General features: G+C 49.3%; 178 protein-coding genes, 1 tRNA gene and 1 pseudogene (2 of these 180 running past the window's edge). 65 read left to right on the top strand and 115 right to left on the bottom strand.

Annotated elements, in window-relative coordinates; translation table 11 throughout:
• From H6629_13545 to H6629_13510, 8 genes are all read left to right on the top strand, one after another.
• Positions 1-222, top strand: partial view of an O-antigen ligase family protein gene (locus H6629_13545; GenBank protein MCB9068820.1) — the end only. 1,101 nt of this gene lie to the left of the window's left edge; only the last 222 of its 1,323 coding nucleotides appear in the window; its start codon lies off the left edge, out of view; the stop codon is at positions 220-222.
• Positions 223-512: 290 nt separating this feature from the next.
• The gene (locus H6629_13540; protein MCB9068819.1) at positions 513-1,631 is read left to right on the top strand and encodes a pyridoxal-phosphate dependent enzyme; all 1,119 of its coding nucleotides are present in this window, start codon (positions 513-515) and stop codon (positions 1,629-1,631) included.
• On the top strand, positions 1,591-3,237 hold the full coding sequence (locus tag H6629_13535) for a hypothetical protein (protein ID MCB9068818.1): 1,647 nt from the start codon (positions 1,591-1,593) through the stop codon (positions 3,235-3,237). The genes H6629_13540 and H6629_13535 overlap by 41 nt, the downstream gene beginning before the upstream one ends.
• Positions 3,238-3,293: 56 nt before the next feature.
• On the top strand, positions 3,294-4,094 hold the full coding sequence (locus tag H6629_13530; protein MCB9068817.1) for a creatininase family protein: 801 nt from the start codon (positions 3,294-3,296) through the stop codon (positions 4,092-4,094).
• Between the two features lie 122 nt (positions 4,095-4,216).
• The gene (locus tag H6629_13525; GenBank protein MCB9068816.1) at positions 4,217-5,350 is read left to right on the top strand and encodes a cysteine desulfurase; all 1,134 of its coding nucleotides are present in this window, start codon (positions 4,217-4,219) and stop codon (positions 5,348-5,350) included.
• Between the two features lie 136 nt (positions 5,351-5,486).
• The gene (locus H6629_13520) at positions 5,487-5,876 is read left to right on the top strand and encodes a hypothetical protein (protein MCB9068815.1); all 390 of its coding nucleotides are present in this window, start codon (positions 5,487-5,489) and stop codon (positions 5,874-5,876) included.
• Between the two features lie 165 nt (positions 5,877-6,041).
• A complete protein-coding gene (locus tag H6629_13515; protein MCB9068814.1) occupies positions 6,042-6,566 on the top strand; it encodes a helix-turn-helix transcriptional regulator in 525 nt (174 codons plus the stop codon).
• 27 nt (positions 6,567-6,593) lie between these two features.
• The gene (locus H6629_13510; protein ID MCB9068813.1) at positions 6,594-6,983 is read left to right on the top strand and encodes an S-adenosylmethionine decarboxylase proenzyme; all 390 of its coding nucleotides are present in this window, start codon (positions 6,594-6,596) and stop codon (positions 6,981-6,983) included.
• A 33-nt stretch (positions 6,984-7,016) separates the two neighbouring features.
• On the opposite strand, the gene H6629_13505 is transcribed toward H6629_13510, so the two are convergent.
• A complete protein-coding gene (locus tag H6629_13505; GenBank protein ID MCB9068812.1) occupies positions 7,017-7,790 on the bottom strand; it encodes an NAD-dependent protein deacylase in 774 nt (257 codons plus the stop codon).
• A 200-nt stretch (positions 7,791-7,990) separates the two neighbouring features.
• Between H6629_13505 and H6629_13500 the strand changes: the two genes are divergently transcribed.
• The 4 genes from H6629_13500 to H6629_13485 all read left to right on the top strand — a co-directional run bounded on the left by H6629_13500 (position 7,991) and on the right by H6629_13485 (position 16,069).
• Positions 7,991-11,617 carry an AAA family ATPase gene (locus H6629_13500; GenBank protein MCB9068811.1) on the top strand — a complete coding sequence of 1,209 codons (3,627 nt, stop codon included), beginning with the start codon at positions 7,991-7,993 and terminating at the stop codon, positions 11,615-11,617.
• 153 nt (positions 11,618-11,770) lie between these two features.
• Positions 11,771-13,159 (top strand): hypothetical protein, encoded by a 1,389-nt coding sequence (locus H6629_13495; protein MCB9068810.1) that lies wholly within the window; start codon positions 11,771-11,773, stop codon positions 13,157-13,159.
• 36 nt (positions 13,160-13,195) lie between these two features.
• A complete protein-coding gene (locus H6629_13490) occupies positions 13,196-14,764 on the top strand; it encodes a hypothetical protein (protein ID MCB9068809.1) in 1,569 nt (522 codons plus the stop codon).
• A gap of 36 nt (positions 14,765-14,800) precedes the next feature.
• Positions 14,801-16,069, top strand: coding sequence for a hypothetical protein (locus H6629_13485; GenBank protein MCB9068808.1), 1,269 nt, complete (start codon positions 14,801-14,803; stop codon positions 16,067-16,069).
• Between the two features lie 86 nt (positions 16,070-16,155).
• Here H6629_13485 and H6629_13480 read toward each other — a convergent pair whose 3' ends face one another.
• Positions 16,156-17,088: a hypothetical protein gene (locus H6629_13480; GenBank protein MCB9068807.1), complete on the bottom strand. Its 933-nt coding sequence runs from the start codon at positions 17,086-17,088 to the stop codon at positions 16,156-16,158.
• A gap of 181 nt (positions 17,089-17,269) precedes the next feature.
• The gene (locus H6629_13475) at positions 17,270-17,707 is read right to left on the bottom strand and encodes a hypothetical protein (GenBank protein ID MCB9068806.1); all 438 of its coding nucleotides are present in this window, start codon (positions 17,705-17,707) and stop codon (positions 17,270-17,272) included.
• Positions 17,708-17,887: 180 nt separating this feature from the next.
• On the opposite strand from H6629_13475, the gene H6629_13470 reads away from it, so the two are divergent.
• The 7 genes from H6629_13470 (at position 17,888) to H6629_13440 (ending at position 29,296) form a co-directional block, all read left to right on the top strand.
• Positions 17,888-19,024, top strand: coding sequence for a hypothetical protein (locus H6629_13470; GenBank protein ID MCB9068805.1), 1,137 nt, complete (start codon positions 17,888-17,890; stop codon positions 19,022-19,024).
• Positions 19,021-21,045 (top strand): Hsp70 family protein, encoded by a 2,025-nt coding sequence (locus H6629_13465; protein MCB9068804.1) that lies wholly within the window; start codon positions 19,021-19,023, stop codon positions 21,043-21,045. Before H6629_13470 ends, H6629_13465 begins: the two co-directional genes overlap by 4 nt.
• Positions 21,046-21,057: 12 nt before the next feature.
• Positions 21,058-21,957: an NAD-dependent epimerase/dehydratase family protein gene (locus H6629_13460; protein ID MCB9068803.1), complete on the top strand. Its 900-nt coding sequence runs from the start codon at positions 21,058-21,060 to the stop codon at positions 21,955-21,957.
• Positions 21,958-22,000: 43 nt separating this feature from the next.
• Positions 22,001-23,113, top strand: coding sequence for a DUF4861 family protein (locus tag H6629_13455; protein ID MCB9068802.1), 1,113 nt, complete (start codon positions 22,001-22,003; stop codon positions 23,111-23,113).
• A 227-nt stretch (positions 23,114-23,340) separates the two neighbouring features.
• Entirely contained in the window at positions 23,341-27,567 is a 4,227-nt protein-coding gene (locus H6629_13450) for a PAS domain S-box protein (GenBank protein MCB9068801.1), read from the top strand.
• Between the two features lie 114 nt (positions 27,568-27,681).
• On the top strand, positions 27,682-28,623 hold the full coding sequence (locus H6629_13445) for a ring-cleaving dioxygenase (GenBank protein MCB9068800.1): 942 nt from the start codon (positions 27,682-27,684) through the stop codon (positions 28,621-28,623).
• A 16-nt stretch (positions 28,624-28,639) separates the two neighbouring features.
• Complete coding sequence (locus H6629_13440) at positions 28,640-29,296, top strand: dienelactone hydrolase family protein (protein ID MCB9068799.1); 657 nt, start codon at positions 28,640-28,642, stop codon at positions 29,294-29,296.
• A 25-nt stretch (positions 29,297-29,321) separates the two neighbouring features.
• On the opposite strand, the gene H6629_13435 is transcribed toward H6629_13440, so the two are convergent.
• Positions 29,322-29,477 carry a hypothetical protein gene (locus H6629_13435; GenBank protein ID MCB9068798.1) on the bottom strand — a complete coding sequence of 52 codons (156 nt, stop codon included), beginning with the start codon at positions 29,475-29,477 and terminating at the stop codon, positions 29,322-29,324.
• 141 nt (positions 29,478-29,618) lie between these two features.
• Between H6629_13435 and H6629_13430 the strand changes: the two genes are divergently transcribed.
• The 5 genes from H6629_13430 to H6629_13410 are packed head-to-tail and all read left to right on the top strand — an operon-like array spanning position 29,619 to position 33,782.
• Positions 29,619-30,152: a DUF4416 family protein gene (locus H6629_13430; GenBank protein ID MCB9068797.1), complete on the top strand. Its 534-nt coding sequence runs from the start codon at positions 29,619-29,621 to the stop codon at positions 30,150-30,152.
• A gap of 47 nt (positions 30,153-30,199) precedes the next feature.
• Positions 30,200-31,207 (top strand): phosphoribosylformylglycinamidine cyclo-ligase, encoded by a 1,008-nt coding sequence (locus tag H6629_13425; GenBank protein ID MCB9068796.1) that lies wholly within the window; start codon positions 30,200-30,202, stop codon positions 31,205-31,207.
• A 23-nt stretch (positions 31,208-31,230) separates the two neighbouring features.
• On the top strand, positions 31,231-31,866 hold the full coding sequence (plsY, locus tag H6629_13420) for a glycerol-3-phosphate 1-O-acyltransferase PlsY (protein ID MCB9068795.1): 636 nt from the start codon (positions 31,231-31,233) through the stop codon (positions 31,864-31,866).
• A 17-nt stretch (positions 31,867-31,883) separates the two neighbouring features.
• The gene (locus tag H6629_13415; GenBank protein MCB9068794.1) at positions 31,884-32,774 is read left to right on the top strand and encodes a phosphoribosylaminoimidazolesuccinocarboxamide synthase; all 891 of its coding nucleotides are present in this window, start codon (positions 31,884-31,886) and stop codon (positions 32,772-32,774) included.
• A 6-nt stretch (positions 32,775-32,780) separates the two neighbouring features.
• Complete coding sequence (locus tag H6629_13410; protein ID MCB9068793.1) at positions 32,781-33,782, top strand: NAD(P)H-dependent glycerol-3-phosphate dehydrogenase; 1,002 nt, start codon at positions 32,781-32,783, stop codon at positions 33,780-33,782.
• A 136-nt stretch (positions 33,783-33,918) separates the two neighbouring features.
• Here H6629_13410 and H6629_13405 read toward each other — a convergent pair whose 3' ends face one another.
• The 5 genes from H6629_13405 to mutM form a co-directional block, all read right to left on the bottom strand.
• Positions 33,919-36,069: a hypothetical protein gene (locus H6629_13405; protein MCB9068792.1), complete on the bottom strand. Its 2,151-nt coding sequence runs from the start codon at positions 36,067-36,069 to the stop codon at positions 33,919-33,921.
• Entirely contained in the window at positions 36,066-37,082 is a 1,017-nt protein-coding gene (tsaD, locus tag H6629_13400; protein MCB9068791.1) for a tRNA (adenosine(37)-N6)-threonylcarbamoyltransferase complex transferase subunit TsaD, read from the bottom strand. Before tsaD ends, H6629_13405 begins: the two co-directional genes overlap by 4 nt.
• A 103-nt stretch (positions 37,083-37,185) precedes the next feature.
• Entirely contained in the window at positions 37,186-38,124 is a 939-nt protein-coding gene (locus tag H6629_13395; GenBank protein ID MCB9068790.1) for a hypothetical protein, read from the bottom strand.
• Positions 38,121-38,912 carry an SAM-dependent chlorinase/fluorinase gene (locus H6629_13390; protein ID MCB9068789.1) on the bottom strand — a complete coding sequence of 264 codons (792 nt, stop codon included), beginning with the start codon at positions 38,910-38,912 and terminating at the stop codon, positions 38,121-38,123. The genes H6629_13395 and H6629_13390 overlap by 4 nt, the downstream gene beginning before the upstream one ends.
• A gap of 16 nt (positions 38,913-38,928) precedes the next feature.
• Positions 38,929-39,741, bottom strand: a complete 813-nt coding sequence (gene mutM, locus H6629_13385) for a bifunctional DNA-formamidopyrimidine glycosylase/DNA-(apurinic or apyrimidinic site) lyase (GenBank protein ID MCB9068788.1) — start codon at positions 39,739-39,741, stop codon at positions 38,929-38,931.
• Between the two features lie 153 nt (positions 39,742-39,894).
• On the opposite strand from mutM, the gene H6629_13380 reads away from it, so the two are divergent.
• The 5 genes from H6629_13380 (at position 39,895) to H6629_13360 (ending at position 42,935) form a co-directional block, all read left to right on the top strand.
• A complete protein-coding gene (locus H6629_13380) occupies positions 39,895-40,368 on the top strand; it encodes a TIGR00725 family protein (protein MCB9068787.1) in 474 nt (157 codons plus the stop codon).
• Between the two features lie 2 nt (positions 40,369-40,370).
• Positions 40,371-40,652: an acylphosphatase gene (locus H6629_13375; GenBank protein MCB9068786.1), complete on the top strand. Its 282-nt coding sequence runs from the start codon at positions 40,371-40,373 to the stop codon at positions 40,650-40,652.
• A gap of 185 nt (positions 40,653-40,837) precedes the next feature.
• Entirely contained in the window at positions 40,838-41,407 is a 570-nt protein-coding gene (locus tag H6629_13370) for a putative metal-dependent hydrolase (GenBank protein ID MCB9068785.1), read from the top strand.
• Between the two features lie 2 nt (positions 41,408-41,409).
• On the top strand, positions 41,410-41,925 hold the full coding sequence (locus tag H6629_13365; protein ID MCB9068784.1) for an adenine phosphoribosyltransferase: 516 nt from the start codon (positions 41,410-41,412) through the stop codon (positions 41,923-41,925).
• Positions 41,926-42,311: 386 nt separating this feature from the next.
• The gene (locus tag H6629_13360) at positions 42,312-42,935 is read left to right on the top strand and encodes a hypothetical protein (protein MCB9068783.1); all 624 of its coding nucleotides are present in this window, start codon (positions 42,312-42,314) and stop codon (positions 42,933-42,935) included.
• A gap of 98 nt (positions 42,936-43,033) precedes the next feature.
• Here H6629_13360 and H6629_13355 read toward each other — a convergent pair whose 3' ends face one another.
• From H6629_13355 to H6629_13285, 15 genes are all read right to left on the bottom strand, one after another.
• Positions 43,034-45,028, bottom strand: coding sequence for a tetratricopeptide repeat protein (locus tag H6629_13355; GenBank protein ID MCB9068782.1), 1,995 nt, complete (start codon positions 45,026-45,028; stop codon positions 43,034-43,036).
• A 291-nt stretch (positions 45,029-45,319) separates the two neighbouring features.
• Positions 45,320-45,679, bottom strand: coding sequence for a DUF1801 domain-containing protein (locus H6629_13350; GenBank protein MCB9068781.1), 360 nt, complete (start codon positions 45,677-45,679; stop codon positions 45,320-45,322).
• Between the two features lie 28 nt (positions 45,680-45,707).
• Positions 45,708-46,379: a haloacid dehalogenase type II gene (locus H6629_13345; protein ID MCB9068780.1), complete on the bottom strand. Its 672-nt coding sequence runs from the start codon at positions 46,377-46,379 to the stop codon at positions 45,708-45,710.
• 26 nt (positions 46,380-46,405) lie between these two features.
• Complete coding sequence (locus H6629_13340) at positions 46,406-47,167, bottom strand: hypothetical protein (protein MCB9068779.1); 762 nt, start codon at positions 47,165-47,167, stop codon at positions 46,406-46,408.
• A gap of 86 nt (positions 47,168-47,253) precedes the next feature.
• Positions 47,254-48,312 (bottom strand): hypothetical protein, encoded by a 1,059-nt coding sequence (locus tag H6629_13335; protein MCB9068778.1) that lies wholly within the window; start codon positions 48,310-48,312, stop codon positions 47,254-47,256.
• Positions 48,252-48,959: a serine/threonine protein kinase gene (locus tag H6629_13330; protein ID MCB9068777.1), complete on the bottom strand. Its 708-nt coding sequence runs from the start codon at positions 48,957-48,959 to the stop codon at positions 48,252-48,254. Before H6629_13330 ends, H6629_13335 begins: the two co-directional genes overlap by 61 nt.
• A 17-nt stretch (positions 48,960-48,976) precedes the next feature.
• A complete protein-coding gene (locus tag H6629_13325; GenBank protein ID MCB9068776.1) occupies positions 48,977-50,470 on the bottom strand; it encodes a sigma-54-dependent Fis family transcriptional regulator in 1,494 nt (497 codons plus the stop codon).
• Between the two features lie 16 nt (positions 50,471-50,486).
• Positions 50,487-51,596, bottom strand: coding sequence for a carboxypeptidase regulatory-like domain-containing protein (locus H6629_13320; GenBank protein ID MCB9068775.1), 1,110 nt, complete (start codon positions 51,594-51,596; stop codon positions 50,487-50,489).
• Positions 51,583-52,467, bottom strand: a complete 885-nt coding sequence (locus H6629_13315; protein MCB9068774.1) for a PhzF family phenazine biosynthesis protein — start codon at positions 52,465-52,467, stop codon at positions 51,583-51,585. The genes H6629_13320 and H6629_13315 overlap by 14 nt, the downstream gene beginning before the upstream one ends.
• A gap of 131 nt (positions 52,468-52,598) precedes the next feature.
• Positions 52,599-54,410, bottom strand: a complete 1,812-nt coding sequence (locus H6629_13310; protein ID MCB9068773.1) for an ABC transporter ATP-binding protein — start codon at positions 54,408-54,410, stop codon at positions 52,599-52,601.
• Positions 54,411-54,548: 138 nt separating this feature from the next.
• Positions 54,549-56,150, bottom strand: coding sequence for a DUF4062 domain-containing protein (locus H6629_13305; protein MCB9068772.1), 1,602 nt, complete (start codon positions 56,148-56,150; stop codon positions 54,549-54,551).
• 192 nt (positions 56,151-56,342) lie between these two features.
• A complete protein-coding gene (locus H6629_13300; protein ID MCB9068771.1) occupies positions 56,343-57,491 on the bottom strand; it encodes a class I SAM-dependent RNA methyltransferase in 1,149 nt (382 codons plus the stop codon).
• A 125-nt stretch (positions 57,492-57,616) separates the two neighbouring features.
• The gene (locus H6629_13295; GenBank protein ID MCB9068770.1) at positions 57,617-57,931 is read right to left on the bottom strand and encodes a hypothetical protein; all 315 of its coding nucleotides are present in this window, start codon (positions 57,929-57,931) and stop codon (positions 57,617-57,619) included.
• A gap of 219 nt (positions 57,932-58,150) precedes the next feature.
• Positions 58,151-58,618, bottom strand: coding sequence for a hypothetical protein (locus H6629_13290; protein MCB9068769.1), 468 nt, complete (start codon positions 58,616-58,618; stop codon positions 58,151-58,153).
• Positions 58,619-58,678: 60 nt separating this feature from the next.
• Positions 58,679-59,296: a VWA domain-containing protein gene (locus H6629_13285; protein ID MCB9068768.1), complete on the bottom strand. Its 618-nt coding sequence runs from the start codon at positions 59,294-59,296 to the stop codon at positions 58,679-58,681.
• Between the two features lie 71 nt (positions 59,297-59,367).
• Here H6629_13285 and H6629_13280 point away from each other — a divergent pair, with 71 nt between their 5' ends.
• The gene (locus H6629_13280; GenBank protein MCB9068767.1) at positions 59,368-59,508 is read left to right on the top strand and encodes a hypothetical protein; all 141 of its coding nucleotides are present in this window, start codon (positions 59,368-59,370) and stop codon (positions 59,506-59,508) included.
• A 347-nt stretch (positions 59,509-59,855) separates the two neighbouring features.
• On the opposite strand, the gene H6629_13275 is transcribed toward H6629_13280, so the two are convergent.
• The 4 genes from H6629_13275 to H6629_13260 form a co-directional block, all read right to left on the bottom strand.
• Positions 59,856-60,071 carry a hypothetical protein gene (locus tag H6629_13275; protein MCB9068766.1) on the bottom strand — a complete coding sequence of 72 codons (216 nt, stop codon included), beginning with the start codon at positions 60,069-60,071 and terminating at the stop codon, positions 59,856-59,858.
• A gap of 125 nt (positions 60,072-60,196) precedes the next feature.
• Positions 60,197-60,715 (bottom strand): OmpA family protein, encoded by a 519-nt coding sequence (locus H6629_13270; protein ID MCB9068765.1) that lies wholly within the window; start codon positions 60,713-60,715, stop codon positions 60,197-60,199.
• A 32-nt stretch (positions 60,716-60,747) separates the two neighbouring features.
• Complete coding sequence (locus H6629_13265) at positions 60,748-60,912, bottom strand: hypothetical protein (protein ID MCB9068764.1); 165 nt, start codon at positions 60,910-60,912, stop codon at positions 60,748-60,750.
• On the bottom strand, positions 60,903-61,187 hold the full coding sequence (locus H6629_13260) for a hypothetical protein (protein MCB9068763.1): 285 nt from the start codon (positions 61,185-61,187) through the stop codon (positions 60,903-60,905). Before H6629_13260 ends, H6629_13265 begins: the two co-directional genes overlap by 10 nt.
• Before the next feature lie 101 nt (positions 61,188-61,288).
• On the opposite strand from H6629_13260, the gene H6629_13255 reads away from it, so the two are divergent.
• On the top strand, positions 61,289-61,441 hold the full coding sequence (locus H6629_13255; protein MCB9068762.1) for a hypothetical protein: 153 nt from the start codon (positions 61,289-61,291) through the stop codon (positions 61,439-61,441).
• A gap of 116 nt (positions 61,442-61,557) precedes the next feature.
• On the opposite strand, the gene H6629_13250 is transcribed toward H6629_13255, so the two are convergent.
• Positions 61,558-62,445, bottom strand: coding sequence for a T9SS type A sorting domain-containing protein (locus tag H6629_13250; GenBank protein MCB9068761.1), 888 nt, complete (start codon positions 62,443-62,445; stop codon positions 61,558-61,560).
• A 169-nt stretch (positions 62,446-62,614) separates the two neighbouring features.
• On the opposite strand from H6629_13250, the gene H6629_13245 reads away from it, so the two are divergent.
• Both H6629_13245 and H6629_13240 read left to right on the top strand, forming a co-directional pair.
• Positions 62,615-62,821, top strand: a complete 207-nt coding sequence (locus tag H6629_13245) for an AbrB/MazE/SpoVT family DNA-binding domain-containing protein (protein MCB9068760.1) — start codon at positions 62,615-62,617, stop codon at positions 62,819-62,821.
• Positions 62,818-63,189: a type II toxin-antitoxin system VapC family toxin gene (locus H6629_13240; protein ID MCB9068759.1), complete on the top strand. Its 372-nt coding sequence runs from the start codon at positions 62,818-62,820 to the stop codon at positions 63,187-63,189. The genes H6629_13245 and H6629_13240 overlap by 4 nt, the downstream gene beginning before the upstream one ends.
• A gap of 26 nt (positions 63,190-63,215) precedes the next feature.
• Here the strand turns inward: H6629_13240 and H6629_13235 are convergent, their stop codons facing one another.
• The 7 genes from H6629_13235 to H6629_13205 form a co-directional block, all read right to left on the bottom strand.
• A complete protein-coding gene (locus H6629_13235; protein ID MCB9068758.1) occupies positions 63,216-63,845 on the bottom strand; it encodes a response regulator transcription factor in 630 nt (209 codons plus the stop codon).
• A gap of 67 nt (positions 63,846-63,912) precedes the next feature.
• Entirely contained in the window at positions 63,913-67,122 is a 3,210-nt protein-coding gene (locus H6629_13230) for a hypothetical protein (protein MCB9068757.1), read from the bottom strand.
• A gap of 69 nt (positions 67,123-67,191) precedes the next feature.
• Positions 67,192-67,602 carry a molybdenum cofactor biosynthesis protein MoaE gene (locus H6629_13225; protein MCB9068756.1) on the bottom strand — a complete coding sequence of 137 codons (411 nt, stop codon included), beginning with the start codon at positions 67,600-67,602 and terminating at the stop codon, positions 67,192-67,194.
• Complete coding sequence (moaD, locus tag H6629_13220) at positions 67,603-67,848, bottom strand: molybdopterin converting factor subunit 1 (protein MCB9068755.1); 246 nt, start codon at positions 67,846-67,848, stop codon at positions 67,603-67,605.
• A 271-nt stretch (positions 67,849-68,119) separates the two neighbouring features.
• On the bottom strand, positions 68,120-70,738 hold the full coding sequence (locus tag H6629_13215) for a zinc-dependent metalloprotease (GenBank protein MCB9068754.1): 2,619 nt from the start codon (positions 70,736-70,738) through the stop codon (positions 68,120-68,122).
• 77 nt (positions 70,739-70,815) lie between these two features.
• On the bottom strand, positions 70,816-73,473 hold the full coding sequence (locus H6629_13210) for an ABC transporter permease (protein ID MCB9068753.1): 2,658 nt from the start codon (positions 73,471-73,473) through the stop codon (positions 70,816-70,818).
• Between the two features lie 89 nt (positions 73,474-73,562).
• Entirely contained in the window at positions 73,563-73,889 is a 327-nt protein-coding gene (locus tag H6629_13205; protein ID MCB9068752.1) for a helix-turn-helix transcriptional regulator, read from the bottom strand.
• A 350-nt stretch (positions 73,890-74,239) separates the two neighbouring features.
• On the opposite strand from H6629_13205, the gene H6629_13200 reads away from it, so the two are divergent.
• Entirely contained in the window at positions 74,240-75,220 is a 981-nt protein-coding gene (locus H6629_13200) for a Gfo/Idh/MocA family oxidoreductase (GenBank protein ID MCB9068751.1), read from the top strand.
• Positions 75,221-75,297: 77 nt separating this feature from the next.
• Here H6629_13200 and H6629_13195 read toward each other — a convergent pair whose 3' ends face one another.
• On the bottom strand, positions 75,298-76,338 hold the full coding sequence (locus H6629_13195; GenBank protein ID MCB9068750.1) for a lasso peptide biosynthesis B2 protein: 1,041 nt from the start codon (positions 76,336-76,338) through the stop codon (positions 75,298-75,300).
• Positions 76,339-76,580: 242 nt separating this feature from the next.
• On the opposite strand from H6629_13195, the gene H6629_13190 reads away from it, so the two are divergent.
• Positions 76,581-77,885, top strand: a complete 1,305-nt coding sequence (locus H6629_13190) for a DUF512 domain-containing protein (protein MCB9068749.1) — start codon at positions 76,581-76,583, stop codon at positions 77,883-77,885.
• A 38-nt stretch (positions 77,886-77,923) separates the two neighbouring features.
• Here H6629_13190 and H6629_13185 read toward each other — a convergent pair whose 3' ends face one another.
• The 6 genes and pseudogenes from H6629_13185 to H6629_13160 all read right to left on the bottom strand — a co-directional run bounded on the left by H6629_13185 (position 77,924) and on the right by H6629_13160 (position 85,609).
• A complete protein-coding gene (locus H6629_13185; GenBank protein ID MCB9068748.1) occupies positions 77,924-78,796 on the bottom strand; it encodes an alpha/beta fold hydrolase in 873 nt (290 codons plus the stop codon).
• 23 nt (positions 78,797-78,819) lie between these two features.
• A pseudogene (locus tag H6629_13180) lies at positions 78,820-79,915 on the bottom strand (HlyC/CorC family transporter).
• A gap of 150 nt (positions 79,916-80,065) precedes the next feature.
• Positions 80,066-81,295 carry an aspartate aminotransferase family protein gene (locus H6629_13175; GenBank protein MCB9068747.1) on the bottom strand — a complete coding sequence of 410 codons (1,230 nt, stop codon included), beginning with the start codon at positions 81,293-81,295 and terminating at the stop codon, positions 80,066-80,068.
• 26 nt (positions 81,296-81,321) lie between these two features.
• On the bottom strand, positions 81,322-81,543 hold the full coding sequence (locus H6629_13170; protein ID MCB9068746.1) for a hypothetical protein: 222 nt from the start codon (positions 81,541-81,543) through the stop codon (positions 81,322-81,324).
• Positions 81,544-81,604: 61 nt separating this feature from the next.
• Entirely contained in the window at positions 81,605-82,174 is a 570-nt protein-coding gene (locus tag H6629_13165; GenBank protein ID MCB9068745.1) for a DUF4256 domain-containing protein, read from the bottom strand.
• 69 nt (positions 82,175-82,243) lie between these two features.
• Positions 82,244-85,609 (bottom strand): methylmalonyl-CoA mutase family protein, encoded by a 3,366-nt coding sequence (locus tag H6629_13160; GenBank protein ID MCB9068744.1) that lies wholly within the window; start codon positions 85,607-85,609, stop codon positions 82,244-82,246.
• A 313-nt stretch (positions 85,610-85,922) separates the two neighbouring features.
• Here H6629_13160 and H6629_13155 point away from each other — a divergent pair, with 313 nt between their 5' ends.
• The 3 genes from H6629_13155 (at position 85,923) to menE (ending at position 90,157) form a co-directional block, all read left to right on the top strand.
• Entirely contained in the window at positions 85,923-87,428 is a 1,506-nt protein-coding gene (locus H6629_13155; GenBank protein ID MCB9068743.1) for an RtcB family protein, read from the top strand.
• Between the two features lie 111 nt (positions 87,429-87,539).
• Positions 87,540-88,697 carry a hypothetical protein gene (locus H6629_13150; GenBank protein ID MCB9068742.1) on the top strand — a complete coding sequence of 386 codons (1,158 nt, stop codon included), beginning with the start codon at positions 87,540-87,542 and terminating at the stop codon, positions 88,695-88,697.
• Positions 88,682-90,157: an o-succinylbenzoate--CoA ligase gene (gene menE, locus H6629_13145; protein ID MCB9068741.1), complete on the top strand. Its 1,476-nt coding sequence runs from the start codon at positions 88,682-88,684 to the stop codon at positions 90,155-90,157. Before H6629_13150 ends, menE begins: the two co-directional genes overlap by 16 nt.
• Positions 90,158-90,347: 190 nt before the next feature.
• Here menE and H6629_13140 read toward each other — a convergent pair whose 3' ends face one another.
• From H6629_13140 to H6629_13090, 11 genes are all read right to left on the bottom strand, one after another.
• Positions 90,348-91,004, bottom strand: coding sequence for a phospholipase (locus H6629_13140; GenBank protein MCB9068740.1), 657 nt, complete (start codon positions 91,002-91,004; stop codon positions 90,348-90,350).
• Between the two features lie 17 nt (positions 91,005-91,021).
• Positions 91,022-91,366, bottom strand: coding sequence for a PilZ domain-containing protein (locus tag H6629_13135; GenBank protein ID MCB9068739.1), 345 nt, complete (start codon positions 91,364-91,366; stop codon positions 91,022-91,024).
• A gap of 90 nt (positions 91,367-91,456) precedes the next feature.
• The gene (locus H6629_13130) at positions 91,457-92,161 is read right to left on the bottom strand and encodes an SDR family oxidoreductase (protein ID MCB9068738.1); all 705 of its coding nucleotides are present in this window, start codon (positions 92,159-92,161) and stop codon (positions 91,457-91,459) included.
• A gap of 22 nt (positions 92,162-92,183) precedes the next feature.
• Positions 92,184-93,200, bottom strand: a complete 1,017-nt coding sequence (locus H6629_13125; protein MCB9068737.1) for a M28 family peptidase — start codon at positions 93,198-93,200, stop codon at positions 92,184-92,186.
• A 12-nt stretch (positions 93,201-93,212) separates the two neighbouring features.
• Entirely contained in the window at positions 93,213-93,878 is a 666-nt protein-coding gene (locus H6629_13120) for an HAD family phosphatase (protein MCB9068736.1), read from the bottom strand.
• A complete protein-coding gene (locus H6629_13115; GenBank protein ID MCB9068735.1) occupies positions 93,862-94,059 on the bottom strand; it encodes a hypothetical protein in 198 nt (65 codons plus the stop codon). The genes H6629_13120 and H6629_13115 overlap by 17 nt, the downstream gene beginning before the upstream one ends.
• Before the next feature lie 189 nt (positions 94,060-94,248).
• On the bottom strand, positions 94,249-95,841 hold the full coding sequence (locus H6629_13110; GenBank protein ID MCB9068734.1) for a response regulator: 1,593 nt from the start codon (positions 95,839-95,841) through the stop codon (positions 94,249-94,251).
• 231 nt (positions 95,842-96,072) lie between these two features.
• Positions 96,073-97,083 (bottom strand): zinc-binding dehydrogenase, encoded by a 1,011-nt coding sequence (locus H6629_13105; protein ID MCB9068733.1) that lies wholly within the window; start codon positions 97,081-97,083, stop codon positions 96,073-96,075.
• A 7-nt stretch (positions 97,084-97,090) separates the two neighbouring features.
• Positions 97,091-97,315, bottom strand: a complete 225-nt coding sequence (locus H6629_13100; GenBank protein MCB9068732.1) for a hypothetical protein — start codon at positions 97,313-97,315, stop codon at positions 97,091-97,093.
• Positions 97,316-97,571: 256 nt separating this feature from the next.
• A complete protein-coding gene (locus H6629_13095) occupies positions 97,572-98,066 on the bottom strand; it encodes a hypothetical protein (protein ID MCB9068731.1) in 495 nt (164 codons plus the stop codon).
• Between the two features lie 115 nt (positions 98,067-98,181).
• Positions 98,182-98,706: a hypothetical protein gene (locus H6629_13090; protein MCB9068730.1), complete on the bottom strand. Its 525-nt coding sequence runs from the start codon at positions 98,704-98,706 to the stop codon at positions 98,182-98,184.
• 273 nt (positions 98,707-98,979) lie between these two features.
• Here H6629_13090 and H6629_13085 point away from each other — a divergent pair, with 273 nt between their 5' ends.
• Positions 98,980-100,194 carry a CoA transferase gene (locus H6629_13085; GenBank protein ID MCB9068729.1) on the top strand — a complete coding sequence of 405 codons (1,215 nt, stop codon included), beginning with the start codon at positions 98,980-98,982 and terminating at the stop codon, positions 100,192-100,194.
• A 126-nt stretch (positions 100,195-100,320) separates the two neighbouring features.
• Positions 100,321-101,262, top strand: coding sequence for a chemotaxis protein CheV (locus H6629_13080; GenBank protein ID MCB9068728.1), 942 nt, complete (start codon positions 100,321-100,323; stop codon positions 101,260-101,262).
• A 72-nt stretch (positions 101,263-101,334) separates the two neighbouring features.
• Here H6629_13080 and H6629_13075 read toward each other — a convergent pair whose 3' ends face one another.
• Both H6629_13075 and H6629_13070 read right to left on the bottom strand, forming a co-directional pair.
• Entirely contained in the window at positions 101,335-102,264 is a 930-nt protein-coding gene (locus H6629_13075; GenBank protein ID MCB9068727.1) for a hypothetical protein, read from the bottom strand.
• A gap of 69 nt (positions 102,265-102,333) precedes the next feature.
• Positions 102,334-103,626, bottom strand: a complete 1,293-nt coding sequence (locus H6629_13070; GenBank protein ID MCB9068726.1) for a citrate (Si)-synthase — start codon at positions 103,624-103,626, stop codon at positions 102,334-102,336.
• A 658-nt stretch (positions 103,627-104,284) separates the two neighbouring features.
• On the opposite strand from H6629_13070, the gene H6629_13065 reads away from it, so the two are divergent.
• The 4 genes from H6629_13065 to H6629_13050 all read left to right on the top strand — a co-directional run bounded on the left by H6629_13065 (position 104,285) and on the right by H6629_13050 (position 109,567).
• Positions 104,285-106,345, top strand: a complete 2,061-nt coding sequence (locus H6629_13065) for a serine protein kinase (GenBank protein ID MCB9068725.1) — start codon at positions 104,285-104,287, stop codon at positions 106,343-106,345.
• Between the two features lie 74 nt (positions 106,346-106,419).
• Complete coding sequence (locus tag H6629_13060; protein MCB9068724.1) at positions 106,420-107,532, top strand: DUF444 family protein; 1,113 nt, start codon at positions 106,420-106,422, stop codon at positions 107,530-107,532.
• Positions 107,529-109,028: a SpoVR family protein gene (locus H6629_13055; protein MCB9068723.1), complete on the top strand. Its 1,500-nt coding sequence runs from the start codon at positions 107,529-107,531 to the stop codon at positions 109,026-109,028. Before H6629_13060 ends, H6629_13055 begins: the two co-directional genes overlap by 4 nt.
• A gap of 41 nt (positions 109,029-109,069) precedes the next feature.
• Positions 109,070-109,567 carry a hypothetical protein gene (locus tag H6629_13050; GenBank protein MCB9068722.1) on the top strand — a complete coding sequence of 166 codons (498 nt, stop codon included), beginning with the start codon at positions 109,070-109,072 and terminating at the stop codon, positions 109,565-109,567.
• 93 nt (positions 109,568-109,660) lie between these two features.
• On the opposite strand, the gene H6629_13045 is transcribed toward H6629_13050, so the two are convergent.
• From H6629_13045 to H6629_13030, 4 genes are all read right to left on the bottom strand, one after another.
• On the bottom strand, positions 109,661-110,641 hold the full coding sequence (locus H6629_13045; protein MCB9068721.1) for a T9SS type A sorting domain-containing protein: 981 nt from the start codon (positions 110,639-110,641) through the stop codon (positions 109,661-109,663).
• A 280-nt stretch (positions 110,642-110,921) separates the two neighbouring features.
• A complete protein-coding gene (nhaC, locus tag H6629_13040) occupies positions 110,922-112,364 on the bottom strand; it encodes a Na+/H+ antiporter NhaC (GenBank protein ID MCB9068720.1) in 1,443 nt (480 codons plus the stop codon).
• Positions 112,365-112,466: 102 nt separating this feature from the next.
• Positions 112,467-113,660, bottom strand: a complete 1,194-nt coding sequence (locus H6629_13035) for an aminotransferase class I/II-fold pyridoxal phosphate-dependent enzyme (GenBank protein MCB9068719.1) — start codon at positions 113,658-113,660, stop codon at positions 112,467-112,469.
• Positions 113,661-113,779: 119 nt separating this feature from the next.
• On the bottom strand, positions 113,780-114,793 hold the full coding sequence (locus H6629_13030; GenBank protein MCB9068718.1) for a hypothetical protein: 1,014 nt from the start codon (positions 114,791-114,793) through the stop codon (positions 113,780-113,782).
• A 172-nt stretch (positions 114,794-114,965) separates the two neighbouring features.
• On the opposite strand from H6629_13030, the gene H6629_13025 reads away from it, so the two are divergent.
• From H6629_13025 to H6629_13015, 3 genes are all read left to right on the top strand, one after another.
• The gene (locus H6629_13025; protein ID MCB9068717.1) at positions 114,966-118,868 is read left to right on the top strand and encodes an alpha-amylase; all 3,903 of its coding nucleotides are present in this window, start codon (positions 114,966-114,968) and stop codon (positions 118,866-118,868) included.
• A 626-nt stretch (positions 118,869-119,494) separates the two neighbouring features.
• The gene (locus tag H6629_13020) at positions 119,495-120,556 is read left to right on the top strand and encodes a hypothetical protein (GenBank protein MCB9068716.1); all 1,062 of its coding nucleotides are present in this window, start codon (positions 119,495-119,497) and stop codon (positions 120,554-120,556) included.
• Positions 120,546-121,211, top strand: coding sequence for a response regulator transcription factor (locus H6629_13015; protein MCB9068715.1), 666 nt, complete (start codon positions 120,546-120,548; stop codon positions 121,209-121,211). Before H6629_13020 ends, H6629_13015 begins: the two co-directional genes overlap by 11 nt.
• 5 nt (positions 121,212-121,216) lie before the next feature.
• Here H6629_13015 and H6629_13010 read toward each other — a convergent pair whose 3' ends face one another.
• Entirely contained in the window at positions 121,217-121,882 is a 666-nt protein-coding gene (locus H6629_13010; GenBank protein MCB9068714.1) for a hypothetical protein, read from the bottom strand.
• Between the two features lie 72 nt (positions 121,883-121,954).
• A complete protein-coding gene (locus tag H6629_13005) occupies positions 121,955-122,602 on the bottom strand; it encodes a hypothetical protein (protein MCB9068713.1) in 648 nt (215 codons plus the stop codon).
• Positions 122,603-122,815: 213 nt separating this feature from the next.
• Between H6629_13005 and H6629_13000 the strand changes: the two genes are divergently transcribed.
• Positions 122,816-123,553, top strand: a complete 738-nt coding sequence (locus H6629_13000; GenBank protein MCB9068712.1) for a sigma-70 family RNA polymerase sigma factor — start codon at positions 122,816-122,818, stop codon at positions 123,551-123,553.
• A gap of 60 nt (positions 123,554-123,613) precedes the next feature.
• Here H6629_13000 and H6629_12995 read toward each other — a convergent pair whose 3' ends face one another.
• From H6629_12995 to H6629_12875, 25 genes are all read right to left on the bottom strand, one after another.
• Positions 123,614-127,957: a helix-hairpin-helix domain-containing protein gene (locus H6629_12995; protein MCB9068711.1), complete on the bottom strand. Its 4,344-nt coding sequence runs from the start codon at positions 127,955-127,957 to the stop codon at positions 123,614-123,616.
• Positions 127,958-128,070: 113 nt separating this feature from the next.
• Positions 128,071-129,006 (bottom strand): AEC family transporter, encoded by a 936-nt coding sequence (locus tag H6629_12990; GenBank protein ID MCB9068710.1) that lies wholly within the window; start codon positions 129,004-129,006, stop codon positions 128,071-128,073.
• A gap of 195 nt (positions 129,007-129,201) precedes the next feature.
• Positions 129,202-129,666, bottom strand: coding sequence for a hypothetical protein (locus H6629_12985; protein MCB9068709.1), 465 nt, complete (start codon positions 129,664-129,666; stop codon positions 129,202-129,204).
• 107 nt (positions 129,667-129,773) lie between these two features.
• Complete coding sequence (locus H6629_12980) at positions 129,774-130,349, bottom strand: hypothetical protein (GenBank protein ID MCB9068708.1); 576 nt, start codon at positions 130,347-130,349, stop codon at positions 129,774-129,776.
• A 255-nt stretch (positions 130,350-130,604) separates the two neighbouring features.
• The gene (locus H6629_12975; GenBank protein ID MCB9068707.1) at positions 130,605-131,450 is read right to left on the bottom strand and encodes an esterase family protein; all 846 of its coding nucleotides are present in this window, start codon (positions 131,448-131,450) and stop codon (positions 130,605-130,607) included.
• A gap of 1 nt (position 131,451) precedes the next feature.
• A complete protein-coding gene (locus H6629_12970) occupies positions 131,452-132,240 on the bottom strand; it encodes a citryl-CoA lyase (protein ID MCB9068706.1) in 789 nt (262 codons plus the stop codon).
• Positions 132,241-132,515: 275 nt separating this feature from the next.
• Positions 132,516-133,439 (bottom strand): succinate--CoA ligase subunit alpha, encoded by a 924-nt coding sequence (locus H6629_12965; protein MCB9068705.1) that lies wholly within the window; start codon positions 133,437-133,439, stop codon positions 132,516-132,518.
• The gene (locus H6629_12960) at positions 133,423-134,976 is read right to left on the bottom strand and encodes an acetate--CoA ligase family protein (GenBank protein ID MCB9068704.1); all 1,554 of its coding nucleotides are present in this window, start codon (positions 134,974-134,976) and stop codon (positions 133,423-133,425) included. The genes H6629_12965 and H6629_12960 overlap by 17 nt, the downstream gene beginning before the upstream one ends.
• 125 nt (positions 134,977-135,101) lie before the next feature.
• Positions 135,102-136,070, bottom strand: a complete 969-nt coding sequence (locus H6629_12955; GenBank protein MCB9068703.1) for a calcium/sodium antiporter — start codon at positions 136,068-136,070, stop codon at positions 135,102-135,104.
• A gap of 121 nt (positions 136,071-136,191) precedes the next feature.
• Positions 136,192-137,175: an ADP-ribosylglycohydrolase family protein gene (locus H6629_12950; protein MCB9068702.1), complete on the bottom strand. Its 984-nt coding sequence runs from the start codon at positions 137,173-137,175 to the stop codon at positions 136,192-136,194.
• Between the two features lie 120 nt (positions 137,176-137,295).
• Positions 137,296-138,627, bottom strand: coding sequence for an ADP-ribosylglycohydrolase family protein (locus tag H6629_12945; protein ID MCB9068701.1), 1,332 nt, complete (start codon positions 138,625-138,627; stop codon positions 137,296-137,298).
• Positions 138,628-138,748: 121 nt separating this feature from the next.
• Positions 138,749-139,795 carry an ADP-ribosylglycohydrolase family protein gene (locus tag H6629_12940; GenBank protein MCB9068700.1) on the bottom strand — a complete coding sequence of 349 codons (1,047 nt, stop codon included), beginning with the start codon at positions 139,793-139,795 and terminating at the stop codon, positions 138,749-138,751.
• Positions 139,792-140,781: an ADP-ribosylglycohydrolase family protein gene (locus H6629_12935; GenBank protein ID MCB9068699.1), complete on the bottom strand. Its 990-nt coding sequence runs from the start codon at positions 140,779-140,781 to the stop codon at positions 139,792-139,794. The genes H6629_12940 and H6629_12935 overlap by 4 nt, the downstream gene beginning before the upstream one ends.
• Positions 140,775-142,142 carry an extracellular solute-binding protein gene (locus H6629_12930; protein MCB9068698.1) on the bottom strand — a complete coding sequence of 456 codons (1,368 nt, stop codon included), beginning with the start codon at positions 142,140-142,142 and terminating at the stop codon, positions 140,775-140,777. Before H6629_12930 ends, H6629_12935 begins: the two co-directional genes overlap by 7 nt.
• Before the next feature lie 44 nt (positions 142,143-142,186).
• On the bottom strand, positions 142,187-143,023 hold the full coding sequence (locus H6629_12925; GenBank protein MCB9068697.1) for a carbohydrate ABC transporter permease: 837 nt from the start codon (positions 143,021-143,023) through the stop codon (positions 142,187-142,189).
• Positions 143,020-143,931, bottom strand: a complete 912-nt coding sequence (locus H6629_12920) for a sugar ABC transporter permease (protein MCB9068696.1) — start codon at positions 143,929-143,931, stop codon at positions 143,020-143,022. The genes H6629_12925 and H6629_12920 overlap by 4 nt, the downstream gene beginning before the upstream one ends.
• Positions 143,928-146,750: a T9SS type A sorting domain-containing protein gene (locus tag H6629_12915; GenBank protein ID MCB9068695.1), complete on the bottom strand. Its 2,823-nt coding sequence runs from the start codon at positions 146,748-146,750 to the stop codon at positions 143,928-143,930. Before H6629_12915 ends, H6629_12920 begins: the two co-directional genes overlap by 4 nt.
• Before the next feature lie 110 nt (positions 146,751-146,860).
• A complete protein-coding gene (locus H6629_12910) occupies positions 146,861-147,025 on the bottom strand; it encodes a hypothetical protein (protein ID MCB9068694.1) in 165 nt (54 codons plus the stop codon).
• A 68-nt stretch (positions 147,026-147,093) separates the two neighbouring features.
• A complete protein-coding gene (locus H6629_12905) occupies positions 147,094-149,271 on the bottom strand; it encodes a T9SS type A sorting domain-containing protein (GenBank protein ID MCB9068693.1) in 2,178 nt (725 codons plus the stop codon).
• A gap of 72 nt (positions 149,272-149,343) precedes the next feature.
• Positions 149,344-150,276, bottom strand: coding sequence for a ribokinase (gene rbsK / locus H6629_12900; GenBank protein MCB9068692.1), 933 nt, complete (start codon positions 150,274-150,276; stop codon positions 149,344-149,346).
• A gap of 34 nt (positions 150,277-150,310) precedes the next feature.
• On the bottom strand, positions 150,311-151,333 hold the full coding sequence (locus tag H6629_12895; GenBank protein ID MCB9068691.1) for a PorV/PorQ family protein: 1,023 nt from the start codon (positions 151,331-151,333) through the stop codon (positions 150,311-150,313).
• A gap of 258 nt (positions 151,334-151,591) precedes the next feature.
• Complete coding sequence (locus H6629_12890; protein MCB9068690.1) at positions 151,592-153,553, bottom strand: hypothetical protein; 1,962 nt, start codon at positions 153,551-153,553, stop codon at positions 151,592-151,594.
• A 164-nt stretch (positions 153,554-153,717) separates the two neighbouring features.
• On the bottom strand, positions 153,718-156,657 hold the full coding sequence (locus H6629_12885; GenBank protein ID MCB9068689.1) for a carboxypeptidase-like regulatory domain-containing protein: 2,940 nt from the start codon (positions 156,655-156,657) through the stop codon (positions 153,718-153,720).
• A gap of 155 nt (positions 156,658-156,812) precedes the next feature.
• Complete coding sequence (locus H6629_12880; GenBank protein ID MCB9068688.1) at positions 156,813-159,713, bottom strand: TonB-dependent receptor; 2,901 nt, start codon at positions 159,711-159,713, stop codon at positions 156,813-156,815.
• Between the two features lie 193 nt (positions 159,714-159,906).
• A complete protein-coding gene (locus H6629_12875; GenBank protein MCB9068687.1) occupies positions 159,907-160,968 on the bottom strand; it encodes a LacI family DNA-binding transcriptional regulator in 1,062 nt (353 codons plus the stop codon).
• 226 nt (positions 160,969-161,194) lie between these two features.
• Here H6629_12875 and H6629_12870 point away from each other — a divergent pair, with 226 nt between their 5' ends.
• The 8 genes from H6629_12870 (at position 161,195) to H6629_12835 (ending at position 169,494) form a co-directional block, all read left to right on the top strand.
• Positions 161,195-162,919: a sigma 54-interacting transcriptional regulator gene (locus tag H6629_12870; GenBank protein ID MCB9068686.1), complete on the top strand. Its 1,725-nt coding sequence runs from the start codon at positions 161,195-161,197 to the stop codon at positions 162,917-162,919.
• Between the two features lie 243 nt (positions 162,920-163,162).
• On the top strand, positions 163,163-163,543 hold the full coding sequence (locus H6629_12865; protein MCB9068685.1) for a NifB/NifX family molybdenum-iron cluster-binding protein: 381 nt from the start codon (positions 163,163-163,165) through the stop codon (positions 163,541-163,543).
• Positions 163,544-163,583: 40 nt separating this feature from the next.
• Positions 163,584-165,860, top strand: a complete 2,277-nt coding sequence (locus H6629_12860) for an NADP-dependent malic enzyme (protein MCB9068684.1) — start codon at positions 163,584-163,586, stop codon at positions 165,858-165,860.
• 122 nt (positions 165,861-165,982) lie between these two features.
• Positions 165,983-166,381, top strand: coding sequence for a hypothetical protein (locus H6629_12855; protein ID MCB9068683.1), 399 nt, complete (start codon positions 165,983-165,985; stop codon positions 166,379-166,381).
• A gap of 144 nt (positions 166,382-166,525) precedes the next feature.
• Entirely contained in the window at positions 166,526-166,993 is a 468-nt protein-coding gene (locus H6629_12850; GenBank protein MCB9068682.1) for a hypothetical protein, read from the top strand.
• A gap of 64 nt (positions 166,994-167,057) precedes the next feature.
• Complete coding sequence (locus H6629_12845) at positions 167,058-167,435, top strand: response regulator (protein ID MCB9068681.1); 378 nt, start codon at positions 167,058-167,060, stop codon at positions 167,433-167,435.
• A 376-nt stretch (positions 167,436-167,811) separates the two neighbouring features.
• Positions 167,812-168,255, top strand: coding sequence for a hypothetical protein (locus H6629_12840; GenBank protein MCB9068680.1), 444 nt, complete (start codon positions 167,812-167,814; stop codon positions 168,253-168,255).
• A gap of 294 nt (positions 168,256-168,549) precedes the next feature.
• Positions 168,550-169,494, top strand: a complete 945-nt coding sequence (locus tag H6629_12835) for a hypothetical protein (protein ID MCB9068679.1) — start codon at positions 168,550-168,552, stop codon at positions 169,492-169,494.
• Between the two features lie 124 nt (positions 169,495-169,618).
• Here the strand turns inward: H6629_12835 and H6629_12830 are convergent.
• Both H6629_12830 and H6629_12825 read right to left on the bottom strand, forming a co-directional pair.
• A tRNA-Leu gene (locus H6629_12830) sits at positions 169,619-169,700 on the bottom strand.
• A gap of 109 nt (positions 169,701-169,809) precedes the next feature.
• Entirely contained in the window at positions 169,810-171,012 is a 1,203-nt protein-coding gene (locus tag H6629_12825; GenBank protein ID MCB9068678.1) for a DUF4105 domain-containing protein, read from the bottom strand.
• Between the two features lie 246 nt (positions 171,013-171,258).
• On the opposite strand from H6629_12825, the gene H6629_12820 reads away from it, so the two are divergent.
• The 7 genes from H6629_12820 to lon all read left to right on the top strand — a co-directional run bounded on the left by H6629_12820 (position 171,259) and on the right by lon (position 180,265).
• Positions 171,259-172,257, top strand: a complete 999-nt coding sequence (locus tag H6629_12820) for an endonuclease/exonuclease/phosphatase family protein (protein ID MCB9068677.1) — start codon at positions 171,259-171,261, stop codon at positions 172,255-172,257.
• 145 nt (positions 172,258-172,402) lie between these two features.
• Positions 172,403-172,870: a DUF1905 domain-containing protein gene (locus H6629_12815; protein MCB9068676.1), complete on the top strand. Its 468-nt coding sequence runs from the start codon at positions 172,403-172,405 to the stop codon at positions 172,868-172,870.
• Between the two features lie 15 nt (positions 172,871-172,885).
• Positions 172,886-174,190: a thymidine phosphorylase gene (locus H6629_12810; GenBank protein MCB9068675.1), complete on the top strand. Its 1,305-nt coding sequence runs from the start codon at positions 172,886-172,888 to the stop codon at positions 174,188-174,190.
• A 238-nt stretch (positions 174,191-174,428) separates the two neighbouring features.
• The gene (gene tig, locus H6629_12805) at positions 174,429-175,727 is read left to right on the top strand and encodes a trigger factor (protein MCB9068674.1); all 1,299 of its coding nucleotides are present in this window, start codon (positions 174,429-174,431) and stop codon (positions 175,725-175,727) included.
• Positions 175,728-175,806: 79 nt separating this feature from the next.
• Positions 175,807-176,412 (top strand): ATP-dependent Clp endopeptidase proteolytic subunit ClpP, encoded by a 606-nt coding sequence (gene clpP, locus H6629_12800; GenBank protein ID MCB9068673.1) that lies wholly within the window; start codon positions 175,807-175,809, stop codon positions 176,410-176,412.
• A 26-nt stretch (positions 176,413-176,438) separates the two neighbouring features.
• Positions 176,439-177,686, top strand: a complete 1,248-nt coding sequence (gene clpX, locus H6629_12795) for an ATP-dependent Clp protease ATP-binding subunit ClpX (GenBank protein MCB9068672.1) — start codon at positions 176,439-176,441, stop codon at positions 177,684-177,686.
• A gap of 227 nt (positions 177,687-177,913) precedes the next feature.
• A complete protein-coding gene (gene lon, locus H6629_12790) occupies positions 177,914-180,265 on the top strand; it encodes an endopeptidase La (protein ID MCB9068671.1) in 2,352 nt (783 codons plus the stop codon).
• On the opposite strand, the gene lptB is transcribed toward lon, so the two are convergent.
• The 24 genes from lptB to ndk all read right to left on the bottom strand — a co-directional run bounded on the left by lptB (position 180,262) and on the right by ndk (position 223,211).
• Positions 180,262-181,035: an LPS export ABC transporter ATP-binding protein gene (lptB, locus tag H6629_12785; GenBank protein ID MCB9068670.1), complete on the bottom strand. Its 774-nt coding sequence runs from the start codon at positions 181,033-181,035 to the stop codon at positions 180,262-180,264. The genes lon and lptB overlap by 4 nt on opposite strands.
• A gap of 3 nt (positions 181,036-181,038) precedes the next feature.
• The gene (locus H6629_12780; protein ID MCB9068669.1) at positions 181,039-182,139 is read right to left on the bottom strand and encodes a hypothetical protein; all 1,101 of its coding nucleotides are present in this window, start codon (positions 182,137-182,139) and stop codon (positions 181,039-181,041) included.
• Positions 182,136-182,708 (bottom strand): LPS export ABC transporter periplasmic protein LptC, encoded by a 573-nt coding sequence (lptC, locus tag H6629_12775; GenBank protein MCB9068668.1) that lies wholly within the window; start codon positions 182,706-182,708, stop codon positions 182,136-182,138. The genes H6629_12780 and lptC overlap by 4 nt, the downstream gene beginning before the upstream one ends.
• A gap of 27 nt (positions 182,709-182,735) precedes the next feature.
• Positions 182,736-183,740, bottom strand: a complete 1,005-nt coding sequence (locus H6629_12770) for a KpsF/GutQ family sugar-phosphate isomerase (protein MCB9068667.1) — start codon at positions 183,738-183,740, stop codon at positions 182,736-182,738.
• A 3-nt stretch (positions 183,741-183,743) separates the two neighbouring features.
• Positions 183,744-184,301: an HAD hydrolase family protein gene (locus H6629_12765; protein MCB9068666.1), complete on the bottom strand. Its 558-nt coding sequence runs from the start codon at positions 184,299-184,301 to the stop codon at positions 183,744-183,746.
• Between the two features lie 21 nt (positions 184,302-184,322).
• Positions 184,323-185,150, bottom strand: a complete 828-nt coding sequence (kdsA, locus tag H6629_12760; GenBank protein MCB9068665.1) for a 3-deoxy-8-phosphooctulonate synthase — start codon at positions 185,148-185,150, stop codon at positions 184,323-184,325.
• The gene (locus H6629_12755) at positions 185,147-186,769 is read right to left on the bottom strand and encodes a CTP synthase (GenBank protein MCB9068664.1); all 1,623 of its coding nucleotides are present in this window, start codon (positions 186,767-186,769) and stop codon (positions 185,147-185,149) included. The genes kdsA and H6629_12755 overlap by 4 nt, the downstream gene beginning before the upstream one ends.
• Before the next feature lie 8 nt (positions 186,770-186,777).
• Entirely contained in the window at positions 186,778-187,530 is a 753-nt protein-coding gene (gene kdsB, locus H6629_12750) for a 3-deoxy-manno-octulosonate cytidylyltransferase (protein MCB9068663.1), read from the bottom strand.
• Positions 187,527-187,814 carry an Asp-tRNA(Asn)/Glu-tRNA(Gln) amidotransferase subunit GatC gene (gene gatC, locus H6629_12745; GenBank protein MCB9068662.1) on the bottom strand — a complete coding sequence of 96 codons (288 nt, stop codon included), beginning with the start codon at positions 187,812-187,814 and terminating at the stop codon, positions 187,527-187,529. Before gatC ends, kdsB begins: the two co-directional genes overlap by 4 nt.
• Before the next feature lie 145 nt (positions 187,815-187,959).
• Positions 187,960-188,871 carry a M23 family metallopeptidase gene (locus H6629_12740; GenBank protein MCB9068661.1) on the bottom strand — a complete coding sequence of 304 codons (912 nt, stop codon included), beginning with the start codon at positions 188,869-188,871 and terminating at the stop codon, positions 187,960-187,962.
• Between the two features lie 279 nt (positions 188,872-189,150).
• Complete coding sequence (locus tag H6629_12735) at positions 189,151-189,546, bottom strand: hypothetical protein (GenBank protein MCB9068660.1); 396 nt, start codon at positions 189,544-189,546, stop codon at positions 189,151-189,153.
• Positions 189,547-189,685: 139 nt separating this feature from the next.
• Positions 189,686-192,328 (bottom strand): patatin-like phospholipase family protein, encoded by a 2,643-nt coding sequence (locus H6629_12730; protein ID MCB9068659.1) that lies wholly within the window; start codon positions 192,326-192,328, stop codon positions 189,686-189,688.
• A 243-nt stretch (positions 192,329-192,571) separates the two neighbouring features.
• Positions 192,572-195,994: a hypothetical protein gene (locus tag H6629_12725; protein ID MCB9068658.1), complete on the bottom strand. Its 3,423-nt coding sequence runs from the start codon at positions 195,992-195,994 to the stop codon at positions 192,572-192,574.
• Positions 195,995-196,039: 45 nt separating this feature from the next.
• Positions 196,040-196,711, bottom strand: a complete 672-nt coding sequence (locus H6629_12720) for a DUF4159 domain-containing protein (protein MCB9068657.1) — start codon at positions 196,709-196,711, stop codon at positions 196,040-196,042.
• Between the two features lie 236 nt (positions 196,712-196,947).
• Complete coding sequence (locus H6629_12715) at positions 196,948-197,739, bottom strand: STAS domain-containing protein (GenBank protein ID MCB9068656.1); 792 nt, start codon at positions 197,737-197,739, stop codon at positions 196,948-196,950.
• A gap of 134 nt (positions 197,740-197,873) precedes the next feature.
• Positions 197,874-200,486: a SpoIIE family protein phosphatase gene (locus H6629_12710; protein MCB9068655.1), complete on the bottom strand. Its 2,613-nt coding sequence runs from the start codon at positions 200,484-200,486 to the stop codon at positions 197,874-197,876.
• Between the two features lie 139 nt (positions 200,487-200,625).
• Positions 200,626-202,560: a PorV/PorQ family protein gene (locus H6629_12705; protein ID MCB9068654.1), complete on the bottom strand. Its 1,935-nt coding sequence runs from the start codon at positions 202,558-202,560 to the stop codon at positions 200,626-200,628.
• Between the two features lie 63 nt (positions 202,561-202,623).
• On the bottom strand, positions 202,624-218,622 hold the full coding sequence (locus H6629_12700) for a hypothetical protein (protein ID MCB9068653.1): 15,999 nt from the start codon (positions 218,620-218,622) through the stop codon (positions 202,624-202,626).
• Positions 218,623-218,633: 11 nt separating this feature from the next.
• Entirely contained in the window at positions 218,634-219,143 is a 510-nt protein-coding gene (locus H6629_12695; protein ID MCB9068652.1) for a hypothetical protein, read from the bottom strand.
• A 366-nt stretch (positions 219,144-219,509) separates the two neighbouring features.
• Positions 219,510-220,658 (bottom strand): hypothetical protein, encoded by a 1,149-nt coding sequence (locus H6629_12690; GenBank protein MCB9068651.1) that lies wholly within the window; start codon positions 220,656-220,658, stop codon positions 219,510-219,512.
• A 21-nt stretch (positions 220,659-220,679) separates the two neighbouring features.
• The gene (locus H6629_12685; protein MCB9068650.1) at positions 220,680-221,120 is read right to left on the bottom strand and encodes a DUF948 domain-containing protein; all 441 of its coding nucleotides are present in this window, start codon (positions 221,118-221,120) and stop codon (positions 220,680-220,682) included.
• A gap of 16 nt (positions 221,121-221,136) precedes the next feature.
• On the bottom strand, positions 221,137-221,541 hold the full coding sequence (locus H6629_12680) for a YtxH domain-containing protein (protein MCB9068649.1): 405 nt from the start codon (positions 221,539-221,541) through the stop codon (positions 221,137-221,139).
• A gap of 177 nt (positions 221,542-221,718) precedes the next feature.
• Positions 221,719-222,648: a hypothetical protein gene (locus H6629_12675; GenBank protein ID MCB9068648.1), complete on the bottom strand. Its 930-nt coding sequence runs from the start codon at positions 222,646-222,648 to the stop codon at positions 221,719-221,721.
• Positions 222,649-222,794: 146 nt separating this feature from the next.
• The gene (gene ndk / locus H6629_12670) at positions 222,795-223,211 is read right to left on the bottom strand and encodes a nucleoside-diphosphate kinase (protein ID MCB9068647.1); all 417 of its coding nucleotides are present in this window, start codon (positions 223,209-223,211) and stop codon (positions 222,795-222,797) included.
• A gap of 180 nt (positions 223,212-223,391) precedes the next feature.
• Here ndk and H6629_12665 point away from each other — a divergent pair, with 180 nt between their 5' ends.
• Complete coding sequence (locus H6629_12665; GenBank protein ID MCB9068646.1) at positions 223,392-227,432, top strand: helix-turn-helix domain-containing protein; 4,041 nt, start codon at positions 223,392-223,394, stop codon at positions 227,430-227,432.
• Positions 227,433-227,549: 117 nt separating this feature from the next.
• Entirely contained in the window at positions 227,550-229,211 is a 1,662-nt protein-coding gene (locus H6629_12660) for an SBBP repeat-containing protein (protein ID MCB9068645.1), read from the top strand.
• A 155-nt stretch (positions 229,212-229,366) separates the two neighbouring features.
• Here the strand turns inward: H6629_12660 and sucD are convergent, their stop codons facing one another.
• Complete coding sequence (gene sucD, locus H6629_12655) at positions 229,367-230,242, bottom strand: succinate--CoA ligase subunit alpha (protein MCB9068644.1); 876 nt, start codon at positions 230,240-230,242, stop codon at positions 229,367-229,369.
• Positions 230,243-230,298: 56 nt separating this feature from the next.
• Positions 230,299-230,686, bottom strand: partial view of an ADP-forming succinate--CoA ligase subunit beta gene (gene sucC / locus H6629_12650; protein MCB9068643.1) — the end only. It continues 773 nt past the right edge of the window; the window shows 388 of its 1,161 coding nt (coding positions 774-1,161); the start codon falls outside the window, past its right edge; it ends in the stop codon at positions 230,299-230,301.

Raw genomic sequence — 230,686 nt, 5'->3', positions numbered from 1 at the left:
ACAACCGCTGTTCAACTGGCGCTGATCGGTTTGGCGATTGCAGGCATGTTCCACAGCTTGCAATATTCCGAGGTTACGTTTTGGCTGTACGCTTTCGCAGTTATCCAGAAGAACCTCATTCGCGAGGAAATTATCGAGATTGAAAACGGAGAGTATTCCGAAACCGAATCCGTTTACGCGACCGAAACGGCGCTCTTTCCGGTCAGCCAGCCGGTTTGGTAACGAGATAAATTTTACCCGTTTGTTCACAGATTCCCATTGCTGAAAACCCGGGGATTTCCGCCGCCACGGAAATCCCCGATGTATTGCGCCAATTGCGATAGTTTGCCACTCAAATCCTCTTTTTTGCACACCTGCCCATTAAATTCCTGCCAAAACTTTTCCCCAATTCCGCTAATTTTTCACGAAAAATTATGTTCACCGATTTCATTTTGCGTACATTGGCGTATGCGAATTCAACGAATTCCATAATTTTCGACACAGTTGAACCAATCACACCAATGGAGCAACAGATGCCGTCACCGCCAAATGATTCAATTGAAACACAACAAGATTCCGTTGAAATAATTGATATGTTGGACAACGCCGTCGGTTCGATCGAAGAGATCACCCGCGAAACCGAAGACCAACAGAAAATTGCCACAGACACCAGTCAACCGCTGGACGAACGGCTGGAAGCATACGAAGATATCATCGATTCCGAGGTTGGCGACACCCATTTTTCCCGCGCCCGGAATCTCGAACGCATTTACGGTTTCCGGCAGATTTTCCTCAAATTTGAGGGCGGGAATCCTTCCGGCACTCAAAAAGACCGCATCGCTTTTGCACAGGCGATGGACGCCATCCGGCGCGGTTATGATGCGATTACCGTGGCGACCTGCGGCAATTACGGCGTGGCAATGTCCGTCGCCGCATCGCTGGCCGGTCTGCGCTGCCTCATTTATATTCCGGATAATTTTCACACCAGCCGTGTATCAGAAATGATAAAACTGGGCGGCGAAATTGTCCGCGTGCCCGGCGATTATGAAAATGCCGTCATCAAATCGCGCGAACGCGCCAAAAAAGATGAAATTTATGACGCAAATCCCGGCGGCGCAAACACGGGGCTGCAACTTCGCGCATACGGCGAAATCGCTTACGAAATTTACGACGAGCTGCGCGACGCACCCGCTGTTGTGGCTGTCCCGATGTCCAACGGTACCACGCTGGCGGGCATTTACAAAGGATTTCTGAGTTTGTACCGGCGCGGGAAAACTTCGCGGATTCCCAAAATTGTCGGTGGATCATCGTATAATAAAAACCCGATTGTGCAGGCGTTTCTCAAAAACAAACCGAACTGCGAAGACCTTTCGCCGGAACGCATTCGCGAAACGCGCGTCAACGAACCGTTGATCAACTGGCACTCCATCGACGGCGATTACGCACTGTGGGCGATCCGCGAAACCAGCGGCTGGGCAGCCAATGCATCGGACAAACAATTGCTGGCGCTCTCCAAACTCATCCGCGAACAGGAGGGATTAAACGTGCTTCCGGCTTCCACCGCCGGCATGGCCGCGCTGCTGGATACCCACAAAAAAACGCCGTTGCACAATGACCGTTTCGTCGTCATTTTCACCGGACGCCGGTCGTGATAATGGGTTTTGCCACAGTTTTTCACAAAAAATCAGCAATGTTTACCGGCGAAACCGTTGTTCGCCACAATCCCAAAAATCGAAAGTGAAAATAGACAGAATGAATTTTTCCACTCTGAAAAAACCGCTTTTCCCACAAATCTTAGTCATCGACCGACTGGAAATCGGTCCGGTGAAACTGGAAAAACGGCGGCTGATTGCCCCGTACACCGTCGTGAAAGGCACATTCAGCGAACAAACCGAGCTTATTTTTTCATATGAAGAAGATGTGTTCACGCCCGGCGAAGCGGCTTCGCAGCAACTCGCGAACATGATCGCCGCACAAATTGCGCTGAATTACGGCTTGTTCTGCAAACAGATTGTTTTTCACGGCGCATTCACTGAGGTTGATCGCCAATTTTTGCTGGCAATGGCAGACAACACCGCCACCGAAATTTATGTGAACAAATTGTTGCAGCCGAATCCCTTCCTCATCGGCGACGCCGCGAAACTGCCGGTGCTGCGGAAAAAAAGTTATCTGCAATCGACGCTGGTTTTCCCGGATCCGCTGCCGGAAAAACTACCGCAGTGGCAGGGCGATACCAAAAAAATCGCCATTTTATCCAGCGGCGGGAAAGACAGCCTGCTCAGCTACGGCGTGCTCAACGAGATCGGCTACGAAGTGCACCCGATTTTCGGGAACGAATCCGGGCGGCACTGGTTTACGGCGCTCAATTCGTATCGCCATTTTCGCGATCACGTGCCGCACACTGCCCGCGTGTGGATGAATAGTGATCGCCTGTTTAGCTGGATGCTCCGGCGGCTGCCGTTCATCCGGCAGGATTTCGCCACCATCCGGGCAGATATTTATCCCATCCGGCTGTGGACGGTTGCGGTATTCCTGTTCAGCATTTTGCCGCTGGTGCGCAAACGGGGGATCGCCCGCGTGGTCATCGGCGATGAATACGATTCCACCTGGGTGGATGCGTACGAGGGCATCGAACATTACAGCGGATTGTATGACCAAAGCCGCTTTTTTGATGAAGCGCTGAGCCAGTATTTTCAGCAAAACGGCTGGGGATTGCAGCAATTTTCGGTGCTGCGCCCGCTTTCGGAAATGCTGATTCTCAAAATTCTGGTGAACCGCTACCCGGATTTGCAGATGCATCAGGTATCCTGCCACGCATCGCACAAAGAGGGCGAGCGGGTGCATCCCTGCGGCAAATGCGAAAAATGCCGCCGGATTGTGGGCATGCTCGTCGCGTTTGGCGCCGATCCGCAGCGTTGCGGCTATTCACCCGCGCAAATCAGCCATTGCCTCAACGATCTCAAAACCAAAGGCGTGCATCAGGAATCGGCCGGTGCGCAACACCTGCTCTGGCTGCTCACCCAGCGCGGGCATTTAACGCTGCCGCCGCGCGAACAGGAATTGCTGAAATCGCATCCGAATATCATGAAATTGCGCTTTCACCCGGATCGCTCACCGGTGGATCTGTTGCCAAAAGACTTGCGCAAACCGTTGTTTAAATTGTATTTGGAACACGCTAACGGCACCGTTCGCCATAACGGAGAAAAATGGATGTCGTATGATCCGTTAAATGATAAAGCATTTGATAAAACGCAGTAGCGGCAATTAATGTATTGCTTCTACTATCTTGGTAAATCTTGAATAATGAGGAAAATATGCCACACAGAAATCTCGATAAACGGCATTTGCTGGGCGAAATGACCTGGCCGGAAGCCGAAAAAAAATTCCGGGAAGTGGATGTCGCCATTTTGCCGGTCGGCGCGATCGAACAGCACGGCCCGCATTTGCCGCTGGATACGGATTCATTCGATGCGGATTATCTCGCCAAAAAAGTAGCAGAAAATTGCAGCGATCCCAAACCGGTTGTGCTGCCGCTCATTCCTTACGGCGTGTCCTATCATCACGATGAATACAAAGGCACCATCAGCGTGAGCAACGAAACGTTGTCCAAATTTGTGTATGAAATCGGGATTAGCGCGGCACGCAACGGCATCAAAAAATTGTTAATTATCAACGGTCACGGCGGCAACGGACCAACGCTCAATTTCGCGGCACAAATGATCAACCGCGATGCCCGTATTTTCGTTGGCGTGGACAGCGGCGAAACCAGCGATGTGGACATCGATGCGATGATCGACACCCACAACGATGTGCACGCCGGCGAAATCGAAACCAGCACCACGCTGGCCATTCGTCCGGAATTGGTGCATATGGACAAAGTTACCGAATCCATCCCCAAATTTTCCAGCCGTTATCTCGATTTTTCCTACAAACGCGGGATATCCTGGTACGCCTACACCCACCGCATTTCCAAAAATGGCGTGATGGGCGATCCCACCAAAGCCACTGCGGAAAAAGGCGTCAAAATGTGGGAAGTTATGATTTCGCATTTGGTAAATCTGGTGGAAGATTTGAAAAGTATGACGCTGGAAGAAATTTACCAGCGGCGATATTAACGCAACTTTTTTTACGGTGTCATTCCGGCTGAAGTGTAACGGAATGCCGGAATCCCCGGGATATATTTTAGATTCCTGCCTTCGCAGGAATGACAATACAAACCATGAAACCAATGAATTTGATGAACCCAATCTACCTCGATTACAACGCAACAACACCAATCGCGCCGGAAGTGGCGGAAACCTTGCACTCGTTTTTGACCGATTTCTGGGGAAATCCGTCCAGCGGACATGCGTACGGGCGCGCGGCGAAACACACTATCGACACAGCGCGGCAGCAGGTTGCCGATTTGCTCAACTGCGATCCGTCGGAAATTATCTTCACGAGCGGCGGCACGGAATCGAACAATATGGCGCTGAAAGGCGCGGCATTTGCGTTGCGCGATCGCGGCAATCACCTGATCACTTCGCAAATTGAACATCCGGCGATCAGCGAAGTTTGCCAGTTTCTGGAAAAAAACGGGTTTTCGATTACCTATTTGCCGGTGGACAAATACGGCGCAGTCAGCCCGGTCGACGTGCAAAACGCCATTCGTCCGGAAACAATTTTGATTTCGATCATGCATGCGAACAACGAAGTTGGCACCATCCAGCCGATTTCGGAAATCGGCAACATCGCCCGCGATAACGGCATTTTGCTGCACACGGATGCGGCGCAATCCACCGGAAAAATCCGCACGGATGTGCAGGCGCTAAACGTGGATATGCTCAGCATCGCCGGACACAAATTGTATGCGCCAAAGGGCATCGGTGTGCTGTATTTGCGCAACGGCGTGCAGATCGATAAATGGATGCACGGTGCCAATCACGAAGGCAATCGCCGCGCGGGCACGGAAAACGCAATGTTCATCGCGGCGCTCGGTAAAGCTTGCGAAATTGCAATGACGCATCTCGATGAAAATCAATACTTTGCGAAATCGCTGCGCGATGAATTGCATCTGCAATTATCTGCAGAAATCCCCGGATTGCAACTCAACGGACACCCGGAAAAACGGCTGCCGAACACGCTGAATCTCAGCTTCCCGAATTGCGCTGCAGACCAATTGCTGGCAAATTTGCCGGAAGTTGCCGCATCCGCCGGCGCTGCCTGTCATTCAGGCGAAACGCATATTTCCGCAACGCTGCGGGCGATGCAAATTCCTGTCGAAATCGCTGCCGGTGCCGTTCGTTTTTCCACCGGCAAATTTCTCATCGAAAAAGATATCCGGCAAGCTGCGACAGCGATCATCCGGGCATACCGCAGATGCAGTTCGTAAATATTTTTTTGCCGCAAACACGCGAAGGCGGATAATAATCACCTTACAGATTTTCGTTTTTTGCCGTGCAACGGCGCATTGCAACTATTAGATTGTTAATTATCAAAATTAATCAAACCAAGCTTTGGGAAATTTTATGGAAAAAATTCTGGAACTGTTTGTCGTTTTGGAGAACAAACCCGGTGCGGCCGGCGAAATGTTCCGCATTCTCAAAAAACACAATATTACGGTTTACGCTACCGCAATGTTCATCGATTTTGCCCGCGTGCATGTAAACGATGCGCAAAAAGCACTGGAGTTGTTGCAGAAACACGGCTATCAGGTTGAGCTGCGACAGGCGCTGCGGGTTATTTTGCCCAACAAACGCGGCAATCTGATGGAGCTCGCCCAAAAAATCGGCAACGCCGGCGTAAACATCGATTATTTGTATTGCGCGTTGCAGGAAACCCAAAAACGCGGCACAGTTATTCTGGAAGTTGATCAACCGGATTTAGTCATCAAGCTGTTTCAAAACCACGAATTTTAATCCTTTTTGCAATTTCAACAGCCACTAATTTAATGTTTATCACAGGCTGCTATTTGTTTAATATTTTAAACAAAATGTTTCAATAAAAAATATTTTTGTATTGAATCGCTTTCGCGAAACATATAAATTATGCGGCGATTAACAAAGGATGCGCGGGTTTAATATATGGAAATCGGAGCAAAAATACGTCGGTTGCGAAAGTTGCGCGGGCTAACAATTGAGGAACTGGCAACGGGTGCGGAATTGACAAAAGGATTTATTTCGCAAGTTGAGCGCGACAAAACCGTGCCCAACGTGTTAAACCTGAAGCAGATTGTCGAATTTCTGGGTGTGGATCTGGCTAAATTTTTCCGTGATTTTGAGGAAAACGAGCACAGTATTTACACCAGAAAAGATCGTGTTGAGGAAACCAAAGGCAAGGATTTTCAAGTATTTAGCCTGATTCCCAAATTGAAATATCTGGAAATGGAACCGATGGTGGTAACCATTGCCCCATTCGCCGTTTACGACAAGAGTTTTGAAGATGACGAAGGTTTTGGATATATTTTGAAAGGCACGCTGGAGCTGGTTGTTGACGAGGAAAAACGTAGCGTTACCCGCGGGGCCTGTTTTTACATTTTTTTTGATAATCGATTAATTTTAAAGAACTTAACAAACAAACCTGCAGAAGTCCTGCTGGTTAATTATTAAACACGAAAAAGGAGTTGAACGTTGTCGATGAACGCTTTGGGACGTCATATTCTGGCTGAGTTTTACGGATGTGATGCCAACATTCTGAACGATTCACAGATGATCGAAGCATACATGAAACAGGCTGCCCTGGAATGCGGCGCAACAATTGTCAGCTCGACATTCCACACATTTAACCCGCACGGTGTCAGCGGGGTTGTGGTCATCGCAGAATCTCATCTTGCAATCCATACCTGGCCGGAATACGGATATGCCGCGGTCGACGTTTTCACCTGCGGTGAAACGGTTGATCCGACAGTAGCAAATGATTCCCTGAAAGAATCGCTTCAGGCTGAAAAAGTAAAAGTGATGGAATTAAAACGCGGTGAATTGAGCAGCAACAAAGTGCTGCCACACAAACCGGTTATTGCAGAATAATCAGCACCTTATGGGATCTGGAAGAATGGGGAATTATTTAATTTTTCCCCAAATATCGCGCATTGCCTGCACGGCGCCAGTTCCTATTTTGGTGGCTACAATTGAAGAAATATCGGTTTCAGCGGGGTTGATTTCCACCGTTGGAATGCCCCGCTCAGCCGCATGAATGACCGGAGCGGAAATGTAGGGAAACAGGCTGCTGGTTCCCACGCTGAACACCACATCGAATCCCCGGGCCAGTTCGGCAGAGAGCTGCGAAATTTTCTTTTCTTCCAGAAATTCCCCAAATAAAATTACATCCGGACGCATAATAGTGCCGCAATTCGGACAGTCCGGCGGCAAATCGATGCCCGAATAATCCACATTTTCGATGCGCTCGGCACATTTCGGGCAAATCAGCGTGCGTAAATTCCCGTGAATTTCAATCACATTTTGCGAACCTGCATCAACGTGAAATCCGTCCACATTTTGGGTCAGCACACAAACCCGGCGGCCAGTATCCTCGATTTCCGCAATCACCTGATGCGCCGCATTGTGCAACGCGCCGCGCGATTTCCTCTCAATTTCTGAGAGGTATTGCCAAGTCAGTTGGGGATTGTTTCGCATCATAAAACCGGAAAGCGCTTCTTCGATGGGAATATCATGCTCGGTAACTTTGCCATCGTACAACCCGCCGATGCCCCGGTAAGTCGGCAAGCCGGACTCCGCCGAAATGCCCGCACCGGTAATAAACAGGACTCGTTTGGCAGTCGCCAACTGATCAGCAACCTGTTCAATTTTTTGCCAATACGTTCCATTTTCAGCCATTGGATTGCCCCTCAATCAATGTTTGAACTGGAAGATTTATATATCAATTTTAACCATATTTTAGCATGAAGTAAATGACCTTTTAGAATAGCTGCAGCAGCGAAAAGCGGTTCCGCAAGTTTTGCTGGCAATTAATGTAAAAATTGTTAAATTAAACAGTTACGTGATGAATTTTTAACGGATCGATCATCCGGAAATTTATGAGCAAAGCGACAGAAAACCTCTACATCGATTTTCAGCGAAACCGGGAACGACTGCAAGAGCAACTGGCACAAATTGTCCGGCGCTATGGCAAACCGGTTTTCCCGGAAGACAACAGCAATGCCTTGCTCGGCTCGTATGTCCGGGCGTTTTTTTTGCCCGGTGAACCCCGCAAATTTTTTATCTCCAACACATCGCTGAAGCCGGAATATCTCGATTTGACCGTTCGTCCGGCGCAAAATCCGTCACAGGTGCAACTGCCGAACGGCGTTACGCTGGGCATTCGCGGGCATCTTTTTCCGACGGATCACGTTGCGCCGCAACTGGTGGTGGATCGCATTGTGGAAGTGGTTGCCATGCCGCCGCGCCCGTTCGAGGCAACCATTGATGTCAACTGCAACCTCTCCGGCGATCACACCGAGAAAAATATCCTCGCTCCGGAATTGATTGCAAAGTTGCCGGAAATTGCGCTGCAAACCCGGGAAAATTTGCATCACTGGCGCGATTATCTGGATTGGAAACGGGAAATCATTGAGCGCGAACTGGGCGGCATTCGCTATCTGGACGCATCGCTGGAAAATGAACAGCTCAAATTTCATGTGATCGCCAAAAACGAGCAGGAATTCCGGGAGATGGAATCGCTGTTCCGGGAAGATTCGCTGAGCGTTTTTCCGCTGCGCTATTCGCAAAATGAATGGGAATTTCGCTATGCGCGGGACAACCGTTTTTTCTCCGGCGTGATGCTCGGCGATTTTCGGGATGCGCAACCCGCGAACGCTGCCGCATTCAAAAAATTGCTGCGCGGATGTCCGTGGGAATCGCCGTTTGTGGCGCTGGTGCGATTCGATTTGCCCGCCGATGACCGCGATCAACTGCCGGCGATGAAGCCCGCCGAACGAACGATGTATCTCGAACAGCGCATGGCGCAACTGCCGGAAAACGGTTTTTTGGCAAATTCGCTAATTGGTGATTTTACAGTACTTTACCGCCAGCAACAAGCGCTGGACATGCTCGAACGGCAATCCGGATTTGCACCGTTTATTTCCGCGTGGCTGTTCGATATCGACAAAGCCACGCCGCCGCAACTCAGCACACCCATCGACGATTGGCTGATGCCGAACATCAACGCCGGGCAAAAACGCGCGGTGCAAAAAATGCTCGATGCGCCGGACGTTGCGCTGGTGCAGGGTCCGCCGGGAACCGGAAAAACCACGGTCATCGGCGAGGCAATTTACCAGCTCGCGCGGCAGGGGAAAACCGTGCTGTTGGCATCGCAGGCGAATCTGGCGGTGGACAACGCGCTGGAAAAATTGGCCAGCGTGCCGGATATCCGGGCGATCCGGCTGGGTCGTCGCCACAAATTATCCGCCGAAGGCGAGCGATTCGCCGAAGACCGCGTGCTGGAAAAATTTTACCAATCGCTGGCGGACGCTGCCGAAACGCAATTTTTGAAACCGTGGCAAATTCAGGATGCGCAATTGAACGCCCTCCGCGATGCGCTGGACTGGTTCGAAATCCGCGAAAACCAGCTTGCCGAAGCCGCCAAATCGAGTGACATTCCGGCGGAAAAATCGCCAAAACTGATGGCGCTGGAACAGTTGCAATCACAGGTTTCGGGACTGCTGCAATTGCTTTCCGGCGATGAACTTGCGGAAATTTCGCTGCCGGAAAAACTGGCTGCAGTGGTGGAAAATGCGTTTGTAAATCCGCTGCAACATTTGAGCGATGCGCTGGTGGATTTGCTGGTTCCGCCGTTTCAACCGGAACGAATCCCCCACCGGACACCAATCGCGACACAGTTTCCCGCTTTGTGGCGGGCGTGGCTGCGGCTGCAATCGCAACTGCCGGACATTCGCGATGCTGTCGCCAAAATCCGCGAACCGCAGCAGCCGGATAGCGAAAAAATTTCGCAGCTTCAGCAATCGCTGGCGACAGTCGAAGCTGCGCTGGAATCCGGCGATGACAGCCAACTTGCCGAATGGCGAACGCTGCGCCGCGAACTCGCCGAATCCAGCCGATCAGCCAAACCAAACCTGAAATTGCTGGCGGAAATTTTCAATCTCTCACCGGATCTGGAGCGGCGGCTTTCCGGCGACGACAGCACCCGACAACAGGCGCTGACAGTGGTCGAAAACGGGCTGAAAACCATCGAATCGACCGGAAAACGCATCGAAAAAGCCCGCGCAAAGCTGACCGAAAATTTGCGGGAAATGCTCAAAAATCTCGAAGAAAAGCAGCAACTGCTCGCCAAAACCGCCGCCAAAACCGATACCAAACAACGCGAACAGCACATCAAAACGCAGATTGCTGCGGAGCTGCGCGAACAGGCTAAAATCTGGCAATCGCGCGGCTGGCTGCCCGAGCAAACGGCGCTGGACGATCCCGCCGCCGTTCGCGACGAACTGGAGCACCGGCTGGTGGAATCCGCCGCCAGTTTTGCGCTGGAAGGTGACTTCCGGGAACGTTGGGCACCGTTCATTTCGCAATGGCACTCGCAGTTGCGCAATCCGGTGCAGGCGACGCTGGATCACCCGCATCTCATCGATACATATCTCGATTTGTGCAATGTTGTGGGCGTCACCTGCAACGAAAACCCGCGTTTGCTGGAAGGCAAAAACAAACATTTTTTCGATGTCGCGATCATCGACGAAGTGAGCAAAGCCACCCCGCCGGAGCTGCTGATGCCCATGTTGCTGGCGCGAAAAACCATCCTCGTCGGTGATCACCGGCAGTTGCCGCCGCTGTTCAAAGAGCGCGAAGGCTCGTGGGAAGAAGCGCTCGAAGATGCGCCATCTCGCCTGAAAACGTTGCTTACGAAAGAAAATTTTTATCGCTTCCGCGATATGGTTACCTCGTCGCTGTTCAAAAATTATTTTGAGCAGGCTGCCGGCGCGATAAAAGAAACGCTGCTGGTGCAGTATCGCATGCATCCGCAAATTATGGCGGTGATCAACCATTTTTACGAACACCGGCTCACCTGCGGACTGCCGGAACCGGATCGCCAGCGCAGCCACGGCATGACCATCCCGGCACGCGACGGACGGCGGTTTATCGTGCCGGAAACGCATGCGCTGTGGGTGGATACATCGCGGGATGCGCAGGGCAAACCGCAATATGAGCGGCAAAGTGGCACCTCAAAAATCAATCCGTTGGAAGCAACACTGATGATCGAGTTGCTCCGCAAAATTGATGCGCAATCCCGCAAAAACGGCTTCGGGCCGGACAAACGCAAAGCGGTCGGCGTGATTTCATTTTACGGGCGACAGATCGGCGACATCCGCAGCCGCATTCGCCGCGAACGGTTTGAGGTGCTGGACATCGACGTGAACACGGTGGACCAGTTTCAGGGTAAGGAAAAATCGATTATTCTGGTGAGCCTCGTGCGGCATTTGCCCGGCGGCGCGAACGCGAACATGCAGTTTGTGGCGCAGTTCGAGCGCATTAACGTGGCGTTTTCCCGGGCGCAGGAATTGCTGGTGATCTTCGGTGCGAAAGATACCTTCGCCGGTTGCGAAGTGGAGCTGCCAAATATGGATCAACCCGGTAGCGTGAAAAAGCATATTTACGGCGACATCATCGAATCGCTGAAAAGCGGCGGACGGCTATTTTCCTCGGCAACAATTTAATAATAAACAACAGTTTACACCCCTTCGAATAACCGTCGTACAATTTCTTTTTCATCTTGTGAATTTTCTCCTAATTCAATACTTTATTCCATAAAATTATTACCGAACCAATAACACCCACATTTACAGGAATTTTTTAGGAGGAATTTCTCAATGAAGTGGAAACAGGGGCTATTCTGTTTGCTGTTATTTTGTATGCCGTTGCTGGCTGAACATTCGCTCAATTTTTTGCGAAACAGCGAGGGCAAAATTGTTTATCTGCATTTGAACGGGAAGGATGAAATTGAATCCTTTATCGCTCAAAAGGATTCATTGGCACCGCAACTCGCTTTAATATCCATCCGGATTACTGGAAACAATTACAAAAACTTGCTCAATCCAATGCTTTCGGCGCTCAAACCACACATCTCAGGGGTTGAAGAATTGATTATTTCCAGCGATCCGACTGGTAAAGGGGAACTGGATAATTCGGATTTGTTGAGTGTTTGCCGGATTTTTTCAACGGCCAACTTGAAAACGTTTCGGTGGGAATTCCAGAAAGATATTAAAGAAAAAACATTGTTAATCCAATTACCGAGAATGGATAAACTTTGGGCAACAGTGGAAACGCTGTCGTTTCGCGGCACAAAAATGGATGACGACGTTTTTTTTATAACACTTCTGCCGTTTCAACAGTTGCGATCTCTCGATTTATCCGGCTGCAACATTAACAACACCATTTTTGAACAACTGATTTCATCTGCGGAAAAATTCCCGAAACTGGAATCATTATTTCTCGACAAATCTGATATTAACGTAAAAAAACTGGCAGAAAATCCCGTAGCGCAAAGTGGGGCTTTTTCGGCTTTACATACGGTTTCAATGTACGATCAAGATTTTCACTTTGACGATTACATTCAACTACTGAATGGGCATTTGTGGCTTTTCTCGCCACTTAAACAACTGTTTATTAACAATTTCAGTAAAAAAGAAAAACTTGGCAAAACTATTTTGTCACCACCGGGGATTGCGCATTCCGGAGATTTCGAATACACAAACGCAGGTGTTTTCGCAAAAACAAACGAGCAAATTTTAAGCACAATTCCTGCTTTTCAGGCCAATAGCGTTTTTTCCGGTGGTTTTAAAAGAATCGCGTATTTGACCGATCCGAATATTTCGGCAGCAGATCGCGCGTCGGCTGGAAAACTCGGCTGGTTTTTCTCCTCTCGATATGAAATCGAACTGATCCCCGATTCTCTGGCGACCAAACTAACGAGCATAACATTGGCATCGCCGGATATCGAAACGGCGGATGTTGAATACCTGTTAGCTATGCCCAAATTTGCCGCTGTTCAAAATATTTATCTCGCAAATACCAACATTAATAATGTTGAATTATTCGAATTGCGTGAAAAATTTGCGGACAACCAGCACTCATTTCACACTATTAATGTGAATGCGCTTGGCTTAAGTTCTAATGCTTTTCAATTTGACATGCATTGGATGAATCATCACATGCTTTTTCAACAAACCATGCCCAAACCACCCGTATTTGGTCGATAAGATGCTGTTATAAAAGAACTTGACAAGGAAATTAGAATGAAATATACAACCACATTTTCGCTACTGCTTTTGTTCGCATTCACAGCATTGGTTGCGCAAACAGGAATGAGAACAATAGCTATCACACATTATTTTGATTTACAATTTATCGAATCGCAAACATTTGATGAAGGCGAACAACTGAGAATTGCCATTGATAATCCGGACGTTTTGTTACAGAACAGATTTTCTGAAGCTCTGGAATTACCTTTTCTCAAAAACGCAGCAACGCTCAGCATCAGAAAGATGGAAATTGAGGCGGATGATTTAAATCAGCTTCTGGCATTATCAAAAAACGTGTTGAGCAAACTCGAATTACGTGATGTTAAAATCAAAAAAGACAAGAGCTTGGCTATGGCAAATTTTAGCGAAAACATTCGATATCTTTCGCTGGTCAAAACCAATATGCCAGATCATTTTTGGGAACAGTTTTCCGCACAACTGCCAAAGCTCGAATTTCTGGAGCTTGAGGATAGCAATATCAAAGTAAAAAACACTGCATTTATGGGTGGATTAGCGCCCGAATTGATAACGTTGCGGATAAATGATACCAAATTATCAGACAAATTTTTTGGATTTTTGACTGCCGAAGCTTTCCCAAAATTGGAAAAACTGGAATTACGGAATGTTGATTTAGACAAAAAAAAGCTGCCATATTTTGTCACATCTTCACTTATCCCGCAACTGAAATATCTGGATTTAAGCAACAACACATTCGAAAATACGATTTTCAGATGGCTGCCGATGGACACACCGGGCAACCTGAAAGTGTTGAAATTAAACAATTGCGGCATCTTTGTCTGGTTAAAGAAAACCGATTTTGGTAGATCGTTTAATGCCAGTTTCCCGGCGTTGAGTAAGGCGTTGGACGAAGATGGGGTCAATTGGCAGAGCCCGTTATTTCAAAATCTTGACCATCTCGAAATAAACGGCATCACCAGTTCACCCATTCCGGCAATTATTTTCATGATGGATTCAACATTGCAACACATTCGCACGCGAATTTTGCCCACCTTGAGCTTGGCAAAAAAAGAAGTTGATATGCCAATAATGCGGTTAAATTGGACAGAGAAATACCAAAGTTATGTTGACAAAAATAGTTTTAGCGAACCCGGTGACCCGGAGAAAAAGAGTGAACCTGATAACAGTATCGATTCCCGGAACAGTTTTTATGCGCATCTCAGTTCGATTAAATTTCAACCCAAAATTCACAATATTGCATTCGAAAACCTGGCGGAATTGAATCTTTTTACGCAAAGCGCATTTGCTAAATCCGCAGAAAACCTTATCTTATCTGGTGAAAATTGGAATAATGGTGTGTTGAAATTATTGCTATCGAACAACCCGTTTGAAAACGCAAAATACATCAGCCTGGTTAATCCGGCGATGACAGAAGCGGAAATTTATGACCTGATTCATCAATTTCCGCAATATCAATTTGATGTTTCGCGAAGTGTGTATTACAATATCGGGTTGGAAATGAACTATATATATATAAATTATGATGACGAATATCTGCAAACCGGCGCACCGTTTTGGCCGCGGGTGTTCGATCTCAGAAATTGACGGCGGAAATCACCCCGCTTTGCGTGGATTGAAATTATGAAAATCGCGACGATTCACATTTCCTTTCCGGTGTTGCAGATTCGCAGCAAAGTGAGTTACGCTGCGCTGCGCAAACCGACGGTTTTCGAGCAATCGATTCTGGAATTGATTTCGCGATTTTCCAACGATCACAATTACGGGGGCTATACGCTGGATCGCGTTTTCGGCGAAATGCTGAACGTGCCGGAAACCGACCGGATGGTGCTGCCATCGTTGCAACAACTGGTGGAACTGGGATTGGTCCGCAGCAACCAGAAAATTGATTCGCTGGCAAATGTGCCGCTCAACGCGCTGAAACTCACCGACAACGGCGCGGAAATTCTCGCCAAAAAAGCATTTCCCGGCATGCAAATGAGCCGGGAAATGTCCCATTGTTACGATCCCGTTAAAGATATGCTGCTGAGCGAAACCGAACAGGAATTGCTCAGCGATTCGCCGGAAGAAATATTCATCGCGTGGGAAGACGAGGAAGCAGTTGCCGAAACGCTGGTGGAGCAAAGCATTCGCCGCAAATCCGGCAGCAGCGGTGCGCCAAATGAAATCCGGCAGGTGCGCACGGAATCGGTGGATACGCGCTGGCTCACCCGCGACGGTGATTTGCAAATCTCGCTGGACGGCGAATTGAGCATCGAATTCGGCGACAGTTTTTACGATGATTACATTCGCCACTTTAACAGCAAATGGCTGGTGAACAATTTGCTCAGCAATTTTTTGCCGGACGTTCAGCCGCCCGACAAAAAAGGCGCTACCAAATTGCGTTCGTTTTCTGCAATTGCAAAACATGCGGAAAGCATTTTCGCCGCCGGCGAACTGGATTTAAAACTGCGGCTTTCCGCCGAAAAAACCCATTTTTTGAACTACCAGCCGTATCTGAAACATCATCTCAAAATAAAACCAAAAACGCTGCTGGTGATTTTCAATTATCCCGACGGAAAAGATGCGGTGAAAATTGAGCAAAATGACAAATCCGGCGGCGCAATCGTTTTTCTCGATGAAAAATTCCCGATCGCCGGCTGCCAATACCTCAACAGCGACGGGGAAAATTTGTTTGTCGATATGTTCGATGTCACCATCAACGGCGATGCATATCCGTTTCCGCTGGGCTTTTCGCTAAAACGCGATCACAAATCGCTCAACACTGCGCCGTTTTTCAATATTCTCGATGAAATCATCGATCAATCGGACGATGTGCAGCATCAGCTGATAAAATTATTTTGGGAATCGCCGGACAAGGTTTGGGATAGAATCAAGAAAATGACGAGTTAATTTTTCGGACAACGATCGTTTAACAAAAAAAAATCCCGGACAACCCTTCAGTTGTCCGGGATTTTTTATTGCAAATCTGATGATATTTATTTTGATGCAATGCTGAATTTCGCGACCAAACCTTCCACAAAAGTCACTTCCACAATCTGGTCATCTTTTTCGAAAACGCATTTCGATACTTTTGTGCCGGCAATTTCTTCTTCAGTCATCGATTTGGGCATGCCGTAAATGGCAGCAACATCTTCCCATTTCATCCCTTTTTCCAGCGATGTCGGTTTTTCCGGTTCCGCCGGCGCCATGTGTTTGGCAACAGAGGGATTCTCGCCAAATGTTTCCGGCGGAAACAGCAGATAATCCGACAGCGCCATCATAATAAACGCGGGTGTTTTTTCCTCATTTCGCAAATCGCGATCCAGCCGGATATTGAAACGAGAACCGGATTGGGCCGCTTTATCCCGAATTTCCGCGCGTTTGCGTGCAGTTGCTTCACGGGCATCCGCTTCGCGGCGTTCGTTTTCACGGTCGCGTTTGTGGCGCAAATCGTCCAGTTCTTCTTCCATTTCCTTCTTTTTTTTGGGATCTTTCTCTTTTTTTACGGCTTTTTCGAGATTTTTTTCCCGTTCGGTTTTGTCGGCATATGTCGCAGAAACATCGCCTGTGTCATCCCAAAATGTGCCGTAACCGCCGCCGCCAAGCTGAAACTCGAGGTGCTTGCCTTTCAGCTTCACTTTGGTGATCATAATTTGATCGCCGACATACAGCGCAACACCGTGCTTTTTGATGCGGCTCGAATATTCATCAAAATCAACCGGTTTTTCGGAGCGCGGGTGCACATCGATGCCCTCTTGCGTTGCGGGCATATCGATGCGAACTTCCACCATTTTGCCTTCAAAATATTTTTCCAGCGTTGCTTCGTTTTGGGCGAACACTGCCGATCCGCCGGCCAATATCATGCAGATTGCTGCCATATTGAGTGCATTTCTGCGCAGTGCTATTCCCAACAGAAATTTGTTTTTCATAAAAAATCCATTTGTTAAATTAGCTGTAAAATAAACAATAACAATTACATACACTTTACACCTTAACCGGTGTTTTATAAAATTTCCGGGCAAATTTAAACGATCCGGATATTTTCCGCAATTGCGAAAAACACAGAATATACGGTTCGAAAATTAACGGGTTGCGCATTTTTGGAGAATGTTAATTGAGGATGGTCACGTTGTAATCATTCATTGAAACGCTGATAAAACATTTTACCAAATTGGTGCCGTCCGTGCCGGCCTCCGTACCGCAACCAACAATGTAAATGGTGTCTACGTCACTGGAAATTGGCGTTGAGCTACCGGCGACATACGCGGCGCCGGAAGGCACCGTCGTACTTAAGCTGTAGCTGCCGTTGGCGTTGGCGGTATCCAACGAGCTGAGATAAAACCCGTTAAAACTGTTGCCGCCGCCACCCAAAGTTGTGGGTGTGCGATGAAATTTTTGAGCCCTGGCCGCCGTGTTGATCAAATCGCCAATCATTGCTTCGCGATTGGATTGCGATGCCTGGCTGCGAAACATATATGATATTGGCGCAATTGCCGCGCCAACAACTATAAGTGATAATGTAATTAACAGTAGCTGTTGTTGTCCCATCCGATTCCCACAAGAATAATCCCCAACACACTCAACAACGTCATTTTTTGCGCAAACTTAAGCAATTTGTGATGATCACATTGCAATTGAGCGGGTATCTCGCTATTTTTGAATGAGCCATAATTTGGTGTTTTTATTGACAATATTCCCGAAAACCGTTTTTTTGAACAGGATAGCCACATGCCGAGTGCCAAAAAAAATGTGCCAGCAGTAAAGGATGTCTGGCAAACCTTGCAGGACAGAACTGTCGCGCGATTTATCAGCCATTTGCCGCCAAAAACATTGCCGGATGATGCGCAGGTTCGCACCGCGGTAAACGAAACGGAATCGCTGCTAATGGATGAATTGTGCAGCGCCAAACAGCTATCGGAATTATGGGAACGTGCGGACATCGAGGAACGACAAATCGCGTATGCGCGGCTGGAATTTTCAACCTGGAAAAATGAACATCCGTTGCTGCTGCCCGCACCCACTTTTACGGAACGGATGAACGGCGCAAAATTGGCGATCGCCGTAATGCTGGGCACGCTGGCCGGTGCGATGCTGCTTTCCGGCGCATTCAATTTTTTGTCGGACGATCCGCAAACCGGGCATATGCTCGGCGGGATCATCGGTAGCGGTGCGATGGTGATGGTGCTGTGGTACGCATCGGAAAACAAAAATGTCCGGCGATATTTGGCTGCCGCGTTGGGCGTGGCAACCGCCGCAGAAGTGGCGATCATGTTCGGCAAACTGAGCGGATTGGGCATGTTGTGGAGCGCATTGCGTCCGCGGTTTATCGGCACCGGAATTTTGGTGGGGTTGCGCCGATTTTTCGCGTATGCGGGTATCGTTTTTTTGCTGCGGATGAGCGTTCGAAAGCCCGTGTTCAACCGGCTGGAATATGAAAAAAACTTGCGCATCTGCATTGCGCTGTGGCTGGATAACGCCCGGCAATTTATTGCATCGCTGAAAGAAGCGAGCCAGAAATCCGGCGAAAAACAGGCGTTGCCGGAACCGGTGATCGCCAAAAAACTGGGCGGTTATTTGCACAAATTGCACCAAAGCCAACCGGCAGAGCTGGCAACGGCGGCATCGGAAATGCTGCTGGCGGCGCGGAACATCGGGTTTTCCGGGCTGGATGGCGATCCGGCGTTTATCTCCGGCAAACAGGCGACGCCGCAAGAATTTGTCTGGGAAGAAGAGATGGCGGAACAGTTCAACACGCTGGGCGCCATTGACGCGGGCGATGCTGTTTTTGTGGAATCGCTGCCGGTTATTCAAAACGGTAAAGTGATCGAAAAAGGCAACGTTCGCAAACTGAGGAGAGCACGATGAACCGGAAAAACCGCCCGGTTCTGGGCATCGATTTTGGAACGACAAACTCCTATTTTTGCAAATACTTAACGCAACCGGACGGGCAGAAAATCCGGCTCATCGATTTCGGCAACGGACAGCTCGGCGGGCTTGCATCGACCATTTTATTCCGCAAAGATAAATCGCCAATTGTGGGCAAAACCGCGGAAATCGAGTGGGGCGAAGCCACCGCTGCCGAACGCAAAAACTACACCCTGCGCACCCATTTTAAACCGGATATCACCCGCAGCGATGACGCGAAAAACGACGCGACCGCGTTTCTGCAAACCATCCGCGAACAAACGGCTGCCCGGCGGATCGATTTTGTCTCGCCGGAACATGTGGTCATTTTCGGGCTGCCCGGCGAATCGGGTGATGATTTCCGGCAATCGTTGCAAGCCATTGCCGATGCCGCCGGTTACGGAAAAGTGCGGCTGGTTGCCGAGCCGATCGGCGCGCTGCTGTATCATTTGTGGAACAAAGATATCACGCCATCCGAAACGCAAAAAGGCGTGCTGGTGGTGGATTTTGGCGGCGGCACCTGCGATTTCGCATTCATGCAGCGGCTGGAAATTGCCGATGCCTGGGGCGATATGCTACTCGGCGGCCGCCTCTTCGATGACCTCTTTTTCCAATGGTTTCTCGATCAAAATCCCGGTGCGCTGGCGCAGCTCATCGCCAACGGTGATGAATATTTTGTGCATTGGCTGGAATGCCGGCAAATCAAGGAATTGTTCTCCGAAACGATGACGCTGAACCGCGACGAGATGGTTCGCGGACGATTGGGAAAATTGCGTAACTACGGCACATTCAACAACTTATCGTGGAGCGAATTTATCGATCGCGCCAAAAATTATCGCCCGCACGACACATTTGTGGAGTATCTGAAAGAGCGCAATTTGAGCACCGGCGAGCTGCTTTCCGGCAAATCGCTGGATCTGCTGGCCTGGTTTCAGCGCTCGCTGATTGAAGGATTGGACAAATACCGCATCCGCAGCAGCGATGTCGAACGGGTGATTCTCACCGGCGGCAGCAGCCAGTGGCCGTTTGTCCAGGATATCGTTTGCGAGGCGCTGCACATCGACCCGAAACAACTGCTCACCAGCGAAAATCCCAAAGCAGCCATCAGCGAAGGATTGGTGGTTTTGCCGGCGTTGCAACACACCTACGAGCGCGTTTCGCAACGGCTGCAGCAGGAAACGCCGCAGTTTTTTGCCAAACGCATCGAACCGGAAATCACCCGGCGGCTGGATGCCATTCTCAACGATATTTTGAACGATGTGACCGTGCGGTTGTATGATGGCGAGATTGCGCCAATCATTCACGAATATCGCGAAAGCGGCGGTCCGCTCATTCAGTTAAAAGAAAAAATTCGCGCAACAACCCTCAATTTTGCCCCGCAAATTGAAGATCGCATCCAACAAAAATTGACCGATTTGAACGCCGGATTGCCGGAGGCATTGCACAAATTAATTCGCCAATGGTTTTCGGAAAACGGGGTGAGCTATTACGGCCAGCAGGTGAACGCCAGCGAAGTTCAACGGCTTTCCGCTGGAAATGCTGATATCGCAACTACTAATAAAATAGGTGATTTACAGCGAGAAATTATGGACGTAACCAGCGTGATGGTCATCGCCGTTACGGCGACTGTTATGGGCACAATTACCGGTGGCACCCAAACGGCACTCATCGCCAGCGGTCCGGCGGGATGGCTCGTCGGCGCAGTTGCAACCGCCGCAACCATGTGGATGACCTACGAATTCGGACGTGATAAAATCAACGAAACGGTCGAGAAACTGGATTTGCCGTCCGGCATGGTAAAGCTCATTTTGCGCGAAGGCAAAATCAAAACCATATTAAATGAAGGGCGCGAAAAACTGACAGAATTGCTCCGAAAAGAAATCGCGCATGCGCTGGAAAAACCGCTGGACGAAATGAAATCCCAGATTATGCGCAATATCGATCAGGAAGTACGTAGTCTGACCCTCATCAATCATTTATAATGGAGGTTCGTTATGAAAGTATTTATCACCGGTGCAACCGGCTATATCGGATTTAACGTGGCGCTGGCTTTTCGGCGTGCAGGCTATGAAATATGGGGACTTACTCGCTCACGCGAAAAAGCGCGACTGCTGCTGCAATCGGAAATCCATCCGGTTATCGGCAGTCTGGACGAACCAAAAACCTACCGAAAAACCGCGGATAACTGCGCGGTGCTCATCCATTGCGCATCAGATTCCGGCAATCCCGACGGCATCGAAAAACAAACGCTGCGCGAATTAACCGAATCTGCCTGCTGCGGCCATCAGCACAAAACGGTCATTTTCACATCCGGTGTTTGGGTGTATGGCAACACCGGCAACAAACCGCAGGACGAAACCGACCGGTTGAATCCGTTAAATTTGTCATCGTGGCGTCCGGGTTTGGAGCGTGTGCTGGTCGAAAACAACGATCTGCGCGGCATCGTTATTCGTCCGGGTGTGGTGTATGGCAAACAGGGCGGGATGACCGGCATCTGGTTTCAGCAAGCCGAAACCGGAAAATTGCAGATCATCGGCGATGGCAAAAATCACTGGTCGATGGTGCATGTGGACGATGTGGCGAGTGCCTACGTCCGCGCTGCGGAAAGCGGCGTTCGCGGTGAAATTTTCAACATCTCGGATCCATCGCGGGAAACCGTTTCGGATATGGTGAAAGCCGTTGCCACAGCCTGTAATTATGCCAAGCCGATCGCCCAAATATCCTACGAAGATGCGCTGGAACAAATGGGCGCCATTGCCGAAGGGATCGCGGTTGATCAACATGTGGATGCCCGGAAAGCCACTCGCCTGCTCAATTGGCAACCGCGCCACTCCGGTTTTATTGATGATGTGGATATCTATTATCAAACCTGGAAAGCTTATCAAAAACAATAGTTTATCGAAAATGAAAAACATGCTGAAACATCTTGCAGGGCTAATGTTAGCCCTGCTTCTTTCCTGCACCGGCGGTAAAACCATCGAAATTACGGTAACCAATCCGTCCGGTGTTGCACGTCCGGCGGAAGTTGTCGTCGTCGATTACAAAGCGCTGCAAAAAGCATTTTCCGGATTACGGCTGGAGCCGGATATCCAGATTTCCGATGAAAACGGCAGCCTGCTCCCCACCCAGTTTGACGATATCAACGGCGATCAAAAATGGGATGAGCTGGTATTTATCGCAGATTTTGCGGCAAACCAAACCCGGACATTCCGCTTCAAACAGCGGTTTTTGGAACCGGATTCCATCATCGATGTCACCCGGCTTTGGGTTTCGCTGGATGCGGATTTAGCCCGCCCGATGATGGTAGACGAAGCACACGGCAAACAGTTGGAAACCGAGCTTCGCTATGCCGGTGTAACCTGGGGAACCGCATCGCAACCGTTCCGGCTGAAATTTGACACATTAAACGCCATCGATTTGCTGCCGCAAAGCAGTGGGAATTTGATACTGGAACAGCAGATCGACTCGCTGGCATACAAAAACGGCATCGTGTGGCCACCCGCGAAAAGTATGGAAACTGGCAACTTCGGCGGATTTGTGTTCGCCCAAAATGGCAATTTATTCCCACCGGTTGATTTGTTCGGGTTTCAGGCGCGAATTCTCACTCGCGGTCCACTCCGTACAGTTGTCCGGATGGATTACGAAGATTGGCCGGTAGATACGCTGCAATCCAAAGTCGCCTGGTTGATCATGCAATATCATCACACCCCCGTTACAGAGCACCGACTGTATTTCAAACCATCTGCTTCGGGCGAAATGCCGACTGTTGCTGTCGGCACGCCGGGAAAACCGTTGGCGAACAACCCATCCGGGGTGTTTTTTAGCCAATTGGATAGCAATGCACTCGCGTATTTCGGGCTGGTTTTTCCGCCGGAGCAGCACGACCAATCTGTACAAATTTTGAGAAAAATTACACTAAAACCTGACTTGTCAAAGCTGCCGGCACTCCGTTATTTTGCCATTTATTTACAGGAACCACCGGAATCGTTGCAATTGCTGGTCAATCAATTGCTGGAAACTCAGCGTCTGCCAATGCAAATTTCTTTCTGAAATATCACCAAACCCCGGCGGTTATTATCATTTTCGCCGCCGGAGTTTGATACAATTTCCCCAATATCTGCATCGCTTTTTTCACTGCTAATCCTTCTCCAAATCCTTAATATTTCACATACCCGGGCAACATTTATTGAAAATCGCGGCACATTTCTTAAGCTAAAATGGGTTGCTGTCGAATATCCTTTCCACAAGGGTTAACAGGGAGTGTAAAGTCTATTAAAATGCAGCCCAAACGCGCAAATTCAAACATTTTGAATTCGGAAATTTACCGGACTATTTTTGAGACATGCTCCGACGGAATGGTCATCCTCGAAAATAGCACCATTGTGGATGCGAATGCCGCTGCGCTCAATTTATTCCAGATGACATCTGTTGCGGAAATTACCAACCGCACATTATTTGATGTTTCATCGCCTGTTCAACAAAATGATTGCACTGCCGAAGCACATTTTCTGTCATTGCTGGAATCACACGAAGAAACAGAATCGCCATCTGCGAACTGGCAATTTTTGGCAACAACCGGCACAGTTTTTACTCGCCATCTTTCCATTAATGCCATTTCTCAGAAAGACAATTTGTGGCTGGTCAAATTAAGCAAACCTTTGAAATCACCACAGGAATCGATAGATAAAGCGATGTTTTTTGAAAATATCGCTCGCATAAGCCCTTGGTTAATTTATGTTTATGATCAAACAACCGATCGCAACGTATTTTCCAATCGCTCGTTTGGCGAAATGCTGGGCTACAGCAATGACGAATTGCAGCACATCGACAATTTTTTGATGGAGCACACCCACCCGGATGATCTAGCCAAAATTGTCACCGCCGGAGAAAAGCTCAACAGCAGCGAACCCGGACATTTTATCGAACTCGAATACCGGATGCGCCACAAATCCGGTAACTGGCGTTGGTTTTGCAGTCGCCAAACCATTTTTATGCGCGATGGCAGTGGCAAACTGCGCATGACGCTCGGCATTGTGGAAGACATCACCCAACAACATCAGCAGCTAACGCAGATACGCGAAAGCGAACGGCGGTTCCGGCTGCTGGCCGATGCCACTCCCGCATTGGTGTGGATGGCAGACACAGAAGGGCAACGCTATCACTATAATAATCAATGGCTTAACTATACCGGAAGAACATTATCGGAAGAACTTGCAGACGGCTGGAAATCCGAAATTGCGCCGGACGACTTACAGATGTATCTGAAACGGTATCAACTGGCAATCGTTGAACAGGTGCCTTTTGCATTGGAATACCGGTTGCGTCGGGCAGACGGCTCATATCGCTGGATGATGGAACGCGGCGAACCGATTTTTACTGATGGGCAGCAATTTATCGGTTTTATCGGCGTTTGCATGGACGTGACCAAACGGATTTCCGCAGAACAAGAATTGCAACACCAAAAAGATTTTATCCAGCAAGTCATCGACCTGAATCCCAACCTGATTTATGTGAAAGACATTTCCGGGAATTTTGTGATGGTTAACCAAACGGTTGCCCAATTGTTTGACACCACCGCTACAGAACTGACCAAAATTAATAATATAGATGTCCATTCAAATAAAAATGAGGCTGAATACGCAAACGCCATCGACCGGGAAGTGCTGGCAACAAACCGCTCAAAAACCATCGAAGCAAACTACACAAAACCGGATGGATCGGCTCGCATTTTCCGAACCACAAAAGCACCGATTATCGGCGTGGATGGCACTACCCACGTACTGGGTGTTGGCGTGGATATTACGGAACAAAAAACTATCGAAAACCAACTGCGGGAACGCGAAGCATTTTTCAACAATATTTTTACCAGCGTGGACATGGGCATTTTTGTACTGGATTTGGATGGCAACAATTTTCGTTACACAACTATCAATCCGGCGGTGGAGCGCATGCTCGGTATCTCGGCCGATTGGATCAGCGGCCGGAAACCGGACGAGCTTGTTCCGACCTTTTCACAGGAACATGTTGACACCATCAAATATTATCACCGGAAATGTTCCGAATCTCGCCAAACAGTATATTATGAAGGCGTGTTAAACATTGACGACACGGAAATATGGATGGTCAATCGTCTCAATCCCATTATGGACGAGAACGGGAATGTTCACCGGATTGTCGGTTCGATGATCGATATTACCAGCCGGAAATCTGCCGAAATACAGTTGCAACGGTCGCAGCAAATGATGTTGGCAGCACAGCGGATTTCCCAAATCGGCAGTTGGGAATACAGTCCGGAAACCCAGACCGTCTTTTGTTCGGAGGAAATGTGGAATATTTGCGAAATGCCGGCCAGAGATAAAATTGCGATCCGGGAGTTGACCCATTTGCCAACCCTAATTGCCGATCAAAAGTTACTTCGCGAACACATGGAAAATTGCGTAACCTCCGGCAAACCGTTTGATATGAGCTACAGCATCACATCCGGCACCGGAAAAAACAAATGGGTGCGGTTAATCGGTGAACCGTTATTAAGCGATGACGGTTCTGTTTCCGGCATTTTAGGAATCATGCAGGATTTAACATCGCAACATACGTCGGAGCTGTTGATACGCCAATACAAACGCCTGTTCGATCTGTCCATCGATCTGGTTTGCATGATCGATTACGATGGCAATATTATCGAAGCGAATCCGGCGTTTAAATATGTGCTGGGTTATTCGGAGAACAATTTACAATCGATGAAGATTGCGGATATCATTCATCCGGAAGATGCTCAAAGTAAATATTTTAACATATTTAACCAAATAAAATCAGGTGATGTTTCTTCAATCAGTTTCGAAAGCCGCATCAAATCGGTTGATGATCATTATCGGTTTTTTGCATGGAATATTGTTCGCGACGAAGAAAAAAGCTTGCTGTATTGCATCTTAAAAGACATTACCGCACAGAACGAATATCGCTCCAAATTGGAAAAATCGGAGCGGAACCTGCGCGATGCACAGCACACCGCGCAAATCGGTAGTTGGGAAATTGACCCAAAGAATAACGTTTTCTGCTCCGAAGAAACCTATCATTTGTTCGACTGGATGGAAAATTTTGACCATTCGCTCGAATCGTTTATCAAACTATTTCAGGAGCAATATCGCGGAAAAATTGCTGCACTCATCGAAATGTGTCAATTGAAAAATCATGCGTTTGACGACACATTCTGCATCCCGACAATGGACGGTCAGGAAAAATGGGTGCGGGTTATCGGCAAGCCGAATATCGACAAAACTGGGAACACTCGCGGCATTTACGGGGCGATACAGGATATCACCCGGCAAAAAGAATATGAAATTGAATTGCTGGATGCCAAAGAAAGAGCAGAACTTGCATCGCAATCGAAAAGCGATTTTTTATCGATGATGTCCCACGAAATCCGCACACCAATGAACGCGGTCATCGGGATGACCTATTTGCTGTTGCAGGAAAACCCCCGTAACGACCAGCTTCAGCATTTGGAAACACTTAAATTTTCCGCCAATAATTTAATGGCGTTAATTAATGATATTCTTGACTTTAGCAAAATAGATGCCGGAAAAATCGAGTTTGAGGAAACCGATTTTAACCTGCATAATTTGTTGAACAGCATCAAAAATTCGATGATGGTGAAAGCAGATGAGCAGGGTATTGAACTTCGGTTGAGCATCTCGTCAAACGTGCCGCCTTTTGTAAATGGCGACTCAACCCGATTGAGCCAAGTGTTGATAAACCTGGTTGGAAATGCCATCAAATTTACCCGAAAAGGGTTTGTAGAAATTGGTGTTAGCCGAATATCCCAATCGAAAGAGCATATCACCCTCGGATTTGTGGTAAAGGATACGGGCATCGGTATCCCGGAAGAAAAGCTGGATCAGATTTTCGAAAAATTTTCGCAGGCCAGCGCTTCCACAACCCGTCAATTTGGCGGTAGCGGACTGGGTTTAGCCATTACCAAACGCCTTCTGGAGCTGCAAAACAGCCAAATTTCCGTGAAAAGCGTACTCGGTAAAGGATCGCAGTTTTACTTTTCGCTAAAATTTGCCAACAGTGAAAACAAAAAAGAATTCAAATCTGATGAGTACAGCATCCCTAATTTCCAAAGCTTAAAAGGTGGCAAAGTATTGTTGGCAGAGGATAACCGGGTGAATGTGATGGTCGCCAAAAAATTTCTGAAAAAATGGGATCTGGAAGTGGACGTTGCCGTAAACGGCAAAGAAGCGGTACAAAAGGTGCAGGAAAACGACTACCATTTGGTGCTGATGGATTTGCAAATGCCAGAAATGGATGGCTTTGAAGCAACGCTACACATCCGCAAACTGGACGATCCCTGCAAATCGCAAGTCCCCATTGTTGCGTTAACCGCTTCTGCGCTGCTGCAGGTTCGCGATCAGGTTTATGCCGCAAAAATGAATGACTATGTCTCCAAACCGTTTAACCCCTCCGAGCTGTATCGCAAAATTGTGCGATATATTGAAAAATAACAACTAGTTAGCTCAACACAATTTCCGCTATTCATTCGCCGCCGGAGATGTTGTAACCTTGTTTTACCGGTTTCATCAAATTTGGACTACAATTTTTGAACAATCGGAGGACACATGGTTACAGCTTCATCGGGAATCCACCACATTACCGCAATGGCCGGCGATCCCCAAAAAAATATCGATTTTTATGTGAAAGTATTAGGCTTACGGCTCGTGAAAAAGACCGTAAATTTTGATGACCCATATACTTACCACTTCTATTTTGGCGACGAATCCGGTAATCCCGGAACGATAATGACATTTTTCCCGTGGACATCGCGCGGGTTGCGCGGCAGAAAAGGATTGGGACAAGTGACGACAACCAGCTTTTCAGTGCCGGAACATTCGCTCAAATTTTGGCAGAAACGGCTGGAATCGCTGAACATTGGCGTTGCCGGTCCGTTTGGGCGATTTGATGAACAAGTGCTCACTTTCGAAGATCCGGACGGATTGGATATCGAATTAATTGCGGCAACCAACGATACGCGATCCGGTTGGGAAAACGGAGATGTTCCGGCAGAGCACGCCATTCGCGGATTCCACAGTGCCACTGCGGCAATCGGTAACATCACCCCGACAAAACAAATGCTCACGGAAATCATGGGCTTTCGCGAAATGGGAACGGCAGACGGTCGAATCCGGCTGGCAACCGGAAACGGGCAACCCGGCGCACTAATGGACCTGATTTCACCGGCAAATGCGCTACCGGGCAGTATGGGCGTTGGGGTTGTGCACCACATCGCCTGGCGGGCGGCAGATGCCAGCCAGCAAAAAGAAATGCGCGGTCAATTGTTACATGACGGGCAAAATGTGACGCCGGTGCTGGATCGGAACTATTTTCAATCGATTTATTTCCGGGAGCCGGGCGGCGTTCTTTTCGAAATTGCGACCGATCCGCCGGGATTCGCCATCGACGAAACGCCCGAAAATTTGGGTGAATCGCTAAAATTACCTGACTGGCTGGAAACCCGTCGTGAAGAAATTGAGTCGCATTTACCCAAAATCAAAACCAAATAATTTGGGAAAAAATTCAATGGAAAATAGAGAATCGCCACATGCGGGGATGCCGGTGAGAACTGCCGGTGCCTCGCCCGAAACAGCCGCTGGCGCCATGATTTTGATGCATGGTCGCGGCGCTAATGCTTTGGATATTTTAATGTTAGCAGAAGAATTTGACCGGCCGGAACTGCATTACATCGCCCCGGATGCACACAACAACACATGGTATCCGTTCAGCTTTTTGGCGCCGATCCAAAATAATCAACCGGGAATTGATTCCGGGCTGGCTGTAATTGACACAATTATAACGCAATTGCAGTTGAGCGGCATTCCTCCGGAGAAAACGGTAATTGGCGGTTTTTCGCAAGGGGCTTGCCTCGCGTTAACTTATGCGGCGTCGCATCCGCAAAAATTTGGTGGCATTGTTGCACTCAGTGGCGGACTCATCGGACCTCCGGGAAATGTATTCGATTTTCCCGGCTCGCTCTCCAAAACACCTGTTTTTTTGGGTTGCAGCGATGTCGATTTTCACATCCCGGCCGAACGCGTTCGCGAATCCGCCGCAATTTTCGAGAAAATGGGCGCAGAAGTCACCCTCCGTTTATATCCCGGAATGGGACACACGGTAAATTTTGACGAAATACGCCAAACCCAATCATTAATCGATGCAATGATTGGGCAAAACAAATAAATTTTCGGATAGATTATTACTGAACTTATTGATTCAGTTTGCGATGAGGTTCTTCAATTTCTTCGGGTGAACTCACATCTTCATCCATCAACACCTTTGCAGCATATCCCAAAAACACAATGAAATGAATAATTAATACCCCCACAACCGTCCAAAAAAAAGCTGGATGGTCAAACCACATACATTCCTCACATATCACTTTGATGTTGAACCAACATAATCCTTCCAAGCCACATAATCAACGATATTTTAATCTCCCTGTGTTGACATCCGTCAAAATAAGTGATATTTTTTGAATTAATTATGCGGAGCGAAAGCAACATTGGGCAAAACGAAAACATATCATCCTGTAAAATTGATTATGGGTGTCAGCACAGCCGATATCGGCTTGTGGGAAAAACTGCGTCCCCAGCTCGAAGCCGCATATTCACCCATCGATTTACAGCTGGATTGGTATAAATTTGATCACACCAAATATTACACCAAAGAAATGGGTAGCAATCTGCTAAAATGTTTCGTTTCGTTTGAGGAATTTATTAATGTTGAGGCGTTACCGGGCATCAAACATGCTACAAATGCGATTGAAAAAGCATATGCGGTTGACGGCAAACGGCGCATCAATTTGGATCCGGGTTATATTAACGCCCCGAAACTCGTGCTCGCAACCACCAAAGATTTCAGTCACCGGATATATTTGCAAGATGGTATTTTTGGCGATATCCACCTAAAATTTCGCGGAAAAAATTTTAAGCCGCAGGAATGGACGTATCCCGATTATCGCGAACCGTTTGTGCTGAAATTTTTTGAAAAAGTGCGTGATGTTTACATGGAACAAATCGGATTGGAAAGTGTGTGATCTTTTATCATTGCCGGAAATGGCGCTAAATCAGGAAGGAAAAAGTATTGAAAAAATCGATCACCTATAAAGATGCCGGCGTGGACATCGACAAAGCCGAAGGCGCGCTGAACAAGCTTAAAGACCGCATTGCTGCGACTTACACGCCGGAGGTACTGTCCGGCGTCGGGCTGTTCGGCAGCTTTTACGATATTTCCGGAAACGGGCTGCAACACCCGGTGCTGGTTTCTTCCACCGATGGTGTGGGCACCAAATTGAAAGTTGCCATAATGGCGGATCGCCACGGCACGGTCGGTCAGGATTTGGTGAACCACTGCATCGACGACATTGCTGTTTGCGGCGCTAAGCCGTTGTTTTTTCTGGATTACTTCGCCAGCGGAAAACTGGAACCGCATGTGTACGATTCGGTGGTGTCCGGCGTTGCGGAAGGCTGCAAAAAGGCCGGAATTCCGCTCATCGGCGGCGAAACCGCCGAAATGCCCGATTTCTACTCACCGGGCGAATACGATATGTGCGGCACGATCATCGGTATTGTCGATAAATCCAAAATTATCGACGGCAAAAAAATTCAGCCGGGCGACGCGCTGATCGGCATTTCCGGCAACGGGCTGCACACCAACGGCTACACGCTCGCGCGAAAAGCGCTGTTCGCCGAATACAGCATCGATGAACCAATCGCCGAACTCGGCGGCGCAACCCTCGCCGATGAACTCCTGAAAATCCACCCGAATTACTTTCCGCTAATTTCCGAAATCACGGATAAAGTTGCGGTGCACGGCATTTCGCACATCACCGGCGGCGGCATCGTGGGCAATACCAAACGGCTGCTCCGCGAAGGTTTATCGCTGGAAATCGATTGGGAAGCCTGGGAAATTCCGGCGATTTTTCGTATCATTCAGGACGCCGGAAACGTGCCGGATGCGGACATGCGGCGGGCGTTCAACCTCGGTTTCGGGTTGGTTGTAATCGCCCCTTCCGAGCACACCGCTGTCATTTCCGAATCGGCGAAGGCGTTCGGTTTTTCGGCAACAACTATCGGAAAAGTAACCGGCTAAATCGCCAATAAACAGGAGCTTATATGCTGAACATGCTACTGATGATCGCCATCAGCTATTTGATGGGCTCGATTCCCACGAGCATCATCGCCGGAAAATTGCTCAAAGGCATCGATATTCGCAAAGAAGGCAGCGGCAACGCGGGCGCAACCAACGTGTTTCGCGTGCTCGGCTGGAAAGCCGGGTTGGTTGTGCTGTTGATCGACATGCTAAAGGGCTGGATTCCAACGGTTTACGTATCGCAATTGGGAATGGACAGCGGGCTCGGTTGGCACGCCATCAATTATCAGATTATCGCGGGAATCAGCGCCATGTTCGGGCACATCTGGACGATTTTCGCCAGTTTCAAAGGTGGCAAAGGCGTGGGCACCGGCGCGGGAATGATTATCGGATTGGCACCGGTTCCGGTGCTGGTTTGCATCATCGTTTTCATCGTTACCGTTTGGCTGACGCGATTTGTGTCGCTCGGTTCGATTCTCGCATCGATCACGTTTATGGCGGTGGTTTTTGTGCAAAAATTTGCGTTGAATCAGCCGGTTCCGATCGAATTGCTCGTCTTCAGTGTGTTCATTCCCGTGCTGATCATTTTTACGCACCGCGCCAACGTGCAGCGATTGTTAAAAGGCGAAGAAAATAAAATTCAGTTCAAAAAGTCCTGATTCGAAAGGGTTCCAAATTGGCAAATGTTGTGTTAAAAACGGATATCCCCGGCGCAAAATTGCTAAATCGCGGCAAAGTTCGCGATATTTACGACGCAGGCGACGCGCTGCTGTTTGTCACCACAGATCGCATTTCCGCGTTCGATGTGATCATGACGCAAGGCATTCCCATGAAAGGAATTGTGCTCACCCAGCTATCCAAATTCTGGTTTTCGCAAACGGGTGACATCGTTGCCAATCATTTTATAACCGACAATATTGCAGAATATCCGGCGCCATTCAATCAGCATGGCGAGTTGCTTCGCGGGCGTTCGATGCTCGTGAAAAAAACGCAGCCGTTGCCGGTGGAATGTGTGGTTCGCGGTTATTTAGCCGGTTCCGGCTGGAAAGAATATCGCGAATTTCAGACGCTGCACGAAACTCCGCTGCCAGCGGGATTGCTGAACGGATCGCAATTGCCGCAACCGCTGTTCACACCGGCGACCAAAGCGGAATCCGGTCACGACGAAAATATTTCGTTCGAGCGAATGCTGACCATTGTCGACCAACAAACGGCGGAAGCCGTGCGCGATTACAGCCTGCAACTTTACGCACACGGCGCGAAAACTGCTGCGAAAAAAGGCATCATTCTGGCGGACACAAAATTTGAATTCGGCATACTGGATGGCGAGATCATTCTCATTGACGAAGTGATGACGCCGGACTCGTCGCGGTTTTGGCCGAAGGAATTTTACGCGCCGGGCAAATCGCAACAGAGTTTCGACAAACAATATCTCCGCGATTATCTGGAAACGCTGGACTGGGACAAAACCCCGCCGCCGCCGCCGCTGCCGGACGAAATCATCGAAAATACATCGAAAAAATATCTGGAAATCGCCCGAATTTTCGGGATCGATTTGAAAGGCTGACATCAAATGAGCCATAAAATTGCAGTTATCGGCGCGGGCAGTTGGGGCAACACACTCGCCAATTTGCTCGCCAAAAAAGATTATTCCGTCAACTTGTGGGTGTTCGAAGCCGACCAACTGGCGGAGATGCAAGAAACCCGGATGAACAAACGCTACCTGCCCGGCGTGCCGTTGCCGGAACAGTTGGAATTGACCGACGATTTGCCAAACGCAGTGAAACAAGCTGAGATTCTGGTATTGGCGGTACCATCGCATGCGATGCGCGGGGTTTGCGGAAATATCAAGCCGTATATCAATGAAAAACAGATATTTGTGAACGTTGCCAAAGGCATCGAAAACGACAGTTTGAAGCGCATGTCCGAGGTGATTGGCGAAGTTTTGGCAGTGCCCGAATCGCGAATTGCGACGCTGTACGGACCGAGCCACGCAGAGGAAGTTGCCACAGAAATCGCCACAGCAGTGGTTTCGGCATCACCGGATCTGAAAACGGCGCGGCGGGTTCGCAACCTGTTTTCGACCAATTATTTCCGGGTGTATTCCAGCGACGACATTGTTGGCGTGGAAGTCGGTGGTTCGGTGAAAAACGTGATCGCCATAGCTGCCGGTGTTTGCGACGGCGCAGGTTTCGGCGACAACACCAAAGCCGCGTTGCTCACGCGCGGAATGGTGGAAATCCAGCGGTTGGGTGTGGCGCTCGGCGCCAAACCGGAGACGTTCGCAGGGCTTTCCGGCATCGGCGATCTGATCGTGACCTGCATGAGCAAACACAGCCGGAACCGCCATGTTGGCGAACAAATCGGGCGTGGACGTACGCTAAAAGAAGTGCTCGAAGAAATGGTGATGGTTGCAGAAGGTGTGAAAACGACGCGATCGGTGCATCAGGTTGCGCAAAAACTTGGGTTGGAAATGCCGATTTCCGAACAGGTTTACGCAGTGTTATTTCACGATAAAAATCCCCACGAAGCGGTCGAAGAATTAATGACCCGCGAAGCGAAAGATGAAGATTGAGGGCTGCGAATTGCAGCAAGGATAAAAAGTTAAAAGTTAAAAATTAAAAGGCGTAAGACACTGTAATTTCAAACTTTACAAAGACTTTTTCCTTTTGCCTTTTTACTTTTACCTTCTCTTTATCCTTTTTCCTTTCTTAAAGCATTCCCCACCGTTTGCGCAAAAACCACTCGATTCCCAAAAATAAAACCAGCGCAGCTAACCATTGCCAGTAGCGCCACAAAAAATGTTCGGTGTGATTGATTTGCACCCGGCTGCGGAATTGTTGCTGCGGAAATTCGCGAACAAACTCGGCAGGCGAAAAGGCTTTGCCGCCGGTAACGGTGGCGAGTTGTTGCATGAGCGTCTGGTTGGCGGGAATTTGCTGGAATTCGAGAAAAAACGGGTTGACCGCAAAACTGCCGTTGCGCACACCGATCCGCTGATCGTTGCGGCGCGCCTCCACCCGATAGCTGAACTGCCCTTCCGGCAATCCCGAAAAACTTTGGCGATAGTAGCCGTTGCCTTCCGGCACCATTTCATCGGAAAACTCGACGGAATCGCCGGTAATCGTCACAACTACCCGCGCATCGCTGACCGGCTGATAAAACGCATCATACACTTGTCCGGCGAAAACCGCGGCTTCGCCAACGTTGAACGAGCGCTGCAACGGCTGGATCTGGATTTGCTGGATGTCATCGCGGCTGGCCAACCAGCGCACAGCACGCTCCATCAACCGGATAAAAAAGCGGTCGCGATTCGGGTCCTCCTGCAACTGATAATGCCAATTGCTGAAGTTAGCAGTATTCAACACCAGATGTTTGGTTTCGTTTTGGCGATATGCAAATCCAACGGTAATTTCATCAACGCTGTTGTCTTCCGATGCGACGAGCAGCGGTTGTGCACCCTCTTTCGGGCGAACTTGCGGGAAAATGGAAACCGGCGGTAACTCCCGCCATAACAAAGCGTTAGCGCCTTCATTTTCTTCCAATTTAAGCGCCGGATGCAACCGTCCGTTGCCGGTGAGCCGCACAAACTGGTTCGGTTGCGGCGCAAGGTTTCCGCGCACGTCGAAAGGCAACATTTGCGAAAAATTGCCCAAACTTTGGTAATTCGCGTTGCGATTGGGCAGCCACATCACCGGAACCTGACGATCGCGAACCGCCTGCATCAGCGTGCTCAACTGCGCCGGATTGGTCCGGGAGGTGGGAAATCCGTGAAAAATCAACAGGTCCAGCGAATCGGTTTTTATCGATTCAAATTGCTTTTCGAAATAGCGCCCGTTGTTCAACTCGGTGAGATATTCGAAATCAAAATCTGTCAACTGGCGGCCGACAAACGACAGCGCCTGCCGGTCGAAATTTGGGGCGCCGCTCATCACCAGCACTTTCAACTTACTTTTGAGCACCTGAACCCGCACAAATTGCTGGTTGTTCCTGTCGGTCACTTCCTCGCCGAGCGGCTGGATGCGGGCGGTCAAATTCAGTTCGCCGGGACGATCGGCGGTGATTTCCAGCGTTTCCTTTTGCTCGAAACCGGATCTGCCGAGCCGCACGGTTTTCTGCGCCAGCCGGCGATTGCCGTCGGAAAGCGAGAGAACGGCGTTCTGTCCGTCGTAACCGTTGTGCCAAAAAGTGACGGTCACCGGCAGCGTTTTCCCGACGTAAGTGATCTGGTTGGTTTGCACCCGCCGCAGTGCCACGTCCTTTGGTTCGGTAGAATCGCCGATGAGCACCGTGAATACCGGAACCGGTAGATTTTGGGCAGGCAGCACCGGATTCGCGCCGCGATTGTAAACGCCATCGCTGACGAGTACCAGCGCCTGCAAATTGTTGCCGGAAAGCGTGTCCATCGCCGCGTTGAGCGCCTGCGTGAGATCGCTGCCGTCCACATCAAATTTCAGCGAATCGGCGGCGATTTGCCGGGTTTGCAGATCGAATGCAAAGGTGCGGATGTCCACTGAATCGCGTCCGGCAAAAGCGGCAATCTGCTCACGGACAAAGCGCAGCGAATCGCCGCGCAAACCGTTGTTTTCCTCAATTTTCATGCTGGCGGAATTGTCCAGCAGCACCCCGATAACCGGTTTTTCGCGATTTTGGTACAGCAATCGCAACATCGGTTCGAGGATCAGAAACAGCAGGATTATAAGCGCCAAACCACGCAATATTGTAACAATTGTTCGCCGCAGCGATGACAACGGCGGCAGCGTCCGAAAATAATACGCGAACGCCAATCCGCCCAGCGCAATTACCAGCAGCGCGAAAATCCAGTTGGGTAAAGTGAGTTGTAAAAGGTATTCTTTAATCATCCGAGGTGTTTTTTATCTCCCAATTTTAGCGCCGCAAACGCGTTCAGCATCAGCCCGGAACGCTCTTCCCGGCGCAGCCGCTCCAATCCGGCACGGGCAATCATCGCGGCGTTGTCCGTGCAATATTTCATCGCCGGAAAGTATACTTGCATACCATACTTTTGGGCAGATAGTTTCATCATTTCCCGCAGCCCGGAATTTGCAGCAACGCCGCCGGCAACGGCAATCTGGCTGATCGAATACGCCCGCGCCGCTGCAATCGTGCGATCAGTGAGTTGTTTGACCGCTGCATGTTGAAACGATGCGCAAATATCTGCCAGCGTTTCATCTTTTTTCGCTTCGGAAATGCTCTGTACGTGATTGAGCACTGCGGTTTTCAACCCGCTGTAGCTGAAATCGAAGGTTTTTTCTTTCGATAATCCGATCGGAAAACGGATGGCTTCGGGATTGCCGGACTTCGCCAGTTTGTCGATTTGCGGACCGCCGGGATACGGCAAACCGAGCAATTTTGCGACTTTGTCGAACGCTTCGCCAACGGCGTCGTCGCGGGTGCTGCCAATGAGGTGGTATTCCAGATGATTTTTCATGACAACAATCTGGCTGTGACCGCCGGAAACCGTGAGGCAGAGCAGCGGCAGTTGCAGTTCGTCATTTTCCAGAAAATTGGAATAAATATGCCCCTCAATGTGGTTCACGCCGATGAACGGTTTGTTGAACACCGTCGCCAATCCTTTTACGTAATTGACGCCGACCATCAGCGCGCCGATCAGCCCGGGACCGTGCGTTACCGCAATTGCGTCGATATCCGCGAAGGTGCAATTCGCCTGTTCCAGCGCAGATTCCACAACCGGAATGATCTTCCGCAAATGCGCCCGCGATGCCAGCTCCGGCACCACGCCGCCAAATTGCAAATGCACCATTTGCGACGAAATTACGTTGGATAGCACCTGATTTTCTTCGATCACGGATGCCGACGTTTCGTCGCAGGATGTTTCGATACCTAATATTTTCATTGTTTATTGCCTGCAAAAATCGCGAAAAAGTTTATTTTTTTGCTCCCCTTTCAAAGGGCAACTGTCACGAAGTGACTGAGGGGTTCGACTTGTTTTGAGATGCTCACCGGTTGCGTTTTTGGACGATCAGCTCAAAACTCTGCGGGCGAATTTCCAGATACGATACGTTCAAATCCGTGGTCGCTCGGGCGTTGACCCGACGGGCGCCCGGCTGCCAGTCTTTCTGAAAATCGATGATCACGTTGAAATGCGTTTTGTCGGCTTCCGCCAGTACTTTTTCGCCGCCTTTTACATACACCAGCACCCGCGATGGCAGCGGTATCACCTGATAATTGTCCGGCACATTTTCCACTTTTACGGGCACTTCGCCGATCTCTTTTTCAGCGAGTCGCTGCACATCGAAAAACACCTTCAATCGCTGTGGTTGGTATTCGCCAAAAAATTCTTCGCTTTTCCTGATCGAAAACCGGTCGTCAAATGCGAGATTGATATTTTGATAACTCTTTGTTTCTGTTTGAATTACGGAGAGTGTATCCATAAAACTTGCCGGACCGATTACCATTATCGATTCCGGATCTGCAATTTTATTCACACAAATAAAACCGTTTTGCGTTTTCACATCCGCGTTCACGCTCACCGGAATTTTACGTTCACGGCGCTGATCGATATCAAATGCCAGTTCGATCGGGCTGACGATCGATTTTACTTCAACATCTATGCTTTGCGGTTTGCGCACATATTCCCGGTGTTCGGTTAAATTGAAGCTGAATTTTTGCGTTTCTGCCGATAGATCGATCTCGTATGCCGTGTTGTAAAACCCCAATCGCAACAAATCGATTCCGCGACCGCTGAACTCCACCCGAACATCTTCCGGTGCCGGATATTTCAGCCAGGTTTCCGAATTATTGTTGATCACATGCAGCGGAATCGCAACCGTGTAATCGTATGGTTTGTTCATTTTCACCATAAACCAGAAAATAAATGCCAGCACGAAAATGGCAATATGCACTTTGTAATTTTTGGGTTTTTCGCTCTTTTTCATAAGAATAATTGCGCCGTTTCACCGACGTTTATCTGCAGCGTTTTTGCTGCATCTCCCTGATTTTTAGAGATTTGCAAATAGCCGGAACTATCCCACAGCAGCAGCAATTCACCGGACGGCACATCGCCGAACGTTTCGCGGATCGTCGTAAATTCCAGATGTTTGATCACCAACCGGTAGGTTTCGGGCGATTCCAGCACCTGCCAATCCTGACGGTGCAAATTCAACACCAGATTACCGAAATGATCGATGTGCAGCACTTCCAGATTCATCCGGTTGCCCGCAGTTTTATGGGGAATTTTGATGAACGACTGCACCGATTTTTGGGGTGACAGCACATTCTCCGGCAACTTTCCGGCTGCCAGCCATGCGCCGATTCGCGCAAACACATCGCGTCCGTGGAAGGTGTTGGCGATATCATCCGGCAGCGCGTTCAAATCGATCCGGAACGCCTGATAGCCTTCCCGGTGAAAAACGTAGCTGAACACGCCGTTGTCCGGCCCGACAAAATAATATTGGCTGGTTTTGATGACGATTCCCTGCCGCGACGTGCCCACACCGGGATCGACCACCACCACAAAAACGGTTTTTTCCGGAAAATACGGGTAGCTGTTGTTCAGGCAAAACGCCGCCTGCCGGATATCGTACGGGCGAATGGCGTGGCTGATATCCACCAGCGTTGTACCGGGAAACTCCGTCAATATTCGCCCTTTCATCGCGCCGACGTAACCGTCTTCGCTGCCGAAATCGGTCAGCAGTGCAATGGTTGCCTGTTTTGCAATATTCATTTTATTTGATAATCCATTATTTTTGACACGCCGGACAGAAAAAAGTGGAGCGGTTGCCCAGCGATATTTTTTGAATTTCTGCGCCGCAGCGATAACACGGCTGCCCGTTGCGCTGATAGACCTGTAAAAAATGCTGATTTTCGCCCGACGCGCCGTTGACGGTGCGATATGCGCTATAGGTTGTGCCGAATTTTTCGATGGCCGCGCCGAGAATTTTCCCGACTGCGCCGAACAATTTGTCCCTTTCATTATCGGACAAATCGCTGGTTTTGCGATGCGGAGAAATTTGCGCATCGTGCAGCATTTCGCTGGCGTAAATATTACCGATGCCCGCGATAAATTGCTGATCCATCAAAAACAGCTTCACATTCATATCGCGGCGGCGAATCAATTCCGCGAATGCGGCGGCGCTCAGTTCGCCGGAAACCGGATCGATGCCCAGATTCGGCAACTGCGGATATTCCCGATACAACCAGATTTTTCCGAATCGCCGCATATCCTGAAAAAACAGTAATTTACCGGACGCAAATTTAAGCTCGACATGAATGTGCTTCGGATATTTCGATTCACTTTTCTGCAACAAAAAAATGCCGGACATTCCCAAATGGAACACCGGAAACACATCGTCGCATTCAAAAATGAGGTATTTGCCTTTGCGGCTGAGCGTGCGGACGCGCTGTCCGGCGAGCGCATCGCGGAACAATTGCGGATCGCAATTTTGCATCAACGCACCGGCAAATTCGCTGAATTGGATGTCGCGGATGGTCTCGTTTTCGCAGATCGGCAGCAGTTGCCGGCGGATTGTTTCGACTTCGGGAAGTTCTGGCACGCACACTCACTTTAGTTTTTCAGAATTGTAATTTAATAACGGTATGGGATGATATAAAATCGTTTTTTTATCCGGGAATGAACTTTGGACAAATCGGCACCAAAATCGTCAAAAATAGTTTCGCGCACCCGACCGGTGCATTAAATTCGCTGCATGCAGAAACAACCGACCATAGCCGTGATCGGCGGGAACCAGTGCACGGATGCGGAAGCGCAAATTGCCGAACGCGTCGGCAAACTGATTGCTGAACGAAACGCTATTTTGATCTGCGGCGGGCGCGGCGGCATTATGCAGGCAGCCTGCAAAGGCGCATTCGAATCCGGTGGCATCACTGTGGGCATTTTGCCGGGTGAAGATGCGGCTTCGGCAAACCCGTTTGTGAAAATTCCCGTGGCAACCGGATTGGGCATCGCACGGAATATTGTGATCATCCGCAGCGCGGATGCGGTCATCGCTATCGCCGGAAAATACGGCACGCTTTCGGAAATCGCATTTGCGATGCAGCTTGGCAAACCGGTGTTCAGCCTCGGCTCGTGGCCGGAAATTCCGGGCGTGCAACCGGTCGATTCGCCGGATAGCGCAGTTCAACAAGCATTTGATTATTTGGCAGCCAACAATTACATTTGAATATGGAACACAAAGCATTTAAAGCGATCGTGCACGGTGTGGTGCAGGGCGTGGGATTCCGGTATTACACGCTTCGCAAAGCACACGCGATGAGCGATGTCGGCGGTTACGTCAAAAATTTGCCAAACGGCACGGTAGAAGTATTCGCTGAAGGCCCGGAAAACAGCCTGATGCAATTGATGAAGCACATCCAGCGCGGACCGCTGGGCGGCGAAGTCGATCACGTCGACGCAGACTGGCGCGAACCGACCGGTAAATTTTCGGATTTTACCATCACTTACTAACCAAATATTGCGATGGGAACGGTCACGACCGTTGCGACCATTTTCTGCAAAAGTTCTATCAGACGTATTTGCTCCCCTTACCAAAGGGAGCTGTCACGAAGTGACTGAGGGGTTCATTTTTTTCAACCACAACAATCGCTGAATAAACAATAATTGGCAACTTTGCGGCAAAAAAAGGAAAACAAATGACACCGACAGATCTGGAAAAATTAAAATATCCCATCGGAAAATTCTCATATTCCGGGGAAGTGAGCATGCAGCAGGCGCAACAATGGATCGGCGAGATTGAATCGCTGCCGCTGCGATTGCAAAATGTGGTTTCGCAACTATCGGAAAAACAACTGGATACGCCCTATCGTCCCGGCGGATGGACCGTTCGGCAGGTGGTGCATCACATCGGCGACAGCCACATGAACAGCCTCATCCGATTCAAATGGGCGCTCACCGAAGATGCCCCGACCATCAAACCGTATGACGAAGTCGGTTGGGCGAATACCGCTGAATACAACGCTGTTTCCGTTTCCGATGCGCTCGATTTTTTGACACTGCTGCACAAAAAGCTGGTTGCGCTGCTCCGTTCACTGAACGAAGCTGATCTGCAGCGCAGCTTCAACCACCCGGTTTCCGGAACCGTTAAGCTCGGAAAAAACATTGGTTTATACGCCTGGCATGGCAATCATCATTTAGCCCACATCACCGAATTATGCCAACGCGAGGGCTGGAACATTTCACACGGTCAAGAGGAGGCAAACTGAACATGACGACATTTGAAAAGCACATCCGCAACGTGCCCGATTTCCCCATCAAAGGCATCCAGTTTAAGGATATCACCACACTGCTGAAAGAACCGGACGTATTTGCCCAATCGGTTGATGAACTGTACGCGCCGTTTCGCAACGAGGAAATCAACAAAATTGTGGGCATCGAATCGCGCGGATTTATTTTTGGTGCAGCGCTGGCGTATAAATTGAACATCGGATTTGTGCCGGTTCGCAAACCGGGTAAGCTGCCTGCCGAAACATTGGTAGAAGAATATGAATTGGAATACGGGCAGGACAGTCTGGAAATTCATGCAGATGCCCTCGATAAAGGCAATAATGTGCTGGTTGTCGATGATTTGCTGGCGACCGGCGGCACAGCCGCGGCAACTTGCCGGCTGGTTGAACGGCTCGGCGGCAATATCGTTGGCGTTGCTTTTCTGATCGAATTAGTCGAATTAAACGGCATCAATAAATTGAACAGTTACACCGTTCATTCGCTGATGAAAATGTAATTCCCGGTCATTGGGGCTACTTTCGAGTTTTTTCCCCTCTCCGGCATTTGTTGTGGCGACAGCATTTTTTTACAATTAACCATTACTGATTTTATTTGATAAACCGTATCACTGCTGCTGATACGGTTTTCTATTTGGCTTTCCAATTTGTATTCATCACCCACTAACCGGTCCATGTAATTCATTTAAAATCAACAGCTTCCACGTTTTCGAAACAACTCACGCAATATTTTATCTTAACAAATTTTGAAAAAAATATTCAACGCCACATTTTTTTGTAAACTAAATGAAACAACGATCGATAACTTTAGCATTACCAAATTGATAAACAGGTTAATTGATGTTTATCCTTCACTAAAACAGTATTTATACAAGGAGGTATAATTATGGTTCATGGCATTCATTCCAAACATCATCACCACAAATCACACCATAACGGGCGATCCGTAAGCCTGACCGATGAACAAAAGGGTCAAATGCAGGACATTTTGTCCAAATATAACCCGGAGGACATGAACAAGGCTGACCGCAAAGCGATGTACAAAGAATTGAAAGATGCCGATATCCCATTGGGTAGGGAAAGCCGCAGCATTATGCGAGATGCCGGTTTCAAAGTGCAAAAACATCATCATCACAGAGCAGATCACGGCGACAAACCGATACCCATGACCGGTGAGCAGAAGGCTGCAATGCAGGAAATTTTGTCCAAATATGATCCGGAAAATATGAGCAGGGCGGACAGAAAAGCGCTGTTTGACGAATTGAAAGCGGCAGATATCCCGCGCGGCAGGGAAAGCAGGGAAATTCTGAAAGAAGCCGGATTCGAATTCAAAGGCCACCGGCATCATAAAATGGGAAAAGATTTTTCGGAAAAACCGGCATTTCTGACTGATTTCGAATCAAAATTTGAAGCCGGTGAAGTTACGAATGAAGATATTTCCAACCTGCTTGAAAACTTGAAATCGCTCGGCAAGTTCCGCACCGGACTTCTCGCCGATGCAAAAGGTTGATTTTTACTTTGTCAAGAGTGCCGGGAGTTGCAAAAAACTGTCTGCACTCTTCGTATTTTTAATGACTTTTTCGTTCCGTGAGCAGTTGTTCAGCCAATTTATTGAGCTGATTTACGATTGCGAATTTCCTGAAGCAATTGCTGCGCACCGGGTTCCGACGGCAGTAATCGAGCCAGTTGTTGCGCAAATTTTTCGGCGCTATCCAATTGATTTTGCTGAACATAAAGAATTGCTATCGCATAAATAATCCGCGAGTCTTTTTGATTCAGTTGATGCGCTTTTAGCAGCACAACTTCCGCGAGATCCAACTGTCCGAGATGCTGCAACGCCAGCGCATAATTGTAATAAACCCGGGATGATTCCGGCAACAATTCCGTCGCCCGGCGCAACGCAGCAGTAGCTTCTTCCAACCGCTTTTCTTCCGCCAGCAACAATCCCAGCGAATAGTGCAACTCGCCGTTTCCTGGAATTTTCTGGATTCCCAGTCGCAAAATTATTTCGGCGCGGTCATTTTGGCGATTGCGATTGAGCAAATTCGCCAGATTTTGATACGCGGGCGAAAAATACGGGTCGATGCGCAGCGTTCGCTCATAAAAAATGATCGCGGAATCCGGTTGGGCGAGATTTTCAAATAGTAGCGCCAGATTAAAATTGGCGGTCGGTTGCGCCGACGACGCCAGTTGCAACCGGATATAATCCGCCAACGCAGCTTGCCGCAGTTGCAACTGCGATGCCGTAAAATAATGTTCCGCCAATCCCGCCAAGTTTCGCGCAGCTTCCATTCGCACCGCAGCGGATTTGTCCGAAAGCATTTCCACACCCGCGGCAATCCGGTGTTCGGGCGGCAATCCTGCCAGCGCAGTTGCGGCAGTCGTGCGAATCAGCGGCTCCAGTGCAATCGCACTGGTTTTTATCGCTCGCGAAAGATGTTCTCCGCTAAATTGTTGCAGCAATTCCAGCGCAGTTGCGCGAACAATCGCCGGTTTTACGGAATCCGCAGCAATTGCCAAAAGTTGCGGCGCGATTGTGGCATCCCCGGAACGGGCTGCGGCAAAAATTTCCCCGAAATGCGGGGTTGGATTTGCAGATTTTCCGTACCAGTTTTCCGTCGCGGTCATCGCCCATTGCGCGGATTTGTCCGAATGGCAATCGGTGCAGGCATTCGGCGTGCCGATTTTCACGGTCAAATCCGGTCGCGGCACCCGGAAACTGTGGTCGCGGCGTGGATCGATCACCATAAAATTGCGCTGCGGCATGTGGCAATTCACGCAAAGCGCCCCTTCCCCACCCGTTTTGTGAAAATGATGTTCCGGCGAATCGTAATTTTTGGCGGGCATTTTCGGGAAGCGCGGATTACCGCCGGGATTGTGGCAACTCACGCAAAGCGCGTTGCCCGTTGCCAGCAATCGTGCAGAATGCGGGTTGTGACAATCGCTGCATTTCACACCGTTTTGATACATTTTACTTTGCGTAAATGAACCAAAAACATACACTTCGTCCAGAATTTGTCCGTCCGCATGATAGAGTGGTTCGCGGAGCAGTTCGGGCATAAAATTATCGAAATAATTTGCCGATGTGTCGTCCGGGCTGACCGGATGGCGGCGGGAATGGCAGGGTGCGCAGCGCAAAATCTGGGCGTCGGCATCCGTCGCGAGATTTGCCAATTGGCTTTGCGATTTGTCGATTTCAGTACCGGCGGATTTGGCACGATTCGCCCATTCGACATGCGCACTGCCCGCACCGTGGCACGCCTGACAACCGACATCGATCTGATCCCAGGCTGTCCGAAAACTATCCGCCGGAAAATCGTAGTTGATTCTCAAATTGGTGGAGTGGCATTCGGCGCACATCGTGTTCCAGTTTTGGTATGCGCCGGTCCAGTGCAGCGCGTCGTCCGGCGCAAATGTTTCGTCCGGATACAGATGGAACCAGCGCTGCTGCGGCACATCCCACGCGATGCTCAACGCCTGCAACCGTCCGCCCGGAAACGCGACCAGATATTGCTGCATCGGGTAAACGCCGAAGGTATATTCGATGCGGAATTCGCGAAATTTTCCGCCGCTATCTTCAGTAAAACAAAAATTGATCGCCATTTTTGTAAAACCGCGACGTGTCGCCGAAGTGTGCGCAAAACCGCGTTATCGAAATCGCCGAGAACCGTGGCATCGCTGGCAATCTGCATCGCCAGATCGTGCTGCGAACCGCGCCATTCCGCCGCTTCTTTTTCGTGGCAACTTGCGCACACCTGTTCATCGACGAACGTTGCCGCAGCTTTTTCGCGGGACGAAAACGGCTCGCAAGCGATCAAAATCATCGCAAAACACAGCAAAAATATCAGGCGAAATGGGTGCATCTTTGGCGGCGCTTTCGGTGTTTTTTTCAAATTAACGGTTGGCGGCGGTGCTTTCGGCGGCTTCGACGATGATCCGCGAAACTGTTTCCATCGGCAAATCTGTCAATTTTTTGAAGCGGATGCAGCTTTTCCCGCAATTTAGATGAGCGAGTTGTTCGGCATATTTTTCCAGCAAATCTGTTTCGCAAACATACAGCGACATGTAATTTTTCTGCGACGCAAACGACAGAATAATGCCGTTTCGCTCAAACGACGGCATGTTGTATGCCCACATTTCCAGCACATCCGGCAGATTGGTGTGAATCAATTCGCGGAGCGTTTGCAGCGCAACCCGCCGGTCATCCGGCAGCTCTGCCAAATATTTATCGATTTCTGTTATTGTATTTCCCATTGGTTACTCCCTTTTCGATTTGAAAATTTTACGGTTTTTCCGCTGCGATTAGTTGATCCGCAATTTCCAGCAAATCGCGACCGGAAAACTCGGTTTCGGCAGAAAGCGGTCCGGCAACCATCCCCGGACGCGCCACAAACGCGGCAGACCAACCGGCATTTATCGCGCCGGAAGTGTCCCATTCGTGAGCCGCAACCATGATGAGTTGCTGCGGGGGCAGATGCAATTCGGTTGCCGCCATTTCGTAAACTTCCCGAACAGGTTTGAATTGGCGCACGCCATCGACCGACAGCACTTTTTCAAAATAATCGATAATCCCTGCAGATGAAAGTTGCGATTGCACCATATCCGCGCTGGAATTGGTGAGCGCGACCAGCCGGAATCCGGCGGATTTGAGGCGTTCCAGCGCTGCCGGAACTTCCCGGTGGGCGGGCAACTTGCGCATGTTTTGCGATATTTGCTGAACATCTTTTTCAGAAAGCGCGATATTTCGGCGGGCGGCGACCATCGTCAGCGCGTGGCGACCGACGCTGCCAAAATCGGTATATTTTTGGAGCGCGGTGAGCGTCATCGCAGAGAGAATAACCTGCATAAACCACTCGCGCCGAATCGCGGCATCGCCAAATATTCGCTCAAAATGCGGATCGAGCGCAGAAATATCCAGCAGCGTTTCGTTCACATCAAAAACGATGGTTCGCATGGCTGCTCCGTTTTTAAGTTTTGATTTCAAAAATTGAGGCGAAAACCGGCCAACGCCGCATCCGGTCGCGCGAGAATATTCACGCTCACGGTTGTGCGGGTTTTCGGTTCGGAGAAAAAAACGGCATCAAGATGGCTGGCGATCCAGATCCCGGCGAGCGAGTACGCCCAATAAAATTGCGATTGATAGGCAGAATTGTAGTCATCATATTTTTCAAGGGCGCGAACGGGATCGGTTTCCGCCAGATATTCATCCTTTTTGTTGCGGCTGTCCAAAACTGCCCGAACCGTTCCGCCGAGCACAACCGCACCGGCAACACCCCAAACGGCACCGCGCGTTTTTTTCCCGCGATGCCACTGCTCCCATCCCGGAAAAACCAGCGAACGCCACGGTTTTTGCGGCTCAAAAACAGCCTGCTCCAACGCGCTCAATCGCCGGTTGAGGTTTTCGAGATAACCCACTTTGGTTTTCTGGAACAGCGCCATAATTTTCGGCGGGGTGGATAATTGATCGAGATTGTGCGACGGATCGCCTTCCAACAGGCGATAAAAATATTGTTCAGCCTGCAACACATCATCATTTTGAAAACTGCGAATGGCGGCAATTTCGAAAATCCGGGTTTGGTCGCGCCGGGAAAATTGACCGATCGATTCCAGCGCGATGCCCAGCAAACGGTCCGTTTCTTCGTAATTAAAATTGTTGTATGATTCTGCAAGTTGGTTCACCAGCGGTTGTGTGGCGGTGGTTTGCGCCCACAAATCACCCATAAATCCACACAAAAAAATCATCAAAAATATCGTTTGCCTCATGATTCGCAAATATAGAACCGGCACGTTTTTTTGGCAACGGATTTTTGGTAATTGGAGCATTTTGGCTACGGACTGAGCACCTGGCGCACCCGGGCTGTATCACCGGGAGCGATGCGAATGGTTTGCCGGTAGGTTTGTAACTGCGGATGGCGCAGCTCCAGCAGATACTCCCCGACGGGTAGTGTGATCGGTTTTTTGAGTGGGGAGCTGTCCATAAATTCATTATTAACATATATTTCCGCCCACGGGCGAACCTCAACCCACAAATATCCGGTGAGATCAAAAAACGACCAAATGACATCGCGATTTTCGCCCGGCGCAAGCTGCACGGTTTTACTTTGCGGCGGAAACGACGGGTGCCGGAAAACGATACGATGTTCCCCCGCTGCCAGCGGCACATCCAGCGCAGTGGCTTTGGAGTCGATTGCCGCACCGTCAATTTCGATAAATGCCCACGGCTCCACCCGGATGCGCAGGGTTGCGGGCAAATTTTCCGGCGACGATGGCAGCACCGCTTGGGATTGGATTGAATCATCCGGCACTACTTTTGCCGCGGAATCTTCTGCGGCATCGCGCTGAACAAATGGCTCGTTTTGCGGCGGCGAATTGTCCATTTTTGTATTCGCCGACGATTCCGGCAAACGATTTTCCGCGACGGTTTCTGGCATATTTTCCGGCGGCGATGCAACTGTTGCGATAGAATCCGTTTTCGCTGCGCTGTCGCCGATGGCATTTGCCATATTCGGGCTAAGCAAATTCGCCGTTTCCGGCGGCGCTTTTTCGGCATCGCCAAAACTGCCCCAGACAACCGCAGCAATGAGCAACAGTGCCGCAATCACGCCGATTGCAGCTTTTCCAAATTTTCCCGAACTTGTTGTTTTTGCAATACTTTCGGGCAGTGTTTCCGGCAGATTTTCAAAATGGGTTTGCACAAAATCAGCGAAATTAAAATCGCTTTCCACCGGCAGATGTTCCAGCGCAGCCAGTGCAGATTCGCCATCGGCGAAACGATTTTCGGCGCGTTTTTCCAGCAGTTTTTCGATGAACGCCATCCACCCGGTAGTCACACGTCGCGCAGTTGTTCCGGCGCAACTGGCGTTTCGTTGATAATTTTGTGCAGGCACACCGAAAAATTTTCCCCGCCAAACGCCTGTTTTCCGGTGAGCAGTTCGTACGCCACGCAGCCGACCGAAAACAGGTCGCTGCGCCCGTCCAGCGATTCGCCGGTGATTTGCTCCGGCGACATATACGCAGGCGATCCGAGCAGCGTGTTTTGCCGGGTGAACTCGGTATCGACCAAAATTCGCGCCAAGCCAAAATCGGTGAGTTGCACCGTACCGCCGCGATCGATCAAAATGTTGGCCGGTTTCACATCGCGATGGACAATCCCTTTGCCGTGCGCATACGCCAGCGCAGCCAATAATTGCCGGAGAATTTCGCGAATTGCCGCCAGCGGCAAGCTTGGTTGCGATTGCTGAAATTCTTTCAGATTTTGCCCGTTCACCCAATCCAGCGCGAGAAAATGGTAATCGCCGGCAACGCCAAACTGCTCCAGTTTTACGATGTTCGGGTGCTGCAATTGCGCGCAGGTTTTCGCTTCTTTCTGGAATCGCTGCACCAATTGCGCCTGTTGCCCGAACTGCGGTTTGAGCAATTTTACGAACAGCGGGCGATTTTTCTTTTTCGCCAAACCCAGAAAAACCAATGTGTTGGGTCCTTCGTATCGCTGTTCGATCAGGCGAATATTTTCGATGGTGTCAAAGGGAAGCATAGCGGGAGAACCGGCGTTCAATCGGAATCATCCAATTGCCATTCTTTAATTTTGTAATGAATCCAGCGCAGCGAAACGCCCATCATTTCTGCGGCGCGGGTTTTGTTGCCTTCGCAGGCTGCCAGGGTTTTTTCGAGCAGCGTTTTCGAAAGTTCGTCGAGCGACATGCCCGCCTGAATGCCCTGTTTGCCGTGCAATTCTTTGAGCAAAATATCGTCGTCGGTGATGGCTGGCGGCTGCGCCAGAATCATCGCGCGTTCGATGACGTTTTCCAGCTCGCGAACGTTTCCCGGCCAATGGTAGCCGCTCAATTTTTTCAGCGCCTCCGGCGTAAATTCGTTGATATCGAGGTGCATTTTCTGGGCAAATTTTTTGCGGAAATGGCTCGCCAGCAGCAGAATGTCTTTGCGGCGTTCGCGGAGCGGCGGCAGGTTCATGGGGATCACGTTCAGGCGATAATACAAATCTTCCCGGAAGCGATTTTGGCGCACTTCTTCGGCGAGATCGCGGTTGGTTGCGGCGATGATTCGCACATCCACCGGAACCGCTTTGCCCGCGCCGACCGGCATGATTTCGCGCTCCTGCAAAAAACGCAGCAATTTGGCTTGCAGATGTTGCGGCAATTCGCCTACTTCATCCAAAAACAGCGTGCCGCCGTTGGCGAGCTGGACGAGCCCCTGTTTGTCCGCATTCGCGCCGGTAAACGCCCCTTTTTTGAAGCCGAACAGCTCGCTTTCGAGCAAATTTTCGGGAATCGCGGCGCTGTTGACCGGCACAAACGGCTTGTCTTTGCGCGTGCCGTTGAAGTGAATTGCCCGCGCAACCACCTCTTTTCCGGTGCCGGTTTCGCCGGTGATGAGCACTGTAGTGTCTTTGTTGAGCACGCGGGTCATCAAATGGAACAATTCTTCCATTGCCTGGCTTTCGCCGACAAGCTCTTTAAATGTATATTTTTGTTGAACTTCCTGCTGCAAGCGATCATTCTCGCGACGCAGGGCGTCCACAAATTGGGCATTTTCGATGGCAATGGCTGCCTGATTGGCGAACGCGTTCAAAAAGTCGAGGCTTTGGCGGGTGAAGCTGGCGATTTGCCCGCGACTGTCGATGTAAATCGCGCCGATGAGCTTGCCTTTTTGGAGCAACGGCACACAGGCGATGGAACGGATTTTGTGCGCCACCACGCTCTGCGAATCATCAAACTGGGCGTCGCTGAGCGTGTCGAACGTGAGAATCGGCTGTTGTTTTTCGATGACACTGTTCAGCGCGGTTTGCGAAATCATTTCGTCCGGCTGCTGCGATTCGCCGGGCGGAATGTGCGCCGCGCGCGATTGCAGTTCGCCGGTTTCCGCATCTTTCAGCAGCACAAATCCGCGCTCGGCGGAAAGCTGCTGGATGGCGATTTCCAGTATCTTTTCCAGCAAGGGCTGCTGCGATTGAATCGAGTTGATTTCGCGGCTGATGTCCACCAACGCCTGCAAATATTGTTCGGAAATGTTCACGAGCGGTTCCATTTTTGGTTGTGAAATTTCACTGTCGGATCAAAAAATATTGCTCCTCGGAGCGACTGAAATTACCGAGCAAATCGCGGACGCCGAGCGTCCAGTAATATTGTCCGTCCGCCAGCGAATCGACGGATTGCCACTGCGACGTAAACGGATCTGCCAGTGTTTGCTGCCCGACCAGCACCGGAATTCCGGCGATAAGATTATAAATATCAACCTGATAGGAAAACTGGTACGGCACCAGAAATCGCTGCCATTGGAATTGCGGACGCGCATCGGTTGTGTCGAATCGCGCCGGGGAAAGCGGCAACGGTTTTTGCTCAATAATCCGCGAAAGCCGGAACGGCCCGTCGCTGACTTGCGCACCGGGATCGTCAAAAAGGATGATGTTGCATTCGTATTCCGTGAGCAAAAACAGGTTGTTTTCCGGCAATTCGATGTCCTCGATGGTCAGGGTGAACGAATCGACCCGCGCGGTTGGCGCCAGTTGCCGGGCGAAACTGAGTCCGGGAATTTCCAAATGCAATTCGCGGATATCGCCGGGACCGTCGGGATCTTCCGCAATCACGGACAGCCGTGCAATGTATTGTTCGCCCGGAAAAATCCGGTCAATGTGTTCGCTGAAAAAGCGGTATCGCGATACTCGCGGCAGCGCATTCAGAAAAAAAGTGCGTTCCTGCTGCAAATTTTGGGCGGAAACGCTCACCGATGTTGTATCGGCAGACCAGTTTTCCCCACTGGCGATGAGCTGGTAATCACCCGCCGGAACGTTGGCAAAGCTGAAATTTCCGGCTGCATCTGTTACGGCGGCGATGTTCAATGGTTGCAGACGCAGCAAAACGCCAGCCAGCGGTTGGCGCGGTTCGTAATAGGTAAACACGCGGCCGGAAATGGCGGTAGCTTCGCTGCCCGAACCGGGATCGAACGGATTGAGTCGCGGCGCATCCGGCACGCACGCCGGTAAAATCATCGCGCACAACGCCAACGCAACGCCAATTGAGCAACGGATTTTCAGCAAATTCAGCATCTGAAAAAATAGCAAAATATTGGGGGATTGTAAATCGATTTCCGTTTTCGGGCAAGCTTTTTGCCACGAATTTTCACGAATGGGCAACAGGCGGTTAAACCAGCACACCTTCCGCAATCGGCACCACTTTTCCGCCGACGTGTACATTTATTCCGGCAGGCGCCATATCCGCTTTCAAATAGAGCAGCGACGGGCGATGAATTTCGCAGCCCTGCTCCACCCGGACATCGATAATTTCGCTGTCGAAAAAGCGGTATTTTACCAGCCAGCCGGCGAGACAGCCGTTGGCGCTGCCGGTTGCCGGATCTTCCGGCACGCCGTAAAAATCCGCGAACATCCGCGCGTTCAACTGGTTCGATTCGTGATAGGTTTCCGGCGCAAAAAACAGGATGGATTTGGCTTTACTCTTTTTGATGTAATCGAAATAAAAACTGCGGTTTAGCTGTGCCATTTTTACCGCATCCAGCGATTTTACCGGCGCGATAATAAACGGCGTTCCGGTGGAAACCGTCTGGCAGGGAAAGCGGGAATCGATGGCGTCGTTCGGCAACGTGAGCATTTTGGCGATGTCCAGCGCATCGTGAAATTCGCCGAATACCGGCGGCAATTGGGTCATCCAAACCACGCCGCTGCCGTCTTCGGGAAAATCTACCGGAATTTGCCCGGCTTTCAGGTTTAACAAAATTTTATCGGCCGGCTGTCGCAAAATTTTCTCTCTGATGATAAATGCCGTGCCCAACGTGGGATGTCCGGCAAACGGGATTTCCTCCTCCGGCGTAAAAATCCGCACCGGAAAACCGCCGTTCACCGCCGGCTGTTCATCAATAATAAAGGTGGTTTCCGAAAAATGCATTTCGCGGGCGATTTTCTGAAGTGTTTCGTCAGGCAGATTGCTGCCCCCACGAACCACGGCAAGCTGGTTGCCTTCGTATTTGCCCTCGGCAAACACATCAACGATGTAAAATTTGAGATTTGCCATTATCTCCGCTCCCTTTAAATTAAAAACGATTTGCCACGGAGCCACAGAGTATCACAGAGGTAAACCCTCAAAAACAACATAATTTTCTTTCAAATCCTTTGCGATCTTTGCGGCATTTTTTTTTCTTGAACCTACGCCACCCGGATACTTTTCCCGCGCTCCTGATACTGCAATTGATACAATTTGTAATACAAACCACGCGCTTTCAGCAATTCCTGATGGGTGCCGGTTTCGCGGATGCGCCCTTTGTGCATCACCACAATCTGGTCCATGTGCTGGATGGTGGAAAGACGGTGCGCGATAACGATGGCGGTGCGATTGCTCATCACCACTTCCAGCGCCTGCTGAATGAGCGCTTCGGATTCGCTGTCGATGTTGGCGGTGGCTTCGTCCAGCAACAAAATATCGGGGTCGATCACCAGCGCCCGCGCCAGGCTGATCAACTGCTTTTGCCCGACGGACAGGTTGCTGCCGCGCTCTTTCACCCGCGAATGATAGCCTTCCGGCAATTTGCTGATAAACTCGTGCGCGTTTACGCGCTTTGCGGCTTCGATTACTTTATCTTCAGGAATATCATTACTTCCCATGCGAATATTATCCAAAATGGTGCCGGAAAACAGAAACACATCCTGCAGCACAATAGCCATCCGGCGGCGCAGCGATTGCACATCCCATTCGCGAACGTCCACGCCATCCATTAAAATGTTGCCTTTTTGGACATCGTAAAAGCGCCCGATCAACCGGATCATCGTGGTTTTGCCGGAGCCGGTGTGTCCCACCAGCGCGTATCGTTTGCCCATCGGAATGCTCAAATTGATATCGTGCAGCACCGGCTCTTTGTCATATGCGAACTCCACATTTTCAAATGTGATCGTGCCGCGCAACTGCGATTCGCGGTGCCCGTTCCGGGGCGATTCGATTTTTGGTACGGTATCCAGCAATTTGAAAATCCGCTCCGACGACGCCAGCGCGCCTTGCAAAATATTGTATTTGTCAGATAAATCGCTGATCGGACGAAAAAACATTCGGGCATATTGAATGAACGCGATCAACACACCGAGAGTGACAAAATTTTCCTCAATCAACCAGCCGCCGCGAAAAATGATCAGCGCCAGCGCTGTCGCGCTGATCAATTCTACCGCCGGATAAAACAGCGCATAATAAAAAATGGTTTTGATAAACGCGTCAGTGTGATCCCAGTTGATCTTTTCGAAGCGGCGATAATCCTCTTTTTCGCGATTGAACAACTGCACAATTTCCATCCCGGAAATACGCTCCTGCAAATACGAATTGATCCGCGCGATAAAAAAACGGATTTGCCCGTAGGTGCTGCGCACTTTTTTCCGGAACAAAAATGAGGCGAAAAAGAGCAGCGGAATGATCGAAAATGTCCACAACGCCAGTTCAACATTGATGGAAACCATCATTATCACGATGCCGATGATCAGAAAAATATCGCCAAAAATCATCACCAAACCCTGTGTAAACATTTGGTTTAGCGCTTCCACATCGGAGGTGACGCGGGTCATCAGCCGCCCGACCGGATTGCGGTCAAAATACTGCTGGTGCAGATTCTGCAAATGGGTGAAAATCTCGTTTCGCAGATCGTAAATAATTTTTTGCCCGACGTATTGGGTGAGCAAAATCTGGAAATAGCGGATAATAAAAATGCTGATCAGCACGCCAATATACAGCAGCACGATGCTCAACAATCCATCGTTGTGCCCGGGAATAATGTATTCATCCACCGCTTTTTGGGTGAGGAAGGGACCGAGCGTTTCCATTCCGGCGGCAACAATGATCATCGCAACAGCCAGCACAATCATCGCCCAATACGGTTTGCCGTATTTCAGCAGCCGTTTTAGTAATCGTCGATCATAAATTTTTCCGGATACGGAATCTTCTTCAATTGCCTTTCGGCGAGATTTATTCGGTTCTGCCATTATCGTCATTCTCCAAATGTATAAGCCATCCTGCAGTAGTTGCAAGATGGATAATATACAAAAAGCCTTTGCTATATCGCAAAGCGATAAAAAAGCGATGGGTAATCACGGATTTGATGATTTCGGCAGGAAAAAGAATCAATTTCCGGCGGATGCGATCCAGAAATTGCGCTCTCCGATTTGCTCATTGTTGCCGTTGAACAGCACCAGTTTTCCGGCGCCGCTGCGGTTTTCTTCGATATATCGCGAAAAATAGATGCGATAGCCGGGACTCGCCACTGGAATATTCGCGGATTTGCTCCCGAGCCGCTCGCCATCCAGAAACCACTCCGCGCGGATGCTGTCCGCACGATCGGTCGTGAGGCGTGCCCACATCCAGATGGTGCCGGCACTCAGCGTATCGGCAACGCCTTCCGGCATACGCGTATCGCGATTGACATCGGCGCAAACCACCAGATTTTCCGGCTGGATAATCCGCGCACCGGGACGGTTGTCGACAACTGGCTGACTTTCCGGTTGCGATGCAGGTTGTTGCGGTGTCGATTGCGCAACCGGTTGTGATTGGCGGGAATTTTCCGTCGCCGGAGCGATGGGCTGCGGCTGTTCTTCCGTAGTTTTTTGGGCAGATTCGCTGCGTTGCGACGCGGTTTCGGGAGTTGATTTTTCCGGTTCAGCTTTCGCCGGTTGGGTTTCCGCGATTGCCGGCGTCGTGACCGGCGTCGATTTCACCGATTCCGTTTCCGATGGTGTTTTCTGTTTTTCCGGCTGTTTTTGGGCCGTTTCGGCGGGTTTTGGTGCGGCTTTTTCCGTTTCCGGCGGTGTTTCCGTTTTCTGTTCGGCGGCAGTAGTTGGAGTTTCGACAGAATCATTTACTGCCAGTGTCATCACCGGTTTTGCTTTTTCCGGTGCTGATGCAGTGTTCGGTCCGGAGAAGAAAAATGCGCCCAACAGCAACCCGACAATCAGCGCGGGCACCGCAAATATCGCCACTTTCGGGATGCCGTTGCTGCTGATCACCTGTTCAATCGAATAACCGGACGGCGCGTTTTCTGCAAAGGCCACCGCGCTCAATTCGTTTTTGAGCAGCTTTTCTACATCGTCAATCAGCGGATAAGCGGGATCGTTTTTGTTGATCAAAAAATCGCGCGAGATCAGCAAACTGGCCAATTGAAAGGCATGTCCGTTCAGCGTTTGCGACTGGAACTGTTTGGCAAGTTCGGCAATTTTGGCCAGCTTTTGGGTTTCCGGCAACTTGATCGACCAGTTGTGCAGATGCTTCAGCCGATCGTAAATATCGCTGAATTGATCGAGAAACGGGCGGGAATGCCGCAAAATATCCTGCGGCTCGCGGAAATTGGCAACCGGGTGATCTTTCCGCAAATTCTCCAAAAACGCTTCCAATCGGGTGCGTTTGATGAAGTCGTCCTCTTTCCATTTTTCCGGCCACTCGGCATCCGGATCAACGATGTAACAAAGAATATCTTTCCCTTTTTGAACAGCGTAACGGTATTCCTGCTCGATCAGCGATTGCTCATCGCCCTTTGGCAAAATGCCGTAGCGATGGGCGTAAATACCAATAAATACTTCGGTTTCGTCGATCAGTTTTTTGTAATCGGGAATGTCGTCATCAACCGGTGAGGGCAGCATCAGCGGCTCGTGTTCGAGGGATTTTAGAAAATCGCGCACGGCGATGCGGTATTCGGCTAAATCTTCGTAGGTCGAACTGATAAACACTTTCATTCAATGCTCCATAACGTGGTTCTCGGTTGCGAACGATGCATCGCGCACATTCGCCCGGACTGATTGCCCAATCAGTTAACCCCAAATGTCGCATTTTAAAAAATAAGTTAGCACAGCCTGTGCGGAATTTCAAGAATTTTCCGGCGATAAATGCAATTCTCATCTGATGAATAAACGTTTAGCGATCACGCATCATTTGGTCACAAAAAATTCTACGGAAATACCGCCGTTGCTGAATGCCAGTTTTGGTTCCATTTTTAGCCGGGTTTGGCGAACCAGTTCTTCTTCTGTACATAAAAATCCGCAACTCCAGCCGGAGAAATTTTCCCGGCAGAGATTCCCGAATGCGGCAAACAGGTTGCGCAAATCGCGGTTGTGGCGGATGCGCGTGCCATACGGCGGATTGGTGACGATCCAGCCGTTCGAATCGCCAAATCGTTTGTTGTCGGTGACAGCGCGGCAGGAAAATGTGACCGCATCCGCTAATCCGGCACGTTCGGCGTTTTCGATCGAATATTGAACGGCGCCGGCATCGCGATCTGCACCGGCTATCGGCGCAACAATTTCCCGGCGCAATGTTTCCGCGGCACTGCGGATTTGCTGCCAATCGTCGTCCACAAATGTTTCCCAGTTTTCAAACGAGAATTTGCGAAAAATACCCGGTGCGATGTTTCCGGCAATCAGTCCTGCTTCGATGGGAATGGCACCGGAGCCGCAAAACGGATCGAGAAATGGCGATTGCCCGTCCCAACCGGATGCCAACAGCATCGCCGCCGCAAAGGTTTCCCGAAGCGGCGCTTTGGCGACCGCCAGCCGGTAGCCGCGCCGATACAGATTATCGCCGGAACTGTCCAGACTGACTGTGCAACGATCTTTGAAAAAGCGAATGATAATGCGTTGGGGTGTTTCCGCGTCTTCGTCGCTGCCGTGAAAACGCAATACCGGCACGCCGGTGCGTTTTTCGATGGATTCCTGCGCCCGTTCGGCAATCGCCTCGGTGTGATAGAGCTGCGATTTGTAGGAACTGATGCGAAATTGCAGCGGAATTTCCGGCAGCACATAGCGTTCCCACGGCACCAACCCGAATTTCTGACGAAACTGGTCGAAGCCGCCGGCCACAAAGCTGGCAACGCGAATCAACACGCGGCTGGCAGTGCGCAGCCAGAGATTCGCCAGTTGCACATCCGCAAAATTGCCCCGGAAGCTGATGCCGCCTTCTTCTTTTTTAATGCTCGCCAAAACCGGCGATTCGGCAAATAATTGCCGCAGTTCGCGTTCCAAAACCGGCTCAATGCCCGGTGCGCAAACTGCAAATATCGAGAGTGTTTCGGTTAATTTCATGCGCACAATGTACGCTTCGGCAGGTTATTTCCCAATAAAAAAGGAAGTTGCGGATTGCGTCCGTTCATTAGAGAAATATCCAACATTCAGGTGTTTTTCAATTCGGACGCACAAAATCTCGAAATTTACTGACTGTCCGCCGGCACTGTTTTTTGAGGTTTTACATCAGCGGGGCGGGTTGTTTCTGTTGGCGGTTTGATTGTTTCTGTAGCCTTTTCAACCCGCGTTAGTTGACGATAGGCGATAAAAACAGCTACCATCGCCAAAACCCCTAAAAACACCCGGTTGATTTTTTTGATGATATTATTTTCAAATGTGTACGCTGCACCAATCGCTAAAATAAATGTGCAGCACGCGGTGATAAAACCATATCCAATAACGATCGCGCCACCGGCAAGACCCTGCCCTTTGGCAGCGCCGGTCAATCCGGCAACCAACATGCCCGCAAAAAAAGATGAAAATTGTCAAAAATAGAGCAACAAACTGGATGGACGGAATAATTTTTTCATGATATCAAAATGTTATTATTTTGGTGATGGTTTCATTTTCATTTACAGTAATGTTAAAGCTTTCTTCTTACCTTTGTGAACGCCCAATGTGGTTAATGTGATTTCATAATTACCCGGATTGAGAATAAATTTTTTCGGATTGTTATTCTTTCAGTACGTCCGTCCGTTCGCGATCGCTTTGTTACCACTCACATCCACAATTCGAACGACAGCATCAACCAATCCGGTTGCGCTTGTTGCTCCGATCATAGCAACTCCCGATTTAAAACTGTGGGTAATTTCACGGGTTTCTGCTGCTTTAACCTCAACATTTTCAATAACATGCGAAGTTGCCAAACCATCAATATTCAAAACCTTCATTTCCACAGAATACAATCCTGGATTCAATTCCAATTCTATTGGTTTTCCGTAGGTTCGCCCATTGGCAACCCTTTTTCCGCCGGACATGGCATTTACACTAACAACCGCATCCCAACCTTCCCCGTTGTTTTGGGTGATCACCTTTATTTTCCCAGCGTCAAAACTGACGGTTCTGTGTGCAACCGAATCATCAAAACTTTGCACATTTGAGAGCGTGATTGCATGAACATCGCTGCCACCCAAAGGGAAAATTTCCAAATCGTATGTTGCCGGCAGGCAAATATAAAGCTGCGGTATCTGCGTAAGTTCGTTTTACATCTACTCCTTTTTCGTGCCAGCGCGATAAGCTTTTACATATGCATCAATGGGTTTTCCATTTTTGATTGCAAAAACCGTGAAATTGCCATCAGGTTTATCGACCGTTGTTGCTGTTGCTTCATTCATTACGTCACTGAGAGAGCCGGCATCTGCTGCGTCATAATATTTTCCACCACCCGCATCTGCGGCACATTCCAGCTGCTCTGTTTCACCCGCTTTCAACCCGAAACCGATGATGTGAAGTTTGAAATCAATTCCTTCCGCTTTGGCGGCATTAATAACATCGCAAATATTGCCATTGCAGGATTCTATGCCATCGGTAAGTAAAATGATGGTGGCCTTCTTTTGGGTCGTTCGCAGGCGATCGATCACCTGTAATGCAGAAAATGCTAACGGTGTTTTGCCCAGCGGTTTTATTTTTTTTAATGCCTCAATTACGTTTGATTTTGATGAATTATCGATATCTATCAAAAATTCAACGTCCTGACAATCGCCCTCTTTTCTGTGCCCGTATGCCACAAACCCGATTTCCTGATTCTCCGGAAGATTGTTAATTGAATTCGACAACACGCTAACAGCCACTTCCATCTTCGTTTTCCCCTGCAATTGCCCCCACATAGAGCCGCTTGCATCATAAATGAATACAATTGGCGAATGGCTGTCCGGCTCATTTTGCGCATTGATTTGAAATGAAAAACAAAGCAATAAAAGCAGAAGTGAATATCGTATCATTTTTTAATCCTGTTTTTGAAAATGAAAATGAATCAAAATATCGATTGGCAGAAAATGTTGTCGAATCAATCAGCCTGATTGACCGTCATATTTTTTAGAATCTTCAGGAGTAGGTAAGTCGTAATAAAATAACAAGATAGGTTTTTCAAATTATCACCGGTGCAGAAAGTATGTTGCTTTCTGCACCGGTGAATGAATAGCTTGCGAAATTATTGTTTCGTATAAACCTGACGCAAGGTTGCCGGTTCATCTGTGCCATCCTCGTCAAAATCCCAGCTTTCGTTCGGGTCAACGATGGTCAGCGTTGTGCTGGTTACCGTCACCTGAATATCCGGATCGTCGTCGATTTCAATATCGCCATTGCTATCCGCATTCAGGTTTCCGCTAAACGATTGGGCAGGAAATCCCGGAACGCCGATGGTTACTGTATAATCGCCATCCGATTCTACCTTAAAAACAACACTAACACCGGTTGATAAAAAATCGTATTGATCGGAAGGATTGGCGTTGCTGGTGTAGGTGAATTCTGTGGCATTCCAGTACCAACCAGATTTCCGAGATTACCGGAATTATCTGGATTGGTGGAATCATCGTCACTACATCCGGCAATCAGTGCAATAACAATCAGCGAAAACAACATTCGAAAAATAGACTTTTTCATACAATAACTCCTTTTAAAATTACATATTTTTAATGATTCAAAAACAACACCTTAGTGCGCGTAAAACTATGTTCAATCGACCTGTGCCGTTGTGACAAAAATCAATCGGTTTCCACAATTCCCGATTATTGCGGCAGTTGTTCGACCAGTTCAACCCGGCGATTCAACTGGCGACCGTCGGCGGTGCGGTTGGTTGAAGCCGGGGCGTGCGGTCCCGCGCCGAATGCTGCGAGCCGGTTGTCCGCAATGCCGTATGTTTCCACCATCGTTTTGACAACCGATTGCGCACGGTTTTTGGACAAATCCAGGTTCATCTGCAATCCGCCGGTATCGTCAGTGTGCCCGACGATGTAAAGCTTCATTTTGGGGTTATTTTTCAGCAAAGTGGCAACGGCTGCCAACGTTTCGTTGGATTCCGGGCGGATATCCCATTTTCCGGTATCGAAATAAATGCCGTAAAGCGCAACTTTTCCGTTCATCTCAATTTCGCGCAGCATCGCATCGGGATCGATGATAATGAGATCGTCTTCCGCCGCCTTCACTTCGATAACGTCGATCATAAACAACACCATATCATCGCGAAACTGTGTTCCGCTGACGACAACGTAAGTGGTTGCACCGTTGCGCGTCAGTTTTCCCGCCACAAAACAGGAACCACCCGCAGTGGATGATCCGTTCAGCAGCTGAACATTCTGTCCGGGCGGTAACGGATTTCCCGAAAATGCACCAGCAGCCAGCCGCGTCCGCCAATGTTTTTGGCAATGTTCGCTTTGCTGTGCAAGCCCTCCGCCACAATTTCCATTCCCGCTTTTTTGATGGCGTTGAGATAATTCAGATACACTTCTGTAACGCTGTGCGTGCCGGACAGCTCGTAATAAATACGGGTGACTTTACCCTCAACCGGCAGCCAATCTTCAATATGGCGATAGCCGGTAACCAGCTAACGGCTATTTTGTAACGGTCAAATTCCTGCACATCGCACCAGCCAATCCGCGATCCGGGATAGCGGCTGATCAGCGGATGATCCGCCGAACCGTCCACATCTTGCTGAGCAACAAGCGGCGATGCAACAGGCAGCAGCAATAGGAACATCAAAATTAGGCTGAATTTTTTCATACGATATCCTGTTGATTATTATGAATTTGTGATTAACACCATTGTATGCGACCGAATGCCGACAAACAAATATCCGAAAATCACCGGCGGAGCACAAAATAATGAAGCTGACCAACCAGCCAATGAGCGAAATTTCCCGGGGATTGAAGAATTGGGCAACGCAAAAAATCCCCACGCCGAGAAAAATGAGCCATCCGCCCGGACGCATCCGCACAAATGAAACAGCAACTCCAATGGTGAGCATTAGTCCGTAAAAGGCATCAGGAAACGTTCCCGGTGCCGAACGCCAGTTCAGTAAAGCAGCACCAAAAACCCAACAACGCAAAATAAACGCTGCCGATGATCCTCGTGATTTTCATTGTTTCAGATTTCATTGCTTTGATCCGGTATTGAGTGGATTTACCGCGCCAGAATCAGTTTTGCTTGCGAAAATTGCCGCTTCGCCGGTAAATGTAATGCCACTCGGCAAATTATCCGCTGTCCATTCGTAACGATAGCTTCCAGCCGCCATAGGCTGGTCAGCCAGCGTTGCCACCACTTCACCAAGCATATTGTAAATGGTTAATTTTGCAGAAGTTGCCTCTGGCAAACTGAACTCGATGGTTGTGGAAGGATTGAACGGATTCGGGTAATTTTGTCGCAATGCCATTTGCCCCGGAATTTGCCCATCCGCAATCGGCCGGATGCCGACAGCACCGTCAAATTTCAGATCGTCCAGCAAAAATACGGTGCCGATTGCCGGCAATTGTCCGGCTTCCGGAAGGATAACCCCGACAATCGATGCCTTATCCGCAACGCCGGATTGAACATACTCGATGGGCGCTTCAAAAGCTGTGTAACTGGTTTTGGTTTCGAAAATACGGGCGTAACCGCTGCCCAGCAGATTGTTGCTGACATCGAAAATATTGACGGTAATAAACAGCGTATCGCCGCCGGCCGGCGAATATTTATAATAACCGGTTAAATTATCGTAATTGGATGATACCGGCACCAACTGACTTGTGATGCTGCCGGCCCAAAATCCCGGTGGGTAGGGATTGCCAAAAAAATCGAGTGTTTCCCCTCTCATCGCAAAAGAACCGCTGCGCGCATCGGTGGATTGGCTGATCGGCTCATTTCCGCCGGGATTGTTCACATACCAGCCATCCGGTAAAAAGCCCGTCCAATTTTCAAATCCGGGATTCGGCACGTCATTTTGCTGTGCCATCGCCGCTGCCGAAAACGCCAAAAAGAATAAAGCCTGTAGCCAACGTTTCATGTCAATTCCTCCTGAATGGGTTTATGAAAGTTCATGAGACAAGCTACAACTTTAAAACCCCGCAGCACAATTGCCCATATGCGGTATTTTTTGGAATTAATTGAAACAAACATTTCACTTGACTTACATTTTTCTGATCGATAAGTTTTTTGTAAAAACAGAGGTAAGTATGGTTACCGTAACAGTATCATCGAAATACCAAATTGTGATTCCGCAGGCGATTCGCAATGTGCTTGATATTCAGGTTGGCCAAAAAATTCAATTAATACCGTACCAAAACAGGATCGAGATTGTTCCTTTGGTTGATGTAAAAAAGATGCGGGGATTTTTGAAAGGAATTGATACAACTGTCAACCGTGAAAGTGATCGCATATGAATCTTGTTGATTCTTCCGGGTGGTTAGAATATTTTGCTGATGGGAATAACGCATCTTTTTTTGCACCGATCATCGAGGATACAGATAATCTTATCGTATCAACGATTAATATTTTTGAAGTTTTTAAAGTTGTACTATCCCAACGTGGTGAGGACAAAGCCATTGAGGCAATTGCCATTTTACGGCAAGGAAAAGTGGTTGATGTAACTCCTAAAATTTCGCTGGATGCTGCGAAACTTAGCTACGATATGAAACTGCCAATGGCAGATAGTATTATTTTGATAACTGCAAGAATGCATAACGCGAAACTCTGGACACAGGACAAAGATTTTCAACAATTTAGCGACGTAAATTATATCAACAAATAAATTGAATTACGCTGCCTTCAGTTTCCTCAGACCAACCGGTTTTTAATCGCTTTTTTCACCGCTTCCGCGCGGGAATTAACCTGTAATTTACGATAAATATTTTTGATGTGCGCCCGAACCGTATCGCCGCTGATAAACAATTTATCGGCAATAGTTTTGTAATTTTCGCCATCACACAGCAAGTTGAGTATCTCCGTTTCGCGGGTGGTGAGGGGCGATTCCGCCGGTTTTTTGAACGAGCCGATCACCCGGCGGGCGATGCTGGCGCTCATCGGCGCACCACCGTTATACACATCGCGGATGGCTTCCAGCAACGCAACCGGTGGCGTATCTTTCACCAAATAACCGGTTGCACCGGCGCAAATGGATTCAAACACCGATTCATCATCTTCTTTGATCGTCAACATAATGCAATCGATATCCGATTGTTTTTCCTTGATTTGGCGAACGCCTTCGATGCCGGAGATTCCCGGCAAATCGATATCCATCAACAGCACATCCGGCGGATTTTTTTCAATCGCAGGAATCGCACTTTCGCAATCGTTGAACGACTGTTTGCAGGCGTAACCGGGCGAGCCGTCGATAATCAGCGTCAACAATTGACGGATTTCCCGGTCATCTTCCACTATTGCAACGTAAATCGTTTCTTCTGCCATAAGTGAATGTAAGTGCTTTCCGGGCGATTTTCAATCCCCCATATGCGTTAAATTGGATTTTGGGATTTTAAGGGATTTTTGTCAGTATTTTTTCAAAAACAATGCGCGTTCCGCGATCCGCTTCGCTGCTGATTTGCAAGGTTGCACCCATTTTCGCGGCGCGGCTTTGCATATTTTTCAGCCCGTAACCACCGGTTTTCGGGTGTTGCGAAATCCCTTTCCCATTGTCCGAAAATGCGATATGCAAACGTTCTCCTTCGAGATGCGCATCCAGCGATGCGTTGGTTGCAGCGGCGTGCTTCAGACAATTGTGCATCGCTTCTTTGAAAATAAACATGATCGCCCGGCGATCGTCGATGTCCAGTTCCACCCGCCCGAAATCCGAAACCAGCGGACTGGCAACAAAGCGCACATCGCTGTGCTGAAATAATTTATTGCCAAAATCGCGCAGCCGGATCAGCGTTTCTTGCAGCGAATCTTTCTCCGGATCGAGCCCCCAGATAAAATCGCGCATGCCGCCGGCAAGGGATTTGGTGTGCTCTTCCATTTTATCCAGATATTCGTTGAGCAGCTTGTTTTCGCTCGCCTGCCGTCGCGCCAATTCCAGAAACAGGGTGATTTTGGTGATGAGATGCCCCGCTTCGTCGTGAAAATCCGCTGCGCTTTTTTTGCGAACCCGTTCGCGCTCCTCTGTTTTCGCACGCTCGATGCGCGATTGTTCGCCAATTTTGCGCTGCGCTTCGCGGATGCGAAAACGGATAATCCCGTAAATCCCGCCCAAAACAATGATCGCGTAAATGATGCCCGCCCACCAGGTTCGCCACGGTGGCGGCGTAATGGAAATGCGGATGGCTTTGCCGGTTTCGTTCCAAACGCCATCGTTATTGCTGGCTTTTACCCGAAAAATATACTCGCCCGGATCGAGATTTGTGTAGGTGACAAACCGGCGATTGCCGGAATAAATCCAATTTTCATCGAAGCCTTCCATCATGTAGGCAAATTCGTTTTCCTGCGGATTGGTAAAGTTCAGCGCGGCAAATTCGAACGAGAATACATTCTGTCGCCAGGACAATTCCAGCGCATCTAACATATTGATTGTTTTGGGGATAGTGAATGTTTCCGGATGCGTTTGCTGCCCGTTTCCGGCGATGGGCACCGATTCGTTCAACACCCGGAAATCAGTGATCGCCACCGGTGGCACAAACTGATTTTCCGTGACATTCTCCGGAAAAAACGCATTAAATCCGTTGGAGCCGCCAAAATACATTTTGCCATTTTTGCCGCGCAAAAACGCGTTCATGTTGAACTCATCACCCTGCAATCCGTCGCTTTTGGTGAACAGTGTGAACGCCAGGCTGTCGCCAAAAACTTCCGCTTTCACCAGCCCGTTTTGGGCGCTGAGCCAGAGATTGCCGGCGTCATCCTCCAAAATGCCGTAAATCAGGTCGTCCGGCAACCCGTCTTTTTGGCGATAGCTGCGGAAATGGATTTCCGGCTCGCGAACCAAGCGGTTCAGCCCGCCGTTGGTGCCGATCCAGATATCGCCGGTTTTGGGGCTTTCGTGAATGCAGAGCACAAAATTATTGCTCAGGCTGCCCGGCTCATCTGGATCGTTGAGATATGCCCGCAACTCGCCGGATACCGGATCAAAATGGTTTATTCCACCGGCGGTTCCGAACCAGAATTGGTCGAATCGATCCTGCAAAATGGAATAAACAAATTTGTGAGTCAAATTGCGGGCAAACAGCGAATCCGCCACGCGATCGAAACGATCTTCATTTCGCAAATAACGGCTGACACCGCCGGAACTGCCCACCCAGACATCGCCTGATTTATCTGCGTAAATCGTGTAAATACTCGCAGATAGCGTCCCGTTTTTTGCGCCGGGCGAAAATGGAAACTGCTGAAAATTGCCGGTTTGCCAGTCGAACCAGTGCAAGCCGCCGCGAATCGTTCCCACCCAAATGCCGCCCGGTTTTTTGGCATCGGCCAGCAGCGAAAATACGTAGTTGTATCGCAACGCTTCATCCGGGTGGTTGTCGCCGGCTTTATAATGGCGGTATCGCTGCGTTCGCGGATCATACATATTCAATCCGTTGTGTGTGGCAATCCACAGCCGGTTTTGCGCATCTTCTTCGATGTCCAGCACCAGCGGATCGCTGAGCGTGTTGGCTTCGCCGGGAATGTAAGCGAAATGTTCAAATTTGCGCGTGGTGCGGTCATGGCGACTCAACCCGAGTTCGGTGCCCACCCACAACTCGCCGCCACGGCTTTCGCCGATGGAATAAATCCGGTCATTTCTCAAACTCGATTGGACAAACGGCGAATGTGATATTTTTCTAAACTCAGCATTTTCAGGTGTTTGGCGATAATTTTCATCGGTCAGATCCAGCGTATACAACCCGCCTTCCGAACCGACATAGAGCGTTTGTTGGCTATCGATGAACAGCGACAAAATTTTTTCGTTGGTCAGATTGGCATTTTTTGCATTATAAAAATGCCTGCCGGAAACAGCATCGCCGTCAAACGAGACGCGCAGCAATCCGTCGCCGGTGCCGAGCCACAGCGTGCCGTCTTTGTCCAGCGCAATCGGCGATCGAATGATGCTTTGTTTGCCGGGAGAATCTGCGTAAATCGGGTATTGGGTGTATTCGCAGGTGCGCATATCGAAGCGGTAAAAATATTGCGGCGTGGTGAAAAACAGTTCGTTTTGGTCATTTTTAACATGGTGAAAACAGTTGTTGTCCGTTTCCGTGAAGCGGAAGTGACGGATTTCCCCGGTTGCGGGATCGAACCGGTTCAGCCCGGTGTTGCCGCTGACCCACAAAATGCCCGAATCATCCTCATCGATGAACCAGATGGTGTCGTCCAGCAGTGTATTCGCGGAATCCTGCGGATCGTGCCGGAACGCCCGGAAAGTCTCCGTTTCGTGATCGAAACGGTTCAGCCCGCCGCCAAAAGTGCCGATCCACATCGTTCCCCGGCTGTCTTCGAAAATATCCCAAATCCAGTTATTACTGATACTTAGCGAATCGGATGGATTGTGTTTGAACACCTTGAATTCATATCCGTCGAAGCGATTTAAACCGGCTTGCGTACCGAACCACATAAATCCACGGCTATCCTGAAATATGCTATTGGCGGAGTTTTGCGACAGCCCGTCGGCGATGCTGTAATGAATAAATTTTGGCTGGTTTTGCGGGAAGGCTGGCGTTACAAGGATAAAGGATAATTGATAAAGGATAAAAAGAAGGTAAAAAGTAACCCTGGCTCTCATTTGTAAACATTCCCGCTTCAACGCGATTTTCTTCACTTTTTCCGTTATCAAGTATCCGTTATCCTTCTTTCAGGGATGTTCCGAAACCCAGGTTTCGCCGTCGGCAGCAACCTCTTTTTTCCAGATGGGCACGATGGCTTTCAGTCGGTCGATGACGTATTGGCAGGCGGCAAATCCCTCTTTGCGATGCGGCGTGCTGACGGCAATCACCACCGCGGTTTCGCCAATATCGAGCACGCCAACGCGGTGGGACACCGCAATTTTGCGAACCGGCCACTGCTTTTTCGCTTCGTCGATGATGCGTTGGATCATTTTGCCAGCCATTTCCGGATACGCTTCGTATTCCAGCCGCACAACCGCTTTGCCGTGCGAATGATTGCGAACTGTTCCGATAAATGTGTTCACCGCGCCACAATCTTCCGAATTTGCAGCGTCGATAACTTTTTGAATATCAATAGGTTCGGCGGTTATTTCAATCATTTATCCCCCGCTCACCGGTGGAATAATTGCCAACTCGTCGCCATCGTGCAGCATGTCGGTTCTTTCCGCATATTCCTGATTGATCGCGACCATAAACGAATTCAGCTCGGCGAATTTCGGATAGGCTTCCCGCAGATTTGCCAACGCCGTTTCGACCGTGGCAGCTTCCGGCAGTTCCAGTTGCAACCCGGTTTTGCCGGTCATTTCCCGGGCGATTGCGAATAATTTGATTGAAATTTTCATCATATTTTTTTATGAGCTGCAGAGGCGCAGAGCGTTGTTTTATTATAAAACAGGATATTATTGCTGAAAATTTGGAGATTCCTGCAAGGGTAGGAATCTCGTTCTATTATCAAAAGTCAGCGATTGATAACCAAACACATTTTAACAATTGTGATTTTTTCAACGAAAAAATGTAAGCCAAAAACAGCGGAGAGTCAAATATTGATCGGTGAGCGACAATAAAAAAGGGCGCAAAATGCGCCCTTTCGGTGATAAAACCTGTGATAAAATCGAATTACATTTCTTTCAATTGTGCGTCGATCATGCCTGCCAAATATGCACGGTGCGCTTTGGTGCCGCTGTCCGGCGAGTTGGCGGTTGTCATCATCTGGTGGATATTTTTCAGGTGATAATATGCCAATCCTTTCGATACGTGATCGTAAGAGGATTTGCCTTCTTCACCCATAATCGCCAGCAAACGGTTCACATATTCCACCTGCAACCCTTTACGGAAGTTGTTGACAGAACCGGACTTATCCGCATCGAAAATAGCAGCTGTCAGGTCGTCCATCATTTCGTGAAGCGGGTAACCATTGCCATACAATTCGGTGTCGCTCATCCGTTCCATCACGTTTTGGTGCAGCAAATGCGCCAGCACACCGCGCTGGACTGCCAACACCCGCGAGTGGATTTTCGGGTCTTCCGGTGCACCGAAATGGTTAAAACCGCGACGCTGCGATTGCAAATAGTTGTAAATATTGTTCGGGCTGTCGTATGCATCCGGTGCAAATGCGTATGTTGCCAACGCTTCCATCGCGCGTTTTTGGTCGGCACGGGAAACCGGCGTAAACGGCTTGGTTGCGCCCGGCTGTCCGACAAATGCGCGATCTACATACACACCGCCAACATAGCGGGAAATAATCCGCAGCGCGTTAAAATGGAATCCAGTTGAAATCAGATATGCGTCGCGCAGTTCCTGATACGACTGGTTTTCGGTTTTGAGTTTGGTCATCAGATTGGCGGTAATTTCTTTGCTCAACTGGATTTGACCGAGCGCGAAGTTAACCGCATCGCTGGACATATCGCCGATGTTGACGCGCGGATCGAGCGCCTTTCCGGGCGAACGCATATCGTCCGCATCGTTACCGAACGCCAACGCCGGATCGGTTGATTTGGCGAGATGCACATCCATTTTTTTCGAATCGTTCAATTCCGGTGAATAGCCAAATTGGATCGCCCAAATATCGTACGGACCGGGAACTGTGGTGTAATATTGCCCCTGTTTTTGTCCGTTTGTGGCAAAATTGATTGCCGGATAATCCATCACCGAGCCGGTGAGACCGGTTTTTTTGGTGGCATTTTTGTTCGCCAGCGTAGTCATATCGTTCAATTGGCTGGCTTTCATGTTGTGGTTCAGCCCGAGGGTGTGCCCAACTTCGTGCAGCAGCAGATAATAAATCGATTCGTCAATCAGCTCTTTGTGCTCTTTATACGGCTTGCCAAACGCGCTCAGCGCAGTGGTGCCAAACAGGTTGTTCATGTGCAAATGATTGTTCAGTGTGCAATACTGGTTATCAAAATTTTCCAGCATAAATTCCGGCATTGCGGCTTCGTCTTCGATCAGCGCGGTATCGAAAATTTTGCCGTAACTCACCCGATTGGTGATGAAAACGTATTCCAGCATCACGTCCGCACCCAAAATTTGCCCGGTTCGCGGATTCACAAAGCTGGGACCGTAGCCGCCAAACGGCGGATTTGGGGAAGATGTCCAGCGCAGCACGTTGTAACGGATATCGCCGGCATCCCAATCGGCATCGTCCGGCTGCTCTTTTACAACCACTGCATTTTTGAATCCGGCTTTCTCGAATGCGATATTCCATGACAACACCGCATCTTTGATCACACCGCGAATTTCTTTGGGTGTGGTGTTTTCGATCCACCAGACAATCGGTTCAACCGGTTCGGAAACCGCTGCACCGGGATTTTTCTTTTTCAGGTGCCAGCGATGGATCAGGTCGCGGTAAGGTGTTGCAGATGTTGAGGTTAAGTCCGTCACCTGCGTCATAAAATAACCCACGCGCGGATCGTCGTAACGCGGTTTGTAATCATTTTTCGGCACTTCGATGAAGCTGTGCTGCGCACGAACGCTCACCACGCGGGCATCGGTTGCACCTGCGCCGGGCGATCTTTCCGGGGAATCGTCTTCGTAAACGTATTCGACAACCACATCCGTATTTTGCGGATAGCTGCGAATGCCGATCAACTTGGTTTTATCCTTGCTGAGGCGACCGAGTTTGTAACCCTGGTACGTGCGCGGATACGCCGGTTTGATCATCTCGACATCTTCGCCGAGGAAAAAGCCGTCGGCTTTTACCAGATACGCGGTTTCCAGCGAATCTTTGGCTTCCACTTTCAGCACGGCCAGCGGTGCGGAGCGAATGTTGGCCGTTTGCGCGTTGTGCAACGCATTTTCCGGATCGAAATAATAGGAAGTGTTTTCTTCCACAAATTCAATTTTGTCGAAATGCTTTTGGATCGAGAAAATTTTGCTGCCGCGATATTGCCCGCGGAAAAATCCCGAGCCAACAACCCCATCCTGAATGTGGTTGAAATAAATAAATTCTTTGCCGATCTGGTCTTTTTTGATTTCGAGGAATGTGGAGCCATCTTCTTTATTTTGGTAGATGGTAAAGAGCCCTTGGAAGACGTCGTGATCTTTCACTTTGTCTTTAATATAGGTCTCTTTTTTCTTCTCCTCTTTTTTCTCGTCCTTTTTATCGGACTTGCTTTCATCCACTTTTTCGGCTTTCGCAGCGGAATCTGCCGGTGCCGGTTTTTCCTGCGCAAAACCTGCGCTTCCGGCAAAACCAGCCAGCAGTGCAAACACCAGCACACCAATGACGGTTCGTTTCATTTTGTCTCCTTTACAGTTGGTTGAACGAACGTTGCATTTATTAAGTATTTGAAAAATAGATCTTTATTCAAAAAAAACTATTCATACTTCAGCGATTTCACAGGGTTGGCCAGCGCCGCTTTTATCGCCTGAAAACTGACCGTCAGCAACGCAATCATCAACGCCACAACCGCCACCAGCACAAACGTGAGCGGCTGAATGTGAATCTTGTAAGCGAAATTATCCAGCCACCGGTTCATTGTCCACCATGCTAGCGGCGTGGCAACAACACTGGCGACGAGCACCAGAAAAATAAAATCGCGGGAGAGCAGCACCAAAATATTGGGAACTGTGGCGCCGAGCGTTTTGCGAATGCCGATTTCTTTGGTGCGTTGTTCCGCGGAAAACGCGCCGAGCCCAAACAAACCGAGACACGCTATGATAATAGCCAGCGCGGCAAAAATCAAAAAGATTTTCCCCAGTTTTGTTTCATTGGTGTAGAGATTGGCAAAATCTTCGTCTAAAAAGGTGTAATGGAACGGTACACCGGGCAAAATATTGCCCCATTCGCTTTCGAGATGCGCCAGCACCGGCGCGATATCCGTCGGCTGCGCTTTCACTACCATAAAATTGATCGGTCCGGGCCAGCGTTCCAGCGGCAAAATGAGCATCGGCGCAATCGGGTTGTGCAGCGACTGGAAATTGAAATCCTTCACCACGCCAATCACCCGGCAGACTTGCGCCGTTCCGGTGCCGTGCCATTCCAGCTCTTCGCCGATGGCGTCTTCCGGTTGCAACCAGCCAAAAGTTTTCGTGGCGGTTTCGTTGATGATCACCGCTTCGCTGGTGTCCGTGGCAAATTCGCGGGAAAAATTGCGTCCGGCGGTCAGCGAGATATCCATCGCAGCCAGAAAATCGTAATCGACCGGCAACGTGGTCATTTCGAATCGCTCCTCCGCAGCGCTGCCCGGTTTCATCCACGGTGTATTTAAAATCCCTTTTCCCGGCAGAAACACTGCAGATGCAACGGATTGAACGCCGGTATGTTGCAAAAATGCGTTTCGCAGCGCATCCGTATGCGATTGCGCACCTTCGCTATTTGCGGAAACGGTGATCACCTGTTCGGTGTTCAGTCCCAACTTCTGGTTGCGCAAAAACTGCAATTGCTGATACAGCAACACCGTGCAAGCGATCAAAATTATAGACACACTGAACTGGAAAACCACCAGCAATTTTCGTAAACCGCCTTTTCCGGATTGGCTGAATCCGGCGGTTTTGAGCGTGCGGATAGGGTTGAATGACGACAGCACAATTGCCGGAAACGCGCCGCCCAGTAAACCGGTCACGGCGATGGAACCGAGCGACAGCAGCAAAATGAGCCGGAAATTTTCGGAAATATCCAGCGTAAGTGATTTGCCGGACAGGTCGTTGAAAAACGGCAAAGCGAGCTGCGCAATCAGCAGCGCAACCGGCAACGCCAGCAAGCTGATCAGCAGCGATTCGCCCAAAAATTGTTTGACGAGCTGTCCGCGATACGCGCCGAGCACCTTGCGCATCCCGATTTCTTTGGCGCGATGCGCCGAACGCGCGGTTGCCAGATTCATGTAATTGATGCAGGCGATCAGCAAAATAAACAGCGAAATTGCCGCGAAAATGTAAACATAAAGGATATCACCGCCGCCTGGCAACTCCGATTTTCGCTGCGAATGCAGGTGGATATCCGTGAGCGGCTGCAGTTGCAATCCGTAAGTTCTGCCAAATGTGGCAGCCATTTCGTCGTGCATGTGCGTGTCCACAAATGCGGGCAATTTTGCGGCAATCGTTGCGGGATCGCTGCCGTTTTGAAGCAAAACGTAGGTGTAAATCTGGAAAAACGCATGCCAGATAGAAAGCGTTTCATCGCCGGCCAGCGTTTCCAGCGAGGCGAACGAGCCGAGCAAATCAAACTGGAAATGGGAATTTTTGGGCAGATTTTCGATGACGGCGGTAACGGTCAGTTCGTGCTGATTATCGAGCGTCAGCGATTGCCCGACGGCATCGGATTTCCCGAAATATTTTTTCGCGGTAGCGCGGGTGAGCACCACGGAGAACGGATTTTTTAACGCGGTTTGGAGATCTCCGGCAATCACATCCGCCGAAAAAACGCTGAAAAAACCGCTGTCCGCCCACCAGAAATTGCTTTCGGTGAACTGCTCATCTGCCAGTTTAATGGTGGGATTCCCCCATTTCACCAGCCGCACGCTTTCTGCAACTTCCGGAAAATCGGTTTTCAGCGCCGGCGCAATCGGGAAGCTGGTCACCGCCAGCGGAATTTCGTTGTTGCCAACCTTGAAATCGGTGACGACACGGTAAATATTTGCCGCATTTTTATGGTGGCGATCGAAACTGAGTTCGTCCACCACAACCATTAAAATGAGGATGCAGCAGGCAATGCCGAGCGCCAGTCCGGCAATATTGATAAATGAATACGCTTTATATTTGCGCAAATTGCGCAATGCAATCAGCAGATAATTCCGGAACATGAGCAAACTCCAGTAAATGGTGTGATGGATAAATCCGGGAATTGAATGCAACGTTTGCCGCCAATACCACAAATTTGCCGGCAATCTCCCGTTTTCCCGGTGGATTTCGCGGTAAATTTCCTCAAAATCGCCCACAATCGCATGGCGATGCGATGCCACCGTCAGCGATTTCATCAGCCAACGGGCAATTTTGGGCGCATGTACACAATCATTTTGGATCAATTTTTCACTCATTTCCGAAAACCATTCCCAATCAAATAAGTATCAAATCCATTTTGAAAATCCCTTTTTCCTTTACCCTTTATCCTTTTTCCTTTCTCGAATTATCCTTCCCGGAGAGAGATATCCGGCAATCCGCTCCACATCACTTCGTGAACGCGACGCGCTTCATTCAGCGCTGCCATTCCCGCTTTCGTGAGCCGGTAAAAGCGTTTGGCCATGCCGCCGCGCTCCGGCGTCGGTTCGCCCTGCTGCGCGATGAGATAACCTTTGCGAACCAGACGGTCCAACGGCACGTAAATCCCGCCGATGGAATAATCCAGTCCGGCAGTATCCGCCAAATGCTGCCGGATGGTAATGCCATAGGCGTTGCCCTGTAATTTCCACACTGCCAGCAAAATCAATTCTTCGGTTCGACTGATGATGTCCAAAAACGGCTCCTTTCCGCATTTATGGGAACACTTACTGAAATTTTTGCAAAAAGTTACATTATTTTTTCTAAATAATAGAAAAAATATTTTTTTGAGAACAATAATGCGAGTCATGTTTTGATTTTAACCATTCAGCAGTACTGAAAATCTTGAATAAAAAGCTGCTAAATACACGCGGGATTGACAGGCTGTCAACCCTACTCCAAATGAGCGCTTTTAGCTCGAATGCAGAAATCGCCCGATTCAACGGCGAATCACTTTTCCGATTTTCCGCTGTGAAAAATGCCCCAATTCTTTGATATTAGGGCTTTGACTGAACAAAATTTCGGACGACAAATTCGGGGAAAATTATGGAAAAAATACGTTGGGGAATAATGGCTGCGGGAAAAATCGCGAATGCGTTCGCGTATGGATTGTCAACGCTGCCGGATGCGGAGCTGGTGGCCATCGGTTCGCGATCGCAGGAAAAAGCGGATGCGTTTGGCGAAAAATACAACATCCCGCATCGCCACGGCAGTTACGCAGCGCTCGCCGAAAACCCGGCCGTGGACGCCATTTACGTGGCGTCGCCGCATATTTTTCATTTCAACGATGCGATGCTCTGCCTGCAAAACGGGAAAGCAGTGCTTTGCGAAAAAGCCTTTACCATCAACGCGAAAGAGGCGCGGAAGCTGATCGATTTCGCCCGAAAAAAGCGGCTGTTTTTGATGGAAGCGATGTGGTCGCGGTTTCTGCCCTCGCACATTCGTTTGCGGGAAATGCTCGCGCAAAACGTGATCGGCGAGTTGCAAACGATGCACGCGGAGCTGTCGTTCAACCTGCCGCGCAATCCCGCCGGACGGCTGTACGCGCCGGAACTCGGCGGCGGATCACTGCTCGATTTGGGCATTTATCCGCTATCGCTGGTATCGATGGTGTTCGGCACGCCGGATCGCGTGACGGGCATGGCAACGATGAGCGACACCGGCGTGGATGTGCAATCCGCCGCGGTTCTCGGCTATCGCGACGGGCGGCTGGCAACCATTCATTCGTCGATGCAAACCTACGGAAATGTCGGTGCGGTGATCGTCGGCAGCGAAGGACGAATCTACATCGATGCGCCGATCCACAAACCAAAATACCTGCGGCTCTGCCTGAACGACCAGCCGGAGCAGATTATCGAAACGCCGTATGCAGAAAACGGTTATCAATACGAAGCGGCGGAAGTGCAGCGCTGCCTGCGCGACGGCCGGCTGGAAAGCGATATTATGCCGCTGGATGAATCACTGGCGCTGATGGCAATTATGGACGAATTGCGGCAGCAGTGGGGACTGGTTTATCCCACTGAATAGAATAATGGATAAAGGCTTGCCCTGAGCGGCGTCGAAGGGATAAAGGATAAAATGGGCGGGAATCGGTACATCCGAGTTTATCGGGCAGGCATTTTCCGGGCTGTGTTTTCGGCGATGTCCGAACGGGATTCGATTGCCGGATAGCGCAGCGTCACAGTGAATTTGCTGAGCGGATCGTCAACTTCGCCGAAAGGCTCACCGTTCAGACAAATCCAGGCGTGCCCGTCAATACCGCCATCTGCTGTTTTGGCAACGCCAAAAATCAGCGAAACCGGATAATTTTCGCTGCGCAAAAAATGATACATCACCAGCGATTGTTTCATGCAATTCGGGTGCAACGGGCGAATGCGGATGCGCAACAGCGTTTGCACCAACGCCAGCAATCGTTCCGGCAACACGCCGTTCAGCGCGCCAACTTTCGCATTATCGTAAAATGCGACCAATTGCGGCATTGTCAGTTTTCGCCGTAATATGGGATAAATCAGCAACAGCCAAAATGCCCGCAGCACAACGCGCTTTTCCCGCCGGTCCAGCCGCACAAATTTCTGGAAGGATTGCATCATTTTTTTGCGTCCATTTCGACTGGTAAGTGGTGATGCATGATTAAACGATACGTCCCAAATCCCATTTTTTCCCAAAAGTTGACACCCGCGGCATTTTCTTTCATCACCATCAAAACGATTTCGGAAATCCCCTGCGATTGCAGCCAGCTTTTTGGCAAATTCAACCAACGCTGTGCCAACCCCGGATTGGCGAAATTGCGGTTCGATGTAACAATCCTGAATCATCCCGTGCGGGATGTAAGTAAATTTCGGCTGCACATTTAATTTTTTGTTTTTCCAAAACTTAAGGATGTTTCTTTGTTGATTCTGTTTGCTCCCGGCTCGTACTAAAACCCAAATAAATCCGGCAATTTTCCCGGCATCCGCGACGAATATTTTTTCGTTCGATCTGTTCAATTTCAAACGCAGTTCGTTTGCCCAGTCAAAATCGGGATTCTCGATCACAATCGGCGAAAATTCGATCTGCTCCGCCAAAAATGAGCGATACAATTGCGCCAGCGCCGGAATGTCCGCGGCGGTTGCTTCTCTGATTTCGAAATGATGCAATTGGTTCACGAAAAATAATCCTGCAGATTTAACAACCATCGGAAAATTGATTTTGCGCCGGAAAATTACCATCAAAAAAATTCAACGGCATGCGAATGCGCACAGAAAAACGATCGTTTTTCACAACGAAAATATTCATTCTCCCGTTTTGATTGGCAAAATTTGTTCGTATTTTAACGAATTGCCCGTTTCGGGCAGAAAATATTGAACGGTTTATCGCCGCAATGTGCGGCACAAATTTCAGGTTGAAAATGGTTGAAATTATCGAAATATATCCCGGCGGCATCGCTGAAGAACTGGGCATCGAAGCGGGCGATCACATCGTTTCCATCAACGGAAAAATCATTGAAGATGCGTTGGATTTCCGCTTTTACATCACCAACGAAGAGATCGATTTGGTGGTAAAACAGGGCGATGAAGAGGTCACTTTCGAGATCGAAAAAGATTACGACGACGACCTTGGACTGGAACTGCAGGAGATGAATATTCGCGCCTGCGGCAATAGCTGCATCTTCTGTTTTGTGTATCAAAATCCCAAAGGCATGCGCAAAACCATTTATTTTAAAGATGAAGATTTCCGGTTTTCATTTATGTACGGGCATTACACCACGCTGACCAATACCTCAAAAGAGGATCTGCAACGCATTGTAGAACAACGACTTACGCCACTTTACATTTCTGTTCACGTGACCGACACCGAATTGCGGAAAACGATGCTGGGCATCAAATTTGATGACCGGTTATTTGAAAAAATCGATTTTCTCACCGAAAACGGGATCGAGTTAAATTGCCAAATTGTGCTTTGCCCGGAACTCAACGACGGCAAGCATCTGGATAAAACCATCGAGGATTTGAAAAAATATTTCCCGAAAATCCAGTCGGTAGCCATCGTACCGGTGGGGCTCACCAAACACCGCAAAAATTTGTTCAAACTGAATCCGGTAACGGAGGAATATGCCCTCAAAACCATCGCGGAAACGGACGAACGCCGCGAAAAACTGAAAGCCGAGTTGGGCAGTTCGTTTGTTTATTTATCGGATGAATTTTACATTAAAACCAACACGCCCATCCCGGGAAATGAGTATTACGAAGAATTTTGGCAGCAGGAAAACGGCGTGGGACTCACCCGCGATTTAATGAATACATTTGAAGACGAACTGCCGGAGTTGCGAAATCCCGCAAATCGTCCGCTGAGCATCAGTTTGGTGACCGGAACGCTGGGCGCGGAAGTGCTCAAAACCTATTTTATGCGCAAATTGAACCAGATTCCCGATATGTTTTTCAAATTGCACCCTATTGTCAACGAATTTTACGGCGACAGCATCGTGGTCTCCGGGTTGCTGGTCGGGCGCGATATTTTGAAGCAATTGAAAGAGCAGCGTACCGGCGATTACATTATTTTGCCGCCGGAATGCGTCAACGAAAACGGTGTTTTTCTCGATGAAATGACCCTGCCGGAATTGCAAATGCGCCTCGGTAAAAAAGTAATCGCTTTTCCGGGGACGTTTACGGAGTTGTTCGAGCGGATTGCGGAGCTTGAAGGCGTTGCGGTTTGATGATTTGATTATCAGCAAAAGCCACCGTACGACAACGCTCAGGATTCGTCATTGCCAACATTCAGCCAATCCAAAATGACATCCACCATTTTCTGCGGATTTTTCGCCCAGTTAAAATGATCGTAACCCGGATTTCGCGGATCGTTTTTTGCGAGATGGATTTGCGTAAGCTGTTGATTTTTCTCGAATTTGCCGAGCAAATGATCGACAGCAAATTTCGGTGCGAGCGTATCGCCAGCAACAGAAATTGCCAACACCGGAATTTTAATTTCCCGCAATCCGGCTTCATAATCGAAATCCGCGTTGTCCACAATGTAGTCGCCACAGCGCGATTGGCGGCTCCAGTCGCGGATAACGCCGCGCGATTCCAACCCGCCAAAACCCATCCGGTGTCCCGGATAAAAGCCGAGCACTTCCGCCGTCCAACGAATGATTGCCACTGCCAATTTCAATTTCCAACGCGCCCATCCCCGCCACGCTTTTTGATACACGGAACACGACGTCAGCAAAATCAAACCATCGATAGCCTGCGGATATCGTCCCGCAAACAGTGAACCGATTTTCCCGCCGAGACTATGCCCGAGCAGCACTATTTTCTTCGCCGGAAATAGCTGCCGGATATTGGCAATCGTTTCAACATAATCGATGGTGATCATTTCCTGATAGCCAAAACTGACCGACCGCGACGGGCGAATACTGGAGTTGCCGTGCCCGCGATGATCGGTGATAACCGTCGCAATATTTCGCGATACCAGTTCCGCCGCAAATGATTCGTAAAACGATGCGCGAACGCCCATCGCCGGAAATATGGCGATTAGCGTATTTTTTTCATCCGGTTGCTGCGGCTCAAAAATGGTGATTTTGTTGCGCGTGTCGTCGCTGAAGGTGAGGTCAAGCTGTTTTCGGTTCATTGTGTTTGCTGTTTTGTCAGCCGTTATTTCTCAATCAATCCCATTTTTTTGGCGCGTTCCTGCCAGTTTTGGCGGGCGAGTTCCTGCATGTCGGTTGCGGCATCGGTTTCGTCCACAATTTCCAAACCGAGCAATGTTTCGATCACATCTTCCAACGTCACAATGCCTGCGAGGCTGCCGTATGAATCGTAAACAACCGCAATTTGCTCCCGTTTGGATAGCAGAGAAGTGAATATTTTTCGAATACTCAAATCAAAACTAAACGCACTAATCGGGCGGGATATTTCCTTTAACTTACTGTTTCCATTATCTTTAATAAGATATTCCAGAATTACATCTTTGAGAACGTATCCGGTTATCGACTCGCTATTTTCGCCGAAAACGGGAATCCGGGAAAACTTGATCGGCTGATGTTTTTCGAAATATTCGCGAATGGTCAGCTCCTCATTAGCCATCGCCACAACCGATCGCGGCGTCATAATTGAATCCGCGCGAATCTGGCTGAAGCGCATCAAATTGTGGATGATTTTCGATTCATCTTCGTTAAACACGCCTTCGCGATGCCCGATTTTTCCCATCACCGACAATTCTTCCCGGCTGATCGATTTTTGGAGCTCATCCCTTTCAACATTTTGGTGATCAATTGACTAAGCCAGATGAATGGCTTCATCACAATCATCACCAACCACAGTGAACGAGTAGTAAACGGCACCAATTTTTTCCAATAAGTTGCGCCGATGGTTTTGGGGATAATTTCAGAAAAAACAAGGATTGCCAGCGTCATTACCGTTGCAACCACCGCTTCGATGGAGAACGGCAGCTCATACCCAATGATGACCATTTTTCCGCTGCCAAAAGTATCTTCCGCCATCGCCCCGACACCCACCGCACCAACCGTGTGAGCAATGGTGTTCAACGATAAAATAGCCGACAGCGGTTCATCGATATTCTGTTTCAACTTCGCCAGATGTTCCGCAAAGGCTGTCCTTCCGCCCGTTTTATTTCCACAAATGAGGCCGGAATACTCAACAAAACGGCTTCCCAAATGGAGCAAAAAAAGGAGAATCCGATGGAAATTAGCGCAAAAAAGTAGTAATAGCATGTGTTTGTTTTTTTCAATTTTTAGGATCTGTTGTCATCCCGGACAACCGGATATGGCAACGCTGGTTTCGGTAAAAATTTAAGTTAATCTGAATTGAGGTGATCTTCAAGATGTTTTGGTAATGGTTAGCCTTTGGGGTAATGGTTGTGAAAAAGACATTATCTAACCTATTGTTTTTCTGACAATTGATCAATCAACGGAATTAGTTTCTCGATAGTCACATGTTCCATAATTACTACTTTAAACCAGTTGGGATTGGCGTGATTATCGGGCACCAGCCCGAATGCGTCCGCCGTTTTGCGTGGCACAAATTCCTGTTTGATGGTCACAATATTGGACATCGGGTGGCGATAGTAACCGATGTTCAACCGGTCCAGATTTTCGCAAAGCCAGTCGGTGCGTTTTTGCAAAATGAAGATTTTTTCCTGCCAGCCAAACGGGCCGTTTTTCATCAGAATCATCCAGATAGCAACGGCGTTTGCACCGGAGCGGCTGCCGATCAGCGTGAAATCCTCGCCCTCTACGTAGCTGGCGGATTTGGTGTTGGCGTGCTGAATCCAGCCTTTGCGAATGAGGAAAATGCCCGTGCCATACGGCGCCTGCACCATTTTGTGGGCATCCAGCGTTACCGATGTAATTTTGGGATTGGAAAAATTCAGGTTGGTCGTTTGATCGGTAAACGGATAGTAAAATCCGCCGTATGCACCGTCCACATGAATGCGGTATTCACACGATTGCTGATCGAGTAAATCAATGTAAATATTCACGTTATCTACGGAGCCGAACATGGTTGTCATCATATTGGCGACAACGATAAAATAGCGTTTGCCGTTGCTCCGGGCGGATTCTATCGCGGCTGCAACCGTCGGCGCTTCGATCGTCCGATCGTCCGGATTTACCGCAACGCTGATTTTTTCCACACCCAAAACATTCGCGGCTTTGTCCATCGAATAATGGCTGTCTGCCGAACAAAGCACACAAATTTCCGATGGCTTCGCATTGCGTTCGCGCATAAAATAATTGCGATACACCCAAATCGCCTGCATGTTCGCCTCTGTGCCGCCGGACGCGACGTAACCGTCCTGCTCGCCGAAATTTCCGCCCAAAATTTCCGATGCGCAAATTTCGATCACTTCGCGTTCGATTTCCTGTGTCCCGCCAAAAAAATGTTCGGATTTCCCCAATGTGTGGCAGCCAATGTGGTTGGGATTGTGCACCAGCGTGGAAATAAACGGCGCTTCTTTTAAAAATGGCGCATCCTGATAAAACACTTTGCTATCCAGATGCGATGCCGGAATCCCCAAAATATTCTGTTCAAAATAATTGACGTTTTTATCCAGCGCGCCAAAAATCCGCGCTTTTATTTGTTCCTGATTTTTCTTTTCCCACAGCTTCATTGGTTTTCCGGGAGGTTTCGCGATCGTTAAATGTTAGGTTTATTTTTGAAAAACTGCACCGTTTGAACAAATGCAACACCTGCGGCAAACGAACCGCCGCACAGCGCAACAATATCAACCAGCCGCGCCGTTTCACGCATCGACGCTGCTGCTGCAAATACGACTGAAAATGCGGCAATTAATCCGACAATCAGCCCAATCGCTCTCAACTGCATTTTTTTTGGCGAGATTTCTGCTTTTTTGTTCACCGGTTTTTCTTTCTTTTTTGATTTACAGATTCCAACTGCCGCCGTATCTCAATCGACGCAATCAGATTTTAAGCGAACCCCGAAATCCCCTGGCTGCGTAATACGATTCCGCGCCGTTGTGATAGGTAAACACATGATCGTAGCGCCGGTCACAAAAGATGGCGCCGCCGCGTTTTCTGATTTCGGCGGGTGTTTTCACCCAACTGGATGTTTTCAAATCAAAATCACCCAATTTCTGAAGTGCCCGGTATTCTTCTTCGGATAAAATTTCGATACCCATTGCGGCAGCCACATCCATCGCGTTGTTTTTTGGCTTGTGTTCTTTCCTCGCTTCCAACGCCTCACGGTCGTAACACAAGCTCCGGCGACCTTTGGGGCTTTCCGCTGCGCAATCATAAAAAATATACTCACCCGATGCTGTATCGAATCCGACAACATCCGGTTCGCCGCCGGTTTGTTCCATCTCGTTGAGCGACCACAGTTTTTCAGGATTTGCAGCCAGTTTAGCCTGAACGTTTGCCCACTCAATTCCTGAATGGCGATTCATGTTTTTCTCAAAACGCGTTTTTAAAATACTGTATAATGCGTCTATTTGATGCTGTGATAACACAGCTTTTTTACTATTGCTCATTTATTCAACCTCTTTTGAAAACACATGGGAAAATTCATAGCTTCCGCGGAATCATTTGCGTTGGAACGCTCACATATTCCGGCGATACTGCCCGCCAACCTGATACAGCGCAGCGGAAATCTGACCGAGCGATGCAAATTTGCAGACTTCCATCAACTGTTCGAACACGTTTTCATTGTGGATTGCCGCTTTTTTGAGCGATTGCAGCGCGGATGTTGCCGCTGCCGCGTTACGCGATTCGTATGCTTGCAGGTTGAGAATTTGCTGCTCTTTTTCCTCCGTTGTGGAGCGAATGATTTCTTTCGGCAGCACAAATTCGGAGCCGGATTTGCTCAAAAATGTGTTCACGCCGATGATCGGTAGCTCGCCGTTGTGCTTCAGCGATTCGTAATACAGCGATTCTTCCTGAATTTTGTTGCGCTGATACATCGTTTCCATCGCGCCGAGCACGCCGCCACGATCGGTGATGCGTCGGAATTCCGTCAGCACCGCTTCTTCCACCAGATCGGTCAATTCCTCAATAATAAACGCGCCCTGCAGCGGATTCTCATTTTTTGCCAATCCAAGTTCTTTATTAATAATTAGTTGGATCGCCACTGCTCGCCGCACCGATTCTTCCGTCGGCGTGGTGATCGCCTCGTCGTAGGCGTTGGTGTGCAGGCTGTTGCAGTTGTCGTAAATCGCGTACAGCGCCTGCAGCGTGGTGCGGATATCGTTGAAATCAATTTCCTGCGCGTGCAGCGAACGCCCGGAGGTCTGGATGTGATATTTGAGCATCTGCGACCGCGGATTCGCGCCGTATTTGTATTTCATCGCTTTTGCCCAGATGCGCCGCGCCACCCGACCGATCACCGCGTATTCCGGATCGACGCCGTTGCTGAAAAAGAACGACAAATTCGGCGCGAAATCGTCGATGTGCAGCCCGCGACTGAGGTAATATTCTACAAACGTAAAACCGTTGGACAGCGTAAACGCCAACTGCGAAATGGGATTCGCGCCCGCCTCGGCGATGTGATAGCCGGAAATCGACACCGAATAAAAATTGCGCACTTTGTTTTCCGTGAAATACGCCTGAATATCGCCCATCATTCGCAAAGCAAATTCGGTGGAAAAAATGCAGGTGTTCTGCGCCTGATCTTCTTTGAGAATATCCGCCTGCACCGTGCCGCGCACCTGGCTGATGGTTTCGGCTTTGATTTTTTCGTACACATCGCGGGGCAACACCTGATCGCCGGTAACGCCTAGCAACATCAGTCCCAATCCGTCGTTGCCTTTCGGCAGATTGCCGTGATATTGCGGTCGCGGCAATTCTTTTTCCGCAAAAATCTTGTCGAGCTTGGCAGAGATTTTTTCTTCCAAACCGTTGTTTTTTATGTAGATCTCGCATTGCTGGTCGATGGCGGCATTCATGAAAAACCCGAGCAGCATCGGCGCCGGACCGTTGATGGTCATTGAAACAGAAGTGGTCGGTTCAGCTAAATTGAAGCCGGAATACAGCTTTTTCGCATCGTCCAAAGTGGCGATGGAAACGCCGGAATTCCCGATTTTTCCGTAAATATCCGGGCGGAAATCGGGATTTTCGCCATACAGCGTTACCGAATCGAACGCAGTGGACAGCCGCGCCGCGGGCATGCCGTCGCTCAAATAATGGAAGCGGCGGTTGGTGCGCTCCGGTCCGCCTTCGCCGGCGAACATGCGGGTGGGATCTTCGTTGGTGCGTTTGAACGGATAAACGCCGGCGGTGTACGGGAATTCGCCCGGCACATTTTCGCGCAGCGCCCAACGCAAAATTTCGCCCCAATCCGCAAATTTGGGCAGCGCGATTTTGGGAATTTTGTTGTGGCTGAGCGTTTCGCTAAAATTGGGCACTTTTATTTCGCGCCCGCGAACGCTGTATTTGAAAAATTCATCGCTGTATTGCTGCTTTTTGGCGTCCCAATTATCCAGAATATCCTGGCAATCTTTGTCAATCGAGCGCCAGGTGTCATCGAATAATTGCTCGAGTTCGGCGGTGTTTTTTTGCTGCGATTTGAGCAAATCGATCGTCCCGCGAAGCTGGAATGCCTGCCGTGCCAACCCGACCTGTTTGTCCACAAATTGTTTGTAGCGATCGCTGGTTTCAGCAATTTCGGCGAGATAGCGCACCCGATCCGGCGGAATAATGTGGATTTTCTCGCTCATCTGCGCGCTGATTTCGTAACCCGATTGCCAGTCGAGATTGCAGCGTTCCACCAGTTTATCGATGATCGCCCGGTAAAACGAGTTCGTGCCGGGATCGTTAAATTGCGATGCGATGGTGCCGTACACCGGCATTGCCGACGGTTTCTGGTCGAATTTTCCGTGTCCGCGCTGATACTGTTTTTGCACATCCCGCAGCGCATCCAGCGCACCGCGTTTGTCGAATTTGTTGAGCGCCACCAGATCGGCGAAATCGATCATGTCGATTTTTTCGAGCTGGGTTGCCGCGCCGTATTCCGGGGTCATCACGTAAACGGAAACATCCGCCAGTTCGGTAATTTCCGAATCGCTTTGCCCGATGCCCGCGGTTTCCACGATAATCAGGTCAAATCCGGCAACTTTCAGCAAATTGATGGACGGCACCACGGTTTTGCTGAGCGCCATATGCGCCTGTCGCGTGGCAAAGCTGCGCATGTACACGCGCGGATTGTAAATCGCGTTCATGCGGATGCGATCGCCGAGCAACGCGCCGCCGGTTTTCCGTTTGGACGGATCGACGGAAATAATCGCGATGGTTTTATCCTCAAAATCAGTGACGTAACGCCTGACCAGCTCATCAGTTAGCGACGATTTTCCGGCACCGCCGGTACCGGTAATCCCCAAAACGGGAACGTGCTTTTTTGCGGCTAATGTTGCCAAATCGGCAATTATTTTTTCTGCTTTTTCGGGATGATTTTCGATGAGCGTTAACGTTTGGGCAATTGCGTTCACATCGCCGGCCTGAATTTGGGTGAGTTCGTCGCCGCTCGATTCAGTTTTGGTGGCGAAGTCGCTTTGGTGCAGCAAATCGCGAATCATTCCGACAAGCCCCATTTCGCGCCCGTCCTCCGGTGAATACAACCGCGCGATACCGTGATTGTGCAGTTCGTCCAGTTCATCCGGCAAAATGGTGCCGCCACCGCCGCCAAAAATCTTGATATGTCCCGCGCCGCGCTGTTCCAGCAAATCATACATATATTTGAAAAATTCGATGTGCCCGCCCTGATAACTGGTGATGGCAACCGACTGCACATCTTCCTGAATGGCGGCATCCACAATTTCCTGAACAGAGCGGTTGTGTCCGAGGTGGATCACCTCTGCGCCCTGGCTTTGCAGAATGCGCCGCATGATGTTGATGCTCGCATCGTGCCCGTCAAACAGCGATGCCGCGGTAACAATCCGTATTTTGTTGGTAATTTTTTGCTCGATAGTTGCCATTGGCTGAACCTCATGTTGTCGCGGTAAACATTTCGTAACTGCCTAATTTACAGTTATTTTCGGAAAAAGAGAAATGACGATAAGGGTAAAAGTAAAAAGGAAAACGGAGAATGATCCGGTAAATTGTCGCGTTTTTTACCTTTTCACTTTTTCCTTTAGACTTAAAAAACTTTCGCCAACAAAATGTAAATGAGTTTAGCACGGATTTCCAAACGGAGAGTGAAATTATGTAAGTGGCAAATAAAAAAAACCGTTGCGATCCCCGTGACTTTGCGACAATCTTTAAATAAATAAAACGGTAACAGGTAACAAAATGACCACAGAAAATACCCAACTGATTCCCACCGGCGAAGCCACTGCGATTTTGCCGGCACGCAACAACAAATTGAAACCGGCAACGGTGATTGGCACGGCAGCCATCCGCGAAACATTTGACGAAGGCTGCATTTCGCAGGCGCTGAACGTTTGCGAATCGCCGGGCGTGACGGATGTGGTGCTCAATCCGGATGCGCACGTCGGGTACGGCGCACCGGTCGGCTGCGTGCTGGTCTCCCCGACGCATATTTATCCGGGACCGGTTGGCGTGGACATCAAATGTTCGATGAGTTTGCTGCAACTCGATTTGCCGGACAGCGAAATCAACGATCGCAAGTTGCGGCGGGCCATCATCAACGCGATTGAAGAGCGCACACCCACCGGCGCCGGACGCGGACAGCGATCTGTCAAAAAAGCGCGGCATGTCGATCCGGATTTGGGGCGAAAAGCGGTCATCGAAGGCGCATCGGCAGCCGTTTGCGAGGCGCTGGGCATTCCGCCGCACTGGGCGAATCACTGCGAAGATGCGTTTCATACCGGACACGACGGCAGCCGCGACGCGCTGGATCATCGCTTGCAATGGATGATCGACAACGGTAATTTCAATAAATTTGAGGAAAAAATCCGCCAGTTGGGTTCGTACGGCAGCGGTAATCATTTCGGTGAATGCGAAAGCGTGGCCATCGCGCCAACAGAACGTGCCCAACGCGCCGCAGCAGTTTTCGGGCTGAAGGACGGGCACGTGGCGTTTTTGTCGCATTGCGGCTCGCGCGGATTCGGATTCACGCTGGCGAATTATCAATTCAAGCTGCTGAAAAATCAGTTTAAACAATGGGGAACGCCGTTTCCGGCGGGTGATCACGATCTGGTGTACGCGCCGCTCGGCACTGTGGAAGCGAACAATTACATCGACGATATGGCGCTGGCAGGTAATTTCGCAACGGTTAACCATTTGTTAATTAACAGTTTGGTGCTGGAAGCATTTCAGGAAGTGATTCCCGGTGTTTCCGGCGAACTGGTGTATTTTATCAGTCACAACATCGCGCGGCAGGAGATTTTGCGCAACGAAAAAACCTGGGTGCATCGCAAAGGCGCGACCCGGGCGTTTCCGGCCGGACATCACGGATTGAAAAATACACCGTTTTACGACACAGGCCACCCGATTTTGCTGCCGGGAAATCCGCAGGGCGGATCGGCGGTGATGGTCGCGGAACCGGGTGCGGAGCTGACCTGCTACAGCGTCAATCACGGCGCCGGTCGGATGATGGGTCGCAAACAGGCCATCCGTTCGCTCGATCAAGCCGAAGTGGATCGCTCGTTCGAAAACCGGGATATTTTGACGAATTGCCGCAACTATCCCCGCGACGAGGCACCCGCAGCATACAAAGATTTTAACGAAGTGCTGCGCTCGGTGGAAATCGCCGGTTTAGCCAGCGAAGTGGCGCGACTAAAAGCGCGGTTTGTCATCAAAGATTCCGACAAAACTTACGGTGGCGCAGCTTGAAAAGCCGCGGATAAAATGGGCGTGATGGCGTTTATCACTGTCAATTTTATCCACAAATGGGTATATTTCTACCACATATCATCAGAAATCCACAAATCAAGGTGAGGGTTGATGAATCGATTTACATCTGTTCTATTGTTAACAATTACATTGCTGACTGCCGGCAGAGCGGAAATTCCGGCAGATTCACTTATCGAAAAATTTCTCTATTCCATCCAGTACGGGCTCGCCGCCGGTGATGCGGAGGCGCTCAATCAACACATAAAAATGGATAAATTGCTGGATAAATCGCTGCATGGGCTGGCTGTCACCAAAAAAATGGAACAGGAATTGAAAAGCGAATTCAATAAGCAATTCAATTTCGGTGCCGAAATAATTCAGGGAATGGGCGAAGACGGGCACTACATGGCGATGAATTACGACACCAGTAGCGATACGATCCGGGCGCTTTTTCGGCTGGCGGGGATGAATATCGGTGTAAATTATCATCAGTTTGACATTATTTATGATCGCGATTTTGAAATTATTGACGTATACATTTACCTCTCCGGCGAATACCTCAGCGATACATTTCGCATTTTGATTGAACCAATGCTGCTCAATACGGATTCGTTCACGGATTATTTGAAAAGCATGGGCGAACAAATTTTTGGCGAAAAGCGCCGCTATATTAACGAGCTGCCCAAACTTGCGGAAATGAAGCAGGCGCGCATCGCCGGTGATTTCCAAAAAGCGCATGAAATTTATCTCAGCATGGCATCATCCGTGCAAAAAATGAAAGCTGTTCAGCTACTGCACATTATTTGTATTTCCAATATTTCCAATGATTTAATGGTCGAATATGTCGAAAAATTTCGCGATAGTTATCCGGATGATCCCAGCCTCGATCTGCTGTTGATCGATTATTTTCTCGTCAAACAGGATTACAAATCCAGCCTCGCGGCGTTGCACAGGTTGAGCCAAAATGTCGGTGAGGATGACGGTTATTTGCATTACATGATGGGCAATATTTATTACGCCCAAAAAGAATTTGGGTTGTACGAACAATATCAGAAAATGGCCATCGAGTTAGAACCGTGGCTGGCCGAGCCGCACTATCAATTGATCGAGCTTTATTTGGAAAATCGAAATTTTAGCGGTGTGGTTGCGATGATGGTCAGTTTGGAAGAAAATGCTGGCATGGCATTCTCCGATGACGCCATGCAGGCAAATGAATTGTTCAGTGAATTTTTGAAATCGGATGCATATAAACAATGGCGCACCCAGTAATGCCGGAGCCGGAAATGCCAAAAGAAAATCTGGTGTTTCTCCGTTCGCCGGATGGCAATTTCAGCCTGCCCGAAATAGCCGGCTGGGCAGATAACATAGCGATAAAACTTCGCGAATACGGTATAAAACCGGGTGACCGGATCGCCATCACAGCACCAAATAGCGCACAATATATTTCACTATTGCTTGCGATATGGCAAGTTGGCGCCATCGCGACGCCCATTAACACCCGATTTTCTGCTGAACAAATTTTGGATGCAATTACCGCTGTCGGCGCAACTATTTTTCTCCATTCCACCACCACTGTTAACAGCAATATTCCCGGCTGTATGTCGCTCAATCTGGCAGAATTTCCCGGACAACCGAGCATTGTTGATTCGCAAAAATTTAGTTTTCGCGACTGGCTGGCGAAGCCGGAAAATCATACAAAACTGGCAACGATTATTTTTACTTCAGGCAGCAGCGGCAAACCGCGGGCTGCGGTGCACTCGTTCGGAAACCACTATTTTAGCGCACTGGGCGCCAACCAAAATATTCCTTTTGGTGCGGGCGATGATTGCTGGCTGCTGGCGTTGCCGCTGTATCACGTTGGCGGGTTGGCGATTGTTTTTCGTGCAATTACCGGTGGCGGTGCAATTGCCATTCCCGCACCGGAAACGTCGTTGGCAGCGGCGATCCGGTCGTTGGGTGTGACGCATATTTCGCTGGTTGCAACCCAGCTTTTCCGGTTGCTGCAAACGGATTCGAACATCCCGCTGCTGCAAAAAATGACTGCCATTTTGCTCGGCGGCAGCGCCATTCCCAAACAATTGATTGCGGAATCGATCCGGCTGAAACTTCCCATTCACACCAGTTACGGCAGTACAGAAATGAGTTCGCAAATTACCGCGACGCCGCAAAATGCCACCGCCGCAGAATTGTCAAATTCCGGTAAATTGCTGAATTTTCGGGAATTACGCATCGAAGCCGATGGCGAAATATGTGTTGGCGGCAAAACCCTGTTTCGCGGATACTGGACAAATGGCAGTTGCCAACAGCCATTTACAGCCGATGGCTTTTTCCGCACCGGCGACATCGGGAAAATAGATGGCAACGGATTTTTGCACGTTACCGGGCGGAAAGACAACATGTTTATTTCCGGCGGCGAAAATATTCAACCTGAAACCATCGAGGCTGCGTTAAATGAATGTCCCGGCGTTCGCCAAAGCTTGGTTGTCCCGGTGCCGGACAACGAATTCGGGCAACGTCCGGTTGCTTTTGTGGAAACAGATACGCCATTAAATGAGGTGAAAATCCTCGATTTTCTGGCAAAAAAATTGGCGCGATTTGAATTACCGCTGCATATTTTCCCGTGGCCGCAATTGCCCGATTCCGGCGGAATTAAACTCAGCCGCCGTTTTTTTGAAACATTGGCAATCGAAAAACGCGATGAAGTGACTAATATATCAGGCAAAATTTGATATTAAATTTCTGATATATCAATCATGTTGCCCACATCACATGTAAAAATAATATTCTTTTGTATTATTTCAGGACGCTTGTAGGGATGCACGGTATGCTGCGCACGGAATGCGAAAAAAACAAAGCGCGCGGAACATTTCGAAAGTCATGTTCCGCGTGCTTTGTCTTTTTATAGGGGTTTTGGAAATTTTACGGAATTGGTGTTCCGGCGATTTTCTGCAACGTTTTCCCATCGATAATATGACCACCCGCAAATGAATGTGCTGTAAATTTTACATCGCCATCAGCCAGACGGCTGCGATGTTCACGGATAATTTCCGGCTGCGCGTATGGATCAGCATCGCCGAGCACGAGATGCAAATCTGTTTGGCGAAATTTTTCACCGGAAATCTGCAGATCAATTTCGGGCGGAATCAATCCGGCCCACAAAATCAGGCGATCCGCATTGACTTGCCCGTGATGATGCCATCGCGAAATGGTCGCAACACCTTGCGAAAATCCCAGCAAAATTATTCGAACCGTTTGCCGGGGTATTTTTTCAAAAATGGCTTCAGATAGGTTGTTGAGATAGGCGAGATAATCGGCAATTTCATTTTCGCGGTCTTCGCGGGTCATCCAGGTTGCGCCGATTCTTCCGTTCGTCGATTGCAAATAAAATCGAGACAACGCTTCCGGCGCAACAATCAACCGGGATTTATCGGCAATCGGATCAAAATTTCGTAAAAAATAGCGGGCAAGTTGTCCGTATCCGTGACAAACGAACCAGATTTCCTGTAACGCGTCGGTAATTTCGCCGAGCGTAAAATATCGGGCGGTTCGTTGAACCGGGAGATGGTGTTCTTTCATATTCCGCGTTACCGGGATTAGTCGTTGAAACCCAGCTCTTTGATGAGGTGATCGATAATCAATTTCGTTTCAGAATCGACATCCTGCAGCCGGAAACCGGTATCGAAATAATTTGGATTGACATCCGTGCTGGACCAGCGGCTTTCCGCGTTCAAATCGAGATGCATTTCCTTTTGCGCCAAAAATTGGATGTTCATCCGCAATTTAAAATTTTTTCCGGTTTCGATGGGGCGTTCGCTGGTGAGCATCAATCCCTCCGGCGTTATATCCACCAAATTGCCCAAAAATTGATCGGTTTCGCTGTTAAACACTTGCAAATAATAAATCAGGTGACGCCGTTTTTCTGATCGACGATTTTTCATTATATAACTCCTGTTCAATTTGACATTTTCGATTCCATTATCGGAGTGTTGCCATCAAACTTCACCCGAAAGATGACTGCACATCCAATTTTACTGCGGATTGGTGGCGAAAACCGTCAGCTCCGTAATAAATCCGCGATCCGCCATTTCCAACGCGCCGCACACCGTGTGGGCAATATCTTCCGCCAATAATTTGGTCGGGTTGAACTGGCGCGATTCCCTGCCGGAATTGACCACAAAATCTGTTTGCACCTCGCTCGGATTGATCAAAATAACCCGGACATTATGTTGCCGCAACTCCGCCCGCCAGCACTCTGTCATGGCTTTCAGCGCAAATTTGGTTGCAGAATAGGCTGTTCCACCGGCAAAACCGCGCAGTCCTGCGGTGGAGCTGATGTTGATAATATTGCCATAATTTTGTTTTTTGAAAAACGGAACGGCATCGCGAGCCATCAGCATTGCACCGGTAACGTTGGTGGCAAAAACCTTGTTGAACGATTCGACGTTCATGTTTTCCAACGTATCGAAATAGCCGTAACCGGCATTATTTACCAATGCATCCAACCGCCCGAAGGTTTCAGAAATCGTTTGATAGATGCGTTTCACGTCTGCTTCATTTGCGACATCGCCAGCGATCGCGGTTGCCCCGGTTTGCGCTGCGGCTTCCTTTAATTTCGCTTCATTTCGCGCAGTGATGACGACAGTTGCGCCTTTTTCACTGAGCATTTTTGCGGTTGCCAATCCGATTCCCTGGCTTCCGCCGGTGATCAAAACAACTTTATTTTGTAAATTCATACCATTATCCTCCGTATCTAACTTATTTATTTTCAATTTGATAGAGCAGGTGAACCAACACATCGCCAACTTGCTGCAAACTTTGGGCACTGCATTTGTCCGGCGTATCGGCAGTTGTGTGCCAATAGGGATAATCGAAATCGATGAGATCGACAACGCGAATGCCGCGCTGCAAAAACGGTACATGATCATCAACCACCGATTCCCCGATTTCATCCACAAACGCAGTAGCGTTTACTGCTTTTGCGGCCTGCCAAATCATCTGCATTACATTTCCGGCGTTTGATTGCGAATAGCCTTCGCGGGGAATGCGCAAATCTGCATCGCCGATCATGTCCAGCAAAACGCCATATTTGGGTCGATAGCTATCCATTGTTTCCGCAAAATATTGGGAACCGAGGCAAAAGCCGTTCAGCGAATCGCTGTCGAGCGCGGCACCGTAATCGCCGATATCTTCCAGATCGAACAACACAATATCAACCCCGAAATCCAGTGGATGCGTATTTAAAATTCGTGCCATTTCCAGCAGCACCGCAACACCGGACGCGCCGTCGTTGGCCCCGGGAACCGGCTGATTGTGCAGAGATGAATCGGGATCTTTATCCGCAAACGGTCGGGAATCCCAATGTGCGGCAAGCATTATCCGGTAGCCGCGTTCCGGTTGTAAGTTGAATGAAGCTATAATGTTACGTCCGGCAAAAACTGTCGCTGTATCCCGCCGATCGCGATGCGTGAACGGTTGTTGCTGCACGCGATCTGCATATTTCCCGAATTCATCCACCAAAAAATCGCCACACTGCTGATGCGCAGAACTGCCCGGAACACGCGCACCAAACGCGCACTGTTTTTCGATGTGCCGAAACGCATTTTCCCCGTCGAATACCGGAGCACTTGCCCAAAATTGCCAGAGAAACAAAGCAACGAGCAAAATTGCAATTCCGGTTATTCCGGCTAAAATTTTGAATTTATTGCCGCCGGTTGTTCCGTTTTCCGGCAATTTTCGATTGCTTAACAATTTATTTTTACGGGATTTAGTCATCGATTAACCGCGTCATTTCCACACTTCCTGCAACCATTCGCAAACCTCGTGTAGCGTCGGGAAAATTTTATGCACCACTTGCGTAATTTCAGGTGAAGGCGGTTTGAGATCCGGGACCATCACCGGCAACATGCCCGCTGCCAGCGCGCCGCGAATGCCCGGTTCGGAATCTTCGAGCACCAGACATTCGGCCGGATTAGCTGCGATTGATCTCGCTGCCGCCAAAAATATATCCGGAGCCGGTTTGCCATTTTGCACATCATCATTGGTAATTACAGCACCAAATCGATCGAAAAGACCCGCCATTTCCAGCTTGTATTTTGCACCGTCCCGGTCAGATGACGTGGCGACAGCTTTGGGAATCCCGAGAGAATCCAGATAATCCAGCAACTCGAATACGCCTTTTTTTACGGGCATGCCATTTTCCTGAACATGCGCCCGGGCAATTTCCAGCCGTCGTTTGCGTAATTCGTAATAGGGAAAATCATCGCCAAAAATGCGCAGCATTACTTTTTCAGACGCTTCGATACTCAGCCCGATAACCTGCTGATGCACTTCGAGCGGGATATCGTAGCCAAATTCTCTGCCGGTTTGTTGCCACGCAAGCATTGCGACGTATTCCGTGTTTATCATCAAACCATCTGCATCAAAAATAATTGCATTAATCTTTCGGTTCATTTTTCCGGCTGTCTTTATAAAATTTTAGTAGAAAATCTGATTCCGTCGGCGACAGATCAAATCGCGATGCGGCCTGATTTAACAATCCCATTAATTTTTCAGCGGGATTGTTTTCGAGGTGATCGGAGATCCATTGCACAGCCCGGCGTATTTTTTCATCTTTTGGTAAAATTGTGCTCATCGGCAGTTCACTCCTCAAAATAAATGTTTGAAGATGAAGTTTACGCTTAAACCGTTCATTTTTCAAACAAAAACAGAAATGATATGGAAATCAGTTTTATTATTTGAATCAACAGATGGGAAAATTATCAGCGGGAAATTGCGGATAAAAAAAGTAAAACGCCGCCGGGCTGGCGGCGAATGTGGCAGATTATTTTCGTGAAATTTTGGTAACAAGCGCATCCAGTTTGCTCAAAAACTTTTCGGAAATCGCCTGGATAAAAAAAGTGCTTTTATCCGCCCTTCGCACACTATTTGGTGACATGCTGGCATCCGTAATAAACAGCGGGAGTTCCGCCAAACGGAGATCCGAACGAATCATCTGGCATTTTTCGACAATTGTTTTTTGGTTGGTATCCTGTAAATTTACGATCGCCAACACCGGTTTACAGCGCTGTGTTTCCTGCTCAAACGATTGAATTTCTTCGACCGTTATCAATTCAAATCCGTGTTCATTTGCCCATTGGCGAACGCGCGGCGGTGTGAAAATATCACCCTGATTTGCCAGCAAAATAGTTGGAGATTTGGCGATTTGTGCCGCAACTTTTTCAAAATTTGGTGCGGACACATCCGATGCAGATTTGCCTTCCGGATGTGCAGCCATCGCCGAACGGCGCGGTGGTTTTTTGGCGTTATCCGGGTCCAAAATCAGATCCACACGGTAGATTACATCCGGCAAATACAGCGGCTTTTCGGTAATTTCCCGTGCGCCATATTGCGAGATCACCGGTAAATCTGTCCGTTTGAAATGCTGCGACATGAATAAAATCGGCACATTTTTCGTGTAAAAATTGCCTTTCAATTCCCGGCAAATTGCCATTCCGGAAGATTTTGGGGAGGATACATCCAACAACAGCAAACCCGGTTTTTCCGCACGGGACATGCGCAGTGCTTCTTCCGGCGCGAGAGCGCACATCACTTTGTAATTTCGGGATTCCAACAATTCTTTCAACGCCAGGTTGGTGTCTTCATCTCTTTCGTAAATGATCACTTTTCGGTTGGGTCCGGTGCGTACTTTTGTTGACAGCGCCTCCACCGGATCAACCAGATATTCCAGTTTTTCCTTTTTGGCGCTTTCAAAAAATTTCCGGGTAACGTATTCCTGAATAATTTTCAGCTCATCGCGATCCGGGCTGTTAAACCGGGTCAGCCAACCGCTGCCTTCGCGTTTACTCAGCTGCATTTCGAGATGGACATGCTCTGCCGGTAAATCGATTTTCACCGATTCCAGTTTCCGGCCGGCCCACAGCGTTTTGGAATCCAGTTTTTTCGAGCGGGCAAAAAACTGCACACCGTCAACACTAATCCGGACAATTTCCTCTTTAAAATTTTGATCTTTCAAAGAAAAATTCAACATGATCGGTTTTTCTTCATCGGAAACAAAAAGATAAGGCTCCGGCACAGTGAGTTCCTGCATGCTTTCCGGCATTTTCATCCAGATTGCATCGTAATATTTATAGGAATCGTTTTCCGGTGCAACTATCTCAAAAGCAAAAATGTGCAGATAACCCCTCTCAACATAGTCGAACCGCAGTGTGACAGGTTGGCCGGAAGTTAATGCGCCATCAATCGCTTCATTTTGCCGGTGAACAACCGCAAGCCGTCCGGATTCGCTCACATTCAATAAATAAGTATCCTGTTCGATTTCACCGAAAACCAGCTTTGCGTTCAGCTTGAACTTACAAGCTAATTCGATAATTTTTTTGATCTTATCTTTGTTTTTCAATAGTCGTTGATCGCTCATTTCTTGCACAATTTTGTTTGGTGATTTTTAACTTCATTTTTTATACAGCACCCCAGAACGGCATTGAATGCCAACGGTGGCTTTTTAACCAAATCAGACACCAAAACGGTCATTGGCTGCAATCATAAACTTCGACTAAAAAGGGATTATATTTAGCTAAAAAGTAAAGGATTGAAAATAGGAGGCAGAATAAAAAAAGGAAGGCAAATATATGTTGAAACAATCATTTACTCAAATTTTGAGCAACACCTTACCGATACTGTTTCGCGATTCGATCCATTGATGGGCATCGCCAACATTTTCCAGCGGAAAAATTTTCCCGACAACCGGACGGATATTGTTTGCCACAACAAACGCCTCGAGATCTGCGAACGTTTGTTGCATCAAATCGGGATTTTTCAACAAATACCCCAGATGTGTTGCCATTACAGCACTTGATTTGTGGGCAAGTTTCATAATGTTGATTTTTGGGGCATCGCGCCAGGTTTGCCACCAAGAAACAGGGTTCCATTTTTTTAAATCCATACTGGCGTAGCCCGCAATTGTGAGCCTTCCCAAAGGGTTCAGCATCGAAAACGCCTGGCGAAACACTTCACCGCCGACCATTTCCAACACGACATCCAACCCGTTGCTTTCATCGCGAAGCTGGTTTTGCCACCCCGGATTGTGATAGCTGATTGCTCCGGTAACGCCCAAAGATTTCAGAAATTTGATTTTTTCTGCATTCCCGGCCAACGCATATACTTCACAACCGTGTTTGACAGCCAACTGAACCGCTGCACTGCCGACACCGCCTGCGGCCGCAGTAATCAACACTTTTTCACCGGGTTGCAATTTCGCGAGGGAAAAAAGGGAAACCCAAGCCGTCATAAAATTGACTAAAAAAGCGGCGTTTTCGGACATTTCAAAACCGGAAATTACCGGAATTGCCTGAACAGAAGGCACCACAATTTTTTCTGCGTAACACCCGTTTTGGGTGCCAACCATTACCGCTTGCCCGACACGGGCAGGATTAACACCATCACCAACGGCCTCGATAATGCCGGAACCTTCCATCCCCAAAATATACGGGCGTTTTACAGCCCAGCCGTAAAGCCCCTTCCGGGATAGAATTTCGGCGTAATTGATTCCGGAGAATTGTAATTTAACGGAAACCTGACCCGGACCGGGTTTCGGTTCCGGTGCATCCGAAATGTGAAGTGAATGTGGATTACCGGTTTTTTGGAGGATTACTGCCCGCATAAAACGATTATAACCCCAGCTTTTTTATTAAAAAAAACAATAAGCCACCCCAAAAAAACACGGATATTCCCAACAGCACAATCCAGACTAACCCGGCCAGCATCGTGCTATTTAATGAAAATTCGCCATCGTGTTCCGTTTGCAATTCAACAACTGAAGACAAATCCTTGTCAGCAGTTTTATCTGTGATCAGAATACCTTCCCTGGTGGATGAAACTGTTTGCTCAATCACTATACCACCCTTAAAAATATGTATCTGAACATTAAAAAATTTGAATAGCAGCCAATAAAGCGGTTGACTTTAAAACGAGGATTTGTAAATCTTGCGTAGTTCTTGTTTAATTTGAAGTTACGTATTTTTGTAATTCAACTTCACAAAGTTATCAACAATAATTCAAATTAACAACGCAAAAATCGTATTCAGGTGAGTTTTTTTAATCGATATCGACCGGAATATCGACCGGGAATCAGAATAATTGCGACAATATCTACCAACGAAATATTACCATAAAAACCGCAAAAACAATTACCGCACCAACAGTTGCCAGTGCAAAACGGCGCAAAATAACAGAATCGACTATTGTTTTCGTTGGTTCAGAATGATCGGGTTTTGGTGCTTCAGCCGGTTTGGATTCGGCTGTTACAGTGCTGTCAAAAGATGAGTCTGTTTTGTCAACTTCAGCAATGCGGCGGATCGTAGGACTGTAAATATCGCTTGCGACAGGCTTGCCGGATGCCTGTCTTTGCTCCGCTGGTTGCTCGCTGTTTTCAACCATTTCACCGATAGTTTCCGGCTGAAAATCCGCCTGCGTATGGACAAAATTAACCAGATTTTGAAATAATTGCCGTGGTGTTTCCGTTTTGGCAGCCCGCTGCAGTTTCGGGTGCTCCTGACCGTTTTTTTTATTTAAAACACTACGCTGGCAAGCCGGACAAATAAATCCGGTTTCTGAAAAATGTGTGCCACAATGGGGGCATTTCATAGCAATCTCTCCGGTTTAATATGCAATCCACCGGTTAATTTAAAGGTATTTCCGCGACGTTTGTTGAAAAACATCAACGAATACAAATCTCAAAATTTTATGTGGAAATTATCGGTTAGCGGGCGAGGTAAAATTTGGCGATATCCCAAAACACTAGCAATTTTTGTCCAAAAAATCCAAACATACTTTGATTCGTTTCCATCAAAATAATGATGTGCAATAAAAACAAACCGGCAATGCCAAACAAAATTATGGTGCTTCTGCCGGGTGAGTTTTCACCGGGTTTCACATTTTTGAACGAATCATTCAGAATAACCAGATACAGTCCGCAAACGATGATAGCACCAATCAAAAATTGCCATTGAAATGCGTAATTAAATCCACCTGAATTGCTTTTAATAATGAGATATGCACATGCTGGCAAAAATAAGGCAGCGGGAATAAACAGAAAGATGTGGATATATTTTTTGAAAAAAACAATCAAAAAATTGGTACCGACAATTGCGGCAACCACAAACCCGACTAACGCGCAAAAAACAAAAAGCGGGTTATTGGATTTGGCAAAATAGATCACCTTATCCAGAATGTTAAGCCAGATTACATAGCTGACCACAATGTTGTAACATTGAGCAGATATCATAGGCGTTTCTTTTTCAGGGAGCGTTAATTCCTTATTAAACAACACTTAAGTATAAGAGATAATTGACAATATTCAAAAACAAAAATTGTAGTGAACAGCCTTTCAAACGAGCCATTTGCCCAACAATTTGTGATACATTCCAAATTTAAGAGCAAAAATTTCATATATCTTGATAAAAATTAAGGAATTTGCATATTTTTTATTGAAAATATTTTTTTCGACAAAATAGTGCTCAAACCGGTTACGATTTTGAGAGAAAATTGGCGTGAAAAAATGGATCGGAAAATGAAGATATTTAAAAATTTGTTGGTGTTGGAACTGGCGAATGTGCTGGCAGGACCGTCGGTCGGGATGTTTTTTGCCGAACTTGGCGCCCGGGTGATTAAAATTGAAAATCCGCGAACGGGCGGTGATGTAACCCGAAGCTGGAAATTGCCAACCGAACCAACCGATTCGGACATTTCCAGCTATTTTACAGCGGTCAATTGGGGTAAAGAATCGGTTGCGGTGGATATCGACACCGATGAGGGGCGCGAAATCGTGCTGTCTCTTGTGCAAAGAGCAGATGTGATTATCGCCAGCTATAAACCCGGTGACGCGGAAAAATTGCAGATGGATTACGAAACGCTCGCTGCTGTAAATCCCAAAATTATCTACGCCGAAATTACCGGCTACGGAAAAACGGACAGCCGGACAGGTTACGACGCCATTTTACAAGCTGCCAGCGGCTTTATTTTTATGAACGGAATGCCCGATGGGCCGCCCGTAAAAATGCCGGTTGCGTTAATCGACATTCTTGCTGCGCATCAATTGAAAGAAGGGATTTTGCTGGCACTTTTGCAACAGCAGCAAACCGGAAAAGGGCAGTTCGTGCAAGCTTCGCTGCTAAAATCCGGTATCGCGTCGCTGGCAAATCAGGCAACAAATTGGCTCACCGGCGGGCATATTCCGCAGCGAATGGGCTCGGAACATCCCAACATCGTGCCGTATGGCAGCATGTTCAACACTTCGGACGAGAAAATCATAATGCTCGGTGTTGGCAACGACGCCCAATTTCGACAATTGTGCAACGCGTTGAATTGCCCGGAAATGGCCGGAATGCCGGATTTTTCTACCAATGCGGCGCGTGTCAACAATCGTGCGGAAGTCAATCGCAGGTTGGCGGAACTGATAGCCCAATTCGACAGCGAAGCGCTGTTATCCGATTTGCAACAACGCAAAGTGCCAGCCGGCGGTATTTTATCGATGCCCGAAGTTTTCGAACAACCACAGGGGAAGGAATTACTCCTTCACGGCGCGACACAGCAGGGGCAATCACTTATCGGCGTTCGCAGCATTGCTATTGAATTTGATGAATCGCAAAAAGTTGATCTGTCCCCGCCACCGCATCTGAATCAAAATGGAAATACCGTTTTGCGGGAATTCCTCGGCTTCTCCCCGGAAAAAATTGCAGAACTTGAATCCCGGAATGTTTTTGGAAATATCTGAAAATAGAATTTTTTGGAAAATGCGTCTAAATTCGCCTTTTTCCTGCCGATAGTTGAACAATGAAGGGATCGAAGTTTGCGGATCTGCAGGTTAGGGAAAAATCATTTGAACACAGGGAGTGTTAAAATGTCTTATCAAACCGATATTCTGTTAGAAACAGGAACCAATGAATTAGAAATTATCGAATTTTATGTCGAGTACCCCGACGAAAATGGAAAAATGACCTCTCAGGCGTTTGGAATTAACGTTGCAAAAGTGCGCGAAATTATTCGCGTTCCGGAAATTACCACCTTACCGAAATTGCCTCGCGGCATGTTGGGTATCATCAATTTGCGCGACCAACTAACGCCAGTACTGGATTTAGCGCAATGGCTGTTCAATTATGAACAACCGCTCGAACGCAAAAAGCTGATCATCTCCAAATTTAACAGTGTGCAGGTTGGTTTTTTGGTGCACGATGTCCGGCAAATTCACCGGCTTTCGTGGGAGCAGGTTGAAACGCCGGATACGATTCATCAAATTGCCACCGAAAATTCGACCGTGGTTGGCGTTATCAAACGCGAAGACCGCATAATTATGATGCTGGATATCGAAAAAATTATCGCGATGATCCGCCCGCAGCTCGGCATCAAATATACCAAAGATGAACTCGCCAAATTTGGTCAAAACAAAACCATTCTGGTTGCGGAAGATTCACCGATGATACGGCACATGATTGTTGATCGCGTCAAAAATGCCGGATTTAACGTGCTGGAATTTACCAACGGGCGATCGGCAATGGATAAATTGTTAGAAATTTCAGAGTTAGCAGGGGCTCCGGAGGCGCTTTCAAAGCATATCGATCTGGTTATAACCGACATCGAAATGCCCAAAATGGACGGTTACTCACTGACAAAACAGGTGAAAGAAAATCCTGTTTTGAACAAATTACCAGTGATCATTTTTTCATCGATGATTACGCCGGAATCGCTGCACAAAGGAAAATCTGTTGGTGCGGATTTCCAGATTTCCAAACCACAGTTGCCCAACCTGCTCGGCGTTTTGCAGGATTTGTTGGAAAAACGATAAAAACAGAAACATTCAAGTTGATCATAAAAAAGCCGGCAAAATTATTTTGCTGGCTTTTTTATTTTCAATTGATTAAAACCCAAACTGCTTCCGATACACCGAATCTGCCACCGCGTTTTTGCTCCAATAATCGGTGACGGTCTCGGAAATTTTTCGGGCGCTGGTGGTCAACCAGTCGTTTGCGCCGGGTATTTTTTCCTCCCACGCCACAATTTTGAACGGAAATTCTGCCTCGTAAATAATTTTGAGCGAGCGCCGGATGGTGCTGTAGTTCAGCGAATAGGCTTTCAACGGTTTATCGGAAAGTGTTTCATCGCTAAAATCGGTAATTTCCGCGGTTGCCTTTTCCAGTTGAAAAGGTTTGTGGCGAAACCGCAGATATAATGCAGACGGCAAAATTTCGAAATTCCCGGTGGGCAAAGATGCCGGATTGAGCCGCAGCCGCGTCCACAATTCGTCTTCCAGCCATTTGGCAGCAATCAGCAACTGCTGGTCGCCTTCTTTTTGGAAATAGGAATGGTTGACCACCTGATACTGATTTTCCCGCAAATTTAGCTGTGAATACACTTGCCCGCACCATTCCTGCACGGAGTTGGTGAGTTTGAGCGAGTGCGCATGTTGCGGGTCTACCGGCGTAAAAACGGATGTAAGGGTTGAATATGGATAAATTCCGGTGAAAAACCGGCGATTAGCGTTCAACTTCAACACTTTTTCGATGGGTTCTTTTGGCTCGCCAAATTCATATTTTACCTGACTTTGGGCGAGGAAATCTTCGGTCACAAAAATCAGGACGGCATCGCCTTCGCGAATTTCGCCGTAGCGGGCTTGTTCCAGTTGAAAATGGGTTAATTCCGCCACGCCCTGATACCAATACTCGCCAAAATTTGCGGGCAGGTCGGGTAATTGTGTTGCAGATTTTTGGTTATCGCCGTTTGCGGTGCAGGCAACACACCCAAAAGCGATCAGCAGTGCCATTAATTTCAAACCATTCGTGACTGACATTCGGATATCCTTTCGCTATCTTCAATTGTAAATGTAGCGAACAAATATCACGAATTCATCAAGCGGCTGTCAACGTTTCTGTGAATTTGTGGCAAACTGCTGTTGCAGCAATGCGGTGGTGACAGATTTGGGGCGAAAAATAGGTGTGTGAAGCGCCCGCATCAAGATTAATTGGGCGGAAATGCCAATGGATTGCGCCACAGAAAACATCACTGTGTAAAATTCCAATTCCGTCATCCCGAAATGATACAATAATGTGCCGGAAATGCCGTCGATATTAGGATACGGGCTGGCGGCTTTGCCCTGTTTTTGCAGCAACGGCGGCACCACTTCGCCCAACATCGCGGTGATGCGGAACAATGCGTCATCCGGGCAAACCTGTTCACCGAAATCGAGCAGCGCCTGATATCGCGGATCGACATCGCGCAAGACCGCGTGCCCAAAACCGGGGATGACCAAACCGTTGTTTAGTCGCTGCCAAATCCAGTCGGATAGCGCTTTTTCGGTGGGAATACCGCCAAACTCGCGTTGGATTTCCATCACAAATCGAACGCTGGTCTGGTTTGCCAATCCGTGCAGCGGACCCGCCAGACAATTCATTGCGCCCGATAAACTGTAATATAAATCCGATTGCGTCGAATGCACCACACGGCTGGTGAGCACGCTGGCGTTGGCGCCTTCGTGATCGCAATGCACGATAATAAAGCGGCGCAAAAACGCCCGAAACGGCTGATCATCCGCCGAAAAACCTAACGCGTCTGCGAATCGATCGCTGAAGTCCGATTGTTTACTGGCCGGCATTGGCGGCTGTTTTTTCAAATATTTTTGGTAAATTTTTCCGGCGATAAGCGGCAGCCGGGCGATGAGGTTTAGCGCATCTTCCAGCATTGGCTGCCAGAGATCGGATTTGGCGGTATTTCCGGCTGTCGCGCGATCGAACGCGGATTCATTTCGCATGCTCAGCGTGGCGATGCTCAGCATTGTCATGGGATGCAAGTTTTCCGGCAGCGAATCCAGCACACGCCAAACATACGCCGGAACCTCGGTTCTGCGGAGGATATCCTGTTGCAAATCCGATAATTGGGCGGCATCCGGCAGTTGCCCCGCACACATCAGAAAAAACAATTCTTCTGCACTGCGATCCATCAGTTTTGTGAGCGGCAAATCGCGAATCAGCAATCCCTTTTGCGGATCAACATACGATGTGTCGCAAATAACCGCACTCACGCCGCGCATGCCGCGCATCAGTTGCGCCAGCGAAACATCACTCACATTTTGCTGCCCGAACTGCGCCAGCATTCTTTTTTGTTCATCCCGCCATTGGGGAATTTTTTGGGCTAACAGTTGTTGCAGTGCAGACATAGCTTTTCTCTCGCGTTTTTGGACCCGGAATACCTGATTGGTATCGGCAAAATTACGATCGTTTTTAACGGAAATCCAACCGCTAATCCAAATACAAAACAGCACCAGAGTGATGACAAATCGGACATTGTGTCGAACCAGCACCGGTTTTGCGATAACTTTTTGTCGAATGCAGCGCCATTATTCTAAAAAAAATTTATCTGAATTTTTAGCTGAAACAGTGAACTTAATTAGTTTTTGTGATGTTTAACGGAGTGTTCGTCATCATAACCGGTCGAAGAATTGTATTGAAATAACAATGTATGGCAGGATTGTTGCAAAAGATAAAAACGGCTCAAAATCAGGTTGCAGGTTCTCAAAAAAAATGCGTTGTACGGGCGACAATCTCTTGATTTTATACGAATTTCTGTTATATTCAATCAAGCACAGTGTGCAGGTCTTTTGACATAGATATGCATAAATGTTCGTCGCTGTAAGTTGGAACAAGGCAACGGTTTTTTACAGAACATCCGAATACGGTTCATCTGCTTACGATTTCTCAGAACACTGTCTCCTCAATTTGGGCCCACTTTACACCGCGATCAAGGATGATGTGTCAGCTAATCATGGATAGTTAACTTGACAAAAACCACCACCATAAGATGAAGGAGACGTTCCTATGGCAGCCACAAATCCCATTTTGGAGAAATTCCAGAAAAAGTATTTTGACAAGGAATTTCGTGCGCTAACCTGGACAGGCACGTTTGAGGAATACCTCGAAATCGTGAAAAAGAATCCGCGGATTTTGCGGACATCCTACCAGCGTTTATACGATATGATCCTATCTTTCGGAACCGAAGATTACGAAGACTCACGCAAGAAAATGATTCATTACAATTTTTTCGATGATCCGGTTGATAACGGCAAAGATGCCGTTTACGGACTGGACGCCTATTTAATGAAGCTGATGAACGCCCTCAAATCTGCGGCGTATCGATATGGCACAGAAAAACGGGTGCTGTTGCTGCACGGTCCGGTCGGCAGTTCCAAAAGCACCATCGTCCGGTTGATGAAAAAAGGGCTGGAACACTATTCCCGCACGGAAGACGGCGCTATCTATTCGTATGAATGGATTGATATTCCCAAACATTTTGAGGAAGCTGGTACTTCCCCAAAAGAAACGGTTCCCTGCCCGATGCATCAGGATCCGCTATTTTTGGTACCGGATCGCCTGCGCGAAGAATTTATGACGGAAGTTTTGGGCGACAAAGCCAAAGAGATTTACATGGAAGGTTCGCTTAACCCAACTTGCCGCCAGATTTATCGCGAAATGCTAAAAGTGTACGATGGCGACTGGACAAAAGTGCTCCAACACGTTCGCGTAAAACGAATTTTGTTATCGGAAAAAGACCGCATCGGCATCGGCACGTTCCAGCCGAAGGACGAAAAAAACCAGGATTCCACCGAGCTTACAGGTGATATCAACTATCGTAAGATTGCCGAATACGGCTCCGATTCCGATCCGCGTGCATTCAATTTTGACGGCGAGTTTAATATCGCCAATCGCGGTTTGGTGGAATTTATCGAGATGCTAAAGCTGGATGTGGCATTTTTGTACGACCTGCTGAGCGCCAGTCAGGAGCACAAAATCAAGCCGAAAAAATTTCCGCAAACGGATATCGACGAAGTGATTATCGGGCACACCAACGAGCCGGAATATCGCAAATTGCAGAACAATGAATTTATGGAAGCACTGCGCGACCGGACGGTGAAAATTGATATTCCGTACATCACCAAATGGACGGAAGAGATCAAAATTTACAAAAAGGATTACAACAACCAGAAAATCCGCGGAAAATTTATTGCGCCGCACACCATCGAAATGGCAGCGATGTGGGCAGTGCTCACCCGTTTGGAAGAGCCCAAAAAAGCCAACCTCACGCTGCCGCAAAAACTGCGGTTGTACGATGGCAAGCTGATTCCCGGTTACACCGAAGATAACGTTCGCGAACTCCGCAAAGAGGCGCGCCGCGAAGGTCTGGAAGGTATTTCGCCGCGCTATGTGCAGGACAAAATTTCCAATGCGATTGTGAAATATCCGGAGGAACCGACGATGAACCCGTTTATGGTGCTCAACGAGTTGGAAGCCGGATTGGATCATCACAGCCTTATCACCAACGAGGAGCTGAAAAAACGCTATCGCGAATTGATCAAAGTTGTAAAAAGCGAATACACCGAAATCGTGAAAAATGAAGTTCAGCGGGCGATCAGCGCGGATGAAGATGGCATTAAGCGATTGTTCGCCAACTACATCGACAACGTGAAGGCATACGTCCAGCGCGAAAAAGTGAAAAACAAATTCACCGGCGACGACGAAGATGCCAACGAAAAACTGATGCGTTCTATCGAGGAAAAAATCGATATCCCCGAAAGCCGCAAAGACGATTTCCGCCGGGAAATTATGAATTACATCGGTGCGCTGTCGCTGGATAACAAAAAATTCGAATGGCGCAGCAACGACCGTCTCGCAAAGGCGCTGGAGCTGAAGTTGTTTGAAGATCAGAAAGACAGTATCAAGCTTTCCTCGCTGGTTTCTAATGTAATGGACAAAGAAACACAGGAAAAAATTGATATCGTTAAGTCTCGTTTAATCAAGGGCTTCGGCTACGACGAACACAGCGCGACAGACGTGTTGAACTACGTTGCCAGCATCTTTGCTCGTGGCGATATTCAATCGTAAAAATGTAAAACATTCGTGTTAACAAAGGGCATGGCGGTGCCGTGCCCCTACATTATTTTACCGGGGATTTTAGAATGCTATTGCATATGGACAACGATTACAATCGTTTTCGCCAAATCATCAAAGGCAAAATAAAAGACAACCTTCGCAAATACATTTCCAACGGCGAAATGATCGGGCGGCACGGGAAAGATCTGGTTAGCATTCCGCTGCCGCAAATCGATATTCCGCGCTTCCAGTTTGGCGATAACGGCCGCGGCGGCACCAGCCAGGGGCAGGGCGAACCGGGTGACCCGCTCAGCAGCAGCGACGACGAAGACGGCGATGGCGCCGGACAAGCCGGGAACCAGCCGGGAAAACACCTTCGCGAAGTGGAATTGACGCTGGAAGAACTCGCCGAAATTCTCGGTGAAGAGCTGGAATTGCCCAATATCGAGCCGAAAGGCAAAAAAGAAATTATTTCGGTGAAAGACCGTTACACCGGCATCAATCGCGTTGGACCGGAATCGCTGCGGCATTTCCGGCGCACCTTCCGCGAAGCGTTGAAACGCCAGATTTCGCTCGGTCAATTCAGCCCGGAAAAACCGCAAATTGTGCCCATCCGCGACGACTTCCGCTATCGCTCGTGGAAAACCATCAAAATGCCGCAGAGCAACGCGGTTATTATTTACATGATGGACGTTTCCGGATCGATGTGGGATGAGCAAAAACACATCGTCCGGCTGGAAACATTTTGGCTGGATACCTGGCTGCAACATCAATACAAAGGACTGGAAACCCGTTACATCGTTCACGATGCGCAAGCCGCAGAGGTGGATCGCGATACATTTTTCAATATTCGCGAAAACGGTGGTACGGTCATTTCTTCTGCATATCAACTGTGCCACCAGTTAATTGAGGAACATTATCCGCCCGAAGAATGGAATATTTATGCCTTCCATTTTTCCGATGGTGATAACTGGTCCCGCGAAGACAATAAAGTATGTGCCGAACTGCTCAACGCTCACCTCCTCCCGAAACTCAATCTTTTCGGATACGGACAGGTGGAAAGCACTTACGGTAGCGGCGAATTTATTGATTTTTTGCAGGAAAACATTTCGGATCAGGAAAATCTGGTGTTGTCGTACATACCGGATAAAGATTCCATTTACGATTCGATCAAAGATTTTTTGGGGAAAGGCAAATGAGCTCTGGCAGCATAACACTCGACGACATCAAGCGAATTCAACCGGGAATTGAAAAAATATCCGCCGATTACGGGCTGGACTTTTTTCCGGTGGTTTTTGAGCTGGTGGATTACGACACGATCAGTCAGCTGGCGGCTTATGGCGGATTTCCCGTTCGCTACCCGCATTGGCGGTTTGGGATGGAATACGACCAACTGTCCAAAGGCTACCGCTACGGATTGCAAAAAATTTACGAAATGGTGATCAACACCGATCCGTGTTACGCATATCTGATGAAATCCAACCCGATGGTCGATCAAAAATTGGTAATGGCGCATGTGTACGCACACTGCGATTTTTTCAAAAATAATTACTATTTTGCACACACCAATCGCAAAATGATCGACGAAATGGCCAATCACGCCATCCGTATCCGTCGCTATATTGATGCTTACGGGCTGGAAAACGTGGAAAACTTCATCGACATTTGTTTATCGCTGGAAAATCTGATCGACCACCATTCACCGTATATCAAACGGGCAATCGACACCAGAAATGGCGATGGCAACGGTCAGCCGCAAGCTGCCGTCCGCAAGCTGAAAAGCAAACATTATATGGATAGATACATTAATCCGCCCGAATTTCTGGAAGCGCAAAAGAAAAAAATTGAAGACAGCGAACCGCATGTGCGCCAGTTTCCGCAACATCCGGAACGCGATGTGCTCTATTTTTTAATGGAAAATGCGCCGATCGACAACTGGCAACGTGATATTTTGGGCATCATCCGCGAGGAAGCTTACTATTTTGCACCGCAGGGGATGACCAAAATTATGAACGAAGGCTGGGCAACATACTGGCATTCAACAATGATGACCCGCAACATCGCCGATGCCAATGAAATCATCGATTACGCGGAACACCATTCCGGCACCATCGCCAATCATCCGGGGCGGCTCAACCCCTATCGCATTGGCGTGCTGCTGTTTCAGGATATCGAAAAACGCTGGAACACCGGGCGCTTTGGTGAGGAATACGACAATTGCGATAACTACAAAGTAAAACGTAACTGGGATAAAAAACTGGGTCTTGGACGCAAAAAAATCTTCGAAGTCCGAAAATTATACAATGATGTAACGTTCATCGACCGGTTTTTGACCGAGGAATTTTGCCGGGAACATCGGCTGTTCTCATTTGCGTATAACAAAAGCAACAAACGATACGAGATCGAATCGCGCGAATTTGGGATGATCAAACAACGGTTGTTGCAAAACCTGACCTGCATGGGTCAACCGATCATCCGGGTTGTGGATGCCAATCACGATAATCGCGGGGAATTATTGATGGAACATCAATTTGAAGGCACCGAGCTCGATAAAAATTATTGCGTGGATACCTTAAAAAACCTACATTCAATATGGAACCGCCCGGTGCACATCCGCACTTTTCTGGAAGAAAAACAGGTGTTGCTGGGATTCAACGGTCAGGAATTTAAGCAAAAATGGACGTCCGAGAATTAACCTCAGAGGGGGAAAATCTGATGGTAAATTATGGAAAATTAATGACAGGTTTGTTGCAGGAAGGAAAATTTCAAACCCTGCAAAATGAGCCAAAACAGCAGCATTTTTATCTGCAACACAGTGATGCTGATTTCAATATTCAGGTTCGCTTTAAAGAAGCTGAAAAATATGCGATTCTGGTAGATTATATTTCGGTGGCGCGGGTGGATCAGTCGCTAACGGTTGAGGAAATTAACAAATATTTGAACAATCAGGCGGAAACCGTGCAAAAGCGCATCACGTTTTTGCTGGAAGAATTTAAATTGATTGAGCAGGACCGCCAGAACAAACGCGCCCAGTTGCGCAGCTATCCGCCACATGCTGCAGAAAACAACAAATTTTATTACGAAATCGTGCTCGACGAAGGCATCAAAGCGCATTTCCAACGATACCAATTTTCGCGCGAAGGCAAGCGATACGAAAAAATTCTGTCACTGCTGACAATGGAAACATTTGAACGTCTGATTGATGAACTGGTTGCTGCGTTAAAAATAGATTGACCCCAAAACGTTCCAGCCGATCCGAATTGAAAAGCCCGTCCTCATAAATGAGTGACGGGCTTTTCGTTGTACGGCCTGTATTGGGATGATTGGTTATTTCATCAACATCATTTTGCGGGTTTCCGTTTGCTGACCGGCGCTCAACTGATAAAAATAGATACCGGAAACCAACTCTGTTGCATCAAATGTAATTTCGTGGGTTCCGGCAGAACGCATTTCATTTACCGGCATGGCAACTTCCTGCCCGAGCGCATTAAAAATCGTCAATCGGGTTTGGGCTGCGCGATTCAGCGTAAAGCGAATTTGGGTGGACGGGTTAAACGGATTTGGGTAATTTTGTGCCAAATCAAATGCAATCGCCACATTTTCGTCATCGCCGATACCGGTTGCAACGGTGTAGGTAATCGTCAATTTTGGACGATTGGCTTCTGCCCCATTTTCCCGGGAATCGAACCGTTTTGCGGTGCCGTTGCTCCCTTCGTTGCCAATAAGCACCCAGCCAAAATTATTACCCGGGTTATTCAGCCAATCCTGAACATCTGCGACCATTTGAGAGGATTCCCATGCGTATGATCCCGATGCTCCGACTGTTTGTGTGGCACTCACCTCATTTGAAAAATCGCCGCCGCTGGCATTCCATTGCGCGGTGTTGAAAAACGTGTGAATCCAGGTTGCATCGTTGGTTGTGGATGTCGTGCCGGCACCTTCGTTTCCACCGGCATCGGATGTACCTTCGCCCCAATCCTGCGATACACGATGCAGCGAAACACTCATATCACCCGAAGAGGTTTGCGACATGCTCAACGCCAGCGAAACGTTATCAATTACCGCACCGGATGGCACCGTTCCGGCAACATCAAACGCAAGCAATCCCCGGCGGATCAACCCGGCATTGGTTTTCCCGGCAAAAAAATACTCCCCGCTGCCGTTGCTGATCGCTCCGCCCGCATCTTCATAAAGCGTATTGTCTTTAATCGGCTGCAAAACGACGGTTTCCGTTTGCGCATAGCCTATGCCCATCAGCAAAATGGCACCTGAAATTGTAAAAAAGAATTGTCTCAACATCTGCATCATAACGTTACCTCAAATTTAATGTGTTAGGTTTATATTGCATGAAAATAATTTCATCGCTGTTGACGGATATATTAGACAAAATTTGTACCGGACATTCATTTTTTGCACAAACCACACAAGCTCAATATTTTCAGCAGTTTAAACAGCAACAATTTTTAGAACACCGAAAAAATGTCTGACAGACTTTGCACAAAAGTGCATCATTTGCACTTTTCAATTGCCGAAATGGGTTGAAAACGATATCGTGACGAACACTTTTTGGGCGTGACAGTTGATCGAATTAAAGTGTCGAAGCAGGCTGAAGCTGCATTTTTAAACCGAATTTTGTGAAATCATATCCTGCTGCCAGCAGCAGTGAAAATAACGTTCCGGTGTAACAAAAGGTCGCCCACGGCAGATATTCCAGCGTGGGAACGCCAACCGTTCCTGCCATAAAAATGGCGGAAACCGTCCACGGCATCAACGGTTCGGTGATGGTCACGGAATCTTCCAGCGAACGCGACAGATTTTCCGGTGCGAAGCCGCGTTCGGCATACGCTTTCTGAAATAATCCGCCGACGATCAGCGCGGTAACGCCGCCGTGACTGGTGATGGCGATCATCACGCCGCCGGAAGCCATGGTTGCCGCAATCAACCCAAAGGTCGATTTTGCGTAGCTTAACAAACTGTGGATGATTTTGTCGAGCGCACCGGAAACGTCCATCGCACCGGCCAGCAGAAACGCCGCGATAATCAGCAGCAAATTATTCACCATCGAAAACAGACCACCGCGATTGAGCAATTTTCCAAAATTTTCGCTGATTGCTGAGGGATCGCCACCGACGGAAATGAGCAGTTTGCTGCTGAATCCGTTAACCGCCGCGTTGAGCACATCGCCAAATGCGAAGCCTTGCAGCGCAATACCCAGCACCATTGCAACCACACAGGATGCAGCCATCACCAGCACCGCCGGGTATTTTTTGATGATGCCGATCACCACAATTACCGGCGGCAGCAGCACCAGCCAACTCAGTTGAAATGTCGATTCGATTTCGCGCAACAGCCGCGCCGCATTTCCGGAAAGCGCGCCATCGGCTGCCGGTGAGTAGCTCCCGAAAATGCTGTAAACGATCACCGCAACGATAAACGACGGCACCGCTGTGTAAAGCATGTGACGCACGTGATCATACAAATCCGCGCCCGCGCCAATCGCGCTGATGTTGGTGGTGTCCGAAAGCGGCGACATTTTATCGCCAAAATACGCCCCGGAAATCACCGCGCCGGCAGTCGGCGCCAGCGGCGCGCCCATCGCGGCGGCCATGCTCATCAGCGCCACGCCGATCGTTCCCGCTGATCCCCACGATGTGCCGGTAAACAGCGACATCATCGCCGTCGCCAAAAACGCGGTGAGCACCAGATATTGCGGACTGACCAGTTGGATGCCGTAATAGACCATCAGCGGAATGGTTCCGGAGATCATCCACGTGCCGATGAGCATCCCGATGGTGAGCAAAATGAGCAGCATCGGCAGCACTGCACCAAGTTTTTCCCCGGTGGATTGTTGGATATCATCAAAATTGCGCCCGACGCGAATCGCAGAAACGCTCGCCACAGTTGCCGCACTGAGCATCACCAGCACCAGCAGTTCCGTGCCGATTTCGGCAAAATAGCCACCGGCGAACAGCAACACTAACATGGTGATCAACGGGAGAATCGATTCAACTACGGACAGTTTACGGCTCATTTATTACCTTTTTCGCATTTTTTTTGCCACGGAGACACAGAGAACACCGAGGAAATATAAATCAAACCTCCGTGCGCTCTGTGCCTCTGAGGCAATTCTTAATCAAACAGAAATTTTTGACAACGCCTGATCGAGATCGGCGATGAGCGCTTCCACACCTTCCAGCCCGACGGAAAAGCGCACCAAACCTGGCGAAATCCCTTTTTGGCGAAGCACATCCGCGTTGCTGCCATTGGATGGCGAGATTACCAGACTTTCCACGCCGCCCCAACTGACGCCGGTACGGAACAGCCGCAGATTGTCGATGAAGCTGCAAATATCCGCAAATTTTTCCGTTTTCAACTCGATGCTGAACAGGCTGGAGAAACCGGAAAGCTGGGGCAGCAAGTCGCAATCTTCCGTTACAAACGCCGGATGGTTCACCCGCGCCACCGCCGGATGATCGCTCAGAAATCTGGCAATTTGCAGTCCGTCGCGGTGATGTTGGAGCATGCGATTGGGCAGCGTTCGCAATCCGCGAATCAGCAGCCAGCCGTTCCACGGCGCCATTGCGCCGCCGTTGAGCATGTAACCGTTTGCGAAAATTTCCCGGTGCAATTCAGCGTTGGTGATCAGCGCACCGGCGACCACATCGCTGTGCCCGCCAACGTATTTGGTGAGCGAATGCAGTGATATGTCCACGCCCATCGCCAGCGGTTTCATGAACAGCGGCGTCGCCCAGGTGTTGTCGATTGCGGTGAGAATATTGCGCGATTTTGCCAATTCAACCAACTGGCGGATATCGAGCATCCGGAAAGTCATCGTCGCAGGGCTTTCGAAATATATCAGTCGTGTTTCAGGACGAATGTCGCGTTCAATTGACTCAGTATCGCGACTTAAACAAACATTGTGCTCGATACCGAATCGCCGCAGATGATTGGCCAATTGCAGCGTCGGGCCGTAAATATTGTTCACAAAAAGGATGTGATCGCCGCGTTTCAACAATCCGTAAAACAGCGAACTGACCGCCGCCATGCCGGAAGCCGAACATTTGCAGGCTTCGCCGTGTTCGAGCGCAGCCAATTTTTTCTCCAGCGCATCAACGGTCGGATTTTGACCGCGCGAATAAATGTAGTTTTGATGCTCGGCGGGAAATGCGTTCACCAGTTCCGCAAATGTTTTTTTGGCAAACAGCGAGGTTTGATACACCGGCGGCATCATCGTGCCGTTTTGTTCGTACAGCGGCTCATCGTGGCCGAGGCAAATTTCGATATCCGTTGGATCGATGTGGCAATTGTGTTCGGAGACAGGTTTCATTTTTCGTTGTTTTCAGCAGTGGTTTGTTGTGGTTATTTTTAAGTTATTTCCAGGTCGAAGTGAAGGTTAAATATTTGTTTATTCTTTTCTTAGCCTCAGCCTTTACCTTTGCCTTCATCTCAAGTTACATTCACTTTCCGCGTCATGCAGGACGCACTGTTGGACGGCAATTTGCTCGATTTTTCGGAGCGATCCGCATACGACGGATACAAATAGCAATCGCGATAATCGGGAATCCCGTTGAGGCAATAGAGTTGCCGATAGGTTTTCATCTCGCTGTAGCGCGTATCTTCCACGTCGATGAGCGCGCCAAAGGGACACTGGATGCACCCTTCCGGCTGGTTTTCCTGCAGCGTTGCGGTTTCCCGCGCAACCAGCGCTTTGGATGCGTCCCACTGTGGCGGTTCGCCGCGCTGCTCGATATCGATTCGCCGCAGTTTTTTGAGCACCAACCGCCCGCGATCGATCGTCAGGGTTGCCCGCGCGCTGAGCACGTCGCCCCGCCCGAGCTTCAGCGATTGGTAGGTTTTCGGCGAGAGCCGTGCGTAAACGTGATCTTCCATCACATCCATCCCGAAAAATAGCTGCCGGAATATCAGCAAAAATCCCGAAAAAGCAAAGCCCTCACCATTGGAATATACTTTTTTGTGGAACAGCGGCTTCACGCCGTCCACCGTTCCGTGAATCTCGTGCTCGCGATGCAGCCGCTCTTCCAGCCAGTCCTCAAATTCGGCCAATTCCATTTTGAAATCGGCGTATTCTTCGTCGTTCACCTGTAATTCCGGGCGGTTGAAAATCTGCTGATCGTCAAAATAGCGACAGCCGCTGCAGTTTTTCCCGATGTGATTATACCCGCGATAACACGCTTTTCCCTGCCCGAACAGCTTGCAACTGCCTTTAAAATAATAGCAGCCATTTGGAAAACATTTTTTGTGATTCACAATGTGATGGACGGACATCCGGCTGGCAAATCCTTTGTGCGCTTCGTGAACGCATTTAAAAATATCCAGCCGTTTGTATATGTTTTTCATGAAATTACAGTCGTTAAATTTTCGGAAAAGCGAATCCGGTTGTTGATTTCGCAACGCAATATCCGGTTCACCCAAAATATCCCGCGCATTTCGCGATTGCAAGTTAAACCCAAGTTGCGCACAAATGGTTCACCGCTGCGCAATGTGCACCGGGAGAATCAATCAATAAAAAATTCCGTTGAAAATAATCCGTTTGCAGACTATGATATGGTTGTGAAAACAGTTATATTTTCAGCGTTTACCATACCATCGATCAAACTGTGGAGATGACCGAATGCACCTTGCATCTACGCCCGTAAAAATTACGATTTCCCATAAAAATACACCTTTTTCCCGGATGCAACTCCCGCAACCCGAACTCGAATTTCACGTTTCCCGGAAAGCGCGGGAAAAATACGGTTTCGATGAAACGCTGTTCACCATTCGCGGGAACGTCATTTTTGCAAATTTTTACGCCGCGCAATTATTTGCCCAACAAATTAACGATAAACGTCCGGCGGACAAAGCAGCCAGCGCCGCCGAACTGAACGCGATGGGGTTGATCCACGAAATTTTGCACAACCTGATCGATATGTATCGCCAAACCCGCAACGCCAACGTATTCCGCGAGGCGCTGGAAAATCTCGAGCAGCAATTCACCCGGAAAGAAATCGACAAAACGCTGGAAATTTTTGTCGAAGAATTTCCGCCGATTGATGTGCATCGCAAAAAAATCACTGCCAAAAAATATTTACAGGGTGCCACAGACGGGCGCGAAAACCGGCAGATCGCGCTGGAAGAAATGATGCTGTTGTGGCTCTCCAACCAGAATCCGGCATTCGCTAAGTATCAGGAATTATTTGACGATACGCCGCTTCGCGAAGCAACCGTTTATCCCAAAGCGATGAATTCGCTCAACACATTTTTTGATGCGCAGCCACTGTTCGGCCCCGCCGGAAAAGGCATGAATTTGCTGCAGGCGCTGCTCCAACCGGCGAAAGCAAATCCCGGTTCGCTGATCGATCAGCTCAATTTTTTGCGGGAAACCTGGGGCACGCAGCTTTCCACGCTCATTAATATTAAATGGGAACTGCTGCTCGGCGAAGCGTTCACCGAACTTTGGGGCGTTCCCGGTGCAGATTACGGCACCCGCATGCTCCGCGCCGCCGATTTTATGGAAGAGGAAACCAAGATGCGCTTTTTCCCCGGACCGGGAAAAGCGGAAACGCATACGCCGGAATATGTCGGTGCTGAATACGAACCGGAGGCATTCAGCCCGGACACGCACTGGATGCCGCGTTTGGTGCTCATCGCCAAAAGCACGCTGGTTTGGCTGGATCAGTTGTCCAAAACATATAAAAAAGAGATCAAAACGCTCGACCAGATTCCCGATGCGGAGCTCGACCGGCTGGCAGCACAGGGCTTTACCGGGCTGTGGCTGATCGGTATTTGGGAGCGCAGTCCCGCTTCGAAAACCATCAAAAACTGGTGCGGCAATCCGGAAGCGGAAGCGTCCGCGTATTCGCTGTATGACTATGTGATTGCGCAGGAACTCGGCGGCGATCCGGCATACGGCAATCTGCGCGAACGCGCCTGGCAACGCGGTATTCGCCTCGCCAGCGACATGGTTCCCAACCACACCGGCATCGTTTCCAACTGGGTAAAGGCGCACCCGGACTGGTTTGTGAGCCTCCCCTATCCGCCTTTTCCGGCATATACTTACAGCGGCGCCAGCCTGAGCGACGATCCCAATATTGGCATTTTTTTAGAAGACCATTATTTCGAGCGAACCGATGCAGCGGTGACCTTCAAACGTATTGATTATCGCACCGGCGATACACGCTATATTTATCACGGAAACGACGGCACATCGATGCCGTGGAACGATACGGCGCAGCTCGATTACACCAATCCGGCGGTTCGCGAAGCGGTGATCCAAACGATTTTGGAAGTGGCGCGGCGCTTCCCGATCATCCGGTTCGATGCGGCGATGACCCTCGCCAAACGCCACTACCAACGGCTCTGGTTTCCGCAGCCCGGCACCGGCGGCGATATACCTTCGCGAGCGCAGTTCGGGCTCACCAAAGCGGAATTTGATCAGAAAATTCCCGAAGAATTCTGGCGCGAAGTGGTCGATCGCGTCGCAAAAGAAGTGCCGGACACCCTGCTGCTCGCCGAAGCTTTCTGGATGATGGAAGGCTATTTCGTGCGGAGTTTGGGCATGCACCGCGTGTACAACAGCGCATTTATGAACATGCTCAAAAATGAAGAAAACAAAAAATATCGCTACACCATCAAAAATACGATTGAATTTGAGCCGGAAGTGCTCAAACGATACGTCAATTTCATGAACAATCCCGACGAAGAAACCGCGATTCACCAATTCGGCGACGGCGATAAATATTTCGGCGTTTGCGTGATGATGGCAACCATGCCCGGTTTACCGATGTTCGGGCACGGTCAGGTGGAGGGCTTCAGCGAAAAATACGGGATGGAATATCGCAAAGCGTATTACGATGAATCGCCAAATGAATATCTGGTGGCGCGCCACGAACGCGAGATTTTCCCGCTGCTCAAAAAACGCTATCTCTTCGCGGAAGTCGAGCATTTTTTGCTGTATGATTTATACGACGAAAACGGTAGTGTCAACGAAAACGTTTTCGCCTATTCCAACCGCAGCGGCGAAGAACGGGTGCTGGTAATTTTCAACAATTCATTTTCGGAAACGCGTGGCTGGATTCACACGTCCGCGGCAATTTTGGAAAAATCACCGGAATACAAAGATGCTTCCGACGCCCAAAAACGGTTGATTCAGAAAAACCTCGGCGACGGATTAGCGCTGCCCACCGGCGGCGATGATTTCGTGATTTTCCGCGATTCCATCTCCAATCTGGAATACATTTACAACAGCCAGCAGTTGCGGCATCAGGGCATGTATATAGAATTGGGCGCGTATAAACATAGGGTTTTACTGGACTTCCGGTCTGTGTACGACCGGGATGGAAAATACCGCGAGCTCTGCAATTCGCTCAATGGAAAGGGCGTTGCCAGCATCGAAGAAACGTTGCGGGAAATCCATTTGCAGCCGTTGCACAACGCGTTCCGCCAGTTTTCGCAACCGGCAATTCTGGAAAAATTGATTACCGCAGCAACAAGCGATGCCGCTTTGCCAACCGATCTGCTCGATAACATCGAAAATCAGTATCGCGAATTTTTGCAGGAAGCGGGCAAATTTTCCACAACTGAACAACAGAATCTGGATATCGCCAAAACTGTACGCCGGGATTTGGATGCGCTGTTGCGTTATCGCCCGGCAACGCTCAATGAGCGCTATTCCGGAGAATCGGAAAAATACGCGGCATTTTTGGAAAAATTGACAGATACTTTTGCGAACGCAACCGCAACTTACGGCACGCTGATCCACTGGGTTTTTGTGCGCCATTTGGGTGAATTTGAAAACTTGCCCAAACCGGAATTGCGCAGCCGCAGCTTATTCGATGAATGGATGCTCGGAAAATTGGTTCGGAAAAGCTTGCGAAATCTGGATTTGTCCGATGCCCAAAGCGATCAGGCGACAGCGTTGGTGAAATTGCTGACACGCCACCCAAACCCGTTGAAAATTAAAGGCGCAACAAAAATTATTGCATTCGAAAACATGGATTCGCTGCTCAAATCCAGCGATTTTCAACAATTTTGCGGTGTAAATGAATTTGAAAATCAGCTTTGGTTCAACAAAGAATCTTTCACAGTGGCGACCGATTGGCTGTGTGTTGTGAAAGCTTTTTCGCTCTGGCAAAAAATCGACCGGCTTGCGGACTTGCCGGATGCCAAAAACGCAAAGGCTGCTCAAAAAGCAGCCAAAAAATTGCCCAAACGACTTGCAAAATTGCAGAAATTGCGGCGTCACTGGCAAAAGGCATCGGATAATTCCCAATATCTTGTCACCGAATTGATCGCGGATCTGAGCAAAAAAGCCAAGCTAAAGAGCACCAAAGATGCATCAGAAAAAAAAGCGATAAATGAAAAAGTAAACGGCACCAGAAAAAAAGCGGTGAATCCGGTGAGGGATGATAAGCCAGCCAAACGCCCAAAAAATATTTCGCCGAAGCAAAAAGAACAGCCCAAAACTACAATAAAAGCTGGTACCGAAGCCAAAAAGACAGCGAAGAAGCCTAAAAATTTGCCCCAAAAAAAGTAACCAATAACAAAAATCAAAAGCCCTGCTACAATCGTAACAGGGCTTTTTTAATGGTCGCTTTAATAAAAAAGTCGCCCGGAAAAAACAAAACGGGCGACCCTCTCCTAAATTATCTTTATAAAAAGATAAAGATATTCGTTTTCTAGACAACGTCCTTATCTGACTCGCGTTTGTTTTTTCCTTTTATCTCCCTTTTCAATCAAACAATTTGAGATATCGTTTGAACGTTAAATCTTACAAACACCGACCCAATTTTACAATCCGCGATTACAGAAAATAGGCGGTATTTTTCTACGTATTTTACGTAGTAAAGCCTGTGTAAATCTACGTTGCACCCGCAAAATACAGAGACCACCTCTCCGTAATTACAGAGAAAATCTCCGTAATTACGGAGAGCGCTTCCGTAAAACACGACAATTACGGATTGATTGTGATGGTTAATATTGATAGGTTAGAATTTTAAACAATTGTTTTGTTACTCATAGCCTTGCTTTTTAAGTTTGCATATTGTTGTTGTTAAACATGTTAGAACAATTTGGTAAACAATCGTGAATACATTTTTTACAAACGAAAATTTTGGAGTGTGGATCACCGTTGGTGCGTTTGTCGTTCTCATCTTGTTTGTTATGGCTTTGATTGCAATCAACCAGCGAAAAGCCAAACAATCGTTGCATTTTCTGAATCAGGTAGTAAATGCGACGCAATCTTACATGTTGGTTTTGACTTTAGACAATCATTTTGTCATCGCTAATCAGCCGTTCATAAAAATGCTCAAGCATGAATTGCCAACGGAAACGGACATAACCTCCGAACTTGAGAAATATTTACCAACGGAGCTTACCCGGTTTTTGCAACAAAAGAGCCCGGGTGGCGAATCTTACCAAAACTTTACGATGTTTTCAGACAATAAAACGGTTATCGATTGGCAGGTCCGTTATTTCTCTGAAGGTCGGGCAACGTTTAAGGTTGTCAACGGTGTTGATGTCACCAAACTGTATGAAACACAGCAAAAACTGGTGGACGCCAAGGAAGCACTCCGCAATAAAGCGGAAGAAATCGAGCGAGAGAAACGCAGCCAAATTGCCGAAGAAATCCATCATAAAATTGGCGGTTCGCTTTCGCTGATTCGCTCGGAATTGGGCGATTTATCGTTAAATGGCAATCCGGAATTCAATCAAAAAATACGTTTTCTGGAAAACAAGGTGATCACTGCAAAACAGGAGATCGGCGCTATCGTTTTTATGTTGAGTCCGTTAAAAAACCATAGCATACTTTTTTCGGAAGTGCTCCAAAGTATTGTGGAAATTCAGCGGCAAAAATTGAACATCGACATCAAACTTCACACTGAGCTTGCTGATACACCTCGCAACCAATCGATAGAAAGTTTTATTTGCAACAGCATACAGGAATTGAGCACAAACGCCAAAAAACACGGCAACGCCTCTACCGTTGAAATCGAAGTTTATCGGCAAAATAACCGCGTGATTTTGACAGTAGAAGATAATGGAGCAGGTTTCGATCCGCAGTCAATCCGGCATTTTACAATGGACAGTGGCTTTGGATTGACAAACATAAAAGATAAAATTGAGCAATATGGCGGTAAAATGAAAATTCGTTCTGCTCCAACTGGAAACGGCAGCCTGTTTTTATTTGACATCCCAATGGAAAGGTTTGCAGATGGGCATTAAAGTCGCTTTTTTAGACGATCACAAAATGTTTTTGGAATCGATTACCCAGAAATTGGCTCAACAATATCCGGAAATTTCGGTAGAATTGGTTGAGACAAACTCAAACACATTTTTAACCAAATTATCAAAAGTGAAGCCAAATGTTGTTGTTCTTGATTTAGTGCTAACGGCAGATCCGGTTGACGGAAACGCCATTGCTTCAAAAATTAAGGAGCGATATCCCAAAATTAAAACCATGATGTTGAGTGGACGGACAGACTCCGCATCCGTTCGTGCAGCGTTCAGGCATGGTGTTAAAGCGTTTGTGAGCAAAACAGCATCGATAGAGGAGCTTGCCACAGCAATCAATGCGGTTCACAGCGGAGAAAGATATGTCAGCGAAGTGCTTCGCACCATAACACTTTACGAATTTCTGGAAGAACTCACATTTCGCTCAACAACTCTGTCACCGGATTCGCTATCTTTGCGCGAAAAAGAAATTATCACCTTAATTGCGCGCGGTTTCACTATTCAGGACATTGCCAAATTTCTAAACGTTCAGACCCGAACAATTACCACACACACAAGCAACATTCGCAGAAAAACCGGTATGGCGACAGATGCTCATCTTACAAAATTCGCTTTAAAAAATGGCTGGTTAACGTTGGATGATTAACGTTTTCAATCTGTTTTAAACAGATTTTTAGTCTGCCTGAAATAGAGCAAAACTGCGGCTAAAAAGGTGATGTATGTAACGATATAAAGCACATGGTAAATGTATTTAAAAGCTTCAAGAATATCCTGATCCACAATGGGTATATTGCTGTATACCATTGCATTCCCGACGCTATAAATCATTATTCCAAAGCATAGCCAAATCAGATACGTTTTTTTAGGCATTTGATATGAATTTCTGGTCAGTAAATGGACAAGGGTTGTGCAGGATAAAATCGCCAAAAGCAATAACGCAATCGGGCGCGAATAGCGATTGTAGGTATTCATACCGAATGGCTCGATATCTACTATTTTCAAGATTATGTAGAGCACAAACCAGGATACAGTGCTCCACTTCAACAAGGTTGATAATCGCGTTGATTTTATGACACAGTAAAGAATAAAACCAAAGAAGTAGACTTCGACCAATGTAAAAACATCCACACGCCAGGCATTTGGAATACCTGCTTTCCGAAAAACATAACCAATGATTTCAAAAACAACACTTGTTGCCAGATACAACGTAAAAAAACGCATCGGCATTTCGAACTTATCTTTTTGAACCATCCAGATGCCAATAGCCAAAATCAATGGGACGATCAGCGATAGAATTGCAAAAACAAGAATACTCATAAACTTTCATACCAACCATTAGCGCCGAAAAACAAGCGTTTTCCGGCACTAATTTAATGCGTTTTCAATGGATTATGAAAGGGTCGTTTTAAAAACATCGCTATTCAGATAGTTAACAACATCGCACCACGGCGGACAAGGCATGGCAAGTTCGATCCAGTTTCCAAAGGTCTGGATTTCCCCTTTTTTATCGATGCCACCGATACACATCACCCGAATTCCCCGCTGATCGGCACCGGGCAACCATACTAACCCGGCGGCATCTTTTTGGTGGATAACGTTTTTAACCGCGTTCTTGCTAAAAAATCCGCCTTTGGGTTGATTTTTGGCTTTTTGACTACGGTAATTTGAAGTCCACTGGGCAGCTTCCGCCGGTTGAATGTGATGGTTAATTTTTCCGAAATTGCAATTTTCATCGCTATCTTTTGGAATAGCGACACCGGAGACTGCCGGCGGAATGGTTTCCACCAGATCTTTGCCCTGCAGATCAACACCCGAAACAACCAATCGATGCTGCATCACGTTATCTATTGCGTAATAATAGCGAATGCCAACAACACCTTTCTGATCTAAAATGGTATCAATTTTTTCCCCATCAAAATAATAGGAAACATGATTTTCGCCGGGAAATGCAGCCTGGAAATTTTCCCGAAAATCCAGCACTTCTGCATAAGTGACGGAATGATTGTTATTATCGCGAAATGCGCGGGAATGTTTCATTGTAAATACCTCCACAATTTTGATCTTTTTAAAATGTGAAGGCGCCTTCCCATGAATTAGTTAATAACTCACGAGTCTACCAATACAATACACAGGAGAAGCTACAGTTGCAGCTAACCACAAAAAAAAAAGAATTTATTACAGAATTTTGAATTCTGGGTAAATGAGAATGACAATCTCTCGGCTGAAGTATTGCTCAAAGAAGTGCGCGAAATGAGCAAGATGCTTTGGCTGGAACAGTTCCGGAATCTGAGCACTGCGCAGACATGGCAAGATATTGCATCGGATACGATGATCTGTTTATACGAAACTTACAAATTCAGGCTTAACGACATCGAGGACAGCTCAAAACTTCGCGGGCTGATTTACACCATGTTGCGAAATCGCTATTTGCAATTGATACAACAACAAAAACGGCGTGAGGAACTAACGTTTGAAGGTTTCGGGCAAATTGAAGATTATTATTTTTCGAAATCTGAACATACTCAGCAGAAAAACTTTGTGTTCCTAATCAACAAATATTTGCAAAAATTACGCGTATGGGATGAAAAACGATGGGTGATTTTTCAGATTTGGCTGCGATTGCACTACCCTTTGCCAAACGATGATTTTCAAAAAAAACTGGGGGATGTTGAGCAATTTAAAATTTGCAGTTCGACAGAAACAGAGCTGATCGCAGAGTTAATCAGACAATTCATCACCAATTCACCGGAATCTTTGGGAATCTCCGCCAAAACCCTAACTGCTTTACGCGGTGAGAACAAATTGAATACCATTAAATCGGATGTGCGCCGGGCGAAATATTTTTTGCGAGGGTGCGATTTTCAACTATCTGATTCCAAAAATCCGATAGAAATTAATCGACATAAATTTATAAGTTGTGTTAAACTAAAAATCTACGGAAGTGACAATGTTTATCCCGCTATTCACGGTAGTTGCATCCCCCAATAAAAAAAGCCCCAACCGGAATTTCCAGTCGGGGCTTTGAGATGAGCTGTAAACGAGATCGGGTTAGAAGTGCACAATCTGGACGCGCAATCCGCCCGCGGCAACTTCTTCGAATTTTTGCATGAATTTCAGGAATGTTTCGCTGTATTGGCGACCGCCAGCAGGATCGTTGATGCGCAGGAAGGTGTTTTCCGGCGTGCCGTCTCCGAACATGCCGGTCACAATCCGCGCGTGAATCGCGAATCCGTCGCCGGGCAGTTCGTCTGTGGTTGCCCACAGCGGACCAACGCTTTCCAGCAGATTGCGGAATCCCTGAACAGAATAGCTCTGCGGCGCTTCACCGGTTAATCCGAGCGCTGCCAGAAACGCCGGTTTTTCGGAGCCGAGCAATCCTTGGTTGTTATCGAACTTGGTGCGGTAAATGGCACCGGCAGTATCCATAACATCTGTAATCGGGTAGGATACACTGTCTTTCCAACTAACCATCATGGTTGCGACGGTTGCCCAGCAGGTGAGGTTGGACGGCTGCGCGATAATCGGCACAATGCCCGGAACGTTGTAATCGAAACTTTCCGAACCTTCGCCTTTTTCTTTTTCGCCGAGCTCAACAGACTCACTGCCGCGCTGGATTTTCACTTTTTCACCGCGCTGAGTGCTGTTGCTGATGGCTTTTTCCACCTGCGGTTCCTGTGTCAGCGGCTTGTCTTTTTTCTCTGCGCCGCCGCCGATCATGCCGCGAATGGCGCTGGCCATCAATTCATTTGCCTGCTCTTCATTGATCAATCCGTTCTGTTTGGCAGACTGAATGGTGCGCATGGCTTTGTCCACATCGCGGGCCATTCTGCCCTGGATCGCCAGATTTGCCGCCTGTCCGCCAAAGAATTTGGCGGTTTCCATCGCGGAATTGAGCGCGGCGATGGCGTTTTGCTGGTTGCCGGTCAATCCGGTAATATCTTTGAACAGATTCGGCTGACCGATCAACTGCAACGCGGCGGCCAATCCGGTCGGATCCGGTGCGTTCGGTGCGGTTTGCATGTTGATGATCGATGCCGGGAAATCTTTCGCTGTGAGGTCCGGCGCTTCGGCGCGACGCGATTCCGTGCTGACCGGTGAGATCGCCGCAGGCGAATCCGGGATCGGCGATTCTTCCCAACGCCAGAACCGTTCTTCCTCTTTGAATTCGCAGGAATTGCAGGCGCCCATCACGGCTTCGGCGTAAACGCCGCGCGTCGGGATTGCCATGCGCGTTGGCTCGATGGGCGTGTTCGGCGCGTAATGGTCCAGCAAATCAATCGGATTTTCGACATCCTGTTTGAAGGTCGGATCGAGGTGATAACCGCGCGAAACCGGTAAAATGAGGCTGTTGCCGACGATGCCGATCAGCTCATTTTCCACCACGGATGCCACGCTTTTGTTGCTGCTGTTCGGCGCGATAAATCCGTCCAGCAACATGTAACGGCGATCCGCACTCATCGCCCACCAAATCCGGTGGTGATAAAATTCCAGATGCTCGTTCAGATGATCGAGCAGTTGCCGCGACAATTCCTTATCCTCTTCGCGGGGATTGCGGATTTCCTGGCTGTTGAGCGGCGTGAAAATCCGGACGTCATCATTTGCGGTTAAGTCGTTGTAAATCCGGGAATTGCGGAACAGATAATCGCTGGAATATTTGGTTTGATAGCGCATGCTTCCCGATTCCACAATCACTTTGGAATTCGCCGGCAGCGCGTTATACAGCAGCAGCCCGCCGAGACTGATCGAACGATTGCTGATTTTGATGAACTTGATATCTTTCCGGGCGATCGGCGAGAGTGCGTCGCTCATCCGCAGCGAGACATACAACCGGCTGTCGTTCACAAAATCGGAAACGAGGGTGGGATCGAGATTGAGCCGGTGCTCCACATTGTTGTTATCCACCGCGTAAACATCCAGATTTTGCACAAACCGTTCGGCAATGCGCGGACCGAGTTCGCGGAAGAAAATCTGATCCTTTAAACTCTGTTCTTTCAAATGGTTATCGTAAAATTGTTTGGCATCGATATGCGGCAACAAAAAGCTCAGAAATCCCCAACTGGCGGCGTGGAACGCGTCGTCCACATCTTTCGGGCGGGCGAGCTCGAAACGCAAATACAGGTCGCCGTCGATGTTATCGATGGTCTGATCCGCATAAGTGCCAACCGGCAAATCGCTGCCAACATAATTATTTTCGATGCGTTCCAGCGCTGCAAAACCGGTGCGGAGCCGTCCGAAAACGCTGCGTTGCAATGTGTTTCGCCAGCGCAAGGCTTTGTCGCGATTGAAACGGGTCATCAGCAACGGTACGAAAAGGCATTCCTGCACATCGGTGAGGCGTTGGCGCACCAGCAAATGGCGCAGCACTTCAAAATACTGGATGGTGATGGCGTGGCAATGGTTGTAATTCGCCAGCGATTCAGTTTGCGCGGTCACGCGCTCGCCCTGCCTAACGGTTTGCACGACGGTCGAGCGTTGATTGCGAATCGACGATGCGCCCTGAATTGTGCGGTCGCGGAGCATTTGCAGGCTGTCCGCCGCAGTTTTGCGGGATGAATTTTGCCACGCGGACGAACTCGCTTTGCTGGAACCGCCGCCGATGCCCAAAAGCCCGCCGACCGGCCCCAAAATAGCGCCGATGCCGATGCCGCCGCCGAACGATCCGGTTTTGGCGGACGAGCCGCCGCGCGTGCTTTCCGCCACAGTTGCGTTGACGATTTCGTGAATATCGCGGTCGCGGCTGATGAACGCGTCCAACTGCTCGCTTTCGCTCAACGATTCCTGCCTTGCGGCGGATTCGCGGCGTTCCCAATCGACAATCGCGATCTGCTTTTTCTGTCCCGGTGCCAGCGGAATGCTGTGCAACAAATTGCCGAGCGAATAGCCATCGGCAATCCACTCCTGTTTGAAACGCAGCACATGTCCGTGCGCGATGGTGCAGGCTTGATAAATCGTTGGTTCGTCATCCCAATCGACGGCATTTTTGCAATCGAGGCGGGTGCGCTGCGGAGCGAAACGCAGGTGTTTGCCCACCAGTCGCAGAATATCCGCATGAAGCGTGCGGTTTGCGGCGGTGGTCAGTTTGGTCAGCGAAAACCCATCGGGATCGTTGGCGAGCGTTCGCAAAATTTTGGCGTCGATTTTTTCCACCGGTAACCCGGTTTTTGCCTGATTCGTTACAATGCGGGCAGCCGTTGACGCTTCATTTTTTTCTGCGAAAGCAGCCGTTGTAAATTGTGCCGGCAGCAAATTGAGCAGCAGATTTGCGGAAATTTTGTCCGGTTCTTCGAGCGTCATCCCTTTGATGCTCGGCTCGGTCGTGCGCACCACATACGAATAGGTGAATTCATCCAGCGTGCGATCCGGTCGGGTAAAATCGATGCAGCCGCCCTTGCCCAAATCCTGGCTGTAAGTGCCATCGGCGCGAGAAAGATCTGCGGAATCGGGATCGCGCGGGACTGCCGGCGGTTTTTTGTGGCATTCGCAATCGTCCTCTTCTTCGGGTGCGGGCAACGGCACATCGTCGAGATTAACCACCAAAATCACATTTTCCGGGAACGTTTGGTCATCCAGCAAATGGATGGGAACGGTCACACCGTCGCCAACGGCAACAACGCCGTAAGCAGCGGTGAACACGCCGCGCGGCAGCGGACCGGAAAAGTAGCCTTTGTCGTCGGTATCCGCGACGATCAGCGCCCGGAAATCCTGTTCCTGCGGCTCATCTTTGGTCGCGCCCCAGATAACCACTTGCGTAAATTCAATTTCCTGCCGGTCGAGCGCCTCGATAACGCGTCCGCGCAATCGCGCGGATTTCCCGAAATTGGGATCTTCATTCGGTTCGACCGCAAAATAATCGCGCGGTTTTACGTTGATGGAAACTTCTTCCGGCAAATCCGCTGCGGTGAAAGTTTTATCTTTCAGCAATTCGCCGTCCGGTGCGAGTGCGCTGATGAGCACTTCGCCCTCCAGATCGTCTTTTTTGGGCAGCTCGAAAACGGCTTTGGCGTCATCATCCACTTTTTTGACGGATTCTTCCGGAATGCTGAGATAGGTGACATTTCCTTCCGGATCGGAAATGGTTTCGATTCGCACATATTTCACAGAAATACTGTGATCTTCATATTGCTGCGGATCGACACCATCGCTTTTCATCCGGACACTCAGGATAAAGTTGCCGGTGTTACTGCCGGGCGATCCCGGATCAACCGTTATCAAATGGCGAATGCGGGTAATTAACGCTTCGGAAACGCCTTTTACAGCGGCAATTTCATATATCGTGCGAAATGGGCCCACAGTTTCGCGATATTCCACTATCCGGCGTGCAAGGCTGGGACCGATTCCCTGCAATGCCGCCAGCTCTTTTACCGTGGCGGTATTCACATTGAGTTTCGACATGATTGTCTCCCTTGAACAAAAAATTTATTGAACCACTGAATCCCTTCAAATTTGCTCCTTTCCATGCAAGAGCAGGGATCGGAGTTATTTTTCTCAATAAATTCCGGGAGTGATTAAATGCCGAACCAAAAAATGAGGAGTGAAACCGTAAAAATGGAGATAATTGTGGAGATGGAAATCGCGGTTGTGGACATTTCTATAGCCTGCTGATAGCGGTGAGCAAACAGAAAAATATTGAATCCGGTGGGCATCGCAGCGAGCAATGTGGCTGTTTGCGCCCACAACAGCGGGATGCCGAAAACGCGGGTCGCCAGCAACCAAACCAGAGCGGGGTGCAAAAGATTTTTGATAGCAGAAATCGCCAGCGACGCACCTACTTCCCCGGCAATTTTGTAGCCGGAGAGCATCGCGCCGAAGCTGAACAGCGAGCAGGGAATGGCGGTCTGGGCGATCATTTTGAGCATTTCGTCCACCGCGACGGGATAACCGGTGCCGGTTAAATTGAACAGCACACCGAGCACAATTCCCCAAATAATCGGGTTTTTGAGCACGCCCGCAAACGCCGTTTTCACATATCCCCAAAATGTGCCGCCGCCTGCGCTGCTCATTTCCAGAAAAATAGTCATCGTGCTAAGCAGGCTGACGCCGTGAAAGCTGATCAGCAAAAACAGCGGAAACGCACTCTCATCGCCGAGCGAGCTGATGATGATCGGCACACCGAGCAACACCGTATTGGAAAAACTGCCGCCGTAAGTGAAAATCACCTGCTTTCCGTTGGGATATTTGAACAGGAATCGCGAAACGCCCATCCCGGTGAACAGCACACCGAGTACGGCGATGTAATACGATGCAATCAGTTTCACCGGCAGCACTTCCGGCAATTCCATCTGCGACAGCGAACGGAACATGAGCGCCGGAATACTGATGTTGAATACAAATTTGATCAGTCCGTCCGTTGCAGCAAGACTGAACCAGCGCAGCTTAACTACGATAAATCCAATAAAAGCAATACCATAGATTTCGAAAACAAGCGTGAGGATATTCGTCATTTCGGTCGATTTTTCCGGCGATGTTCACAATGCGACAGCGTTTATTCCCGTTTCCCTTGTGTAACACAACGTGGCTCAATTTAGCGATCTTTCCAAAAAGATCAACCATAATTGGCTTTTTACCGGAAACGGTTGACATGAAATGTGGCGGGATTTTTATTGTGGGGAAAATTATTACAGATGAAGTGCAACCGGTTATTTTCCGGAGCTTCCGGGAACGAATTTCAGCGGCATTTCGCTGAGTGCTTTTTGTCCGCCTTTTTGCGATTTGTAATGCGAAAATGCCCGCCAAGCGATGTAAAATAACACCACATTCGGACCCGGAATGATCGTCAGCGGAATGCTGAATGGCAGTAGCGCACCGTTGGCCAGCATCCAGCGGCGATGCTTTTTCACCTGCGCATCAATCAGCGAAATGAAGATATTCCGCGCTTCGGCTTCGGTCAGCTCAGGTGGAAAAACGATGGTGATTTCCGGTGCTTTCACCAAATCCTTGAGCAAAGCTTCGCTGATATTCCGGTCGCTTCCGCCCTCCGATGCAGACAACCCGTATTCCCGTTGATTGATTTTTTGAAGATATAATATCATACACCAAACGGCAATTTTACGATGTCTTTTTGGGCATTTGCTACCATTATTCCAACCCCAAATATTGGACAATCTGGTTTACGAAATATATTTCATTTTGCTTCGGAAAAGCTGAATTCAAGCAAAAAAAAGCCCGGCAAAATACCGGGCTTCGGGGAATTACAGATAATTTTCTACGCTTATTTTCCAATCGGGATTGTGTATCCGACGCGGGCGCCAAAATAGTTGGCATCGGAGAAAACGATCAATGCTGCGAGATCGAGATTTCCCATTTGAACACCGGCCATCGGTGCAAATGCAAATTCTGTGCTGCTGTCGGAAGCATCTTGTTTTTCGGTTTCACCGGTAAACGGATTTGTAAATTCGGTTTCAGCGCTTACGCTGTAAATATGAAATCCGATTTCGCCGCCGACAAAAATTTGTGGCCCTTCTCCGCCAGGCTGCAGAAAATAGCGGGCACCTGCCATAATGGGAATCGCAGATGTGCTGACATCTACACTATTGCCAGTCGTTCCTGCCGATTTCGAACCAAACATCAAATAACCGGCCGTTCCGGTGAAAGCAATTTGAGGCGTGTAAGAATAAATACCGGTAACAGTACCACCAAACCCAACACCGGCGCCATCACTGAAATCGCCGAATGGAATCGCAAGGTTACCGGACACAACTACCGATTGAAATCCGCCCTGTGCGTATAAAGATGAAACACCAAACAACATTAAAACTGCAACAATTAATCCTTTAACACTGCGCATAAAATGACTCCTTTAGTTGTGTTGCAATAGGTAAATTAGGTACAGATACAGCTGTGTAAAAAAGATTGCATATTTTACATATCGCCATAAATTGGCGCTGTGATAATTGTCAACAATACATATTTACAAAGAATTTTGCTGTTTTTAATCAAAAAATAGAAATATAGTATCGACATTGTGCATAAAATTCCATTCAACAATACGACCAATGAGCGTTTTTTCGATGAATTTCGGAGTATTTATTAATAGAAAATATCAGCGGATAGATTGCAGCATATATTTCAATCCGTTGATAAATTGGGGTTTCCAAAGCTTCCAGTTGTGCCCGCCGTTGACGATGCGCAATTCCGCCGGGCTGCCGCTTTTCCGGTTCAAAATGCCATACAGCAGCACGGATTGTTGCTCCATATTGTATTCAAATCCTTCCGGGTGATTCCAGTCGTCATCGCCGCAGGCGATATAAATCGGCACCCGTAAGTCCTGTGCCAGATATGTAGTTAGCACTGCCGGATAATTCCAATTTTCCCACAGCGATGAGTCAAACGGCGTGCCGAATGCACCGCTGGTTCGCGCGCTGGATTCCGGCGGCGGCTGTTGCGAATAAAGCGCCGGGCTCAAAATAGTTGCGGCAGCGAACATCTGCGGATGCGCCAGCGCATAGCGCAACGCGCTGTATCCGCCCATTGAATATCCCGCCACCATTCGCCCGCTGCGTTCGCTCGAAATGCGAAATCGCTGTTCCGCATCCGGCTGTAAATCTGCAAAAAATGCCGTTTCGAACGGCTCTTTTCCGTCCGTCCACCAGCTTGTGCCGCTCGCCGGCGCAACCGCAATCACCGGTGGGATGATTTCCGCTGCAATCAGCGAATCGAGCAGCGGGAAAACCGGGTCCCACGCGTTTTCATCGCCGCCGCTGCCGTGCAGCAGATAAATTACCGGATAGCTAAGCTCAGTAGAATCATAATCTTCGGGCAAATAAATTTTGTATCGCCAGTCGCGATCCAGCGTTGCCGAGTGAAAATCCACCGTTTGGGTGGAACCGGGATTTGCCAGCAAATTGCTGCAAATCGCGAGCAAAACAATCAGCCATCGCAGTTGCATGTTATTCCTCCGTATCGGGAATTTGGCGTTTTTCCGGACCGTCATATTCCGCCATTGCGAAATCGATTTTCCGCATCGGTTTGTAGCGGCTTTTTTCCTCCAGAATATGGGCAACCAGCCCGGGCAGCCGGGAAATGATGAAAAACGCGTTTGCCAGTGTTTCGGGAAAATCCAGCTCGCAGAGCAGCGCAGCGATGGCCGCATCCACGTTGACGGGCAGCGATTTGCCGCGTTCCTGCAGCGCATCGCGAATGGCGAGGCACATTTCCACGTGCACGTTGGCGACGCCGTTTTCTGTGGCAATGTCGAACAATTTTTGGGTTCGCGGATCGTTGCTGTGCACGCGATGCCCGTAGCCCATCAATTTTTTGCGATGGGTGAGATGGTCATCGACGATCGCTGCAGCCGCATCCGGCACGCTCATCGATGTTGTTTTCATTAGATTTATGGCAGATTTCAGCAATCTCATGCTGTCCGCAATCGCGCCGCCGTGAAATTCGTTAATCGACAAAATGCCCGCTGCCAGCGCACCGTTCAGCGCAGCGCCGGTGGATGCGGACAAAATTGCGGTCTGGCAGGAGGGCGGCGTCACGCCGTGATCAACGCTGGAAATGAGGATCGCGTCCAGCACCCGCGCGATGTTCCGCGTCGGCAGCTCGCCCTTGATCAGCAGGTAAAACGTTTCCGCGAAGCTGCGCTGCCCCATCAAATCTTCGATGGGATAGCCCTTCACCAAAATTTCATTTTCGCGAATTCGGGTGATGTTCGTTTGCCAGGTTTGGGGTTTCATTTTTACTCCGGTTTTCATTTTTTGCCGCAGAGAACGCGAAACGCAATTATGCGAGCCGTAATCTTCAATTGCGTAACATTGTTTATTTAATGACGTTACGCATTTTCGCCACTGAGACACAGAGCGACACAGAGATTCTTTAAAAATCTAAAAACGGTTTTGAGAAGAAAAGGTATTGTCATATAAAACGAGCATTTACTATAAAAATGGTTACTGTAATATTTCTCTGTGATTCTCCGTGTCTCTGTGGCAAAACAGTTTCTGCGTAACATCGGTTATTTAATCGCATTCCCCTGCGATTTCCGTAATGCGATGGCGGACAGAACAGCTTTGGGGATATCCTGAAAATGCGCCACAACGGTTGCCCCGGCGGTTGTCAGTCGTTGCACCTTGTTTTCGTAGGTGCCGTTTTCGCCCTCGATGATAGCGCCGGCGTGGGAAAACCGCACGCCTTTTTGGGCAGCCTGCCCGCCGATATACGCGATGACCGGTTTGCGCACCTTGCCCTGCGCGATCAGTTCCGCCACGCCTTCTTCCTGCGATGTGCCGATTTCGCCGAACACCACAATTGCATCGGTTTGCGGATCCGCTTCGAACATTTTGACAGTTTCCGGATGGGGCAAACCCACCACGGAATCGCCGCCAACGTGCACCAGCGTGCTCAACCCGATGCCCGACTGGCTGAGGTAATACGCCAGCGACGAGGTCATCCCTCCGGAACGGGAGGTGATGCCCACATTTCCCGGTTTGAACCAGTTTTTGGCGGATTCCGCCCGACCGCCCATCATGCCGAGCACGCCTTTTCCGGGGCTGAGCACGCCGAGCGTGTTGGGTCCCAAAAAATTGGCGCCGCATTCCCGGGCGTAGCGGGAAATTTCCAGCACGTCGTAAACCGGCACACGATCCGGCACCAGCACCGCCAGTTTGATGCCCGCGTCGAACGCTTCCAGCGCGGCGTCTTTCACCAGCGGCGCGGGGACAAAAATGACGCTAACGTCAATATTTTCAAATATTTCTACGGCTTCAAGAACCGTATCGAAAACCGGCAGTCCGTGCACGGTTTGGCCGCCCCTGCCGGGTGTTACGCCGCCGGCGATCCGGGTGCCGTAATCGAGCATCAACCGGGTGCGCACCTCGCCTTCCCGTCCGGTGATGCCCTGCACGATCACGGTTTGCTGTCCGTCAATCAGGATTGCCATTCGCACCTCCCTTCCGGTCGTCCAGTCCCTCAATCGGCAAATTAATGCGACCGCCTTTATTGCCGCGAAAATGGCATTCCACCTCGCACGCGAGGCATTCGATGCATTTGCCGTTGCGCGCATCTTCCCGGGAAATATTCAGCACCGGTTTGCCGTTATCCAGCTTCAGGATTTGCGGCACGCAAGTTTCCACGCAAATATGCGTTTCGCAATTGAGGCAGGCATCGTGATCAAATGTAATGTCGCCGGTGGGCGTTTCGAACGAATACGTATGTTGCGATGGCGTTGGCTGCACCGGTCGCGGCTGCGGCGCAATGTGCGATTCGCGGATCAGCGCGTCCAGCCGTTCGACGCAAAATTCTACCGGATCGTCCTTTTTGTAGCCCTCGATCGGCGCGGGCAGATCGCGGGTGTATTCGGTGAGGATTTTCACGGCGAGATCTTCCGAATTGCCGCCGAGCCGGATCACTGCCGGAATGGCCAGCCACACTTCGCGAAAAGCTTTCACCAGTCCGCGGGCGGAGTGGAATTGCTCCTGCGATGCGACGCCCGAACCGGAGCCGAAATAACCGGCGATATTTTTCTGCGATAAAATAATCTTCGCGGCGCGATACACTTTCGATGCCGGGGGATTTCCCGAAGTATCGCAAAAGTTCGCGACCCTGTAACCGTTGCGCTGCAACGCATCCATGCCCATCATCGAGCCGCCGCCGCCCGCGCCGTGAAACCCGACGTAGCGATCGGTTTTCTCAAAATTGGTAGCCATCTGGATAAAATAAAACGTGCCACGATAGTCATCTTTTTCAATTTTATAGGCGATTTTTTCCAGATCGGTGGGCGGGTGATTCAGCTCCCGGGCGATCTCGATGCCCAGCTCCGGGTGGCGATACACCGCGTAATCGTCGATGGTGATGCGGCAGTCTGCCGCCAGAAATCGCCCGTCGCGGGTTTTCACGAGTGGATTAATTTCCAGCGATCGTGCCTCAAATTTCCGGGCGGTTTGCCACAATTTCACCAGAATTCCGGCAATCGCCTGCTGCGCTTTGCCGTGGATGCCGGTTCGCCGGACGAGGTTGCGCGCCTCAAAATCGCGGATGCCGTTGCGCACATCGATGGTAAAATACGCCACTTTGTCCGGGTGCTCCCGCACGATTTCCTCCACGCCGCTGCCGCCGGTCGCACTGAAAATGAGCACCGGCGCACTTTCCGTATCGCTGATGATCAGGCTGGCGAAATATTCTTCCGCGATGTCGATTTTTTCCTCGACCAGCACATGGGTAACGGGATAGCCGCTGATCTGCCGCGCGAGCAGTTCGCGGGTGATTGCCGTCGCATCCGCAGCGGTTGTGGCAAAGCGGATCAATCCCTGTTTGAAACGGGCGGTTGTCCAGGCTTGCGCTTTCAGCACCGTTTCGCCGCCAATGATTGCGACGGCATCCGCTGCGGCTTCAGCGCTGGTGACTACCGCCTCTTTTGGCACCGTGATGCCCATTTGCCGGAGCAACGCCTTACCCTGAAATTCGTGTAATCTTGCCATAATTTTTCGTTTTTTTAAACGCAGAGGGCGCTGAATTCGCAGAGATTGCTGATGAAAAACATTCGCTTTCTCTGTGCTCTCCGCGTTCTCTGCGGTTCATTTTTTTCTGTTTTAATACCGCGATGTTACAAAATTCCGGCGGAAAAAGTGATAAACAGGATGTAAACCAGCAGCAGCGAAAAGCCTTCGCCGCGAATTATCCGCCAGTCCGTACGCATGATCGGCCAAACGATAAGTGTAATAAAAACAAGGATTGGAATTTCCAAAAACAGCATGGTGTGGTCCACTTCTACCGGACGAATAAACGCGGTGATCCCGCCGACCAGCACCAGGTTAAAAATGTTGCTCCCGATGATATTGCCGATCGCCAGATCAACCTCTTTTTTGGCGGCGCTGACGAGCGTGGTCGCCAGTTCCGGCAGCGAGGTGCCCAGCGCAATCAGCGTGAGCCCGATAATCGTGTTGTTCACATCCAGCTTTTCGGCCAGCCGCACCGCCGCGAAAACCGTCAGTTTCGAGCCGCCGACCAGAATCGCGATGCCAACGGCAATCAGCAGCCAGTGGATGACGCGCGGCGATTGTGATTTTGCATCGCTGTGGGCTTTTTGCAATTCCTCAAATTCCGCCATTTCTCTCAGTGAATAGCGGAGGATGTAACTGACAAATAGCGCAAACAACAACAGCAGCAAAACGCCTTCGGCCCAGCCGATCTGAAATCCCGTGATTGCGCAGCCCACGAAAACCAGCGTTACCAGAATCATGAACGGCACTTCGCGGCGAAGCCAGGTTTTTTGCACCGGCAACGGATAAATCAGTGCACCGAGCCCCAAAATCAGCCCGAGATTGGCGATGTTGCTGCCCAGAATATTGCCGATGGAAATACCGATTTCATTTTCGATGGCGGCAACCGTACTCACGAACAGCTCCGGCAGCGATGTGCCGATGGAAACGACGGTTAACCCGATGATCAACGGACTGATGCCAAACGAGCTGGCCACCTGCACCGAATATTTGACCAGCAATTCCGCCCCGCCCCACAGCAGATACAGTCCCACCGCGAGCAGCGCCAGTTGAATCAGTAGATGTTCTGCCATTTTTTCACCTGTGTCTGTTTTTACGCTTAAATCGATGAAAATATTTGGGTTGTGAAAAGTGTTTTTAGTGTTTTAGATAACAAACCCGATTTTTACCCTGTTACTCAAACACTTCCTAAACTTACCCAATCAAATCTGAAAGTTTTTGCCCTAAATCAAATATATCCAACCCTTTGGTGAAGGCGAGGCAGGTACCGGATGGATAGCGGCATTTTTCCGCCCACGCCGGCGGAATGCCCGAAAGTCCGCATTTTGCACCGCTGATTGCCCCGACGATTGCGGCAATCGTGTCGGAATCACGCCCGAAATTGCTGCCGTAAATGATGCCTTTCCGGAAATCGCCGCCGGTGAGTTTGAACACGCAAATCGCCTCGCTGACCGCTTCCGGCACCGCGGCTTTGTATTCGGTGACCAGCGCGTGATGCAACGGCATCCACGCTTCTTCCAGCGATGCCGCGCCATCGACAATCGCCAGCGATTTTTCCAGCGTGTGGCGCAACCAGGAATCCGCCGGTGCGGCATCAACTGCGGCAGCCACAATTTCATCGACGGTGCCGTCGGCCATCGCCGTGGCAACCGCCGCCGCAACCGCCTGCGCGCCCCAGATGCCATCGCGCCAGTGACTGATTTGCGCATCGATTTCCGCCTGCTGGCGGGCACGTGCCGGATCACCGGCGTTGACAATCCCGATCGGGCCAACGCGCATCGCCGCGCCGTCGCTGATGTTGTAAGAATTGAATCGCCCCGTTTCCGGCGGCAGCAATCCGCGTTTGATGTTCAGCGCCGCTTCCCGTTCGCTGGCGCCGCCGCGCGGGAATTCGCTTTGCACGAGTACATGATTTTTCCATGCGGAAAGCACGTGTTCCGGCGTCAGTTCGCCGCCGGATTCGATGAGCGTGTTGGCGGTGAGCAGCGCAAATTCCGTGTCATCGGTGGACCAGGTTTTGCCGTCCTGAAAATCCATCGTAATGCCGAACATAAAGTGGTTTTCCGGCGTGCGCGCGGCATCGCCGAAGGAATCGCCAATCGCCAATCCCACCAGACTGCCAATCGCGCGGTCGCGGCAAAGCGCTTTATTTTTCAGTAATTCTGATTTGCTGATCATTGCAAGTTCATTCCTTTTTTGAGTGTTCAAATGTTTATGTGTTAACGTGTTGTGGTTTCGATTTGATGCTTAAATTTAGAAAAAACAATATCTAAACTATAACACCAAAACACCCGGACACTATAACACTAACCGATACGTCCGCCGCGCCAGTTCACGGATCGAGCTGTTGTCGAATCCGCGCAAACTGCTGCGGATGCGGTCGTTCAGCGGATCGATCCATTTGGCGGGCAGGCGTTGCTCGCCGAGCATCGTTCCCATAATCGAGCCGACTGTGGCGCCATTGCTGTCCGTGTCCCAACCACCCATCACCACGTTGCAGATCGCGGTTTCAAAATCGCCGTTGCTGAACAACAGCGCCGCCGCAACCAGCGCTGCATTGTTAATCGTGTGAACCCAGTGAAAGTCGCCGAATCGCTCATAAATCCGGTCAACCGCGGCTTCGAAATCCGGCTCGCGCGATGGCAGTTGTAGCACAAAACGGATCGCTTCCGCCAGCCGGGAATTTGCGGGAATCTGGTTCAATCCGTGCTGCAGCAGTTCCGCCGGATCGTTGCAGGCAAACGCCGCTGCAATCACCGCTGCGAAAAACATCTCGCCGTAAATACCGTTTTGCACATGACTTAGCCGTGCATCGCGCCAGGCCAGCGCCGCCGCATTTCCAGGATTTCCGGGTGAAATCCATCCCCAAACATCCGCACGGATTTGCGCACCGATCCACTCGCGAAACGGATTGTTGACCCGCGCCGTTTCCGGCGGATCGATCAGTTGCAGACAGTTAATGTAAGCGATGCGCTCCGCAGTAAAACTGCGCAACACCGGCATCAGCGACAGCCATGCCTCCGCGATATCCTCCGTCCGGAAATTTGCACCGGCGGTTTCCAGCACGGAAAGGTTGATCATCGGGTAATTCATATCGTCGTCTTCGGTCATGCAGACGATGTTTTCCCGCAATGATTCCCGTCCGCTGTGGCGATTCCAGGGATATTTTTTGAGCAGATGATCCGGCACACCCTTCGCGGTGATGTAGTCCGAAAGCGGCCAGTTGCCGCTGGCAACCAGCATTTCTCGGATGCCTGCGCGCGGCGTTTTTTCGACCGGTTTGCCGAGCAAACAGCCCGCAGAGCGACCGAGCCAGCCGCCGGAAATGCGATCGACCAACGCACTTTCGGCGCGATTGGCAGCGGGTAGCCGCAGCGGATTTTCCGGGCGGGCAGCCCGGATTGCCGGCAACTCCGACGGTTCGTTTTTCAACAATTCATCCGGCGGCGATAGCAATTGCAGCTCGTTGTGCAGCTTTCGCGCCGCATCGCGGATCGCATCGGCGGTTTCACCGGATTCCCGGATGGTTTCCCAGCGCCGACCAAATTCGCGGACATCCAAACCTTCCTCGCTGCGTTGCCGCAATTCGTGGGTGAGCAAATCTTCCGGGCTGATCCAACTGATTTTCATGTTTTTTTGTCATTCGTTTAGCAAATTAAATTTATTCGCAATGAGACTCCTGCCTTCGCAGGAGTGACCCAATCACTGCAAATATTGTCATTCCTGCGAAGGCAGGAATCTAATTTTAGTATTATTCTTTTCGATCCGCCATTTCCGAAATCGATGTGCAGATAGCCAAATAATCCGCGCCGGCGAGATTTGGCAGGCTGATGCCCTTCAATTGCGCCAGCCGTTTGCGCCAGTTTTCGGAGAGAAAATCGTCCGTGGCGAGCGCGCCGCAGAGTGCGCCGGTGAGCGCGGGCACCGATTCCGCGGTTTTGGCAAATGTGCACGCCGCTGCGATTCCCGCTGCCACATCGCCGCCGCATTTTTCGACAATCGCCAGCGTGAGCGCCAGCGATTCCGGCGCCGCACCGCCGTAGCTGTATTCCCGGTTGATGATTGTTGCGCTCAATTCCGGGTGAATCTCGAAAATGGAATTGGCGGATTTCGCGATAGCCAACGCCTGCTCAGCCATCCGGCGGCTCCAGCTTTTTTGCGGGAGCTGCGCGATTGCCGCATCGATGGCGGCTGCCGGATCGCCACCGGCGCAGGCAATACTCGCGGCTGCGGCAAAGGCTTTCGCCGTCCAAATGCCGTCCTCCGAATGGGTGACCGCCGCTTCATTTTCCGCCATCACCGCGGCCAATTCCGGATTTCCCGCGCAAATGATGCCGATTGGCAGCACCCGGCACAGCGCCGCATCGTCAAAATAATGGGGATTGTCGTGGCCGCTCGCCGGTGGAAAAACGGATTTTTGCAAATTCGAAATCGCCGAACGGACGCTCACCGGCGCGAGAATTTCCCCATCGGCGTTAGCCAGTTTCAGCCAGTCGCGGCGAACGGTTTCTGCCGTCAGTTTGCCATTTTCGGCGATCAGCCGCTGCGCGACAAACACCGCCCATTCGCTGAGAATCGCGGGTGCAATGTCAAATCCGGCAGCAGACTGGTTCAGCGAAAAAGGCATCGGCAAGCGGGAAATTCGCTGGTTTTCCGCCGCCGCATCCATTTCGCGCCGAATCCGCCGCGTCCACGGCGGGAGCAAATGGCTGCGCTGGAACATCGCCGGCCAACTGACCGCGTCGCCCATAGCCAGTCCGGTCATCGCCCGGAACGCCCGTTTTTTAATTTCGCTCATGATGCGCTCCACTCGCTTGCCAGTGTCGCCAGTTTGTCCGCGGTTTCCATCAAATCCATTCCCCGCACAGTTTTGATGCAGGTGCCGTTTGCGGAGCGGATACGCTTGCGCCATTTTTTGGGAATTTCGGCGAATCCGCTGCGCGCGCCGGTGATCGCCCCGGCAATTGCCGCAATCGTGTCCGTATCCCTGCCGATGTTGATGCCGCCGAGTACGCTTTCAGTGAAATTTCCCGACGCCGCCACCAGCAAGCCGAACGCCAGCCCTACCGCTTCCGGCGCAATATCCGCCCAATAATAATGGTGGCAAACGATGGCAGCATACAACGGCGGAATCGAAGCCCAGACATCCGGGCTTTGCCAGCCGATCCGCACCGCGCGATCGATGCTGCGGAATGTCCAGGAATTTTCCGGAATAACCGCGAGCGCTGCCGCCACGATATCGGTCACGGCTGCGCCGGTGATGGCTGTCGCGATGGCTGCTGCCACCGCCTGCCCGCTGAAAATTCCTTCGCCGGCATGACTGACGCAACCATCGATGCCCGCCAGTTGTGCTGCGAGCGCCGGTTTTCCCGCCGCAACGATGCCGTATGGCGCAACCCGCATCGCCAAACCATCGCTCCAGCTGTGCAAATGCTGTCCTGAAAACGGTGGCTGCAATCCCGATTGGAGATTGCGGATCGATAAAATTTCGCTGAATCCCGCGCCTTTGTAGGCGTTGTCGCCGGAAATGATCTCCGCGCGATAGGCATCGACAATCTTTTCCGGCGATAACTCAAGTCCGTATGAAAACAACAACTTGGCGCTGAACAGCGCGTATTCTGTATCGTCCGTTCCGCCCTGCTCGTCGGATAAAAAATCCGTGATGCGTCCCCAGCGTTCGCGGATCTGTTCGGGCGTTTTGCCTTCCGCCGGACTGCCCAGCGCATCGCCGACCGCCAGCCCGACGAGGCAGCCGCGGGCATGTTCGTTTATCGGTTTCACCAGCGATCCCCCCTCATTTGGTAGCGCGCCAACACCCAGTTGCTTTCGGTTTCCAGTCGCTCCGCCGCTTCGTCGAGATCGATGCGGTTGGCGAAAAATTCCTGCAAAATGGGATTGGCGACGCGGGTTTTCCACTCCACATATCCGGGCGCGCCCAGCCACGGGCCGGTGGAAAGCAGCTCAGCGGAAGTGCTGACCACATCCCAGCCGTTGCCGCCGTTGCGAAATTCGGGCATCGCCAAACAGGATTCGCGGGTGGGCAGCATCCAGTCGCAGAGCGCGTTGCGGGCCATGTTTTCCGCATTCACAAAATATTCGATAAATGCCATTGCGTCGGTTTTTCGCCGGGATTTTTCCGGGATGCTCAGCGTTTGCGTGTTGATCCCGGTTTTCTGCGATTCGGCTTTGGGCAGCAGAAAAACGCCCCATTCGAACGATTCCGGCGCATTTTCCGCGAGTTGCTGCCGCGCCCACGCGCCGATGCCGATCAGCATGGCGTAGTTACCCTGGAACAATCCGGGGATCATCGCGGAGCCGGTTTTGCCGATGCTCGAGGGCGCCATCGAGCGATCGCGATAGAGCATGCCATAAATCAGGCGGAGCAATTCGCGCTCGCCATCGCCGACTGCAACGCTGTATTCGCCCGCATTTTTGCGGAAAAACGAGCCGCCAAAACTGATCGACAGATTCATGATGATGTTCGCGGCATTACGCAATCCCATTGCCGCGCCGTACTGGTCGGTTTGCCCGTCACCGTCCGTATCCTGCGTGAGTGCGGTGGCTGCGCGTTGCAGATCGGCAATTGTCCACGGGTTTTCCGCAGTTGGCGGTGTGATGCCGGCGTCAGCAAACATTTTTTTGTTGTAGAGAATTATAAACGATTCCATCAAAAACGGGATGCCGGTGATCTGCCCGCCCGGCCGTTCGACGGATGCCCACGCGACATCCAGCACGTCGCTGCGCAATTCATCGGGAACCATCGGCGCGAGGTCCGCCAGAAATCCGCGGATGGCAAAATCGACGATCACGGACGATTCGTAATGGAACACATCGGGCACATCGCCGGTTTCGAACGCGGTGATCAGGTAATCGTGGATCGATCCCCAGGTGCCCTGCACATATTCCACCGGCGTTTCGGGATGCGCGGTGTTCCACTGCTCAACGATATCTTTGTGCGCCGCAACCGATTGCTCCTGCCACGCCAGACTGACGAATCGCAGCGGTTTTCCGGCATCGTCCTGTTCGTTCGCGGATTCGCAGCCGCTGAAAATCAGCAGCAAAATCATCGCTGTCAAATTCAGCAGAAACAGTATTTTGTGCGTTTTACAATTCATTATTTCAACAGTCGTGTAGGGTTCGCACATGCGCGAACCGTTTTGTATGATTTTTTAGAAAAGCACGGAATAATTTATTTGATCGAACCCGCCAGCAAACCGGCGGAAAACCATTTGCGCATCAGTGAAAACAGGACGATGGACGGCACTGTGGCGATGATGCTCGCCGCCGCCAGCGGTCCGGTTCGCGCCTGCCCTTCGATGCCGGTCAGCCGTGCCAGTTCCACCGGCAGCGTGATTGTTTCCGGACTTTTCAGCAGCACCAGCGCAAAGAAAAATTCGTTCCACGCCGAAATGAACGCGAACAGCGCGGATGCGCCGATCGCCGGAAGCAGCACCGGCATCAAAATCAGGTAAACAATTTGCAACCGCGATGCGCCGTCGATGGCGGCGGCTTCTTCCAGTTCCACCGGAATATTTTTCATGTAGCCAAAGAGCATCCACAAAATAAAGGGCAGGCTCCAAACCACATAAACCAGCGCCAGACCCAGCAGCGTGTCGGTCAGGTGGAAAAAACGGATCACCAGATACAGCGGCACGATGATCAAAATTGCCGGAAAAATCTGCGACGTCAAAATCCATCCCATAAAAAAACGGTTGAGCAGCGACTGGTAACGAACCAGCGCATACGCCGCAGGCATCGCGATGATCACCACCAAAACCGTGGCAATCACGCCGGCGAACAGGCTGTTGAGCATGCTCCGGAAAATCTGCCCCTCGGCGATGATCGTTTGAAAATGTTCCAGCGTCGGCGTTTTGGGAATGAGCGAAAACACGCCCGAGTAAATTTCCGGGGTGGTTTTCAGCGATGTCACGACGATCCAGATCATCGGGAAAACCAGATAAATTACAAAAAGGAGCAGCGAAAGGTGCACAACGGCTGTTCGTAAACGGTTGTTTTTTTTGCTCATGCTATGCCTCCGGTATCCACCTGTTCCCGGAACTGGATGCGCAAATAAAAGAACAGCGCCACGATGATGAACACCACCATCACATTGCCGATGGCTGCGGCGTAGCCCACAAATCCGTAGCGAAACGCCTCCTCGTATGCGGCGAGCATCGGCAGCCGGGTCAACCCGCCGGGACCGCCCTGTGTGAGCACCCAAACCAGACCGAACGAGTTGAAATTCCAGATAAAATTGAGCGACAGCACGATCGCCAGCACCGGTTTGAGCAGCGGCAGCGTGATGTGCCGGAAGCGCATCCACGAACCCGCGCCATCCAGTTCGGCGGATTCATACAGCGTTTTCGGGATGGTTTGCAGCCCGGCAAACAGGAACACTGCGGTTTTCGGCAACTCGCCCCAGATGCCCGCGACAATCACCGCGGGAATGGCAAATTCGTAGCTGGTCAGCCAGTTGATCGGCGTGTGAATGATGCCCAATCCGGTCAGCAGCACGTTGACCGCGCCGGTATCGGGATCGAACATTTGTTTCCAGACCACCCCGCGAATCACCGGCGGCATTGCCCACGGAATGAGGATGAGCAGGCTGTACACGCCGGAAAAGCGCACCCGGGTGTTCAGCAGCAGCGCCAGCAGCAAACCGAGCACCAGTTGCGCACCCGTCACGGTGATCGTCCAGATAAATCCCACCTTGAACGAACGCCAGAAATACTGGTCTTTCAGCATGTAAAGGTAATTGTCGATGCCGTTGAACTGGATTTCGCTGCCGAGTTGGTAATCCGTGAAACCGAGATAAATGCCCCGCAACAGCGGCACAATCGACAAAATGAGCACCGGAATGAGCACCGGCAGCAGCAATTTCAACTGCTCGGCATCGGCAGCGCGGGACTGTTTTTTTCGTCCGGAATTGTTCATCGCAGCAGCAACATTTTTTTGACCGACACGGCATCGCCCGCGCGGAGGCGATACATATACACGCCGCTGGCAACGGCTGTGCCGGATGCGTTGGTGCCGTCCCACGAAACCGTGTAGCTGCCCGCCGCCTGTTTTTCATCGACCAGCGTTTTGATTCCCTGTCCCAACGTATTGTAAATACTCAATTTCACAGCGTTGAAATTTGGCAACTGATAGCTGATCGCCGTGCGCGGATTGAAGGGATTCGGGTAATTCTGCGCCAGCGAAGCCACTTCCGGCAGCACCGGCGCGATGTCCGGCAACGCAGTGAGCGCATCGAAACGGTAAATCGAGAGTCCGTCTGCCTCCTCCGCGACGAACACCCGGTTTTCCGCGACGGCAACGCCGCGAGCGAAAGGTGTGCCGTTGTAAACACCCGCCACCGTCGGTGAATGCGGGTTGCTCACATCAAACGCCCGCAAACCGGCATTTCCGGCGGCGATGAACACAAAATGTTGCGCAACCGTTGCGTCAAACGCGATTGCGCCGAGCGCAGTTGTGCTGATTTGCTGCGGCGCAGCCGGATTGCTGATATCGAAAATCCGCAGCGTGTCGCCATCGGGAACGAACGCGGCAGTACCGCTCAGCGCCAGCCCGTCGCAACCGGAAACGAGCGCGGGTGTGGCGCCGGTTTCCAGCGGATTAGCCGGATCGGATACGTCAAAAAACACCACGCGATGGTCATCCGCCAATGCAGCGATGTTCCCGTCAATCGCCACCGAACGGGCAAAATATGCCGAAAAAACAGCAGATTTTTCGGGCTGCTGCGGATCGGAAATATCGAGCAGCACCAGTCCGCTGTCGCTGGCAGCAACGTAGATAAATTCATTTTTTACAGCCAGTTGCCGTGCGCGTCCGGTATTCACAAAACGGATTTCCTGCGGCTGCTGCGGATTGGAAATATCGAGCACGCGAACGCCCGCGTCCCAGTCCGCGAGATAAGCAATATCGCCGAGTACGCGCACATCGCGGGCATCGCCGGGCGAATCTTTTTTGCCGATCAGCGATGGCTGCTGCGGCTGGCTGACATCCACAATTTTCAGCCCTTCCCAGCCATACGCGACATACGCGACGCCATTTTCCACCTGCGAGCGATACGCCTTCCCGAACGAAACGCTCCCGCCCGATGACGGCGCAACCTGAATAAACGCGGTTTCCGCCGGATTCGCCGGATCGGCGATGTTCACCGCCCGAACGCCCGCGCTGAAATCCGCCACAAACACATGCGCGGCGGGCTGCCCGTTTGCGGAAATTTCCCCGAAAGATAACCCGATTGAGCGACCGGGAGATTGCCAACCGGCGATTTCCGCCGGATGTGCCGGATCGCTTAATTCGATTATTTTCAGCCCGGAATCGCCCGCGGCGACAAAACCGAGGTTGTCGCGGATGCGGATTTCCGAAATTTTGTTGCCGCTGAGCACAGCGGAAACGCCCACCGGATTCGCCGGATTCTGCACGTCGATAATCTGCAAGCCGGTAAATTCATCGGCGAGAAAAGCGAACCCGTTTTCGACGGTGATGGCGCGATTGCTGCTGCCGAACCCGCTGATTGCCCCGATGTATTGCGGCGCTGCCGGATCGCTGGCATCGATAATATGGCTTTTTGCACCGGCGGCGAGCCAAACCAACTGGCTATCCGCGAACACATCGAAACAGGTGCCGAGCGTGTCAACGGCGGCGAGTTGCTGCGGCTGCGCCGGATCGCTGATATCGAAAATGGTCAGTCCGTTCTCACCGGCGAGAAATGCGGTTTGCCCGCGCAGCGCGATCTGCTTTGCGCCGCTCAGGCTGGTCGCAGAAATTACTGCGGGTTGCTGCGGATTGGCGATGTCGATCAGCAACAACGCAGTTTCGCCGATGGCGGCGAGCACATCGCTTCCGGCAACGGATTGCAAATCCGTAATCGCTTCCGGCAATTGCAACTCGGCGATGGTTTGCGGCAGTTGCACTGCATCATCAAATTGCTGGACAACCAGCGAGTTTCCCATTCCGAAAAACGCCAGATTTCCGGCAGCGAAAACCGCATTCACCTTGCGGCGATTTTGTTTCAGCAGCCATTCGTAAATATCTGTATTTGCATAAGTTTGCGTCCAGGAATTATGCCCGACACCCGGATAAACCGTAAACCGCGCGTTCCCGCCGCAGGCACGAAACACGTTGATTGCGCCGCGTCCGGCCGTGAGCGGCACCACCGGATCGTTTGCGCCGTGGAACGCCCATGCGGGAATATCCCGCATGTTGCAAAAACTGGTGCCGGGCTCCCGCCGGGCGGCAATGGGAATTACTCCGGCAAAAAGGTCGGGATGGCGTGCTGCCATATCCCAACTGCCGATGCCGCCCATGCTGTATCCGGTGAGATAGACGCGATCCGGGTCAACCGGATGTTCAGCGATGACGTTTTCGATCATCCGGCGAATAAGTGTGTCGGTGCGATCCCAATACCACTCGGTCGACAGCGGGCATTGCGGTGCAATTACCATGATCGGGAAGCTGTTCCAACCGTCCAGTTTTGCGGGCAACCCGTCATTTTTGAGAATTTCGAGATCGTTTCCGCGTTCGCCGATGCCGCTCAGCGAAACAATCAGCGGGAATTTGCCATCGATTTGCGCTTCGGTATTTTCCGGGGTGAACAGCAAATAATTGAGATCCGGCGCGGGCGTTTGCACCGGCGTTTGCGCAACAAATCGCCCGAAATTCCCCAGTTTGGTGAAATTGTCGATTTCCTGCGCTGCGGCAATTTGCCATAAAAATATGGCGATCGCGCCGGTCAGCAACGGCATCCGGATTAATTTCGCAAATTTGGGTAGTGAGAAATGCAAATCGATGATCTTTCCAACGTGTTGTTTTTGTGTAAAAAAGGTTGAGCCACCGGAATCGAATCCGGTGAGTTTTACAGGGAGATTCCCGCCTTCGCGGGAATGACATTTTTTGTCACTCCTGCGAAGGCAGGAGACTCCTGCTCAACCGGCAATATTTCAAAAATGATCACAAAAATCAAACCGGCAACGTCCGGCGCGGCGGATGCGTAATCGTAATTTTCAGGGTCGCCGGACATTCCGGTTGCATTATTGCACCGGCAGATCCGGCCAATAATTTGACCGGATATTGCCAGTGTCGGGGAGCTTATTTCAGTAACAACATTTTCCGTGTTTGGGAAACGTTGCCGGCAGTCAGGCGATAAAAATATACGCCGCTGCTCAGGTTTTGGGCGTTGAAATCCACCGAATAATCACCGGCGGAGTGGACGCCTTCAACCAATGTGGCAACTTTTTGACCGAGCGTGTTCAACACATCCAGCGTAATTTTGGTATTTTTGACCAATTGGAAATTGATCCGCGTGCCGGGGTTGAACGGGTTCGGGTAGTTTTGTTCGAGTGTGAAATTTTCGGCAATCTGGCGGTCGTCATCGGCGATGCCCACAACCAGTTCGTTACGATAAATCGTCAAACCGTCGGCACGTTCCGCGACGTATGCCAGACCGTTTTTCGCGGTTACGCCACGGGCGATCGGCGCATCGTCAAAATAGGCGACTTCGGTCGGATTTGCCGGATTCGAAATATCGAACACCCGCAAGCCGTATTCTTCGCAATTCAGATACGCAAAATTACCGTCGATGGACGCGGTGCCATCCCAACTGCCACCGGAAAAGGATTTGCCAACTTCCACCGGTGCATCGAGATTGGATAAATCGTAGATTCTAAGTGTATCAAAATCATGCACATAGGAATAATTGCCGTTTACTGCAAGTCCGGCGGTTCCGTTTGCCAGACCACCGCTTTCGCCTTTCGCAGCCGGGGCGGCGGGATTTGTCACGTCGAAAAACAGCACATTATCCCAACGGGTGATGGCGGCAATATTGCCAAAAGCAGCAACGCCTTCGCCGTAAAAAGCGGATGACGACGCCACCCAAACCGGGCTGGACGCGTTGGTTGCATCGATCACCGCCAAGCCGGAATCGCTGGCAGCGACATACACATAATTGCCGCTGATGGCGATGCCACGGGCGCGCGGCGTTGCGATGCTGGTGATTTCTGTCGGCGCAGCAGGATTGGATACATCCACCACACGCACGCCTTCATCGCGATCGGCGATAAACGCAACGTCATCTTTTACAACCACTTCGCGGGCATCGCCGGGTGTGTCGAATTGCCCAAGTTCGCTGATATTCGCCGGATTGGACACATCCAAAATCCGCAACCCCGCAGAGCCATACGCAACGTATGCTTTATCCCCGTCAACAAAAGTACTGAATGCGGTGCCGTCGGCTGCCGGCTGAACCGTCAACTGTCCGGAAACCGTCATGCTCACGGGATTCGAAACGTTTACCGCTATCATCGCGGATTGTGCCGCGCAATAAATGTGACCGGTCGGCGTTCCGCCGATGGTGATGGCGCCAAACCAGATTTTCCGCACGCGGTCGCTGGTCGGCAAAATGCCAACTTCAACCGGTGAAGACGGGATGGACACATCCAGCACCCGCAACCCGGAATCGCCGTTGGCGACGTAGCCGTAATTACCGTCGAAAACCATAAACGCGGTACGATTGCCCGTATCCACCCAGTTTGCCTGCGACGGGCTGGCCGGATTGGTAACGTTCACTACCTGAATCCCGAAATCGTATTCGCAAATGTAGGCATAGCCGGAGCGGACGTTGACATCCTGATTCCAGCCGCCGGAGAATGAGGGGATCTGGCTGACCAGCACCGGTGCCGCCGGATTGGAAATATCGATAATGCTGGTTCTGCCGCCATGAGCCATATAACAATACGGCTGGGAAATCACCACGCCTTCGCCCCAGGACAGCGTATCAATTGCCGAAACCCAGGTCGGGTTGGCGGGATTGGAGATATCATAAATTTGCAATCCTGCGCCGCCGGCAGCAACGTAGGCATAATTGCCGCTGGTTGCCACGCCTTCCGCAGTGCTGGATAATGCAGCATTACCAACCAAACTCGGCGAGGTCGGGTTTTGCACATTTATGATGGATAAATTTTCGCCATTCGCCACAACCAGATATTGGTTGCTGGAAATGGATGTCCGAACGAGATCCTCAACCAGTTCGGGAACATCCACGCTGGCCAGTTTCAACGGGTTAGCCGGATCGGAAAACGCGGTGATCTGCACCTTGTTTCCAACGCCGTAATAAGTTACCGGTCCTGCGGCAAACACGGCTTTAATTTCTCCCTCTCCTTTTCCCCAGTTGCCTTGTTTGGTGATATTCAAAGCCGATTGTGCAGAAACAGCACCCATCATGCAGAACATGACCAACAAGGCTTGCAAAAATCTGTTACGTAGTTGCATAGAACGCCTCCGGTTAATTGTGTGATAAATATTAGAGATGGCTGATCAACCATCGCAATAGAAGACAGAGCCCTAACGGGCGATCGAATAATTTTCACAAAAACTTTCAATTTCAGAAAAATGCGGTGCGGCAGCCTGTGCACCGTTTTTGGTTACGGAAATTGCCGCAGCCGCAGCCGCGATATCCAGCACTTCGCGCATGCTGCGGTCGGCATTCAAAAAAGCGGCGAGGCAGCCGTTGAACACATCGCCGGCGCCGGTAGTATCCACGGCGTTCACCTGATATGCGGGCACGCAGAACATGCCATCGCGACCGTGCACAAAAACCCCTTTTTTGCCGAGCGTGATCAACACATCTTTTACGCCTTTGTGCTGCAGGCTTAGCGCGGCGGTGGTCAGCGATTGGTCATCTCTGCAGGAAATACCGGTCAGCATTTTCGCCTCAACAATATTTGGGGTGATAATGTCCACCAGTTTCAGAAATTCCGGGCTGAGCGGCTGTGCCGGCGCCGGATTGAGAATGACTGTCGTTCCGGCTGCGGCGGCAATTTTTGCTGCAGCCATCACCGTTTCGATGGGTGTTTCCAGTTGCAGCAACAGCACATTTGCCGCGGCGATGGCATCTGCGGCGAGCGCCACATCCGCCGGGGAAAGCTGCGCGTTCGCGCCGGGCGCGACAACGATACTGTTTTCGCCGCTGTCATCCACCACAATCCATGCCCGTCCGGTTGCCGATTTCTCATCGCGAATGATAAAACTTGTGTCGATACCTTCATGTTGCAAATCGGCTAACGCCTGCAATGTCAACGGATCGGTGCCCACTTTCGCGACAAATGTGACTGCAGCACCGGCACGCGCCGCCGCAACCGCCTGATTGGCGCCCTTTCCGCCGGAACCGCTGCTGAAACCGCTGCCGATAATCGTTTCGCCCGGCGAAGGAATTTTTCGCACCCGAATGGTTTGATCGATATTGTAACTGCCCACCACGACCACTTTATTCCGCATATGTCACCACCACTTCTCAAATCCTCGTTTTTGTCTATAACGAAAAACCCAATGAAAGAAAATGCGCATTTTCCAGCGCCCCGAAATTCAGGTATGCATAGTTCACTGCGCCGCTAAATCCGCTCTGGTTATACAAAAATCCTGCGCCGATGGAAAAACCCTGCTCGTCATAATTGAAGCGATATCCGCCGCGCAGCGAAAATATTTCCTGAAAGGTGTAATCCATCCCGAAGTGATATTTTTCCGGCCCGTCGTTGGGATGATCGCCCTCGAAAACCACGGTCAGCAGGTGCGGATCTTCGGTATTTTCGAAAAAATCCATCGCGACGCCGGCGCGAAAATCGATGGGCATGCGCACATCCACCGGCTCCCGCTGATATTCCTCGCTCCACCCGATGATGTGCGAATCCGGCCCGAAATTCCGGGCGGTAATTGCCAGCCGCAGCGTGCGAAATCCGGTGTAATACATCGTCCCGAAATCGATCGACCAGTTGGACATGCTCAGCTCGGCAATTTTTTGCTGAATCCAGCGCACGTTCCCGCCCAGCGACAGCCGGTCGGTAATTTGCCGGGAATACGAAACGCCCGCGGCAATATCCCGCGCCGTAAAAAAGTTGCCGGTAACCATCGCCTGCGTGCGGCTGTCGTCGCCGGGAATGGCGGCGTTGACGGTTTCGGGAATATCGCCGTAATCCAGACTGACCAAACTGATGGCAAAAACGCCGGTGTTGCCCGCATTCCACGCCAGCGCAACGGATTGGTGGCTGATATCCGCAATCCAGTTGACGTTGTTGAACTGCACATCCAGCCGCCGCACACCGGTCAGCGATGCCGGATTGCCGAACACGGCGTTGGCGTTTTTCGGGGAAATGGCGGTTGTTGCGCCGCCCATCGCCGCCGGTACGGGATCGCCGTTGATTTTCAGAAATTGCCAGCCCGACTGCCCGACCCGTTCGATATTATTCGGCTCAATCCCGGATTGCGCACCGGCAAATCCCGCCAGAAACGGGAGCATCAACAGCGTGAAAAAACAATGTTTTAAAGCGATATGTTTCATGGATGTTACTCCGGATTATTTGCTGAATACTGCAGCCATCTTCTGTTATCATTTTTTATGCCGCGAAGTCGCAACGTCCGCAAAGAACAATATACTTTGAATGCGAATCCGCATTTTCCCGGTCATTCTGAGCCGCAGGCGAAGAATTCTGGTTTCGCAACAGCGATATTCTTCGGGCAAAAAACGCCCTCAGCATGACAGTGAATATTGTGGTTCATAAAAAAACCTTTGCGTTCTTAGCGACTTTGCGGCAACCAATCATTTAATAATGGCAAACTTGCCGATATGCTTTTCGCTTTCATGCCCGGGCACGCGGGATTCCACCATAAAAATGTAAACCCCCGGCGCGATGCCCAGCGCCCATTTATTGAGTTGGTAATCCAGTTTGAGAATGCTGCCCCATGCGGCAGAACCGCTGCCGTCGTCGTGGGAAAATTCCTGCACCAGATCGCCGGTCAGCGTATAAATTTTGATGACGCAGCGCCCCGGAATCCCGATAAATTCGATGCGATTGCCCTCGCCCTGCCCCAACAATCCGCTGTTTTGGCGGAAGGGATTCGGCACCACATACACTTCTTTCGGGAACTGCTCGTTTGGCGCCCGCAGCGGATATACCGGGAAGCGGTTGTTGTTCACTTTGCCGCTTTCGTGACCGTCCGTATCGTAAGTGGTAACGCAGTAATAATTGCCGACGCCGTTCGGCAGATCGTCGTCCACATATTGCACCATGCCGTTGACAATTTCTGCATCAGCTTTGGGGATATCCGCCACCAGCGTCCACGGTCCGATGGTGAAATAGGTTGAGCGGTAAATCCGGTATCCGGCGAAATCATTTTGGCGGGTGGACGGATCGACGTAAGTGTCCGGAACCGGCGGCCACTCGACGGTGATTTTTCCGGCGTCGGTGGTCAGGCGCAGGCTGTTTTCGCCGTTGGTCGGCGTCATCGGCGGATGGTATTCCGGCATGTAATTGTTGGCGAACAGCCGTTTTGCCGCAGCCACATTTTTCAGCATCGAATCGAGCGAAGCCACTGCCATCAGGTCGATATTCTCCACACCACCTTCAACAATTTTTTCGCGGCTCATTTCGCCCATAACTTCTGCAAAAACAATGCGTTTGGTTTCGAATGGCGACAGCGTAAGCGGTCCCACAGAAACCAGAAATTCCGGTCGTCGTTCGTATTTGTTGCCGCCTTCGCCACCGGCATCGCGGGCATCGTCCCAGGACATTTTGGGCTGCTGGTGGGTGAGCACTTCCAGAAATCTGGCCGGTTGATCCACGCCCTGAATGAACATCACATCTTCGCGCGGCGCGCCTTCGGTAACGCCTTGCCCAACGTGTTCGAGAATGTTTTGATACACGTTTCCATTGGCGGAATCCAGCACAATCACGGTGAAGTGACCGGCAGCATCCAGCTCGTGCTGGCGGGAACCGGCTTCCCAGATGTCGCGGGCATCGCCGATATCGCCGCGTTCCGGACCAACGCCGTTGCTCCACTGCACCGGCTCCTCATCCTCAAACCGGAAACTGCGGTGATCGTAAAAATAGAACAGGTGATTTTCATCGTTCCAGCCGAATTTCTCGTCGCCGCGAGTGCCGGATCGCTGGGTGAGGCGCACGCCGTAGCGCATCCCGAAATAGAGATTTTCCACAATAGTGATATCAAAATTGGTGATGGTCACTTCGTGAATGATAAAATCGTCGTATTCCGGATAGCTCCACACCATGCTGCGCCGGGAGAGATCCAGTTCCAGCCCGTTAACGTGATGACCGCCGGTAACGATTTCCTCGCCGGCAGTGGAGAGATTTTCGAGATTGTAATTCCTGGTGAGAATCGCCTCTTCCAGCGGAAAAACGTGTTCGCCGGAGGGGAAAAACCGCGAGTTCAGCGTGTACGAATAGGCAATGTTATTGCGCTCGCCGTAAATGGCGTAACCGGCTGCCTCTGCGTAGTTTAGCGCGTCGTCGATGTTCGGGCCTTTGGAATAGCCCGGATAATCCAGCGTGTGAAACGCGTTGGAAGTTTCCACCGGATCGCCGTACTGGAACGAATTCCAGAGCGTCGCCCACAATTTGCCGCGTTTCAGGGTTTGTTTGCCCCACACCACCTGGGCGTGGCTTTGGGATATCGGCAGCAACAGCAGCAGCGCAGGCAACAGCCATCGCAAAACAGTGCCCTTTTTGGGAAGACAGGCGTTGCGCAAAACGGATAATTTCATCGGATCTCCTTTAATTCCGGAAAACATTTGATTGCTTTTTTTTCACTTCAGCGCAGCATTTGGTAATAGAGATTCCTGCCTTCGCGCCAAAGGCGCTCCTTCGGAGCAGGAATGACATATTGTGTTTTTTCACCGCTGTGCGCTCAGTGCATCTGCGGCAATTCTCAAAAATCGAGTTTCAACTGCATGTAAATCTGGCGCGGCGGCACTTCGTAGGTGTACCAACCCCACACATCCGGTTCGCCGGAAAACCAGTTTCGCGGCAGGCGATCTTCTTCGGATAAAGCGGGATTTTCCTGCCAGCGCGTCATATCATCGCCATACAACAGGCTGTAAAATTGCCAGTCGAACACGTTGCGGATGTCCGCGCTGAGTTCTGCACGGATGCCGTACCAATCAAAACCTTTGGATAATTTCAAATTAAGCTGGTAGTAATTGAACCAGCGGCGATTGTTCGCACGGGTGGAAATATCGCCCGGCGGGTGGTAGGTGTAGGGATGCCCGCTGCGCCACCAGAAATAGGCAAAAATATTCAGATCGCCGAGCGGTTTCGTCCCGAAAAATTCCGGGCCGGAACCCGGTTCCAGATATAAATTGCCCCACGCTTTCACGCGGTGATAGCTGCTCCAGTCGCCTTTGTTTTCCCGCAAACCTTTGGGGACATCCAACCGGGTGGAGCCTTCTTCAAACAGACGGCTGAAACCGGTTTCGCCGGCGAAAGACCAGTAAATATCGTGGCTGACACCAACATTGAACGGCTGCGGAAAGTGGGTATCCAGCCGCGTTTCGATGCCGCGAACATCGGAATAGCCGGAGTTGCTCAGCATCAGCGGTTTGGTGTTGTCGTAAATTGCGCCGTAAACTCCGGTGATCACGCCGGCTTCGCGATTGCTATCTTTGTAATAACCTGTGAAATCCAGCTTAAACCAGCGTGAAAAATTGTAATCAATGCCCAACTCCGCCTGAATGGTGCGCTCAAATCCCAATTTGGGATTGCCGTACCAGCCCTGCCATTCTTCCATATAAGTGATCTGGTTGGCGTACGGATCGAGCGCGGTGGACATATCTTCCGTAAAATTCACGAAGGGCATGCCGAACATTTTTGTCCATGAGGGACGCTGGTAAAAATGCCCGTATGAAAAGTGCAGCACGGCGTTTTGGCTGATCGGGTGGGCAACGCCCAATCGCGGGGCAACTGCCACCTGCAAATCGGTTGCTTCCCTTTCCGGGTTGCCGGGAATGCCGAGCGGCTGATCGGGATCATGTCCCGGTGTGGTTGGCTGGATAGCCAGCGGATCGAACATGTTTTTCGGTGCATCGCGGTTCTGGTCAAAAAAATCCGCCCGGACGCCAAGGTTCAGCACCAGCCCGGAATATTCGATTTTGTCCTGCAGATAGAGATGCCCTTCGTAGGGCGTACCGTCAAAAATATTCACAAAATTGCGCCGGCTGCCGCCTTCGTACAACCCGTTGAAATGCTCAAAATGGAAATCGTAATAGCGGAATCCCACACCCGCTTTCATCAGGTGATTTTTGGTAATCTGATTGGTATAATCGCCCTGCATCGCATACACTTTGCTGGAATTTTTGTCCCAGGTTTGGTTGTAACCCTGTTGCAAAAAGCGATCGATCATCATTAATTCATCATCGCGGGTGGAGAAAAGCGTATCCGGCAACATGTTGTTGCGGTCGGAGCGATCCATTTTGTCGCGCAGGTAACTGAGCGTAAATTCGTAAAATGCGTTCGCATTCAAAATGTGGGTGAAGCGCCCGTACACCTGCGTCCAGCGACGTTGCTCCGGCCAGTGGCGATAAATTGCACCATACGGATTGTATTTGGCGCGGGCGTACTGCTCGTCGATGCGCATCGGCGCAGACCACAATGCCTGCTGCGCAGATTCCAGCGTGTTCATATTCGCAGAACGATAATCGGAGCTTTCCCAACCGCCGAAAAACCCACCGATGCGCAGCTTTAAGGATGTGGAAATATTATAGTTCAGGTATCCCTGAAAATTGAATTCCGGATTGTAGGGAATCGCCTGCGGGAAGATGCCGACGCCATGTTTGTATCGCGCGGAAGCCAGAAAACTGAGCTGCTCGTTCAAACCGCCAAAAAGCGTGCCTTCCAGCTCGTATTCCGGGCGATCGGCGTAATTGCCGAGCGTATCGTTCGGGGTGATCTGCTGACGCCAGCGGCTGAGCAATTCTTCGGGATTTTCCCCAAAAAATTCGCTGTTGTTGTTTTGCGATTCCGCCGTCCAGTATTCGAGATCAAAGTGTTGGTAATCGTAATTGGATGTGCTGTAAAAATTCGGTCCGAAGTGATATTTGCCCGCCGGACGAAACCGGGAAAGCAGCGTGCCTTTCACGCCTTCCGCCGATTCTTTGGAAACGACATTGATGATCGCCGTACGCGCATCGCCGTATTCCGCGTTGTATCCGCCGGTCAAAACGGAAATTTCCTGAATGGTCGAGGTATTGAATCCGGTATAATTGTCGGACATTAACCCGCTGTTTACACTGAGGTTATCCAGTTGATACAGCGCCTGGACACTCGAACTGCCGCGAATCAGCGTCTGGTTTCGGCCGCGTTCCCACGCCGCATCCGGCACGGTGGAAAAAATCCCGGTTTGCGTTTCCAGCGCTTCGCTGACGGTTCGCGCCCACGAGCGTTCCAGCAATTCGGTGCCGATCACCTGTTCGCTGGCTGTCACATCTTTTTCGATGATCGGCCGGTCCGCAGTTACGGTTACGGTTTGCCCTTCGATAACTGCCGGCGCCAGTTTGATTTGCATTCGCGTAGTGCGTCCGGCTTTCACCAGAATATCAGTGTAAGTGATAATTTTGTAGCCAATATACGAGCAGGTGACGGTGTACGTACCCGGGTGAATGTTGATGATAAAAAAATCGCCGTCAGCATCCGTTGATGCGCCGGTTTGCAATCCTTCGATTTCCACATTCGCACCGACGAGCGGCTCACCGGTCTGGCTGTCCGTCACGTTTCCGGCGATTTTGCCTTTGTCACCCGCAAACGCCGCAGCGCCAACGCACAGCAGCAGCAGGAAAAAACGCCCGAATTTCGGCATCAGTTGAAGAACGCGCATAAATGGACCTCGATAAATTGTGCTGACAAAGTCAGATTTTGTTGTTTGCCAAAAAGCAACGCAGAAAAAATCCGGTTCGCATATCTGCAAACCCTACATCGTTCTGATTGCTTTCGTAGGGAACGCATATATGCGTTCCGCAATGGCAAATTCTCCTAAAAATCAATTTTGAACTGCAAATACGCCTCACGCGGCGGCACTTCGTAGGTGTACCAATTCCACACATCCGGCTCGTTGGAATAGCTGTTGCGCGGCAACCGCTGTTCGTCCGGCATGTTGGGGTTTTCGTGCCAGCGAATCAGATCGTCGCCATACAGCCGCCGCAAAAATTTCTGGTTGAACACATTGCGAATGTCCACCGACAACTCGCTGCGCACATTCAGCAAATGGAACCCTTTTGAGATTTTCAAATTGAGCTGGTAATAGCTGAACCAGCGGCGGTTGTTCGTTTTTGTAGAAATATCGCCTGGCGAATGATAGGTGTACGGATCACCGCTGCGCCACCAGAAATAAGCGTTCACATTCAGATCGCCAAACGGATTTGCGCCGAACAATTTCGGGCCGCCGCCTTTCGGCAGATACATATTTCCGGTCAGTTTAATTTTGTGGAAATTATTCCAGATGCTCTCGCCGCTGCGCAATCCTTTGGGCACGTCGATCAAATCCGAACCCGGTTCGTAAAGTCGGCTGAAACCCACTTCGCCGCTGGCAGACCAAAAAATATCGTAACTTGCATCGAAATTGAACGGTCCGCGCAAATGCGAACCCAACGACATTTCCACACCGCGAACATCGGAATAACCGGAGTTACTGACCATCAGGGCTTTGGTGGTGTTGTAGGTTGCCGCGTAAACGCCGGTGATTACCGTGGCTTCGTTGTTGCCATCTTTGTAATAGCCGGTCAGGTCAAATTTGTATTGATTGGCAATGTCGTAATCGATACCCAGTTCGTATTGCACGGTGCGTTCGTAACCCATTCCGGGATTGCCGTACCAGCCGTGCCATTCTTCCATATAAGTGAACTGGTTGCCATACGGATCGAGTGCGGCGCTGTCGCTTTCCGTGTAATTTACGTAGGGCAAGCCGAACATTTTTGTCCACGACGGACGCTGGTAAAAATGACCGTATGAAAAATGCAGCACGGAATGCTGGCTGATCGGGTGGGAAATGCCCAATCGCGGTGCGAGCGCCATTTTCAGGTCGGTGTCCACCGTTTCCGGCGTGCCGGGAAAACCGAGCGGCTCCTCCGGATCGTGCCCGGGCGTACCGGGCTGGAACGCCAGCGGATCGAACATATTTGCCGAAGCCTTGCGGTTTTGGTGGAAAAAATCCATCCGCAATCCGGCGTTGAGGATCAGCCCCGGAAATTCAATTTTATCCTGCAGATAAACATTGCCTTCGTACGGTTTTCCGTCGAATAAATTCACAAGATTCCAGCGCGCGCCGCCTTCGTGAACGCCCATAAAATGCTCGTAACTGAAATCGTTCTGTTTGAAGCCGAACCCGGCTTTCACCAGATTGTGTTTGTCGAGCTGGCTGGTAAAGTCCCCTTTGAGCTGGAAAACGCTGCTGGATGTTTTATCCCACGCATGAAAATAGCCCTGTTTGATGTATCGATCGACCATCATAAATTCGTCATCGCGGCGGGAATAGAGCGAATCCGGGATTCTGCCGTAGCGGTCGGAGCGATCCATTTTATCCTGCAAATAGCTCGCGGTGATCTCGTAAAATGTTTTCTGGTTCAACACATGCGACAGCTTCAGATACACCTGATTCCAGCGCCGTTCTTCCGGCCATTGCAGATAAATCGCGCCCATCGGGTTAAATTTATGCCGGGAATACGGCTGGCTCACCTGCATGGGAATCAGCCAGGCAGATTCCTGCGCCGATTCCAGCGAATTGAAATTCACAGAAAGATTGCCGGAGCTTTCCCAGCCGCCGGTAAATCCGCCAACACGAATTTTTAAGCTGTTGTTTATTTTGAAATTAACGTATCCCTGAATATTATGTTCGGGATTAAAGGGAATGGCTTGCGGATAAATGCCCACGCCACGTTTGAATCGCCCGGAAACCAGAAAATTCACCCGATTGCTCAACGCACCGTAAACGGTTGCCTCGGTTTCGTATTCGGCGCGTTCGTTGTAATTGCCCAGCGTGTCGTTCGGGGTAATCTGGCTTTGCCACTGGCTGAGCAGCTCTGCGGGATCCTGCTGAAAAAAGCGGCTCAGCGGGTCGTTGGATTGATCCGTCCAGTAATCGAGATCGTAATTGGTAAAATCGTAATTGTCCCGGCTGTATAAATACGGTCCGAAATGATAGGTGCCCGCCGGTTTCATCCGACCGAGAAAACTGCCGTGAATGCCGGTGATCGATTCTTTTTCAACCACGTTAATAATTGCAGAACGTGCTTCACCGTATTCGGCGTTATATCCGCCGGTTTGCACGGAAAGCTCCTGTATCGCCGAAAGGTTGAAACTGGTATAATTATCAGACACTAAGCCGCTGTTTACACTGAGGTTATCGAGCAAATAAACCGCCTGCAAATTGGACGATCCGCGAAAAGTGCCCTGAAAAACGCCGACCTGCGTTTCCAGCAATTCCGGCAACGTGCGAATCCACGATTTGCGGATTTCCTCATCGCCAACCACCTGTTCGCTGGCGGTCAAATCTTTCTCAACGATATCGCGCTGCCCGGTGACGGTCACTTCCGCACCCTCAATAATTGAGGATTCCAGCGTCGCATTCACCACAATTGTGCGATCCGTAACCACCAAAATACCGGTTTTGGTGAGTGTTTTGTATCCGACGTATGAAAATGAAACCGTGTATCTGCCCGGATGCAATCCCAGGATAAAAAAGTAGCCATCTGCATCGGACGATGCGCCGGTTTGCAGTTCTTCCACAATAATATTAACGCCCACCAACGGATCACCGGTTTGGGCATCGGTTATGGTTCCGGCAATTTTGCCGCCGGTTCCTGCGAGCAGCACAGCGGTGCCCGCCAACAGCAACACTATTGCCAAAAGAACAGATGCACTATAAATATTTTTTCTCATCAGACAGTCACCAAAATGGATGTATTCAATTGTTTTGTCGCGTTTTGTAACCATGAGTCATGCGATCAAATTAGAACAAACGTTTGCGCAAACAGCAAATAATTCAAGGTTTAGCATCCTTAACAAATTTAAACAACTTGATTTTTTAAAAGGAAAAATGCTCAGCAATTATCGCGGCTAAGCCATGCACAGGTTAGTGGTTGCTGTTTCCCGAAAATGAATTTGCTGAAACCGGGACCGGGTTAAAGTTTTTAACAGACGCCCGCTTAACCAACTGGGATTTAAGAATAATGCGTTGTTTTTCGGTTGCATTTTCGCCGTTCATGGCATCGATGAGCATTTTTACGGCAATCTCGCCCATCAACTCTTTGGGCTGGCGAACGGCGGTCAACGGGGAAAAAAGGAATGGCGCAAAATCGGTATCGTCGAACGAAACGATGGAAATATCATCCGGAATCTTGTAATTGTCCTCGACAATCGCCTGCAACGCGCCCAATGTAATCAGGTCGCTGGTGGTGAAAATCGCCGTCGGGCGCTCCTCCAGATTCAGCAGCAGCTTGGTTTCGATATAACCGGATTCGCGGCGGTAATCTTTGCCAACAATATATTGCGATTTCACTTCGATATTGTTTTCCCGCAGCGCATCAAGATATCCGCGCATGCGCTCTGTGTTCGTGTAAGTATCTGGTAAACCTTGAATTATGCCAATTTTTTTATGCCCGCACTCAATCAAATATGCAGTCGCCAGATACGCGCCTTCGTAATTATCCACCACAACCGAGCTGGTTTGCAGCGCATCAAAACAGCGATCCAGCAGCACCAGCGGATGTTTTTTGCGGATCAACGTTTCCAGATGGCGGTAATCCGTACCCACCGGCATCACGATAAATCCGTCAATCACTTTGCTTTTCATCAGTTCAATTTGCTCGATTTCCGTGGAAAGATCTTCGTTGGTGTTGCAGACGATCAGGCTGTAGCCCATTTCGTAGGCTTTGGTTTGGATCACCCGGGTGACGTATGCAAAAAACGGGTTGGAGATATCCGGCACGACCAAACCGATTGTATGCGATTTTTTGAGGCGCAGCCCCTGCGCCATTTTGTTGGGACGGTAATTCAGCTCCTCCGCAAAATGCAAAATGGTTTCTTCGGTTTTCGGACTGATGCGATATTTTTTGGCTTTTCCGTTCAGCACCCGCGAAACGGTTGACAGGGAAACACCGGCTTTTGCGGCAATATCGTGAATGGTAATTGACATTTGCTTACTTTTATTTTGTGCCAAGTTTTGCGCAATCGTTTGAGCTATTTTACAAATTTGCATCCGCATTGTCAAGATTATTTTCGGGGAAGCGCGATTTTTCGCAGCGCTCAACAGAAAAGCACCGCCTGTCTGATTGCAACAGTGCATCACTACGGGCAGTTCAGAACCCTTTTGAAAATTGCGGGCAGCTCTTTATATTCATTTGAATATTAAGTGTGGAACCATGAAAAAAACAGAAATTCCCCCGGAAGAAGTTGTTGCGCCGGACGGCATCATCGTTATCGACCGGGATAAAAAAATCATCGCTTTCAACGAGGCAGCCCAACGGATTACCGGTTTTGCCGAGAAGGAAATTATATTCCGCGATTATCAATTTCTGTTCAAAGATACGCCCTCCGAAAACAGTTTCACCGAAGATGCGCTCACAAAAGGGCAATCGTTTTCCAATCTTTCTGTTAACCTCGTAAATGCAGACGGGCAAAAATTCAACGTTTTAGCCTCCATCACGCCGCTGAAACCGCCGGGAAAACCGATTGTCGGCATCGTTTTCGTTTTCCGGAACACTCAGGAAATGGCTTATCTGACCCAATCGCTGCGCGAAAAATCGCTGGAAATATTGAACGAGCGGAACCGGCTGCAAGCCATTTTCAACAGCCGGCTGGAAGGCACTTTTACGATTGATAAAAACTGGATTATCACCTCATTCAACGTTTCGGCGGAACGTGTTACGGGATATTCCGCAAAAGAAGCGGTTGGCAAACGCTGTTGGGAAATTTTTCAATCGAAGGTATGCCGGAACGGTTGCCACATGGAATGCACCATGCGGGATCGCCAATCGACAGACAATCACGAACTGCAAATTATCCGCAAAGATGGCCGGCGCGTTCCCGTTCGCGTCAATTCCGCACCAATGTTTGACGCCAACGGCGTGCACATCGGCGGAGTGGAAACCTTCCAAAATATCACCGAAATCAAAAATCTGACAACCCATCTGGAAGAGCGCTACCGTTTCGAAAAAATTATCGGGCGCAGCAAATCGATGCAAAAAATTTATGAGCTGATCGACAACGTTTGCCATACGGACAGCACCGTTTTGATCACCGGTGAAAGCGGAACAGGAAAAGAACTGGTTGCCCGGGCAATCCATTTGAACAGCGAGCGCAAACCCGGACCGTTTATGGTGCTCAACTGCAGCGCATTTGTGGAAACGTTGATGGAAAGCGAGCTGTTCGGGCACGAAAAAGGTGCATTTACCGGTGCCATTCGCAGTAAACCGGGCAGGTTCGAGCTCGCTCACAACGGCACATTATTTCTGGATGAAATCGGTGATATTTCGCCGGCGGTGCAGGTGAAGCTGTTGCGAGTGCTGGAAACGCGACAGTTTGAGCGGGTCGGCGGTACCAAATCGATCAAAGTTGACGTTCGCATCATCGCCGCAACCAACAAAAATATGGAAGACGAAGTGGCATCCGGGCGATTCCGGGAGGATTTGTATTACCGCCTGAATGTAATCAACATCCATTTGCCGCCGTTGCGGGATCGAATGGAAGATATTCCGCTGCTGGTTGAGCATTTTATGGAAAAATTTCGGCGAAAATTTAATAAATCGATCCGGGAAATTGCGCCGGCGGCGTTCCGGATGATCCAGAATTACGATTGGCCGGGCAACATCCGCTCGCTGGAAAACGCGCTGGAACACGCCTTTGTGCTCTGCCACGACGCAGTTATCCACCCCGAATGCCTGCCGGAACGATTATGGGATAAACAGTTGAAATCGGATTTGCTGGTCGAACCGGTAGCCGGGGACGATCCGGTGCAGCGCGCCGAAAAAACCCATATCGAAAATACGCTCAATCAATTTCACGGGCATCGCGGGAAAGCGGCGGAAGCGTTGGGAATGGACAAAAGCACGCTTTGGCGAAAAATGAAAAAATACGGATTGTCGTGATAAGCAGTAGAGGCAATTCATGAATTGCCTCTACTGCTGACAACCTTTTTTTATTGCTTTCCGAAAAATCATTGCAAAACACCATTGCAAAAATGCAACGATTCCACCCAAAATCGTGCAACATTGCAAGCCCCGCAATCCCTCCATTTTCTGTAACTCCATAAAAATATAGCGTTACCGCTGTTGGATTTTCTGGCACTGTATTGGTTTCATTCAGGTATTGCAAAAACAAAAGGCATGCGAATGAAGGTTGCCATTTCCGTTTCAGAAAATCATCTGTCTTCACCTGTCGAACTTCAATTTGAGCGCGCTGCATATTATATCATTTTCGAATTAAACGGGTCTGCTCAAACAACATCCAAAATTGTGCACAACCCGAACGCAACATCGATGAACGATAACGGCATTTTGACGGCGCAATTGCTGATCAATCTGGGCATCGATGTGTTGCTGACCGGCTGGTGCGATCCCAACGCGCTGCGCGTTTTCCAGAAAGCTAAAATCCCCATTTACAAACTCGTTCCGGGATTTGCCCACGACATTATCGATGCATATAAAGAAAATAAATATAAACTGGATGAGTTGACAGATTTGGGTCAGGACGATTCATCAACATCATTCTAAAACCAAAACCATACGAGCCAGATGCTTATAAGGAGTAATTATGAACTACAGAGACGAAGCCCTCGAATATCACCGAAGGGGCAGACACGGGAAAATTGAGGTAAACACCACCAAACCCTGTGTTACCCAGCGCGATTTGTCGCTGGCATATACGCCCGGCGTTGCAGAACCCTGCCGGGAAATTGAAAAAAATCCGGATGAAATTTTCAATTATACTGCCAAAGGGAATTTGGTGGCGGTGATTAGCAACGGAACTGCGGTGCTGGGGCTTGGCGATATCGGGGCGGGCGCCGGTAAACCGGTGATGGAAGGCAAGGGCGTGCTGTTCAAACGATTTGCCGATATCGACGTGTTTGACCTGGAATTAGACACTCACAATTCGGACGAAATTATCCGCACGGTAAAACTGCTGGAACCTACTTTCGGGGGTATCAATCTCGAAGATATCAAAGCGCCGGAATGCTTTTACATCGAAGAAGAGTTGAAAAAGCAAATGAATATCCCGGTGTTTCACGATGACCAGCACGGTACCGCGATCATTTCCGGCGCCGGTTTGCTGAACGCGCTGGAAATCGTCAATAAACGCATCGAAGATGTCAAAATTGTTTTCATGGGCGCCGGTGCGGCGGGCATTGCCTGCGCCAAATTTTACGTTACGCTGGGCGCAACGCTGGAAAATGTGACGATGGTGGATAGCAAAGGCGTTATCTACAAAGGGCGCACAGCAGGCATGAATCCCTATAAAGAAATTTTCGCGAAAGAAACCGACATGCGCACGCTGGAAGACGCGATGAAAGGTGCGGATGTGTTCGCTGGCGTTTCGATTGCCAATGTGCTGACCCGCGAAATGGTGCGCTCAATGGCAGATCGCCCGATTATTTTTGCAATGGCAAACCCGGACCCGGAAATCACTTACGAAGAAGCAAAAGCCGCCCGCAGCGACGTCATCATGGCGACCGGTCGCAGCGACTATCCCAATCAGGTGAACAACGTATTGGGATTTCCCTTTATTTTCCGCGGTGCGCTGGACGTCCGGGCAACTTCCATCAACGAAGAAATGAAAGTTGCCGCAGCCAAAGCACTGGCAGCACTGGCGAAAGAACCGGTGCCGTTTTCTGTGATCAAAGCCTATCGTTCGGAACACATCGAATTTGGGCCGGAATATATTATTCCCAAACCGTTCGACCCACGTGTGCTGCTGTGGGAAGCATCCGCAGTTGCAAAAGCGGCAATGGAAACCGGCGTTGCTCGCGTAAACATCGATCTCGATGAATATAAAGAAAAGCTGGAAGACCGGTTGGGCATGTCCCGCCACGTGATGCGCAAGTTTATCAACAAAGCGAAAAAAGCACCCAAACGCATTGTTTATCCCGAAGGCGAGCACGATTCCATTTTAAAAGCTTGCGAAATTATTCTGGATGAACAACTGGCGCATCCGGTTTTGCTCGGCAGACCGGAAGTGATCGAGGAAAAATTAGCCAATTTGCATCTGGATATTTCCAAAGGCATCGAGATTATTCATCCGCCAATTTCACCGAATCTGGAGAAATACGGCGATGCGCTGTATGATTTGCGGAAACGCAAAGGCGTTGTGAAAATGGAAGCGCAACGACTTATCCGCAACAACAATTATTTCGCAACAATGATGTTGAAATTGGGCGACGCCGACGGCTTGGTTTCCGGGCTAACCCAACAATATTCGGATGTGATTCGTCCGGCGTTGCAGATTATCGGCATGCGTCCCGGCGTCCGGAAAGTTGCGGGATTGTATATGATGATGATCAAAGATCAGATCTACTTTTTTGCCGACGCGACAGTGAATGTCGAGCCGAGCGCGGAAGATCTGGCAGACATCGCGATTCTCGCCAACAGCGAAGTGCGCCGGTTGGGTGTCGATCCAAAAATCGCAATGCTCTCGTTTTCAAACTTCGGCAGCTCCCGGCATCCGCTGGCTGAAAAAGTCCGGAACGCCACAAAACTGGTCCGGGAACGCGGATTGGATATTCTCATCGACGGGGAAATGCAGGCGGATACCGCAGTCGTTCCCAAAATTATCGATGAAATATTCCCGTTCAGCGATTTGGCCGGAAAAGGTGGCGCCAATGTATTAATTTTCCCCAATTTATCCGCGGGAAATGTGGCTTACAAACTGTTGCAGCGACTCGGAAACGCCGTTGCAGTGGGACCCATTTTGATGGGAATGGAAAAGCCGGTTCACGTACTCCAAATCGGTGATTTTGATGAAATTGACGTGGTTTACATGACCGCCATCGCGGTTCTGGATGCGCAAAGCGAAAACGATCCGCTCTCGAACTAATGCTCTGCCGTCACGCCCGATTGAATTCAATTGGGCGTGACGGTGATTTTCATCCGGTTTTTTGTGGCGTAGATAAAAAAGCATTACACATATCTGCAAAATTAACTGACCGGAGGTTTGAAATGAGTATCATCAGAAAGTTTATCGGACCAAAATCGAAGTATGACAAAAGCCTGCCATTCATGTACGAAGCATGCATTGACGTGCTTTACGGACAAGGCGATGCGCCCGTTTACAATTATTATCAGTGCGATACAGTTTGTGGACTGATCGAATATCTGGATGAAAACGGCATCGCTCCGGAAGATGTCCAGCTATACGGCATTTACTCCGGGAAAAAAATTCAACTCGACACAAATTACTGCACCAACATTGAAGGCGAATGGCTCCGGCGACCGGAAATTTGTATCGCGCTGGAGGAACATTTCAGGGAAACTTTAGAGGCGCAGTACAAAGGGCACCGCGCATTTGAGGAATGCGATTTCGATGACCGGGATCGCACAGGCGGCGGACCTTTTTAGCCGGCGGATACCGGTTATCATGTTTCGCGGTAACCATTTTCCGCCAATTAATTTGCGGTATTGAAACAAACGCTTTTTCACATAAAGTGAAACGAACCAAATGACACTATCGTTAAATATAGAAAAACCGGAGCACTTAAAACGATGGAAAACCTAACCCTTCTGTTGCAAGAACATCACAATTCAATTATTGCAGAGGCGATGCATGCCATCAACCGCACCCATCTGAAACATTACGAAGCCGAAGGCCTGGAAAAAACCCAACAACGATTAAAAAAGCTTTACGACTTGACCCTCCAAAGCGTGATCGAAAAGAATTTGGTATCGTTGGTATCTTTTGTGGAAACTATCGCCAAAGAGCGTTACTCGCGTGGTTACGACCTTTACGAAGTTCAAACAGCTTTCAACGTTTTGGAAATTGCCATCTGGAACAACATTTTGAAACATTTACAACCTGTGGAATATGCAGAAGCGTTGGGTTTGATCAGCACGATTCTCGGTGTCGGCAAAGATACACTGGCCAGAACTTATGTTTCGCTGGTCAGCAACAAAAACACGCCATTCGTCGATTACAAAGCCCTTTTTGAAGGCTGTGTGGATGATTGGCATTAACAAATAACGGGATCAGGAATGATCTTTGGGTAAACTTTTCCCAGAACAAAAAACGGGGTGTATTATGAAAAAAGTGTTGATCGTCGAAGACGACGCTGCCCAAAGAGTGCTTTACGAAATGGAAATATCGGACATGGGTTACGAAGTAATTTTAGCCCGCGACGGGCTGGAAGCCGTGGAAAAAGTAACCAGCCAAAAACCGGATGTGATTATTCTGGATTTAATGCTGCCAAACATGCACGGGCTGGAAGCATTGCGAAAAATGCTCGGCATCAACGCCTGTTTGCCGGTGATAATCAACAGTGCTTATTCGCATTACAAAGATAATTTTATGAGCTGGGCAGCAGAAGAATACATTGTTAAATCGGCTGATTTAAGCATGCTGAAAAACGCAATCAAACGGGTGTTGTCATCTGCAAAAGCGGATATTGGTGTTCATTAGCTGCATAATCCGCTAAAAAAATACCAAAAAACGACCTCCGAATTGTGTATGGTTGATTGGCAAAATTGCTGAAAACGCAATTTCGAACGAAATCTGTATTGCCAAAAGCTCAATATTTGATTATTTTAACCTTTAGAAAAGGGCAAATTGCAGCAAAATTTTAATCGGGTTGGGTTGATTACGGCTGTTATCCACCCTCAATGCTTTCAACAATCATCACTCAAGTTCATCAGAAATCCGATTTCGTTCTTCATTTTCGAATGATCTTTCAGAAGTTGAATCCATACCTCGTTGAAAAGAATTCTGCATATAGTATAAAATGATCATGCCGATTAATCTATGAACAAAGCTGGTTAAACTTCCGGAGATATTTTTTATGGCACCTCAATTCAGAATCACATTAATCTATTTCATTTTTGGGATTTTGTGGATTTTGCTCTCGGATACTGCGGTTGAATTAATGTTCTATTCGCTGAAATATGTGACCATTGCTCAAACCTTCAAAGGCTGGTTTTATGTTATAATCACATCCGCGATGCTTTATTTTTTGATCAAACGGAACATGGACCGGGTCTCAGAAAAAGAACGTGAAAAAAAGGAAATTTTTGTAGCTTCAATTCGCTCATCACAACACATTCTCAACAATTTTCTGAACGCGATGATCAATTTTCATATGGATGCGGAAGAATCGAAGGCTTTAAATGCAGATGCATTAAAAGATTTGGAGGACGCGATTTTTAAAACAAAATCCAAATTGGCACAACTCGGCGATATCACCGAAGTTGAAACAACAGAAATCGAAAAATTCATGAAAAAATAAACTGGCTTTGCGCCATCTGTAGTTTCAATCCCACCCTATAGTTGAACACGAACTATCGCATATTTTTGCCTTTTCACCACATGATAATTGATATCCGTTGACCAAACTGAAGTCTATTCCTCGCCGATTCATCATCTTAAAAAAATGACATTTTAATAGCATTTATACTACCAAAGCTGAACCGATTTATTGGTATTTTCAGTTAGCTTGAAAAGCTTAACAATTATTGAGCCCAATAATTGTTAAACCAACAATAACTGCAATTAGCATACGTAGGCAAATAAAAGATATATGATGATGTCAAACCTGGAGTTTCTCAAAAAAAAACTTATCGACGATATAAAGTTTATAAACCGCGCTATTTTGGACATTTATCCAATAACAGATTATTTTTACTGTTTGAATTACAATTCAAATAACCATAGCTACAATCATGTACCGCCTGAAGCCAAAACTTTTGCCGAAAAAATTGTTCAATCGGGCACTGAAAGCATTTTGGAGTTGTATAATCAGTTTGTTTTAGTTGAACTAATTTCAAAAAATTCATTATTAATCGACAGCCAGCCACTGCCAAAGAATATTAAACATTTATATTCAAAAGATTACCAACGCATAATCAATAGCATTATCACCAAATCAGATAAACTAAGTTACTATTGCTCTTTCACGGATGAATTTCTAAAGGATTTGGGCATATGTAAAAGAAACATTATTCCGGCAGGCGCTCAAAAAATAAATCTTTACAGCGTACCAAAGCGATTTATCGTTCAGGATGGTTTCAAACAATTTATGAAAGGAATCTCATTTGCATCAATAAAATTAGGCGGTTTTAACCGAATTTATGAGATGCATACACACTCACATGATCCGAATTTAATGGCTGAGTTTTGTCCTGAAGGGTGGGAACATTTTTATCTGAACGTTGCAGAGCTGCTAGAGTCAGACAAATTAATAAGGGGTATATATGGTGTCTCATGGTTTTTTGATCCACAGCTGGCGGAAGTGAGCCCAAGATTGACCTACTTACAACAGTTTCCAGTTGAAAATGGCGCCCAACTTTTTAAAATAGGAATTTCAGCTAAAGCGATTGACTTTGCTACAGCAACTTCAAAAACACGTAAACAACTGTACGATGAGGGGAAGTATATCCCTAAAGATTATATGCTAATCTGGGATCGGAACAGTTTGATTAAATGGGCTAAAAGTCGATCCGAAATAGCAGAGGAGACTGTTTACTAAAAGTAACGTGACAATTATCAAAACCCACCTCTACTGAACGAATTAAGTTATTACCCACACATGCTTATAAAAAAAGACCAGTTAAGCTGTTATTTTAACAGGGATTAACCAGTCTTTAGTTTCGTACCCGGGAGAGGACTCGAACCTCCACGCCTTTCGGCACATGATCCTAAGTCATGCGTGTCTGCCAATTCCACCACCCGGGCATCTGTTTTTTGGCGAGGCAAATTTAGCGTCAGGAAAATGGCTTTACAACCAAAAAATTGAAAAGCGGCTGTCCCAATCCAACCATTTCTTGCGATTTGGTCAGATTGATCATTTGCTCAACCACCAACAACGCAACACCAACGCCAAAATAAACGGGATATTTGCCTCGTGCAAATCCTGCGGCAAAAAAGCCCAACCCGCCAGCGCCAAAACCAGAACACCGGCGAAAACCATAAAATAGACCAGTAACTGTTCCCGCATTTTTGGCACAAAAAACAATCCGAAAACAATCAGATTTGTCGGCCATGCCCAAACCAAATTCCAGTTATTTACTGTTGTGGTATGATCGGTGGCAAACCATAGCAACAGCATGACCACACCCATCAATCCGTTCAAACCAAACAAGCCATAATCGATCCAGCTAATTTTTGGTGATTGTTTTTCGCGATATGCTCGAACTGTCATCCATCCGCTGAGCGCAAAAATAAGCCACATAATAATAGCCATCCATGGCAACGCGGTTTTTGGATGCTCGGAAAAATCTGTCCAATATATCGTATCGAACTGCGCCACCAGCGGCTGCCACTCACCGTTAATCCGTATTTCTCCGTTTTCAACAGCTTCGAACAAATAATCCGGTAAAAACATTGCTTCATAAGCCGATGCCGGATTGTCCGTTTTCGCACCCAACGCCAGATCGATACCGTAATCGCTAAACGGTAAACCCGTCAAATACAAATCGATATATTCCCGAAACGTCATGTGGCGGTCGGGATTTTCATAAAGCCGCACATCATCGCCGAGCGTTCGTTCAAAAACATCGCGAATCCGCGTTGCACAGTTATCAAAAAAGAAATCGTATCGATAGCGTCGATTTTCCGGCAAATGATTCCATTCCAAAAACTGAAACAGATAATCCCGCATCTCCGGTGTTACGTTCAGCTTTTGTTGAAAAATCGAGCGTTGCTCATCGATGTAGGTTTCTTCCGCCCATTTGTAACGATACGCGGATAACAAATAATCCAGTTTCCCCCGGCAAAAATTGAGGTAAAATCCAGGTTCGTCGAAATCAAAGGTGCCGTAATTATAAATCCGGTCGAGATTTTGGGATTTATCGACCACCCGAAAAGCGCTGTGCCCAAATGTGGTGTACAGTTCGTTTCCCGGCGAAACCGTGATCAGCGAAATCGTCGCGCTATCCGTTAACGCGTGCGGCTGTGCGGCAACGCCAAAAGGAAGCAGAAAAAAGACAAAAAGTAAAAAACCAAAGCGTTTTCTCGGGAGGATAAATAGTGGTGCGGTTCGGTGCATGCGGCTCGTTCGTCGGTTAATTGTAATTTTTTGGTTGAAAATATCGCGGAAAAATGGAACTGGCAAGCTTATTTTTTCTCACTGTTTTTTTTCTCAAAAATCGATAACAACTTGTTATCAACCCGTTGTTTCTAATGAAAATAAAGAATCCCGGATTTCATTTACCGCAATGTTGTGAAAGTGTTTTGAAGCTTGGTTTCCTCAGGAAAAATTCGGATATTTTTGCGAACAAAACAAAGGCTGAAAATGAAACGCATATCACTTTTCTTGTTAATATTGGCGATCCAGTTTGCTGCCGGTCAAACCATGAAAATTGCCACATACAACATTTATTTTCTCGATGACGGCATTTCCGCGGAACGTAAAGAGAGCTTGCAAACGGTAATTCGAGAGTTAGATGCAGATGTGATCGCCTGCGAAGAAATCAACAATCCAGCAGCTTTGCGAAATATTGTTGGCGACACTTACCAAATTGCCATGATCGACGACACCAGCGAGGTGCAGGAAGTGGCGCTGCTGGTTCGCGAGCCGTTCAACATCGTTTCGCAAAGATATGTTTTTCCCGATACGCTGTATGATTTTGAATTCCCGCGCAGCCGCGATTTGCTGGAAGTAACCGTTGAAGGCTACAACCGGGAATTTGTATTTCTGGTGCATCACGCCAAATCCCGGCGCGGTGGACGGGAGAAGAACGATCCGTTGCGAAACGGCGCATCGAAGCTGATTTTGCGGCACCTGCAATCGGAGGAAATGGCCGGCAAAAACGTGATTGTTCTCGGCGATTTCAACGATAATCCAGACGACCGTTCGCTCAATATTCTCGAATATGGCGATCCCGACGCACCCGCAGGCATCGACAAAACAGAGGACACTTTTCTGTTCAACACATCGGAATCGCTGTTGGAAAAAGATTACGGCTCATACGGCTACAATTTTCTGCTGGACAGCATCGAAACGGAAACATTCGACCCGACAGCAGCCGGTTCCCGTGCGGAAAACAACAAATGGCGCGGCAAAACCCACGATTACATGAAAGATGTAAAAGTGAAAATTACCCTGTTGGACAACATTCTCGTTTCCATGAGCTTAAAGCCGTATGTGAAGGAATCCGGTGTTTTCAATCGTTCGTCGGCAGTGCGCGGCAGACGCAGCAGCATCCGTTTTGAAAATGATAAACTGGTGTATAAGGAACGCGGCAGCTTTGCCTCTGACCACATTCCGGTGTGGGTGACGCTGGCATTTTAAACGACCGGCACCATCCGCTGATTTACAATTTAAGCGCTCTTTTTGAGCGCTTTTTTATTCCCGGCGGACAATTGAATTTTTTGCGGCATTCGCCCGGCTTTATCGCTAAATTGGTAAAATCAGCAAAAACAAACGGATTTCTGATATGAAAACCTACACTTTTGATGCAACAATTATCGGACACGGGCAGATGAATGCAGCGTTCATCGAGTTCCCATATGATGTTGAAAAAGAATTCGGATCCAACGGATGGGTAAAAGTCCGCGCCACTTTTGACGGATTCGAATATCGCGGATCGCTGGCAAAAATGGATCACCACTGCCATTTCTTGATTATGACTCAGGCGGTGCGCAAGGCCATCGGCAAACAGCCCGGCGATTCCGTTCACGTCACCATCCAAAAAGATGACCAGCCGCGAACGGTGGAAGTACCGGAAGATTTCCAGAAAAAGCTCGACGAAAACCCCGAAGTGCAGACGTTTTTCGACGATCTCGCCTTCACCCATCAAAAAGAATATGTTCGCTGGATCACTGAAGCCAAACGCCCCGAAACCCGGGAGCGGCGCATCAACAAAGCAATAGAAATGCTCACCAGCAAACAAAAACTCAGCTAAACTTTCGGAAAAAATATGTCACCTTACGAAATTATCGCGATCAAACGCGACGGAAAAACGCTTTCTCCCAACCAGATCACCGAATTTATTGCCGCTTACATGCGTGGCGATGTTACCGATTACCAACTCACCGCGTTGCTGATGGCCATTTATCTGCGCGGCATGAATTTCGAGGAAACCGGCGCGCTCACCAAAGCATACATAAACTCCGGAGTGATGGTCGATTTACAGGATATTCCAGGCATCAAAGTGGACAAACACAGCACCGGCGGTGTTGGCGATAAAGTCTCGCTGATTTTGGCACCGTTGGTTGCCAGCCTCGGTGTTCCGGTTCCCATGATTTCCGGACGCGGACTCGGGCACTCCGGCGGTACGCTGGACAAGTTGGAATCGATCCCCGGATTCAAAACAAATTTGGGATTGGATGATTACCGTAAATTATTGAAAAATCACAAACTTGCGCTCATCGGGCAAACAGCGGAAATCGTTCCGGCGGACAAACGGATTTACGCCCTCCGCGACGTAACTGCAACGGTCGATTGCATGCCGCTCATTGCTGCCAGCATCATGAGCAAAAAAATTGCCGAAGGCATTGATGCGCTGGTGCTGGACGTGAAATACGGCAACGGCGCATTTATGAAAACGCCCGAGCAGGCAACAGAACTGGCACAAACGCTCATCCGCATCGGTAAAGATTTTGGCAAAAAAACCGTCGCATGCCTAACCGGAATGGAACAACCACTCGGCAACGCCATCGGTAATTGGCTGGAAGTAAAAGAATCGCTGGAATGCCTCAACGGCGAAGGTCCGGATGATTTGCGAACGGTTACCGTTCGCCTCGCGGCGCATATGCTGGTTGCCGGCGGCGCAGCAGATTCTGTCGAAGCGGGTGAGAAATTGGCAAAACGCGCACTATCGGATGGCTCCGCAATGGCGAAATTCCGGCAAATTACCGCAGCGCAGGGCGGCGATGTTTCATTTTTGGACAACCCCGGAAAATATCGCCAAGCGACTGAAATTCATAGGCTTACCGCAACAACATCAGGCTACGTTTCGCAAATGGATACCTTCGGAATCGGGATGACCTCCGTCAGCCTGGGCGCCGGCAGATTACGCGCCGAAGACAATATCGATCCGGTTGCGGGTATTTTGATGAATGTCAGCATCGGTGATGCCGTATCCAAAGGCGATCTGCTGCTGACCATCCACACCAACCTGCCCGGACAGGTTGAACCGGCGTTGGAACGGCTGCAAAACGCCATATCCATTAGCGAAAAACCGGTTACGGCACCGCCATTAATTCTTAAAGAAATTGTGTAAAAAACACCGATTTAACCGCTTTACAAGCTTCTTGCAATACCTTATTGCAGCTATTATATTTGGCAGTTATGAAATAAAAGCTACATTTTCATAACTTTTGTGGCATTATTTGTGGCGATTTTAGCAGTTTTTTTCCCTTTTACAGCTTGGTCCGGGCTGTTTCCCCGGTTTTTTTGCCGGAATATCAGAAAACAAATTAATTACGATAACAGCTGAAGTTTAATGACGAGGAAGCAACATGCAATTTGAAGTGAAAGAAATTGACAGCATAAAACGACATCTTTTGGTGACCGTTCCGTCAGATGATCTCCAAAAAATTGAAAGCGAAATTTTGAAAGATGTCAGCAAAAGCGTATCGCTGCCGGGTTTTCGCAAAGGCCGCGCGCCCATCGGTTTGATCAAAAAAAATTACGCCGATTTTATACGCAAAGAAGTACTGGAAACCGCTGTCAGCCGTGGCTACCAACAGGCAATGACCGATTCCGAATTGAAAATTGTCTCCAAAGGTGAAATTCAGGATCTCAAATTTGATGGTCCGCAAACCGACATGACATTCACCGTCGTCGTTGAAATCCAGCCGGAAATTGATCTTAAAAAATACAAAGAACTCGCCGTTGAAAAAGAAAAAGTAGTTGTGACAGACGAAATGATTCAGGAAGCATTGGAAAACATTCGCCAAAGCTATGCCACCGTAAAATCTGCGGAAAAAGCGGAAGAAGGTCACCTGGTTACGCTGTCGATTCAGGAACTTGGCGAAGGCGATATGCCGATAGTCGGTCGCAAATACGACGATGTGAAAGTGAAACTCGGCTCCGGCCAGTTTGACGAAGATATGGAAAAGCAAATGATCGGGCTGACGGAAAATGAAGAACGGATTATCCGCCGCAAAACCGAACCCAAAGAAGGCGAAACCGATGGCAAAACGGAAAGCTACAAAGTTACCGCAACAGCCGTTGAAGAGCAGGAATTGCCGGCAATTGACGACGAATTAGCCAAAAACCTCGGTGAGGAAAATATAAATACGTTGGACGAACTCAAAAAATATCTCAACGAACAAATGGAACACCGGATGACACATCATGCGGAGCAGCACCTGACCCAACATTTGATCGATGAATTATTAAAAGAAAACCCGTTTGATGTGCCGGAAGCAATGGTTGATAACTACATTAATTATGTTATCGAAGACCTCAAAAGGCAAAACCCAAAAGCCAAAATCGATACAGAAATTGTTCGCCAAAACCATCGGGTTGAGGGAATTCATGCCATTCGCTGGCATCTGTTAAAGGATAAGATCCGGCAGGTCGAGAATATAGAGGTTTCAGACGAAGAAGCATTTGAACGTGTTGATAAAGCAGGATTTAGCCCGGAAGATGTTGAGATGTTGAAAAGTAACCCGGAGTTCCTTCGCCGCATCAAAGACGACATGATCGATGACAAAGTTATCAAATTTCTCAAAGAAAACGCCAAAATAACCGAAGTAGATCCGCCGGAAACCCCTAAATTTACAGCACAGGTAGATAATCCGGCAGAATGAACTTAAATTGTAATCAAGCGTAAATGATTACGCAAAAAATATTCAGGATAAAATTGGAAAATCAGGGGAGGATTGCTCCATGCCATTAATTCCAATGGTTGTTGAACAAACCGGACGCGGCGAACGCGCCTACGATATTTATTCACGATTGCTGAAAGAACGCATCATTTTTTTGGGTACACCGATTGATGATAACATTGCCAGCCTAACCATTGCGCAATTGTTGTTCCTGGAAGCAGAAGATCCGGAAAAAGATATTTTTCTTTACATAAACAGTCCCGGCGGTATTGTGACGGCCGGATTGGCAATCTACGACACAATGCAGTATATTCGTCCGGATGTTGTTACAACGTGCATCGGGCAGGCTGCCAGTATGGGTGCCATTCTGTTGGCTGCCGGCAAACGCGGCAAACGCTTTGTGCTCCCGAACTCCAGAGTGATGATTCACCAGCCGCTGGGCGGGGTGGAAGGTCAGGCTGCCGATATCGACATCCACGCACAGGAAATTTTGAAAATGCGCGAACGACTCAATAAACTTCTCGCCGATCGTACCGGGCAACCGCTGGAACAAATTGAGCAGGATACCGACCGCAACTTTTTCATGACAGCCAGCCAGGCAATAGAATATGGTATTGTGGACGAAATCCTGACCCGTCGTGAAGTTGAATCCGAAGCTACTGAATAATAAATCTGATAAAAGAGTTTAGTTTTATGGCCAACAAAGATTTTTATGAACATGAATCAAATTGTTCGTTTTGCGGACGTCGCGCCACGCAGGTTACCCAATTAATTACCGGGCAATCTGCCAGCATCTGCGACCAATGTGTAAACAGCGCGAACGAAATTTTGCGTAATTCCCGCTATTCGCAATACCAGCGCGGCGAATTTACGCTCCCTAAACCCAAAGAAATCAAAGAGTTCCTCGATCAATTTGTGATCGGTCAGGAACATGCTAAAATTGCCATGGCCGTTGCGGTTTACAACCATTACAAACGGATTTCGCTGGATGGCTTTCAGGATGATATCGAAATTGAAAAAAGCAATATCCTCTTTTTGGGACCCACGGGCGTTGGCAAAACCTTGATGGCCCAAACCTTGGCACGTTTGCTTCAGGTGCCTTTTTCAATTTCCGACGCTACCACGCTCACAGAAGCCGGATATGTCGGTGAAGATGTGGAAAATATCCTCGTGCGGCTGTATCAATCCTCAAATTACGATGTGCCATCAACCGAGCGCGGCATTGTTTACATTGATGAAGTGGACAAAATTGCCCGGAAAGCCGGCAGTCCTTCCATCACCCGCGATGTTTCCGGCGAAGGCGTGCAGCAGGCATTGCTCAAAATTCTGGAAGGAACCGTTTCCGCTATCCCACCGAAGGGCGGGCGTAAACATCCTGAAGCGCCGATGGTTCATATCAACACCAAAAATATTTTGTTTATCTGCGGTGGTGCATTTGATGGATTGGGCGATGTTATCCGCCGTCGCATCGGTGAAAAGAAAATGGGCTTCAGCGCCCACGTTCGCTCCCTCAGAGAACTATCCGACACCGAGCTGTTTGGATATGTTGAGCCGGAAGATCTGGTTCATTATGGATTGATTCCCGAATTGATCGGTCGATTGCCCGTTTTGGTTGGCCTGCGCGATCTCTCCGAATCCGAATTGCTGGCAATTTTGGTTGAACCCCGAAATTCACTGATCAAACAGTACAAAAAACTGTTCGAACTGGAAGGTGTTGAGCTGAAATTTACGGATAAAGCGCTTCGCGAAGTGGTCAGTTTGGCACGCAAACGCAAAACCGGCGCTCGCGGACTGCGCGGCATTCTCGAAAAAGCGATGCAATCGGTGATGTTCAAAGTGCCATCGATGGAAGGCGTCAAAGAATGCCTGGTTACCGAAGATGTTATCCTCGGCAAAGATGAACCGGTGCTCAAAATGGAAAAATCACGGCAATCTGCCTGATTCTCCACAGCCGAATAAATTTTCTTTACGGGGTAGATGATGTGAATTCTACCCCGTTTTTTTATAGTGAAACGAAATGTTGATTGTTACCTGCTCAATCGTAAAACAATACCGGATTTCGAAATGGCGTTTCAACGCCACAACCGCCGGAACTCCCTTCAAAAGTTCTTTGATTCCCAAATTATCTTGTTTTATATTTTGTCAAATTTAGTAATAAAGAGACCTTCATGAGCGAATACCAACGCATTTTAAAAGGCGACGACGTTTTGGAAATCCCGACAGTGCTGCCACTTTTACCCGTTCGGGAACTGGTGGTTTTCCCATATTCCGTTGTGCCGTTGCTGGTCGGACGCACCAAATCGCTAAAAGCCATTCAGGTTGCCAGAGATAACGACGACCTGCTGCTGGTTGCCACCCAAAAAAACGCTGAACAGGAAGCGCTGCGATCGTCTGATATTTTCCGGGTGGGAACCGTTTGCCGGATTTTGCAGCTACTGGAATTTCCCAACGGTCATGCCAAAGTTGTTGTGGAAGGTGTTATCCGGGCAAAAATTCGCAAATTTAACGGCAACCGTCAATATTTTCGTACCGAAGTAGACATCTTTGAGGAAATGTCGGATCTCGATGAAATTACCGGAAACTACGTCGACCAACTTCACCACTATTTTAAAGAATACATTGCCCTGACACCAGACTTGCCCGAAGAAATGCTCGACCATTTGCAGCGGCAGGGTGATACCTACCGGATGATTGATTTTGTTGCGTTGAACATTCAGGCTTCCGCGCATCAAAAACAGCAAATTCTGGAAGAACGGGATATCGAAAAACGGCTGATTATGCTGCTGGATCTGATCCGGCAAGTGATCGGGCACCATCAAGTGCGCATGGATCTGGACCAAAAAGTCCAGGAAAACCTGATGAAAAATCAGCGCAATTATTACATTCAGGAAAAGCTGAAAATCATCAACAAAGAGTTGGGCGAAGACGACGACCTGAATTCCCCGGAATTAATGAAACTGGAAGATGATATTTTCAGCGCCGACATGCCCGATCCCGTTTTGGATAAAGCCACAGAAGAATTCAATAAACTGCGCAAAATTCCGCCGTTTTCGCCGGAATACACGGTCATTCGCAATTATCTGGACTGGATGATCCGGCTGCCGTGGCAAACCCGCACACAGGACCGGCTCAACATCGCCGAAGCCCAAAAAATTCTCGATGAAGACCACTACGGTTTGGAAAAACCGAAAGAACGGATTATCGAACATCTGGCGGTTATGAAACGGGTCAAACAATTGAAGGGTCCGATTTTGTGCCTCGTTGGCCCACCCGGCGTGGGCAAAACCTCGCTCGGTAAATCCATCGCTCGGGCGTTGGGGCGCAATTTTACACGAATTTCCCTCGGCGGTGTACGCGACGAAGCAGAAATTCGCGGGCACCGGCGAACGTATATCGGCTCGATGCCCGGCAAATTTATTCAATCGATGAAAAAAGTAGGCAGCGTAAATCCGGTTATTTTGTTGGACGAGGTGGACAAACTGAGCTCCGATTTTCGCGGTGACCCCGCATCCGCGCTGCTGGAAGTGCTCGATCCGGAGCAAAACCGCACTTTCAACGATCATTATCTGGATGTCGATTACGATTTATCCGACGTGTTTTTCCTGACCACAGCCAATGTTCGCTCGAATATTCCGTTGCCCTTGCAGGATCGGATGGAAATTATCGAGCTGCCTGGATATCTGGAACACGAAAAGCTGAGCATCGCCCGGTATCACCTGATACCCAAACAAATGCAAGCACACGGTTTGGTGGAAAGCGAAATGCGAATTGAAGACGATGCCGTTTTGCGCGTCATCCGCGAATACACCCGCGAGGCAGGTGTTCGCGAGTTGGAACGTCAGCTGGCAAATCTCTGCAGAAAAACTGTCCGGCTGTTCAGCGAAGCCAAAAACGGGCAGCCCAAACAAATTACACAAGAAAATCTCGATGAATTTCTCGGGAAACCGCTGTATCTCAGCCGCGAATCGGAATTGGAAGAACAAGTTGGCGTGGCAACGGGATTGGCGTGGACATCTTTCGGCGGCGATATCCTCAAAATTGAAGTGATTATGCTGCCCGGCAAAGGCAAGCTGACCCTCACCGGCAAGCTTGGCGATGTGATGAAAGAATCCGCGAATATTGCGTTGAGTTACGTGCGCGCAATTTCCGGGCGATACAACATAGACCGTGAAATTTTCGAGAACAACGATTTGCACCTGCACTTGCCGGAAGGCGCGGTTCCCAAAGACGGGCCGTCCGCCGGTGCTGCGCTGGCAGCGGCGATGCTGTCTGCAATTATCCGGCGACCGCTGCGAAATAATATTGCACTGACCGGCGAACTGACGCTGCGCGGTAAAATTCTGGCCGTTGGCGGCATCAACGAAAAACTGTTGGCCGCACAGCGCAACAACATCCGCACCGTTCTGCTTCCCAAAGAAAATCGCAAAGAGGTGCACGATCTGCCAAAAGAAATCCGCGACGGCATGACCATCATCGAAGTGCAATCGTTTGAAGATGTGTTGGAAAAAATTTTGGTTTAACGCAGCAATTTGAAGGTTTCGCCCAGATACAATTTTCTCGCCTCCGGATCGTTGGCGAGAAATTCGCTATTGCCCTCTTTCAGCACTTTGCCCTCAAACAGCAAATATGCGTGATCCGTAATGGAAAGTGTTTCGTGAACATTGTGGTCGGTAATCAAAATACCGATATTTTTCTCTTTCAGGCTGATCACAATATTTTGAATATCCTGCACTGCAATCGGGTCCACCCCGGCAAACGGCTCATCCAGCAAAATAAATTTGGGATTGTTCACCAGTGCGCGGGCAATCTCCGTACGCCGGCGTTCACCGCCGGAAAGATTATATCCCAGATTTTTGGCAATATGGGTAATGCGCAATTCTTCCATCAACTGTTCGCAGCGTTCCTTGCGCATTTTCCGGGAAAATTTGAGGGCTTCCATAATTGCCAACAAATTTTGCTCAACTGTTAACTTACGGAATATTGAAGCTTCCTGTGGCAAATATGCCATTCCCAATCGGGCACGTTTGAACATCGGCAAATTGGTGATTTGCCGTTTGTTGAGATAAATTTCGCCGCTATTGGGCGCAATCAGTCCGGTGATCATGTAAAACGAGGTGGTTTTCCCGGCGCCGTTGGGACCGAGCAGCCCAACAATTTGCCCCTGCCGCACCTGCAAACTAACCTCGTTCACGACTTTCCGTTTGCCGTAAATTTTCACCAGATTTTCTGATCGCAGAATAGAAGATTCACCTTCGTGCCCGCTGATTGCTGTAATATCTTCGATTGCCATAAGCTATTGTTTTTTCGCTATTTGATCCGGTTTATAAACGCCTTCTGCACCACCTTTAACCTGAATAATATCCACTTCGCCTTCTTTGAAAAACACTTTAATTGTATCTGCGGAAGCATTGTTGACACCCTGCACCACTTCCTCATTTTTCAAAAAATATTGGCTTCTGGCATTATCATACGCCCAAAGTTCGGTAATCTGGCGCTGTTGAATGAACGCCTGAATTTCTTTCCCGCTGAGGCGGTTGATTTTTTGACTTGCGGAATCTTCCACCGAAATGGCAACCGCATTTTGCCGAACGATAATCCGGCTGAGCTCCATTTCCGGTAATTCAAACTCAATCTGATATCCGGTTAATTCGTTGTTTTTCTGGTTTGCGACCGGCTCAATTTCCAGAAAAACCCGCTCCATATCCAGTTGATACACTGCGGAATCGCAACGCGCGAACAAATCCGCCCGAATGATTCGCACGGAATCTGTCGCGATCGCCATTCGTTCGGGATCAAACTGATAGACCATTTTTTCGGCAAAAATGTGCAACGTATCGGTGCCGGAGCTATCCACTTGCAAAAAATGGGCGTTTCGCTCAACCCGGCTCAACGATTGTTCCGGCAAATATTCACCCTGTTCGGCAGTTACGGTAACGCGGGCGTCATCGTCGATCAGCACCAGATTGCCCTTCGCAAACGATTGATCTGTTTCGTAAAAATAACGCAAATAATCGCAAAAGAGGCGCTGCTCCGGTCTTTCGAGATGCACTTTGCCTTCGCAAACAGCAATTTTGCTCAGTTCGTAATACGTCACTTTGTTTGCCGTCAGCGTTTCAGAACCGCGAATCAGCCGGACAGAGTTCAGCAACACAACCTTATTTTGCTCGCGATAATATTCCGCCTGATCGCAAAAAATCTCAACCGTATCCTGGCGGATGTGAACACTGCCTTCGAGAATTTTCACTTCCTCGTTGGTGTTCAGGCGAACACCGCGCGAAAAATCCGCATGAACCAATTCGATCCGGGATTGCGCAACGAGTGCCGTGGAGGCAAGCAACATCAATAAATACAAAAACTTACGCAGCGTAGTATTTAATGTTATTTTGGCGTTCAATTTCGGGGTTTTTCCAACTGCATTTTGCGTTTTGAATAACCGCGGGCATTACGGATTTCGTAATTGACTAGCTCGGGATCGGAAATAAATGAATCGCCGACCAACGTATCTTCATCCGTCGTGAATTTAACGGGCACATCGCTGATAATTTTTTGCTTCTGATTATCCCACAACAGCTCTTCCGTTTCCAAAACCACGCCGCTGTCGGAAATGACAATCACGTTACCCATCGCCCGGAGATTTTCCGTTTGGTTATCAACTACGCCTTCGTGCGCGGTGAGAACAGAGTTGTGCTGCCCTTCGCGGTTGTAAAAATCAACGTGGATGCTATCTTTCAAAATCGTTTGATTTTGTTTGTTGTAAACCGCAACATATCCCGACCAAACCCGTGCAAATCGTCGCCCTTCTTTCGAAATAACGATAATCGAGCCCCAACTTTCCTGATCGGGTAATTGCTGCAACGAATCCTGCGGGCTGGTTGCGGACTGCTCATCCTCAACTTTGCTGCATGCACCGGTCATAAAAAACAGCGCTGCAACAACTGTCAGCATCAAAAAAAAACGATTCATATTATATTGTTTTTACTCAATTTAAATTTAGAAAATACCTGTGCGCATTATGTCGTGCAAATGAATAACACCAATCAAATGTTCTGTTTGATCCAGCACCGGCATCGCGATGATCCGGTATTTTTCCATTTTTTTGTAAACCGTATACGCCAAAGTGCCGCTTTGCACCGTTTTTGGCGATCGATTCATCACATCTTCCACGGGAATTTGGAAAAAGTGTTCCGTTTTTTCAACCAGCCGGTTCAAATCGCCGTTGGTCACCACGCCGACCACCCGGTTTTCAGGATCCGTAACCATACAAATACCGCGCTTTGCGGTCATTTGCAAAATAACATCTTTCATTTGGGCAGTTGGCTGAACAACCGGAACGTGTTCCCCGGTTTCCATAATGTCATCCACTTTTAGCAGCAGGCGTTTGCCCAAAGCTCCGCTGGGATGCAAAAAAGCGAAATCTTCTCGGGTGAAATGGCGTTTTTCCAACAATGCCATCGCCAATGCGTCACCGAGTGCCAGCATTGCAGTAGAGCTGGTTGTCGGGGCAAGATCGTGCGGGCAGGCTTCCTCAAAATCCGCAATGGTCAGGGCAATGCTGCTGTGTTTTGCCAACGCCGATTCCGCATTTGCGGTAATCGAAATGACAGGCACGCCGATCCGTTTGAAAATCGGCAGCAGATTGAACAATTCCTCCGATTCACCACTTTTGGAGAGACAAATAATCACGTCATCTTTGTGAACGATGCCGATATCGCCATGAACGCCATCGGTTGGATGCATGAAATAGGTGGCTGTTCCGGTGGATGCCAGCGTTGCGGCAATTTTTCTGCCGATCGCGCCGGATTTTCCCAATCCGGTGATAATTACCCGGCCTTTACAATCGAAAATCATATCCACAGCGCTAAGAAATCGATGATCTATCTCTTTTAATAACAATCGGATAGCATCTGCTTCCATGACAATCACCCGTCGGGCGATATTTATCAACCGCTTTTGTTCTTCGGATAAAATTGTATTTGGCTGCACTGAACCATTCATAATTTACCTGCCAAACGATTTCAGTATCGTTTCGACTTTTTCATCGCGTTTGCCTTGCGCAAACATAATAAAATCAATCACTTCGCGAACCGCGCCTTCCCCACCCCGGCGACGTGTTTGAAACGGTGTAATTGCACTTAAATCTGCCGCCGAATTGTGAACGGCAACGGGCAATCCTACCAGCTCCAACAGTGGTATATCGGGGAGGTCGTCACCGACATAACAAATTTGTGAGTCATCCAGATTGAATTTTGTTTTGAGATCCCGATAGGCTTCGATTTTGCTGTAACTGCCGAGATAAATCGCATCGAAACCGATTTCCTCCGCCCGAAACCGAATTGCTTCGCTGCCGCTTGCGGAAATAATTGCGATGACATATCCGGAAAATTTTGCCAATCGCAGCCCGAATCCATCCAGCGAATTGAACACTTTTACCTGCTCACCGGCATCCGTTCGGATAATTTGCCCTTTGGTGAGCACACCATCCACATCAACCAAAATCGCCCGGACTTTGGCTGCCCGGCGAAACAGTTCAGCAGATTGTTCAGATGCACAAATCATAAGCAGTTGTTTTATATAATTTTAAATGTTTTCACGAATGTGTTGGTATAGCGCGGAAAGTTGTCCGGCAACTGCGCTAAATTTTTCGAGCGGTAATTGCGATTGCGCATCACTGAGCGCATTTGGCGGATCCGGGTGCACCTCCATAAACACTGCGGAAACCGCGCCGGTGGCAATTGCCGCACGTGCCAGCGGTTGAATAAATTCCGGCTGACCGCCGCTAAAACTGGCTTGCCCGCCGGGGATTTGCACGCTATGGGTTGCATCGAACACAACCGGATAACCGGTTTTTGCCATCACGGAAAGCCCACGCATATCCACAACCAGGCTTTCGTAGCCAAAAGTTGTGCCGCGTTCGGTTAACAAGATGTTGGTGTTGCCTGTGCCGGCAACTTTTTCAGCCGCTTTTTGCATGCCTTCCGGTGCCAAAAACTGCCCTTTTTTGATATTCACGGTTTTCCCGGTTCGTCCGGCAGCCAACAGCAAATCGGTTTGGCGACACAAAAACGCAGGGATTTGCAATACATCCACCACACTCGCGACAATCGGCGCTTCCATTTCGGTGTGGATGTCTGTCAACAGCGGCAAATCGTACGTGTTTCGCACTTTTTCCAAAATTCCCAACGCTTTTTCGAACCCAATTCCGGTGAAACCGGAAGCGGATGTGCGATTGGCTTTTTTGAATGATGATTTAAAAACCAGTTGAATCGGCAGGTTTTCCGCGGCACGTTTCAGCGATTCGGCGGTGTTCATTACCAATGATTCGCTTTCGATCAAACAGGGTCCTGCAATAATCAGCAACTGCTGATCCAATCCGGCTTTCAAATTTCCGATCGAAACGGTTTTCATTCTTTCGCTCCGTGCTCGAGTGCTGCGGCAACAAAGCCAGTGAAAAGCGGATGCGGGCGCATAATTCGGCTTTTCAATTCCGGATGAAATTGTCCGGCGATGAAAAACGGATGATCCGTAATTTCAATAATTTCAACCAGTTCGCCATCGGGAGAGAGACCGCTCATCTTCATTCCGTTTTTTTCGAGTATCTCGCGATAGCTGTTGTTCACCTCGTAACGGTGGCGGTGGCGTTCGGTAATGTGTTCTTCGTTGTACAGTTTTCGGGCAAGCGTGTTATCCTGCGTTTTGCAGGGATAGCTGCCTAAACGCATGGTTCCGCCCATTTCGGTAACGCTTTTTTGCGATGACATAATATGGATCACAGGGTGTTCACAGGTTTCATCAAATTCGGCGCTGTTGGCGTTGGCAAGTCCGCACACATTCCGGGCAAATTCGATGACTGCGCATTGCAATCCCAAGCAAATCCCGAAAAACGGGATTTTACTTTCCCGGGCATACTGAATGGCTTTCAGCTTCCCTTCGATTCCCCGATTGCCAAACCCGTAAGGCACCAAAATACCATGAACGCCTTCAAAATATTTGGCCACATCGTTTTCCGATTCAATTTCTTCGGTATTCACCCAAACCACTTCAACACGAGCATCGTTTACCACACCGGCATGAATCAATCCTTCTATGATGCTTTTGTAGGCATCCGGCAGTTGAACATATTTGCCACAAAGTGCTATTTTTACGGTGTTTTGGGGATTTTTAATTTTATCGACAACGGCTTTTAACCCATTCAATTTTGGTCGACCGGCGGGGAGATTCAGTCGTTGCACCACCAATTCGTCCAAGCCTTGTTCGGCGAGCAGCACCGGTACTTCGTAGATCGTTTTCACATCCGCCGCTTCAATGACCATCCGGTAATCCACGTTGCAAAACAGCGCAATTTTTTTGCGGATGCCTTCATCGATATGCTGGTTTTCCGTGCGGCAAATCAGAAATTCCGGTAAAATACCGATTTCCCGCAGGCGCATCACGCTGTGCTGGGTAGGTTTGGTTTTAATTTCACCCGCAGAAGCAATGTAGGGCAGCAATGTAAGGTGCATATTGGTTGCATTAGCATGTCCGCATTCGAGGCAAAATTGGCGAATCGCCTCCATAAACGGCAGGCTTTCGATATCACCGACAGTGCCACCAACTTCCACAATAACGACATCTGCTTCAGTTGCATCTGCCAGTTTTACAATTCGCGATTTTATCTCGTCGGTGATGTGCGGAATTACCTGTACCGTCGCCCCGAGATAATCGCCCCGGCGTTCTTTGGAAATAACGCTGTTGTAAATCTGACCGGTAGTAATATTGTTGTTGCGGCTCATGTTTTCATCGATAAACCGTTCATAATGCCCCAAATCCAGATCGGTTTCAGCGCCATCTTCGGTTACGTAAACTTCGCCATGTTGATAAGGGCTCATCGTGCCGGGATCGACGTTGATGTACGGGTCAAATTTCATGATTGTGACATCCAGCCCGCGCGTTTTCAACAAAAAACCCAGCGAAGCGCTGGTGATCCCTTTGCCCAGCGATGACACCACACCACCGGTGATAAAAATAAATTTGGTTTTTGATGGAATCCGGTAGCTCACCCGTTTTGTCCTCTCTGTTTGATAAGTTCTTCCACTTTTGGCAGATCTTCCGGTGTGTCCACTCCCGGAGAAAGGGACTCAGCCAGAACCACATGTATCGGAAAACCGCGTTCGACGATCCGCAATTGCTCCAATTTTTCTACTTTTTCCAGAACGCCTTCCGGCCATTCCAGAAATTGCAACAGGAAATTTTTGCGATAAACATAAACGCCAATATGGCGGAACAACAACGGCAATGGCTGAAATTCATCATCTCTCGGATGCGGAATTGGTGCCCGCGAAAAATAGATTGCCTGCATGTTGCAATTAACGAGCACTTTTACAATCGCCGGATTTTGCCAATCAAAAGCATCCTCCAAAGGAAAACCCAACGTTGCTACTGATAACGCAGGATTTTGCTGAAGCGCCATTATCGCCTGCGTTACAGCCGCCGGCGAAATAAGCGGCTCATCGCCCTGTAAATTCACAACGATATCTGCGTCTATCTGCTGCGCGACAATCCCAACCCGTTCGCTGCCATTGGCACAGTTTTCCGGTGTCATGATTGCCACTCCGCCGAATTGTTTTACAGTGTCTGCAATCCGCAGGTCATCTGTTGCAACAATCACCTGCGATACATTCCGGATTTGCAACGCACGTTCGTAAACCCACTGGATCATCGGTTTTCCGGCGATCGGAATCAACGGTTTGCCGGGAAGCCGGCTTGCCGCATATCTTGCGGGAATAACCACCGCAACATCTGATGTCATTTGATCACCTTAGGCACTTTGAAAAATGTATCCTGCGGCGACGGCGCGTTACGGACGGCAACTTCCGGCGGGAAAGACTCACCGGATTTATCCTCGCGCATCACATTAACGATATCAATCGGGTGGCTTAGCGGTTCAACGCCATCAGTGTTCAGCTCGTTCAGTTTTTCGATGTAACCCAGAATATCACCAAGCTCATGCGCCATTTGGGTTTTATCGGTATCACTAAATGTCAATTTAGCCAGTTTTGCGATATGCTCAACGGTTTCTACGGTAACTTTCATAAGCACTTTCTCTTCCTTTTTCAGCCTGTCAAAATAAACATTCACCTATCCAAAAACAACCGATATTCACGATAGCCGGGCATGAAAAAAGCCGAAGGCAACATACCCTTCGGCTTTATAAAATTGTCAAAATTGTGATATCTGTTTATTCATCAAAGTAGAAGTTTTCCGGATTTAGCGGCTTACCTTTAAAATAAACTTCGTAATGGAGGTGATAGCTAGTGGTTAAACCGGTTTTGCCAACTTCACCAATTTTATCGCCACGTTTGATATGCTGTCCTTTTCGGACATAAATTTTTTGCATGTGACCAAAACGTGTTTTAAATCCGTATTTGTGATCAATCATCACTTCCAAGCCATAACCACCATTTCGCCCGGAGGATGATACAACGCCATCAGCCGGAGCAATAATCGGCGTACCGCCCGGGGCAGCCATATCAACACCTTTATGGAAATGCATGTATTTTTTGATTGGGTGGCGACGGTTGCCAAAGCTGCTGGAAATGTAGGCATTTGGCACAGGCTTTAACACCGGCAAGTAACGCAATGAGTCCTGCTGACGTTCCACAGTTGCAATCAGCTTTTCATAGCTTTCTTTTTCTAACCGGACTTCACGATCCAGTTTGTCGAGCAATTTCAAATTTTCAGCTAAACGAGTGCTAAATGAAAAAGCTTCTGCCATTGCTGCCGTCGTAATATTCGGGTCGGTACCACCAACACCCACTTTACGAACGTCAGAATCAATTGGCGGGAGATCCAGCAGAGTGCGCAACTGGTCGTCACGTTCCTCTAAAAAATCGAGACTACTGTTGAGGCTTAATAACTTTTGACCGATTTTTTCAATTTCTTCGTGAAGCGTTTCATTCTGAATTTTTAGCTGGGAAATTTTAGAATTTTCGCTGTAATCAATAAAATGATCAATCGAAAACTTTAAAATCATCCCTACGCCAACAACAATTGCAATGGTCGCAAGTGCTATTTTTTTGAACGACAATTTAAATTCTTTAACACCCGAGGATTCCGGATTAACATAGATTAATAACGGCTTCTTCCTCATTACTATCCCCTGCTTACGCTTTATCTCTCTTTGTAACGCCTGTCACAAGTGGCGCACGATGAAGATAATGAAATTACCTAATTTTGTCAACCCCAGTTTTTAAAACACTCTAGAATTGATTATCGAACAAAGCATTCAATTCTATTAAAAAAATTGCTGTCAACTAAGTCATTTTCCACAAATCTCCGTATAAGCCAAGATATAACAACAAACAGATCTCCACCCACCAAATGTTTGGGGTTGATAATTTAAGTATGGGGGTGATTTAATCTTGTGCGGTTATTGAAATAAGGCTTTTATACTCCCCCAAGTTTTTGCAAAACTGCTAAGTTTGGGGATAACGGAGATAATTTCGCTGGATTGGAAGGTTCCGTCGGTTCGACGGATACGAAGACGGTAATAATAGACATTGTTGACGCTGGTCAGGTTTGAATCGACATATTCATACTCACTATTGCTTCCTTTAGCAGGAACCTCACCAGCTTTGGTAAACACTTTTTTATCACTGCTCCGTTCGATAATAAACAGACTAACTGCATCTTCATCCCCGGTTCGCCAGTTCAATACAATTTTATCGCGTGCCGGAGCACCAACAAACTCGACAATAATTGCATCCGCAAATAGCGACATGCAAAAACCCAGAAGAAATGTGATCGTAAAAAGTGCTTTTTTCATAGTTTTAATTTCAAATATAACCTGAGAAAATTACACGCAACGATTCAAAAAAGCAAGCACCGAGTTTAAAATCCGCTGTTTTTTGATATTTTTGTTGTCGCAACAATAGTGTAATATTTCATGACTATACACTATTTGTTCAAAAATCAAAACCCATAGAGAACTGCAACTTTCCGTCACGCTTGAACACATATGCATACGTTAATTGAATTGGCCCAAGCAAGGAATTTATTGCAACAGATGCAGAAACCGATTGGACAAAATCATTTGTTGAGATGTCTTCATCCGGCTCTTCCCAGGCTGCACCAACTGAATAATTGCTGATTAAAAAGGCTTCAACCGGTAGGTTCCATTCCAGCTTATACCGCATATCCAGCCCGGCCTGGATAAATTGCCTGCCAAAGATCTCGCGTTCATGCAATCCGGGGAAACTGTTTTGACCACCAAAGAAAAAATATTCGGTAAACGGTAATGTTAAATCTGCGCTGCCGGCATAAACATACGGATGGTAATTTAATTGTTTTTGGAGATTGTAATAACCTTCCAATCCCAAAAATACCCGCGTAAAAGGTTCGCTGCCACCCAATAGCCGCTGGCTGCCGGCTTCCCAGGACCAACGGTTGTAAATTCCGCTTTCCGGGAATGGCAATTTATCGCGTTTATCCACTACAGAATTGACGGAAATCGAACGTAAGCGAAAATTATTTTTAGAAAAGTCGTCTTCCGGTGCGCCGAGGTCAATTTCTTCTGCCCGGAGCTCAACAGAAATGATACCGAGACGTTGAATTTGCTGCCCCACAGAGAACCGGAATCCTCGCCGGATAATTTCATAATCCGGAAATCGGTTGAAATTGCGATAAAAACGATCCTGTCGTTCGGAGTAATATGTTGAGGCACTGGCAGTCAGATAGCTTCTGAACAGCCGAACCGTGTAAAATCGCAGTTCCATATTTCGTGAAAACTCACCCACAGCGCCAAAAAGGCTCATTTTGGTTTGAGTTCCCAAAAAGTTATCCGCCAGCAGTTCTGCAAAGCCTTCGGTCAATCGCTCTGTCGAGTAATGCGCACCAAGCCGGGCAACCTGATAGCGCTTTTCCTTCACTTTGATAACCATAATATTCAGCGAATCTTCTTTTTGAAGATTGATCAGCACCCTGTCAAACAAGCCTGTGCCGTAAATATTTTCGATGCCGCGTGAAGCTTTTGCGTTTTCAAATAAATCGCCTATTTTAAGGGGCATTTCCCGCAAAATCACAAAATTACGGGTGATATCATTTCCATGAATCCGGATATCGTCAACCCGTCCATTGTTCAGCGAAATGTGCAACACGTTCGATTCCGGAAGAAAACGGATAGCTGAAACATGGGTTAGCGAATAGCCCTCTTTAAAAATTGCATTCTGCAATCGTTCAAGATTTTTTACTAAACTCAATATATTCAGTCGCTTACCGGCGTGTTCATTTTGAATTTTGGATACAACACTATCCGGCAAAGCCGGGTGAGCATCGATGACAACAGATTCAATTTCCGGCTGCTCCCGAACCAAAAACGTCAGAATTCGCCGGTTTTCTTTCATTGAAACATGCGCCTGAATATCCTGAACATATCCACTTTGATAAATGACTCGCATATTGTCCAGCACATCGCGGTAACTGACCGGAATGTCACTCATTGATTGAGGCATAAATGTGGTGGTAATCGGTAGTTGATTATCGTTTGTCGCCAACGGTATCTCACCGGTGGAATGGAAAAGCAGCAGCGAGCGAAGCAGTTGAAATGTTTCCTTCGATAGCCCCTCATACCGGATTTCGCTGATTTCGCCAATTGACCGATTTTCATTGATGCGCTGGGAGTCGGATTCGACAATTTTCCGTTCAATTTCTGAAATATGTGTCAGCGCGGCCTGATAGCCCAATTCAACCAAACTATCCGAAAATTCGAAGCTGCCACCTTTGAAATCGCCGAGTTCCGGCATGATAAGCACATCCGCTAACTGCCGGCTTTCCTCCGTTGGCTTTTTCATCATGATGGATGTCACCTGATCGGCAACTTCCCACGGCGCGTTGATGTCGTCCGGTGCCCGCAATTCCGATGTGCAATCTACTGCAATTACGATGTTTGCATGTTCATCCTGCGCAACCTGAACCGGCAAATTGTCGGTAATGCCACCATCCGCCAACCGCATTCCGTCAATTTCCACAGGAGCGAACAGCAGCGGGAAAGCCATACTGGCGTTGATCGCCTCCGCCAAATCGCCATCTGCCAACACCACTTTTTGCCCGCTGATGATATCCGTCGCCACTGCCCGGAACGGGATTTTCAACTGATCAAAATCAGTTGTTTGATAGCTCGCTTTCAGCAATTTGTTGTAGAGCGTTTGAAAAATGCGTTGTCCCTGAGAAATGGAGGTGGGTATTACCGGCATCACGCCATCCAGCCGGAACTGTACCAAATGGCGTCGGGGAATACTTTTTTGGGAAATGAACATCAGCGGACGATCGGTTTGATCGTTGAAAATACTGTTCCAATCGATGCTTTTGATATTGCGGCGAATATCCTCCGCACTGAATCCGGCGGAATAAAACCCGCCGATGATGCTGCCGATGCTGGTTCCGACAATCAGATCAACCGGAATTTTGTGCTCTTCAAATGCCTTCAGCACACCGATGTGCGCCAATCCGCGTGCGCCGCCACCGCTGAGTACCAGCGCAACTTTGGGGTGTTTTAACGGATAATATTCGATATTTTTGAAAGGAAATGGCTGTTTTTCGGCTTTTTCCAACCGGATCCACAGATCGTTTTCCGGTGTTTGCGCCTGTAAAACAGCACCAAAATCACCGAAAAAAAGAATGCAGCTTAACAGGCAAGCTGCACAAAAGTTACTAAATATCTGATTTGGGCGATGATATCGCACCATTTGCACCCTGATTTTCTGCACAGAATCCACATTCCCGGAGCCGCCGGAATACCATTGGCTCTATTTCATTACATGCAACTGGGGGAAGTTGCCATTTTTCACAATCAATTATTTCTTTTCACCGGCGGTTTCGCCCTGCCGTGAGAGAATTTCGTAATACAACTTAATATACTCTTTATACTCGGACGAATAACCTTCTTTCAACGCTTCCTGCATTTCCTTGCGGAGCTGATTTTCGCGTTCGAGCATTTCCCGTTTCAGCTGCGGCGGCGATTTTGCGGCAACACCTTGCTCGCGTTCTGCCTGCCGTTTTTTGGAATGTTCCTTTTCGCGAACCGATTTTTGAGCATCGAGCATTCGGCTGAGGATGCGTTGCTGGCGTTCAATCACTTTCGGGCTGAGTTGCTGTCGCTGCAGTTCCTCAACCACTTTTTCCATTTCTTCGCCCAGTTCGCCCAATCTGCCGAGCACATCGTTGCGATTGCCCATTTCGTCATTCAATTTTTCCAGCGATTTCTGGATCGCTTGCTGTTGGGCTGCCATTCGCGCCATTTGTTCTGCCGGAACTTGTCCGCCGGGACGTTGTCCCTGCTGGAACATGCTCATTGATTCCTGATTCAGTTGTCCCTGCTGTCCGGCCATTTGCTGCATTTGTTGCATAAATTGTTCAAATCCGGTGCCGGATTGCGATTGCATCATGCTGTTCATCGAGCTTTGCATGGACATAATTGCTTCGTTATAATTGCCCAACGCCTTTTGCTGCGATCGCGCCGCGCCGCGTGGATTGCGGTTCGATAATCCCTGAAGGGCATTTTCCATATTTCCCATCAGCGATTGCATAATTTGGCTCATTCCCGGCTGCATAAAAAATGATTTGTTGGAAATTTCCAGCATTTGCCGAACGATATTTCCGGCATTCTCCCGCAACTGCGCCTGCTCGCGGGCGGTTTGGTTGATGCTGTTGGATGCCATATCCGAATTTTGGGAGCGCTCAACCAATTTTTCCTGCTGAAAGGAAGATCGCAGCAAATCCTGTTGCACTTTTTGCATCGCTTGCATCAACTCCTGCTGCTGTTGCTGCTGCATTTGCTGACGATTTTGCTGCATCCGGCTTTGCAACATTTCCAATTGTTTTTGGACATTTTCGCCGCTTTTTTGGGCGTTTTGCTGCTGCCCCTGCTGCATTTGCTGCTGCATCTGCTGCATCTGTTCGCTGATTTGCTGCTCGTCCATAAATTCGCGCGTTTTTTCGAGCGATTCAGCGATTTCCGGCATCATTTCTTCAAATTCCGAAGTTGCTTTTTCCAGCGCATCTTCCATCGCTTCGCTGTTTTCGGCGAGGTTTTCTTCCTGTTGGGCGAGTTGTTCCTGCTTATCTTTCGACAAATTTTCCTGCTGAAGCTGCTCGTTGATTTGCTTTTGGGCATCCAGCATTTCCTGAGCCATTTTGTTCAACTCGTCCATTTTCTGTTCCAGTTGAACGCGTTTGAACAATTCGTACGTCCGTTCGATGCGTTCTTCAAATTGCTCAACAGAAAATTCGAAGCGTTCCATTGCTTCTTTAATCTCTTCCATGTTGGCATTTTCCATCGCTTTTTGCAACTCTTTCAACGCTTCCAGCATTTCCGGCGAGGCGAGGTCCTCGATCATTTGCTGGAGTTCCATATATTTTTCGAGCGTTTCCTGACTGAGCACATCGCGCTGTTCCAGATCGCTGATCACCTGTTCCAGTTCTTCGCGCAATTCCTGCATTTTATCCAGATTTTCCTGCTGCTTTTGCGCCTGCTCCTGAATTTGCTGCTTGCGTTCCCAGGTCAGTTCCTCTTCCCGCTTCATTTCGCGATTAATTTCTTCGAGCTTTTCTTTCAGCGCTTTGGTTTCTTCGGCAATTTCGCGGGTGTCTTCCAATTGCTCGGATAAATTTTCATCCGCTTTGGCCAGCACTTCCATCAACGATGGCAAGCGGAGCACATACGTTTGGCTGCGTGCCGTTTTGGGTCCGGTGATAACATCGTTATCGCGAATTTCGGCGAAATACTCGACGAAATCATCCGGCGAGAGATAGAAATTGCGCAAATTCCAGCGATAATCCGCCAGTGCCCGCGTCGCTTCGATTCGCTGATACGGCACATTGATAGCAAATTCGCTGGTATCGCCGGTGGAGCCGGCTTTGATGTGACGCCCTTTCAGGCTCAGTTTCGTAAATCCGTAATCATCCCGAAGATTGATCAGCAGTGGCAAATCGAGTTCCTCGCCCAATTCCAGATCCTGTCCCGGGCGGGTGATTTCCACAAACGGCAGTTCGTCCTGCAGCGCAAAAACGGCGTATTGCACCGGTTGGTAATTTTCAATGCCATCCGCATCGCGAATACCGACATGATATTGCCCGTCTTCCCGAACCGTAAATTGCCCGGTTGCGCGATTTCCGTTGGTTTGCAGCTCAATCCGGGTAGAGTCGTCGAACTGAAACCAACTGCCGGTGAGCGATTTATTTGCCTCAATGCGAATATCAACCGTCGTGCCTTTCAGCGCGGTCACTTCACCATCGTTGAGCGGCAGAAATTTTTCGGGTAATCGCGTATAAACCGGATATGCCAGCTTTGCCTGCAACTCGCGGATGAACGGGCGTTCCTTCACCAGCACCGCATTCATATCGCTTTTGGCGGGGCGGTTTTCAAATCCGCGCATATCCAACTGCGCTTCAAACCAATAGTTGAATCGATTTTTGACATGCTTCAATTCATATTCGAAACGATTTCCGCTGCGCAGCGGCACTTCCAGCCGTTCCAGTTCCGGCGATTTGCTGTCATCGGCGAAATTTTCCAGCACCAGCCATAATCGCGATGGCATTACGCCGGTGAATTCACCTTCCAGCGTCACCGGATCGTTTTTGAGCACCACTTGTTCGCCGGAAATGCTTTTCAGCGTAACCGGAAACGGCGGTTCAAACGATTGGGTCGGATGCAACATTTTCAAAAAAGCCTGGTTGGTTGCGCCGGGAAACAGCAGGAACATAAACGCAAATCCGCCCATCGCGGCGAGCAGCCGAATGCCGGGACGTTTCCAGCCGGCCAGGTTGAGAATTTTGCCAAAATCGACATCGCAGAATGTGTTGTAAAGTTGTTTTAGCGAGAGATTTTTGAACGCTGCGTGGGTGGCAATGCCTTCATCGCGATAAATTTGCAGAAAATTGACCAGCGCATCCTGCACTTGTGGGGTTTCATCGCCGATCAGCCGGGAAATTTGATACAGATCCTGCTCTGCCGGCGAAAATGCGCGGCGCAAATTCGGCACAATTTCTTTGATCAGAAAATAACCGAGACCGCCAGCCAACAGCGCCCAAAACAGCAGACGCAGCGGCGGTATCAAATCGAACAATACTTCGATAAACAGGAATCCCAAAAACACGCAAATTGCCAGAAACACAAATTGCAACAGCGCCGCACCAACGTGGATCAGCCGGAATTTACGGTTTACCGCCAGCACTTTTTCGTGCGTTTCGTGATAAATGGGATCGATTGTATTGCTCATTATTCGTACTTCTTTATAATTATTTGCGAAATTTGAACCGGAAAATTACTGTAGCATCGCCCACAATAAGATGTTGGTTCCCATTTGCAGGGCGGAACGGCGCACATCCGGCGGGTCGTTGTGAACATCGGCATCTTCGCAGCCATCGCTGATATCGGTGTTGAAACTGTAAAATGCCACCATTCGTCCTTCAAAAAAGAGCCCGAATGCAACCGGTGGGCCGCCATCGTGTTTGTGAATTTTGGGCAATCCATTGGAAAAATTAAACTGCATGTGAAAAACCGGATGCGAAAAAGGTAGCGCAACCCAATCCGATTCCGGGAATACTTTTTTCATTTCCCGTCGAAAATATGGATCCATTCCGTAATCGTCATCTGCCCACAAAAAACCGCCTTTGATCAGATATTCGCGTAGTCGACTGGCTTCCGGCGCAGAAAATTTAATATTGCCATGTCCGGCAATATAGGCAATCGGATATTTGAAGAAATCTTTATCGGTAATTGATAGCACAATTTCCCGTTCGGTTGTTTCCACATTGTTGTTTTCCCGCATGAAGCGGAACAGATTGACAAATGTGGTGCGATTGCCATACCAATCACCGCCGCCGTCGTATTTGATGCGCGCAACCGATACCGGGTTTTGGGCAAACACGGATTGGGCCGCAAACAACATTGCGACTATCATCAATAAAAGCAGGTGTTTGGGAGATAATTTCATATTGAATTTACATTGGCAGATTAGCGTTTGTTATGGCTTTTTTGTTGACGACACAGCGTTGAACCGAACCCGGAACGTTCAGATTGTTTACCCGGAAAACCACTAAAAGTTTCTGAAATTGGCAAATCCCCTAAAAAGGCAAAGACAGTGCTTCAGAAGCCTGTCTTTAACTTTTTTTGCCGGAAAATACCGGTAAAACTATTTTTAATATTTCGCCGAGTGCGTTGAAAAAGGGTTTATCTGGGTTTCTGCGCAAACTCACGGCGTTTGCCACGCGAATTCAGACCCATTTGGCTCAGCAGAGAACGCACGCCAAACCAACCGATTCGCGCAAAACCATAGTCCGGTGTATTCAACCGTTTGTTGATTTTGTATGCACCGAATTCCGGGTTTTGCCGAATGATATGTTTCACTTTTTCTTCAACAGGAAGTGTTGCGGTATCCATCATGGATCGTTTGCGAGGCTCATCCGGACTTGCTGCAACTGCCGAGTTGGGCAAATTGGGCAACTTGGGCGCAGATGCAGAAGCTGCCGGAGCTGCCTCCTCACGATTTTCAAATCGTGGTGTCGGTGGCGTTTGCGCGGTTGGTGTGGGATCGGACATAGGTTTGGGCGCGGCTTCTTTCGGCTGCGCTTTAACCCGGGATTCCGAAACCACTTCAACATATTGCGATTCTTCGAATTTGTTCACCGCTTCCTGCACCGAGTCGTAAACATCCAGAATGTGATGAAATTCCAGAAGTTCAAAAATTTCATACACATCGGGGATCATCTGCACCAGTTTCAAGTCACCGTTATTTTCCCGGATCGATTTGATTTCACTGATGAAAATTCCCCAGCCGGCGCTACTAATGTAGTCAACAGCACCCAAATCAATTATGATTTGGTAACGCCCCTGTTTGAGCAAAGCATTCAGCGAACGCTCTACTTCGGCGGAGGTCGTTGTGTCAATATAACCGCCCACTTTAATAATCGAAATCTGGTTGTGGGATCCGGCGTTAAGCGTTGAGACTTGAATTCCTTCCATTCAATCCTCCGTCAGTCATTATATCTTTTTTATCATCGAACTTTATTGTCATTTTATACAGAAAAAAATCATTTTTGTGAATAATGATATTGTCAAAGATACAACATCATTTACTCAAAACAACCCGGACGATATTAATTTTCGCCATCTTTTTCCGGTTGATCGACACCGGTTTCTTCATATCGCTGAAGATTTCCGAATGCTGTTTTATGCGCTTTTCCGCGCGCGGAAATCAGCTTTTCCTTGCTGCGCACAGATGAATTTATCGGTGCGGGCGCAAACGGCATATCGATCGCCGGCTGATCTTCGCTGCGGAAACCGACCAGCACTTCGCCATCGAGCGTTAACAACGGCGTTCCCGGTGGTTTGAGGCGCCGTTTTCCACCGCGCTGCACAAACGATTCCCGGCGCTCTTTGGTATTCAGTTTGGCACGTTTGAGTTCTTCGTAAATCAGCACCGGCGACATTTCCACAAATCCGTATTCCTCTGTATTCAACAAATCGCTGATTTTTTTCGGGCCGTAATGCGGGTATCTGCGGATGATGTCATACATTTTCGTTTTCAATTCCACGCTCATGTGGCGCAAACCGAGGTTGGTGTATCCGTGAAGCATTTCGCGGAGCAAATCGTAGCCACCTTCTTCGTAAATTTTGCGATACCGGTAAAAAGTGGATGAGGAAATCCCGGCAATTTTGCAGGCTTCCGCCACGGTTAATTCGTCGTATTCCTGAACAGCTTCGAACATATCCTGGAATCCGTTCACTTTTACATCAACAGCCGCCATATTTTCTTTGATGGCAACTAACGTAATATCGTCATTTTGCTCGAAACCGCCGGTAAATGTCAAAATATCGTTTTTCAGCGCGTTCACAAATTCAACAACATCCAGATGCCCGAATTTACGGATGGCGGATAAAAATCGCTCATCACCATACAGCTCGCGCTGTGCGTTCATCGCTTCGGTGATGCCGTCGGTATAGAGCACTAAAATGTCATCCGGGTGGAGCCGGATGCGGTCTGCCTGCACCCGTTCACCAAACAATTTGATATCCGGCAAAGTAATGCCCACCGGAAATCCCGATGGATTGAGGTAATAAGTTTCTTTGCTTTTTCCGCGATAAACGATCATCGGGTTGTGGCCGGCGCTGGCAAACGAAACTGTCCGTTCGCGGGAGTCCAGAATAACATAAAACATGGTAACAAACATGCCCCGGCGAATATCGTCAGTCACAAAGCTGTTCACTTTTGTGAGCACTTCTGCAGGATTTTTGTTCCCGCGCGCTTCCAGTCGCAGCGATGTGCGGATCATCGTCATCACCAGCGATCCGGGAATGCCTTTACCGGAAACGTCTGCAACGCAAATGCCGATGCTCTGGTCATCAACTTGCACAAAATCGAACAAATCGCCACCCACTTCTTTAGCGGATTGGTAATACGAGGTAATGTCGTATCCGACCACATCAGGAAAATCGTTGGGCAGCAACATTTGCTGAATTTCCTGAGCTACCTGCAACTCTTTCTGGAGTCGCTGTTGCTCGATCACATTTGCCTGCGCTTCGCGGAATTTGCTGGTCACTTCGCTAAATGCCTGGGCAATTTCCCCGATTTCATCGCGCGCGTCAATGTCAATTTCTTCCTGATCGACCTGTCCCCGGGCAACCTGGCGTACCCATTCTGCCAATCGGTGGAATGGTTTGGTAATTTGCGTTACCATCCAGCCAATACCGAGGATGCCGCCAAACATCAATATACCGAGGAAAACAATCCAGCGAACGTTTTCGCCGGCAATTTTATTTTGAATATGCTCGTCGTCCACCTGCAGCAGGGCGTAACCGATCGGGTCGATATCGCCGGTTTCCGGGCGAACGGGCGCGATAAAATAATAGCACAGCCGGCCATCCACTTCCGATTCGTAAATGGTGATCTGGCTATCGCTTTCCATCACGGTCAATTCATCGATCAGCAATTTTTGGTTGATCATTTCACGATCAAACGGATAAACCGCAATAATTTCCCAGTCTTGCCGGGCGATCATCGCGCGCTGCACCAGATCCGGGCGGTTTTGCTGGATCGATTTGGCGTTCTCCGCCAGAATCAAATCCTGTTCTTCGCGGAGCAGTTCGTAGTTGGTTTTTGCGAAATCCTGAGCAATTGCCCGGACATCAGCAAACAGATTTTTTTGCACATTGGATTTTACGCTCGGCACCACCGCAAAATATGCGATGGCTGTTACCAAAAACATCCCTAAACATGTAAAAAGAAAAAACTTACGCCGCAGCGACATTGAGTTGTAATATGCGGAAATTGACGATTCGACAGCGGCATCGCGGGTTTTGGTGAGGCGCAATTCGTTGCCTTCAGCGGTGATATTGTATTGAATATCATCCATCAGGCGGCGCATCATCAAAATTCCCAAACCGCCCTTTTTCCCGATTTTGACATACTGATCCAAATCCGGGTTGCGCAACTGGCGCGGATCAAACGTTTTTCCTTTATCAATAATCACCAGCGTAACGCTCAGGCGACGCATAATCGCCCGGATGGTAATTTTGCCATCTTTTACATTCTGGTAACCGTGCCGGATGATGTTGGTACAGGCTTCATCCACCACCAGTTTAAAGGAATTTACGATTTTGGGAGAAATCTTGTATTTTTTGCCGATGGCCTCAATAAAATCGCGAACCGATGCCAGTTGAGTCATCGCGGCGGGAACAACAAGTTCTTCCTTGGAGATATTTTTGAACATTCGCTCGAATCAGTTTTTCAATAAAATTAGTTTGCCTTCACCCGATTACCAAACGATTTTTTGGGATAATCATTCCGTATTTTTATAAGTTTACAGAATTTAGCCCCGAAAAAACACATGGCAGATCAGCGTGCTCGAGTTATTGATTGTTACTGCGTTTTATACGATCTTCGACAACCCCGATTGCATCTTGAAGTTTTTTGTTATATGGATATTTTTCCGATAATCTGCGGAAAATTTCCAACGAACGTTCATATCGACCGGCCAGGAAATGATCCATTGCTTCTGCATATTGGCTTTCAGATTCGGGGTCCATTTTCTCCCGGCGTGTGCCCAGTTGCAATCGCGTTTGATCCAGATATTGCCGGAGCGTTTCGTTGGTCGGATCAAGCTTTATCGCATCCTCAAAAACTGTCAGTGCTTCGGTATATTCTTCCGCACGGAGCAGCGCCAATCCGCGAATCAGGAATTGCTGCAAGCGAATCCGGCGGGTGAGCGTGTTGATTTCATCGCGCAGCGCCTGGCTGGCCGGCTGATCCGGATCGGGCGAAAGAATAAGCGCTTCGCTAAGCACCTGCAACGCATCCGAATAATTACCCAACCGGAATTTCTGGCGGGCATCCTGCACCAGTGTGCGCACTTCTTCGCTCAACTGGCGTTTGGTAGAATTGGCGGCCTCGGTTAACACCGGGTCATCCGGGCGCAATTCCAACGCCTGATTAAACTGCATCAGTGCGTCCGTATATTGTTTATTTTGCAGGAGGTTACGACCGCGTTCAAAATAAATGTTGATCTGCTGCTGGGTTTGCGCAGCCATGCCTGCGTCCACAGCCTGGGCAATGGCTTCTTCCTGCCGTTTTTCAAATTCCCGTTCGATAAATCCCTGCGAGCTGTCGAACAGCGCCTGAGCAGTGGTGTTGAACGGGTCATCCTGAATAACGCGCTGGAATTCAACCGATGCTTCAAAATAATTTGAGTTGTCCAGATAATCTTTTCCGCGCTGCATACTTTCGGCAATGCGGCGCTGGCGTTCCTGTGATTTGGTGCTTTCGACCAGCTCTTTTTCTCTGGCGATGCGGTTTTCATCGGCTTGCAATATTTTTTCTTCGCGGGATTTCCCGAGATTGAAGGTGACAGAAAAGCGGTGCGATGCGCTAAACGCGTTATCGGTGCTCAGATTTCCAAAGGCATAATCGATATTCACAAATTTGTATTCCACCCCCGCACCAAATGACGGCGTATTATTGTCGAACCCTACCCGGATGTTGCCCAAATTCTGGAACTGGTATTCCGCTCCGGTGTGAAATGCGCTGGTGCCGTTTTCTATTTGCACATAACTGAGCAGCACGTTCAACCTGCCGCTCAAACCAACCGGGATGCCTTTCATGAGTCCGATGGACATTTGACTGGCTAACGAATCCTTATTCGCCGAAAAATTCAACTCCGGCTTGATCAAGTTCTGATAATGGAACCCGAGAGAAATTCCACTCAAAATACCATTCTGAAAATCGGGGCGATACATCAATCCGGCATCCAGCCCGAATGCGCTGTTATCCTGTCCGGTGAGCGATATGGATTGTTGATTCACTTTAAAGGTTAACCCCGGTGTAAGTCCCCACCAAATTTTTTTGGCGTAAGCGATGTAAATTTCGCTGTAATCGTAACTAAACATTGAACCGTCGGTTGCGTTGAATTCATCCGTGAATAAAATATCACTCACGCCAATGCGCGAATACCCGACCCCCACACTACCCAATTGCAAGGTGGGAAACACAAATCCGAGAAAGTCGTAACTGACGCCGGCAAGTGCCAGCGGGCTGCGGAACAACGTGAAAGACATGCGCGGCACATATTCCAGACCTGCCGGATTCCAATAAACTGCCGATGGATCATCCGCCATTGCCACATACGCACGCCCCAAAGAAAACGCGCGTGCGCCGGCGCCCAGCTCGTGCAGCGGGTTTTGTAAGCCGGCTTTGCCATCCTGTGCGAGGCCGGTAATATGTGTCCCCATCAACAGCGTTAACGTGATGGATATACTCATTTGCCGGATTATTTTTCTTATTTTACTCATGTTCTATCCATTGCTCTATGTTGAATACAACCGCAAAGCATTTTTACAAATTTAATATTTACATTATTTTACAAATGCAACTTTCGTTGTGTACTGTCTGCCGTTCGCTTCCAGAATGGCGATGTAAACGCCGTTCACCACAGTTTGCCCGGCATCATTTTTTCCGTTCCAGAACAGCGTTCGGTTGTATAATCTGCCGCCGCTATCCAGCCCGGACTCCGTTTGGCGATAGACCAACTGACCGGTGAGGGTGTAAATGCTGATGGTCGCTTCGCTGCCGCTTTCCATTACAAAAGAGAAGAAGGTCAGCCCCGAGCCGTTGTTGCTGTCTTTCCCGAACGGGTTGGGATAGTTGCGGAACGCTACTTCCGGATCGTCGGAAAGAATGGTGATGCCGCCGGATGTCGTCAAATTGGAATTGATGATCGGTGTCCCGACGCCGTCCAGCACTTCTGCCGGATTTGAGGATGCGCCGCGTGCCCGAACATTGCTAATAGCCAGACTAAAATTGCGGTTCAACTGCGCGCCGGACAAATCAATGCGCACCACAAGGCTGTCGCTTTCACCCGCAGGAATCTGCAACGGTGGGTCAAAAGTCAGGAGCACCGGATTTGATTCCGGATCTGAAATCGCAACGCTAATCAATTGATCCGGTGGCGAAGCGTTGCCACTCGGGTTCGTTTGATAAAATTCCCAACTGACCATTTCCATTCGCGATACCAGATTTTGAACATCGGGCACGTTAGTTGCGCCTTCCGTTACGCGAATCTGAATTTCATCCACCCGGATAATTTCGGCAGGATTCGGATTCCTGAATGCCAAACCAAATACCGCCAAATTTTGCTGTCCGGCGGCATAGCTGCCTTCGTCCAGCTTTACTTCGTCAATCAGACTCAATTCCAATTGGGTCGGCACCATGTTGATGTCAACCGTTTCCGTTGTTGTATTCACGCTGGCGGTGGTTTGGGTGTTTTCATCAATTGGAATTTGCGTAAGCCGCAATGTTGCCACAGTGCTCACGTTTCCGCTCGGTGCAGTGATGTTCCAACTAACAATCGCGCTGTCCACTGCAGCATCGATTGTGAAATTTTGAATCGCGGGCGTTCCCGGATCGATTGTAAATGATGAATTGAGGTTCGATAATTGAACCGTTCCGCCACCCGTTGCATCGGCACCGCCGAAATTATCATTTTTAATCACGGCGCGAATGGTAAATTGCTCGCTTGCCGTAAGGCTGAATGCCGGATCCGGTGTGTAAAACTGCAAATTGGTTTTCGGCTCGACGATGACGCCGGTCGAATCGCTGTTCAGTTGAACCGGATCGGTAATTCCGGGATCACCATTTTGGTCGCGTCCGGAGATCACCAGTTTTATTTGCTGCGGCGACCCGCCGGAAATGATCGTTGGCGCACTCACTTTCCAGCGAATCGTGTTATCTGCATTGACAGATTTTGTGGAATCGCCATCTAGAATCGTGAAGCCATCCGGCAATTCGAGCGTTCCGCGTTTTTCGATCACCGCACCGACAAAATCGGTGAGCGCCGAAACCGTGAACACCTGACCGGTCGAAACCGTGCTGAGCGGCTGGCTGGTTATATCATTCAACAATTGCAGCGAAAGGATGCTCGCCGAAACCGGTTCGGCAATTTGCACATCGCGGCGCACACTATCGACCGACACAAAAGCAGCTGCACCGGTGTTGGCATCGCGGGCACTTCGGGTAATCCGCGCTGTCAAATGGGACGGATCAGCGAGTGCCGTTAGTTGCTGAACCAGTCCATCTAATAGTTGATTCAGTTCCCGCTGACGCGCATCGCTGCCGCCGCTTTCATCCACCTGATTGGCGGATTGCAGCATCAGCAATCGCGATTTTTCAGCGCGGGTTTCGTTAATCTGATTTAACAATCCGGCAATCGCGGAATTTTCTTCTGCCCGAACCTGCCACTCCACCGGCTGATCGATGCCAAACGGTTTTGTGGGAGTTTCCCCATCGAGCAGGAATAATTTTTCACCGAGCGAAAGGGTCACTTCACCCGTAGGCGTTGCGAGTACACCGGCTTCGCCGAGATTGCTGACCACCGCCCGATAGGTGATGGTATCGCCCTGGCTAACCACATCGTTGAACAGCGTTTCCACCACATCGCCGGTAATCGAGAGGTTTGCCCGTTTTTGGAGCGTGATTTTGAGCGTGTCGCTGTCTTCCGAAATAGCGTTATTTATCGCAGAAACCGCCCGGATATCCAGCGCAAAATCCAACGTTTGACCGCCAGAAGTCGTATCGGGCAGATCCAACTGCCACTCAACCAGACCGTTATCCAAAATATTTGCAGTCAGCGAATCGACGGCAAAATAATTCTGCGGCAGGCTCAACTTCGCTCGTGCGGTTGAAAAATCGCCGACCAGTTGCGGTTGCAAAAAGATGCGAACGCGCTGTAAACCGGATGCGGTAATTTCGGTTGTTCCCGGTGCGTTGATGTAGGCTGCGCTAATTGTTGCGCCACCGGTTTCAACCACCTGCATGTTAAATGATGCGGTTGTGTCCGCAGCAATTGCTGCGTATTCATTTGTATTTTCATCTTGGGAAGTATCTGCAACTATCCGTGCTGTAAAATTGTAATTATTTGGCGTGATACCGGTGTTCGCCTGTAATTGCCAAATAAATTCCGCACGATTGTTGATCAATTTCCGGCGGCGTTCGGCTGTGCCGTTCGAAATGGTAAACTGGGCTTCATCATATTCCAGCGCTACATAAACACTGTCGTCCGGCAACAGTTTTGCGGTTCCGGTATTGGTCACAAATCCGCGCAGGGTAAATGGCTGCTCCGGCGCAACAATATCTGCACTGGCGATAAGGCTATCTGCCTGCAACAGCGCTTTCTGAACAACACCAACGTTGAACGCAGACGTTTTTTGCAAAATATCCGCCGCTTTGTTGCGGTTAGCATCGGTTGCTGCAGCTTGCAAAATGGCAGAAATTTGCGGTTGACCGCTCGGCACATCTGCGCCGGCAAATATGCGCACGGTATCACTTTCTGTTTCACCGGTTCCGATGAGGATATTTGCGCTGTCACCAACGGCTGAGCCCTCAATTTGGAAGCTTGCCGGAATTTTGACCGTCACCTGATTATTACCGGTCGTTGTTGCTTCGCCGCTGTTTTCCACCCAAACACGCACATCGAACCACTGTTCTGTGCTGATGGTGCCGTCGATCGCACCGGACGGTTCGATAATTTCTGAGAACATGCTCAACTGCGCCCGATCTACCAGCCAGAAACCGATCGTATCTGCTGCCGGTGGTGTGGCACCGCCGCTGATGTCAATGCCTTCTGCACTCACAGAAATATTCAGCGAATCTGCCAAAATGGACTGTGGTGAATTACCGCGTGTGCCGTTTTGGACGCCTTCCGGCGAGAGCAAATTGGCATTCGGCGCGATAATTTTCCAGGTTACGGAACTGGAATCCGGCGAGATTGTCCGCTGCGTATCCGATAGGGCAACGAATCCATCCGGCAGGCTGATGGTTGCGGTTCGCCCGGTTGGGGCAACATTCCCGCTAAAAGTAAGATTGGTAGTAACCGAAAACTGTTGCCCGGATGATACCGTATCACGTCCGGCAACCGGCGCACTTATTTGCAAATTGCCAACGGTAACCATTGCTGATTCAACAATTTCAACATCGGCGCTGGTTTCCGGCACGCTGGCAAAAGCAGTTGCATTTGTGTTTTCATCCTTAATTGCGGCTGTGTCGATCACCGCACGGATGGGCGTAGTACCTAAATTTGTCAGGCTATTGAGATAGAAACTGCTGCTGCCAATGCCGACACCGTTCGTCAAAACGACATTTATCGATTGCGTTGTATCCGTCGAGCCATCGGAAAATCTGAAATATGCTGTGTCGATTTCAACCGTCACCGGAACGGTTATTGGCGTAATTCGAGCCGTACCGCTGTTTTGCACCTGAACGGTGACCAACAGGCTATCCCTTCCGGCAGAGAATTGGCTTTCCGTGCTCAGCGAAACCGCCAGATTGGCTTTTTCGACCACTCGCAGATTTTCCAGAATCCGTTCGCCAACACCAATTGCTGCGGCTGCGTTGCTGTTGGAATCCAGCGCGGCGCTGGTCAGGTTTATTTTTATTGAATCCAGCGTTGTTGTGGCATTTGGTGACGCGGTAACTTTCAGCGTATCGAATGCGCCGGTTGCCAATTGGATAACGGTTGTTCCGCTGCTATCGCCGATGGTAAATCCGGTTGGCAGTTGAATTTCCACCGTGTTGGCGTCGGTTGTTCCTGCGCCGCCTGTCACCTGATTTTCCACACCAACCCGCAAATCGAAAATCTGCCCGGTGCTGAGTGTCCGGTCAATCGCGCCGGTTGGCGCAATAATGTTTCCGCGAACAGCGAGGCTGGGAGCCGTTTGCACAGCTACGGTTAAGGTCGCATTTTCAATTCTGTCATCTCCACTGCTGCCATCAATGGCAACGACACGAACGGCAAAATCAAAAGTTGCCGGCGGTTGAACATTCGCAGGTGCCCGGATGGTCCAGGTTGTGTCCACCTGCCCGGAAATATTTGTAATCCGCAACGGCGAGTTCGTGGTGAAACCGCCATTTTGCGGCAAAAATAACTGAATATTTTGACTGTTACCTTGCAGATTTCCGAGGAAATTTACAACCACATTCAAATCAAATTCTTGGCTGGTGGAGATGGTGCTGTCTGTCGCACCTGCCGGGTTGGTGATTTCAAAAGATGAAATATTCACGCTGCCACCGGAAACGATTTCAACCGAATCTGTTGCAGAAGAATCTGACGAAAATACGCGCTGGTTGGTGTTTTCATCCAGAATGGCATTGAGCACCAAATCACCTCGAATTGCTGCGGTATCCGGCACACTCTGGCTGCTGAGGAAAATTTGACGCGTGCTGTCCAGTTTTACCATAAACGTCATTGTATCGCTGCTGCTGCCTTCAAACTGAACCAGACTCGGATCGATGGTCACTTTTACCGGAACAAATTCTGCATTTACGCCCGCGGTACCAAAGTTGCCGACGGAAAGCGTAACCGGCAGACTGTCTGTTTCGGTCGAAAAACTTTGCGGTGCCGAAAGTGCAATCCGAACATCCGCTTTGGCTACCGTGCGAACGGCGGTTTGGCGCGTGCCGACACTCACGAAAGCCGGTTCACCGGTGTTTTCGTCATTGGCGGCTGAATCTATTTGCGCCGTTATGGAAGCCAACGGACTGGCGGTTGCCGGTGCGCTAATCGGCAACATTACAGAATCGCCGGTTGCGAGATTGAAAATTGAAACCGGCGTGGTATATCCGGCAGGCAATTGAATGCTGAGTTGGTTGAGATCTCCGGTTTCGGTATTGGCCGTGCCGGAATTACTAATTTTCATTTTATAATTGAAGGTTTGTCCGGTGGAAAACTCACCGTCTGTTGCACCTTCGGGTGAATCGATGGATGTCTCCAAAACCAGATTCACGCGATCAACGGTCGTCACAGGAATTGACCGGTTTGTGGAAACAGGATCGGTTGAACCGCCACCGATATCCCGCAGGGCATTCAGAACAACCCGGATGCTATCGACATCAACTGAGGCTGTCGCCGGTGCCGTAACCTGCCAGCTCACTGTGCCGTTATCGCCGCTGACGGTTTGGGTATCGTTAGGGGCGCTGTATCCGGCGGGCAATTGGATGGCTGCGGTTCTGCCGGTATCCAAAACAGTATCGAAGCCGTAACCTGCCTCAACCGTGAATATTTGACGGGTGGAAACTATACTATCGGTTGCGCCGACGGGCTGGGTAATTTCCAGACGGGTAACATTTACGCCGCCACTTTCGATAACGGAAATTGGCTCAACTGCGTTCGGAATGCTAACCACTACTGTTGTATCATTATAATTGTTATTTTCATCCTGAAGGCTGTCACTCAGCAGTGTTCCGGTGAGGTTAGTTGTGGCAATATTATTCAGGGTGTTGATCAGCACCGTTCCCGTTCCCAAACCGGTGGTTTCGTTGATCGAAATGTTGATCGTATCTGCTGTCGCTAAGGGATTTCCGGTAAACTGGATGACATTCAGATCATCAATTTCAACGCGAACCGGAACGAGATTTGGCGTAATGCCAGCCTGACCGGAATTGCGGATTTCAACGGTGATCGGCAAGCCGGTCCGACCGGTTGAATAACTGCCAATACTGCTGAAGTTGAGGCTCAAATCCGCACGGCGTTCCGCTCGCAATCCGGCGATGGTTGCATCGCTGACCAGCACCTGCGCGGTTGTGTCCGTGTTTTCGTCGAATGCCGGAGTCGTCAGTTGAATGCCCAAATTCCGGGCATCTGTGTGGGCGGTTTGAGGTGCCTGCAGGCGGATTTGCCGGGTTTCGCCGGTTGCCACCATCAATGGGTTACTGCCGGAAATCAGTTGATATCCGGTTGGGATAACCAGCGTTACTTCGCTGGAATCACTCGTTCCGGCAACACCGTCGTTGGTGATGCTGATATCCACATCAAAAAACTGGCGGGTGGATAATGTCCGATCCTGTGCGCCTGCCGGTGCAACAATCGCTGCTGAAATGCGCAATTGGGCACGCGGAACAAGTTCGACGGTTAAAGTATCGGGAGCATTATAGGTAAAACCGCTGCTGCTATCTGTGGCACTTGCATCAACAATAAAATTAAACGGCAGCAACTGTTGTGCAGAAACATTTCCGCGACGGATAGTGCTCAGCATTTTTTGCAGCGTCGTATCCGACGGTGCCTGAATGATCCAATTAATTGTTGTATCGCCATTTGCAGCTACGGGAACATCCAGCGTTGAATTGGTAGTGAAACCGCTGTTTTCCGGCAAGGTCAGCGTTACCCGGCGCGAGTCATTTTCCAGATTACCGGCAAAAGTCGCCGATGCCTGCAAAGTAAACCGTTGTCCGGTAGAAACAGTGCTGTCCACCGCACCGGATGGCGTGGTGATTACAAAATTGTTGATCTGTACCGTTCCGCTGTTCACAAGATTCACATTTTGCGATGCACTCGGCTGGCTGGCAAATACTGTTGCATCAGCAAAATTATTGTTCTCATCCTTCAATCCGACAAGCTGCAATTCACCGAGAATATTCGCCAAATCAACACTGTCCTGGCTAGACAGCGAAATAATTCTCGAGCCATCGATAGGCACTTTGAATGACATGGTGTCATTCGCGCTACCCGGGAAACGGATCAAATTCGGATCAATAGTCACTAAAACGTTAACGCTGTCAACCTCACTGCCGGTTGCACTGTCGGTTACTGCGGCAGTGCCGAGATTAACCAAAGAAAGCGTTACCGGTAGATTCGGCGTATTCGTGGAGAAATCCGTCGGGGCGCTCAGCGAGAGTTGCAAATCCGCTTTCGCAACGGTTTGCACGGCTATTTCGCGCAGAACGGTGTCGATAGTCGCAGCAGTACCGGTGTTTTCGTCATTAGCGGGGGTCACCAGCCGTGCGGTAATTTTGTTCAGCGCACTTGCAGATACCGGCGCTGTAAACGTCAGATTTTGGATCGCTCCGGTTGCGATCGGTACATTGATTGTTTGCGGCGTGTAACCGGTCGGCAGCGTCAGCCGAACAGTATTGTTGTCCGTTGTCTGGGCGATTCCGCTGTTGCTCACCTGAATCTGAATGTCAAACGACTGACCGGTGGACAGCACACCATCGATTGCGCCATTCGGCTCGATAATCGATGCGTTGACGCTCAGTCGTGCGCGTTCCACCAATTCCACCGGCAACACCAGGGTATCCGCTGGCGATCCGCCGCTGGCATCCGATGCGTTTGCAATGACCTCGAAATTGAATGCCTGCTTCAATATCTGCGCCACGGATTCACCACGACGGGTGTCGAGGCGGCTGCGCAACTCTTTCAGTGTGGTATCCGAGGGCGCCTGAATAACCCAATTTACGGTATCGACGCCATTTTGATTGGCAAAAACTTCCAGCGGCGAGTTGGTGGTAAATCCGCTGCCGACGGGTAATGTTAAAGTTGTGCGGCGCGTGCCGGTGAGCAGGTTTCCGGCGAAATTCACCTGCGCCTGCAGCGTAAATTGTTGTCCGGTGGATATGGTGCTGTCCACCGCGCCTGCCGGCGTGATGATCGCAAAATTGTTAATCTGAACTGTCCCGCTGTTCACTACTGCTACACTCGCCGTATCCTGCGGAACTGATGAAAATACCGTCGCTCCGGCGGGATTGTTGTTCACATCGCTGATGCCTGCCAATTGCAACGTCCCGCGAATATCGCTCGATCCGGTCTGGTTCTGCGAAATCAGCGATATCGTCCGCGTCCCGCTGCTGCCGCTCAACCCGACGTTGAACGTCCGGCTGGCGGCGGTGCCATCATCGCTGAAATGGAACACATTCGGGTCAATTTCGACCAACACCGGAATGCTGTCCGCGCTCACGGCGGCGGTGCCCAAATTGCTCACCTGCAACTGAACCTGCATCCCGCTCGTCCCGGTTGAGAAGCTGTCCGGCGCGGTAATCGCCAATGCCAAATTGGCTTTTGCAACCGTCCGCACGGCAATATCCCGCCGATCGTTTTGCACGGTTGCGGGTGCGTTTGTGTTGGTATCGTTGGCGGCGATTTGCAATGTTACGGAAATTGTATCCAGTGCGCTGGCAATGTTCGGCGCGGTGATTTGCAACGTATCCGCCACACCCGTTAGCAGGGTAAATGTGGTATCGCCGCTAAACAGGTAATTCGCCGGCAACGATACATTCAGGGTATTCGAACCGCTGGTTAACGCCGTGCCGGTTTTGCTCACCAAAACGCGCAGTCCAAAAGTTTGATCGGTGGAAACAACGCCGTCAATTGCGCCGGACGGTTCAACAATCGAGGCTTGCAGCGTCAGTCGCGCCTGAGTAACCGTTTCGATGGCGATTGGCGGAGCAGTATCGCTCACCAGTGCCGGAGTTCCACCGGTATCCCGGTATCCGGAAAATTCGACAGAAATATTTTGTTGCGGCGATGCCGTATTCGGTGCCCGTACTGCCCAGTAAACAACACCGCTGTTTGTCCCGATTGAGATCGTATCATTGGGCGTGGAATAGCCCGGCGGCAATGAAATTACTGCCGTTTTTCCGGTATCTACAACATTTGTATATTGATAACTTGCCGCGATAATAAACGTCTGACCGGTAGAAACAACGCCATCTTTTGCCCCTTCGGAAGAGTCAATAACGGCAACAACCGTTACGTCATCCGTTGACAATTCAATGGTTTTCACATCGCTGGTATCTGCAATAAATGCGAAATCCGTGGTGTTGGTATCCAGCGCTGCGGTTGCCGGGCCGATGCTCAACACAAAATCGGATATGTCACTGGTTGCAGCCAATGCAGTAAACAGATATTCTATCGTGTCACCAATGGTCACGGTCTGGTCTTCCAAACCGGAATCCAGGTTGTAAACCGTGTTCGGGTAAGTGAGCAGCGCCTGGGCTGTGTTCGGCGAAACGCCTGCCGTACCGTTGTTTTCAATAAGCCCTTTGAGGGTAAATTGTTGGGTACCAACGACCATCGGACCATCGATCCAACGGGCGGCTAACGCAGCGCGCTGCTGGATTTCCATTTCCAAAGTGGCAGCATTTGGACCATCAATCAGCGCGGGTGTAACGCCATCGCCGCTCAGCGACGTATCAGTAATAACAGCTCTCAGAACCGAAACCTTGGCTGTGTTACCCGTCCAGATTGGGATATCGCGGGTTTCATCCGGGAACATGCGAATGGTCAGCGTATCGCGGGTTAACCCGGCATTGAGATAAAACCCTTTATTGCGGAAATCGAGAAAAATGGTTGTGCTGTCTCCCACTTGCAACGGGCCAGAGCCGGGTTTCAGGCTCAAATCCAGTTGCCAGTTGAATGATTGCAGGGTAGAAACCGTTTCGTCAATCGCTCCGGTGGGACTGGTAATTGCTCCAGCAAAAACCAGTGTGGCGCGTTCCAGAACCTCGGCGGTATCTTCCGGTGTGGGATTGTTAAATGTGTTAACTGTGTTAGGTCTGCGAATATCGTTATAGCGAACTTCCGCCCTGCCGCGATATTGTCCGTTTGGAATATTGTTCGACAACCGGAAAAATCTGCGAACGAGCAAGGTATCGCCGCCCAACAGCGTATCCACCGCTGCAGGATTTTGACTTTGCAAACTCCAGAAACTGCTGGCATCGCCGTCTGCGGCATCCAAAAAGCGGCTGGTGATGTTGCGGATTTGCGCAGCCGATTGCCCTGAATTCCGCAAATAATATCTCGCTTCAATATTTTCCGCACCGGCGATCATGGTTACCGGGCTCAGCGACAGCGAATCCACGACGATCGTTGCCGGACTAATTATATCAATTTCATTTGCAACCGTTGTATCGAGCGCTGTAAGGGTATCGCCATTGGATAAATCACCAAAAAGATGGAACGATACATCAAAATTTCCGGTGCTGAAACCAACGGGAATCTGTCTGGACTGGAAAAATATTTCGCTGGTGTCATTCCCGGAGATCACGAACGATTCAGCAACTGTTGCATTATAGGTAAGCGAGCCGTCTGTAAACTCGATAAAAGAGCTATCGCGATCCACCAATAAATCTGTGGAACCTGTGTTGACAAATCTGGCAATAAACTGGGTCGTTTGCCCGGCGACCACGGTGTCCGGCGTCAAACTGCGGGTATCATATGAAACCATCACACCGGTCTGGATTTCAAAGCTTTGTTGCCGGATGATGCTGATATCGCCGTTGTTCAGACTGACAATCGCGTTGACGTTTACAACACCCGACCGTGCGGAAAGCGGGACTGTAAAATCCCAGATCAATTGTGATGGAATTCCGGATTGAATGGTAACTACCGAATCAAATGCTTCAATCGATAGCAACTCGTTATTGTCCGCATAGCGGAGTTCCAAACGCGTGGAATCGCCGGCATCGGTTTCCAGATCAACTACTGTGTTATTTTCCAGACTGAGGGTTGCCGTGAGCAAATCGCCGATAATCGCAGCATTATCAGACAACGCGAGAGTTGCGTTTATATTTACAGAATCGCCGACGGTGATTGCCGTATTCGTTGAAATATCCGTGAACGATTGTGCATCGCCAAACGCGTTGCCGAGCACATTTACAGACACCTGATAAGTGCCGGTTGTGTTAAGGGTTATCGGTGAAAACTGCAGCGTGGTGTCTCTATTCGCCCCGATAAATGCCGGTGAGTTGGTCAAATCTACCGGTACAGTGAAGGTCGTGTTCAAATCGGTAATTTTTTTGAGCACCAGTTGGGTGGAACCGCTGACCACCAACGGTGTGCCACCGTTATTGGTCACCCGAACATGAAATGTTGCGGTTTCGCCGGGACCGTAGCCAGTTGTGTCGAGGAATGTTGCTGTATTTGCGATGTCCGGCGCCGTAAAAACTTGCAGCGTTTTCAGGCTAAGGGTGGTATCGATAAGGCTGGCACCGCTGTTGACATCTTCCCCGCTGACGATCGCGCCAAAGAAAACCGGGAAATCGTTGGTGAGTAAACTGCCGGGAATATCCAGCGAAAATTGCACATCGGTGGTGGCGCCGCTGCTCAACGTTACCGGCAGGTTATTGGTGAGCAACTGCACCGGATAGCTGAGATCATTATTTGACGCATTTCGCAGCACCAGCGACACATTATCGAGCATTGCCGGCGCAGCGCTGTTGTTTTGTACCGTTGCGGTAACTATCAAATCCTGCTGCCCGACGTATGCGGAATCGCGCGAAGTGGCATTCTTTACGATCGAAATTGCCGTTGCCGCCAATGTAGCTGCGGCTTGCACTTCCAGATTTACATTGGTTGCCGTGGCGCTCAACGCTGATCCGGAGATCGAATCTGCACCGGTTGCGCTTGCAGCCAGCGAATAGGTTCCGGCAGGCACGGCACCCGGCACATCCAGCCGGAACTGCACCAGTTGGGTTGCGCCGCTTGCCAGCGAGAACGGCAGATCAACAGGGTTGACCCGCGTGGCGGTGATCCCCGAACTGACATTCAGCGATACCGTGTCAATATTTGCGATTGCCCGAAAATCGCCGGAAACGCCGTTTCGCAGTCGTGCGGAATAAATAATGCCGCTCTGTCCCTGACTAACCGTATCCGGTTCGATGGATTCCAGGCTAAAGGAAAGCGCTGCCGGACGAAAAACCGTGACGGTTGCCGGATTGACAGCACCGGTATCGCTTAGCGATGTGCCGAATCGCAGTTCGGTAGCTTTAAATCGGGCATCGATAACACTGTTACCGGTAGTTGCTGCGCCGCCAATATCCAGCGAAAACGCAAATTGGGCAGTGTCACCGGCGGCGATGGTTACGGGCAATGCCGTTACAATACTGCCGGAAATTCCGGTATTCCCGGAAAACAGCAACAGCGAATCCACCCGAATGGAAGTTGTCGCATTCAGGTTTTTCAACCGGACAAATGAATTCAACCCGCTTTGCCCCTGCACCACTTGCGCGGGCGCGGTCACTTTCTGGATTTGCAAATCCGACGCCGGAATTGCGGATCGGATTTCCAGCGAATCGAGATCGGTGCCGGTGAGCGCGTATGTTTTGTTGGATAACGTATCGAGATAGCTGATGCTCACATCCAGCGGATCAAATCCGATTGCCGAATTTGGATCAACCGTCAGCGTATAGCTCAGGTTCGATAATCCCCCACCGCCGGTTACGGTAACCGGGAACGCGGTTGATGGGGTTAAAATATGATTGTTGTTAAAAATGAGGTCAACATCGCCGGAATTAATTCGCGCATCTGCCGCGCCGCTATTCTGGAGATCGATATTCAACACGATGCCGGTTTGCCCGGGAACAACCAGATTGGTTGACAGCGCTGCGTTCACAATACTCAAACTGGATCGGGAAACCACATTAAATTCGTTTGCAACAGCTGCCGTAGTCGTCAAAGTATCTGCGATATCGGAATTTATATCGACCAATCGATAAGTGGTCAGCGCATTATCTGTTCCGGTCGGGTAACTGCCGGATACATTAAAGTAAAACGTTACGGGCGAGCTGTTTGTATTTGCCGGAATCGAAAGCGTTGTCGTTTCTTGCGGACGAATGCCGGATAATTGCGATGTTGCCAACGTGACATAATTTGTCAAATCGATTTCGGCGGTTGCCCTGTTGGTGCCGTTGTTTCGGAAAGTGAGGGTTACCAAAACCGAATCGCGACCTTGCGAAACGGTGTTTGGTGCAACACTAATCGAGTTAACAATCACATTCGGCACCCGTTGCACTAAAATTTGCGGCAGACCTGTCGTCAAGGTAGTATCAAATGGCAAACCGTTTCGGAAACCACTCAGGGTAACGCTGGACGGATAGTCGTTGGTGTCGTTGTTGGATAAAATTTGATTTGTCGTGAACGTAATTTCAACCGTTGCGCCGCCACCGGGAATGGCAAAACTCTGATCGAGATAAACCGTGTCATCGGAAAAGCTCAAAAATGAAGCGGTTGGCGAAAGGGTTATGTTTCCGCTGCCGGTATTCGATAGCTGCGCGGTAAACGTTACCGGACGTCCTTCCGTGACAGTCAAAGGCGTCAAACCGGAAAATGTGATATTGACATCAAACAATTGCAGCGAATTGGCCGGCAACAGGATTGTGCCATTTAGCCGGTTATTTGTTCCGGTTCCTGCCAACGTCAATTCCGGCGTAAAACTGCTGGTTGAAAAATTGGAATTGATGGCTGTAGTTGCATATTGCAAGGTGTTGACGCCCGGCAAAACCGTGCTACCGGATGAAAGCGCCGCACTGAAAGTGGTGGCACCTTCGCTGAATTCGAATAATGTTCCGCTGCTGTTCAGCGAAACCGTTCGCGGTGAGGGATTCTGAATCTGCACGGAAAATCCCACTGAAGCGCCCGGATCGGTAATGGTTGGGGACAGACTGTTGGCAACGTATGTCAAATGATAAACGTGCAAATCCAGCGTATCTGTTCCGGCGATAATCGCCCGGAAAAAGGTGGAATCCTGGGTTAAATCAGTGGAAACAACGTTGGTTACCTGACCGTTGGAATCGCTGATTAATTGATCGGCATCGAAATTTACAGAATAACCGGGCAACGCCTCAAAATCGATGGTGGTACCAGAAACCGTGTTGCCGAATGCATCCACTGCCCGCACCGTAAATGTCACTTCTTCACCGGCAATGGCGGCTGCGCTGTCCTCTCCGGCAATGCCGCGCAAACTGACCAATTCCAGCGCTGTTGCGGCTCCGGTAGTTACTGTTGCGCTTACCGTTGCACTATTGGCTGTATTAGTGCCATCCGTCCACTGTGCGGATAACAATTGCGGCGAACCGGTTTGCCCGAGCGTCCACGATGTCGCAGCTTCGCCGGAACCATTGGTCGTGCGATTGAGCGGCGTTACACTACCGCTAACCGGAATAAAACTGATGGTTGAATCTGAAATGGCGTTTTCGAATTGATCCACCAACCGGAACCGCACGGAATCTGCCAATGCCTGCCCAAATTGCCCCGAAACGCTGCTGTTGGAAACGATGAGAATACTGTCAGGTGCGTCGGGTGTTGCGATTCCTGTAAAAAAAGTATCTGCAGGAACAGTATTTGACGCAAAAGCCCGAACCGTGTAACTTCCGGTTTTAGTTCCGAGCGTTAATTGCGTTGATGCCTGACCAGATGAATTTGTTGCAACAACATATTTGGTCAGCACTTCATTTTCCGCACCGCTGGGCTTGCTGGTAATTGAAAAACTAATCGGTACATTTTCTACCGGGGCGTTTAATGCATCGCGGACTTCAACTGTAAAATTAGCAAGCTGATTTCCAACGATTCCGGACAATGTGTCCGGTTCTACAATGAATAATGTATCTATCGGTGTTGATGTAACCGTAAACTGGGCACTTGTGCTCGCACCTAACCCGGCTTCGGTTCTTGAGTAGATAACGGGGTTAAAATTAAATGTTCCAGCTAAAGTTGCCGGAATATCAGTTTGAAAACCAACACGTACAGAGTCTTTTATTGCAAAAGGTGGAAACTGTACATACAAACTATCATTTGTGGAATTATAATACCAGGTCGCAACATTACCCAAAAACAGTGATTGATTTGCTGTCGGTGGATTCGAACTGTTCAATAGAAAAAAGTTTTCGCCATCTACCACAACTTGATTGACAGACATTTCGGTAGTAGCCCATAAACTTGGCTTTCCGAGACGAACAACATCCGCCTTGCCCATGTTTTGTAAAAACGATGATCCATTTAGCTGCACATTAGCCACACTAAGCGTAAACGCCTGATTTTGTGTGCCTTGCGCAACGGTTGTAATATCCAGCGAACTTGTTGCATTCAAATTATCGGATGGATAAAAAACGATCGCACGTCCATCAGCAATTGAGCCAGGCGTATCATGGGCGTATTGTATAAAATCGTTGGGTGCCGGACTCCCTTTCGCAAACCGGAGCCCTATTGTTGCAGAATTCCCATTCAAAGCACCGATATCAAAATATTGATATTTGACAATATTTGTCGTTTCATAAAACACAACCTGCATCGTCAACGGAGAATTCGGGACAGGAAAAAGGGCAGAATTAATGTTTGAATATTGTACGACAAACCTGCGATATGGCGCCACGCCGGCGGTCAATGTATCGATTTTTGCATCTGCATTATCTAAAGAAATCCTGTCCCAATATGGTGCAAGCAATGTATCCGGGTGTTCTGTAAAGCTCATGGTGGAGAATTGCTGATTACTCGGAAAACTTCGCACAGAGGTGGCGTAATCAAAAAACGACATCCATCCATTCGTGCTAACATAAAGCGTATTAAAATCGGTACCATAAAAATTGAATGAAAACGGTAGCGGTGCTGTGTAAACCGTATCGTAGTTTGTAGAATTCAAATTTGATAACACATGCCCCGGACCGATATCAATCCAGTTAAAACTGGCATCTGAAGTACCGTTATTGTCTGCCCAATTAAGGTTTTGTGAGCTGGGTGTGCCTTTATCCGCCCACACCTGCAGCGGTAAACTGACGCACAAAAGGATGAGTATTAAACGCGTAACGCTGTTCATCATACAAATTTCCGTTAGTTGAATTCGATGGTGATGCCGGAAAGCGCAGTTTGCGCGCGGCTGTGGGCGGCTTCGACTGTTGCAGCATCGAAAACCGTGATCCGGTAATCCTTCACCCTGGCGTTCGCCGGCGCGACAGTTAACCGTAGCGATTTGCCATCGCTGAACGATTCACTGAGCCCGCGGAGGTCAAGCACCAGTTGGCGGGTGGGCATATGAAAATGCCATTGGATGGTGCCATCTACCACAGGTGCATCCGTGGATTTGCGCGTCCAGACCGGTTCGCCGTCCAGTTCCGCAGAAATGAGGCTCAACTCAAAACCGATCGAATCGCGAACCGCCAAAAACTCGTTGGTTGCGCCCATTGCTGCCCGGTTCAGCGTAATGACAGCATCCGGTAATTTCCCGTCGCTATCCGCATTGGCTACGGCAGATTGCGCCATTGCCGCAGCGCCGGTCAGCAGCAGCACAGAAAGGCCGAACACAACAATAAAAATATGCTTTTTTGCATAAAGATGCGTCATTTTACGAATCCTGTTTTAGTAGATTGTATATTATCAGATACGAAAATATCCTGCAACCATAAAATATATGGTGATTCCAATCACAGGTAATTGCATGTAAATCGTATTTGGCAGGCACCCAACCCCAATAAAACGCGACACCGTGTAGCCTTTTGTTACATAATATTCATTAAATGAAATTATTCTATTATTCTCGGATCTCCGGATTCCGTAACGTGCTACCGGTTTTCAGCTGTTTACTTCTCAAAATTCAGGCGATTGAATCATGCGGTTCACACATTTGCGAACCCTGCAACAATATCTTTTGAATGGATAAAAATCCCAAATTTGCGATCCGTTCATACCCGGAACTGTAAACCCGAACCGCTACACAATGCCTTTGATCATCTGCAAAAATTCCCGGCCGTCATTTTCTACCAATCGCAAATTTTTCAGCGCTTTTTCGAATTGCGGGTTGATCCGGGTGGCTTCCCGGAAGTTGTCCAGCCCATCCAGAAAATGTTGCCGGCACTGCATCAAATGGATTAACGCAAGGTAGTGCCACAGGTCAGGGAATGCGGGATTTTGTTGCAACGATTCGGAAATTTGCCGTTCGTAACTCTCCATCGCACTTTTGGACATTTCCGTTTCGGAATACAGCAGCCGCAGGAAAAATTTGTAGCCGATTACTTCCGGCGGCACTTTTCGTAAAAATTGTTGTTCCCGGCGTTCGCGCATCAGTTGCAACGCTTTGGAGGCGTCCATCGTTTGGAGGGCTTTGAGCACTTGCGCGCTGTGCATTCGGTCGTCGATATCGCCATTTTGCTCAACTTTTTTCAAAATTGCCCGCAAAAATCCCAAACTTTGTTTGTGCTCTGTTTCGGCATTCGTGCGCAGCAGGCTGGTTAGACGGGTCAAAATTGTTTCGGCGAGATTGTAATAAGCTTCGATGTATCCGGGATTCTTTTTCAGCGCTTCTTTGAAATAAATCATCGCCTGGCGGAAGTTGTTTTTGGCGAGCATCACCAATCCCAACAGGTTGAACAAATCCGGATATTTGATGCCCTGCAGACGCAATTTTTCCAGAATTTCGTATGCAGGATGATAACTTTTTTGCATGTAATACACCCGCGCCAGATACACATAGCTGCTGTAACGGGTGCTTTCCTGATCCAGTGCACGCTGGAAATGGCGCTCCGCTTTATCAAAAATGTGCGAATACAAAAAAACTTGCCCGAGCTTTTCGTGTGCTGCGGGCAAGTTTTCGTTCATTATTTTTTCGGATATTTCGAAAAGACTGTCAATTTCTTCGATGATGGATTGGTGAAATTTGTCCACAAACTGGCGAACACGGCTTTCGGCACCACTCTGGTTATCCGTTCCGCGTCGCTCAAATTGGTGGTTTGCGACAAACAGCACCCGACCTTTTTCGAAAACTTCTGTCCGAATCATCCCCTCTTCAACCAATGTTGAGGTTTGGAGGTGAAACTCCCGGCTTCCGGCGCTAATTTTTTGGTTCAGTCCAATATCTGCCATATATCGTGCAATTTACCGTTGCTATTTTTTATTGCGACCGAACAACCGGCGCTTGGGTTTGGGTTGTTGATTTACCTCGCCATCGCGGATAACCGCCATAAACGCGTGGGCTGCTTTTACACTGGCGCTGAAGGTAGCCAGCGATCGGATCAGCTTGGTATCGATCTGATGTTTGATATTTTTTTCAACATCCACCACATCGTCCACCACGCCTTTTAGCTGGGTGACGGCACTGTTTATCGTTTCTGCCTGCTGCCTTCCGCTGATGAGAATTGCGGAAAGATTGGTGGTAATTGTGTCCACATTTGTCATCACGCCGGGCAGGCGTTTTTCCATATCAACAGAAATATCTTCAATTTTTTTAATAGAACGGCGCAACTGAATGAGTGTTGGCACCATAAATCCGACCAAAACCACCACGGCCAGAGCTATAACCAGAACGCCTATTTCCCAAATCATCATCCCGTTACCTTCGCTTTCAGGATTTTTCGTCGTCAGAATCGGTCGATTGCTCTTTGTCTTCCCGGAAAGCGTTACGGGCGGCGTCGAGCGCGTCCTTCAAACGTCCGCGGCTATTCTCGACCCGGTCTTTCCCCTGATCGATAACATCGCCGACAACTTCTTCCATTTCTTCGGCTTTGGCTTTGGCCGTGTTTTCCAAATCTTTAATACGCGAAATGGTACTGTCGTACGAGCGACGGGCGCGTTCCAGCGAAGCTTCGTATTCTTCGCGGGCTTTTGCGTAAACATCATCCATCCGTCCGCCGAGTTCTTCGCGGGTTTCGCGTCCACTTTTCGGGGCGTACAATAATGCGGCTACGGCGCCAACGGCACCGCCAATTAACAATCCTTTTATAAATTCCAATGCGCGACTATCAGACATAATATTTCCTCCTCAAGTTTAATTAATTCGCTGCTTGCAAGTGCAACAGCTACAATCGGTTGAGTATTTTAATCTACAATGATTTTGTCCGTAATGAAACAAAAAAACCGGATTTCCGGTGTTGAACGCGGAAATCCGGTGGTCTTTTCTGGCAAAAATTTACTTTTTTTGGAGCGATCAAAACGCCGGAAAACTAACGGCAACCGGGCGGTGATCGGATACATCCGGGATGTAGCGGCTGACCTCCTCATCCAGTTTCAGGATGAATGCACGCTCGGTCGGATATTGCGCATCGATTGATGTTGTGATCATGATATGATCGATCAGCGAGTTGAATCCGGCAACGTAAGTGAACTCGTTGGGATCGCTGGTCAGCGGCAAAGTGAGAAATTCGTATTGGGCGCTGTTATCGAGAAACGGGAGAAAAACGTTATCGCCGGCAGGATCGGTGAGCACGTCGTTCCAGTCGCCCAGCACAATGTAATCGGGATCGTTATCGGGATTGGCAAGCTGCGTATCGATGTAATCTTCCAGTTTCTGGATGCTCCGGCGGCGGCGATCCTCGCTTTCCTGATCGCCAAAGGCTTTCAGGTGCAGCACGATAATCGAAAAATCGAACGACAATCCGTTATTTGATGCCTGCAACCGCACCACATACGGGGGACGTCCGGCGAAATCGTTATCGCCGTTGAACAGCGTGGTTTCGGAAAGCACGGTAATTTGCGATCCTTTGTAAATGATACCCGTTTTCAAATCGCCGCTGATGGCCGGATTCAATCGGAATTGGTAATTTGCGGCGGGATCGGCGCTATTCAAACTGTCTACCAACGCCTGCATGTGGTTAACGTTGTTGATTTCCTGCACACCGTAAAGGTCGATATCCAGTTGCAGCATGATTGCCGCGACTTTATCCACCGTTATATCCGCCTGCAACGGGAACTGCTCGATGTTCCAACTGGCGATCTCCAGCGTGCGATCCGTGCCGTATTCCGGTAGTTGCACTTCCGGGGCATTTTCCACCGCGTCGTTGACGCGTTTGTTACAGGCTGTGGTGAGCAGCAGGGCAATCGCGATATATCCGAAACATCTCAAAACCGGTGATTTCATTCCGTTCCTTTTGCGTTTTTTGGGGTGAAAATTTAGCAAAAAATCCTGATCAAACCAACCGCTATAAGAAACCGAATGTCACTACAAAAAAAAGCCTGCAACAGCAGGCTTTGAAAATCTACGACAAACTATTGAAATCAATTGTTTTAACCGACCAGTTCCCGTTCGGAGAAAAAGAATTTGATTTCGATAACAGCGTTTTCCGGGGAGTCGGATGCGTGCACGCAGTTGTTCTGGATATTGGTGCCAAAATCCTTGCGGATGGTGCCTGCAGCAGCTTCTGCCGGATTGGTTGCACCGATGAATTTGCGGTAATCCGCGATGCAGTTTTCTTTTTCGAGCACCATCGCCACGATCGGGCCGCTGCTCATAAAATCCACCAGTTCGCCGTAAAACGGACGTTCTTTGTGAATTTCGTAAAATTTGCCGGCGTCGGTTTTGCTGAGGTGCAGCATTTTCAGTCCCAAAATGCGGTAACCGCCTTTTTCGATGCGGGCAATAACGTCGCCGATGTGTTTGGCGCCAACACATTCCGGCTTGATCATCGTGTATGTTCTTTCCATGATACAACTCCTGTCGTTTGGTTTAAAATTGTTTGTTTTCGTTCCGATCGCGCAAAAGATAACGCCCCGCGTTCCGTTCTCAAACCAAATTTTAACTTTGTGCTTCCGCATGATCCAAAAACTTGCAGCCTGGAAAATTTCCAATTGTCTTGCGCACCATTCGGTGATATTTTTCCGCAAATGAAACGTATTGCGAAAATACGCTGTTTCGACCGGTTGGCGCGGTGTATGTTACCGGGCATCGGTTTTATTTTGCTCACTACATTTTTCCCGATATTTTCACAAACGCGATCTGCAGAAAAATGGACAGAAACCGGGCTGCCGGAGATCGCCAATTTCCGCCCGCGCGACTATCAGGCTGCACCGGTTAACGCAGCGATTGCGCAGGATTCGCTCGGGCTGATTTACGTTGCGAACGACGCCGGTGTGCTCGTTTTCGACGGTGTGCAGTGGCAGCGAATTGCGCTGCCCGGCGGTGGTCCGGCCACCTCGATTTGCAGCGTGAACGGAAAAATTTTTGTCGGCGGCAGCAGTGAACTGGGCTACCTTGCGCCGGATATGCGCGGCGAAACACGCTTTGTTTCCCTTCGTGAATTTATTCCGGATTCTTTGCAAAATTTCAAAAGTATCGGCGAAACCATTGCCATCGGCAAAAATGTATTTTTCCGCAGCTATTACGGACTGTTCCGCTGGGACGGGCGGCAAATGCGCGTTTGGCTGCCGGAAACCCTGTTTCACACGGCGGTCGCAGGTGGCGATGCGCTGTTTGTTCGCGAGTGGAAAATCGGGCTGAAGCGTCTCGACGGCGATTCGCTGCAGCTCATTCCCGGCGGCGAATTTTTCACCGGCGAAGGCATCGCCGGAATTTTTCCGGCGGCAAATGGCGCATTCCGGGCGATCACCCGCTTTTCCGGCTGGCAATTGCTGAATGAAAACGGCGTTCATTCGCAGCCCTCACCCGCAGATGATTTTTTGCGCAACGCATTAATTTTCCGGGCGTTAGCGCTGCCGGACGGGAATGTTGCGCTGGCTACCCATCGCCGCGGACTGGCGATCATCGACAGCAGCGGCAACCTCCTGCAAACTGTCGAACGTTCCGGCGGGCTACGCGATAACACCGTCAATTTTGTGCATCGCGATGCGCAGGGCGGATTATGGCTGGCATTGGCTGACGGGCTGGCGCGGGTGGAAACGCCGTCGCGATACTCATTTTTCAACCCGGAAAACGGGCTGGAAGGCAACACAAACGCCATCGCGCGGCACAAAGGCAGGCTGTTCGCCGCCACGCGAATGGGTGTTTTCCGGCTGGCATCCGGCGACGCTGCACCTGCCCATTTTCGCCAGATTCCCGGCATCGAGAGCACCGTTTATTCCCTGCTTTCAACCGGCGAACAGTTGCTGGCCGGCGGGCATCAGGGCATTTTCGAAATTCGCGATAACGCCGCCACCCGAATCGCCAGTGTCACCGGCGTAACGAAAATTGTCGCATCGAAACATCATCCCGGCAGGAATTACACCGGCACATATCGCGGGGTTGGCGTTCTGGAATCCGCCGCCGGAAATTCCCGCCGGGTCGCATCGCTGGGCGAGAGCGCGGGTTACACACTCGGCATTGCGGAGGATGATTCGGGGAATCTGTGGGTCGGCACGCGAAACGGGCTGTTCCGGTTCAGCGAAATTACAGATGCGCCTTCGCCCGACGGCGATTTTTCAGCAACCAGCAAACATTTCGACCGCGAGAACGGCATGCCGCAAATTCCCGTTCGCATCGCGAAAATCGACGGTGAACTGCGCTTCGCTACCGCAAACGGGCTTCGGCGCTATCTTTCGGAAAAACAGATATTTATCCCGGATTCAACTTTTGGCGAAAACTACGCAGATTCCGGCTGCGCGGTCACTCATCTGGCCAGCGGCGCGAACGGCACTGTGTGGATTGCCGGGCAAACCGGCGATTCGACATTTTGCCGCGAACTCGTTCGCACGGGCAACCGCTTCGTAACCCTGACGGCGATTCCCGGCTACCGGCTGGATCGTATCGGCACATTGCTTAGCATTTTCCCGGAGCCAGACGGCACGGTTTGGCTCGGCGGAACGGAGGGCACGTTGCGGCTCGCACCGGTAATCGGCGATGCGCCGGATGCACCGTTTGTCACCCTCATTCGCCGGGTGAGCGCGGGCGATTCGCTGCTGTTTGCCGGACTGCCGGACAGCGCCGCATTCGCCAATCTGCCGGAACTGCCATTTGCGGCAAATTCGCTGCGTTTCCGCTTCGCCGCGACCGATTTCCGCAATCCCACTGCGCTGCGTTTCCGCTATCGCCTCGAAAATTTTGACCGCGATTGGTCGGCGTGGATCGCCGAAACCCATCGCGATTACACCGGTTTGCCGCCGGGCAACTACCGATTCCGGGTGCAATCGCAAAACGGCGATGGCAATTTGGGTCGCGAAGCCGCATTCGAATTTCGCATTTTACCGCCGTGGTATCGCACCGGCTGGGCGTTCGCATTGTATTCGCTGACGCTGATCGGGCTGATCGCCGGTATTGTGAAATGGCGTGTTCACCAATTGCAATTGAAAACGCGCCAACTGGAACTGCTGGTTGCAGAGCGCACCCAAACCGTTCAGGAACAGGCAGATAAGCTCGCTGAAATGGATCGCATCAAATCGCGATTTTTTGCAAACATCAGCCACGAATTCCGCACGCCGCTCACGCTGATTCTCGGTCCGGTGGAGGACTGGCTGTCCCGCAAACAATCCCTTGCACCGGAAACCGATTTGCGGCGCATCCGGCGCAATGCCCGGCGATTGCTGCAATTGATCAACCAATTGCTGGATTTGTCCCGGCTGGAATCCGGCAAGCTAAACCTGCACATCACCCGCAGCGATTTTTCCGCATTTTTAAAAGGGCTGGTGATGTCTTTCGCGTCGCTTGCGGAGCAGAAAAAAATTCACCTGCAATTTTCCGCCGATGCGCCGCCGAAGGCGTTGGCAAACAGCTATTTTGATCGCGAAAAAATGGAAACGATCGTCACCAATTTGCTGTCGAACGCTTTCAAATTTACGCCGGCCGGCGGATCGGTGAGCGTTTCCGTCGGGTCGCCGGACGGAAAAACCGCGACTGTCCTGGTGAGCGACAGCGGTTCGGGTATCCCGGCGGCGCAACTGCCGCATGTATTCGAACGATTTTTCCGGGGCGAAGATCATCGGTCGGCAAATCAGTCCGGCACGGGCATCGGGCTGGCACTGGTGAAAGAACTGGTGGAGCTGCATCGCGGAGAAATTGCGGTGCAGAGTGAAGCCGGAAAAGGCACGGTTTTCACGCTGAATTTTCCGCTGAATCGCGATGCATTTCGCCCGACGGAGATTGTTGATACGTTGGACGAAATTGCCGATTGGCCGGCGGAAATCACTTCGGAAACCGGCGAAGCTGTCCGCGCAGCAGCGTCAAAAAGCAGCGACAATCCGTTGATTCTCATCGTGGAAGATCACGCCGATGTGCGCAGCTACATCCGCGAGCAGTTGCACGAAAACTTCCGGATCGTCGAATCCGCCGACGGCGACAGCGGTTTTCTCCGCGCAGCGGATGCCATTCCCGATCTGGTCATCAGCGATGTGATGATGCCCGGAACAGACGGCTACGCCCTTTGCGAAAAGCTGAAAACCGATCCGCGCACCAGCCACATTCCGGTAATTTTGCTAACCGCCAAAGCCGGAAACGAGAGCAAACTGACCGGGCTGGAAAGCGGTGCAGACGATTATTTGACCAAACCGTTCAACGCCCGCGAGCTGAATATCCGGGTGAAAAACCTCATCGGACAACGCCGCAAACTTCGGGAAATTTATCGACGGGAAGGCTTGCTGCAACCCGCCGCACCGGAAATGCCCTCGGTTGAGCAGGAATTTCTCCGCCAACTGATGGCAGCGACAGAAACCGGGATTGCATCCGAAATTTTTGGTCCGGAAGAATTGAGCCGGCAACTGAACATGAGCCGCCGCCATTTGCAGCGCAAAATTCGCGCGCTCACCGGGCAAAGTCCGGCGGATTTTATCCGCACCATCCGATTGCGGCAAGCTCGGGATTTGCTCGCCCGCCACGCCGGGAATGTTTCGGAAATCGCATTCCGGGTGGGTTTCAACAATTTGTCCTATTTTGCCCGCTGTTTCAGGGATGAATTCGGCGTTTCGCCCTCCGATTTTCTCAAATCCGCCAAACAGGATTAATCAACCGCCGCCAATGTCCAGCCAGTGTCAGCAATTGGCTGCGCTGTGTTAGCTTTTTTGGGGCTCCGCGAATTAGTTTTTATCTGTTAAACGCTAATTACCAAAAGGAGCAACGCTATGAAAAAGCTAATGTTAATGGCAATTTTATTTGCCGGAATATTGGTTTTCCCAAAAACCACTCTCGCCCAAAACGGCAATTTCCAGTGGGCGATTCAGGCTGGCGGCAACGGTTTCGATAAAGCTACCGCGATCTGCCGTGATGCGGCGGGCAATCTGATTCTCACCGGATATTTCCAGAATACCGCAACCTTCGGCAGCACCGATCTCACCAGCGCCGGGTTCCGGGATGTGTTCATCGCCAAATACGATGCGAACGGCAATTTTGTGTGGGCGCAGCAGGCCGGCGGATTTGACGAAGATGAGGGATTCGGCATCGCCGCGGACGGTGCGGGTAACATCACGGTCACCGGTTATTTCAAAAATACCGCGACATTTGGCGACACTTCACTCACCAGCACCGGCTCGTCCGATATTTTTATTGTACGATACGATGGCGACGGCAACCTGCTCTGGGCGCGGCAGGCCGGCGGCAGCAATCTGGATCAGGGCAACGGCGTGGCAACGGACAGTGAGGGTAATGCACTGGTCACCGGCTATTTCAATTTGACCGCGACATTCGGCGATACGTCGTTCACCAGCGATGGCAATTACGATGTTTTCGTTGCCAAATATGCTGCGAACGGCGATTTTATGTGGGCGCAGCAGGCCGGCGGCAGCTTTTTTGATCAGGGCAACGGCATCGCGACAGACGGTAACGGCAACGCGCTGGTGACCGGGAAATTCTCTGGCAACGCCGCATTTGGCGATACGACGATTATCAGCCTCCAGTTCAATACATTTGTCGCCAAATACGATGCGAATGGCAATTTTATGTGGGCGGAAAAAGCCGGCGGACAACCGGCGGATTTCGGCAGCGGAATTTCCGGCGCTGCTGACGGCAGCAGCGTGGCAACGGGCTATTTTCAGGGCATCGGCGATTTTGGCGGGATCGGAATGACCAGTGCGGGCTCCGGCGATATTTTCATTGCCAAATACGATGCGACCGGCGCAGTCGGTTGGGCGCGGCAATTCGGCGGCACGGATCTGGATCAGGGCTTTTGCATCGCCCGTGACGATGCCGGAGACACGTTTGTCAGCGGCTTTTTTGCAGGTACCGCAACCTTCGGCGATACTGCTTTCACGAGCATCGGAAAAGATGTGTTCGTGGCAAAAATGGACACGGATGGCAATGTGTTGTGGGCGGCAAACGGCGGCGGCGCTGGCATAGATGAAGGCTACGGCATTGTTGCGGACGGTTCCGGCGGCGCGATCGTTACCGGATTATTCCAGGGCACGGCAACTTTCGGAAGCAACGTGCTAAACAGCAACGGGCAGGATGACATTTTCATCGCGAAAATCGGCGGCAGCGTAACGGCGATCGGTTCGCCGGAGCCGCAAATCCGCACATTTGAACTGGCGCAAAATTTCCCGAACCCCTTCAATCCGGTCACGCAGATCCGGTTTTCCGTCACCAGTTCCGGTCCCGTTCAATTGACGATTTTCAATCTATCAGGTCGCAAAATCAAATCGCTGGTGAACGAAAACCTGCAATCCGGCAGCTATTTGCGGCAATGGGACGGCACGAACACTGCCGGTGAGCGCGTTGCCAGCGGCGTGTATTTGTACCGGCTGCAATCCGAAAATGCAGTACAAACCCGGAAAATGATGCTGCTGAAATAACGACTATCTTTGGGGGAGATTCCTGCTCCGAAGGAGCGCCCTCGGCTCATTCGCAAGAATGACAGTATCATGCACGATTGAGATAAAAAAAGGGCGGATTGAAAAACCCGCCCTGAAATCCGGTCCGCGAACCGGATAAAAAAAGTTACATCCGGTTATTTTTTCAGCACTTTGGCGACGGTTTCGCCGAGCACTGCCGGGCTGTCGCAAACTGCGATTCCCGCGGCTTTCAGCGCAGCCATTTTTTCTGCGGCGGTGCCTTTGCCACCGGAAATGATCGCGCCGGCATGTCCCATGCGCTTTCCGGGAGGAGCGGTTTGTCCGGCGATAAACGCCACAACCGGTTTGTTGAAATTGGCTTTGATCCACGCTGCTGCTTCTTCTTCCGCGGTTCCGCCGATTTCGCCGATCATGATGACGGCTTCCGTTTGCGGGTCATCTTTGAACAATTTCAGCGCATCGATGTAGCGGGTGCCGATCACCGGATCGCCACCGATACCGATGCAGGTCGATTGTCCCAAACCCAGTTCGGTGAGCTGGTGCACGGCTTCGTAAGTCAGCGTGCCGGAACGGCTGATCACGCCAACGCTGCCTTCTTTGTGAATGAATGCGGGCATGATGCCAACCTTGCATTTTCCGGGAGAAATAACGCCCGGGCAGTTCGGTCCGACCATGCGGGTGTTGGTGCGCTGCAAATAATTGTAAACATTCAACATATCACGTGCGGGAATGCCTTCTGTGATGCAGATTACCCATTTTACACCGGCATCTGCAGCTTCGTAAATCGCGTCCGCGGCAAACGGCGGCGGCACGAAAATCACCGATACATCAGCGCCGGTGGCTTCAACGGCATCTTTCACAGTGTTGAAAATCGGCACTTTTTCTTCAAATTTCGTTCCGCCTTTGCCCGGCGTTACCCCGGCAACCACGTTTGTGCCGTAGTCCAGCATTTGCTGGGTGTGGAACGAGCCTTCTTTTCCGGTGATGCCCTGAACCACGATCCGGCTCTTATCATCAACAATAACGCTCATTTCTTAAACCTCTTATTTTCAAATTTTTATCATCGATAGTTTGGAGCGCAGTTCGCTTATTTGATCAAAGCGACCACTTTTTCCGCCGCTTCCGCGAGGGAGCTGGCAACTTCGAAATTCATATCAGATTCGGAAAGCAGTTGGCGCGCTTCAACGGCGTTGGTGCCTTCCAAACGAACCACCAGCGGCACTTTCATGTCGATGGATTTTGCAGCTTCCATAATCCCTTTTGCCACGCGATCGCAGCGCACAATACCGCCGAAAATGTTCACCAGCACGGCTTTCACATGCGGATCTGACAAAATGATTTCGAAGCCGTTGCGCACGGTTTCCACATTTGCGCCGCCGCCGACATCCAGAAAGTTCGCCGGTTCGCCGCCAGCCAGTTTAATGATGTCCATTGTTGCCATCGCCAAACCTGCACCGTTAACCATACAGCCAACG

This window comes from Calditrichia bacterium (assembly GCA_020634975.1).
Lineage (GTDB): Bacteria > Calditrichota > Calditrichia > RBG-13-44-9 > J075 > JACKAQ01.
Note: the sequence above shows the minus strand (reverse complement) of the source record. Positions and strands in the feature narration are given on the sequence as shown.

Bases quoted from the DNA above. Each gene is read 5' to 3' on its own strand.
- H6629_12675 (MCB9068648.1), bottom strand. From the start codon at position 222,648: ATGAAATCACCGGTTTTGAGATGTTTCGGATATATCGCGATTGCCCTG.
- H6629_13300 (MCB9068771.1), bottom strand. From the start codon at position 57,491: ATGAAATTAACCGAAACACTCTCGATATTTGCAGTTTGCGCACCGGGC.
- H6629_12815 (MCB9068676.1), top strand. From the start codon at position 172,403: ATGAAAACCTACACTTTTGATGCAACAATTATCGGACACGGGCAGATG.
- menE (MCB9068741.1), top strand. From the start codon at position 88,682: ATGGCGCACCCAGTAATGCCGGAGCCGGAAATGCCAAAAGAAAATCTG.
- kdsA (MCB9068665.1), bottom strand. From the start codon at position 185,150: ATGAAAACCGTTTCGATCGGAAATTTGAAAGCCGGATTGGATCAGCAG.
- H6629_13380 (MCB9068787.1), top strand. From the start codon at position 39,895: ATGCAGAAACAACCGACCATAGCCGTGATCGGCGGGAACCAGTGCACG.
- H6629_13405 (MCB9068792.1), bottom strand. From the start codon at position 36,069: ATGATTAAAGAATACCTTTTACAACTCACTTTACCCAACTGGATTTTC.
- H6629_13255 (MCB9068762.1), top strand. From the start codon at position 61,289: ATGAAGCTGACCAACCAGCCAATGAGCGAAATTTCCCGGGGATTGAAG.
- H6629_13130 (MCB9068738.1), bottom strand. From the start codon at position 92,161: ATGAATTTACAAAATAAAGTTGTTTTGATCACCGGCGGAAGCCAGGGA.
- H6629_13190 (MCB9068749.1), top strand. From the start codon at position 76,581: ATGGTTGAAATTATCGAAATATATCCCGGCGGCATCGCTGAAGAACTG.
- H6629_12910 (MCB9068694.1), bottom strand. From the start codon at position 147,025: ATGTCCGGCGACCCTGAAAATTACGATTACGCATCCGCCGCGCCGGAC.
- H6629_12915 (MCB9068695.1), bottom strand. From the start codon at position 146,750: ATGCCGTTGCTGACCGGCGCGATCGCCATATTTTTATGGCAAATTGCC.
- H6629_13305 (MCB9068772.1), bottom strand. From the start codon at position 56,150: ATGAAAGTGTTTATCAGTTCGACCTACGAAGATTTAGCCGAATACCGC.
- H6629_13230 (MCB9068757.1), bottom strand. From the start codon at position 67,122: ATGAGAGCCAGGGTTACTTTTTACCTTCTTTTTATCCTTTATCAATTA.
- H6629_13465 (MCB9068804.1), top strand. From the start codon at position 19,021: ATGAACCGGAAAAACCGCCCGGTTCTGGGCATCGATTTTGGAACGACA.
- lptB (MCB9068670.1), bottom strand. From the start codon at position 181,035: ATGGCAATCGAAGATATTACAGCAATCAGCGGGCACGAAGGTGAATCT.
- H6629_12770 (MCB9068667.1), bottom strand. From the start codon at position 183,740: ATGAATGGTTCAGTGCAGCCAAATACAATTTTATCCGAAGAACAAAAG.
- H6629_13080 (MCB9068728.1), top strand. From the start codon at position 100,321: ATGTCTTATCAAACCGATATTCTGTTAGAAACAGGAACCAATGAATTA.
- H6629_12925 (MCB9068697.1), bottom strand. From the start codon at position 143,023: ATGAGCAAAAAAAACAACCGTTTACGAACAGCCGTTGTGCACCTTTCG.
- H6629_13150 (MCB9068742.1), top strand. From the start codon at position 87,540: ATGAATCGATTTACATCTGTTCTATTGTTAACAATTACATTGCTGACT.
- H6629_12855 (MCB9068683.1), top strand. From the start codon at position 165,983: ATGAGTATCATCAGAAAGTTTATCGGACCAAAATCGAAGTATGACAAA.
- H6629_12820 (MCB9068677.1), top strand. From the start codon at position 171,259: ATGAAACGCATATCACTTTTCTTGTTAATATTGGCGATCCAGTTTGCT.
- H6629_12665 (MCB9068646.1), top strand. From the start codon at position 223,392: ATGAAACGTATTGCGAAAATACGCTGTTTCGACCGGTTGGCGCGGTGT.
- H6629_12875 (MCB9068687.1), bottom strand. From the start codon at position 160,968: ATGTCAATTACCATTCACGATATTGCCGCAAAAGCCGGTGTTTCCCTG.
- H6629_13275 (MCB9068766.1), bottom strand. From the start codon at position 60,071: ATGAAAAAGTCTATTTTTCGAATGTTGTTTTCGCTGATTGTTATTGCA.
- H6629_13140 (MCB9068740.1), bottom strand. From the start codon at position 91,004: ATGAAAGAACACCATCTCCCGGTTCAACGAACCGCCCGATATTTTACG.
- H6629_12930 (MCB9068698.1), bottom strand. From the start codon at position 142,142: ATGTGCGAACCCTACACGACTGTTGAAATAATGAATTGTAAAACGCAC.
- H6629_12960 (MCB9068704.1), bottom strand. From the start codon at position 134,976: ATGGCAAGATTACACGAATTTCAGGGTAAGGCGTTGCTCCGGCAAATG.
- H6629_12685 (MCB9068650.1), bottom strand. From the start codon at position 221,120: ATGATGATTTGGGAAATAGGCGTTCTGGTTATAGCTCTGGCCGTGGTG.
- lptC (MCB9068668.1), bottom strand. From the start codon at position 182,708: ATGAATCGTTTTTTTTTGATGCTGACAGTTGTTGCAGCGCTGTTTTTT.
- H6629_13175 (MCB9068747.1), bottom strand. From the start codon at position 81,295: ATGAAGCTGTGGGAAAAGAAAAATCAGGAACAAATAAAAGCGCGGATT.
- H6629_12860 (MCB9068684.1), top strand. From the start codon at position 163,584: ATGAACTACAGAGACGAAGCCCTCGAATATCACCGAAGGGGCAGACAC.
- H6629_13260 (MCB9068763.1), bottom strand. From the start codon at position 61,187: ATGAAAAAATTCAGCCTAATTTTGATGTTCCTATTGCTGCTGCCTGTT.
- H6629_12695 (MCB9068652.1), bottom strand. From the start codon at position 219,143: ATGACGCATCTTTATGCAAAAAAGCATATTTTTATTGTTGTGTTCGGC.
- H6629_13025 (MCB9068717.1), top strand. From the start codon at position 114,966: ATGCACCTTGCATCTACGCCCGTAAAAATTACGATTTCCCATAAAAAT.
- H6629_13355 (MCB9068782.1), bottom strand. From the start codon at position 45,028: ATGGCGATCAATTTTTGTTTTACTGAAGATAGCGGCGGAAAATTTCGC.
- H6629_13215 (MCB9068754.1), bottom strand. From the start codon at position 70,738: ATGAAACGAACCGTCATTGGTGTGCTGGTGTTTGCACTGCTGGCTGGT.
- H6629_13510 (MCB9068813.1), top strand. From the start codon at position 6,594: ATGAACGCTTTGGGACGTCATATTCTGGCTGAGTTTTACGGATGTGAT.
- H6629_13165 (MCB9068745.1), bottom strand. From the start codon at position 82,174: ATGAGCAATAGTAAAAAAGCTGTGTTATCACAGCATCAAATAGACGCA.
- H6629_13410 (MCB9068793.1), top strand. From the start codon at position 32,781: ATGAGCCATAAAATTGCAGTTATCGGCGCGGGCAGTTGGGGCAACACA.
- H6629_13210 (MCB9068753.1), bottom strand. From the start codon at position 73,473: ATGAGTGAAAAATTGATCCAAAATGATTGTGTACATGCGCCCAAAATT.
- H6629_13045 (MCB9068721.1), bottom strand. From the start codon at position 110,641: ATGATGCAGATGTTGAGACAATTCTTTTTTACAATTTCAGGTGCCATT.
- H6629_13365 (MCB9068784.1), top strand. From the start codon at position 41,410: ATGACGACATTTGAAAAGCACATCCGCAACGTGCCCGATTTCCCCATC.
- H6629_13105 (MCB9068733.1), bottom strand. From the start codon at position 97,083: ATGCGGGCAGTAATCCTCCAAAAAACCGGTAATCCACATTCACTTCAC.
- H6629_12890 (MCB9068690.1), bottom strand. From the start codon at position 153,553: ATGAAATTATCCGTTTTGCGCAACGCCTGTCTTCCCAAAAAGGGCACT.
- H6629_13485 (MCB9068808.1), top strand. From the start codon at position 14,801: ATGAAAATCGCGACGATTCACATTTCCTTTCCGGTGTTGCAGATTCGC.
- H6629_12990 (MCB9068710.1), bottom strand. From the start codon at position 129,006: ATGACGAATATCCTCACGCTTGTTTTCGAAATCTATGGTATTGCTTTT.
- H6629_13135 (MCB9068739.1), bottom strand. From the start codon at position 91,366: ATGAAAAATCGTCGATCAGAAAAACGGCGTCACCTGATTTATTATTTG.
- H6629_13490 (MCB9068809.1), top strand. From the start codon at position 13,196: ATGAAATATACAACCACATTTTCGCTACTGCTTTTGTTCGCATTCACA.
- H6629_13125 (MCB9068737.1), bottom strand. From the start codon at position 93,200: ATGACTAAATCCCGTAAAAATAAATTGTTAAGCAATCGAAAATTGCCG.
- H6629_12970 (MCB9068706.1), bottom strand. From the start codon at position 132,240: ATGAAACCCCAAACCTGGCAAACGAACATCACCCGAATTCGCGAAAAT.
- tsaD (MCB9068791.1), bottom strand. From the start codon at position 37,082: ATGAAAATATTAGGTATCGAAACATCCTGCGACGAAACGTCGGCATCC.
- gatC (MCB9068662.1), bottom strand. From the start codon at position 187,814: ATGAAAGTTACCGTAGAAACCGTTGAGCATATCGCAAAACTGGCTAAA.
- H6629_13540 (MCB9068819.1), top strand. From the start codon at position 513: ATGCCGTCACCGCCAAATGATTCAATTGAAACACAACAAGATTCCGTT.
- clpX (MCB9068672.1), top strand. From the start codon at position 176,439: ATGGCCAACAAAGATTTTTATGAACATGAATCAAATTGTTCGTTTTGC.
- H6629_12825 (MCB9068678.1), bottom strand. From the start codon at position 171,012: ATGCACCGAACCGCACCACTATTTATCCTCCCGAGAAAACGCTTTGGT.
- H6629_13515 (MCB9068814.1), top strand. From the start codon at position 6,042: ATGGAAATCGGAGCAAAAATACGTCGGTTGCGAAAGTTGCGCGGGCTA.
- H6629_13185 (MCB9068748.1), bottom strand. From the start codon at position 78,796: ATGAACCGAAAACAGCTTGACCTCACCTTCAGCGACGACACGCGCAAC.
- H6629_13235 (MCB9068758.1), bottom strand. From the start codon at position 63,845: ATGGCAGAAGAAACGATTTACGTTGCAATAGTGGAAGATGACCGGGAA.
- H6629_13445 (MCB9068800.1), top strand. From the start codon at position 27,682: ATGGTTACAGCTTCATCGGGAATCCACCACATTACCGCAATGGCCGGC.
- H6629_13500 (MCB9068811.1), top strand. From the start codon at position 7,991: ATGAGCAAAGCGACAGAAAACCTCTACATCGATTTTCAGCGAAACCGG.
- H6629_13090 (MCB9068730.1), bottom strand. From the start codon at position 98,706: ATGATATCTGCTCAATGTTACAACATTGTGGTCAGCTATGTAATCTGG.
- H6629_13020 (MCB9068716.1), top strand. From the start codon at position 119,495: ATGGCTTTGATTGCAATCAACCAGCGAAAAGCCAAACAATCGTTGCAT.
- H6629_13505 (MCB9068812.1), bottom strand. From the start codon at position 7,790: ATGGCTGAAAATGGAACGTATTGGCAAAAAATTGAACAGGTTGCTGAT.
- H6629_12810 (MCB9068675.1), top strand. From the start codon at position 172,886: ATGTCACCTTACGAAATTATCGCGATCAAACGCGACGGAAAAACGCTT.
- tig (MCB9068674.1), top strand. From the start codon at position 174,429: ATGCAATTTGAAGTGAAAGAAATTGACAGCATAAAACGACATCTTTTG.
- H6629_13460 (MCB9068803.1), top strand. From the start codon at position 21,058: ATGAAAGTATTTATCACCGGTGCAACCGGCTATATCGGATTTAACGTG.
- H6629_13330 (MCB9068777.1), bottom strand. From the start codon at position 48,959: ATGCTTCCCTTTGACACCATCGAAAATATTCGCCTGATCGAACAGCGA.
- plsY (MCB9068795.1), top strand. From the start codon at position 31,231: ATGCTGAACATGCTACTGATGATCGCCATCAGCTATTTGATGGGCTCG.
- H6629_13240 (MCB9068759.1), top strand. From the start codon at position 62,818: ATGAATCTTGTTGATTCTTCCGGGTGGTTAGAATATTTTGCTGATGGG.
- H6629_13055 (MCB9068723.1), top strand. From the start codon at position 107,529: ATGAGCTCTGGCAGCATAACACTCGACGACATCAAGCGAATTCAACCG.
- H6629_12690 (MCB9068651.1), bottom strand. From the start codon at position 220,658: ATGGCAGATATTGGACTGAACCAAAAAATTAGCGCCGGAAGCCGGGAG.
- H6629_13470 (MCB9068805.1), top strand. From the start codon at position 17,888: ATGCCGAGTGCCAAAAAAAATGTGCCAGCAGTAAAGGATGTCTGGCAA.
- H6629_12850 (MCB9068682.1), top strand. From the start codon at position 166,526: ATGGAAAACCTAACCCTTCTGTTGCAAGAACATCACAATTCAATTATT.
- H6629_13370 (MCB9068785.1), top strand. From the start codon at position 40,838: ATGACACCGACAGATCTGGAAAAATTAAAATATCCCATCGGAAAATTC.
- H6629_13530 (MCB9068817.1), top strand. From the start codon at position 3,294: ATGCCACACAGAAATCTCGATAAACGGCATTTGCTGGGCGAAATGACC.
- H6629_12895 (MCB9068691.1), bottom strand. From the start codon at position 151,333: ATGAAACATATCGCTTTAAAACATTGTTTTTTCACGCTGTTGATGCTC.
- nhaC (MCB9068720.1), bottom strand. From the start codon at position 112,364: ATGAGCCGTAAACTGTCCGTAGTTGAATCGATTCTCCCGTTGATCACC.
- H6629_13450 (MCB9068801.1), top strand. From the start codon at position 23,341: ATGCAGCCCAAACGCGCAAATTCAAACATTTTGAATTCGGAAATTTAC.
- H6629_12995 (MCB9068711.1), bottom strand. From the start codon at position 127,957: ATGTCGAAACTCAATGTGAATACCGCCACGGTAAAAGAGCTGGCGGCA.
- moaD (MCB9068755.1), bottom strand. From the start codon at position 67,848: ATGATGAAAATTTCAATCAAATTATTCGCAATCGCCCGGGAAATGACC.
- H6629_12950 (MCB9068702.1), bottom strand. From the start codon at position 137,175: ATGATCAGCAAATCAGAATTACTGAAAAATAAAGCGCTTTGCCGCGAC.
- H6629_12955 (MCB9068703.1), bottom strand. From the start codon at position 136,070: ATGGCAGAACATCTACTGATTCAACTGGCGCTGCTCGCGGTGGGACTG.
- H6629_13340 (MCB9068779.1), bottom strand. From the start codon at position 47,167: ATGATTTTTTTGTGTGGATTTATGGGTGATTTGTGGGCGCAAACCACC.
- clpP (MCB9068673.1), top strand. From the start codon at position 175,807: ATGCCATTAATTCCAATGGTTGTTGAACAAACCGGACGCGGCGAACGC.
- H6629_13295 (MCB9068770.1), bottom strand. From the start codon at position 57,931: ATGTTGGTTGCCGGATTGACCGGCGCTGCCAAAGGGCAGGGTCTTGCC.
- H6629_12680 (MCB9068649.1), bottom strand. From the start codon at position 221,541: ATGTCTGATAGTCGCGCATTGGAATTTATAAAAGGATTGTTAATTGGC.
- H6629_12715 (MCB9068656.1), bottom strand. From the start codon at position 197,739: ATGGAAGGAATTCAAGTCTCAACGCTTAACGCCGGATCCCACAACCAG.
- rbsK (MCB9068692.1), bottom strand. From the start codon at position 150,276: ATGCGGAATAAAGTGGTCGTGGTGGGCAGTTACAATATCGATCAAACC.
- H6629_13475 (MCB9068806.1), bottom strand. From the start codon at position 17,707: ATGGGACAACAACAGCTACTGTTAATTACATTATCACTTATAGTTGTT.
- H6629_13345 (MCB9068780.1), bottom strand. From the start codon at position 46,379: ATGCGAACCATCGTTTTTGATGTGAACGAAACGCTGCTGGATATTTCT.
- H6629_13000 (MCB9068712.1), top strand. From the start codon at position 122,816: ATGAGCAAGATGCTTTGGCTGGAACAGTTCCGGAATCTGAGCACTGCG.
- H6629_12710 (MCB9068655.1), bottom strand. From the start codon at position 200,486: ATGTTCAAAAATATCTCCAAGGAAGAACTTGTTGTTCCCGCCGCGATG.
- H6629_12660 (MCB9068645.1), top strand. From the start codon at position 227,550: ATGAAAAAGCTAATGTTAATGGCAATTTTATTTGCCGGAATATTGGTT.
- H6629_13315 (MCB9068774.1), bottom strand. From the start codon at position 52,467: ATGGCAAATCTCAAATTTTACATCGTTGATGTGTTTGCCGAGGGCAAA.
- sucD (MCB9068644.1), bottom strand. From the start codon at position 230,242: ATGAGCGTTATTGTTGATGATAAGAGCCGGATCGTGGTTCAGGGCATC.
- H6629_12845 (MCB9068681.1), top strand. From the start codon at position 167,058: ATGAAAAAAGTGTTGATCGTCGAAGACGACGCTGCCCAAAGAGTGCTT.
- H6629_13110 (MCB9068734.1), bottom strand. From the start codon at position 95,841: ATGAGCGATCAACGACTATTGAAAAACAAAGATAAGATCAAAAAAATT.
- H6629_13060 (MCB9068724.1), top strand. From the start codon at position 106,420: ATGCTATTGCATATGGACAACGATTACAATCGTTTTCGCCAAATCATC.
- H6629_12720 (MCB9068657.1), bottom strand. From the start codon at position 196,711: ATGAAATTATCTCCCAAACACCTGCTTTTATTGATGATAGTCGCAATG.
- H6629_13375 (MCB9068786.1), top strand. From the start codon at position 40,371: ATGGAACACAAAGCATTTAAAGCGATCGTGCACGGTGTGGTGCAGGGC.
- H6629_13245 (MCB9068760.1), top strand. From the start codon at position 62,615: ATGGTTACCGTAACAGTATCATCGAAATACCAAATTGTGATTCCGCAG.
- H6629_13350 (MCB9068781.1), bottom strand. From the start codon at position 45,679: ATGGGAAATACAATAACAGAAATCGATAAATATTTGGCAGAGCTGCCG.
- H6629_13015 (MCB9068715.1), top strand. From the start codon at position 120,546: ATGGGCATTAAAGTCGCTTTTTTAGACGATCACAAAATGTTTTTGGAA.
- H6629_13455 (MCB9068802.1), top strand. From the start codon at position 22,001: ATGTTAGCCCTGCTTCTTTCCTGCACCGGCGGTAAAACCATCGAAATT.
- H6629_13155 (MCB9068743.1), top strand. From the start codon at position 85,923: ATGACCACAGAAAATACCCAACTGATTCCCACCGGCGAAGCCACTGCG.
- H6629_13250 (MCB9068761.1), bottom strand. From the start codon at position 62,445: ATGAAACGTTGGCTACAGGCTTTATTCTTTTTGGCGTTTTCGGCAGCG.
- H6629_13010 (MCB9068714.1), bottom strand. From the start codon at position 121,882: ATGAGTATTCTTGTTTTTGCAATTCTATCGCTGATCGTCCCATTGATT.
- H6629_13095 (MCB9068731.1), bottom strand. From the start codon at position 98,066: ATGAAATGCCCCCATTGTGGCACACATTTTTCAGAAACCGGATTTATT.
- H6629_13325 (MCB9068776.1), bottom strand. From the start codon at position 50,470: ATGGAACCGCTCGTGAACATTTCCGAACAATATTTGCAGGCGTTGGTG.
- H6629_12920 (MCB9068696.1), bottom strand. From the start codon at position 143,931: ATGAACAATTCCGGACGAAAAAAACAGTCCCGCGCTGCCGATGCCGAG.
- H6629_13085 (MCB9068729.1), top strand. From the start codon at position 98,980: ATGGATCGGAAAATGAAGATATTTAAAAATTTGTTGGTGTTGGAACTG.
- H6629_12835 (MCB9068679.1), top strand. From the start codon at position 168,550: ATGATGTCAAACCTGGAGTTTCTCAAAAAAAAACTTATCGACGATATA.
- H6629_13200 (MCB9068751.1), top strand. From the start codon at position 74,240: ATGGAAAAAATACGTTGGGGAATAATGGCTGCGGGAAAAATCGCGAAT.
- H6629_13280 (MCB9068767.1), top strand. From the start codon at position 59,368: ATGAAAAACAAAGCAATAAAAGCAGAAGTGAATATCGTATCATTTTTT.
- H6629_13120 (MCB9068736.1), bottom strand. From the start codon at position 93,878: ATGAACCGAAAGATTAATGCAATTATTTTTGATGCAGATGGTTTGATG.
- H6629_12980 (MCB9068708.1), bottom strand. From the start codon at position 130,349: ATGCGCAGTGTTAAAGGATTAATTGTTGCAGTTTTAATGTTGTTTGGT.
- H6629_12765 (MCB9068666.1), bottom strand. From the start codon at position 184,301: ATGATTTGTGCATCTGAACAATCTGCTGAACTGTTTCGCCGGGCAGCC.
- H6629_13310 (MCB9068773.1), bottom strand. From the start codon at position 54,410: ATGGCAGAACCGAATAAATCTCGCCGAAAGGCAATTGAAGAAGATTCC.
- H6629_13360 (MCB9068783.1), top strand. From the start codon at position 42,312: ATGGTTCATGGCATTCATTCCAAACATCATCACCACAAATCACACCAT.
- H6629_13115 (MCB9068735.1), bottom strand. From the start codon at position 94,059: ATGAGCACAATTTTACCAAAAGATGAAAAAATACGCCGGGCTGTGCAA.
- H6629_13440 (MCB9068799.1), top strand. From the start codon at position 28,640: ATGGAAAATAGAGAATCGCCACATGCGGGGATGCCGGTGAGAACTGCC.
- H6629_12735 (MCB9068660.1), bottom strand. From the start codon at position 189,546: ATGAAAAAAGCACTTTTTACGATCACATTTCTTCTGGGTTTTTGCATG.
- H6629_12880 (MCB9068688.1), bottom strand. From the start codon at position 159,713: ATGAGAAAAAATATTTATAGTGCATCTGTTCTTTTGGCAATAGTGTTG.
- H6629_13535 (MCB9068818.1), top strand. From the start codon at position 1,591: ATGACCGTTTCGTCGTCATTTTCACCGGACGCCGGTCGTGATAATGGG.
- H6629_13525 (MCB9068816.1), top strand. From the start codon at position 4,217: ATGAACCCAATCTACCTCGATTACAACGCAACAACACCAATCGCGCCG.
- kdsB (MCB9068663.1), bottom strand. From the start codon at position 187,530: ATGACATCAGATGTTGCGGTGGTTATTCCCGCAAGATATGCGGCAAGC.
- H6629_13065 (MCB9068725.1), top strand. From the start codon at position 104,285: ATGGCAGCCACAAATCCCATTTTGGAGAAATTCCAGAAAAAGTATTTT.
- H6629_12840 (MCB9068680.1), top strand. From the start codon at position 167,812: ATGGCACCTCAATTCAGAATCACATTAATCTATTTCATTTTTGGGATT.
- H6629_12885 (MCB9068689.1), bottom strand. From the start codon at position 156,657: ATGCGCGTTCTTCAACTGATGCCGAAATTCGGGCGTTTTTTCCTGCTG.
- H6629_12965 (MCB9068705.1), bottom strand. From the start codon at position 133,439: ATGGCAATCCTGATTGACGGACAGCAAACCGTGATCGTGCAGGGCATC.
- H6629_13395 (MCB9068790.1), bottom strand. From the start codon at position 38,124: ATGAAAAAGAGCGAAAAACCCAAAAATTACAAAGTGCATATTGCCATT.
- H6629_13520 (MCB9068815.1), top strand. From the start codon at position 5,487: ATGGAAAAAATTCTGGAACTGTTTGTCGTTTTGGAGAACAAACCCGGT.
- H6629_12870 (MCB9068686.1), top strand. From the start codon at position 161,195: ATGAAAAAAACAGAAATTCCCCCGGAAGAAGTTGTTGCGCCGGACGGC.
- H6629_12705 (MCB9068654.1), bottom strand. From the start codon at position 202,560: ATGAGTAAAATAAGAAAAATAATCCGGCAAATGAGTATATCCATCACG.
- H6629_13495 (MCB9068810.1), top strand. From the start codon at position 11,771: ATGAAGTGGAAACAGGGGCTATTCTGTTTGCTGTTATTTTGTATGCCG.
- H6629_13225 (MCB9068756.1), bottom strand. From the start codon at position 67,602: ATGATTGAAATAACCGCCGAACCTATTGATATTCAAAAAGTTATCGAC.
- H6629_13390 (MCB9068789.1), bottom strand. From the start codon at position 38,912: ATGAATATTGCAAAACAGGCAACCATTGCACTGCTGACCGATTTCGGC.
- H6629_13285 (MCB9068768.1), bottom strand. From the start codon at position 59,296: ATGTGGGGGCAATTGCAGGGGAAAACGAAGATGGAAGTGGCTGTTAGC.
- H6629_12940 (MCB9068700.1), bottom strand. From the start codon at position 139,795: ATGAGCGAAATTAAAAAACGGGCGTTCCGGGCGATGACCGGACTGGCT.
- ndk (MCB9068647.1), bottom strand. From the start codon at position 223,211: ATGGAAAGAACATACACGATGATCAAGCCGGAATGTGTTGGCGCCAAA.
- H6629_13070 (MCB9068726.1), bottom strand. From the start codon at position 103,626: ATGTCTGCACTGCAACAACTGTTAGCCCAAAAAATTCCCCAATGGCGG.
- H6629_13035 (MCB9068719.1), bottom strand. From the start codon at position 113,660: ATGAAACCTGTCTCCGAACACAATTGCCACATCGATCCAACGGATATC.
- H6629_13005 (MCB9068713.1), bottom strand. From the start codon at position 122,602: ATGAAACATTCCCGCGCATTTCGCGATAATAACAATCATTCCGTCACT.
- H6629_12700 (MCB9068653.1), bottom strand. From the start codon at position 218,622: ATGATGAACAGCGTTACGCGTTTAATACTCATCCTTTTGTGCGTCAGT.
- H6629_12945 (MCB9068701.1), bottom strand. From the start codon at position 138,627: ATGAAAATCAGTTGGATCAGCCCGGAAGATTTGCTCACCCACGAATTG.
- H6629_13480 (MCB9068807.1), bottom strand. From the start codon at position 17,088: ATGAAAAACAAATTTCTGTTGGGAATAGCACTGCGCAGAAATGCACTC.
- H6629_13075 (MCB9068727.1), bottom strand. From the start codon at position 102,264: ATGTCAGTCACGAATGGTTTGAAATTAATGGCACTGCTGATCGCTTTT.
- H6629_12740 (MCB9068661.1), bottom strand. From the start codon at position 188,871: ATGAGGAAGAAGCCGTTATTAATCTATGTTAATCCGGAATCCTCGGGT.
- lon (MCB9068671.1), top strand. From the start codon at position 177,914: ATGAGCGAATACCAACGCATTTTAAAAGGCGACGACGTTTTGGAAATC.
- H6629_13160 (MCB9068744.1), bottom strand. From the start codon at position 85,609: ATGGCAACTATCGAGCAAAAAATTACCAACAAAATACGGATTGTTACC.
- H6629_13435 (MCB9068798.1), bottom strand. From the start codon at position 29,477: ATGTGGTTTGACCATCCAGCTTTTTTTTGGACGGTTGTGGGGGTATTA.
- H6629_13050 (MCB9068722.1), top strand. From the start codon at position 109,070: ATGACAGGTTTGTTGCAGGAAGGAAAATTTCAAACCCTGCAAAATGAG.
- H6629_12975 (MCB9068707.1), bottom strand. From the start codon at position 131,450: ATGCAACTGCGATGGCTGATTGTTTTGCTCGCGATTTGCAGCAATTTG.
- H6629_12725 (MCB9068658.1), bottom strand. From the start codon at position 195,994: ATGAGCAATACAATCGATCCCATTTATCACGAAACGCACGAAAAAGTG.
- H6629_12865 (MCB9068685.1), top strand. From the start codon at position 163,163: ATGAAGGTTGCCATTTCCGTTTCAGAAAATCATCTGTCTTCACCTGTC.
- H6629_12905 (MCB9068693.1), bottom strand. From the start codon at position 149,271: ATGCAACTACGTAACAGATTTTTGCAAGCCTTGTTGGTCATGTTCTGC.